Source organism: Streptomyces iakyrus (assembly GCF_000717055.1).
Classification (GTDB): Bacteria; Actinomycetota; Actinomycetes; order Streptomycetales; family Streptomycetaceae; genus Streptomyces; species Streptomyces iakyrus.
In genome coordinates this window covers 55200-284352 of record NZ_JNXI01000013.1, presented here as the reverse complement: position 1 = coordinate 284352, position 229153 = coordinate 55200, and the positions used below count along the sequence as shown (strand labels likewise).

Sequence of the window (229153 nt, the reverse complement as noted above, 5' to 3'; positions counted from 1 at the left end):
GAGCAGTACATCCGGGACTCCAAGATCGACACCCTCTACGAGGGCACCACGGCGATCCAGGGCCAGGACTTCTTCTTCCGGAAGATCGTCCGCAACCAGGGCGCCGCGCTGAACTCCCTCGCCGAGGACATCAAGAAGTTCCTGGCGCTCGGTGAGGGCGGCGAGGAGCTCGGCGCGGCCCGCGAGCACCTCGCCAAGGCCGCAGTCGAGCTGGAGGCCATCGTCGGCCTGATGCTCACCGACCTCGCCGCCACCGAGCAGGACGTCAAGAACATCTACAAGGTGGGCCTCAACACCACCCGCCTGCTGATGGCCTCCGGTGACGTCGTCGTCGGATACCTCCTGCTCAAGGGCGCCGCGGTCGCCGCCGAGAAGCTCCAGACCGCGTCCGCCAAGGACAAGAGCTTCTACACCGGCAAGATCGCCGCCGCGAAGTTCTTCGCCGCCAACGTCCTGCCGGGCGTCACCCTGGCCCGCAAGGTCGCCGAGGGCGTCGAGCTGGACCTGATGGAGCTGGACGAGGCCGCGTTCTAGACACCCTCACGTCCTCTGTTCGAGGGCCTGTTCCCCTACGCCGGGAACGGGCCCTCGCCCGTCGTTAAGGTGTCCCCATGACCGAACCAGCCCGCTTCGACCGCGGCCACACCGACGACCTCATGACCTTCCTGGCGGCGAGCCCGTCGCCGTACCACGCCGTGGCGAACGCAGCCGAGCGGCTGGAGAAGGCCGGCTTCAGGCAGGTCGCCGAGACGGACGCCTGGGACGGGACGCGCGGCGGCAAGTACGTGCTGCGCGGCGGTGCGATCGTCGCCTGGTACGTGCCGGAGGGCGCGGCGCCCCACACTCCGTTCCGGATCGTCGGCGCCCACACCGACTCCCCCAACCTGCGCGTCAAGCCGCTCCCCGACACCGGGGCGCACGGCTGGCGCCAGGTGGCCGTGGAGATCTACGGCGGACCGCTGCTCAACTCCTGGCTGGACCGCGACCTGGGCATCGCGGGCCGGCTGACCCTGCGCGACGGCTCGACGCGCCTGGTCAACGTGGACCGGCCGCTGCTGCGCGTGCCGCAGCTCGCCATCCACCTGGACCGCTCGGTGACGGCCGACGGCCTCAAGCTCGACAAGCAGCGGCACATGCAGCCCGTCTGGGGCCTCGGCCGGGACGTCCGCGACGGCGATCTGATCGCCTTCCTGGAGGAGACGGCCGGCATCCCCGCGGGCGAGGTCACCGGCTGGGACCTGATGACGCACTCCGTGGAACCGCCCGCCTACCTGGGCCGCGACCACGAGCTGCTGGCCGGCCCGCGGATGGACAACCTGCTGTCGGTGCACGCCGGCACGGCGGCCCTGGTGGCCGCGGCCTCCGGGAATCCGGCGTCCATCCCGGTCCTGGCCGCCTTCGACCACGAGGAGAACGGCTCCCAGTCGGACACCGGCGCGGACGGACCGCTCCTCGGCAACGTGCTGGAACGCTCGGTCTTCGCCCGCGGCGGCTCCTACGAGGACCGGGCCCGCGCCTTCGCCGGCACGGTCTGCCTGTCCTCCGACACCGGCCACGCCGTGCACCCCAACTACGCGGAGCGGCACGACCCGACGCACCACCCGCGCGTCAACGGCGGCCCGATCCTCAAGGTCAACGTCAACAACCGCTACGCCACGGACGGTTCGGGACGCGCTGAGTTCACGGCGGCCTGCGAGGCGGCCGACGTGCCCTTCCAGTCGTTCGTCTCCAACAACTCCATGCCCTGCGGCACCACGATCGGCCCGATCACCGCCGCGCGGCACGGCATCAGGACGGTCGACATCGGTGTGGCCATCCTGTCGATGCACAGCGTGCGCGAACTGTGCGGCGCCGACGACCCGTTCCTCCTCGCGAGCGCCCTGACGGCGTTCCTGGAGAGGTAGAACGAGCCGTCACCGCATGGGTGTTCGCCCCGGGGGTACCCGGTGTTCCGGGACCGGAACGACCGGACCGTACAGGGAGGCGACACACATGGGCCTCGGCGGATGCATCATCCTCATCGCCGTGGGAGCCATCCTCACGTTCGCGACCGACTGGGACATGCAGGGGGTCAACCTCGACCTGGTCGGCATCATTCTGATGATCGTCGGACTGATCGGCGTCACCACGTTCAGCAGCATCGCCAGGCGCCGTCGCGTGGTGGTGCCCCCCACGACCCCGGTCGTGGACGACCCGGCGGTGCACCACCACCGCCGCGACGGCTACAGCGACGGATACGGGGTGTAGGGCCGTCCCGTCGTGGCGTCCACATGGTCCGGGACCTCGTCGTGGCGGTCGCCGACCGTCACGGTGCCGGTGGGTTCGAACATGAGGATCGCGGTGGGGACGGAGGCGGACGGCTTGTGTTCGGTGCCGCGCGGCACCGTGAAGACGCTGCCCCGGGGCAGGACCACCGTGCGCTCGCCGGCCGGCTCGCGCAGGGCGAGGCGGAGTTCACCGTCGAGGACGAGGAAGAACTCGTCGGTGTGGTCGTGGGCGTGCCAGACGTGTTCGCCCTCCACCTTGGCGATGCGCACGTCGTAGTCGTTGACGGCGGTGACGATGCGGGGACTCCAGCAGTCGGTGAAGGAGGCCAGGGCCTGGGCGAGGGAAACGGGTTCCTGGGTCATGAGGGGATCCTGCGGGGTGCCGCGGACGTCGTGCGAGTGCTAGGAATCGCACATGTCGCAAGGATCCTCGCAGCGCCCGCACCGGGTCGCCGTGATCGTCGACGAGGGCACCAATCCCTTCGAGGTCGGGGTGGCCACCGAGCTGTTCGGGCTGCCCCGGCCCGAACTGGGGCTGCCGGGGCCGTTGTACGAGGTGACGCTGTGCGCGCCCGTGCCGGAGATCCGGATGAACCACGGCTTCTTCACGCTCACCGGCGTCCGGGGCCTGGACGCCGTGGCGGAGGCGGACACGCTGGTCGTGCCGGGCCGGCCCGACAACGTCGTACCACGCGGCCCCGACGTCCTCGACGCCATCCGGCACGCCCACGCGCACGGCGCCCGCATCGTGAGCTTCTGCACCGGCACCTTCGCCCTCGCCGAAGCCGGGCTGCTGGACGGGCGGCGGGCGGCGACCCACTGGCGCTGGGCGGACTCCTTCCGCCGCCTGCACCCGGAGGTGCTGCTGGAGCCGGACGTGCTCTTCGTCGACGACGGCGGCCTGCTCACCGCCGCCGGCAGCGCGGCCGCACTCGACCTCGGGCTGTACATCTGGCGGCGTGACCACGGCGCGGAGATCGCCAACCACGTCTCCCGCCGGCTGGTGTTCGCCGCGCACCGCGACGGCGGGCAGCAACAGTTCGTGGAGCGGCCGGTCCCCCAGGTGCGGGACGAGTCGCTGGCCCCGCTGCTGGCGTGGGCGCAGGAGCGGCTGGGCGAGCCCCTGTCGGTGGCGGAGCTGGCCGCACGCGCGCGGGTCAGCCACGCCACGCTGCACCGCCGCTTCCGTGCCCAGCTGGGGACGACGCCGCTGGCCTGGCTGACCTCGGAGCGCGTGACGCTGGCCTGCCGGCTCATCGAGCGGGGCGAGGAACGGCTGGACGTGGTGGCGGCCAGGAGCGGGCTCGGCAGCGCCGCCAACCTGCGGGCACGGTTGCGTCAGGCGACCGGGCTCAGCCCGTCGGCCTACAGGCGGCGTTTCGGAAGCGGCGGCGGGGAAGCCCTGGTGTCATGAGATTCCTCGTGTACGACCGGCTCCTCGGCTTCGGTGACGACTACTGGATCGAGGACGACCACGGCGGCAAGGTCTTCCTCGTCGACGGCAAGGCCCTGCGGCTGCGGGACACCTGGGAGCTGAAGGACACCCAGGGGCGCGTCCTCGTCGACATCCACCAGAAGATGCTCGCCCTGCGCGACACCATGGTGCTCCAGCGGAGCGGGGAGCCGCTGGCGACGATCCGCAGGAAACGGCTGTCCCTGCTGCGCAACCACTACCGGGTGTCCCTCGCCGACGGCAACGAGCTGGACGTCAGCGGCAAGATCCTCGACCGGGAGTTCGCCGTCGAGTACGACGGCGAGCTGCTGGCGGTGATCTCCCGGCGCTGGCTGACCCTGCGGGACACCTACGGCGTGGACGTCGTCCGCGAGGACGCGGATCCGGCGCTGCTGATCGCGGTGGCCGTGTGCGTGATCCACCTGGCGGAGAAGGAGCGGGAGGACTGAGCCGCCCTGAAGTCCGTGCTCAGGGCCGCGTTCTCAGGGCCGGCGAGGGGGCTGGAGGCCCAGCATCCGGTCCTTCAAGGCCGGGAACTGCTCCCGGGTCGCCGCGACCTTCCCCGGGTCGAACTCCACCGTGAGGACCTCCTCGCCGGCACCGGCCTGCGCCAGCACCTCGCCCCACGGGTCGACCACGATCGAGTGACCGGCCTGGGGAACTCCGGCGTGCGTCCCGGCCGTTGCGCAGGCGAGGACGAACGACTGGTTCTCCACCGCCCGTGCCTGGGCCAGCAGCGTCCAGTGGGAGCGGCGCCGCTCCGGCCAGCCCGCCGCCACCACGAGCGTCTCGGCACCGGCGTCCACGAGGCCGCGGTAGAGCTCGGGGAAACGGAGGTCGTAGCAGGTGGACAGGCCCAGGGTCGTCACGGGCAGACGCACCGTCACCAGCTCGGAGCCCGCGCCCATCAGCACGGCCTCGCCCTTGTCGAAGCCGAAGCGGTGGATCTTGCGGTAGGCGGCGGCCAGATCGCCGGAGGGGGAGAAGACCAGGGAGGTGTTGTAGAGCGGCCCGTCCGGATCCCGCTCCGGGATGGAACCCGCGTGCAGCCACACGCCCGCGTCGCTCGCGGCCTTCGCCATCGCCTCGTACGTCGGCCCTTCGAGCGGCTCGGCCTCGCGCCCGAACTCCTCGTAGGCGAAGGCACCGGTGGTCCACAGCTCCGGCAGGACGACGAGGTCGGCCCCGGCCTGCTCCCGGACCGTCGCCGCCACGCGTCGGCGGCGCGCTTCGACCGATTCGTCCTCGTTCACGGCGATCTGGATCACAGAGGCGCGCACACTACCACCGTCCTGGCATTCGAGCCGTCCACACGGGCCTACGATCGTCACACGAAAGCACTGCCGGGGTGCCTCACAGCAGCGTAACTTAGCTCGCAAGACGCCCGCCGACAGCCGCCACCTCCCACTGGCAACGCCGCCACCACCTGCCCGTGACCGAACCGCCGAGGGGTCCCGTTCCGTGAGTCTGCATCCCACCCTCCAGCCCTACGCCGACGCCTGGACCCACTCCATCGAAGCGATATCCGAGTTGCTCCAGCCGCTCGCGGAGGCCGAATGGAACCGGCGGACGCCGTGCCCCGGGTGGTCGGTGCGGGACGTGGTCTCCCATGTCATCGGTCTGGACTGCGAGATGCTCGGCGACCCGCGCCCCATCCACAGCCTGCCGCGCGACCTCTTCCACGTCACCAACGAGCACCAGCGCTACATGGAGATGCAGGTCGACGTCCGCCGCCACCACACGGCGCCGGAAATGACCTCCGAGCTGGAGTACGTGATCATCCGCCGCAACCGGCAGCTGCGCAACGAGTCGCGTGACCCGGGCACGAAGGTGCGCGGGCCGCTGGGCAGCGAGCTCACCCTGGAGGAGTCGATGCGGCGGCACGCGTTCGACGTGTGGGTGCACGAGCAGGACCTGCGCACGGCCCTCGGCCGGCCCGGCAACCTCGACTCCCCGGGCGCGCTGGTCGCCCGGGACGTGCTGCTCGGCGAACTCCCGCGCGTGGTGGCCGAGGGCGCGCAGGCGCCGCGCAGCTCGGCGATCGTCTTCGACGTGCACGGGCCCGTCGAGTTCCTGCGCACGATCCGTGTCGACATCCAGGGCCGCGGCACCCTGGAGACGGCCCCGGCCCTCGGCCCCGCCGCGACCCTCACCCTCGACTGGGAGACGTACGTCCGCCTGGCCTGCGGCCGCGTGACCCCGGAGTCGGTCTCCGACCGCCTGAAGACGGAGGGCGACCCGGAACTGACGACGGCAATCCTGAACAACTTCAGGGTGACGCAGTAGAGCCGACCGCCCCCGCTGCGGGCATGCGTGCCGCTAGGGGCGGCACGGGTGGGCGCAGCAGCACCCCGCTCCGCCGGGCTGCGGACCCACCCGACCCCAGCACCAACACCGGGCACCAAAAACCCCGTGCCGCAGCCTCACACCCCCCGTAGCGTCCCCGGCATGACCCCACCCCACCGCACCCGCCTCACCTTCCACGGCCCCCTGTCCGAGGCCAGAGCGGCCGACCTCGTACAACGCCTCACCCGCCACCACCCCACCACCGTCCTGGACATCGGCTGCGGCCCGGGCGAACTGATGCTCCGCGTCCTGGCCACCGCACCGGAGGCGACCGGCACCGGCATCGACCTGGACGCCGACGACCTAGCGCGAGGGAGGAGGGCCGCCGAAGACCGCGGACTGGCCTCCCGCGCCCGTTTCGTGGAGGAGTCCGCCACCGGCACCACTCGCGGCCCCGCCGACCTCGTCCTGTGCGTGGGGTCGAGCCAGGCCCTCGGCGATCGGCTCCCCGACGCGCTCGGGGAACTGCGCCGCCTGGTCACCGACCACGGCCGCGTCCTGCTCGGCGAGGGCTTCTGGCAGCGCACCCCCACCCGAGACGAGCTGTCCCGCATGTGGCCCGACGCGGCGGTGTCGGACCACACCGACCTCGCGACGCTCATCGGCATGGCGATCGACGCGGGGTTCCGGCCGGAGTGGACGGAGACCGCGAGCCTCGACGAGTGGGAGGCGTTCGAGTCGGGATACCTCGCGGACACCGAGGTGTGGCTCGCCGAGCACCCCCGTCACCCCCTGGCGGAAGAGACACGGCAGCGCGTCGACCGGCACCGCGCCCGGTGGCTCACCTACCGCGGCGTCCTGGGCCTCGCGTACCTCACCCTCGTACCGACCACCTGACGGACGTCACGCGGGCACGTGCACCGTCTCCACCCGGCTGGCCACCAGCCGCTCCCGCTCCCGCCGGGCCGCACGCCTGCGCAGCCGCAGGATCTGGGAGACCCCGACCGCCTGGAGCACGAACACCACTGAGAAGGCAAGGGAGTAGTCGTCGCCGGTGGCGTCGAGGAGCACACCGATCGCGAACAGCGTGGTCATGGAGGCCACGAAGCCGCCCATGTTGGTGATGCCGGAGGCGGTGCCCTGCCGTTCGGGCGGGTTGGCCGGGCGGGCGAAGTCGAAGCCGATCATCGACGCGGGTCCGCACGCCCCGAGCACCGTGCACAGTACGATCAGCAGCCACATCGGGGCGTGCGGGCCGGGGTAGGCGAGCGTCGCCGCCCACAGGGCCGCCGTCGTGCCGACCGTGCCGAGCGCGAGCGGCAGCCGGGCCCCGTGGTGCCGGGCGACGATCTGGCCGTAGACCAGGCCGACCGCCATGTTCGACAGGACGACGAGGGTGAGCAGTTCGCCGGCCACCGCCCGGGACAGCCCCTGTGCCTCGACGAGGAAGGGCAGGCCCCACAGCAGCAGGAACACCATCGCCGGGAACTGGGTGGTGAAGTGCACCCACAGGCCGAGCCGCGTCCCGGGCTCGCGCCAGGAGGCGGCGATCTGCCGCCGCACGTAGGCGGCGCCCTGGTGCGGGAGCGGCTCCGGCTCGTGGCCGTCCGGGTGGTCCTTGAGGAACAGCAGCACCAGGACGAGCACCACGGCCCCGGCCGCCGCGCTGCCCGCGAACGCCGCCGTCCAGCCGATGCCGTGCAGCAGCCGGGCCAGGACGAGCGTGGAGACGAGGTTGCCGGCCATGCCGACCAGTCCGGCGAACTGGGCGACCAGCGGCCCGCGGCGGGCCGGGAACCAGCGGCTGCCGAGACGCAGCACGCTGATGAACGTCAGCGCGTCTCCGCAGCCGAGCAGTGCGCGGGAGGCGAGCGCCGTGCCGTACGTGGGGGAGAAGGCGAAGCCCAGCTGTCCGGCCGTGAACAGCACCGCGCCGAGGGCCAGCACCTTCTTGGTGCCGAGCCGGTCGACCAGCAGGCCGACGGGGATTTGCATGCCCGCGTAGACCAGCAGCTGGAGGATGGAGAAGGTGGACAGGGCCGAGGCGTTCACGTGGAAGCGGTCGGCGGCGTCGAGGCCGGCCACGCCCAGGGACGTGCGGAAGATGACCGCGACGAAGTAGACCGAGACGCCGACGCCCCAGACGGCCAGGGCCCTGCGGCCGCCTGGGGGTGCCCCCTCTGGGGGAGGTTCGCCGGGTATCGCGACGGCGCTCATCGGACCTCCCCGCGGGCCAGGTGCGAGAACCAGCCGATGTGCCGGTGGACGAGGCCGACGGCGGCCTCGGCGTCACCGGAGCGCAGGGCGTCGAGGATCTCCTCGTGCTCGGTGAGGGTCTTGGCGATGCGGTCCGGGTGGGAGTGCATGACGGCGACGCCCATGCGCAGCTGGCGGTCGCGCAGCTGGTCGTAGAGGCGGGAGAGGATCTCGTTGCCGCCGCTGCGGACGATCTCGGCGTGGAAGCAGCGGTCGGTGACGGCGGCCCCGGCGAGGTCCCCGGCGGCGGCCTGCTTCTTCTGCCGGGCCAGCAGCTCCTCCAGGCGCTCGATGAGCCCGGCCGGCGCGGGCACGGCCTTGCGCGCCGCGTGCCCCTCGACGAGCAGCCGCGTCTCGACGACGTCGGCGATCTCCTGCGCTGAGACGGGCAGGACGAGGGCGCCCTTCTTCGGGTAGAGGCGGATGAGCCCCTCGACCTCCAGCCGGAGCAGCGCCTCGCGGACCGGTGTGCGGGAGACTCCCACGGCTTCGGCGAGCTCGCCCTCGGTGAGGAGGGTGCCGCCCTCGAAGCGGCGCTCCAGGACGCCCTGTTTGACATGGGCGTAGACGCGGTCGGCGGCGGGCGGTTGCTTCACGGCCAAGGTCATGCCGACAGCATAGATACAACAGGGACGCATGAAGGGATACGTCCAGTATGCGGACTTGTATGTCACACGTCTGTGGCAAAGCAGGGGTCCCGCCGGGCAACAGCACAACCACGTGTGCTAGTTACAAGTCAGACACGTGCGGCCCCCTTCCCCTCGTCCTCAACTCGGCCGCATCGTTGGGGCACTCGACGTAATCGGGGTACTTCACTTGATAACCGGCATTCAGGGCACCCGCTTCCGCAGAGCAGCGGCCGTCGCCGTGACCACCGGCGCCATGCTCGCGACCGGTGCCCTCACCGTCGCGCCGGCGCAGGCCGCCTCCGCGCCCTCCATCGCCGCCAAGGGCGGCTACGTGATGAACAACGCGACCGGCAAGTCGCTCTACACCAAGGCGGCCGACACGCGCCGCTCGACCGGCTCGACCACCAAGATCATGACCGCTCTGGTGGTGCTGAAGCAGTCGAACCTCAACATGGACAGCAAGGTCACGATCCAGAAGGCGTACAGCGACTACATCGTCGACAACAACTACGCGTCCAACGCGAAGCTGATCGTCGGCGACAAGGTCACCGTCCGCCAGCTGCTGTACGGGCTCATGCTGCCGTCCGGGTGTGACGCCGCGTACGCGCTCGCCGACAAGTTCGGCTCGGGCTCGACGCGCGCGGCACGCGTGAAGTCGTTCATCGGCAAGATGAACACCACCGCCAAGAACCTGGGTCTGAAGAACACCCACTTCGACTCGTTCGACGGCATCGGCCACGGCGCCAACTACTCCACGCCGCGCGACCTGACCAAGCTCGCCAGCGCGGCGATGAAGAACTCCACGTTCCGCACGGTCGTCAAGACGAAGAAGTACACGGCGAAGACGACCACCAAGACCGGCGGCACGCGGACGATGGCGCCGTGGGAGAACACCAACCCGCTGCTCAGCAGCTACAGCGGCGCGATCGGCGTGAAGACGGGCTCCGGCCCGGAGGCGAAGTACTGCCTCGTCTTCGCCGCCACCCGCAACGGCAAGACGGTCATCGGTACGGTCCTCGCCTCGACCGGCCCGGACGCCCGCAAGACGGACGCGACGAAGCTGCTCAACTACGGCTTCACCCGGTAGGACGCGCGCAGGACGACCGAGGGGGCTCCACCGCACACCGCGGTGAAGCCCCCTTTGTCATGCGGCTCCGGCCGTCAGGCCAGGCTGCGCTGCCGGCGCTCCAGCGCCCGGGCCGCCTTGCGCCGGCCGCCCGACAGCACGTTCACCGCGGAGCCCGCACCGGCGCCCGGCTCCAGCTGCCAGCCGCGGATCCGCGCCGCGACCCGGACCAGCCTCGTGTCACCGGGCCGTACGTCGACGCTGAACAGCGACTCGTCGGGGGTACGGTCGTCGCCGCCCCAGCGGACCACGCCGTCGAGCTCGGCGAGGATGTCGCGGATCACGACCTCCTGCTGCGGGAAGAAGCCGCCCCGGACGCCGCGCGGGTAGAAGCCGGGCCGGATCCGCACGGCCGTGCCGGACGCCAGATTGGACTCGGGCCCGCTCCCGGCGAGGGCGGTGGGGTCGTGCCAGCCCACGACGTCGCCCCGGCGCAACGGGTCGACCTCGTAGTGGAACCTGCGCACCAGGTGGACGAGGACGGTCTCCACGTCGCCCATCCGTACCGCGATGCCCTTGAGCGGGGTGCCGGGGACGGGGCGGGTGTAGACGGTGCCGCCGTCGTCGGCGACGTTCTCCATCTCCCAGCCGTTGTGGGAGCGCGAGCCCGCCAGCACGCGCCGGGTCCGGTCCTGCGCGCTGCGCAGGGCGTCCCGTACGCGGGCCGGGATGGGGTTGTTCGCGTCGGCGTACGCCTGGGACAGGAAATGGGACAGGGGCAGGGCGGCCACGCCCACGGCACCGCCGACGGCGGCGACCCGGCCGAGCAGGGCACGGCGGGACAGGACGCGGCGATGCCCGGAGCCCGGCGCCGGTGATCTGCGGGACAGGCGGGGGAGGTTGAGCTTCAACGGAGTCTCTTCCTGACGTTCTCCGCGCACACGCGCTCAGGCGTTGCGGAGGATGCTGTTGTACTTCTCGAAGATCTGGTAGACGGCCAGGCTCTGGTGCGTCTGGGACTCCACGTCGGGGTCCCAGGCCCGGTAGCGGCGCAGGAGTTCGGTGATCTCGAACTCGGCGAGGTCGAGGCGCATGGACCGCGGGGTGGTGACGCGGTCGCCCGGGGGCAGTTGGCCGCCGGGCCTGCCCCGGGTCCCCCACAGGTGGATCAGGGCCGCGGTGCGCACACTGAACGCGTTGTCCTTGTTCAGCCGCTGCCACACCGTCCACAGGTCGGCGTCCTTGGCCGGGTCGCGGTGGTCGCCGGTGGCGAAGCCCCAGCCGATGCAGTGGTTCCAGGCCTGGATGGCGTCGCCGGCGCTGATCTCGCCGATGCCGGTGTGCGAGTCCCGAACGGAGCCGGAGCCCGTGAGGTGGTGGTCGGCGACCTGCTGGTCGGTGGCCTGGTCGGCGAGGCCGTAGTCGCGCAGGGCCCAGTACACGGCCGTCTGGATCAGCGCCTTGCGCATCGTGTACGTCGTCGACAGCTCGGTGATCAGCCCGTCCTGTTCCTGGATCGCCGCGACCGCCTGCGCGTTGGTGCAGAGCCGGGCGTCGCTGCCGATGCCGCCGGCGTCCGGGCGTCCGATCGACCGCATGTAGCGCGAGAGGTCGGCCCGCAGCGCCGGCACCTGGCGCGCGTCGAAGGCGACGTCCGGGACGGCGGGCCGCGGCGGGTCGAACGAGCCCTGCCCGGTGTCCCGCCCCGAGGCGATGTCGGCGTCGATCTCCAGCTGCCCGTCCCCGGAGCCGAGGGTGCGGACGACGAACTGGTCGTAGGCCCAGTCCGCGGGCAGCGGGTGCCCGGCGTTGCCCTCGAAGCCCGAGGACATGTCGGCGATGAAACTCGCGGTCGAGTATCCGGCCGCGCCGACCCGCGCGCACACGTTGCGGGAACCGTAGACGCCGATCTCGTACGGGTGGCCGGAGTCCGCCATCGCCTCCTTGACGCCCTTGAAGTGGGGCAGCACGCTCGCGGTGATCTCGGCGTCGACCGCGTCGAAGTCGACGGCGAAGAAGATCCGGGTCCCGCGCCGGAAGCCGTGGTCGCGGGCGGCGTTGACCGCCGCGTACCCGGCGGTCCGCCCGGCGACGTAGTCGAAGTCCGAGGCGTCGTTGTTGACGGTCTGGTAGATCGGGAAGCAGCGCAGTCCCTGCTGGGCGATGGTGGCGAGCTCACCCGGCTGGATGGCCTTCTCCGGCAGAGAGGTGGCGCTCGGGTTGGTGAGGTAGCGCCCGACGTACGTGATCCCGGCCGCCTTGAGCGACGCGGCCCGGGCCGGGGTGACCTTGGCGATGGTGTCGCAGGCCCTGGCGGGGCGGGACTGGTCGCCGAAGGAGGCCAGCAGGGAGGCGAAGGTGGTGAAGTCGCCCTCGCCCGTGGCCGGGAGCGCGGCGAAGGTCTGGAAGGCCCGGACGGCGGCCGCGAGGGAGGAGTCGAAGGTGTCGGTGAGCGCAGCGGGGCGCCGGTTGACGACCATCCCCGCGGAGAACAGCTGGACGAACACGCCCTTGTCGCCCTGCTTCACGGGGTGCGACTTCAGGCCCGACTGGGTACCGGGCCCGAAGTTGCCGTTGGCGGTGCCGTCCGCCATGCCCAGCTCGTACTGCACGGCGAAGAGCAGCGCCTTGAGCGTGCTCTTGGACACGAGCCCGTCGCAGGCGACGACGTAGAAGTCCTGCCGCTTCAGGTAGCGGCCGTTGAGCCACTGCTGGACGGCCCTGACCTGTCCGCTGCCGGAGCCGCCGGGGATGTAGGAGTCCATCGTCAGCAGGGCCTTGAAGACCTTGGGCGTCACAGCGCTTCCGGGGAAGGCCTGTTCGATGCCCATGTCGGTCTTGAGCCGGGTGACGGCCGCCTGCACCCGTGTGCCGTAGGTGCCGTCGAGGTCGCCGCCGTCGTAGCCCTTGCAGTACAGGCCGGCCTGGATGATGCGGCAGAAGTCCGGCGAGGGGACGGTGTCCGCGTCCAGCTCGGGGTACTTGGCGGTCAGGGTGCTGAGCGTGGTGGGGCCGAAGCTGTCGGAGAACGCCGTGATGCCCAGTTCGTACTGCAGGGCACGGGTCAGGGCGTACAGGGTCGGCCAGTCGGCCTCGCCGGTCTCCTGCACCGTCGTGCCGGTACGGCTGCCGTACACGGAGTTGACGAACTTCTGGGCCCTGAGAACCATCGGGTCGCGCATGAAAGTTGATCGTATGTCCGGCTAAACCGCTTACTGTGGGGTACTTGGGCGGGTCTGACGCGCTTCTTGTGCTCTGCGGCGCACCTCCGGTCAACCTCCGGAAACGGCGGCGGCCCCCCGCCCGGGTGGGCAGGGGGCCGCCGCCGTCGGCTCACGCCCAGGTGATCAGGCGCTTCGGCTGCTCCAGGATCGCCGCCACGTCGGCCAGCACCTTCGAGCCCAGCTCGCCGTCGACCAGGCGGTGGTCGAACGACAGGGCCAGGGTGGTGACCTGACGGGGCTTCACCTTGCCCTTGTGGACCCACGGCTGCGGCTTGATCGCGCCGACCGCGAGGATCGCGGACTCGCCCGGGTTCAGGATCGGCGTGCCCGTGTCGACGCCGAAGACACCGACGTTGGTGATCGTCACCGTGCCGCCCTGCATGGCCGCCGGGGACGTCTTGCCGTCCCGGGCCGTGGTCACCAGCTCGCCCAGCGACTCGGCCAGCTGCGGCAGGGTCTTGGCGTGGGCGTCCTTGATGTTCGGCACGATCAGACCGCGCGGGGTCGCAGCCGCGATGCCCAGGTTCACGTAGTGCTTGACCACGATCTCCTGGGCGGCCTCGTCCCAGGACGCATTGACGTCCGGGTTGCGGCGGATCGCGACGAGCAGCGCCTTCGCGATCAGCAGCAGGGGGTTCACGCGCAGGCCCGTGAACTCCTTGTCCGCCTTCAGCTCCTCGACCAGCTTCATCGTGCGCGTCACGTCGACCGTCACGAACTCCGTGACGTGCGGCGCCGTGAACGCCGAGCCGACCATCGCCGCCGCCGTCGCCTTGCGGACACCCTTGACCGGGATGCGGGTCTCGCGCGTGGTGTCGTAGGACGCCGGAGCCTGGACCGCGGCCGGGGCGGGCGCCACCTGGGGCTCGGTGGCCGCCGGGACGGCGGCGGCGACCGCCGCGTGCACGTCCTCCCGGGTGATGATGCCGTCCGGGCCGGTCGGGACGACCGTCGTCAGGTCGACGCCGAGGTCCTTGGCCAGCTTGCGGACGGGAGGCTTGGCCAGCGGGCGTTCCGTGCCGGCCGGTGCCGCCGGGGCGCCAGCAGGGGGCGCGGCCGGGGCCGCCGGCGCATGGCCGTTCAGCTCCGTCTGGATCGCCGTCGAGGCCTGCTGGACCGGGACCTCCGGGCCCTTGCGGGGGCGGCGGCGGGTGGACGAGGTCGCCACCCCGTAGCCCACCAGCACCGGCTGGCGTCCCGATCCGGCCGCCTTCGGCTCCTCGGCGGGTGCGGCCGCCACGGGCTGCCCGGCGGCGGGCTGCTCCGCGGCCGGGGCGGCGCTGCCGCCACCCACGTCCACCGCGATGATCGCCGTGCCCACGTCGACCGTGGTGCCCTCGGGGAAGTGCAGGTCCCGGACCACGCCGTCGTACGGGATGGGCAGCTCGACCGCCGCCTTCGCCGTCTCGACCTCGCAGACCACCTGGCCGTCGGTGACCGTGTCGCCGGGCTGGACGTACCACTTGAGGATCTCGGCCTCGGTGAGTCCCTCGCCCACGTCGGGCATCTTGAACTCGCGCACGGACGCTTCCGTCATCGTCGTCACGACCCTCTCCTCAGTACGCCAGCGAGCGGTCGACGGCGTCCAGTACCCGGTCCAGGTTCGGCAGGTACTCCTCCTCCAGGCGGGCCGGCGGGTACGGGGCGTGGTAGCCGCCGACCCGGAGCACCGGGGCCTCCAGGTGGTAGAAGCAGCGCTCCGTGATCCGGGCGGCGATCTCCGCACCGGAGCCGAAGAACACCGGGGCCTCGTGGACGACGACCAGCCGGCGCGTCTTCTCCACCGACGCCTGGATCGAGTCGAAGTCGAGCGGGGAGACCGAGCGCAGGTCCAGGACCTCCAGGTTCCTGCCCTCCTCGGCGGCCGCGTCGGCGACCTCCTGGCAGAGCTTCACCATCGGGCCGTAGGCGGCCAGGGTGAGGTCGGTGCCCTCGCGGACCACCTGGGCCTTGTGCAGCGGGCCCGGGATCGCCTCCGTGTTGACCTCGCCCTTGTCCCAGTAGCGGCGCTTGGGCTCGAAGAAGATCACCGGGTCGTCGCTCTGGATGGCCTGCTGCATCATCCAGTACGCGTCCGACGCGTTCGACGGGCTGACGATCTTCAGACCCGCCACGTGCGCGAAGAGCGCCTCGGGCGACTCGGAGTGGTGCTCCACCGCGCCGATGCCGCCGCCGTAGGGGATGCGCACGACGACCGGGAGCTTGACCTTGCCCAGCGAGCGGGCGTGCATCTTCGCGAGCTGCGTGACGATCTGGTCGTACGCCGGGAAGACGAAGCCGTCGAACTGGATCTCCACCACCGGGCGGTAGCCGCGCAGGGCCAGGCCGATCGCCGTGCCGACGATGCCCGACTCGGCGAGCGGGGTGTCGATGACGCGGCTCTCGCCGAAGTCCTTCTGCAGGCCGTCCGTCACCCGGAAGACGCCGCCGAGCTTGCCGACGTCCTCGCCCATGATCAGGACCTTGGGGTCGGACTCCAGAGCGCGGCGCAGCGACTCGTTGATCGCCTTGGCCAGTGCCATCTTGTCGGCCATCTCAGTTACCCCCCTCGTCGGCGAACGACGCCTGGTACGCGGCGAACTGGGCGCGCTCCTCGTCGACGAGCGCGTGTCCGTCGGCGTAGGCGTTCTCGAAGATCGCGAAGTGGTCCGGGTCCGGCATGGCACGGACCGCCTCGCGCACTCGTTTGCCCAACGCCTCGGACTCGGTCTCCAGTTCCGCGAAGAATCCGTCGTCCGCGTGGTTCGAGGCCTCCAGGTACCGGCGAAGCCGCAGGATCGGGTCCTTGGCCTCCCAGGCCTGGCGCTCCTCGTCGCCCCGGTAGCGGGTCGGGTCGTCGGAGGTGGTGTGGGCGCCCATGCGGTAGGTGAACGCCTCGACGAGGGTCGGGCCCTCGCCGCTGCGGGCCCGCTCCAGGGCCCACCGGGTGACCGCGAGGACGCCGAGCACGTCGTTGCCGTCCACCCGGACGCCCGGGAAGCCGAAGCCCTGGGCGCGCTGGTAGATCGGCACGCGGGACTGCTTCTCGGTCGGCTCGGAGATGGCCCACTGGTTGTTCTGGCAGAAGAACACGACCGGGGCGTTGTACACCGCGGAGAAGGTGAAGGACTCGGCCACGTCGCCCTGGCTGGAGGCGCCGTCGCCGAAGTACGCGATCACCGCGCTGTCGGCGCCGTCCTTGGCGACGCCCATCGCGTAGCCGGTGGCGTGCAGCGTCTGGGAGCCGATGACGATCGTGTACAGCTGGAAGTTGTTGCTGTTGGGGTCCCAGCCGCCGTTGTTCACACCGCGGAACATCCCGAGCAGGTTGGCCGGGTCGACGCCGCGGCACCAGGCCACGCCGTGCTCGCGGTAGGTCGGGAAGACGTAGTCGTCCTCCCGGGTGGCCCGGCCGGACCCGATCTGGGCGGCCTCCTGGCCGAGCAGCGACGCCCACAGGCCCAGCTCGCCCTGGCGCTGCAGGGAAGTGGCCTCGGCGTCGAAGCGGCGGGTGAGCACCATGTCGCGGTAGAGGCCGCGCAGCTCTTCCGGGGTGATGCCGGCGACGTACTTGTCGTACTCGGCGTTCTTGACGCGCTTGCCTTCGGGCGTCAGCAGCTGCACGAGCTGGGGCTCGGTGCCGGCGTCCTTCTTGGCGGTGGTGCGGGTGCGCTTGGTGCCGGTGGTGCCGGCCTTGCTTCCGGCGCTGCGTCGCGGTGTGCGCGCGGCAGTGCTCTCCACGGTCACGTGTGCTCCTCCGTCGGTCCGGCCCCCGGGGTTGCCGGTAGGCCAGTGCGGCTCACCTGTTCTCGGCCCACGGGACACGGGGTGGGTGCCACTCGGCCGGGAACAGGCGTGACAGGTGCCCCGGCGAGCGCCCTGCAGAAAGCACGTTACCCAGTGCGCCACATTTCTGTGAAACCCCTTCTGACCTGCGATTTTGCTTGGATATCCAAGTAAATCGGGAAGGCGGTGAAGGGTCCCAGGTCACAGCCTTGCAGGAGGCCGGAGCAACCGCACGTTAACCCGGTGACCCAGGTCACGGGAAGAGTCCACTTCTCGGCGCGCCCAAAACGGCACGCGCGCGCGGGCCCCGTTCCCGGGCCCCACGCGCGTGGATCATGCGCTCTTCTGCCTGTCAGTTGCCGCCTTCGCCGCCACCCGCGCCGCCGACGATGCCTTCGGTGGTGCCGCCGTCGGCACCGCCGGTGTCGTCCGGCGGCGTCTGCGGGTCCGAAGGCTCGGGGTCCGTGGGCTCGTCGGACGGCTCCGCGGAGGTAGGCGGGTCCGACGGCTCGCCGGTGGGCGACTCGGGAGCGCTCTGCGACGGGGTGTAGGAGGGCGAGTAGGACGGCGTCCAGTTGCCGTTTCCGTTGCCCGTGCCGGTGCCGTCGTCCGTGCTCGTGTCGGTCGGCGCGCCGGTGTCCTCGTCGCTCGGGGTCTCGCTGGGCGTCTTCTTCTCGGTCGTCTGCGAGGTGGTCGGCGACTGCTTCTTGCTCGGGTCGTCCTTGCCGCCGCCGGTGTTCTGCAGGGCCAGGGCGACGCCCGCGGCGACGGCGATCACCGCGAGCACGGCGAGGATCCACAGCTTGCCGCGGCCGCTGCCCTTGTTGCCGTGGCCCTCGAAGCCGCCGTCGTCCCCGCCGCCGTAGCCGCCGGGCAGGATCGGCGAGGGGATCTGCGTGGTGCCGGAGGCGTCCCCGGCGTGGCCCATCACGGCCGTCGCGCCGGCGAAGCCGCCCGACGGGGTGTGCCGGCCCTCGTGCATGTCGACCGGCCCGGTGTTCCAGGTGCCGGTGTGGCCGCCCTGGTCGTAGAGCATCTGGAGCGCGTACTGGACCAGCCCGCGCATCTCCTCGGCCGTCTGGAAGCGGTCGTCGGGCTCCTTGGCGAGGGAGCGCATGACCAGGCCGTCCAGCTCCGGCGGGCAGGCGTCGGAGGCCTCGGACGGCGGCGTCGGGATGTCCTGCACGTGCTGGTAGACCACCGACAGCGGGGTCTCGCCGGTGAAGGGCGGGCGCAGCGCAAGGAGTTCGTAGAGCAGGCAGCCCGTCGCGTACAGGTCGGAGCGGTGGTCGACGGCCTTGCCGAGCGCCTGCTCGGGGGAGAGATACTGCGGGGTGCCCATGACCATGCCGGTCTGCGTCATCGTCGTGGACGCGCCGTGCAGGGCCCGGGCGATGCCGAAGTCCATCACCTTCACGGCGCCGTTGTGCGTGATGATGACGTTGGCCGGCTTGATGTCGCGGTGCACGATGCCGTGCTGGTGCGAGTAGGCGAGCGCCTCCAGGACGCCCGAGACGATGATCAGCGCCTGCTCGGGGCCGGGGGCCTCCGCGTTCAGCAGCAGGTCGCGGATGGTGCGGCCCTCGACGATCTCCATGACGATGTACGGCACGGACTGGCCGCCGACGAAGTCCTCGCCGGAGTCGTACACGGCGACGATCGCGTGGTGGTTGAGGCCGGCCACCGACTGGGCCTCGCGCGTGAAGCGCGCCTTGGACACCGGGTCCTCGGCGAGGTCGGAGCGGAGCAGCTTGACGGCGACGGTGCGTCCGAGACGGACGTCCTCGGCTGCGAACACCTCGGCCATGCCGCCCCGGCCGAGTCTGCGGGTCAGCCGGTACCGGCCGTCCCCGACCAACCCGCCGTTCCCCCAGAGCTCCGGCGCGTCCGACATGCCGCCGCCAGACGCCTCGGGGTCGGACGGGCCCTGAGCGGCCTGCTGCTGTGCCATCAGTCCTCGCCGTCGTTTCTGCCCGCGGTGCGCGCGGTGTTGTTACGGTCTCCGTCGGCCACGCTACAGCCTCCGCGCAAGCCTCCGGTCCGGGAAGGGGCACCGGGACCGGCACGAGACGGACCGGCCATGAAACCTTCACTCCGTACTCTCGTGCAAATTCTGTGTCCCGCCCGTACGCCCCCTGTAACGCTTGCGCGACTCTTCTTTCGCGTACGGTCACGGAACGGGCACCGAGCTTGACGTGTCGGTGCCCTGGGGCAGACTTGGCCGGGAATGGCGGTTTGGATCAACGACGGTTCAACGACGGATCAGCGGCAGTCGGCGGCGTCCGCAGGGGCTACGGGGGACGGGGAACATGAGCCAGGACGGCGCACAGGGCCAGCACACGGGGCGGGCGCTTGCCAGCGGCCGCTATCAGCTGCGTGACCTCCTCGGCCAGGGCGGCATGGCCTCGGTGCACCTCGCGTACGACAGCGTGCTCGACCGGCAGGTCGCGATCAAGACACTTCACACGGATCTCGGACGGGAACAGGCCTTCCGCGAACGGTTCCGCCGCGAGGCCCAGTCCGTGGCCAAGCTCACGCACACCAACATCGTGTCGGTCTTCGACACCGGCGAGGACACCCTCGACGGCATGACGACGCCGTACATCGTCATGGAGTACGTCGAGGGCCGCCCGCTCGGCTCGGTCCTCGACGAGGACGTGCGGCAGCAGGGCGCGATGCCCGCCGACAAGGCGCTGAAGATCACGGCCGACGTGCTGGCCGCGCTGGAGATCAGCCACGAGATGGGCCTGGTCCACCGCGACATCAAGCCGGGCAACGTGATGATGACCAAGCGCGGCGTGGTCAAGGTCATGGACTTCGGCATCGCCCGCGCCATGCAGTCGGGTGTGACGTCGATGACGCAGACCGGCATGGTCGTCGGCACCCCGCAGTACCTGTCGCCGGAGCAGGCCCTCGGCCGCGGCGTGGACGCCCGCTCCGACCTGTACTCGGTCGGCATCATGCTGTTCCAGCTGGTGACCGGGCGGCTGCCGTTCGAGGCGGACTCACCGCTGGCCATCGCGTACGCGCACGTGCAGGAGGAGCCGCCGGTCCCGTCCTCGATCAACCGCGCGCTGCCCCCGGCCGTGGACGCGCTGATCGCCCGGGCGCTGAAGAAGAACCCCAACGAGCGTTTCCCCAGCGCCGAGGCCATGCGCGACGAGTGCCTGCGCGTGGCGGCGTCCTTCCAGGCCGCGCCGCCGAGCATCGTCCCGGGCACGCAGGCCCCGAGCGGCGCGGGCGTCGGCTCGGCCGTGTTCCCGCCGGTCGACCAGGCGACCCCGGCGCCCTCGGGCCAGGTGCAGACGCCGTACCAGCCGACCCCGCCCCCGAACCCGTACGGCACCCCCGCACCGACGGGGCCGTCCCCCGCGTACGGCTATCCGCAACAGGGCGGCTACCCGACACCGTCCCCGGCGGCGTACTCCCCGCAGCCCGGCCCGTCGACGCCGCCGCCGTACAACCTGTCGCCGCAGGCCCCGGCGGCCCCCTCAGGCGGCAGGAACAAGCCGGTGATCATCGGCTCGGTCATCGTGTCCGTCCTCGCGGTCGGCGGCCTCGTCACGGCGCTGCTGCTCAACGGCGGCAGCGAGGACGACAAGGGCGGCGGCGGCAGCAGCGCGAGTGCGTCGGCCTCGGCGGAGAAGAAGCCCGGCTACCGCGGGCCGGACACCACGAAGACGATCGACACCGAGGAGTGCACGGAGCCGCGGGAGTCGTACAACGACCCCGACAAGATCCAGATCCCGGACTTCAAGTTCAAGAACATCAAGTCGGTCAAGGCCTGCCTCCAGGCGGCCGGCTGGGAACTGAACGAGAAGAAGGTCGACGAGAACACCTACGGCGACGGCACGGTCATGAACCAGTTCCCGTCCGCCGACACCGACGTCGACCCGGAGGACATGCCGGAGATCGAACTCAGCGTCTCGACGGGCAACCCGCCCTCCTGACGGTTTGTTGCCACGGAAGGGGCCCGGCGGCTTCGGCCGCCGGGCCCCTTCGTGCTGTGTGGCCCGCGGACGCCTACAGGTACGGCCCGCCCGAACGGCCGCCCGGGTGCTGCTCGTCGACGCCGTCCCCGACACCCGGCGGCAGAGCGCGGCGCATGGACTCCAGCTGGGCGCGGGCCGCCATCTGCTGGGCGAACAGCGTCGTCTGGATCCCGTGGAAGAGCCCCTCCAGCCAGCCGACCAGCTGGGCCTGCGCGATGCGCAGCTCCGAGTCGCTGGGGGTCGCCTCGTCCGTGAAGGGCAGCGAGAGCCGCTCCAGCTCCTCGACCAGCTCGGGCGCCAGACCGTCCTCCAGCTCCTTCACCGAGCTGGCGTGGATGTCCTTCAGCCGGACGCGGCTGGCCTCGTCCAGAGGAGCCGCCCGCACTTCCTCCAGCAGCTGCTTGATCATGCTGCCGATCCGCATGACCTTCGCGGGCTGCTCCACCTGTTCCGTGACCGGGGTCTCGCGGGAGTCCTCGTCTGCGCTGCCGCCACCGAGCGCCATGCCGTCCTGGCCCACGACCAGGATCTGCGGGTTCTCCGGCGACCTTTCGTTCCTCGGCATCTCCATGTCGCCATTCTGTCGCACGCCTGCACCTCACCTCCGTGGTGCCCCCGCGGGAGGCTGATCCACCGTGCTTGAGGAGACGAACCGGCCGGGCTCCGGGTTGCTCCCGCGGGGGCGGTTCCTCCTCGCGGGTGAAACGGGGCGGGCGGGCCTCGGGCCCCTTCTCCGGCAGGGGCAGTACCGGGGGCGATTCCGTCCGTCGGCCGAACCCGGAGTGCCGGGGGCCCTGGCCGGTGTGAGGCTGATTGCCTCGATATGACCGAACTTGCCGTTTATGCCCTACCGGGCACGGCGGGAGGGGGTCACCCACGTGACTCCATGGCTACGCGCACTGCGGGCGGCGGGACTGGTGCTCGCCCTGGGGGCGGGCGCGGTCGTCTCACCCTACGGATCCGTCCCGTCCTACGGAGCTGTCCCGTCCTACGGATCCGTCCCGTTCTCCGGGGCTGTCCCGTTCTCCGGGGCTTCAGGGCCCGGAACCCGGGCCGCCCCGTCACCTCTGGCCGCCCCGTCCGCCCCTTCCGCCCTGGCGGCTTCGACGGCCCCGTCCGCTGTGGCGGCTCCTTCCGCCTCCGGCGAGCCCTCGCGGGCCGGGAGCCGGGCGGGAGAGGGCCGGGTGCGGCCGGGACGGCCGGAGGACGCCGGGGACGGTCCCGGCGTCGCGGACGCCACGGCCGTCCCCGAGGAGCCGCGGGAGACCGCCCCGGCGCCCTCCGAGCCGGCGGAGCAGCCCGTGCGCGAGGCCGCGGCCGCCGAACGCCCCGTCGGCCAGGTCCTGCGCATCCTGCCCCTGGGCAGCGGCCTGGTCCTGATCGGACTCGGGCTGGGCCTTGCGTTCTTCGCGCTGCGGCTGCGGAGGGCCTAGGGGACGTCTCAGGCGCCCTGCGGGGTGATCAGCAGGACCTTGCCGACGTGGCTGCTCTCCTCCACCACCCGGTGCGCGGCGGCGGCGTCCCGCATCGGGAGCTCACGGTCGACGACCGGGCGCAGGTGGCCGTCCGCGAACAGCGGCCAGACGTGTTCGCGGACGGCCGCGACGATGGCCGTCTTCTCCTCCTTGGGCCGGGCACGCAGGGACGTCGCGCTGATCGCGGCGCGCTTGGCCAGCAGGGCGCCGATGTTCAGCTCGCCCTTGACGCCGCCCTGCATGCCGATGATCGCGAGGCGGCCGTTGACGGCCAGGGCCTTGACGTTGCGCTCCAGGTACTTGGCGCCCATGTTGTCGAGGATGACATCGGCACCGGCGCCGTCCGTCGCCGTCCTGACCTCCTCGACGAAGTCCTGCTCGCGGTAGTTGACCAGGATGTCGGCGCCCAGCTCGGCGCACGCCTGGAGCTTCTCCTTCGTCCCGGCCGTCACGGCCACCCGGGCGCCGACGGCCTTGGCCAGCTGGACGGCCATCGTGCCGATGCCGCTGGACCCGCCGTGCACCAGGAGCGTCTCACCGGGCCGCAGATGGGCGACCATGAAGACGTTCGACCAGACGGTGCAGACCACCTCGGGCAGCGCCGCCGCCTCGGTCAGACCGACCCCCTCGGGCACGGGCAGCAGCTGCCCGGCCGGGACGGCCACCTTCTCGGCGTAGCCGCCGCCGGAGAGCAGCGCGCACACCTCCTCGCCGACCTTCCACCCGGAGACTCCGGGGCCGATGCCGACGATCCGACCGGAGCATTCCAGGCCGGGGTAGGGGGACGCGCCGGGCGGCGGTTCGTAGAAGCCCTGCCGCTGCAGGATGTCGGCCCGGTTGACGGCACCGGCCGCCACCTCGACCAGGACCTCGCCCTCGCCGGGCACGGGGTCGGGGACCTCGTCCCAGACCAGCGCCTCGGGCCCACCAGGTTCGGGAATCGTGATCGCATGCATGCAAGGGACCGTACCCGTCGGTCCCCGGACCGAGTCCGCTCCGTCCGGAGACCGGGTCCGCTGCGTCCCCGGGTCCGCCGCGGCTAAGCCGTTGGTCCGGTCCCGGGGAAATCCGGGTGCGGGACCGATGAGTTTGCGCGACGGTAAAGGTCTTTCCATGCGTAGCCCAAGCACGCGGAAGGACCCGAAGCATGAGCACGCAGACGTCCGGCCTGGCGATCGAGACCGCGGGCCTGGTGAAAACGTTCGGCGAGACGAGGGCCGTCGACGGAGTCGACCTGGCCGTGCCCGCGGGCACGGTCTACGGCGTCCTCGGCCCGAACGGCGCCGGCAAGACCACCACCGTGAAGATGCTCGCCACACTCCTGCGGCCGGACGGCGGCGAGGCGCACGTCTTCGGCCACGACGTCGTCCGCGAGGCGGACGAGGTACGCGGCCGGGTGAGCCTCACCGGCCAGTACGCGTCGGTGGACGAAGATCTCACCGGCACCGAGAACCTGGTCCTGCTGGGCCGGCTTCTCGGGCACCACAAGAAGTCCGCCCGTGAACGCGCCGGCCAGCTCCTGGAGGCCTTCGGGCTCTCGGAGGCGGCCGCCAAGCAGGTCAAGCACTACTCGGGCGGCATGCGGCGCCGCATCGACATCGCCGCGTCCATCCTCAACACCCCCGACCTGCTCTTCCTCGACGAGCCGACGACCGGCCTGGACCCGCGCAGCCGCAACCAGGTCTGGGACATCGTGCGGGCCGTGGTCGCCCAGGGCACCACGGTGCTGCTGACCACGCAGTATCTGGACGAGGCCGACCAGCTGGCGTCCCGGATCGCCGTCATCGACCGCGGCAGGGTGATCGCCGAGGGCACCAAGGGCGAGCTGAAGTCGTCCGTCGGCGCCGGATCCGTCCATCTGCGCCTCCGAGATCCCGGGCAGCGTGATCTCGCGGCCGGCCTGCTGCGCCGTGCCCTCGACGCGCAGGTGCAGCCGGAGCCCGACCCGGTGGCCCTCACCGCCCGCCTCGCCACGGCGGCCGGCGACGACTCCGCCGCCGAGCAGGCCTCCCGCGCCCTGGGCGAGCTGGCCCGCGCCGGGATCACCGTCGACAACTTCTCGCTGGGCCAGCCCAGCCTCGACGAGGTGTTCCTCGCGCTCACCGGGCACGACACGCACGACTCCGCCGACCGCTCCACCGACCGCTCCGACGACCCGAAGGACGAGGTGGCGGCATGAGCACCGCGACGACCACCGAGAGCAAAGAGCTCGCCCCGGTCAGCGCCGAGTCCCTCGCCGCGCTGCTCGTCTCCAAGGAGCGGCCGCCGCGGCCCAGCGCGTGGTCGGCCTCGATGACCTTCGGCTGGCGGGCGATCCTCAAGATCAAGCATGTGCCGGAGCAGCTCTTCGACGTCACGGCGTTCCCGATCATGATGGTGCTGATGTACACGTACCTGTTCGGCGGGGCGCTGGCCGGTTCGCCGAAGGAGTACATCCAGTTCCTGCTGCCGGGCATCCTCGTGATGTCGGTCGTGATGATCACGATGTACACGGGTGTCTCCGTGAACACCGACATCGAGAAGGGCGTGTTCGACCGGTTCCGCAGCCTGCCGATCTGGCGGCCGTCCACGATGGTCGGCTATCTGCTCGGTGACGCCCTGCGCTACACGATCGCCTCGATCGTGATGCTCACCGTCGGCATGATCCTCGGCTACCGGCCGGACGGCGGGGTCGCCGGTGTGCTCGCCGGGATCGCCCTGCTCGTGGCCTTCTCGTTCGCCTTCTCGTGGATCTGGACGATGTTCGGGCTGATGCTGCGCACCGAGAAGTCGGTGATGGGCGTCAGCATGATGGTGATCTTCCCGCTCACCTTCCTGTCCAACGTGTTCGTGGACCCGAAGACGATGCCGGGCTGGCTTCAGGCGTTCGTGAACAACAGCCCCATCACCCACCTGGCGTCGGCGGTACGCGGTCTGATGGGCGGCGACTGGCCGGCCGACGAGGTCGCCTGGTCGCTGGGCTGGGCCGGGCTGTTCGTGCTGGTCTTCGGGCCGGTCACGATGCGGCTGTACAACCGGAAGTAGCCGGTCTCCGGGCTTCGCCGGCCGTCCCGCACCGGGTGGTGCACGGCGGCCGGCGTGCTTCTGCCCGGTTCTCGGTTGCTGCGGGGCATCCTCAGTTGTTGCGGGGCATCGGGGGCATCGGCCGGATGTCCGGCGCGACCTGGGTGGCCGGGGTCTTCCGCACGATCGTGATGAGCCGGTCGGTCAGCTCCAGTCTCCCGACGGCCGGATCGTCGTAGCCGAGGACCCGGTGACCGCGTATGACGCTCACCACCAGGTCGGCGACCTCCCGCGGCGACTTGCCCACCTCGGCCTTGACGACCGGCCGCTCGACGATGTCGAGGCCGCTGCCCTGCTGGATGAGGTCCTCCATCACCATGCCGGCGGAGGGGCTGAGCACGGACAGACCGAGCAGCCGGCCGGCGGCGCTGGCGCTGGTGATGACGGCGTCGGCGCCGGACTGCTTGAGCAGCGGCGCGTTCTCCTCTTCCCGCACCGTGGCGACGATCTTCGCCCCGCGGTTGAGCTGCCGGGCCGTCAGCGCCACCAGGACGGCCGTGTCGTCGCGCTGCGTCGCGATGATGATCTGGCGGGCCTTGTGCACCTCGGCCCGCTTCAGCACCTCGCTGCGGGTCGCGTCCCCGACGATGCCCGCGTAGCCCTCCGCGGTCGCGGCGTCGACCACCTTGGAACTGGGGTCGACCACGACGACCTGCTCCTTCTTCAGGCCCGTCGCGCAGACGGTCCGGATGGCCGACCTGCCCTTCGTGCCGAAGCCGATGACGACGGTGTGATCGCGCAACGTGGACCTCCAGCGGGTCAGTCGCCACTCCTCCCGGGTGCGTTCGGTGAGGGCTTCGAGGGTGGTGCCGACCAGGATGATCAGGAACAGCACGCGCAGGGGCGTGACGACGAGGATGTTCGTGAGCCGGGCGGCCTCGCCGGCCGGGGTGATGTCACCGTAGCCGGTGGTGGAGAGGGTGACGGTCGCGTAGTAGAACGCGTCGAGGAGGCTGAGCCCGCCGCCCGCGTTGTCGTTGTAGCCGTCGCGGTCGGCGTAGACGATCAGCGCGGTCGCTACGAGGACCAGCAGCGCCATGGAGAGCCGCTTGAAGACCTGGCGGATCGGGTGCTCCACCACCTTCTTCGGCAGTTTCACCCGATGGGTCACCAGATGCTCGTCGGCCTGGCGGGCGATCGCGTCCTGGCCCGGAAGTTTCACGTGAAACACACCCCGATTCCTCCGGACGCCCAGGGCAGGTCGAGCAGTTCCGCCTCCTGCCCCGAACGTGCGCCGCCCGGCGGTACGACGGCCAGCGCGTCGGCCGCCGCGATGCCGCGCAGCATGGCGGGGCCGTTGTAGTGCAGCGGCACGGCCTCGTCGCCGCGCAGGACGACGGGGACGAGCCGGGTGTCGTGCGGGTGCCCGTGCACGGCGTCCCGGAGCGCCAGCGTGTACGGCTCCGGGGCCGGGCGGGCCGCGAGGGTCCGCAGCAGCGGCTCGGCGAGCGTCAGCAGGCCGGAGACGGCGGCCAGCGGATTGCCCGGCAGGCCGACGAGGTGCTGGGTCTCCTTGGTGCGGGCCAGCAGCATGGGGTGGCCCGGGCGCACCGCGACGCCGTCGACGAGGAGTTCGGCGCCGATCCTGCGCAGGGTGGGGTGGACGTGGTCGACGGGGCCGGCCGCGGTGCCGCCGGTGGTCAGGATGACGTCGGCGTCGCAGGTGGTGACGGCCTCGTGCAGGGCGTCGGCGTCGTCGCGGATGCGGCGGACGGCGGTGACCTCGGCGCCGAGCGCCCGCAGCCACGGCGGCAGCATGGGGCCGAGCGCGTCCCGGATCAGGCCGTCGTGCGGCAGGCCCTGGGTGAGCAACTCGTCGCCGAGGACGAGGACTTCGACGCGGGCCCGGGGGACGGCGGTGACGGTGTCGTAGCCGGCCGCCGCCGCCAGTCCGAGGACGGCCGGGGTGACGAGGGTGCCGACTGCGAGGAGCTGGTCGCCGGTGCGGCACTCCTGGCCGCGCGGGCGGATGTCCTGGCCGGGGATGACGTCCCTGGTGGCGGACAGGCGGCCCTTGTCGTCGGTGCGGCCGTGCTCGCTGCGCAGGACGGCGGTGGTGTCCGGGGGGATGCGCGCGCCGGTGGCGATCCGCACCGCCTCGCCGTCGGTGAGGCGCGCGGGGGCGGCGTGCCCGGCGAGGACGCCGTCGTCCCGTACGTGCCAGGGAGCGGGGCCGCAGACCGCCCAGCCGTCCATCGCCGAGGTGTCGAAGGAGGGCAGGTCGGTGAGGGCGTCGAGCGGGGCGGCGAGGGTCAGGCCGAGGGCGGTGTCGAGGGGGACCGAGACGGGGGACCGGCGGGCGGCCCGGGTGGCGTGGCGGCCGGCGCGTTCCGCGACGGCCCGGGCCTCGGGCCAGCCGGTGGCGCGGTGGCGCGTGCCGGGCCGGGCGGAAGGGTCCGGCCGGTGGGCGGCGCGGCTGTCCGTCCCGCCGTGTGCCGCCGGGTCGGGCAGGTGGCTGCCGTTGCTGTTCCTCACGAGGGCGAGCACCTCCTCGACGTCGAGGTCCTCGGCGTCCTCACCGGCACGGGCGCCGTGCGGGGTCATCCCGCGTCCGGGCGGGTGTCGGGGGTGGCGTCGGGGGCGACATCGCCCCCCGCGGGCTGCTGCCCCTCGCCGGCGGGCCGGTCCTCGACGGTGCTCTCCCGCGCCCAGCGGGCGGCGAGGTCCTCGGCCTTGCGGGCGGCCTCGGCGACGGCCTCGGGACCGCCGCCGGCCTGCGCGGCCGCGTAGCCGACGAGGAAGGTGGTCAGCGGCGCCGCGGGCCGGTCCACACCGTGGGCGGTGACGCGGGCGAGGTCGAGCAGGCCGCGGGTGTCGACAGCGAGGTCGATCCCCAGTTCGTCCTTGACGGCGGAAATCCATTCATCCAACACGTGCCCATGCTCCCTGATACGTGCCCTGGCGGTGGCGATGTCGTCCCAGGTGTCGCAGTCGAAGGACGCGACGGGGTCGGAGATGCGGGTGAGATCCAGCTCGGCGGTGAGGCGCCGCAGGGGCAGACCGGCGAGGGCGCCGTGCCGGCCGGCGAGGAGTGCGAGTTCCGCACGCAGCCGCGGCGCGCGGTAGGCGGCCACGAGGGGCTGGTCACGGCCGCTCGGGTCGGTCAGCAGCACGCCGTCGCAGCCGCTCGTCCGCAGCGTGCTCAGCAAGCGGTCCACGGTCGGCTCGTGGAGGAACGGCAGATCGGCGGAGAGCACCACGACGTGTTCGGCGGTGGTGCGGCGGAGCCCGGCGTCCAGCGCGGCGAGCGGTCCGCCGCCGGGCGGGTCCTCGCGGGCCCAGGTCACGGGCCGTGCGGTCGGGCGGGGCGCGGCGACCACGACGGTGGTGCGGGCGGTGGCGCAGGCCGCGAGCACCCGGTCGAGCAGGGGCCGCCCGCCCACCCGCACACCGGGTTTGTCCGCGCCGCCCAGACGCCGGGCGGCACCACCCGCGAGCACGACGGCGTCGTACCGGGCGGGTCCCGCCCCGTGCGCGGGGCCGGTCTCGGCGCCTGGTTCGCCGGGGTGCTCGTACGCGGTCACCCCCCGAGTATGCGTGCCCCCGCGATCACACGGAACGCGGGGGAAGCGACGCGATCACGAACCCCGGCTCGGACGAGGAACAGGAATCACAGCGTCCGCAGCAGCACCGCCGGCTGTTCCACGCAGTCCGCGACGTAGCGGAGGAAACCGCCCGCCACGCCGCCGTCGCACACCCGGTGGTCGAAGGTGAGCGAGAGCTGGACGACCTGCCGCACCGCCAGCTCACCCTCGTGCACCCATGGCTTGGGGACGATGCGGCCGACGCCGAGCATGGCGGCCTCGGGGTGGTTGATGATCGGGGTGGAGCCGTCGACGCCGAAGACGCCGTAGTTGTTCAACGTGAACGTCCCGCCGGTGAGTTCGCCCGGCGTGAGCGTCCCCGTCCGGCCCGCCTCGGTCAGCCGGGCGAACTCGGCGGTCAGCGACTCGGCGTCTCGTGCGTGCGCGTCCCGTACGACCGGGACGACCAGGCCCCGGTCGGTCTGCGCCGCGAACCCCAGATGCACGTGACCGAACCGGACGACCTCCCTGGCCTCCGCGTCGACCGTGGAGTTGAGCTCGGGGAAGCGGGCGAGGGCCGCGGTGCAGACCCGGGCCAGCAGGGCGAGCAGGGAGATCTTCGGTCCGCCGGCCGCGTTCATGGCCGTGCGCGCCCGCATCAGCTCCGTGGCGTCGGCGTCCACCCAGCAGGTGGCGTCCGGGATCTCGCGGCGACTGCGCGCCAGCTTGTCGGCGACGGCGCCCCGGATGCCCTTGAGCGGGGTGCGGATCTCGGCGGGGACCGCTGCCGCGGGGGACCCCGGCGCGGGGGCCGGGCTCGGGGCCTGCGGCACGCGCGGGTGCGGTTCGGCCGCCGGCGCCGCCGTGGCGCCCTGGCCGGCGACGCGCAGGGCGTACTCGACGTCCGCCCGCAGGATCAGCCCGTCGGGGCCGGAGCCGGTCAGCTCCCGCAGGTCCAGGCCGTTCTGCCGGGCCAGCCGGCGCACCAGGGGCGAGATCACGGGGACGGGTCCGTCCTCCGTGGCCGGGCCGCCCGGCTGCCCGTCGACCGCCGCCGCGGGACCCGTGGCCTGCGCGTTCACCGGGGCAGCGGTGGCTGCGGCCCGTCCGTTCGCCGCCCCGGCACCGGACTGCCCGCCTGTCGCGGACGCGCCGGACATCGGCCGCTCCTGCCGGACCCGGCGGCGCCGCGCGGGCGCCTCGGAGGTGCCGTACCCGACCAGGACGTTGCCCGAGCCCTCGGTGCCGGTGCCGCCGGTGCCGGCGGCGGGCTTCTCCCCCACCGCCACCGTGATCAGCGGTGCCCCGACGGGCAGTTCCGTGCCCTCCTCGCCGAAGCGGGCCGTGACCACGCCGCCGTAGGGGCACGGCACCTCGACCATCGCCTTGGCCGTCTCGACCTCGACGACCGGCTGGTCGATGGCGACGACGTCGCCGACCTCGACCAGCCAGCGCACGATCTCCGCCTCGGTGAGCCCCTCGCCGAGGTCGGGCAGCTTGAACTCCAACACCTGCGCCATCAGCTCTCGGCCTCCCATTGCAGGCGCCCCACGGCGTCCAGGACCCGGTCCACGCCGGGCAGGTGGTGGCGCTCCAGCATCGGCGGCGGGTACGGGATGTCGAACCCGGCCACGCGCAGCACCGGCGCCTCCAGGTGGTGGAAGCAGCGCTCCGTGACCCGGGCCGCGATCTCCCCGCCCGGGCCCCCGAAGGAACCCGACTCGTGGACGACGACCGCACGGCCCGTCCGCCGCACCGAGGCGCACACCGTCTCGTCGTCGAACGGCACCAGGGAGCGCAGGTCGACGACTTCGAGGTCCCAGCCCTCGGCCCGGGCCGCCTCGGCCGCCTCCATGCAGACGGGTACGGACGGCCCGTACGTGATGAGCGTGGCGCTCCGGCCCGGGCGCCGCACCACCGCGCGGCCGATCGGTTCGACGGGCGCCGGCTCCTCGGGGTTCCAGGAATCCTTCGACCAGTACAGCCGCTTCGGCTCCAGGACGACGACCGGGTCGTCGGAGGCGATGGCGGCGCGCAGCAGCCCGTAGGCGTCGGCGACGGTGGCGGGCGTGACGACATGGAGCCCCGGAGTCGCCATGTAGTACGCCTCGGAGGAGTCGCTGTGGTGCTCGACGCCGCCGATGCCGCCGCCGTAGGGGACGCGGATGGTGATCGGCAGGGGCATCCTGCCGCGGGTGCGGTTGCGCGTGCGGGCCACGTGCGAGATGAGCTGCTCGAACGCCGGGTAGGCGAACGCGTCGAACTGCATCTCCACGACCGGCCGCAGGCCGTACATGGCCATGCCGACGGCGGTGCCGAGGATGCCCGCCTCGGCGAGCGGGGTGTCCGTGCAGCGGTCCTCGCCGAACTCCTTGGCGAGGCCGTCGGTGACGCGGAAGACGCCGCCGAGGGTGCCGACGTCCTCGCCCATGACGTGCACGGCGGGGTCGGCGGCCATGGCGTCGCGCAGCGCCCGCGTGAGGGCCTGCGCCATGGTGGCCGGCTTGAGGGCGACGGTGGTCATCGGTGCGTGCCGCCTTCCGGCTCGGTGTCGGCCCCGGCCTCCAGCTCGGCGCGCAGCTGGTCCTGCTGCTCGCGCAGTTGCGGGGTGGGCTCGGCGTAGACGTGGGTGAAGAGGTCCATGGGGTCCAGGGCCGGGTCCTGGTTCATGTGCTCGCGCAGGGCCGCCGCCATGGTCTCCGCGTCCTGGCGGGCGGCCTCGATGCCGGCCTCGTCGAGCAGGCCGCGCGCGGTCAGCTCGCGCTCCAGCAGCACGATCGGGTCGTGCTCGCGCCAGGCCTCGACCTCGGCGTCGCCCCGGTAGCGGGTCGCGTCGTCGGCGTTGGTGTGGGCGTCGACGCGGTAGGTGATCGCCTCGACGAGGGTGGGGCCGCCGCCCGCGCGGGCGTGGCGCACGGCGTCGGAGAGGACCTCGTGGACGGCGGCGGCGTCGTTGCCGTCGACCAGGCGGCCGGGCATGCCGTAGCCGACGGCCTTGTGGGCCAGCGACGGGGCCGCGGTCTGCTTGGCGAGCGGGACGGAGATCGCGAAGCCGTTGTTCTGCACGAGGAAGACGACCGGCGCCTGCCAGACGGCGGCGAAGTTCAGCGCCTCGTGGAAGTCGCCCTCGCTGGTGCCGCCGTCGCCGACCATGGCCAGCGCGACCACGTCGTCGCCCTTGAGGCGGGCGGCGTGCGCGAGGCCCACCGCGTGCGGCAGCTGGGTGGCGAGGGGGGTGCACAGGGGGGCGACCCGGTGCTCGTAGGGGTCGTAGCCGGTGTGCCAGTCGCCGCGCAGCAGCGTGAGCGCCTCCACCGGGTCCACACCGCGGGCGACCACGGCGAGGGTGTCGCGATAGCTGGGGAAGAGCCAGTCCTGCTCCTTCAGCGCCATCGCCGCGGCGACCTCGCAGGCCTCCTGGCCGGTGGTGGAGGGGTAGACCGCGAGACGGCCCTGCTTGGTGAGGGCGGTGGCCTGTGCGTTGTAGCGGCGGCCCTTCACCAGCTGTGCGTACAGCGTCCTCAGCAGCTCCGGGTCGGCCTTCGCGGCCGCCTCGGTGCCGAGGACGCGGTACGGCTCGGCGTCGGGCAGCAACGGCGCGGGATCCGTCCGGGGCTGCCAGGCGGGCGGCGGGGTCGGCTTGTACGCGCCCCGCTGCTCCATGACCGTCATGACGGCACCTCCTCGTGGGAGCGGCTCGAAGAGGCGCGTCGGCTGTGACCCGCCTCACCTACCGATTGTTCGGTCGACGGCACAATTTGGCTATGGGTGGCCTCAGGCTGTGGACAAACGGTTCTCCACAACCTGAGATGGACGCAGTACGTCCATGGCAGGGAGGTCGGCGCAGGTGGCATCTGAACAAATGGCCGAGCGGCAGGACGACGGCGGCGCGCTGCCGCCGCCGCGCCCTCTGGACGCCATAGATCAGGACATCCTGCGCATGCTCCAGGCGGACGGCCGCGCCTCGATACGGTCGGTCGCCGAGCGGGTCCACGTCTCGCGCGCCAACGCCTACGCCCGCATCAACCGGCTCGTCGAGGACGGTGTGATCCGCGGCTTCGGCGCCCGCGTCAACCACGAACGGGCGGGCCAGGGCACGTCCGCGTACATCACCCTGAAGATCGTTCAGAACTCCTGGCGCACGGTGCGCGAGGAGCTCAGACAGCTGCCCGGGGCCTCCCACATCGCCCTGGTCGGCGGCGACTTCGACGTGCTGCTGCTGGTGCACGTGTCCGACAACCGGGCGCTGCGCGAGCTGGTGCTGACCCGGCTCCAGGCGATCCCGCAGGTGCTCAGCACGCGCACGCTGCTGGTGTTCGAGGAGGAGGACCTGGAGCCGCAGGGGTGACCGGCCCGGCAGCGCCCGTCAGCCCGAGGCCATCGCGGCGCCGAGCAGCACCGCGAACATCACCGGGAGCAGCGCGCAACCGAGTCCGGTGCCGGCCGCCGTGATCCGCAGTCCGCGCAGGGACCGGCGGTGGGGCAGCACCCAGGCGAGCGCGATGAGGCCGGCCGCCCAGAACAGCACGCCCGAGAAGGCGCCGGGGCCGTCCTGGGCGGCGAACCAGCGGTACTCCAGCGCGAGGAGCGGCAGACCGGGCAGGGTGGCCACGAGCGGGGCCCGCCACCACGTCCGGTGAGCGGCGGGGGAAGACGGCGCGTCGTTTCCGGGCATGCGCCCCACCCCACCACCGCGCGACGTCCGGGACACCGTCACGCGTACTCATCCCGCCCACGCGCGCGTACTCACGCGAAGGGGCCGCGTCACACGGCCATGCGCAGGGGTCGCGTCACACGGCCATGCGCAGGGGTCGCGTCAAGCGGCCTTGCGCAGGCCGGAGAAGGCCACCTGCACCACCGCGTCGGCCACCTCGCGCTCGTTCATGCCGCGGCCGTCCGGCCGGTACCACTCGACGATCGAGTTGATCATGCCGAAGACCAGCCGGGTCACCAGCCGGACCTCTATGTCGGCGCGCACGTCCCCGTCCGCGGCGGCGGCCTTGAGCAGGTCGGCGACGCGGTGGTCGAAGTCGCGGCGCCGTTCCAGGGCCCACCGCTCGGTGTCGGTGTTGCCCCGCACGCGCAGCAGCAGGGTCACGTAGGGAAGTTCGGCGATGAGCACCTCGACCATGCGCCGGACGACGTACTCCAGGCGGTCGGCGGCACGCCCCACGCGCGCGTGCTCCTCGTCGAGGATCCCGAAGAGCCCGTCCAGGGCCCGGCTCACGGCCCGGCGCAGCAGCTCCTCCTTGCCGGCCACGTGGTGGTAGATCGACGACTTGGAGATGCCGGCCGCCTTGGAGAGGTGCTCCATGGAGGTGCCGTCGTAGCCACGCTCGTTGAACACCTGGACGGCGACGGACAGCAGCGTGTCCGGGGTGTAGGTGTCGCGCTTGGCGGTGGTCATGAGGCGGTGCCTTCCCGCGGGTCGGGGGCGTGGGCGTGGCGGTACAACGCCAGGGACGGCGCGTAGCGGCCCGAGGGATCGCGCCGGTGCAGGTCGTCCAGGAGCACGTAGGCCCAGGTGCGGCCGAGGCGGCGGCTCCACTCGAAGGGGCCCAGGGGGTAGTTGACGCCGAGGCGCATCGCGGTGTCGATGTCCCCCTCGGTGGCCACGCCCTTGGCGACCGCGTCGTGCGCCAGGTCGATGATCCGCGCGACCGTGCGGGCGACGATCATGCCGGGCATGTCGCCGATGAAGCTGACCTGCTTGCCGAGCGCCTGGAAGAGGCCGGTGGCCTCGGCGATGGCCTGCGGGGAGGTGTCCTGGGAGGCGGACAGGGCGATCCGGGTGGCCCGGCGGTAGTCCAGGGCGAGGTCGAAGTAGACGAGGTCCCGGTACTCCACGGCGGTCTGCCCGTCGGCGAGGACGAGCCGGCCGCCGCTCGGGAGCAGCAGGCACGCCCCCTGGTCCTCGTCGTCGCTCTCGTCACGGACCGGAACGCCCGCCTCGCGGATCAGCGCGAGCAGCTCTGCGGCCGGCCCCAGGTCGCCCTCGGCGACGACGTACGCGGGCGGCTGCCGCCGCTCGGCGGTGTCCGGCTCGGGGCGCTCGGCGCCGTCGCGGTGGTCGTACCAGCCGTGGCCGCTCTTGCGGCCGAGCCTGCCGGACTCGACCAGGCGGCGCTGAGCGAGGGACGGCGTGAAGCGCACGTCGTGGAAGAAGGACTGCCACACCGACTGTGTGACGGACTCGTTGACGTCCTGGCCGATCAGGTCGGTCAGCTCGAACGCGCCCATCCGGAAGCCGCCCGACTCGCGCAGCACGGCGTCGATGGTGGCCGGGTCGGCACCCTGCGCCTCGTAGACCGCGAAGGCCTCGGCGTAGAAGGGCCGGGCGATGCGGTTGACGATGAAGCCCGGGGTGTCCGCGCAGGCGACCGGCGTCTTGCCCCAGGCCCGGGCGGTCTCGTACGCGCGCGTTGCGTGGGTGACGTCGGTGGCGAACCCGGAGACCACCTCGACCAGCGGCAGCAGCGGGGCGGGGTTGAAGAAGTGCAGGCCGACGAAGCGGCCGGGGGCACGCAGGGCGCCGCCGATGGCGGTGACGGACAGCGACGAGGTGTTGGTGGCGAGCAGGCAGTCGTCGGAGACGATGCCCTCCAGGTCACGGAACAGCTCCTGTTTGACGTCGAGACGCTCCAGGACCGCCTCGACGACCAGGGCGCAGTCGGCGAGCTCGGCGAGGCTCTCGGCGGGCAGCAGCCGGGCGCGGGCGGCGTCCCGGTCGGGGCCGGTGAGCCGGTCCTTCTCGACGAGCCGGTCCAGCCGGGCACCGATCGCCTCGGCCGCCTGCATGGCCCGCCCGGGGACGGTGTCGTACAGCCGTACGGGATGGCCCGCGACCAGCGCGACCTGGGCGATTCCCTGGCCCATGGTGCCGGTGCCGACGACGGCCACGGGGCTGCTGAGGTCGAGTGCTGTCATGTGCGCGATCCTCCCGCACGGGGTTTTCCACAGATGCGGCGGACCCCCTTGAACCGACCGATCGTTCGGTTACTCTAGCTCTGTCCGAGTGTTCCTGCCCAGGTTTCTGCCCAGGTCATGAACTCGACGAAGAGTTCTTGAGACGAGGAGATGGTCACCCATGACCGCCGCACTCTCGGCGCACGAGCTGATCGCCCGGCACCGGCCCACCCTCGACCAGGCGCTGGAAGCGATCCGCACGCGCGCGTACTGGTCCCCGCACCCCGAGCACCCGAAGGCCTACGGGGAGAACGGCAGCCTGGACGCGGCGGCGGGCAAGGCCGCCTTCGACGCCCTGCTCGGCTCCCGCCTCGACCTCGGCCAGCCGGGCACGGACGACTGGGTGGGCGGCGAGACGTCCCCCTACGGCGTCGACCTCGGCGTGACGTACCCGCACGCGGACCTCGACGTGCTGCTGCCCGCCATGAAGGCCGGACAGCGGGCCTGGCGCGACGCGGGCGCGGAGCAGCGCGCGGTGGTCTGCCTGGAGATCCTCAAGCGCATCAGCGACCGGACGCACGAGTTCGCCCACGCGGTCATGCACACCTCGGGCCAGGCGTTCATGATGGCGTTCCAGGCGGGCGGCCCGCACGCCCAGGACCGCGGCCTGGAGGCCGTGGCCTACGCCTACGTCGAGCAGGTGCGCACGCCCGACAACGCCGAGTGGACCAAGCCCCAGGGCAAGCGCGACCCGCTGGCCATGAACAAGCAGTTCACGCCGGTCCCGCGCGGCATCGCCCTGATGATCGGCTGCAACACGTTCCCCACGTGGAACGGCTACCCGGGCCTGTTCGCCTCCCTCGCCACCGGCAACGCGGTGCTGGTCAAGCCCCACCCGCGCGCGGTGCTCCCGCTCGCGCTCACCGTGCAGGCCGCCCGCGAGGTGCTCGCCGAGGCCGGCTTCGACCCGAACCTGGTCGCCCTGGCCGCCGAACGCCCCGGCGAGGGCATCGCCAAGACGCTCGCGCTGCGCCCCGAGATCCGGATCATCGACTACACGGGCTCGACCGAGTTCGGCGACTGGCTGGAGGCCAACGCCCGCCAGGCGCAGGTCTACACGGAGAAGGCCGGCGTCAACACGGTCGTCGTCCACTCCACGTCGGACTACAAGGGCATGCTCTCCAACCTGGCGTTCTCGCTTTCCCTGTACAGCGGCCAGATGTGCACGACCCCGCAGAACCTCCTCGTCCCCCGCGAGGGCATCTCCACGGACCAGGGCCCCAAGTCCTACGACGAGGTCGTCGCGGACCTCGCCAAGTCCGTCGACGGGCTGCTCGGCGACGACGCCCGGGCGAACGCGCTGCTCGGCGCGATCGTCAACCCGGACGTGAAGGCCCGGCTGGAGGCCGCGGCGGGACTGGGCGAGGTCGCCCTGGCCTCCCGTGAGATCACCAACCCGGACTTCCCGGGGGCCGTCGTCCGCACGCCGGTGATCGTCAAGCTGGACGGTGCCAAGCCGGACGACGAGGCCGCGTACATGAGCGAGTGCTTCGGGCCGGTGTCCTTCGCCGTCGCCGTCGACTCCGCTTCCGACGCGGTGGAGCTGCTGCGGCGGACCGTCCGGGAGAAGGGCGCGATGACCGTCGGGGCGTACACGACCGACGCGGAGGTCGAGCGGGACGTGCAGGAAGCCTGCCTGGAGGAGGCGGCGCAGCTGTCGCTGAACCTCACGGGCGGGGTGTACGTCAACCAGACGGCCGCGTTCTCCGACTTCCACGGGTCGGGCGGCAACCCTGCTGCGAGTGCGGCGCTGTGTGACGGGGCGTTCGTCGCCAACCGGTTCCGGGTGGTCGAGGTACGCCGGGACGCCTAGGAACCTGGGAGTGCGGTTGTCTGCGCGGGTGCCGGCGCGTCGTGGTTACTCGCGCAGTTCCCCGCGCCCCTGAAGGGGCGCACCGCAGCTCCAGTGGTACAGGGTCATCGCGACACTGGTCGCGAGGTTGTAGCTGCTGACCTGGGGGCGCATCGGGAGGGACAGGAGATGGCCGGCCCGGGCGCGCAGCTCGGCCGACAGACCCGTGCGCTCGGAGCCGAACGCGAGGACGGCGTCGTCCGGGAGTTCCACACCCCGGATGTCGTCGCCCTCCGGGTCCAGGGCGAACAGCGGGCCGGGCGGCAGCTCGTCGACGGTCAGCCGCTCCACCGTCGTCGCGAAGTGCAGGCCCGCCCCGCCCCGCACGACCGTCGGGTGCCACGGGTCGACCGTCCCGGTCGTCACCACACCGGTCGCCCCGAAACCGGCGGCCAGACGGATCACCGCGCCCGCGTTGCCCAGGTTGCGCGGGTTGTCGAGGACCACCACCGGGGTCGTGCGGGGCGTGTGGGCCAGCTTCGCGAGGCTGGACTCGCGGGAGGGCCGTACCGCCAGCGCGGCCACCGCCGTCGGGTGCGGGCGGGGCACGAACGACGTGTACGTCCCGTACGGCACCTCCGTCAGCAGCCCGGCCAGCGCGTCCCGTACGTCCGGGGCCAGCTCCTCGGCGAGGGCCAGTGCGGCGGCCCGGTCCGCGGTGACCGCCACCGGCACCTCCGCCCCGAAACGCAGCGCGTGCTTGAGGGCGTGGAACCCGTCGAGCAGGACGGTGCCGCCGGCGAGCCGGTGCCAGCGGGTCACGGGGTCGGTCATGCCCCGGAGCCTACGTGCTCGGCCTCGGGGTTCTCCCGGGCACGCTGCCCGGGCGGGGACGCCCGCCCGCCCCGGCGCGCGAGCCGGTCACGCACGCCTGTCGCCCGGCCGCCCAGGCGGCGCAGGAAGCCCGTGGGCAGGAACACCGCGTCCGCCGCGATCATCGCCAGCGAGAAGAACGGCAGACCGAGGACCACGGCGATCACGGCGTGCTCGGTCATCATCACCGCCAGCAGGACGTTCTTCACCCGCCGGTTGAACAGGGTGAACGGGAAGGCGACCTGCACCAGGACCGTCCCGTAGGTCACCAGCATCACCATCGTGCCGCTGGCCGACAGCAGATCGGCGAGCGCCGGCCAGGGCGAGAAGTACTCCAGGTGGAGCGGGTAGTAGACCGCGGTGCCGTCCTGCCAGCGGGATCCCTGGACCTTGTACCAGCCGGCCGTCGCGTAGATCAGGCACGCCTCGGCCATGATCACGAGCAGGGCGCCGTTGTGCACGACGTTGCCGATCACGTCCAGCAGGATCCGCGGCTCACCGGTCCGGGCCCGGCGTCCGACCAGCCACCACAGGGCCAGCGCCACCCACACCGTCCACAGCAGGGCCGGTATCAGCCAGTCGCCCTGCATCCGGCCGACCAGGGTGACCGCGGCCAGCACGGCCCCGAGCACACCCCACAGGGCCGGGCCGGTCCGGTCCGTGACCCGCTCGCCCCGCGCGCGTGCCGCCCGCTCCCGCTCGGCCCGCCGGGCGTCCAGCGACCACACCTGGGCGCACCGCGTGAACACCAGGTAGACCGACATCAGGTGCAGCACGTTGTCGCCGCCGTCGCCCATGAAGACGCTGCGGTTCTGCAGCGACAGCACGCCGACCATGAACAGCACCGACATGGTGCGGGTGCGCCAGCCCAGCAGGAGCAGGGCGCTGGAGAGGACCGCGAGCGCGTAGACGATCTCGAACCAGACCCGGCCGTCCGACCACATCAGCGTGGTGAAGGAGCCGTTGGACGCGGTCAGCTGCTGGGCGAGGTCCCAGCTCCAGGGGCCGTCGGGACCGTACAGTTCGTGCCGGTGGGGGAGCTCGCGCAGCAGGAACAGCAGCCAGGTGGCGCTGAAGCCGATGCGGATGACGGCCGTCTGGTAGGGGCCCAGGGCGGCCTCGGTGACGCGGGCGATACCGCCCGAGACGGCCATCGACAAGCGGTTCACCGCACCCCTCCCGCGGCCTCGTCCTGCGGGACCTTCCACCACGGCAGCTCCCGGTAGGACGGTGTGGTGGAGACCTTCTCCCGGCTCCACCGGGGCGGCGGCACGTTGCTGGTCCGGGAGCGGACCTGCACCCGCTCGATGACACCGGCGCCCCCGGTCGCGGCCCGTACGGCGTGGTCACGGTCGAGGCGCAGCACCATGATCCGGCGCAGATACGACTCCGAGAGCGAACCACGCAGGCCCACCGGGCGGTTCTCGGAGTCGTGCGTGGCGACGTAGAAGTCCCAGGCGCGGCGCAGTTCGTTCTGCTGGGTGTGGCTGGGCAGCAGGTTGCCGTCGATGGCGCGGCCGTCCTCGGCGGACAGGTCGTACCAGCCGGTGGTCGACGTCATGCCCTCCGGCCCCCGGACCCCGGCGCGGACCTGGATCGAGATGTTCTGCTGGAGCGGGTTCGGCGCGAAGAGCTTCCAGTTCTGCTCGAACTCCGGGTAGATCCAGTCGTCCACGGCCTCGCCGTGCGCCTTGGTGACCGTGTTCGCCGGGGCGACGTGCAGGAACGTCATCCCCAGATGCACACACACCCCGACGGCGACGACCGCCAGCGCCAGGGCCACCGTGATCCGGTAGCGGAGGGAGAGCGCGGCGACACCGGTACGGGGTTCGCCGAGCGGGTGAGTCCCGGCGGGCCCGGACGGCTCGACCGGACCGGCGGACTCCGCCGGCGCGCCCCGCTCCCCGGGCGGAGCCGGCCGGCTCGGCACGTCCGGGCGGTGCCGGGCGTCCGAGCCCTCGTCGTACGCGTCCATTCCGCCCCGTTCCACGATCCCGGTCCGTCGTTCCGTCCGCCCGGCCGCGAGGGCGTCGTACCGCCCGCGCGGTCACTGCGCGGCGTCGGCACGGGCACGGTACTCAGGACGCCCACCCGGGCACAGCCCCTGTCCGCCGGTCCCGCCGTGGCCGTCGCCACACCGCGGCGGCCGGCCGTCCGGCGAGCGCGACGGTCGAAACCCCGGCCCGCTTGGTCCACAGGGGACCCCCGCAGGTTATCCACAGGGCGCCCCGGCCGGTCGTCCATGAGAGTGACACCCTACGGCGCCCTTCCGTACACCCATTCCCTTCTTCTAGAACCTGTTCTATCTTGACGCCCCGTCAGCTCACCGGGATCGCCGGAAGGACAGGCACCGTGGACTTCACCTTCACCGAGGAGCAGCAGGCGGCGGCCGAGGCGGCGAGGGGCGTGTTCGCCGGGGTCGCGCCCGACGCCGTGCCCAGCCCGGCCCTCACCCCCGGCGCCGTCGCCGAGACGTACGACCAGGCCCTGTGGGCCACCCTCGCCGACGCGGACCTGCTGAGCCTGCTGCTGGACGCCCATTACGGCGGGGCCGGCCTGGACGCCATCGCGTTGTGCCTGGTGCTGCGGGAGTCGGCGCGGGTCCTGGCCAGGGTGCCCCTGCTGGAGAGCAGCGCGGCAGCGGCGGCCGTCCAGGCCTATGCCGGCGAAGAGGCGAAGGCTGACCTGCTCGCCCGGGCCGCCCGGGGCGAGACCGTACTGACCGTCGCCGCGCACGGCCGCACCGGCCACGACCCTGCCGAGCAGGCCGTGACCGCCCGGCAGGACGGCGGCACCTGGGTGCTCGACGGGGTCCAGACGGCCGTGCCGTGGGCCCACGACGCGGATGTCACGCTCGTCCCCGCGCACACCGGGACCGGCCGGACCGTGCTCGCCCTGGTGCCGCGCGGCCACGAGGGAACCGTCCTCGCCGAGCAGTTCTCCACCAGCGGCGAGCGGCTCGGCGAACTGCGGCTGGAGTCGGCACGGCTCGCCGCCCCGGACGTGATCGACGCCGACGGTGCGTGGGAGTGGCTGCGGGACCTGCTGGCCACCGGGACGTGTGCGCTGGCCCTCGGCCTCGGGGAGCAGGTGCTGCGGATGACCGGGGACTACACGGGCAAGCGGGAGCAGTTCGGGTTCCCCATCGCGACCTTCCAGGCCGTCGCCGTGCAGGCCGCCGACCGCTACATCGACCTGCGCGCGATGGAGGCCACGCTGTGGCAGGCCGCGTGGCGGATCTCCTCCGGGGCCCCGGGCCCGCTGCCCGCCGCCGGGGACGTGGCCGTCGCGAAGATCTGGGCGGCGGAAGGCGTACGCCGGGTCGTGCAGACCGCGCAGCACCTGCACGGCGGCTTCGGCGCCGACGTCGACTACCCCCTGCACCGGTACCACGCCTGGGCCAAGCACCTGGAACTGTCACTCGGCCCGGCCTCCGCACACGAGGAGGCCCTGGGCGACCTCCTGGCGACCCACCCACTGGGCTGACGCGAACGGGCGGGTCAGGCGGTCTAGAGGACGAACCCCTGCTGCCCGTCGTCCGTCACGACGGGACGGCCCGCCGCCTCCCACACCTGCATGCCGCCGTCGACGTTCACGGCGTCGATGCCCTGCTGGGCCAGGTACATCGTGACCTGGGCGGACCGGCCTCCGGAGCGGCAGATCACATGGACCCGGCCGTCCTGCGGGGCGGCCTCGGTCAGCTCGCCGTAGCGGGCGACGAACTCGCTGATGGGGATGTGCAGCGCCCCTTCGGCATGACCGGCCTTCCACTCGTCGTCCTCCCGGACGTCCAGCAGGAAGTCACCGTCCTTGAGGTCCGCGACCGCGACCGTGGGCACACCAGCTCCAAAACTCATGCGTCCGACGCTACCGGAACCGGCCCGTGCCCCGGCCGGGGCACGGCTCAGACCTGGCCCTCGCCGTGGCCCTGGCCCTGACCCTGGTCCTCTCCCTCGCCGAGCAGCGCGGCCAGCTCCGTCTCGCGCTCGGTGACCTGGGCGAGCAGCCCCTGCCCGATCTCGTCCAGGAGCCGGTCCGGGTCGTCCGGGGCCAGCTGGAGCATGTGGCCGATGGCGCTGTCCTCCAGTTCCCTGGCGAGCAGGCCGAGCAGCTCCTTGCGCTGGGCGAGCCATTCGAGCCGGGCGTAGAGCTCCTCGGCGCGGCTCGGGCCCCGCTTCAGCTCGGGTCCCTTGGCCCACTCCTCGGCGAGCTCACGCAGCTCGGCCTCGTCCCCCCGGGCGTAGGCGGCGTTGACCCGCGTGATGAACTCCTCGCGCCGCGCGCGTTCCTTCTCCTCCTGCGCCAGATCCGGGTGGGCCTTGCGGGCGAGGTCGCGGTAGAGCTTGCGGGCCTCCTCGCTGGGGCGGACCCGCTGCGGGGGCCGGACCGGCTGATCCGTGAGCATGGCGGAGGCCTCCGGGAACAGACCGCTGCCGTCCATCCAGCCGTGCAGCAGATCCTCGACGCCGGGGATCGGGGCGAGCCGGGCCCTGGCCTCCTCCGCCCGCCGCCGGTCCGCAGGGTCGCCACTGCGGGCGGCTCTGGCCTCCAGGATCCGGGCGTCCAGCTCCTCGAGCCGGGCGTAGATCGGGCCGAGCTTCTGTTCGTGCAGCCGGGAGAAGTTCTCGACCTCGACGCGGAAGGTCTCCACCGCGATCTCGTACTCGATCAACGCCTGCTCGGCGGCCCGCACGGCCCGCTCCAGCCGCGCCTCGGGCCGGGCGGCGTCGCCACCATCCTGGTCAGCTTCCGGGGTCGTCACCCGACCAGCCTAGGTGACGGCCCGACCCCGCCCATGCCCCGTCGGGCAGCCCCGGCCGGACGAACCCGGCGGACGGCGCCACATCCGACGCCCCCACCTGTAGCCATCAGCCACATCCGGATCCGCACCCACAGCCCCGCAACCCGCAACCTCACAGAATCGGAAACCGGCAACAGGCACCCGCACCCGGATACCCGCAGGCCCTACACCCCCACCTCCGCCGCCACCTTCCCCGCCCGCACCCCGGCCACCAGCTCCGTGTGATCCGCCTCGGTCCGGTCCGCGTAGGCCACGGCGAAGTCCGCCATCGCCTCGTCCAGCTCCTCGTTCTTCCCGCAGTATCCGGCGATGAGCCGTGGATCGGCGCTGTGCGCGTGCGCGCGGGCCAGGAGCGCGCCGGTCATGCGGCCGTAGTCGTCCATCTGGTCGGCGGCCAGCGCGGCCGGGTCCACGCTGCCCTTGCGGTTGCGGAACTGGCGGACCTGGAAGGGGAGACCGTCGACCGTGGTCCAGCCCAGCAGGTTGTCGCTCACGACCTGCATCCGCTTCTGGCCCATCACCACCCGCCGCCCCTCGTGACCGGCCTCCGGCGCCTCGAAACCGGCCTTCACCAGATGCGGGACCAGCGCCGACGCCCGCGCCTCCTTCACCTGGAGCACCAGCGGCTCGCCCCGGTGGTCGAGGAGCAGCACGACATAGGACCGGGTGCCGACACTGCCCGTGCCGACGACCCGGAAGGCCACGTCCTGGACCGCGTACCGGGCGAGGAGCGGCAGGCGGTCCTCCTGCAGGGTGCCGACGTACTCCTCCAGGGACACCGCCACCGCCGCGGCCTCGGCGTCCGGGACCCGTCGCAGCACCGGCGGGGCGTCGACGAAGCGGCGCCCGCCGTCTTCGGTGGCCTCGGTCGATTTGGCCGCGAAACGGCCGCTGGTGTTGTGGCGGGCCTTCTCGGAGACCCGCTCCAGCGTGCCGAGCAGATCATGGGCGTCCGTGTGGGAGACGAGCTCCTCGTCCGCGATGGCGTTCCACGCGTCCAGCACCGGGAGCCGGGCCAGGAGCCGCATGGTCCTGCGGTAGGCACCCGCCGCGTCGTACGCCGCCTTGCGGCACTGGTCCTCGTCGGCGCCCGCCACCCGGCCCGCGAGCACCAGGGAGGTCACGAGGCGCTTGAGGTCCCACTCCCAGGGGCCGGGCACCGTTTCGTCGAAGTCGTTCAGATCGATGACCAGGCCGCCGCGCGCGTCCCCGTACAGGCCGAAGTTGGCCGCGTGGGCGTCGCCGCAGATCTGAGCCCGGATCCCGGTCATGGGCGTACGCGCCAGGTCGTACGCCATGAGGCCCGCAGCGCCGCGCAGGAACGCGAACGGAGTGGCGGTCATGCGGCCGACCCGGATCGGGGCCAGCTCGGGCAGCCGCCCGCGGCCGGACTCCTCGACGGCGCTCACCGCGTCGGGCCGGGACGCGTCCAGGTCGAGCGCGGCGTGCGCGCTGCGCGGGATCCGCTTGCGCAGGGCCTTGCCCTCGTCCTTCGGCGAGCCCTCGGCCGGCCATTCGGCGAAGCCACGCACGGTGGGCAGCCGGCGCGGCGCCCCGTCCCTCGCCGTGGTCCCGCCCTCGTCCTGAGCTCCAGCCCTGCTCATCCCGACCGCCTCCCCCGCACGCGCACGAACATCAACTCGTGCCGACCGTACAACCGGCGGCCGAAACGCGTCAGACCCTGTGGACAACTCCACGGCTGTGGACAACCCGTGCCGGGCGCGCGCGGCGGTGGCGCGCTAGCCCCCCGAAGACACCGAAGGCACCGAAGGCACTGGTGGCGCTGACGGCACCGAGGCCTCCACGGCCACGGCCGCTTCCTCCTCCGTCCGCACCTGCGCCAGCAACCGCTCGGCCCGGTCCACCGAGATGTCGAGCCGGGCCAGCACCGCGGGCACGGTGATGCTGGGCAGGAAGTGCTCGAACAGCACGACGACACGGCGCTCCAGATCCTGCCGCTGGCAGCGCAGCTGGGACAGCAACTGCACCCCGGAGAAGCTGCCGACGAGCAGTTCCGCCGTCTCCGCCACGTCGACGTGCTGCAACAGCTCGCCGCGCGCCTTCGCCTCGGTCAGCAACTGCGTGTTCTGGTCGATCCACATCCGGAAGGCCGGGGTGCGGTCGAGATCCATGGCCCCCTGGTCGAGCGCGAGCCCCACACTGGCCCGCACCAGCGGTTCGGACCGCAGGCGGCGGGCCATCACCAAGCCGGAGTCGACCAGTTCCTGGAGCTTGCTGGACTGCGGCGGGAGCGCGATCGCGAGCTGCTCCTCGAACACCCCCACCGCCAGCTCCTCCTTGGAGCCGAAGTGGAAGTACAGCGCGCCCTTGGTGACGCCTGCCCGGTCCAGGATCTCGCCGATGGTCGCCGAGGTGTAGCCGCGTTCGTCGAAGACGGCCGCGGCCGCCTCCAGGATGGTCCGCCGGGTGCGGATCGCGCGCTCCTGTCGCGCCATCGGGTGCCTCCTGAGCTTGGTCGATCCCTGTGAAGTCGCTGTGTGGCGAGGGCGCGAGGGCCTGTCCCAGCGGCTTGGCTCACCCTTTGAAAAAAACCGGCTCGTCCGTATCTTAGTCAAGCGTCGATCGCGGCCAGGCAGCCGATCCTGGGGGTTCTCATGCCGCAGACAGGGCCTTTGAGCGCACTCACGGAGGATCAGACCGGACGGGGGGGCCGTCCGGCAAACGGAACCGCTACGACCGTCGAGAACCCGCCACACCCCGCCGTCCCCCGGCAGCCGGCACCCCGGGGCACCGCCACGGCGGGAGCCGCCCCTTCGACGACCGCCTCCAAGGAACCAGCGACCTCGGCGACGGTCTCCGAGATACCCACACCCCCGACGACCGCCTCCGCAGAACCCGCGTCCTCGACGACCGCCTCCGCGGAACCCGCGTCCTCGACGACCGCCCCCGAGAAACCCACACCCGCGGCGACCGCCCCCGAGAACCCCGCACCACCGTCTCCCGCCACCGACGACCCCGCCGCCCCCCGCCCGCCCATCACCGCCGTCACCTCAGTCACCCCAGAACTCGCCCACCGCACCACCGAGACGGACGTCTTCCCCACCCGGTGGACCCGAATCTCCGACACCCGCTTCCGCTTCACCGCGCACTGGCCGGCCGCCCACCCCTTCTTCGGTCCCGTCGACGACCGGCACCAGGACCCGATGATCGTGGGCGAAACGTTGCGGCAGGCCTCGATGGTGCTGGCGCACGCCGAGTTCGGTGCCCCGGCCGACACCCATTTCGTCATGTGGGACCTGACGGTCAGCGTCGACCCGGCCGCCCTGCTGCTGGCGGACGCCGCCGAGCCGGTCGAGTTCGACGTCGTCTGCTCGGAGATCCGCCGCCGCGGCCGTGGACTGCGCAGCATGCGGACGACGATGGAGTTCCGCCGCGCCGGACGGTTCGTCGCCCGCGGCACCGGAAGCACCGGCTGCACCCCACCCCGCGCCTACCGCCGCCTGCGGGCAGGCCGGTTGAACGCCTGGAACACACCGGTCCCCCTCCTGGCGGGCATCGCGCCGCAGGCCGCGGGACGGTCCCGTGCCGAGGACGTCGTCCTCGCCCCCGCCGACCGCCCGGGCGTCTGGAACCTGCGCGTCGACACCGGCCACCCGGTCCTCTTCCCCCGGCCCAACGACCACGTCCCCGGCATGGTCCTGTTCGAGGCGGCCCGCCAGGCCGCCACCGCCGCGTCCGGCCTGCGCCCCTTCCTGCCGGCCACGCTGACCGCCGAGTTCGCCCACTACGCGGAGCTGCACAGCCCGTGCCGGATCGAGACCGAGGTCTTCGACGACCACCCCGGGGAGGTGACCGTACGGGTCTCGGGGCGGCAGGACGGCGCGTCCGTCTTCACCGCGAGCCTGACCTCCGCCCGGTCGGCACGGGTACGGTCCCTGTCGTGACGGTCAAGGTTCTGATCACGGGCGCGAGCGGCTTCGTCGGCAGCCGGGTCGCCGCCACGGCACAACGGCAACCGGACGTCCACGTACGCCTGTTGTCCCGGCACGCGCCGCACGGCCCCGAGTACGTCCACGGCGACCTCAGCACCCCGCCCTCCCTGCGCGGGGTCTGCGCCGACACCGACGTCCTGGTGCACTGCGCCACGCAGGTGGGCGGCGACCCCGAGACCGTCCAGGTGGTCAACGACCACGGCACCCGTGCCCTGGTGGAGGAGGCCGTGCGCGCCGGAGTGCGCCGGATCGTGTACGTCAGTACGGCCGGCGTCCACGGCCGGGGCCCCTTTCGCGGCGTGCGCCCCGGGGAGGCGCCGGTCGCGCCGGCGTCACCCACCAGCCGCTCCCGGGCCGCCGCCGAACGGTACGTCCTCGACGCGGGCGGCCTGGTGCTGCGCCCGCACCTCGTGTACGGCGAGGGCGACCGCTGGGTGATCCCCGGGCTGGTGTGGCTGATGAAGGAACTGTCGGCCACCCTGACCGGCTGTGAGGCGCTCCAGTCGATGATCGACGTCGACACCCTGGGCCGTGCGGTGGTGGCCGCCGCACTCTCCCCCGTGCCGGGCGGGGGTGTGCACCACGTCAACCACCCCGAGCCCGTGGCGGTCGCGGACCTGTTGGCCGCCGTGTCCCGGGAGCTGGGGGAGCCCGGCGGCGGTGCGGCCGTGGACGTCGCCACCGCCCTCGACCGGGCCGCCGGGTCACCGCCGGCCCTCCATCACCTCGGCATGCTCACCGTCGACCACTGGTTCGTGGACGACGCGTTCTGGAAGGACCTCGACGTCTCGCCCGGTGAGGGGTTCGCGGCCGTGTTCAGCCGCGCGGCACCCTGGTACCGCGCGTTCCTCGACGGCCGGAACGTCTCCTGACCGCCTCCGCCTACCCCTGGGCCTGGGCCTGGGCCTGGACCTCAGCCTCCGCCTCCGCCTAGATCCCGGTCTCCGCCTCCTCCGGGTGCGGGCCCGCCGGCCCCCGGCCGTGCAGCAGCACCGGCAGTTCCTCGTGGCCGGTGGAGATGATGGACCGCAGCCGCTTCGGCGGATGGGCCGGATCGGCCAGTGCCAGCCGCGGGAAGCGCGTGAACAGCGACGTCAGGGCCACGGTCGCCTCGGCCATCGCGAGGGGCCTCCCCAGGCAGTGGTGCACACCGTGGCCGAAGGACAGGTGGTCGCGGCTGGTCGTGCGCGTGACGTCGAACCGTTCGGCGTCCGGCCCGTGCCGCTCGGGGTCGCGCCCGGCACCGGCGAAGGAGACCACGAGCGGGTCGCCCTTGGGGATGGTCAGACCCGGCTCGATCTCGATGTCCTCGACGGCGTAGCGCAGGCCCGACATGGCGCCCGGCGCCTCGAAGCGCAGCGACTCCTCCAGGGCGTCCTCCCAGCTGACCTGCCCGGTGCGGACGAGGTCGAGCTGGCCGGGGTGGGCGAGCAGGCTGTGCACGGTGTTGTCGATGAGGTTGACGGTCGTCTCGAAGCCTGCGGTGAGCAGCAGGATCAGATTGTCCATCAGCTCCTGTTCGCTGAGGCTGCCTTCGTCGCGCGCTGCGATGAGCGCCGTCGTCAGGTCGTCGGCCGGGTGCTCCCGCTTGTACTGGAGGAACGCGGTCAGCGTGCCGTAGAGGTCAACGGCGTTGGCCTGGGCGTCCTCCAGCGAGATCGCCGTGTCGAAGAAGCGGCCGATGATCCGGTAGAGAGCCGCGCGGGGGCCGTCCTGGCCGGGCGGCACGCCGAAGAGCTCGCACACCACCTCGTGCGGGACGGGCGCCGCGAACGCCGCCCGCAGATCGACGACGTCGCCCTCCGGGATCCGCTCCAGGGCGTCCAGCGCCCGGTCGACGATGTCCTGGACACGCGGCAGCAGCGCGTCGACACGGCGCTTGGTGAAGGCGGCGGCCATCGGCTTGCGCAGCCGGGTGTGGTCGGAGCCGTAGGCGGTGACCATGTTGCGCACCGAGACCCAGATGGCGAGCGGCCAGGTGCGGGAGATGTCCCCGTTGATCCAGGCCGGCCAGTGCTGGAAGGCGTCCTTGCTCGTCTCGGGTCCGGCCAGGAGCCGCTTGTTCAGCTCCAGGCCGGTGATCCACCACGCCCGCACGCCGCCGGGGAGTTCGACCTCCACGGCCGGGCCCTGGGCACGGATGCGGGAAATCTCGCCGTAGAGATCCTGACCGGACGGGTCGATCGACAGGAAGGGGCAGGCCTGCTGTGCCATGACTCATCGCTCCTCGGTCCAGAGGCTGGGGGACCATCGTGCGATCCGGGGGCGGAAAAAACTTGGCATCCGGTTTGTTTTGGCCACAGCTTCACTTGCTGTCGGCCAAAGGTGGGTGACTACCGCAGCGCGAGCCCCGCCCTGCCCGCCTCCGCCTGCCCGTCCCGGGCGACCGGCCCACACCCCAACGGATCACTCCCCACCGGTCGATCTCCCACCGGTCGATCTCCCACCGGTTGATCCGCCACCGGTTGATCTGCCGCCGATTGATCCCCGGCCGGTTGGACCCCCACAGGCTGGTCCCCCGCCGGTTCGCTCCCCGCCGGATCCACCGCCCCGGCCAGCCGAGGCGCCGCCAGGCACGGCAGCAGCAACTGCCACAGGTCGGTCAGCGAAGGCCGGGCGAGCCACTGGTGATCCTCGCGCGCCAGCACCTCGATGCCGGTCGTGGCGGCGAGGACGACCGCGCTGGTGCGCTGCGGCGCCACACCCGCAGCGAGTTCCCCTCTGCGCTCCGCCTCGGCCAGCAGCCCCTGCACGCACTCCCGCCACTCCCGGCGCAGATCCCGCACCCGCCCCACGGCCCCCTCCACGTTGAGCCGCAGCCCCGCCCGCACCACGACGTCGGCGCACAGCAGCCGGGCGACGTGGTGGGTGACGTCCACGAGACGTTGCAGGGCGTATCCGTCGCCCCCGTGACCTCGGACCGCCGCCTCGCGTAAGGCCCGGGCTGCAGCGGCCTCGACGGCCTCGGCGACGGCGGCCTTGTCGGCGAAGTGGAAGTGCAGCGCACCGGAGCTGACGCCGGCTCCCGCGCTGATCCGCGCCAGGCCGGCCCGGACGTACCCATGGGCCTCGAACTGCGCGGCCGCCGACCGGATCAGCGCGAGACGGGTCCGGACGGCCCGGTCCTGTTTGGTCACCCGTGGCTCCCTTGCAGGGCTCTGATGGCGACGCCATGAAACCAACTCGCTGGTTTTTATACAACGCGTCGACGCCTCATGACTCCCCTCGCCCCGCTGATCGTCCCGGCTCCACCAAGCGGAACGCCCGTAGACTGGAAACCAGGCCCGCCATCACACGGTGGCTTACCGCCCGCCGGCCGGAACCCGAGACGGAGCCCGAGGCGGCGCCACCCGGACGATCACGCCCCTCCCGATGCCGGGCGGCACGTCCCCTCCCCCTCCTCACGCCTCCCCCCCTCGACGCACCGCATCCGTACGGGAGCACTCATGCACCACCCGTCCGGCACTCCGGACGACGACTCCGGCACCCTGTTCGGGCTCGACGCCCTCACCCCCGGCCCCGCCACCGCCGCCCCCGTCACGGACTCGTCCTTCCGGACCTCCGCCACGGCCCGCCGGCTGCTGCCCGTGCGAGAGATCTACGCCGAGCCCGCGGCCGCGGCATCCCCGCGCGGGCGGCAGATCAGCGCCCGGTTCCCCGACGCGCAGGTGACCATGGTCGACTCCCACTGGCGCATCCCCGGGCTGCACGGCAACGAGGGCAACGTCGAGCGCTGGGTGCGCGTCAAGGGAGAGACGCTGGTCCTGGGCGAGAAGAAGACCCTCACCACCCGCCCCAACGGCCGGTCGGCGGACTGGATCGCTCCCGGCCCGTCCAACGGCTGCGCCATGGCCTGCGCCTACTGCTACGTGCCCCGGCGCAAGGGATACGCCAACCCCATCACCGTCTTCACCAACATCGACCGGATCATCGCCCACCTCGCGAGGCACATCGCACGGCAGGGCCCCAAACCCGAGCCGAACCAGTGCGACCCCGAGGCGTGGGTGTACGACATCGGCGAGAACGGCGACTGCTCGGTGGACGCCCTGATCTGCGACAACACCGCGGACCTCGTGCACGCCTTCCGGCAGTGGCCCACCGCCAAGGCGTCCTTCGCCACCAAGTTCGTCAACCCCGACCTGCTGGCCCTCGACCCCCGCGGCCGCACCCGCATCCGCTTCTCGGTGATGCCGCCTGACGACGCCCGGCTGCTCGACGTGCGCACCTCACCCGTCGCCGAGCGCATCGGCGCCGCGGCGGACTTCCTGGACGCGGGGTACGAGGTGCACTTCAACCTGTCGCCCGTGGTCGTCCGCCCCGGCTGGCAGGACGCCTGGTCCGAGCTGCTCGTCCACCTCGGCGACGTCCTGCCCCAGCGGGTGAAACGGCAGGCCGCCGCGGAAGTGATCATGCTCACCCACAACCGGGAGCTGCACGAGGTCAACCTCGGCTGGCATCCCCGAGCCGAGGAAGCGCTGTGGCGGCCTGGACTCCAGCAGGCCAAGCGCTCCGAGAACGGCGCCCTGAACATCCGCTACCGCAACGGGGTCAAGGCGGAGGCCGTGCACACCCTGCGCGCCCTGATCGACCACCACGCGCCCTGGCTGCGCGTGCGCTACGCCTTCTGAACCCCCGGACTGCAAGCAGGCCTGCAACGTCTCGTCCTCGGTGGCTGGCTCTGACAGCGGCGTCCAGATCGGCGGCGTCCACGGTGTGCGCGGGCACGCGGTGACCGGATTCCGCCTCACTCCGTGAGAACCAGACGGCACGTCTCCCCGGGCTGCACGCCGATCGCACGGTCCGGCAGCTCGACGTCGATCGGCGGGAGATCGGACGGCGGTACCGAGATCTCCAGCTGTCCGCTCGTCAGGCGCAGGCGTATGCCCCAGTGACCTTGGTAGCGGACGGAGAAGCCGTACGAGGACAGTTCCGGAAGCGGCACCGGGTCCAGCCACAGCGCCCCCGAGCGGGTCTCCAGACCGGGCAGTCCCCGCTGTACCAGGTCGAGGGTGCCCGCCATGGCGCCCAGGTGGATGCCCTCGCCGGTGGTGCCGCCCTGCAGGTCGGCGATGTCGCCGCGCAGGGCCTCCTGGCAGAACTTCCAGGCATCCGCGCGCCGGCACCGGGCCAGCACCCAGCCGTGCACCAGACCGCTGAGGGTGGAACCGTGGCTGGTGCGGGCCAGGTAGTAGTCGACCGTGCGCCGCCAGGTCTCTTCGTCCAGCCGGTGACCCAAGCGGCGGAAGAGCGCCTGGAGTTCGGCCGGTGAGAAGAGGTAGCCCAGCATCAGCACGTCGGCCTGTTTGGAGGCCTTGTAGCGGTTGACGCTGTCGCCCTCGGCTTCCAGGATCCGGTCCAGGCGCCGGATGTCGTCATAGCGCTCGCGGTAGGCGTCCCAGGCGAGTTCCGCCAGGTCGCCGTAGCCTTCGAACTGGCTGATGACGCCCTCGTGGAACGGGACGTGCAGCGTGCGGGAGACGTCCTCCCAGTGGGCCGGTTCGGCGTCGTCCAGGGCGATGCGTTCGACGAGGTCGCGACGGCGCGGTTCGGGCAGGGCGCGCAGCACCTCCCGGGCACGGGTGAGCACCCAGGCCGCCGTGATGTTGGTGTACGCGTTGTCGTCCAGGCCCGGTCGCTCAGAGCTCGGGTAAGCCTCGTGATACTCGTCGGGGCCGACCACGCCCCGGATGCGGTGCCGGCCCAGGGACTCGTCCCAGGTGGCCGAGTCGGCCCAGAAGCGCGCGATCTGCAGCAGCATTTCGGCGCCCTTGGTGTGCAGGAACTCGGCGTCGCCGCTGGCCTCGCAGTACTGCCACACGTTGTACGCGATGGCCGAACCGACGTGGTGCTGAAGGTGGGTGTGGTCGGGCAGCCAGCGCCCCGAGCGCGGGTTGAGGTGCAGCCGCTGAGTTTCCTCCCGTCCGTCGCTGCCGCTCTGCCACGGATACAGCGCGCCTCGCCGGCCGATGGCCCGGGCAGCGGCGCAGGCCCGGTCCAGGCGCCGGTGACGGTAGTGCAGCAGGGCCCGGGAAACTTCGGGGAAGTGCAGGTTCAGATAGGGCAGGACGAACAGTTCGTCCCAGAAGACGTGTCCGCGGTAGGCCTCGCCGTGCAGTCCGCGGGCCGGTACGCCCACGTCCAGCTCGGCGGTATGCGGGGAGAGGGTCTGGAGCACGTGGAAGAGGTGCAGGCGCAGGATGGCTCCCGCCTCTCCCGGGACGTCGAGTTCGGCTCGCCGCCACAGCTGGTCCCAGGCCGTGCGGTGCGAGCCCAGCAGGCCGTCGAAGCCCGGTGCCGCGCCCGCCCGGTCCACTGCCGCCTGCAACGGGTCGCTGATCGCGGGGTCACGTGAGGTGTGCAGGGCGATGATCTTGTCGACGGTCGCCGTACGACCGGTGATCAGGGGCAGCATGAGGTGCTGTACGGCGCGTGCGGGCTCCTGCGCGTCCGTGAACGGTTCCTGTGCCGTCAGCCGGGCGGCCATGCCGATCCGGATGTCCGACGTGCGGGTGCGGCAGCGCAGCCACACCGTGCCGGGTGTGGCGGTACCGGTGTGTACGTGGGTCAGGTGCCGGCCGTCCAGGTCGCGGTAGCGCGGTACTCCGGCGTTGGTGACCGCCCCGTCGAGCGCTGCCTCGACCTCCAGCTCCAGTTCCCCGGTGACGTTCTCGGCGGTGAATTCGGTGCGCAGTGCCGCGAGGTGCGGGTCGGCCATGTGCACCAGTCGTAGCTGCCGTACCGACAGCGCCCGTCCCTCGCCGAGGGCGTACCGGGTGCGGCGCTCCAGCAGTCCCGACTCGAGGTGGAGCGTCTGACAGTGGTCCAGGACAGTCGCGGCATCGGGTGTCAGCCATTCCTGGCCGGTGAGCCGGAAGCGCAGCGGGAGCCAGTTGGGGAGGTTGACGAGGTCCTCGTTCTCGACCTGGCGCCCGGCGACCTCGGACGTGAGCCGGTTGTAGCAGCCTGCCGCGTAGGTCCCGGGGTAGTGCACGTCGTCAGCCGTGCACTCGGGCAGCACCCCGCGGGTGGCGAGGTAGCCGTTGCCCACCGTGCACAGTGACTCCCTCAGCCGCTCCTCCGCGGGGCGATACCCCTCGTACTCCCAGGTGCCGTCGTACTCCGAGGTCAGAGCCGTCACGGGCGGTCTCCTCGTCGAGCGGATCCACGGTCCGGACGGTCGTCCGTGACCTGGTCGTCCTGAGGGCCGCGTTTCCCGGTTCGACCGCGCTCACACGCGCTCGGGCACGACGGCCACGGGGCACTGGGCGTGGTGCAGCAGCGTGTGCGCCACCCTGCCGAGCTGAAGCCCGACGTGGCCCTGCCGGCGTCGTGCTCCGACGATCACAAGGTCGGCTGCGGCCGAGCGGTGCACGAGCACCCTGCGGGCCGGACCTTCGACCGTCGCACGCTGCACTCGGACGCCGGGGTGATCGGCCATGGCCTCGCGGAGCAGGTCGTCGAGCTCGGTGCGGGCCCGTTCCTCGTGGTCCTGGCCGGGTGCTTCGGCGGCCTCGGCCGCGTCCGAGGTCTGGTACGCCGGGACGCGCCAGGTACGAACCACGTCCAGGACGCACCCCCGGACCTCAGCCTCACGGAAGGCGAATCGCACCGCTTCCTCACTCGTGGCCGGGTCTCCGGCGCCGAGAAGGATCCGCTCGTGGGTACCGGCCAGGCCCGCCTTGTCGCCGCGTACCACGACGACCGGGCAGTGCGCGCGGGCCGCGACGGCCAGCCCGACCGAGCCGAGCAGCAGTCCCTTCAGCTCGCCGCGCCCCCGCGATCCGGTGATCAGAGCGGTGGCGTTGTTGCCCTCCTGAAGGAGCGCGTCCGTCGCATCGGCGAGGAGGACATCGGTGGTCACCTTCACGTCGGGGTTACGCCGCCCGGCTCGCTCCGCTGCGGACGCGACGATGTGGTCGGCCATCACCTGCCGGGCGGGACGGTCCAGGCCGACCGAGGGGGCGCGGCCCTCGTACCGCTCCCAGAGGGAGCCGTAGACGAGACGGAGTGGAAGCCCGTGCCGGGCGGCCTCGTCCACGGCCCAGTCGACCGCGGGCAGACTGCCGTCCGACCCGTCGACACCCACGACCAGGGGAAGTTCCATCGTCATCGTTCCCACCGCCTCGTGCTCGGGCACTCTGCAGGTCCGCTTTCACCGTCGCACCCAGGGCGACCGGGCGCGAGGGTCGGATGGGCCCTCGCCTGGGCCGTTCGGCCTATGCCCCACCTGCGTGCGGGCCGCCGGAAGGGAGGACGGGGCTTGCTGACACCTGCACGGCCGTGTCAGGGCCCAACGGCCCAGATGAAGGGGCCGGGCGGCCCGTGGTGCCCCACTCGGGCCACGTACACGCTGAAATCACCAGGCCCCGGCAGCCCCAAGCGGCAGCGGGCCCGCCCGACGGACTCGCCGCCCGGTTGCGGCAGGGCCGGCTGAAGGGAGCGGAGCAATGACCTCCACCACCAACCTGTCCGCGGGCCTCACGGGCGAGCACCGCGAGCGGCTGATGCGCGTCGCCCGTGAGGTGTCCTTCGACGCCGGAACCCGCATGTTCGAGGAGGGGCGGCGCGCCGACCGGTTCTGGATCGTGCGCACCGGCACGGTCGTGCTCGATCTCCATGTCCCGGGTCGGCGAGCCGCTGTCGTCGAGTCCCTGGGGCACGGCGAGCTGGTCGGCTGGTCGTGGCACTTCGCGCCGTACGTGTGGCACCTGGGCGCAGAGGCGATGAGCCCGGTGCGGGCCTACGAGTTCGACGCGGAGACCGTGCGGGCCATGTGCGCCCAGGACCCCGGATTCGGCCGCGCGATCGCGACCTGGGTCGGCCGCGTGGTCGCCGACCGGCTGCACGCCTCCCGTATCCGGCTGCTGGACCTGTACGCCCCCTACGGCAGCGGGAGCCCGCTATGAACGGCCCTCAGCCCCGGTCCCGGCCCGCACCCGATAGCCGGAAAGGAACGACCATGCATGGCAGCCCGCACATCGTCGGCGACGTCATGACGCACACCGTCGTGGCCGTGGGCCGTGACGCCGCGTTCAAGGACATCGTCGAGGTCATGGAGGAGTGGAAGGTCAGCGCGCTGCCCGTCCTGGAAGGCGAGGCACGGGTGATCGGGGTCGTCTCGGAAGAGGATCTGCTGCCCAAGGAGGAGTTCCGCGACAGTGACCCGGACCGGTTCACGCAGCTGCGCCGCCTGACCGACATGGCCAAGGCGGGCGGCGTGACGGCGGAGGAGTTGATGAGTTCCCCGGCCGTCACGGTGCACGCCGACGCCACGCTCGCCCAGGCCGCCCGCATCATGGCCCAGCGCAAGGTCAAGCGGCTTCCCGTCGTCAACCAGGAGGGCGTCCTCGAGGGCATCGTCAGCCGGGCGGACCTGCTCAAGGTCTTCCTGCGCGCCGACGAGGAGCTTGCCGAGGAGGTCCGCCGCGAGGTCGTGAGCTACCTCTTCCCCGCACCCCTCACCCCCATCCGTGTGGAGGTCGAGGACGGGGTCGTCACCCTCACCGGCCGCATCCGGGACACCTCCCTCGTGCCCGTCGCGGCCCGTCTGATCCGAGCCGTGGAGGGTGTGGTGGACGTCGAGTGCCACCTCGCGGGTGCGTCTGCCCGCAGCGAGCTTTGGTGAGAATCCCGCGGCAGCCACGGTCCGGCGGAAAGGGTCATACGGTACGAGCATGCCTTGGTCCCTGGGCTACGTGCCGCCATGGAAGCCGGAGCTGCTGGACGCGCTCCTCCTGCAACGGGGCGCTCGCTCCACCTCGCCACCGCATTCGAGATGACATGCCGCTGGATCGTGCGCTGCATCAACCCGGCGTTTCGGCCGGGGCCTAGGGCAGCGTGGCGTTCTTCGGGGCGTTGTCCGGACGCTGACGCTCCCGATCGGCTCCTGGTGCGGTGGGCATCTGTGCGACGGCCAGTGGGCGCCGGCCCAGGGAAGGTCAGGTGGCGGCCAGGGCGGTCAGCGCGGCGTCGAGCCGGGCGGTGGCTTCGTCGGCGACGGGCTTGAGGGCGTCCAGGCCGGTGAGGGTGACCATCGTGCCCGGGTCGAGGGCCTGGACGAGCGTGTGGTCGCCGTCGCGGCGTACGACGACGTTGCAGGGAAGCAGCAGGCCGATGGAGCGGTCGGCCTCCAGCGCCCGGTGGGCGAGCGGCGGGTTGCAGGCGCCCAGGATCAGGTAGTCATCCATGTCGTGGCCGAGCTTGGCCTTCAGCGTGGCCTTGACGTCGATCTCCGTGAGAATGCCGAACCCCTGATCGGCCAGGGCCCGGCGGACTGCGGTGGTGGCGGCGTCGAAGTCGGTGCCGACCAGGCGGACGGTGCGGTCCTAGGACACGGTGCGCTGCTCCTTCGGTGAGGCGGAAGCCAGGCATCTTGATACCCCGGTGGGTACCCGCCGGAGCAATGCCGCACCCGCGGTTTTGGGGGCGCCCAGACCACAGGATTACCCCGGGGGGTACCCCTGTTAGGGTGAGTACCAGATACCCCCTGGGGTACATCGTTCGAGAGGAGTCGTGAGCCGTGTTCTTCGTTGACACCCTGGAGTTCGAGGGTCTCGGCAACCGGAGCTACCTGGCCGGCGGGCCCCATGCCGCGGTGGTCGTCGACCCGCCGCGCGACATCGACCAGGTCATCGCCGCGGCGGCCCGCCGCGGGGTGCGTATCGCCTTCGTGGCCGAGACCCACGTGCACAACGACTACGTCACCGGCGGTCTGGAGCTGGCCCGCGTCACCGGCGCCCAGTACCTGGTTCCGGCCGGGGCACGAGTGTCCTTCGACCGCACCCCTGTCGCCGACGGCGACAGCGTGACAGTGGACGAGGGCTTGGTGCTGCGCGCGATCGCCACTCCCGGGCACACCCCCCACCACACCTCCTACGCCCTCGCGGAGGGCGGACGCAGCGTGGCGGCGTTCACCGGCGGGTCGCTGCTCATCGGCGCCGTCGGCCGCCCCGACCTGGTCGAACCGCGACTGACCGAGCGACTGGCCCGCGCCCAGCACGCCTCCGCCCACCGCCTGGCCGACGAGCTCGACGACGAGGTACCGGTCCTGCCCACCCACGGGTTCGGCAGCTTCTGCTCCTCCGCCCAGTCCGAGGGGGACGCGACCACGATCGGCAAGGAGCGCGAGACCAACGACGCGCTGACCCTGGACGTGGACACCTTCGTCGCCCGGATGCTCGCCGGGCTGGACGACGTACCCGCCTACTACGCGCACATGGGCCCGGCCAACGCCGCGGGTCCCGCACCGGTCGACCTCACGCCGCCGAGGCGGGCGGACGCCGAGGAGATCGCCTCCCGGCTGGCCGCGGGTGAGTGGGTGGTGGACCTGCGCAGCCGCACAGCCTTCGCCGAGGGGCACGTGGCCGGGTCGTTCAACTTCGAGGGCGAGGGCAAGCTCGCGACCTACCTGGCCTGGCTGATCCCGTGGGGCAAGCCGGTCACCCTGCTCGCCGACACCCCGGAGCAGATCGCCGCCGCGCAGCGGGAGCTGGTGCGAGTGGGCATCGACCGCCCGGCCGCCGCCGCCACCGGCGACCCGGCCGGCTGGGTCCGTGAGGGCGAGCAGCTCGCTTCCTTCCCGCGTGCCCGTTTCGCCGAGCTCGCGGAGGTCCGTGAGCGCGGGGACGAGGTGGTCGTGCTGGACGTGCGCAGGGATTCGGAGCGCGTGGGCGGCTACATCGAGGGCTCGGTCCACATCCCGATTCACGAGCTGCACGGCCGTATCGGCGAGGTGCCGGAGGGGACGGTGTGGGTGCACTGCGCCGGCGGGATGCGCGCGGCGATCGCCGCCTCCCTGCTGGATGCCGCCGGACGCAAGGTGGTCGCCGTCGACGACGGCTTCGACGCCGCGACGGATGCCGGGCTGTCCCTGGCCTCCGGCTGATTCCGACCGTTCCCCCGCAAGGAAGGAAGCGTGTGATGTTCCTCTTTCGCCGAAACGGGCCCCGCGTCACGGTCGACGAGGCACGCAGCCGCACCAGCGGCGATCAGCCCGAGGCCGTCCTGCTGGATGTGCGTGAGAAGCCCGAATGGACCACGGGCCACGCTCCGGGCGCCGTGCACGTACCGCTGACGAAACTGGTCGCAGGCGCCACCCTGCCCGCCCCGGCGCAGGGGCGACCGCTGGTGGTGATCTGCCGTAGCGGACACCGTTCCCAGCAGGCCGCGAAGCTCCTCACCGAACGCGGAGCGCACGCGGTGGACGTCGAGGGCGGCATGAACGCGTGGGCCGCTGCCGGGCACCCGGTCGTCGACGAACGCGGGAACAGCGGCCGGATAGCGTGACCGTACTTGTTCTCGCCCTCATTGCCGGGGCCGTCATCGGTCTCGCCCTCGGAGCCCTCGGCGGCGGTGGCAGCGTCCTTGCCGTACCGGCACTGATCTACCTGCTCGGCTTCACTCCGGCCGCCGCCACCACCGCCAGCCTGATCATCGTCACCGTCACCTCCGTCACGGCCCTGTACGCCCACACCCGCGACGGGAACGTGGCATGGAAGACAGGGGCGCTGTTCGCCGCGGCGGGCATCGTCCCCGCCTTCCTCGCGGGGGCCGTCGCCGGGAGCCTGCCTGAAGCGGTACTGACGTCGGCGTTCGCGGTCATTGCCGCGCTGGCGGCCCTGCGCATGCTGCGTCCGTCCGCGTCCGAGCCGCCGGACCGGATCCGTCCCGGCAAGGCGGCCGGCGCCGGTGCCGGACTCGGCGCTGTGACGGGTTTCCTGGGCGTCGGCGGGGGATTCCTCGCCGTGCCCGCCCTGGTGAGCGTCCTGGGACTGGCCATGCGGCGGGCGGTGGGCACCAGCCTGCTTGTCATCATGGTGAACTCACTCGCCGCGCTCGCCGCTCGCACCGGCACCACCGGCGGGCTCCACTGGGAGATCATCGGCCCCTTCACCGGAGCCGCGATCCTCGGCGCCTGGGACGGCAAACGGCTCGCGACGAAGGTCTCCGGCACCACCCTTCAGAAGATCTTCGCCGGTGTCCTGCTGGCCGTGGCGGCCTTCATGCTCGTCGACGTGATCGCCTGAACACGACGGCCGCCAACCAACGCAGACCACGGATCAGGAGAACTCCTTCAGCCCACCGCGCACCCCAGGACCGCGTCCAGCTCGCTTTCGTCAGATGAAGCTCCACCACAACTTCCGGACCGTAAGGACATTGCGATGACCACCCCCACGACCCTTGCCACCGACGAGGCGCGCACCCGCCTGCACGAACTGACCATCATCGACGTGCGCACCCCGGGCGAATACGCCGGCGGTCACCTCCCCGGCGCGCTCAACATCCCCCTCGACCAGATCCAGCGCGCGCTGCCCGACATCCGTCACGCCACCCACCGCGGGGACGTCCTGGTCGTCTGCGCCTCGGGCGCCCGCTCCGAGAACGCCTGCAAGATCCTCGCGGAGAGCGGCGTCACCGCCGCCACCCTGTCGGGAGGCACCGGCGCCTGGGCGGCCGACGGCCACGAACTCCACCGCCCCCAGGGCGTCTCCCGTGCCACCTGGGGAATGGAGCGGCAGGTGAGGCTCACCGCAGGAGTGATCGTGCTGCTCGGCCTGCTGCTCGGGCTCGTCGTCCACCCCGCCTTCCAGCTCATCTCCGCCGGCATCGCGGCCGGTCTGGTCTTCTCCGCCCTGAGCAACACCTGCGGCATGGCCGCCATGCTCGCCAAGCTCCCCCACAACCGACCCCGCGCCGCCGATCTCGACAACACGCTGGCTGCACTGCGCGACCGCTGAATCACACCCCGAAGGGGAGGCATCCGAAGCCGGGCCCCTCCCCTTCGGCGTGCCAGGCGATGTGGCCAGCCGCTCCGATCCGGGTGGGTGATCCGGCGTCGCGGCACCACAGCTCAGGCCAACGAAAGGAACAGCTTTTCCAGCCGGGTGCGCATCTGCTCCCGGTCGCCGGAGGCGGCCATGTCCGCATCGGTCAGGCAGTGCTGCAGCCCTGTGGCGATGATCGCGAAACCGGCCTTGTCCAGAGCCCGGGACGCCGCGGCGAGCTGGGTGACCACGTCCTCGCAGTCCCGCCCCTCCTCGATCATCTTGATCACACCGGCGATCTGGCCCTGTGCCCGGCGCAGCCGGTTGACCACCGTCTTCAGTTCCTCAGCCGCCATCGCCAGTTCCACAACCCACACTCCTCACAGATACCCCCTTGGGTATCCTACCGAAAGGGGTAACCCCAACCGAGCGAAAGAAAGTCCCGATCCTGCTGCCAGAAGTTTGTGATCGAGCTGCCCCGGGCCGCGCTCACAGCGGGCACGATCGCCGAGGAAGCCGACTTCTTCTCCTTCGGCACGAACGACCTGACCCAGACCACGTGGGGCTTTTCCCGTGACGACGTGGAGGCGGCGTTCTTCTCCGCCTACCTGGACAAGGGTGTGTTCGCGCAGTCCCCGTTCGAGACGATCGACCGGGAGGGCGTCGGCCGCCTGGTCGGCATCGCTGTCGCCGAGGGACGCGCCGCTCGCCCCGGCCTGAAGATCGGCGTCTGCGGCGAACACGGCGGCGACCCTGACTCCGTCCACTTCTTCCACGCGGCCGGGCTCGACTACGTCTCCTGCTCTCCGTTCCGTGTACCGGTCGCCCGCCTGGAGGCCGGTCGCGCGGCCGGCACCGAGGGGACGACGAGCGACACGAGGTGAGACCTCTCCCGGGATCCGGCACCGACCGATTCCCGGGGCCCGACACCGACCGATCAGCTGCGTCTCAGGCGGTGATCCGGCGTCCTGTGACGGTGACGGGCTCGATCCGCAGCCACAGCTCGCGCCGACCCCCTGCCCAGGGTTTGCTGTACGCCCGCTCCTCGAGACGGGCCACTTCTCCCGGGTCCGTCACCCCGCTCGCGGGCCCACGCACCAGCACGCTCCAGCCCTCTCTGAACGCCTCGTCGATGCGGTCGACCTCAAAGGCGACCAGCTGGCCTGCCGCCTCCGACGGCGCCGTTCCCGGGTCGGTGCGGAAGACAATCTCGCTGTCGACGACGCTGTAGTTGACCGGCAGGACGACCGATCCGGAGTCCGTGGGCACGGCGAGACGGCCCACTCCGTGCGTCGAGAGCAGCGAACGGCACTCCGCCTCGGTCAGCTCTGTGAACCGAGGTGTGCGGGCGGCCTGGCCCATGCCAGGAGGCAGCTCGACGTCGCCGCCGGTCAGATGCCACACCGTCGTCCTCAGGGCCCCGGCCAGCCTCAGGAGGGTGCCCGCGCCCGGGTCGGCGGGCGGCCGCTCCTCCAGGTACTGGAGGTAGGCCGACGCCATACCCGCCCGGGCTGCCGTTTCCTCACGGGTCAGGCCGAGTTCCGTGCGTCGCTGGGCGATCCGCCGTCCGAGGTCGCCTGCGGGGCGCCCTTGCACGGCGTGCAACGAGTTCCGTTCGGTCATCACCCGTCACCCCTCTCCCTTGTCAGGCCGCCCGGAAGGGGACGACTTCCTCGTGCTGCTCCCCGCCGAGCACCACCTTGAGCGCATTAGTGTCGGCGGCCCGGGCGAAGACGTCGTAGGCCTCCTCCATATGGGCCAGCGGGAAGGTGTGCGTGACCAGCTGCGCGGTGGGCAGCCGCCCGGCGGCCGCCATCCGGAGCAGCGTGGGCGTGGAGTACGTGTCCACCAGGCCCGTGGTGATGGTGACGTTCTTGATCCACAGGTCTTCCAGGTGCAGCGTCGCGGGCTTGCCGTGCACGCCGACGTTGGCCACGTGCCCGCCCGGCCGCACCATGCGGGTGCAGAGCTCGAACGTCTCCGGGACACCTACGGCCTCGACGACGACGTCCGCGCCCAGCCCGTCGGTGAGGTCCGCGACGAGCTGCTCGGGCGCTTCCCCGGCGTCAGCGACCGCGTCCGCTCCGAGCCGCTTGGCCGCTTCCAGCCGCGCGGTGGCGAGGTCCACGGCGATGATCCGCTCCGGTGCGAACAGCTGGGCGGTGGCGACAGCCGCGAGCCCGATCGGGCCGGCGCCGACGACGGCGACGGTATCCCCTGGCCGTACGTGCCCGTTGAGCACACCGACCTCGTAGGAGGTCGGGAAGATGTCGGCCAGCAGCACGGCGTCCTTGCTGTCCAGGGCGCTGGGCAGCGGGTGCACGGACAGATCGGCGTAGGGCACCCGGACGTACTCGGCCTGGGTGCCGTCGATCAGGTGGCCGAGGATCCAGCCTCCGCCGCCCCGGCACTGGCCGTACATGCCCTCGCGGCAGTAGCGGCAACGGCCGCAGGCGGTGATGCAGGAGACCAGCACCCGGTCGCCCGGCCGTACGGTGCGCACGTCGCCGCCGACCTCGACGATCTCGCCGACGGCCTCGTGTCCCAGCACCGTGCCGGGGCGCACCTCGGGCACGTCGCCCTTGAGGATGTGCAGGTCGGTTCCGCAGATGGTGACGGCGTCGACGCGTACGATCGCGTCGGTCGCCTCCTTGATACCGGGGTCCGGGACGTCCTCCCAGGCGGACTGTCCGGGGCCGTGGAAGACGTAGCCCTTCATGGCGTTCCCACCTTCCTGGCGCGGGCGTTGTGCCCGGTTTTCACTGCACTTCCAGCTTGACGCGGAACCGGGGCCCGCGCTTGGGCCGGTCGGCCCTACCGCACTCCCCGTTCGTCAGGCTTCACTCGGACCATGTCCGAGACCACCAGCAGGTCGATCCCGCACCGAACGGCGGGCAAGGCACACGTCGTGACCCTCCGCGGCGAGATCGACCTGCTCACGGCGCCGGCTCTGCGGGCTCATCTCGACTCGTTGACCGCCGGTCCCGGCCCCGATCTGGTGCTGGATCTGCGTCGCGTGTCCTTCATCGACTGCTCGGGGCTGGGAGTCCTGTGCCGGGCGCGGAACCGCGTGCTGGCACGGCACGGCAGGCTGCGTCTGGTCACCGACAGCGTCTTCCTCCGCCGCGTTCTCTGGCACGCCGGTCTGGCAGGAGTGTTCGAGGTGCTCCCCGGCCTGCCGGAGGGCCTTGCGGGCACACAGCCTGCGGGCATCGCGGACGTGCCAGCGGTCTGACCGCGTCACGCGTGAGTCAGTTCCTGGCCGACCTGTCCCGCCCAGGCCTCGATCCGCTCGAAGTCGCGGAAGTCGCCGCCTTTGCCGCTGCTGAGGATCATCCGGGCCACCCAGCCCTTCGCGCCTTCTCGCAGGCAGCCACCGAAGGTGACATGGTCCCTGACGTCGAGCCGGGCCATGGCCCTCTGCACCCAGGGCACGGGCGGGATGTCCCGCTCGGATGCCGAGGGATCGAGCGGCCCACTGCTGAAGAACCACAGCGGACGCTCGGACAGGGCCTTGCCGTGGCGCCGGACGAAGCGGCGGGCGTCCTTGTGCCAGCGTCCGGCGTAGAGCCCGCCGCCGACCACGACACCGTCGTACGACAGCACACTCGGCACGGAACGGGCCGGGAGCACGTCGACCGTCAGCCCTTCCTTGCGCAGCACCTCGGCGATGGCCTCGGCGATCTCCGCCGTCGATCCGTTCGTCGTTCCATAGGCGACCAGCACGTTGTCCGCCATGGTGATCGACCTCCTCTCACAGTTCACGCAGCGGCCGTGGGCCGCTCAGCGAAGTCGGCGCAGATAGGGATCCTGGGCCCGGCGTGGCAGCAGGCGCACCCGGGCATCGAGCACGGTGACCGCGCCGGGCGTCGCGAGGACGGGATTGAAGTCGGCCTCCACGAGTTGGGGCAGGTCGCCGGCCATCCGCGAAAGGCGCAGGAGCAGTCGCTCCAAGCCGGGGAGGTCAGCGGGGCGGCTGCTGCGCGATCCGAACAGCAGCGGCGCGCAACGCGGTGACGTGATCAGGTCGTGCACGTCGTGATCGGTGAGCGGAGCGAGCCGGGCGGCATGGTCGGCCAAAACCTCCGTGGCCGTGCCTCCGAGTCCGAACAGGACGAGCGGTCCGAAGACCTCGTCCTGGACGACACCGGCGAACAGCTCGGTACCGCGGACAGCGAGCGGCTGGACGATGACGCCGGTCAGCACGTCACCGAATCGTGTCTCGAAGTCCCTGAAGGCGGCGCGCACTTGGGAGTCACCTTGGAGATCGAGGTGGACGGCGTGCTCCTCGGTCTTGTGCACTAGCCCCGGCCAGTGCGCTTTCATGACGATGCGGCCGTCCGGGCCGCGCAGTCTCCGGGCGGCGCGAACGGCATCGTCCTCGTCCTCGGCCCAGGCCCACGGGATCTGCGGAATGCCGTAGCAGTCCAGAAGGGCGGCGCAAGCGCGCGGGTCCAGCCAGCCGCCGCCGGGCGCGGCCGCGAGGTGGGCTTCGGCGATCTCGTGGGCTCGCTCGGTGTCGATGCCGTCCAGCCGCGGAACGGTGCCGACGGGCCTGGCGAGCCAGGCCGCCCGGCGGGCCGCATGGGCCAGTGCCCGGGCCGCGGCCTGCGGTTCGGCGTACGAGGGGAGGGTGCCGCCGTCGGCGGCGGGCAGCAGGGACACGGCAGCCTCCTGCTCAAGCCGTACGACAACCACCGGCCGTGCGCGGCGGCCGGGTGCGCCGGTCAGCGCTCGCACCAGGTCGTCGCCGGTCGCGGCGGCCACAGCGGTGGGCACCAGGGCCACGAGCACCGCGTCGACGTCTCCGTGCCCGACGAGCCGGTCGACGCAGGCGCCGAGCTGCTCCTCCGTGACGGCGGCGGTGGCATCCATCGGGTTACCGAGGCCGGCCCCTTCGGGAAGCAGGGCGTGCAACTCCCCGACCAGCCGGGCCCCCAGCGCCGGCAGCGTGAGCCCCGCCTCGGCGCAGGCGTCCGCGGCCAGTACGCCTGCGCCGCCCGCGTTGGTGACGATCGCGACCCGCGTCCCCGCCGGGAGCGGCTGGGCGTGCAGCAGAGCCGCGGCTTCCAGGAGTTCACCGACCGAACGGGTGGCGGTGATGCCGGCCTGGGTGAACAGCGCCTGGCGAGTCATGGTCCGGGTGGCGGCGGCCGCGGTGTGCGAGGCCGCGGCCCGTCGGCCCGCGTCCGTGCGGCCGGCGTCCACGGTGAGCACCGGCATGCGGCGGGTCACACGCCGAGCCGTACGGGAGAAGGCGCGCGGGTTGCCGAACGACTCCAGATGCAGCAGCGCGAGGGAGGACGTCGGTGAGCACCTGCTCCGACCGTCCCGGGCCCGTGGGGAAGACGGCCTGCTCGTAGCGCTCCCACAACGAGGCTTGCACCACATGCAGCGGGACCCCGCGCAGCGCCGCCTCGTCCGCGGCCCAGTCCACGGCCCGCAGGCTGGACTCGGAGCCGTCCACGCCGACGACCACCGGCCGGTCCATCGCCCTCATCCCTCTCCGGGCGCCGCGTCACTCGTGCGCGACGACGGCGACCGGGGCGGCGGCGTGATGCAGGACCGCGTGCGTCACCGGGCCGATGTGCAGCCCGAACGGGTTGCGGCGGATACGCCGCCCCACCACGACCAGGGAGGCCTCACGAGAGGCCTGGATCAGCTGGTCGGCCGCGTGCGCCAGACGGGACACCTCGGCCACCTCGACGGCCGGGTACTTCTCCCGCCACAGCCGCAGCGCTTCGGTGAGCGCGATGGCCTGCCCCTGTGCGAGTTCGTCGTACTGCCACAGCTCGGCGGCACCCCCGTAGGAGTAGTACGAGGGCCGTTCCCACCCGTGCAGGACCCGCAGGACCGTCGCGCGCCGGGCTGCCGCCTCGAAGGCGAACTCGATCACGGACGGGTCGGGATGGTCGGTGTCGAGGCCGAGCACGACCGGCCGGTAGGAGGTGGCCGCCGACGGAATGCCGGACGGGTCCATCTCGTGCTCGTCCGCCGCCTGCTCACCGGCCCGGACCAGGATGACGGGACATTCCGCGTGCGCCACCACAACGAGTCCGACCGAGCCCACCAGGAACCCGCCGATTCCGCTCAGCCCCCGCGAGCCGAGGACGAGCAGCTCGGTGTTTTTCGCGGCCTCGCCCAGCACCTCGCTCGGCCGGCCGGAGAGGTCCTCGGCCGTCACCTCGACATCGGGGTGCCGCAGCCGCAGGCCCTCGGCGGTGTCGCGAGGGATCTTCTCACTCCAGTGCTGGTGGGTCTCGGTACCGAGCAGTGGGGCCTGGGCCATGGGCTCCGGTACCGGCTCCCACACGTGGAGGAGCTTCAGTGTGAGACCGCGCAGCTTCGCCTCACGAGCCGCCCACTCGGCGGCGGCACGACTCTCGGGAGAGCCGTCGAGGCCCACGGTGATCGTGCGGGACATTGTCTCCACCTCCGAGATAGGGGCTGCCGATTCGAGCATCGCCGCGAGGGCCGTCACGGTGGAGGGGCCACAGGTCCCCTGCTGGGGCCGAACGGCCCTATCGCATCCCGGCCCGGCACGTGATGATCGGGGAGACGGGCGATCCGCAGTCCGTCCTTCCGGTGTTCCGGGGAACGAGGGTCCGAGATGACCGAGCCACGCACCTTTACGGACGAGCACCCGATCCGGGTCTTCCTGCTCGACGACCACGAGGTCGTGCGGCGCGGCCTGGCCGACCTGCTGGACGCCGAACCCGACATCTCGGTGGTCGGGGACGCCGAGAACGTCGAGCACGCGCTCGCCCGGGGCCCGGCTCTCCGCCCCGACGTCGCCGTCCTCGACGTACGCCTTCCGGACGGTGACGGCATCACCGTCTGCCGCGAACTGCGCAGCCGCATGCCCGAGCTGGCCTGTCTGATGCTGACCTCGTTCGACGACGAGGAGGCCCTGCTCGACGCGATCATGGCCGGGGCCTCCGGGTATGTCCTCAAGCAGATCAAGGGCTCCGACCTGATCTCGGCAGTGCGCACGGTCGCCTCCGGAAGGTCCATGCTCGACCCGGAGACCACGGCCCGGCTGATGCGCTCGCTGCGCGCCGACCCGTCCGGGCAAGCAGCCATCGCCCCCGAGCTGGCAGGTCTGTCGCCGCGCGAGCGGGAGATCCTCGCGCTGATCGGAGACGGGCTGACCAACCGCGAGATCGGCAAGAAGCTCTACCTGTCCGAGAAGACCGTCAAGAACCACATCTCCCGCCTCCTGGCCAAGCTCGGCGTGCAGCGGCGGGTCCAGGCCGCGGTCCTCGCCTCGCATCTGGAGCAGCCAGAGCCCAGCGAGCGCCCGGCGCGCTGACCCGGCCACCTGGCGTCCCCGCGGTCAGCCCCCGGCCGGCCTCACCGGCACCCGCCACGCCACCCGGGTGCCGCCGCCTTCCGGGCGCTCATCGAGCCGGAGGCCGCCACCGAGTGCGAGGGCACGTTCCTCCATGTTCTTCAGTCCGCTGCGTGCGGCGCCCGCCGGAATCCCGCGTCCGTCATCGGTCACCGTGAGCGTCAGCTCACCCTGGCCGTACCGCAGGTACACGTCCACGGAGTGCGCCCCCGAGTGCCTGGCCGCATTGCTCAACGCCTCCCCGAGCACCGCGAGCGCGTGATCGGCGACATCGCCGGGCACGTCCGTGTCGACCAGCCCTTCGATCCTCACCGCGGGAGCGAAGCCCAGGGTCGAGGTCGCCGCCGTGACCGTGTCCGACACCCGGGCGCGCAGGCCGCTGCCCTCCCTCGTGCCGCCACCCTGCGCCCGCAGTCCGAAGATAGTGGAACGGATGATCTTGATGGTCTCGTCCAGGTCGTCCACGGTCCGCGACAGACGCTCCACAGCTTCCGGGTGCTCGACGAAGCGCTGAGTGCTCTGCAAGGTCATCCCGGCCGCGAACAGCCGCTGGATGGCCAGGTCGTGCAGGTCGCGTGCGATCCGGTCGCGATCCCGCAGCAGCGTGATCTGTTCGGCGTCGCGGCGCCGCTCGGCCAGCTCCAGCGCCAGCGCCGCCTGCCCGGCGAACCCGAGCAGGGGGCGTGTGTCGATGTCTTTGAACGGTGTACGGCCCGCCGCGCGCCCCAGCAGCAGCACCCCACCGGCCTTCCCTCCGGCCTCCAGCGGCACCCCCACCACCGGCCCGAGCCCGGCCCACTGAGCGGCGTCCTTACTGGTGCGCGGGTCCTCCTGGATGTCGGTGCTCACGGCCGGCTCAGCCGTGGACAGGACAGCGGCCACGAACCCGTCATGCCCCGACATCACCAGCCCACTGCGCAGGTCCGCGTCCAGCCCCACGGCGAGCAACGGCCGCAGCGCGTTCTCCTCCGGCACCCGCTCGGCGATCATCCCGGCGTCGGCGTCGGTGATCTGCCGGGCCTGCTCCACGATCAGTTCCAGGACGTCCGTGCTCGGCGCACCCGACAGCAGCGCCCGCGTGACCTCGGAACTCGCTCCCAGCCACCGCTCGCGCAGCCGCGTTTCCTCGTAGAGCCGGGCATTCTCAATCGCCACACCCGCCGCCACCGCCAGGGTGGAGAGCACCGACTCATCCTCGGCGTCGAACTCCGCCGCGCCGCGCTTCTCGGTGAGGTAGAGGTTGCCGAACACCTGGTCACGCACCCGGATGGGTACCCCCAGGAACGAGTGCATCGGAGGGTGGTGGGGCGGGAAACCGTAGGAGGACGAGTGCTCGGAGATCTCCGCCAGCCGCAGCGGCTCCGGGTGCCGGATCAGCTCGCCCAGGATGCCGTGCCCGCTGGGCAGGTCCCCGATCCGGGCCCGTTGCTCGCCGCTGATGCCGACGGTGTGGAACTCGGAGAGCATGCGGTCGTCACCGATGACGCCCAACGCGCCATACTCGGCGTCCACGAGCACCACGGCCGCCTCGACGATCCCCCGCAGCACCTGCGGAAGGTCCAGCTCCCGCCCGACCGACAGCACAGCCTCCAGGAGGCTGTGCACCCGGTCCTGCGTGCCGCGCGCCGCGTCGATCCGCGCCTGGAGTTCGTCCAGCAGCTCGTCCAGCCGCAGTTTGGGCAGGTGCTGCTCCGATCGCCCGGGACGTTCCCCGCTCATCGTCTCCTCCGACCGGTCCCCACGGACGCACCCGGAAGGGCGCCTTCTCCTGCCTCACGATAGTGCGTGGCCGCCCGACCGGCCGGACTTCGTGCCCTACCTGAACAGGGCCGAGCAGCCCCGCACACCGGGCCGGCCGTCCCCGGGCGCGGAGGCCGGAAGCAGCCCAGGGTCGCTACGCCAGGAACCCCCTCGCCGAGGGCATCGAATCCGCAGGATCACACTGCATCCGGGGCATCGCGGCACAAACGATCCTGCTCGCCTTCCAGCTGGCCCACGCGAACCGCCGCAAGATCAAGAAATGACTGGACACTCTGTTGCTCGGCGGCGAGCGTCCCCGCCGACGCACGCACCACCGCCACCCTGAGAAAGAGCCGAAGAGCTGGACCCCGACCGGCCACCTGGCCCCAGCGGCGTAGATCAATCCGGCTCCGGCGCAGCAGCCCCACGAAGACAGGCCCCAGTGAGATAGCTCACGCGTCGGGGTCTGCTGTGTGTCCTGACCGGTCTGTGTGATGCCCCACAGGGGTCAGCGAATGAGAAACGGGCCCCTGCGGTGACTTCTGTCACCTGCAGAGACCCGTGTCTCATGGTGCGCGAGGGGGGAGTTGAACCCCCACGCCCTTGCGGGCACTGGAACCTGAATCCAGCGCGTCTGCCTATTCCGCCACCCGCGCATTGGGTGTGTCCTGGGCGTCTGCCCCTTGGGGCCGGCGCCTTCCGACACCCAGAACATTAGCACGCTGGAAGGGGTGGGTTCACATCCCTTATCCCCGCAGGCAGGGACCTCGCCGAACCTTCGATGTCCCTGCCACGTATCAAGGCGTACCTGTTCACGTATCAACCTCGTACCGGTACCGGCCGTCTCCGCAGGAGGGGGTCGGGGTCCACAGTCAGGTGCGGGACACTGGTCTTCCGCCGCCTCTACGATCCTTGTCAGGCATACACGAGGCGGTTACGCGCAGCAGTACCACCGGAGGAGTTCGAAGGGGAGCTCCACAGGGAACTTCGTCATGCGTCGACACCGTTGGCGGTGCTGACAGGGGGAACCAGCCGATCGAGCGGCGCGTGGATACGATCAGTAAGCAGTACCAGGCAAGCGGCCCGCAGGGCAGTGCACAGGACGGCAGCGACGGAGGAGGTGCCCCATGGGAGTCCTGAAGAAGTTCGAGCAGCGTCTCGAAGGTCTGGTCAACGGCACCTTCGCCAAGGTGTTCAAGTCCGAGGTCCAGCCCGTGGAGATCGCCGGAGCGCTCCAGCGTGAGTGCGACAACAACGCCACCATCTGGAACCGCGACCGCACGGTCGTGCCCAACGACTTCATCGTCGAACTGAGCACACCGGACTTCGAGCGGCTCAGCCCCTACTCCGGCCAGCTCGGCGACGAGCTCGCCGGCATGGTGCGCGACTACGCCAAGCAGCAGCGCTACACCTTCATGGGCCCGATCAAGGTGCACCTGGAGAAGGCGGACGACCTCGACACCGGCCTGTACCGGGTGCGCAGCCGTACGCTCGCCTCCTCCAGCAGCCAGCAGGGCGGCCCGGGAGGCGGCGCCGCCGCGCCCGCCGCCCCGCAGGGCGCACGCCCCGGCGGCTACGGCTACCCGCCCGCCGCCGCACCCTCCGGCGCCCCGCCCATGCCGGCCTCGCCGCCGCCCGGCGGCCGCCCCGGCGGCTACGGCTACCCGCCCGCCGCGAGCGGCCAGCGGCCCCCGGCCGCCCCCGCCTCCGGCGGACGCACCCGCCACTGGATCGAGATCAACGGCACCCGCCACCAGATCTCCCGCGCAACACTCGTGCTGGGCCGCAGCACCGACGCCGACGTGCGGATCGACGACCCCGGCGTCTCCCGCCGGCACTGCGAGATCCGGACCGGAACGCCCTCGACGATCCAGGATCTCGGATCCACCAACGGCATCGTGGTGGACGGGCAGCACACCACCCGCGCTACGCTCCGCGACGGCTCGCGGATCGTCGTGGGCAGCACCACCATCATTTACCGGCAAGCCGAAGGGTGAAGCGGGGGCAATGTCAGAGCTGACCCTCACGGTCATGCGGCTGGGTTTCCTGGCCGTACTGTGGCTGTTCGTGATCGTGGCCGTGCAGGTCATCCGCAGCGACCTCTTCGGTACGCGCGTCACCCAGCGCGGCTCGCGCCGCGAGGCGGGCCGCCAGCAGCAGGCCGCCGCCCGCCAGGCGCCGCCGCAGCAGCGCCAGCAGCCCGCCGGCGGCCGACGCGGCCGTAACGCCCCCACCAAGCTGGTCGTGACCGAGGGCACCCTCACCGGCACCACGGTCGCGCTCCAGGGCCAGACCATCACCCTGGGCCGCGCGCACGACTCGACGATCGTGCTGGACGACGACTACGCCTCCAGCCGCCATGCCAGGATCTACCCGGACCGCGACGGCCAGTGGATCGTCGAGGACCTCGGCTCCACCAACGGCACGTACCTGGACCGGTCCCGGCTGACGACTCCCACACCGATTGCGCTGGGCGCGCCGATCCGCATCGGCAAGACCGTCATCGAGCTGCGGAAGTAGTGCTACATCATGGATAGGCGCGAGCGGAGCGAGCACGCAGTGGCGGGCCCCACCCCGGCCCCCCGCGCGCTCCCGACCGGAGGGTGGGCAGTGTGGCTCGACACGACCGGCTGTACCCGGAGCCGACAGGCGAGGTGCGCATGAGTCTGTCACTGCGCTTCGCGGCCGGATCGCACAAGGGCATGATCCGGGAGGGCAACGAGGACTCCGGATACGCCGGCCCGCGCCTGCTCGCCATCGCCGACGGCATGGGCGGCGCGGCGGCCGGTGAGGTCGCCTCCTCCGAGGCCATCTCCACCATCGTCGCGCTCGACGACGACGTCCCCGGCTCCGACATCCTCACCTCACTCGGCACCGCGGTGCAGCGCGCCAACGACCAGCTGCGCTCCATGGTCGAGGACGACCCCCAGCTGGAGGGCATGGGCACCACCCTGACCGCCCTGCTCTGGACGGGCCAGCGCCTCGGCCTGGTCCACGTCGGCGACTCCCGCGCCTACCTGCTCCGCGACGGCGTCCTCACGCAGATCACCCAGGACCACACCTGGGTGCAGCGCCTCGTCGACGAAGGCCGCATCACCGAGGAAGAAGCGACCACGCACCCGCAGCGCTCGCTGCTGATGCGCGCCCTCGGATCCGGCGACCACGTCGAACCGGACCTGTCCATCCGCGAGGTCCGCGCCGGCGACCGCTACCTCATCTGCTCCGACGGCCTGTCCGGCGTGGTGTCCCACCAGACCCTGGAGGACACCCTCGCCAGCTACCAGGGCCCCCAGGAGACCGTCCAGAACCTCATCGAACTGGCACTGCGCGGCGGCGGCCCGGACAACATCACCGTCATCATCGCCGACGTCCTCGACCTCGACACCGGCGACACCCTCGCGGGCCAGCTGTCCGACACCCCCGTCGTCGTCGGCGCCGTCGCCGAGAACCAGCACCAGCTGCACGACAACGGCATCATGCAGACCCCCGCCGGCCGCGCCTCCGGGCTCGGCCGCCACGGACACGGCCAGGGCGGCGGAGGCGGCGAGTTCGGCCCGCCCGGCTCCGGCGACACCACCGGCTACATCCCCGCGGACGGCTTCGACTACGGCGACGACGACTTCACCAAGCCCCGCAAGAAGGGCCGCTGGCTGAAGAGATCCTTCTACGGCGTCCTCGCCCTGGCCCTCGTCGGCGGCGGCCTCTACGGCGGATACCGCTGGACGCAGACGCAGTACTACGTCGGCGCCGAGGACGAGCACGTCGCGCTGTACCGGGGCATCAGCCAGGACCTGGCCTGGGTCTCGCTCTCGAAGGTCGAGAAGGACCACCCCGAGATCGAACTCAAGTACCTGCCGCCCTACCAGCAGAAGCAGGTCGAGGCCACCATCCCCGAGGGCGGTCTGAAGAACGCCCAGGCGAAGATCCAGGAACTGTCGGTGCAGGCCTCCGCGTGCAAGAAGGAAGCGCAGCGGCGCGAAGCCGAGAGCAAGAACAACTCCAAGACCGGCGAAGGCGAGGCCGGGGGCACCACGGGAACCACTCCCGCCTCCTTCACGTCCAAGGCCACACCGACGCCGAACCCGTCCAGCCCGTCGGGTTCACCGTCGGCACCGGAGAAGTCCACGCCCCCGACCACGACCGCACCCACTCCCAGCCCCGGCCCCAGCCTCTCTGAGGAAGAGCAGAAGGTCGTCTCGCTGTGCGGTAAGCAGTAGCCGTGAGAGGCCCTGTCACACGATGAGCGGTACGAATACGTCGCACTCGCCGACGCACCACACGTCCACGATCGGCGCCATCGGCGCGCCGAGCCGGCGCAACACCGAGCTCGCGCTCCTGGTGTTCGCCGTCGTCATCCCGGTGTTCGCCTACGCCAACGTCGGCCTGGCCCTCAACGACTCGGTGCCACCGGGCCTGCTGAGCTACGGCCTCGGACTCGGCCTGCTCGCGGGCGTCGGCCACCTCGTCGTACGGAAGTTCGCACCGTACGCCGACCCGCTGATGCTGCCGCTGGCGACCCTGCTGAACGGGCTCGGGCTGGTCGTCATCTGGCGGCTGGATCAGTCCAAGCGACTCAGCAACTACGCCGAGGCCGCACCGCGTCAGCTGCTGTACTCGGCCATGGGTGTCGCCCTGCTGGCGGTCGTGCTGATCTTTCTTAAGGACCACCGCGTCCTGCAGCGCTACACATACATCTCCATGGCCGGCGCGCTGTTGCTGCTGGTCCTGCCGCTCGTGCCCGGACTGGGCGCGAACATCTACGGCGCCAAGATCTGGATCAAGATTCCCGGCCTCGGCACGCTCCAGCCCGGTGAGTTCGCGAAGATCGCCCTCGCGGTGTTCTTCGCCGGCTACCTCATGGTCAAGAGGGACGCCCTGGCCCTTGCCAGCCGCCGCTTCATGGGCCTGTACCTGCCGCGCGGCCGCGACCTCGGCCCGATCCTCGTCGTCTGGGTCATCTCGATCCTCATCCTGGTCTTCGAGACCGACCTCGGTACGTCCCTGCTGTTCTTCGGGATGTTCGTCATCATGCTGTACGTCGCCACCGAGCGGACCAGCTGGATCGTCTTCGGTCTGCTGATGTCCGCGGTCGGCGCCGTCGGCGTCGCGAGCTTCGAACCGCACATCCAGACGCGTGTACAGGCCTGGCTCGACCCGATGCGCGAGTTCCAACTCTCCCGCGAGGGCGTCCAGGACGGCATCGTCCACTCCGAGCAGGCCATGCAGGCCCTGTGGGCCTTCGGCTCCGGCGGCACCCTCGGCACCGGCCTCGGGCAGGGCAACTCCGACCTCATCGGCTTCGCCGCCAACTCCGACTTCATCCTCGCCACCTTCGGCGAGGAGCTGGGCCTCGCCGGCGTCATGGCGATCCTGCTGCTCTACGGCCTGATCATCGAACGCGGCGTACGCACCGCGCTCGCGGCCCGCGACCCGTTCGGCAAGCTGCTGGCCATCGGCCTGTCCGGCGCCTTCGGCCTCCAGGTCTTCGTCGTCGCCGGCGGCGTCATGGGCCTCATCCCGCTGACCGGTATGACGCTGCCGTTCGTGGCCTACGGCGGTTCCTCCGTGATCGCCAACTGGGCCCTCATCGGCATCCTGCTGAGAATCAGCGACACGGCCCGCCGCCCGGCCCCCGCCCCCGCCGCCAACCCCGACGCCGAGATGACCCAGGTGGTCCGCCCGTCATGAACAAGCCCCTGCGCCGGATCGCGATCTTCTGCGGCCTGCTCGTTCTGGCACTGCTGATCCGCGACAACTGGATCCAGTACGTCCAGGCCGACGAGCTCCGGACCGACAAGAACAACCGCCGCGTCACCATCGAGCGCTACGCCTCCCCCCGCGGCAACATCATCGTGGGCGGGGAGCCGATCACCGGCTCCGCCGAGTCGTCGGGCAGCGACTTCAAGTTCAAGCGCACCTACAAGAACGGCCCCATGTGGGCGCCCGTCACCGGCTACGCCTCGCAGGCCTTCGGCGCCACGCAGCTGGAATCCATCGAGGACGGCATCCTCACCGGCAACGACGACCGGCTGTTCTTCCGCAACACCCTCGACATGCTCACGGGCAAGAAGCAGCAGGGCGGCAACGTCGTCACCACCCTGAACGCCGCCGCCCAGAAGGCCGCCTACAACGGCCTGAAGCAGCAGGGCGGCAAGGGCGCCGTCGTCGCCCTGGAGCCGTCCACGGGCAAGATCCTGGCGCTGGCCTCCTACCCGTCGTACGACCCGTCGTCCTTCGCCGGCAACTCCACGACGACCGACACCGAGGCCTGGCAGAAGCTGCAGAAGAAGAACAACCCGAACGACCCCATGCTCAACCGCGCGCTGCGCGAGACCTACCCGCCCGGCTCCACCTTCAAGGTCGTCACCGCGGCCGCCGCCCTCGAGGACGGCATCTACACCGACCCGGACGGCAAGACCGACTCGCCCGACCCGTGGATCATGAAGGGCACCACCACCAAGCTGCCCAACGAGGGCAACATCCCCTGCAAGAACGCGACGCTGCGGGTGGCCCTCCAGTACTCCTGCAACACCGTCTTCGGCAAGATCGGCTCCGACCTCGGCAACGACAAGATGCTGGACATGGCCAAGAAGTTCGGCTTCGACGAGGAGCAGTTCACACCGGTCCGCGCCAACGCCTCGGTCTTCTCCGACAACATGAACCCGTCTCAGACCGCGCTGTCCTCCATCGGCCAGTTCAACACCGCCGCCACGCCCCTGCAGATGGCCATGGTCGCCTCCGCAGTCGCCAACGACGGCAAGCTGATGAAGCCGTACATGGTCGACGCACTCCAGTCGCCCGGCCTCGACCCGATCACCAAGACCGACCCCGAAGAGCTGAGCCAGCCCCTGTCCCCCGAGAACGCCCAGAAGCTCCAGTCCATGATGGAGACGGTCGTCGACAAGGGCACCGGCGCGAACGCCAAGATCGACGGCGTCAAGGTGGGCGGCAAGACCGGTACCGCCCAGCACGGCGTCGACAACAGCGAGAACCCCTACGCGTGGTTCATCTCCTACGCCAAGGGCGACGACGGCAGCTCGCCGGTCGCCGTGGCCGTCGTCGTCGAGGACGACGACGCCGTCCGCGACGACATCTCCGGCGGCGGCCTCGCGGCACCGATCGCGAGGAACGTGATGGAGGCGGTCATCGACAGCAAGAAGTGACCCCGCTCACGCCTGCTTCACATCGGTGCACGTTGCGATACCGGTCCTGTATCGGCTGACGGGCTTGGCCAGGTCACACAAAGCGAGCCGGGTACGGTAGGCCCGGACGGCAGCCTCCGACCGTACAAGCATGCCGGTCGGGACCGACGGAGAGGGCTGGTAGGTAGCTATGGAAGAGCCGCGTCGCCTCGGCGGCCGGTACGAACTGGGCCAGGTGCTCGGGCGTGGTGGCATGGCGGAGGTCTACCTCGCGCATGACACCCGCCTCGGCCGCACCGTGGCGGTGAAGACGCTGCGCGCGGATCTCGCGCGTGACCCTTCCTTCCAGGCCCGGTTCCGCCGGGAGGCCCAGTCGGCCGCCTCGCTCAACCATCCCGCGATCGTCGCGGTCTACGACACGGGCGAGGACTACATCGACAACGTGTCGATCCCGTACATCGTCATGGAGTACGTGGACGGCTCGACCCTGCGTGAACTGCTGCACTCCGGCCGCAAGCTGCTGCCGGAGCGGGCCATGGAGATGACCATCGGCATCCTCCAGGCCCTGGAGTACTCCCACCGCGCCGGCATCGTCCACCGTGACATCAAGCCCGCCAACGTCATGCTGACGCGCAACGGCCAGGTCAAGGTCATGGACTTCGGCATCGCCCGCGCCATGGGCGACTCCGGCATGACGATGACGCAGACCTCCGCGGTCATCGGCACCGCCCAGTACCTCTCCCCGGAGCAGGCCAAGGGCGAACAGGTCGACGCCCGGTCCGACCTGTACTCCACCGGCTGCCTCCTCTACGAACTGCTGACCGTCCGCCCGCCGTTCGTCGGCGACTCCCCGGTGGCCGTGGCCTACCAGCACGTCCGCGAGGAGCCGCAGTCCCCGAGCGTCTTCGACCCCGAGATCACGCCCGAGATGGACGCGATCGTGCTGAAGGCGCTCGTCAAGGACCCGGACTACCGCTACCAGTCGGCCGACGAGATGCGCGCCGACATCGAGGCCTGCCTCGACGGCCAGCCCGTCGCCGCCACGGCCGCGATGGGCGCGGTGGGTTACGGCGGCTACCCCGACGACCAGCCGACGACCGCCCTGCGCGCCGACTCCGGCGCCGGCGCCACGTCCATGCTGCCCCCCATGAACCCGGACGACGGCGGCTACGGCTACGACGACCGCCCCGACCGGCGCCGCGGCCAGCAGCGCAAGTCCAACACCTCCACGATCCTGCTGGTAGTGGCGGGCATCCTCGTCCTGGTTGGAGCGATCCTCATCGGCCGATGGGCGTTCAGCGGCGACGGAGGTGCGAGCAACGACACCGTCGCGGCCCCCAACTTCATCGGCGAGACCAAGAGAAGCGCCCAGCAACTGGCCACGAACTCCGACCTCAAACTGGACTTCTCCAACAAGCCCTGCGACAACCAGGCCAAGGGCAAGATCTGCTCCCAGGACCCTGTGGCGGAGACGAAGGTCAACAAGGGCGACACCATCTCCCTGGTCGTCTCCACGGGAGCGCCGAAGGTGACGGTGCCCAGCGTCACCGGCCTGACTCTCGACGAGGCCAAGGACAAGCTGGCGGGCGACAAGTACGAGTTCAAGATCGAGACGAAGACCCGCACGTCCCCCGAGGAACCGGGCAAGGTACTGGACCAGAACCCGACCACGGGCGAAGAGGTGGAGAAGGGTTCGACGATCACCCTGACCGTCGCCAAGGAAGCGGAGAAGTCCACCGTCCCGGACGTCCTCGGCCAGACCTGCGACGCGGCCAAGCAGCAGATGCAGGCCAGCGACCTGGTCGGCAACTGCACCGAGGTGGAGACCGACGACGACAACCAGGTCGGCAAGGTCATCCAGACCACACCGCAGGCCGGCACGTCCGTCGACCCGAACTCGTCGGTGAACATCCAGATCGGCAAGAAGAAGCAGCAGCAGAAGGTCAAGGTCCCGCAGGTCGTCGGCCAGACGGTCGGCCAGGCCAAGCAGATCCTCGCCCAGGCCGGCTTCACCAACATCCAGTTCGCCGGCGGCAGCGACCAGAGCGACAACGCCCTCGTCGCCGGCCAGAACCCCGGCCCCAACCAGGAGGTCGACGACCCGGCAGGGACGACGATCACCCTCCAGACCGTCGGCTTCGGCCAGAACAACGGCGGCAACAACAACGGCGGCGGCGGAAACGGCGGCATCTTCGGCGGCCTCAACGGCAGCAACGGGGACGACTGACCCCGCCACCACACCGTCACACCACAGAGCCCCCGGCCCCCATACGGGCCGGGGGCTCTGCATTTCCCTGCCTAGGACGTCCCGAAAAGGCATGCGCTCGTCGATCGTGTCTTCATATGTCCCGACTCGTTCACCGGGTGGGGTGGGGCATCGGTACTTCACCCCGGCCATACGAGCCGGAGGACAGAACGTGATCAACGAAACGGCCTTGCTGGAATCACCGACTCTGCGCGGCAGCGTGCTCGACCGCACAGACGTACTCGACAGGTCAAGGCACTGTCGCTGCTGCCTGACGGGATGCATGTGACGACGGCGATGGTGGCGTCGTACTTCTCGGTGACGGTGGAAGTCATCCGTGCCCTCGTGCACGACCACCGTGCGGAGCTCGAAGCGAGCGGATACCGAGTCCTGACCGGGACGGAACTGAGTGACTTCAAGCAACTCAGTGGAATCCAGTCCCGCACCCGATCCCTCGCCCTCTTCCCCCGACGCGCCGTCCTCAACATCGCCATGCTGCTCCGGGACAGCGACGTCGCACGTCAGGTGCGTGTGTACCTCCTCGACATGGAGTACCTGGCGCGCACACAGCCTGTGGAAAACTTTGCTCCGGCCGACAGCGCCTCCCTCGATGCCCGCATCGACCAGCGCATCACCCACATCCTGGGGAGGACCGTCGTCCCCCTGTTCAACACCCTGATCGAAACCTCGGGCGAGCACCGACGGGAGCTCACCGCCCTCCGGGCAGGCGTCCAGCGCATCGAGAAGCGACTCCAGCAGCACCACACCCGACTGCAACGGCTGGAAGCCCCCCGGGAGGGCCGCCCCCTGGCCGGAGTCATGGCCGCCATGGATGCCATGAACGGGCGCGAGTTCGAAGAACACGTCGCCGGGCTGCTGCGCCGCGACGGCTGCACCAGCGTCGTCGTGCAAGGCGGCGGAAGGGACCGGGGCATCGACATCACCGCGCTCACGGCCGACGGGCGGCGCATCGTCGTCCAGTGCAAGAGGTTCGCGCCCCACCTCTCCATCACCAGCCCCGAACTCCAGAAGTTCCTCGGGGCGGCCAAGGTCCTGCACGACTCCGAGGTGGCCCTGTTCGTGGCGACCTGCCCCTTCACCCGCGACGCCCTCAACATCGCAGCCGAGAGCGACATCACCGCCGTACATCGCGGGCTGCTGGAGGAATGGAGCGCCGGGGCGGCCCTGGCCGTCCTGGAGTGACGGCCCGACCACGGCAAAGGCCCGAAGTCGCAAGGCAAAGTTGCGGCTTCGGGCCTCCGTCATGCTAGCGGCCGGCCTCCCCCAAGGGGCGCGGTCAGCCAAGCTCCTTCGGCGGTGTCCGGTCCGCGTCCACCTTCTCGACCCGCTCCAGCTCACCCCACACCACGTACCGGTACGTGCTCGTGTACACCGGCGTGCAGGTCGTCAGCGTGATGTAGTGGCCCGGCTTCTTCTTGCCGGACTCCTTCGGGACCTGGGAGAGGACCTTGACGTTGTACTTCGAGGTCTCGGGAAGGATGCCGTAGACCTTGTAGACGTACCACTTGTCCTTCGTCTCGAAGACGATCGGGTCACCCTTCTCGATCTTGTCGATGTTGTGGAACTTGGCGCCGTGGCCGTCCCGGTGGGCGGCCAGGGAGAAGTTGCCGTCCTTGCCCGACATCGGCAGGGTCGCCTTGACGGGGTCGGTGTAGTAGCCGGCGACACCGTCGTTGAGGATCTTGTTCGACGTGCCCTTCTCGACCAGGACCTCGCCGCTACTCATCGCCGGCACATGCAGGAAGCCGACGCCGTTCTTGGTGTCCAGCGCACCCGGCCCGCCCCGGCCGTGAGCCCAGTCCTCACGGACCTTGTCCGCCTGCTTGCCCGCCGCACGGTCGGCGACCACGTTCGTCCACCACAGCGAGTAGACGACGAACAGGCCAAGGACCAGGCCCGCGGTGATGAGGAGTTCCCCGAAGAAGCTCACCGCCAGGGCGACCGGGCCGGGCCTGCGACGTGCCGCAGGCGGCCGCGACGCCGCGCCGGTGTGCTTCTCGTGATCCGTGTCGGTGGTCGCTGCCACTGGTCATCTGCCCTTAACTGACGAGCGCATCCGGCTTGCCCTTGCTGCGCGGCCGTTCCTCGACCATCTTGCCCCAGACGATCATCCGGTACTTGCTGGTGAACTCCGGCGTGCACGTGGTCAGCGTGATGTAGCGGCCGGGCTTGGTGAAACCGGACCCCGTGGGCACCGGATTCAGGACGCTCGTGTTGCTCGGCGGCGTCACCGGCAGGATCGACGCCATCTTGTAAACGAAGTACTCGTCCTGCGTCTCCACGACGATCGGATCGCCCGGAGCGAGCTTGTTGATGTACCGGAACGGTTCTCCGTGAGTGTTGCGGTGGCCCGCGAGCCCGAAATTCCCGGTCTTGTCACCGGGCATCGCCGTCTTCAACGCACCCTCGGCGTAGTGGCCGACCATGCCCCGGTCGAGCACACCCTTGCTGTTGGTGCCCTCGGCGATCGGAACCACCACGTCCAGCTTCGGAATGTGCAGAATGGCGAAGCCCTGCCCCGGCTCGAACGCCCCCGGGTTGCGCTTGCCGCTCGCCCAGTCGTTCTGAAGGCTGCTGGCCTCCTTGCCGGCCTGGGCATGCGCCCGCACGTTCGTCCACCACAGCTGATAGGTGACGAACAACAGCATCAGCACGCCGGTGGTGATGAACACCTCGCCGATGGCCCGGCTCGCGACGACCGCCGGACCGGGCTTGCGCGCCCGCGCCTGCCGCCGCGCCTCGACCCGCGACAACGGCGCCCCCGCACGGCCCCCGTCTTCGGCCGCGGCCGAAGAGGTGTCCGCCGCCCCGCCATGGCGCCCATGACGACGCTTGGCGGCCTTCCTGCGGGCCGCACGGCCGCCCTGGGCGGATCCGTCCCGCCGCGCACCGGAAGACGCCGCAGAGCCCGCCCCGGGGGCGCCCGGCTCCGTCGGTGGATCCGGGATCCGCAGCGCCACCGTCTCTTCATCGACGGGCGGCAGATACGACTCCTCCGGCACGGGATCGTACGACGCGTACTGCCCCGGATGCCGCGGCGGACCGGACTGCGGCTGCACTCCCTGCCCCGTCCCCGACCCTGGCCCCGGCGGATACGGCTCCCCCTGCGGGGACGCCCCGTACCCCCCTCCACCCGACCAGTCCTCGAACGCACCCGACACCCCGTACGACTGCTGCCCGTACGAGGTGTCGGACTCGCGCTCGGGGCGCAGCGCCGTCACGCCGAGGCCCTGCCCACCACCGGGGCGAGCCCGGCCGACCTCTCCACCGCGCCCTGGTCACCGCACTCCACCAGCCAGTTGGCCAGCATCCGGTGCCCATGCTCGGTCAGCACCGACTCAGGGTGGAACTGCACACCCTCGACCGGCAGTTCACGGTGCCTCAGGCCCATCACGATGCCGTCGTGCGTACGGGCCGTGACCTCCAGCACCGCCGGAACCGTGGCCGGCTCGGCGGCCAGCGAGTGGTACCGCGTCGCCGTGAAGGGGGAGGGCAGCCCGGCGAAGACACCACCGCCACCGTGCTCGACCAGCGAGGTCTTGCCGTGCAGCAGCTCCGGCGCACGGTCCACCACACCGCCGTACGCCACCTGCATCGACTGCATGCCCAGGCAGACACCGAACACCGGAACACCCGTGTCGGCACAGTGCCGGACCATGTCCACACAGACGCCGGCCTGCTCCGGCGTGCCGGGCCCCGGCGAGAGCAGAACCCCGTCGAAACCGTCCTGCGCATGCGCCGTCGACACCTCGTCGTTGCGCAGGACCTCACACTCGGCGCCCAGCTGATACAGGTACTGGACCAGGTTGAAGACGAAGCTGTCGTAGTTGTCGACGACGAGAATGCGCGCGCTCACTGGTTGTCCACCGTCACATCATTGAAGGGCAGCAGCGGCTCCGCCCACGGGAAGACGTACTGGAAGAGGACGTAGACCACGGCCACGACCAGGACGAGCGAGATCACTGCCTTCACCCACGTGTTCCCCGGCAGATGCCGCCAGATCCAGCCGTACATGCCGTCCCTTCCGTCGTACCACGGCACCAGACCCACGCCGTACAGCCACCAGACTAACGGCGCAGCGCCTCCGGTTTCCCGGCCTCCACGGGCTGGGTGGAGTCCAGGTGCGCCCAGACGATCAGCCGATGACTGTGCCCCCACTCCGGTTCGCACGTGGTCAGCGTCAGATACCGGCCCGAACGCGTGTACCCGGATGTACGTGGGACAGGGTCGATCACCTCGATGTCCGACGGAACTGTTTTGTACGGGCCTTTGTCGATCCGATACGTGAACCAGGTCGTGCCGTCGGTCAGCACCACCGCGTCACCCCGCCTGAGCTCGGGAAAGTCCTTGAAGGGATCGCCGTAGGTGCGGCGGTGACCGGCGACCGCGAAATTGCCCCTCTGCCCGAGCTGGGCGGTCTCCGCGTAGTGACCGAGGCCCTTCTTCAGCGTGCCGGTGGCGGTGCCCTCGAGCACGGGCTTGTTCCACGTGAAACCAAGCCGCGGGATGTACATGATCGCGAAAGGCCTGCCCTCGGCGTAGGGCGCGGGCTTCTCAGGACTCGCGGTGCCACCGGCCGGCGGACGGGGCTTCGACCACTCCTCCCGGAGCAGGTCGATCTGGTCGTCCATGACGCCGTCGGCCTGCACGCCGGTCCAGAAGAGCACGTAGACGACGAACAGCACGATCAGGCTGCCGACGGTGATGCACAGTTCGCTGACGGTCCTGACGATCACGCGCACCGGCAGCTCCCCCGGTCCGGCTACTGCTCCACTGGCTTCGCGTAATGCAGATCCACTGTGCCCGAGTAGCCGGGCAGAGTCACCGGGCCGTTCTCCTCGACTTTCCATCCGAGCCCGTAGACATTGACGTAGACCATGTAGTTCTGGATCGCCGGCGACGCCGCGAGCGCCTGCTGCAGCTTGCCCGGGTTCCCGACCGCCGTGATCTTGTACGGCGGCGAGTAGACCCGACCCTGAAGGATCAAGGTGTTGCCCACGCAGCGCACCGCGCTCGTGGAGATCAGCCGCTGGTCCATCACCTTGATGCCCTTCGCCCCGCCCTGCCACAGCGCGTTCACCACGGCCTGGAGGTCCTGCTGGTGAATGACCAGGTAGTCCGGCTGCGGCTCCGGATAGCCGGGCAGCTTGGCCGTGGCGTCCGGCGGGGCGTCGTTCAGCGTGACCGTCAGCGAGTCGCCCTTGAGCTTCTGCGTGCCCGCGCGCTTCTCCAGGGCCGAGAGCTTGTCGTCCTCCGCCTTGGTGCTGCCGTCGTCCCGCTCGGCCAGGGCCTCTATGTCCTTGCGCAGGGCCCCGTTGGTCTCATCCAGCTCACCGTTCTCCTGGCTGCGCTCGTGGATGAGGTCGGACAGCTTCAGCAGGGAGGTGTCCGTGCGGATGTTGGTGCCCTTGGCGGTGTTGAAGCTGGTGAAGAAAATGAGACCCGCGAGAGCGAACACGGCCGCCGTGAGGATGCGAACGGGCCGGAAACGCCGCGTGCGCTCAGGGGTGGATCCCGTCCCGGGGGAGTCGGCAGAATTGCTCAACGTACCCTTATCTCCTTCGGCGCGGCGGAAGCACTACGCTAACGGACGCCCGGGGGAGCAATCGGAGTCCCCTTACGCTGCCCCGAGACCGACCCAGTTACCTGCGCGGCCACGCAGCGCATCGACAGGAGAGACCCTCGTGCCGAAGTCACGTATCCGCAAGAAGGCCGATTACACGCCGCCGCCTGCCAAGCAGACGACCGCCATCAAGCTGAGCAACCGTGCCTGGGTCGCGCCGGTCATGCTGGCCATGTTCCTCATCGGCCTGGCCTGGATCGTCGTCTTCTACGTCACCGACGGCTCCCTGCCCATCGACTCGCTGGGCAACTGGAACATCGTGGTGGGCTTCGGCTTCATCGCCGCCGGATTCGGCGTCTCGACCCAGTGGAAGTAGCGGTCACCGCACGGTGAACACAGCTCTGCCCAGGGGTGTTCGCTGAGTTATCCACAGAGGTTATCCACATGGGGATAATGAAGACGATCTGTGGATAACCCGTTGGACGTTGACGCCGGTATGACGGAAGTACCGGCGCTCGAAAACCTGTTCGCCCCCTGCCTGACCTGCGGAAACGCAGGTCAGTGACAGGGGGCACATGTGTTCCCGCACCGTATGCACAAGATCCGACACCCGCTGTGGACAACGCCTGCTCAGGTGAGCTGTGCCGTCCTCAGCACGGTCATGAGCACGACCACTCCCAGGACCAGGGCGCAGGTGCCGTACTGGACCAGTGCGCGGCGCTCGCGCGGGGCGTGGACCATGGCGTATCCGACGACGACTCCGGCGACCAGGCCGCCGATGTGGGCCTGCCAGGAGATGTTGAACCCCGGGCTGAAGGTGAAGATCAGGTTGATCGCCAGCAGCGCGATGATCGGCCGCATGTCGTAGTTGAGCCGGCGCATCAGGACGGCGGTCGCGCCGAAGAGGCCGAAGATGGCGCCGGAGGCACCGAGGGTGGCCGTGTTGGGGGAGGCCAGCAGGTAGGCCAGCGCGCTGCCCGCGAGGCCGGAGATGAAGTAGAGCGCGAGGTAGCGGGCGCGGCCCAGTGCCGCTTCGAGTGGGCCTCCGAGCCACCACAGGCTGAGCATGTTGAACGCGATGTGCCAGATTTCCTGGTGGGTGAACATCGAGGTCACCATGCGGTACCACTCGCCTCCCGCCACGCCTTGTGTGGGCGTGAAGGGCGCGGGCGGCCAGGCGCCGAGGAGGACGATGTCGTTGAGGAGCGACTCGTGGACCTGGACGGCGATGAAGACGGCCAGGTTGATCCCGATGAGGATCTTGGTCAGCAGCCGGGGGTCGGCGGCGATGGAGCCGCCGGCGATCGTCCGGGGCATGGCGGCCGTGGGCGAGTGGCCGGTGCCGGAGCCGGTTCGGACGCACTCGGGGCAGTGGAAGCCGACGGAGGCGTTGACCATGCATTCGGGGCAGATGGGGCGCTCGCAGCGGGTGCAGCGGATGCCCGTCTCGCGGTCCGGGTGGCGGTAGCACATGGGGACGCTGTGGGCGTCCTGCGGGCTGCCCGCAGCCTGGTCGTCCATGGTCATCCCCTAGGTTGTGTGAGAAAAGCCCGCCCCGCTCATCCTTACGGATGGGCGGGGCGATTGGTTCCCTGCGGGAGCCTTCGCTCAGCGGGTCTCGATGACGACCGACTCGATGACCACGTCGTTCAGCGGGCGGTCGGTGCGGGGGTTCGTCTGGGTCGTGGCGATGGTGTCCACGACCTTCTGGCTGGCGGCGTCGGTGACCTCGCCGAAGATGGTGTGCTTGCGGTTCAGCCATGCCGTCGGGGAGACGGTGATGAAGAACTGCGAGCCGTTGGTGCCCGGACCGGCGTTGGCCATGGCCAGCAGGTAGGGCTTGTCGAAGCGCAGGTCAGGGTGGAACTCGTCCTCGAACTGGTAGCCGGGTCCGCCGGTGCCGTTGCCCAGCGGGTCACCGCCCTGGATCATGAAGCCACTGATCACCCGGTGGAAGACCGTGCCGTCGTAGAGCTTGTCCGTGGACTTCTGGCCCGTCTCGGGGTGGGTCCACTCCCGCTCGCCCTGGGCGAGCTCGACGAAGTTCTTGACCGTCTTGGGCGCGTGGTTCGGCAGGAGCCGGACTTCGATGTCGCCGTGATTGGTCTTCAGGGTGGCGTAGAGCTGCTCAGCCACGATCTGCCTTCCGTTGTCTTTCTGTGACTCCCTGATCCTCGCACGGACGGGCCTTCGCGTCGTGCGGCCTCGGTGCGGCTGGGGGAAACCCTCGGCGGGTGTCGCGGAAATCCAGTCGAGTAGGCCCGGGGCGGGGGCGCTGGGCGGCGATCCGTGGCATTGTCGACGACAAGCTCCTGTTGCCCCCTATTCATCCGCTATCGCACGTGATCGGCGTTGGATGCCGAGTCTCGTGACCCGGATGCCCTTCCGCGCATGCCTGGTCGTGCGTCGGGAGGCATGATCCGTAAAAGGGTGGAAAGTCGAAATACCGTACGCCACCGAGGAGGAGGAACCCGTGACCCGCATCGACAGCGTGCGCGCCGCGACTGGTTCGGCGAAGGACAGCGTGCTGCACGCCGCGGAAGTGGTGGCGCCCTACGCCGACACGGCCAAGGACAGGGCCGCGCACTACGCACACGAGGCACGCGTACGGCTAGCGCCCAAGGTGACGCAGGCCGCAGGGCAGGCGCGTGTCCAGTACGGCGCCCATGTGCAGCCGTATCTGGAGCAGGCCCGCACGCATGTGCCGCCGAAGGTCGACCAGGCCGCCCAGGAAGCCGCCGAGCGCACGCGTAAGGCTGCCCGTCAGGCGGCGGATTACTCCAGGCCGAGGATCGAGCAGGCGGTGGCCGCGGCCGTGCCTGTCACGACCGAGGCTGCGGCCCGGAGTATGGCCGCCATGGCCGCGCTACGCGGTCAGGTCTCGTCCAAGGAGATCCAGAAGCTGGTCCGCAAGCATGAGCGGCGGGCCAAGGCCGGTAAGGCCGCGAAGTCGCTGCTGCTTCTGGGCGTTCTTGCGGGCGGGGCTTTCGCCGCGTGGAAGGGGCGGGAGACTTGAGGGTCTCCCGCCCCGCCGTGCTGTTTCACGTGAAACACTCGCCGCCGGCCTGCGCCCGGCTGCGCAAAAATGCCCTCCGAGACTGCGTTTTTGCAGTTCGGAGGGCATTTTGTCGAGTGGAGCCTAGGGGAGTCGAACCCCTGACATCTGCCATGCAAAGACAGCGCTCTACCAACTGAGCTAAGGCCCCGTGAGGGGACGTCCGACCGGAGGAATCGCGTCCCGGCGGGCGTCGGAGACCAGAGTACCGGGTCACCCCCGTGGTTCCGCAAAAAGATTGGGGGTCCCCGTCGACGACCACTCTCCGTAAGATGCTCGGCGGTGGTTCGCTACCGCGAACCGCCGTACATGGGGAAGCGATGGGGAGACGCAATGGACGCCGCACAGCAGGAAGCGACCGCAAGAGCGCGGGAACTGCAGCGGAACTGGTATGGGGAGCCGCTGGGGGCGCTCTTCCGTAGGCTTATCGACGATCTTGGTCTCAACCAGGCTCGTCTCGCGGGGGTTCTGGGACTGTCCGCGCCGATGCTGTCGCAGCTGATGAGCGGTCAGCGGGCGAAGATCGGCAACCCGGCTGTCGTGCAGCGGGTGCAGCTGCTGCAGGACCTGGCGGGGCAGGTCGCGGACGGCAGTGTGAGCGCGGCCGAGGCCACCGAGCGCATGGAGGAGATCAAGAAGTCACAAGGGGGGTCGGTGCTCAGCAACACCACGCAGACGACGAGCAGTTCGGGGGCGCCCACGGTCAAGCGCGTCGTGCGCGAGATCCAGTCGCTGCTGCGGTCGGTGGCGGCGGCGGGCGACATCATCGATGCCGCCGACACTCTCGCCCCGACCCATCCGGAGCTGGCAGAGTTCCTCCGGGTCTACGGCGCCGGCCGCACCTCGGATGCGGTCTCGCACTACCAGTCCCACCAGAACTGATCCTGCCGCCCGGTGCCGAAGGGGGTTCGGCTGCGGGCGGCGGGTGAGGTGACGGGGGATGCGTCACGGTACGGACGGGCACGAGGGGGCGTGTTCCGTACGGGGGACCGTTCGACGCGAGGGGGATGTATCGCTCATCGGGGGAGTGCCGGGGGAGTGCCGGGGGAGCCGGGGGGCTCGGGGGAGCTGTTTCGTCCGTCGGGGAGTCGTAGCGCTCGCCGGGGGGAAGCAAGGGGGGAAGCCGCAGGGGGAGGAGCGACGTACAGCCATGGGTGAGGTCTTCGCCGGCCGGTACGAACTGGTCGACCCGATCGGGCGCGGAGGGGTCGGCGCCGTGTGGCGCGCCTGGGATCATCGCCGGCGTCGCTACGTGGCCGCGAAGGTTCTGCTCCAGAGCGACGCGCACTCGCTGCTGCGGTTCGTGCGGGAGCAGGCGCTGCGGATCGATCATCCTCATGTGCTCGCCCCCACGAGCTGGGCCGCAGACGACGACAAGGTCCTGTTCACCATGGATCTGGTCGCGGGCGGATCACTCGTCCATCTCGTCGGGGACTACGGTCCTCTGCCGCCGGCGTTCGTGTGCACTCTGCTCGACCAGCTGCTGGCGGGTCTGGCGGCGGTGCACGCGGAGGATGTGGTGCACCGTGACGTGAAGCCGGCCAATGTGCTGCTGGAGGCCACCGGCACGGGCCGGCCGCGGCTGCGGCTGTCGGACTTCGGTATCGCGATGCGGCTGGGTGAGCCCCGTCTGACGGAGACCAACCTCGTGGTGGGGACGCCCGGTTATCTCGCGCCCGAGCAGATGATGGGTGCCGAACCGGACTTCACCGCGGATCTGTTCGCCGTGGGGCTGGTCGCGCTGTACTTGCTGGAGGGCGCCAAGCCGGACAGCAAGGCGCTGATCCAGTACTTCGCCGAGCACGGGACACCCGGTGCGCCCCAGGGCATTCCGGAGCCGCTGTGGCAGGTGGTGGCCATGCTGCTGCAGCCGGATCCAGAGGCGCGGTTCCGTACGGCCACGGGGGCCCGCAAGGCGCTCGCGGCCGCCGCGGAGCTCCTGCCGGAGCCGGGGCCGGACGACGAGCTGATCGAGATTTTTGACCAACTCGGCCCGCTTCCCAGGGGGTTCGCCCCCGAGGGGCCGCTGGAGCGGACGAAGGGGCTGGGCCCGGGAGAGGGGCGGTCCGATTCGGCGGGGAGGGGCGAGGAGCGGGCGCGGCAGGGAGAGGGCGAGGGTGCGCTGTCGGTGTCCGGCGGGCAGTCCGCCGAGGCCTACCGGCACCACGCACGGGAGACGCCCAGCGACCCGCGACGTGCCGTTGACCCGTCGGGCGGCTCGGCCCGGCCGGCCTCCATGTCGGACACCGGCAGCTTCCATCTGCCGCCTCCGCAGGCCACCGTCACCTCCTCCCCCGCGCCCGGGCAGCAGGCGGCGGCACCGCACCAGCAGCCGCCGGTCTCCCCCTACGACCCGACGCACCGGCTGTCGCCCGCACAGCCGCTGCCCCCGGTGTACTCCGGTCCGCCCCTGCCTCCTGCGGAGCAGTACCGCACGGACGCCTCGACAGCCTCGTACACCGCCCGGTCCCCGCAGGCCCCGCATTCCTCGCAGGCTCCGCAGTCCCCGCAGGCTCCGTCGAGCGGCCAGACGCCGTCACGGCACCGGACCCGGCGGCCTTCCCACCCCGGCCCTCCGGCCGGCGTGGTGATCCCGGTGCTGCTGCTCGCGCTGGCCTGTTACGCCGTGGGGTTCTGGGCCCTGACCCGGATCTGAGGCCGTTGCAGGGGCCCGCGCGCTCTACGCGGCGGTTCCGCGCCGGGCGAGCACGGTCCACACGCCGAGTCCGACCAGCAGTGCGCTTCCGGTGCCGATGCCGCCCACGGCGAGCACCCTCATGGCGGTGTCGTCGCCCGCGGCGACGCCCTCCGCGGCTGCCTCCCGGTCCTGGTCCGAGACCTCGAAGACGCCCTTCGGCTCGGACTCCCCCACGTACTCGGGACCGCTCTGCGGCTGCCCGCTCACCCGGACGCGCAGCGTCATCGGGAACGGCCCGTCCCCGTAGGCGGCTGCGACGCCCTCCGAGAGGTGGGCGACGAGGTAGTAGGAGCCGGCGAAGCGCAGCGCGCTCACCTGTGCGGTGGCGGCGTAGCGGTTGGCGTGGTCGGCCGGTGGCAGGGCAGGCAGGCTTCCGGAGTTCTGGCCGCCGTTGTAGCCCACGCCGACGTCGGCGATGTCTCCGCGCGCGGGGTTGTAGAGGGTCAGGTCCAGGGCGTCTGAGATGTAGTCGGTGCTGCCGGAGTCGGTGCTGCCGAGTTCCGCGGTGACGGAGATCTGCTGTCCCCAGTCGACGGGCACCGCGTAGAAGAGTGTCTGTCCGGGGCGGATGTCGTCCTGCCAGACGCCCTGGTCGATGGGTGTGGCACCGGTGAATCCCGCGCCGCCCTCGCGGCGCTCGGCTTCTCCCTGGAGCGGCTGGGGGGTGGCGGAGTTCCATACCCCGGGCGCGCTGGTCGGCCCGGTCTTCGCCGTCCGCGGTTCCGTCATGGCGACGAGTTCCAGGTCCCAGGCGTCCGGTGAGGAGCCTTCGCCGTCGGGGTCGACGCGCTCGACGGTCACGTAGTGGGCGCCGGCCTTCTGGCACAGCGTTTTGCCGGGCGAGATCTGGCGCATGCCCCATGCCGCGATGGGATGGGGGCTGCGGGCGATTCCGAAGCTCGTGTTGTCGGTGGAGCAGGTGTTGCCCTCGGCGTCCTGGACGGTCACTCTGACCCCGTCGATGACGGAGACGGTGCTGCCGGGGGAGGGGGCGGCGGTGACGGAGACGTAGGCGTTCGACGCGGCGTCGAGGTCGAGACGGTAGCTGACCTTGCCGCTGCCCGGCAGGGAGCTCTTGTAGGTGCCGCCGGGCTTCAGGAGGGGGGCGTTGCCCGTGCTCCTTGCTCCCTCGACGCTCTGTGCGCCCTCGGCGAAGGCGTACGGGCTCGGCGTTCCGGAGGTGAGTGCGGCGGCAGCGGCCGGCAGCGACACCGCGGCCGCTGCCGCTCCCAGGGCCACGGCCAGGGCTCCCAGGCGCACGGCCGCCACCGGACGGTGGCGCCAGGCCCCCGCGCGCCGTCCCCACGCCGTACGGCACCGTCCTCTCACGCGCCACCCCTCACCGTCTCCGGGCCCCCAAGCCGTGCCGTGGCCCATCCTGCCGCGCCGGCCGGGTTCACGACCGGCTCTCGGCACACAAAACCCCGACCGCGAGGCGGCCGGGGTGTGCTCGGTATGGGTTGTCGTGACTCACGAACCCGTGGGCACGGAGTCAGTCGCCTCCGTCCACAGATCCTGCTCGGCGCGATCCGCCTGGATCTGGCGGTACACGAGGAGCCCGCCGATGGCGGCCAGTGCGACCAGGAGAAGCTTCTTCACCGCGCGACCTCGTCTTTCGTTGACGTAGGGGACCTCTGGCGCCCGACTATACACACCGACCGATACCGATCGGTGACCTGAGTCGGCCCTCAACTCCCGTCCCGGGAACCGCGATAGAAGCGGATTCCACCGCTCCGATCGGAGGGTGATCACACCCCGACGGACGGTTACTTTGACCTCCCTTCGCGCCTCTCCTCACCTTTTCTACCCTCTTGCGGCCATCCGGGTGGTGTTCATCAGAACATCGACGCGCCACGGGCGGAGATCCACCACTTCTCGATCCCCATACACATCATGAGGAAAGTACGCAAATCGCCCGACCCGAAAGTGAGGGGCCATGGCCCGGAACAAGGTCATGAAGCTGTGGACCGCCATCGTCACCGCCTTCCTGACGCTGTGCACGACGCTCGGACTCGTCACCACGACCGCCGCCGCGGCCGTACCGCAGAGCGAGCAGAAGAGCAACAGCAACGGCGCGAGCATCCCGCAGCAGCGGACGGCGGCACCCGCGACGTTCCCCAGGTCCGCACCCAGGGCCCTGCCCCCCACGATGAAGCAGCGCATCCGCGCCGAGGCGCACGGCAAGACCCCCCGCTGCCGGCACCGCTCGCCCGCGGACACGACGGTCTCCCCCGCCACCGACTGCGCCGACGAGGACCCCGACGCGGAAGCGGACCATCTCACGCCCCTCCAGCGCTGAACCCCCGGAACAACACCCCGGCGATCCTGCGTACACAGCCCGGCAGCTCGGCAGAGCGGCCGGGCTTACGCATGTCCGGACCCGCCCACGGCCTCCTGACCGGCAGCCCCGGCCTGACACGTCCGCCAGGCCCAGCGAACCCGTGCCGGGTCGCTGTCCAGAACCTTGGCCCAAGCGTCCCGCCCCAAGCTCATGGTCACGCAGCCCCTCCCCGAATAACGAAAACCCCCAACCACGAATGGTTGGGGGTTTCAGGCTGGTGGGGCTAACAGGATTTGAACCTGTGGCCTCATCCTTATCAGGGATGCGCTCTAACCAACTGAGCTATAGCCCCGCCGCGCTCTGCGGTGTGTCCCGCGCGCTGACTCCTGAAGATTAGCGCACGACATGGGCAGTCCCAAAATCGGTTGGCGGGACCCCGTCAGGACAGCGGCGAAGGTGACGTCACTCGTCCTCGGCGAGGGTCAGCTCGACACCGCCCACGAAGCCCGCGGACAGGTTGTAGATGAACGCGCCGAGGGTCGCGAGGGCCGTCGCCAGGACGACGTCGATGACCGCGATGACCGACGTGAACATCAGAACGTTGGGCAGCGACAGGAAGGCCTGCAGGTCGAAGCCGTTGGACTCGTTCGAACCCGTGGCCTCGGAGATCGTGCCGCCGACCGTCGAGAAGACACCCATCGCGTCCATGACCATCCACAGCACGGCCGACGCGACGATCGTGCAGATGCCCAGGGCGATGGAAAGCAGGAAACTGACCTTCATCACCGACCACGGGTCGGCCTTCGCCACCCGAAGCCGCGCCTTGCGGACCCGCGGCGTGGTGCTCGCCCCCGTGCGGGGACGTCGTACGGCTCCCGTGGCGGCGCCCGCTCCCGCTCCGGCCGCCGCCTGCTGCGCCGGATAGGCCTGCGGAGGGTGGTACGGCCCGGCCTGCTGCTGCCCCTGCCGTTCCCCGGGCAGGGGCGAGGCCGCGCCCGGCTCCTGCGCGGCCGGCTGCGGCTGCGCGCCGGAGGCGGACGGGCCCGTGCCGGCCTTGGGCTGCTTGGTCTTCGGACCTCGGGTGTCCGTCACAGTTCCCCCCTGTGATTCATGCGAGTCAGGCGCGGGCGCGTCCTTGGTCGGGGACTTGATCGCCTTCAGGTTGGTCGTGTGCGGGTCCGCCGCACGCGCGGCGGAGCCACGGCCGCCGTCGTCCGCTTCCGTACCCCTTGAGGTTCCGGCCGGTCCGGCGCCCGTGGCTCCGCTCACGCTGACTCACTCCTCGTGCCTACTCGGCCGAGGGCGCCTCACCCTCGTCCGTGCCGCTCGCGGCGCCCTCGGCGGTCTCGTCGACGACCACGTCGCCGTCGACCTCCTCCGCCTCGCGTCCCGCCTCGGCGTTGCGAGCGATGCCCACGACGGCATCGCGCTTGCCCAGATTGATCAGTTGGACGCCCATGGTGTCACGGCCGGTTTCCCTGATCTCGTTGACTCGCGTACGAATCACACCGCCCGACAGCGTGATGGCGAGGATCTCGTCGGTTTCCTCGACCACCAGCGCGCCGACGAGGGATCCACGGTCCTCGACGATCTTGGCAGCCTTGATGCCGAGACCGCCGCGACCCTGGACGCGGTACTCGTCGACGTTGGTCCGCTTCGCGTACCCGCCGTCTGTGGCAGTGAACACGAACGTACCGGGTCGAACAACATTCATCGAGAGCAGCTCGTCGCCCTCGCGGAAGCTCATGCCCTTGACACCCGAGGTGGCACGGCCCATGGGCCGCAGGGTGTCGTCCGAGGCGGTGAACCTGATCGACTGGGCCTTCTTGCTGATCAGGAGCAGATCGTCGTCCGCCGAGACCAGTTCGGCTCCGATCAGTTCGTCGTCCGAACCGTCCTCCATCGACCGGAGGTTGATCGCGATCACACCGCCCGAACGGGGCGAATCGTAATCCTTCAGAGGCGTCTTCTTCACCAGTCCGGCCTTGGTGGCAAGCACGAGGTAGGGAACCGCCTCGTAGTCGCGGATCGCCAGGATCTCGGCGATCGCCTCGTCCGGCTGAAAGGCGAGCAGGTTCGCGACGTGCTGACCGCGCGCGTCCCGGCCGGCGTCCGGCAGCTCGTAGCCCTTGACGCGGTAGACACGGCCCTTGTTGGTGAAGAACAGCAGCCAGTGGTGCGTGGTGGACACGAAGAAGTGGTCGACGATGTCGTCTTCCTTGAGCTTCGTGCCGCGCACGCCCTTGCCGCCGCGCTTCTGGGCGCGGTAGTCGTCGGTCTTGGTGCGCTTGATGTAGCCGCCCCGGGTGACCGTGACGACGATGTCCTCCTCGGCGATCAGGTCCTCGATGGACATGTCGCCCTCGTAGGGAACCAGCGTCGTCTTGCGGTCGTCGCCGAACTTCTCGACGATCGCGGCCAGTTCGGCGCTGACGATGCCGCGCTGGCGGACCGGGGAGGCGAGGATCTCGTTGTACTCGTTGATCTTCGCCTGGAGTTCGTCGTGCTCCTGGACGATCTTCTGGCGCTCCAGGGCGGCCAGTCGGCGCAGCTGCATCTCGAGGATGGCGTTGGCCTGGATCTCGTCGATCTCCAGCAGGCTCATCAGGCCGCCGCGGGCGATCTCCACGGTGTCACTGCGCCGGATCAGCGCGATGACCTCGTCGATGGCGTCCAGGGCCTTCAGCAGGCCGCGCAGGATGTGCGCCCGCTCCTCGGCCTTGCGCAGCCGGAAGCGCGTACGGCGGACGATGACCTCGATCTGGTGCGTCACCCAGTGCCGGATGAACGCGTCGAGCGAGAGCGTGCGCGGCACGCCGTCCACCAGCGCCAGCATGTTGGCGCCGAAGTTGGTCTGCAGGTCGGTGTGCTTGTACAGGTTGTTCAGCACGACCTTGGCGACCGCGTCCCGCTTCAGCACGATGACCAGGCGCTGACCGGTGCGCGAGGAGGTCTCGTCGCGGACGTCCGCGATGCCGCCGATCTTGCCGTCCTTGACCAGGTCGGCGATCTTCTGGGCGAGGTTGTCCGGGTTGACCTGGTACGGCAGCTCCGTGACCACCAGGCACTGGCGGTTCTGGATCTCCTCGACCTCGACGACCGCGCGCATGGTGATGGAGCCGCGGCCGGTGCGGTACGCCTCCTCGATGCCCCGGCGGCCGACGACGAGCGCGCCGGTCGGGAAGTCCGGGCCCTTGATGCGCTCGATGAGCGCGTCCAGCAGCTCCTCGTGCGAGGCCTCGGGGTTCTCCAGGTACCACTGGGCGCCGGCGGCGACCTCGCGCAGGTTGTGCGGCGGGATGTTGGTCGCCATGCCGACCGCGATACCGGCCGAGCCGTTGATCAGCAGGTTCGGGAAGCGGGCCGGCAGGACGGTCGGCTCCTGGGAGCGGCCGTCGTAGTTGTCCGTGAAGTCGACGGTCTCCTCGTCGATGTCCCGGACCATCTCCATCGACAGCGGCGCCATCTTGCACTCGGTGTACCGCATGGCCGCGGCCGGGTCGTTGCCCGGGGAACCGAAGTTGCCGTTGGAGTCGACGAGCGGCATGCGCATCGACCACGACTGCGCGAGACGGACCAGCGCGTCGTAGATGGAGGAGTCGCCGTGCGGGTGGTAGTTGCCCATGACGTCGCCGACGACACGGGCGCACTTGTAGAAGCCGCGCTCGGGGCGGTAGCCGCCGTCGTACATGGCGTACAGCACACGGCGGTGGACGGGCTTGAGGCCGTCGCGGACGTCCGGCAGCGCACGCGAGACGATGACGGACATCGCGTAGTCGAGATACGAGCGCTGCATCTCCGTCTCGAGCCCGACAGGCTCGACGCGCATGGCCAGGGCGTCACCCTCGGGCGTCGTCACGGGAGTGTTCTCGTCGGTCATTGCTGGTGAAGATCCTTCCCTGTGCGGTCAGCTGAGACCGACTCAGATGTCGAGGAAGCGGACGTCCTTGGCGTTGCGCTGGATGAACGCGCGGCGGGCCTCGACGTCCTCGCCCATGAGGACCGAGAACAGGTCGTCGGCCTGGGCGGCGTCGTCGAGGGTGACCTGGCCGAGGACGCGGTGCTCCTGGTCCATGGTCGTGATGCGCAGTTCCTCGGCGTTCATCTCACCGAGACCCTTGAAGCGCTGCACGGAGTCGTCCTTGATGCGCTTGCCCGCGTTGCGGCCCATCTCGATCAGGGCGTCGCGCTCGCGGTCGGAGTACGCGTACTCGAAGTCGTCCTTGCCCCACTTGATCTTGTAGAGCGGCGGGCGGGAGAGGTACACGTGACCGGCCTCGACCAGGGGCCGCATGAAGCGGAACAGGAAGGTCAGCAGCAGGGTGTTGATGTGCTGGCCGTCGACGTCGGCGTCCGCCATCAGGATGATCTTGTGATAGCGGAGCTTCTCGATGTCGAAGTCCTCGTGGACTCCGGTGCCGAAGGCCGAGATCAGCGCCTGGATCTCCTGGTTCTGCAGGATCTTGTCGATCCGCGCCTTCTCGACGTTCAGGATCTTGCCGCGGATCGGGAGGATCGCCTGGTACTGCGGGTTGCGGCCGGACTTGGCCGAGCCGCCGGCGGAGTCACCCTCGACGATGAAGATCTCGCACTTGGTGGGATCGTTCGACTGGCAGTCGGAGAGCTTGCCCGGCAGGGACGCGGTCTCCAGCAGGCCCTTGCGGCGGGTGAGGTCACGGGCCTTGCGGGCCGCCACGCGCGCGGTGGCCGCCTGGATGCCCTTGCGGATGATGTCCGCGGCCTCGTTCGGGTTGCGGTCCAGCCAGTCCGCGAGGTGCTCGTAGACGACCTTCTGGACGAACGTCTTGGCCTCGGTGTTGCCCAGCTTGGTCTTCGTCTGGCCCTCGAACTGCGGCTCGCTCAGCTTGACCGAGATGATCGCCGTCAGACCCTCGCGGATGTCGTCGCCCGTGAGGTTGTCGTCCTTCTCGCGCAGCAGCCTCTTGTCGCGCGCGTACTTGTTGATCAGCGAGGTCAGCGCGGCCCGGAAGCCCTCTTCGTGCGTACCGCCCTCGTGGGTGTGGATGATGTTCGCGAAGGAGTACACGCCCTCGGTGTAGCCGCCGTTCCACTGCATGGCGATCTCGAGGGACAGCTGCCTGTCCTTGTCCTCGGCCTCCAGGTCGATGACGGTCGGGTGGACCGCCTCGCCCTTGCGGGAGTTGAGGTACTTCACGAAGTCGACGATGCCGCCCTCGTAGTAGTACGAGACGGCCTTGACCTCGTCCTTCTCGTCCGCACCGGCCTCGTCGGCGCCGGCCGTGGCCTTCGCCGACTCGCGCTCGTCGGTGAGGTTGATGCGCAGGCCCTTGTTGAGGAACGCCATCTCCTGGAAGCGCCGCGAGAGCGTCTCGAAGGAGTAGTCGGTGGTCTCGAAGATGTCGCCGTCGGCCCAGAAGGTGACCGACGTGCCGGTCTCGTCCGTGGCCTCGTGCTGGGCGAGCGGGGCCGTCGGGACGCCCATCTTGTAGTCCTGCGTCCAGCGGTGGCCGTCGGTCTTCACCTCGACGGAGACCTTGCTGGACAGGGCGTTCACGACCGAGACACCGACGCCGTGCAGACCACCGGAGACCGCGTAGCCGCCGCCGCCGAACTTGCCGCCCGCGTGCAGCACGGTCAGCACGACCTCGACGGCCGGCTTGCCCTCGGACGGCACGATGCCCACCGGGATGCCACGGCCGTTGTCGACGACGCGGACGCCGCCGTCGGCCAGGATCGTCACCTGGATCGTGTCCGCGTGCCCCGCCAGCGCCTCGTCGACGGAGTTGTCGACGACCTCGTACACGAGGTGGTGCAGACCGCGCTCACCGGTCGAGCCGATGTACATGCCGGGTCGCTTGCGGACCGCGTCCAGACCCTCGAGGACGGTGATGGCACTGGCGTCGTACGAGGCGGTGACCTCGCTGTTGGAGGTGATCGCCTCGCTGCTCACGCCTTCGTCGGTGGACGGGATGTTCTCGTTGGGGTTGCCGGAATCGGCCACGAAGCGCCCTTTCTGGCACAGCACGAGCCAGGCTCGTCGGCGGGTTGCCGGAGCGGCTGCGGCATGTTGCGTTGGTAAGCCTTGATCAGCGTTGCTCAGCTTTTCCCGGACGGTCCCCAGCGAGTGGGGCGGGATTGCTTCCAGTCTACCGGTAGCACTGACACTGATGGGGGTTTGCCGGTACCTGAGTCCGCATGTGCCGCCCTCGACGGGTCTCGTCCTACTCCCGATATACGGATGGGGGCTCCAAGAGGCTCACGGAGGCACTCAGCGCTTCCGGCCGTCAACCCTTGGCTACTTAGGAGTCAGGTCGCGATCCGCAACCGTGTGCGGGCACACGACGGGAGCACCGCCGGCCCTCCGAAACGGCGGACGGAAGCCCTCGATGTGAAGTCGGTCACGTGCTGTCGACGGGTGGGAAACCGGTGCAGATCAGCCGTACGTATCGCCCGGACCGGTGCTGCCGGGAGCGCGCAGCGGCCCGTAGCGGCGAGCGGGGCCACCGGGGCCCTGCACCTTGATCAACTGCACCGTGCCGTGGCCCAGGTCCTCGTTGAGGCGCGCGACCAGCGTGGGCGCGAGCAGCCGGAGGTTCGTCGCCCAGGCCGTCGAGTCACAGCGCACGATCAGGACCCGCTCGTCCTCGTCGTACCTCTCCGGCACACAGTGCTTGGCCACGTCCTCGCCGACGATCTGCGGCCAGCGGCCCATCACACCGCCCACCGCGGCCGGCGCCTCCCAGCCGCGTTCGGTGATCAGCCGGTTGATCGCGGAGCCGAGCGCCATCGGATCGCGGCCGTCGGCGCGCGCGCCGGAGCGCAGCCCCCCGCGGCGCGCCTGCTTCTTCTGCTGCGCCGCCTCCCCACGCGCGCGTGCGGCGTCCTTCGCGGCGCGCAACGCCACGCGCGCGAGGTCGACACCGGAGGGCTCGGGGCTCTTGGGGGTCTTGGGGGCGTCGCCGGATGTGTTCTCCGTCATACGCGCTCCACCGTCCCCTCGGACACCGCGAACCGCGTCCCGGACAGCACATGCGGTACGTCGTCGTCGACCGCCGCCGTCACCAGGACCTGCTCACCGGGGGCCACCAGTTCGGCGAGGCGCTCACGGCGGCGGGTGTCCAACTCGGCGAAGACGTCGTCGAGCACCAGCACCGGCTCGTTGCCCTCCGCCCGGAGCAGGTCGTACGAGGCCAGCCGCAACGCCAGCGCGTAGGACCAGGACTCGCCGTGGGAGGCGTAGCCCTTGGCCGGGAGCTGGCCGAGCTTGAGCACCAGCTCGTCCCGGTGCGGGCCGATCAGGGTCACCCCGCGCTCGATCTCCTGCTTGCGGGCCTCCGCGAGCGCGCCCATCAGCTGTTCGAAGAGGTCCTCGCGGGTGTGCGCCTCGCCCGGCGCGGACGGCTTGTACTCCAGCGCGACCGGGCCGCCGCCGGGCGCGAGTTGCTCATAAGCCTTGTCGGCCAGCGGCTGGATCGTGGCGATCAGGTCCAGCCGCTGGGCCAGCAACTCCGCGCCCGCGCGCGCGAGATGCTGGTCCCACACGTCCAGGGTGGACATGTCCATGGTGCGACCACCGTGCCGGCGGGCCAGCGCGGCCGACTTCAGCAGGGTGTTGCGCTGCTTGAGGACCCGGTCGTAGTCGGAACGGACCCCGGCCATACGCGGGGAACGCGCGGTGATCAGCTCGTCGAGGAAGCGACGCCGCTCCCCGGGGTCGCCCTTGACCAGCGCGAGATCCTCGGGCGCGAACAGCACGGTCCGTACGATCCCCAGCACGTCACGCGGCCTGACCTGCGACGACCTGTTGATGCGGGCCCGGTTGGCACGCCCCGGGTTCAGCTCCAGCTCGACCAGCTGCTGACGCTCGCCCTGCCGGACCTGCGCCCGGATGATGGCGCGCTCGGCGCCCATGCGGACCAGAGGGGCGTCGGAGGAGACCCGGTGACTGCCGAGGGTGGCGAGATAGCCGACGGCCTCGACGAGGTTGGTCTTGCCCTGCCCGTTCGGCCCGACGAAGGCCGTCACCCCGGGGTCGAGCGGGACCTCGACCCGGGGGTACGAGCGGAAGTCGGCCAGCGACAGATGCGTGACGTGCATGGTCGTTTCGCCGACCTCCCTCGGTGCTCGGTTACTTCTTCTCGACCGCGTGGCCGCCGAACTGGTTCCGCAGCGCCGCGATCATCTTCATCTGGGGCGAGTCCTCCTGGCGGGAGGCGAACCGCGCGAACAGCGACGCCGTGATCGCCGGCAGCGGCACCGCGTTGTCGATCGCCGCCTCCACCGTCCAGCGTCCCTCGCCGGAGTCCTGTGCATAACCCCGGAGCTCGTCCAGGTGCTCGTCCTCGTCGAGCGCGTTGACCGCGAGGTCGAGCAGCCAGGAGCGGATGACCGTGCCCTCCTGCCAGGAGCGGAAGACCTCCCGGACGTCGGTCACGGAGTCGACCTTCTCCAGGAGCTCCCAGCCCTCGGCGTAGGCCTGCATCATCGCGTACTCGATGCCGTTGTGGACCATCTTCGCGAAGTGGCCCGCTCCGACCTTGCCGGCGTGCACCGAACCGGAGTCACCCTCCGGCTTGAGCGCGTCGAAGACCGGCTGCACCTTCGCGACGTGCTCCTTGTCGCCGCCGTACATCAGCGCGTAGCCGTTCTCCAGGCCCCAGACACCGCCGGAGACACCGCAGTCGACGAAGCCGATGCCCTTGGCCGCCAGCTCCTCGGAGTGCTTCACGTCGTCGGTCCAGCGGGAGTTGCCACCGTCCACGACGACATCGCCGGGCTCCAGGAGTTCGGCGAGCTGGTCGATCGTGGTCTGCGTGGCCTCACCGGCCGGGACCATCACCCAGATCACGCGAGGCCCGCTGAGCTTGCCCACCAGCTCTTCCAGGCTGTGGACATCGGCGAGGTCCGGGTTGCGGTCGAATCCGAGGACGGTGTGACCTGCGCGGCGGATCCGCTCGCGCATGTTGCCGCCCATCTTGCCGAGGCCGACGAGACCGAGCTCCATCAGTTGTTTTCCTTAGGTTCTGCGACGTGGCGTGGCGGCACGTGCGTACCGCGCGGCACTTTCGTACCCGCTCCGAGCCTAAACCCGGACGCTCGCGCACATCTGTGGGCATACGCGCTCAGTCGTAGGCCCTCACCTGCGGCTTTGTCCTCAGCCTGTGGACAGCCGCCGACGATCTCCGGCGTCGCGGACGGGCTCAGCCGCTGAGGCGCACCGGCATGATCAGGTACTTGTAGGCGTCGTCCGCCTCGGCGTCCAGCGCGGGCTTGCCGCTGAGCAGCGCGGGCTTGGTGGACGTCGTGAACGACAGCTGGGCCACCGGGGAGTCGATGGCGCTCAGGCCGTCCAGCAGGAACGTGGGGTTGAAGGCGATCGAGATGTCGTCGCCCTCCAGCTGGGCGTCCACCCTTTCCACAGCCTGTGCGTCGTCGCTGGAGCCCGCCTCCAGGATGAGCACGCCCTGCTCGAAGCTCAGCCGCACCGGGGTGTTGCGCTCGGCGACCAGGGCCACACGCTTGACGGCCTCCACGAAGGGGGCGGTCTCGATGACGGCGACGCTGTTGAACTCCGTCGGGAACAACGTGCGGTACTTCGGGAGGTCGCCCTCCAGCAGGCGGGTCGTCGTACGGCGCCCGGCGCCCTCGAAGCCGATCAGGCCCTCGCCGGAGCCCGAGCCGGACAGTGCCAGGATCACCTGGTCGCCGCTGGTCAGGGCCTTGGCGGTGTCCAGGAGCGTCTTGGCGGGCACCAGGGCGACCGCGGACGCCTCCGGGTTCTCCGGCTTCCACAGGAACTCGCGGACCGCGAAGCGGTAGCGGTCGGTGGACGCCAGCGTGACGGTGTCGCCCTCGATCTCGATGCGGACACCCGTGAGCACCGGCAGCGTGTCGTCACGGCCGGCCGCGATGGCGACCTGGGAGGCGGCGGAGGCGAAGACCTCGCCGGGGACCGTGCCCGTCGCGTTCGGCATCTGCGGCAGGGCCGGGTACTCCTCCACAGGCAGGGTGTGGAGTGTGAACCGGGACGAGCCGCAGACCACGGTCGCCCGTACACCGTCTGTGGAAATCTCCACCGGCCGGTTGGGGAGCGCACGGCAGATGTCCGCGAGCAGGCGGCCCGAGACCAGGACCGTGCCCTCCTCGTCGACCTCGGCCTCCACCGACACCCGCGCCGAGACCTCGTAGTCGAAGCTCGACAGGCTCAGCTGGCCTTCCTCGGCCTTCAGCAGCAGGCCGGCGAGGACAGGCGCCGGCGGACGGGCCGGGAGGCTGCGTGCCGCCCAGGCCACTGCCTCCGCGAGTACGTCGCGTTCCACCCGGATCTTCACTGTTGCCGCCTCCTGCTGTTGCCGGCGCTTCTCGCTCTGCCTGGCCCTCGTCGTCTGTCTCGGTGTCGACGGTCCCTGTGAGGGGGAGGACACCGGGGACCAGTCTGACGCACCGCACTGACAGTAGGTGCCTCTCGGGGTCAAGTCGTGACGAGGGGCAGCCGGGCACCGAAGAGCGAGTTGTGCACAGGGCCCCCTTCGAAACGGATTCCCAGCTCTCTCTAGTCGGGAGTAGTAGTAGGGGCTGTGGATACCGTGGATAACCTCGTTTGCCCAGCTCAGGGCAGGAATTTTGTCCACGGGCCCTGTGGGTGGAGGCGGTGGACAACCGGGCGTATCTGTGGAGAACAGAAAGTTCTGCACACGCCGTGCACAGGCGGAGGCGAGTTCTCCCCAGCGTCGTCCCCAGCTTTACCCACCTTTCCCACAGCCCAACCCGGCACCTTTGTGTGACGCCTTTCACTCGACCCGGTGAGGAGGCGCGTCGCGTTGCCGAACAGTGGACAGGCATGTGGAGAAGCGACGGTTTGCTGGGGACAACTCTCCTCAGCCTGTGGGCGGCCGGTGGACAACTCGGTGCACAGCCTGTGGATCATCTCGTCGTCCACAGTCTGTGGAGATCCTTCGTCCACGAATCCACAAGCACCTGAGCTGGCCTGATGGTCTATCAACAGTGGTTGCTGTGGACGCGATCTGGACAACTTCCCGGTCCCCAGGATGTGGACGGCAGAAAGTCCACGAATCTGTGGAGGGAGGCCGTAACCCGGCAGCTATTCGAACAGCGGGTTGCGATCAGGTGCCGGGGGGTGGGGTGCCGTCGCGCCGGCCCAGGGGCTGCTGTGCATGAGAAAGGGCGCCCCCGAAGCCTCAGGGGGCGCCCTCAGTGGTGGTACGGCCGTCGCCGTCAGCCGTTCTTGATGCGGTTGGTCAGCTCGGTGACCTGGTTGTAGATGGAGCGGCGCTCGGCCATCAGATTGCGGATCTTGCGGTCCGCGTGCATCACCGTGGTGTGGTCGCGGCCGCCGAACAGCGCCCCGATCTTCGGCAGCGACAGGTCCGTCAGCTCACGGCACAGGTACATGGCGATCTGCCGGGCGGTGACGAGGGCGCGGCCGCGCGAGGTGCCGCACAGGTCCTCGACGGTCAGCCCGAAGTAGTCCGCCGTCGCGCCCATGATGGCCGTCGAGGTGATCTCGGGCGCGGAATCGTCGCCGCCGGGGATGAGGTCCTTGAGGACGATCTCCGTCAGGCCCAGGTCCACCGGCTGCCGGTTGAGCGACGCGAACGCCGTGACCCGGATCAGGGCGCCTTCCAGCTCGCGGATGTTGCGCGAGATCCGGGAGGCGATGAACTCCAGCACCTCCGGCGGCGCGTTCAGCTGCTCCTGCACCGCCTTCTTGCGCAGGATCGCGATCCGGGTCTCCAGCTCGGGTGGCTGGACGTCCGTGATCAGTCCCCACTCGAAACGGTTCCGCAGCCGGTCCTCCAGCGTCACCAGCTGCTTCGGCGGCCGGTCGGAGGACAGCACGATCTGCTTGTTGGCGTTGTGGAGCGTGTTGAAGGTGTGGAAGAACTCCTCCTGCGTCGACTCCTTGTCCGCCAGGAACTGGATGTCGTCGACGAGCAGGATGTCCATCTCGCGGTACCGCTTGCGGAAGCTGTCGCCCTTGCCGTCGCGGATGGAGTTGATGAACTCGTTGGTGAACTCCTCCGAGCTCACGTACCGCACCCGCGTGCCCGGGTAGAGGCTGCGCGCGTAGTGCCCGATCGCGTGCAGCAGGTGCGTCTTGCCGAGCCCGGACTCCCCGTAGATGAACAAGGGGTTGTACGCCTTCGCCGGTGCCTCGGCCACAGCGACCGCGGCCGCGTGGGCGAAGCGGTTGGAGGCGCCGATCACGAACGTGTCGAAGAGGTACTTCGGGTTCAGACGGGCGGTGGGCTCGCCGGGGCCGGTCGCCGGCGCGGGCTGTGCGGCCAGTGGGCCGGGCGCGCCTGTCGTCGGCAGGTTCGGGCCGACCGGGCCGCCCCGGTGCACGTGCCCGGAGCCGGCCGGCGGCTCGGGCAGTTCCCGGCGCACCGGGTCGCGCTGGTCGTAGTCGGGGCGTGGCGCCTCGTAGTCGGAGCGCGGCTGCTCGTAGGAGGGGCGCTCCATGGGTTGCGGACGGTAGTCCTGCGGGGAGGCGCCGTAGGAGTCCTGCGGGGAGTACGAGTCCTGGGAGCCGTACGCGTCCTGTCCGGGTGACGCGTACGGGTCACGCTCGGGGAAGCCGAGGCGCTGCTGCTGCCAGCCGTACTCGTCCTGCTGCGGCGGGCGGGGCCAGGCGCCCGGCTCGGGGCGCTGGTACTCGGACGGGTACGCGGGACGGGCCGTGGGAAGTTGATCTGCGCGCGTAGGCGGAAGCTGGTCACCGGCCGGTCCGGGCAGCTGGTCGGCGCGGTGGCGGCCGTACCCCTCGTACCCGTCGCGGTCCTGGCGGTCGTAGGTGTCACGGTCGGGGCGGTCGTACCCGTCGCGGTCGGGCCGGTCGTATCCGTCACCACGGTCCGGCCGGTCGTACCCGTCGCGGTCCTGGCGGTCATAGGCGTCGCGCTCGGGCCGGTCGTATCCGTCGCGGTCCTGGCGTGCGGCCGGGAGCTCGGGCTCCTCGTAGCGCGGCTGGGAGCGGGCCGGGGGTGCCGGCGTGGCGGGGGGCTCGCCCGCGGAGTCGTCGACGGTGATCGCGATCCGGATCGGGCGGCCGCACTCGCGGCTCAGCGTCTCGCTGACGACCGGCGCCAGCCGGCCCTCCAGTACGCCCTTGGCGAATTCGTTCGGCACGGCGAGCAGGGCAGTGTCCGCGACCAGCGCGAGGGGCTGGCAGCGCCGGATCCAGTGCTCGTCCTTCCCTTCGACCCCCTGGCCGCGGCCCTCCCCGAGGAGCTGCTCCAATACGCGTGGCCACACTGCGGCAAGATCGGCAGGTACGTCAGCCACAGGGCACGCTCTCTCACAGGTCCCACGAACGTGTGGTTCTGGGACGGCTCGGGATGTAAATCGGGTGGGGCAGGGATAAGGGAACGAATCGGAGTTCCGTCACGGTAGTCAGGGCGGCCGGTAGGGTTCAAGTTGTTGTCCCCAGCCTGTGGACAAGTGTCTCCCGGCGACTCCTGGTTTGACCGGATGGCGTAGCCGCGCGTACCGTAACCAGGTCGAGTTGTCGATGGCTGCTGCCGCCTGCCTCCGATGGGCACAGATCATTTGGGTGATCGGTCAGCGGTGCACTCGGGCGTAACTGCGAGCTACTCGTGGGCGCACGGTGACAGCCAGGACGGCACCCCGCAACCACCGATTCTTTCTGGAGCCCCCGAGTGAGCAAGCGCACCTTCCAGCCGAACAACCGTCGTCGCGCGAAGACCCACGGCTTCCGGCTGCGTATGCGCACCCGTGCCGGCCGCGCGATTCTCGCGTCCCGCCGTAGCAAGGGTCGCGCCCGTCTGTCCGCCTGATTCCGATCAGGTCATGACGTCGTGCTGCCCACCGAGAACCGGCTGAGGCGGCGCGAGGACTTCGCGACCGCGGTACGGCGAGGCCGTCGGGCAGGGCGCCCGCACCTCGTCGTCCACCTTCGTAGCGGTGCCACGGACCCGCATGCGCCTGGGGAGAGCGCTCCCCCGACGCGTGCGGGTTTCGTCGTGAGCAAAGCAGTGGGTGGCGCGGTCGTGCGCAACAAGGTGAAGCGCAGGCTTCGCCACCTGATGCGCGAGCGAGTCGCCCAGCTGCCCCCCGGTAGCCTGGTAGTCGTACGAGCGCTGCCCGGATCGGGCGACGCCGACCATGCACAGCTGGCCCGAGACCTGGATGCCGCTCTCCAGCGGTTGCTGGGAGGGGGCGCCCGATGAAGTACCCGCTGCTGGCTCTGATCAAGCTCTACCAGTGGACGATCAGTCCGCTGCTCGGGCCGGTCTGCAAGTACTACCCGTCGTGCTCCCACTACGGCTACACGGCCATCGACCGGCATGGTGCCATCAAGGGAACGGCACTCACGGCATGGCGCATCCTGCGGTGCAACCCGTGGTCGCTGGGCGGTGTGGACCATGTCCCGCCGCGCAAGCGTCCGCGGTGGCACGAAATGCTGCGTAACGCGTGGCGCGCACGCAAGGGCGGGCCCTCCGCCGCTGGACCGGCCACCGAGGGACAGACTTCTCCCACAAGTCCGTCGAGTCCTTCGAGCCCGGCCGCAGAGACACCGTCCCATGCCCAAGGAGCATGATTAGTGGACACGATTGCCAGCCTCTTCAGCTTCATCACCACACCCGTCTCCTGGGTCATCGTCCAGTTCCACACGGTGTACGGCGCCATCTTCGGCCCTGACACCGGCTGGGCCTGGGGCCTGTCGATCGTGTCCCTGGTGATCCTGATCCGTATCTGCCTGATCCCGCTCTTCGTGAAGCAGATCAAGGCCACTCGGGCGATGCAGACGCTCCAGCCCGAGATGAAGAAGATCCAGGAGCGCTACAAGAACGACAAGCAGCGTCAGTCCGAAGAGATGATGAAGCTGTACAAGGAGACGGGCACCAACCCGCTCTCCTCGTGCCTTCCCATCCTGGCGCAGTCCCCGTTCTTCTTCGCCCTGTACCACGTGCTCAACAGCATCGCCTCGAACGACACCATCGGTGTGATCAACGAGAACCTGCTGCAGAGCGCGCAGAAGGCACACATCGTCGGTGCGCCCCTGGCGGTGAAGTTCACCGACAGCTCGTCGAAGGTGGAAGCGCTCGGTGCCTCGCTCACCGACGTGCGCGTGGTCACCGCCGTCATGATCGTCCTGATGTCGGCGTCGCAGTTCTTCACCCAGCGCCAGCTGATGACGAAGAACGTCGACACCACGGTGAAGACGCCGTTCATGCAGCAGCAGAAGATGCTGATGTACGTCTTCCCCGTCATGTTCGCCGTCTTCGGCATCAACTTCCCCGTCGGTGTCCTCGTCTACTGGCTGACCACCAACGTGTGGACCATGGGTCAGCAGATGTACGTCATCCGCAACAACCCGACCCCGGGTTCCAAGGCCCAGGCCGAGTACCTGGAGCGCCTGACCAAGCACGTCACGCAGCACAACAAGGTCGGCAAGCGCCGCGACCGGGCCATCGTCAAGGCCATCGTCGCCAAGGGCCGCGACCGCAACGAGTTCGAGCGGAAGTTCATCAACGGCCTGAGCAAGGCCAACCTCGCCGCCCAGGCCGACGGCACCGTGATCAAGAGCGACAGCGCGGCAGCGGTCGAGGCCGAGGACGGTACGACGATCACCGCCACCGGTGCTCCGAAGCGCCAGCAGCCGAAGCGGCAGAGCAAGTCGCAGCGTCAGCACGGCGGAGCCGGCGGTGCCAAGGCGGCTGGTGAGAACGAGCCGAAGACGTCGCTGACCAAGTCCGACGAGCCCGAGGACGCCAAGCCCGCCGCCGCTGCCAAGAAGGGCGGCGCGAAGCCCGCCGGCGGTACCCGCAGCAAGGCCCAGTCCGGACAGCGCAAGGGTCCGCAGCGGCCCAAGTCCCCGTCCAAGAAGTAAGAAGGAGTCCATCCCGTGACGGAAGGCACCACCTCCGCCGCTGCCGAGGGTGCAGACACCCTGACTCGCCTGGAGCAGGAAGGCGAGATCGCGGCGGACTATCTGGAGGGTCTGCTCGACATCGCCGATCTCGACGGCGATATCGACATGGACGTCGAGGCCGACCGCGCCTCCGTCTCGATCATCAGCGACGCGGGCGGCCGTGATCTGCAGAAGCTGGTCGGCCGTGACGGCGAGGTGCTGGAGGCGCTCCAGGAGCTCACTCGTCTGGCCGTTCACCGGGAGACCGGTGACCGCAGCCGCCTGATGCTGGACATCGCCGGCTACCGGGCACAGAAGCGCTCGGAGCTGTCCGAGCTGGGCGCCAAGGCTGCCGCGGAGGCCAAGAGCAGCGGTGAGGCCGTCAAGCTGAAGCCGATGACGCCCTTCGAACGCAAGGTCGTGCACGACGCGGTCAAGGCCGCGGGTCTGCGCAGCGAGTCCGAGGGCGAGGAGCCGCAGCGCTTCGTCGTCGTGCTGCCCGCCTGATCGGCCCCTACGTTCTCCGGCCCCGTCTGTTGCGCAGGCGGGGCCGAACTTTGTCAGCTTGATAGTTCTGGTGGTTCTGATGTCGGCGCCGGGTGCGCTGACGCGGTACGGAAGGACGGTCCCCCGTGACGGAGGCAGCGGAGCTTCCCCCCGCGCCCGAGCAGGCGCGCGAGGTGTTCGGTGATCGCTTCGCGGATGCGGTGCGGTACGCCGAGCTGCTCGCCGAGGCTGGCGTGAAGCGCGGTCTCATCGGCCCGCGGGAGGTGCCCCGCCTGTGGGAGCGGCACCTGCTGAACTGCGCGGTGCTCTCGGAGGTCGTGCCCGACGGCGTGACGGTGTGCGATGTCGGCTCCGGGGCCGGGCTTCCCGGTATTCCGCTGGCACTGGTCCGCACCGACCTGAAGATCACGCTCCTGGAGCCGTTGCTGCGGCGCACCAACTTCCTCACCGAGGTCGTGGAGCTGCTCGGCCTCGACCACGTGACCGTCATGCGTGGCCGGGCCGAAGAGGTCATGGGGAAGATCCAACCGGTCCATGTGGTGACGGCCCGGGCCGTGGCGCCGCTCGACCGGCTCGCCACCTGGGGTATCCCGCTGCTGAGGCCGTACGGGGAGATGCTCGCGCTCAAGGGCGACACCGCGGAGGAGGAGCTGAAGAGCGCGTCGACGGCGCTCAGCAAGCTGGGTGCGGTGGAGACCTCGATCCTGCATGTGGGTGAGGGTGTGGTGGACCCGATGTCCACCGTCGTGAGGGTCGAGGTCGGGGAGAGTCCCGGCGGTGTGCGCTTCGCCGCGAAGCGCGCCAAGGCGGCTCGCACGGGTCGGACGCGCCGACGGCGCTGATCCGTCCTGACGACGAGACGTACTCCACACAAGCTGCCAAACCGATGCAAGCCGGAGTGTCGCGACAGTCCGGCCTCGGCTGCTGTGCATCGTGTTTCACGTGAAACGTCGCTCACTGCTGCACGGCATCATCAGTCGTGGCCGCGCCGCGGCCGAACCCCGCGACCGGAAGCCTCTAGGGTCACTCGATGAGGGACCTGAGGTATCCACAGAGGTGGATTTCTCCACAGAACGACAGGCCTCACTGGTTCACGACCCCGAAGACATGGGAGGCTCTGTTCATTGCGAGCCTGAAGTCGAGGAGAGTGAATCCTTGCGGTCCGACGCCAACATCGCGGGACCGATGACCGATCCGGTCCCCGGTCCCCGTACCGAGTCGATGGGGGCGGATGTTTCACGTGAAACACCGCCTCCGATGGACGACACTCCCATCGGTCGTGCTGCCCAACTGGCGGTGGAGGCTCTGGGTCGTGCCGGCGAGGGTCTGCCACGGCCCGAGCAGACCCGAATCATCGTGGTCGCCAATCAGAAGGGCGGTGTGGGCAAGACGACGACGACCGTCAACCTTGCCGCTTCCCTGGCGCTGCACGGTGGCCGGGTCCTGGTGGTCGACCTCGACCCACAGGGCAATGCGTCCACGGCGCTGGGTATCGACCACCACGCCGAAGTCCCCTCCATCTACGACGTGTTGGTCGACAGCAGGCCGCTCTCCGAGGTGGTCCAGCCGGTCCCGGACGTCGAGGGTCTCTTCTGTGCTCCCGCCACGATCGATCTCGCCGGTGCGGAGATCGAGCTGGTGTCCCTGGTGGCACGGGAGAGCAGGCTTCAGCGTGCGATCCAGGCATACGAGCAGCCGTTGGACTACATCCTCATCGACTGCCCGCCCTCCCTCGGTCTCCTGACGGTCAATGCGTTGGTGGCGGGCCAGGAAGTTCTGATCCCTATCCAGTGCGAGTACTACGCGTTGGAAGGCCTCGGACAGCTGCTACGCAATGTCGACCTGGTACGGGGGCACCTCAACCCCGCCCTGCATGTGTCGACCATCCTGCTCACCATGTACGACGGCCGGACGCGGCTCGCGTCCCAGGTCGCGGACGAGGTGCGCACCCACTTCGGTGACGAGGTACTGCGGACGAGCATCCCCCGCTCCGTCCGTATCTCGGAGGCGCCGAGTTATGGGCAGACGGTACTGACTTACGATCCTGGATCGAGTGGTGCCCTCTCCTACCTTGAGGCGGCACGAGAGATCGCGCTGAAGGGCGTCGGCATCAGCTATGACGCGACGCACGCCCATATCGGCGTACAGCAGAACGACCCGAGCATGGTGGAGGGCATTCAGTGAGCGAGCGACGAAGGGGGCTGGGCCGTGGTCTCGGCGCACTGATCCCTGCTGCGCCGACGGAGAAGTCGGTGGCTCAGGCTGCGGCGGGGAACGCTGCCTCCACATCCCCTGCGGCAGTACCCGTCCTGCCGAACGACCGTGGAGTGGCCGCGGCGAAGGTAGCGACTCTGCCGACTGTTTCACGTGAAACAGAGGAGCCTGTGCAGCCGACTGCTCCCGCCGCGCCTGCGGCGCCTATCGGTGCGCACTTTGCCGAGATCCCGCTCGACTCCATCACGCCGAACCCGCGCCAGCCGCGTGAGGTGTTCGACGAGGACGCGCTGCACGAGCTCATCACCTCTATCAAGGAAGTGGGGCTCCTCCAGCCGGTCGTGGTACGGCAGGTGGGACCTGCCCGCTACGAGCTCATCATGGGTGAGCGCCGATGGCGTGCCTGCCGTGAGGCCGGGCTGGAGGCGATCCCGGCGATCGTGCGGGCCACGGAGGACGAGAAGCTCCTTCTGGACGCTCTCCTGGAGAACCTGCACCGCGCCCAGCTGAACCCCCTGGAAGAGGCAGCAGCCTACGACCAGCTGCTGAGGGACTTCAGCTGCACGCACGACCAGCTGGCGGACCGCATCGGCCGGTCTCGGCCGCAGGTCTCCAACACCCTGCGTCTGCTGAAGCTCTCGCCGGCCGTGCAGCGCCGGGTCGCCGCCGGGGTGCTCTCCGCCGGCCACGCCCGGGCACTGATCTCCGTCGAGGACCCGGAGGAGCAGGACCGTCTGGCCCACCGCATCGTGGCCGAGGGCCTCTCGGTGCGAGCCGTCGAGGAGATCGTGACCCTGATGGGATCGAGGCCTCAGAAGGCTCAGAAGCCCAAGGGCCCGCGTGCCGGTGCCCGGGTCTCTCCTGCGCTGTCGGACCTCGCCACGCGGCTGTCCGACCGCTTCGAGACCCGCGTGAAGGTCGACCTGGGGCAGAAGAAGGGCAAGATCACCGTCGAGTTCGCCTCGATGGAGGATCTTGAGCGGATCCTCGGCTCACTCGCTCCTGGCGAAGGGCCGGTCCTTCAGCAGGGTCTTCTGGAGGGCGACTCCGAGGAGAGCGAGTCCTGAGCCTCCGGCAAGGAGCATCTGCTGTGCGGGAGACAGAGCGGGCCGTGTCCGGTGTGTGCCGGAACGTGGCCCGCTCTTTCCTTTCTGGCGGTATCGATGGAATCGCATCGTCGATACGATGCGTTCGGGTACGGCGCAGCCACTTGGCAGCACCTCTGAGAGGGAGGCAGGGGCCATGCGAACCATGAGCCGCACCGGACTGGTGAGCACCGGTTTGGGGCTGGGAGCGGTCGGTGGGTTCATCGGCAGTCTCCTCAGGGAACGGAGCGCTCTGACAGCCGCCCGCGATGCGGCGGCGGGCGAAGGAAGCGAGGATCAGCCTTCATGGGCCGCCGGCTCGTACCGCTCACGCTGGACAACCTCCAGGACCTGCCCAAGCGTTGCCGTTCGTGTGTCTTCTGGGAACTCGACCCAGTCAGCGGTGAGGCCGCGGTAAAGGCGGGCACAGCAGCTTCGGAGAAGGAAGCCTGGATCTCGGCGGTTCTGTTGGACTGGGGATCCTGCGGACGGGTCGTGTATGTCGACGATGTGCCGGTGGGCTTCGTGCTCTATGCCCCGCCTGCCTATGTCCCCCGCTCCACGGCGTTTCCCACGAGTCCCGTCTCGCCTGATGCGGTGCAGCTGATCACCGCGTTCATCGTGCCGGGTTACCAAGGGCAGGGATTGGGCCGGGTGATGGTGCAGACGGTCGCCAAGGATCTGCTGCGACGTGGGTTCAAGGCGATCGAGGCCTTTGGCGATGCGCGCTGGAAGGAACCTGCTTGTGTGCTGCCCGCCGATCATCTTCTGGCGGTCGGCTTCAAGACGGTCCGCCAGCATCCCGCCCACCCCCGGCTGAGGCTGGAACTGAGGTCGACGCTCTCCTGGAAGGAAGACGTCGAGATGGCGTTGGACCGGCTGCTGGGTGCCGTGCAGAAGGAGCCGGCCCTGCGGCCGCTGTAGAGCAACCAAACGAATGGGCCAACCCTGCTGGGTTGGCCCATTCGTGTTTCACGTGAAACATGCACCGTCGGTGCGGCGGTTCAGCCGATTTACTCGGCGATGAACTCCTCAAGGTCACGAACGATCGCGGCCTTCGGCTTCGCCCCCACGATGGTCTTGGCGACCTCGCCACCCTGGTAGACGTTCAGGGTCGGGATGGACATGACGCCGTACTTGGCGGCCGTACCCGGGTTCTCGTCGATGTTCAGCTTGACGATCTCGATCTTGTCGCCGTACTCGGAGGCGATGGCCTCGAGGGACGGCGCGATCTGGCGGCAGGGACCGCACCACGCGGCCCAGAAGTCCACCAGAACAGGCTTGTCGCTCTTCAGGACGTCCTGCTCGAAGGAGTCGTCGGTCACGTTCTTCAGGGTGCCGGCCACGGAGGGCTCCTAACTGGTTGGTGCGTGGGGCGGGTAGTGAGAGGTCAGACAGAGGTCTTCTCGGGCTCGGGCTGCTCCTCGTCCGCCAGGGCGGCGAGGTAACGCTCGGCGTCGAGAGCTGCGGAGCAGCCGGTCCCGGCCGCGGTGATCGCCTGACGGTAGGTGTGGTCGACCACGTCGCCGGCACCGAAGACGCCGGTGAGGTTGGTGCGCGTCGACGGCGCTTCCACCTTCAGGTAGCCCTCTTCGTCCAGGTCGAGCTGGCCCTTGAAGAGCTCGGTACGAGGGTCGTGGCCGATGGCGATGAACAGTCCGGTCACCGGCAGGTCCGAGATCTCACCGGTCTTGAGGTTGCGCAGCTTCAGGCCCGAGAGCTTCGGGTCGCCCTGGATCTCGGCGACCTCGCTGTCCCACACGAAGTTGATCTTGGGGTCGGCGAAGGCGCGCTCCTGCATGGCCTTGGAGGCGCGCAGGGTGTCGCGGCGGTGGACGACGGTCACGGACTTGGCGAACCGGGAGAGGAAGGTGGCCTCCTCCATCGCGGTGTCACCACCACCGATCACGGCGATGTCCTGGTCCTTGAAGAAGAACCCGTCACAGGTGGCGCACCACGACACGCCACGGCCGGAGAGAGCGTCCTCGTTCGGCAGACCCAGCTTGCGGTGCTGCGAGCCGGTGGTGACGATGACGGCCTTGGCCTGGTGGACGGTGCCGGCCGTGTCCGTGACGGTCTTGATCTCGCCGCTCAGGTCCACGGCCACGATGTCGTCCGGGACGAGTTCGGCTCCGAAGCGCTCCGCCTGGGCGCGCATGTTGTCCATGAGGTCAGGACCCATGATGCCGTCCCGGAATCCCGGGAAGTTCTCGACGTCCGTGGTGTTCATGAGCGCGCCACCGGCGGTGACGGCCCCCTCGAACACCAGCGGCTTCAGCGACGCGCGCGCGGTATAGAGCGCCGCCGTGTAGCCGGCGGGCCCGGAGCCGATGATGATCACGTTACGGACGTCGCTCACGGCTTGATTCCTCGTCTCTGGACTGCGTCTTCGGCCGGTGGGAGATTCTCTGCGAGCTCTCACCCCACCCAACGGATCCTACGGGGCGCGCATTCCCGCTGTGTCCGGGCACACGGAGAACCGGCTCCTCGCGGTAGGCCCTGTGGGTGCCCCGCAGGGCGATGAAGAAGCGCTCGCTCAGGCGGACGGGTACGTGCGCTGCAGGAGCACCTTGCCGACGGCAGCGGACGCCTCTTGATCCACGCAGGTCGCGTCGACGATGTAGGCGGTGACGCGAGTGGTGTCCGAGGCGTCGGGAAGCAGCACGAGCATGGCCTTCTTCCCTTGGTAGGTGCCGTCCTCGGTGGCCAGGGCCGCATCGTCGCGTCCGATGCCTTCGCGGACGCAGCCGGGGACCACGGCTTCCCTCAGGGTCCTGTGCTCGTTGGTGCCGGGGGCTGTCGCTGCGCCGAAGGGGGTGCGGGAACCGCCGCCTTTGGTTTTGTTCTCGGACAGGAGATCGGTGACCTGCCTCTGCAGCTTGCCTTCGGAGAATGTGTCCGCGGCGGTGGTCTGCTGTTCGCCCGCCGTGTCATGGGGCGGCTTGTTGTCCCCGAGCGATGACAGCAAGACGGAGCCCAGTCCCAGGGCGGCCACCGTGAAGACGGTCCCCAGGACAGCGACCCTGCGGCGCCCGATGCGCGTGCGGTCCTTGCGGCCAGGCCCGGTGGTGGAGGACCGGGGGCGGCCGGCGGGTCGGTCGGCAGGCCGGTCCGTACGTGTCGATGTTTCACGTGAAACATGCGCACCGCTGTGGTCCCCGGACGGGGCACCGGCAGCGCCGGAACCGGGAGCAGTCTCCGGCTCCGGGCTCTCCTGGGATTCCGGGCCGCCGGCGTTCAGCAGGGCCTCGGCGGCGAGAGCGGCATCGATACGGCCCGCGACGTCGGCGGGCATACGCGGCGGTCCCGGCAGCGTCCCGAGCAGCCCCCGGATCTCCTCCAGGGAGGCGTACACATCCGCGCAGAGTTCACACTCGTCCAGGTGGCGGCGCAGGTCGGTGGTCCGGGACGGCGGGAGGAGCCCCTCGGCGAGGTCGGAGATCTCCGCGACGTCCGGGTGCCCGGCCATGTCTGTCGTCGACGTCACGCTCGTCCACCTCCGCCCTTTACTGCAGCTGAGTCGCTCGGTCCTGTGTCCGGGGATCCCGCTCGGGACGGGTCCGCTGCCGGTGGGACGGCCGGGCCCTGCGTCCGGTTCCGTTCTCCGCCCGGCTTCTTGCCCTCACCGCTGCCGTCTTGCCGTAGATGGGTGAGCAGCGGCAGGAGCCTGGCTCTTCCTCGTGCACATCTGCTCTTCACCGTGCCGGTGGGCACGTCGAGGATGCGGGCTGCCTCCGCGACCGGGTAGCCCTGCATGTCCACCAGGACGAGCGCGGCACGCTGGTCGGTCGGCAGGGTTCCCAGGGCTTCGATGAGCTGCCGGTGGAGATCGTTGCGCTCGGCTGGGGCCGAGGCCGACTCGTGCGGCTCCAGCAGCTGCTCCAGGCGCTCGGTGTCGTCGACGGGAGAGGTCTTCCGTGAGGCCGCCTTGCGGGCGCGGTCAAGGCAGGCGTTCACCGTGATCCTGTGCAGCCACGTTGTGACGGCCGACTGGCCTCGGAAGGTGTGGGCGGCCCGGTAGGCGGAGACCAGCGCGTCCTGGACGGCGTCGGCGGCTTCCTCGCGGTCGCCGAGCGTCCGCAGCGCGACGGCCCAGAGCCGGTCGCGATGCCGGCGCACGATCTCACCGAAGGCATCGGGGTCGCCTTCGACGTGGCGGGCGAGCAGATCCTGATCGCTCACTCCGTCACATCCGGTGCCGTCTGCCATCGGCCTCCTTCCTCGAGGCAGATGCCGTCAGCTGGTCACCTTGATGTCCGCCACCCTGCCGCGCCACTTGCCGTCGTCCGGCTGCAAGGGCAGCTTCGTCAACCACACGAGGAGGTACCGGCTCTTGAGCGCCTTGCCGGGCTTGAGCTGAACAGTCGTCCCTGAACCTTCGGCGACCTTGGTGTAGGCGTTGAGGGACGTCGGCTCCGTTCCCGCGCCCGAGCTCGCGCTGCGGAGCTCGACCGAGGTGTCCCCCACGAACGTGACCGTCACCTTACCGACCTGCTGCGCCTTGCCGAGGTCGAGGATGATGCCGACGCCCGACTTGAGGCGGCCGAAGTCCGGGCTCAGGTAGAAGTCCGTCTGCCAATAGGTGGCCTTGCTGTTGTCGTAGACCTTTCCTATGTCGGACGGCTTCTCTGTCTGATCCCCGAGGGGGTCGAAGTCGCGGGCAGCGCTGATGGCGATCGGCTTGCTGACCGGCTTCTTCGGGCTCTTGTCGTTCCCGTCGTTCGTCTGCGTCTGGCCCGGGTCCTCGTTCTTGCCGCCCTGGTCCAACAGGGCGTCCGCGAGCTGCCAGCTGCCAAGACCCAGAGCGGCGATCAGGAGTGCCGAGACGGCCCACTTCAGGGCCTTGCCCGTGCGGCTCTGGAGCGGGGGCGGCGGAGACGTGATCGGCTGGGTGACGCCGGGGTGCGGGCCCTGACGGCCGTAGGTGCCCTGCTGGTACGTCGTGCGCTGGTACTCGGGCGGGGCGGTGAACGCCGGCTCCGGCGGGCGGATGCGGGGCATCTCGCCGATCGCCTTCACCAACTCCTCCGGCGTGGTGCACGGCGACTCGTGCCGGGAGGCGGTGGCACCGTCGTTGGCGAGCGCACGCATCGAGAGCTCGGACAGACCGCGGTGTACACCGGCCCGCACCTGGTCGGGCGCGATCAAGCCGATGTCCTTCGGCAGGCCCGACAGACCGTAGGCATCGCTCTCGTAGGGCCAGCGTTGCGTGAGCGCCGCGTACAGCAGGGCGCCGATGGCCTCGGTGTCGGTGCGCTGCGGGGTGTCGGACGCGACGCCCCGCAGGGCGGCGTTCACGGCGAGGCCGCGGATGCGCCACTGTCCGGTCGAGGCGCGCAGTACGGCGTTGGGGTTCAGCCGCAGATGGGCGAGGCCCTCACGATGGGCTGCGGCCATGGCCGAGGAGACCTGACTGACCATCTGGTACGCGTCGTAGGGCTCCAGGGGCCCGGAGGCGAGGAGCGTGGTCAGTTCCGTCGCGTCGGGGAGCCACTCGTGGACGACGTAGACGACGTCGTTCTCCTCCACCGCGTCCAGCACCTGGACGAAGCGAGGGTCACCGAGGAGGGCGGAGGAGCGGGCGGCCGCCAGGACGGAGCGGGCCCGCGAGTGGTCGGCGGGCAGGATGTGCACGCCTACGGCACGGCGGAGCTTCTCGTCCACGGCACGCCAGCTGCTGAAACCGTCCAGACGGGTGACGCACTCCTCGAGGCGGTAGCGTCTGGCCAGTTTGTGACCACTGTGCAGTTCGGGCGGCGAGGTCGTGCCGGCACCGTCGGTCCGGGTGCTCTCCTGTACCTCGTCGCTGTCCGTGTCCCGCTCCCGGTTCTTGGCCACCCCGTCGGCCGTGGACTGGTCCGCCTGTGCGGTCAGCGACGTGTCGTCGCTGTTGTCTGCCACGTCGACGGCAGCCGTACTCCGTTCCGCCACCGTCGTTCCTGCCTCCCCATCCATTGCGCGCCGGCCGGCATTCATTGCGCGCCGCCCGAAGCCGAAACCAATTGTGCCCACAGTCCGCCGCTATGCACGACACGCGGTGGCTGACGATGGTTGTGCGCCTACCCCCCGACTCAGCGTCCCAGGCGTCCGCGGACCATGCCGACCAGCGAGTTGAGTTCCTCGATGCGCATGCGGCGGGCGGCGACGAAGAAGATACCGAGCAGCACGGCGCCGCCCGCCAGGACGGCGGCGAGCGATCCCGCGGGGCCTTGGCCGAGCGAATGTCCGATGCCGTAGCAGGCCGCGCCGCTGATCAGGGCGGCCGGGACCGACGCGATGCACAGCCGGGCGTATGTCCGCAGGACCCGGGCGCCGTCGAGGTCCCCGCCGAGGCGCTTGCGCAACCGGCGCCAGGCGACGCCGACGCCGATCGCGTAGGCCAGGCCGTACGAGGCGGCCATGCCGACCACGGCCCAGCGGGACGGGATGACGAAGTAGCAGACCGCCGAGGCGCCCGCGTTGACCGCGGCCACGATGACCGTGTTGTAGAAGGGAGTTCGGGTGTCCTCGTACGCGTAGAAGGCGCGCAGGACCACGTACTGCACCGAGTACGGGATCAGGCCGAGCCCGAACGCCATCAGCATGAAGCCCATGTTGGTGGCCTCGCTGGTGCCGGAGGAGCCGAACATCAGCGTGCACATCGGGATGCCGAGGGAGAGGAACCCGAACGCGATCGGCACGATCGCGACCGCCGTGGTGCGCAGGCCCTGGGAGATGTCGTCGCGGACGGCGCCCCCGTCGCCCTCGGCTGCCGAGCGGGACAGGCGCGGCAGCAGGGCGGCCATGAGGGAGACCGTGATGATGGCCTGCGGCAGGCCCCAGATCAGCTGGGCGTTGGCGTAGGCGGCGAAGCCGGTGCCGTCGACCGGCGAAGCCTTGCCCGCGGCGGTGGACAGCTGGATGACGATCATGGCGCCCGCCTGGTTGGCGAGGACGAACAGGACCGTCCACTTGGCCAGCGTGACGGCCTTGCCGAGGCCCTGGCCCTTCCAGTCGAAGCGCAGCCGCAGCCGGAAACCGGTCTCGCGCAGGTAGGGGATCATCGCCAGCGCCTGGACCACGAGGCCGAGCAGGACGCCGATGCCCAGCAGGCGCTGCCCCTCGGGCGGAATGGTGGTGGCCTTCATCCCGGAGTCGGCCGCGGTGCCGTAGACGTAGATGAACATGCCCAGCGTCACGATGATGACGATGTTGTTCAGGACCGGGGTCCACATCATGGCGCCGAACTTGCCGCGGGCGTTGAGGATCTGGCCCATCACCACGTGGATGCCCATGAAGAAGATCGTGGGCAGGAAGTACTGGGCGAAGGTGACGGCGACCTGGTTGGCGGCCGGGTCGCTGGCGACCCCGTTGGACAGCAGGCGGATCAGGAGCGGCGCGCCGAGGACCGAGAGAGCGGTGAGTGCGCCGAGCGTCACGATGACCAGGGTGAGCAGGCGGTTGGCGTAGGCCTCGCCGCCGTCGTCGTCCTCCTTCATGGCGCGCACGAGCTGCGGCACGAAGACGGAGTTGAGGCCGCCGCCGACGGTGAGGATGTAGATCATCGTCGGCAGTTGGTAGGCGACCTGGAAGGTGTCACCGAGGAGACCCACGCCCAGAGCGGACACGATCAGCGCCGAGCGGATGAAGCCGGTCAGGCGGGAGACCATCGTGCCCGCCGCCATCACGGCGCTGGATTTCATGAGGCCCGCGGCACGGCCACCCTTCGTGGGGGCGGACGAGGCGGTGGGCTCGGGGGCGGGCGCCTCGTCCACGAGGGGCGGTGTCGCCGCGGCCCGGCCGGGCGCCGCGTACTGGTCCTGCGGTGCGTACGGGCCCTGTGCCGTCTGCCCCGGAGCCGGGGAGGGGCCGGGCACCGACGGCGGGTCGTACGACGGGTGGCCGCTGCTCTGCTGCTGGTCCCGGAAGAGATGTGCGAACGCGTCCGGCTCCTGGCGCGGCTCACCCGCCTGGGAGACGAGATCGTCCACTCCCACGAACTGGGTGGTGCGGGGGTCGTCGCCGTACGGCAGGTGCCGCGTGGGGCCCTCCGGCTCCGGTGCGGGCGTCTGCGCCCACACCTGCGGGTCGGGCGCGTACGGCGACTGCGGCGGCTGGCCGTACAGCTGCTGCTGCGGCTGGTACGTGCCGGGAGCGGGCGGCGGGTGCGCGGCGCGGTCGTACAGCGCCTCGCCGACGGGGTCCTGGGCGGAGAGGTCCTGGGCCCGGTAGGGATCCTGGCCGTAGGCGTCCTGGAGGTACATGTCCGCGGGCGGCTGCGGCGGCACCTGGCCGTGCTCGGGCGGTGAACCCTCGGGCCCGCCCGCATCGGGGTGGCCCGGGCTGCCCGCGGCACGACCGCGGTCACCGTCGTACGGCGCGTTCATGGTTACCCCACCTCATCGTCCCGGGCCCACCGGCCACGACTTCTCAACGGTCCACTCTCTCACCCGTGCCGGACGGGCCGGCGCTTTCCGCTGCGGTGTCCGGGGCCGGGTCACTCGGCTGCTCCGGGCCGTCCGCCCGGGATTCCGCCTCGGTCTCCTGCTCAAGACGTGCGTCGGAGGTCTCCGGGTTCTGCGGGGCGTCGGCCTGGCTCCGCGCGCCGTCGGTGTCGTCGCCCGCCTCGGCCGTGTCGTCCTCCGCGGCCTCACGGGCGGCGGCGCGCTTGCGCTGCGTGTACATCCGGAAGCCCGCGAGGACCAGGAGCAGGACACCACCGCCGATGACCAGCATCACCGTGGGCGTGACCTCGGTGACCCTGACGTCGAAGGCGACCGGGGCGCCGTACCTCTGGCCGTCCTCCGTGTACAGCTGGGCGACGACCTTCGCCTGTCCGTTGGCGTTGGCCGACGTGGTGAACTTCACCGACTGGGCGTGGCCGCCGTTGACGGTGACGGGCTGCTCCTCGTAGGCGTCTCCGCCGATCTTGAGTCGCGTGGGGTTCTGTGACGTGAGCCGCAGCTTCAGGCGCTCGACGCCTTGGACGAGGTTGTTCTGGACGGTCACAGGGATCATGGCGCTGCGGCCGGAGAGCTTGGTCTCGGACTTCTGGATCAGCTTGACGCCGTCGATGAGTCCGTTGAGGTACGACTCGATGCCATCGCGGTATCCCACCGCCGCGACGCCCCGCCCGCGCCACGACGTGGACATCTCGCGGTTCATGGCCCGCCCGAAGGGGGTCACGACTCGCGACTGGCGGGTGAGGATGACCTTGAACTTGTCGAGCTTGCGCTGGGTCCTGGCGATCTGCTCGAAGGCGGCCCGGGGCAGCTCCTGCTTGCGCAGCGAGGGGGGGTATGCGGAGGCAGGCGGCACCTTCGTGTTGGCAGCGGGGTCCGGCTTGGCCTTGGCGGCGGCCGTGAGGTCCTGAGACTCGGACCAGTTCCCGCCCTGGAGGGCCGCCAGCGCCTCGGCCATGGCCTGCGCCTGGTTCACGGACGGCATGCGCTGCGGAGCCACGACGACGCTGCGCTGCTTGCCGGTCTGCAGGCCGAGCGTGAGGCTCTGGGCCAGGAAGCGCTGCACGGCGAGTGTGGAGGCGGAGGCCCTGGTGAGATCGCCCTGGAACGCTGTGGACATCCGGGAGTCCGCGACGACCGCCGTGGTGCCGCCGCCGATGGGCCGGGCCGCGGAGGGCGTGTACGACAGGTTGTCCTGGAGGCTGTCGCTGCGGGTGATGACCTTGTCGGCGCCTGCGGATGTGGCGACCTTCACGATCGACGGGTCGACGGCGCCGTCCACCGGCCAGACGAAGTCCGTGGACGGTTTCACGTGGAGGATCGTGTCCACCGTCTCGTCGGCGGCGTCGGTGGCCTCCTTGAGGTGGTTCAGCGAGCCGGTGACGTTCGTGCCGTTGTGGGCGAGGGAGGCCAGGTCGGGGTCGCCGAAGGGCAGGGCGGCCACCTCTTCGCCGGTGACCGCCTGCTGGAGCTCGGCCAGCCAGTGCTTGGCGATCTCCTGGTTCTTGCCGGGAGTGGTGCTGCCGTCCGCGGTGCGGACTTGGTAGCTCCCCGTCATCGCGTCGACTGACGCCAGCAGGTCCGGGTCGACCACCCAGGTGACGTCGAGGCCCTTGCCCAGCGACACCATCTGGTCGAGACGGCCGCCGGGGGCGATCTCCTCGGCGAGTTCGTCGTCACGGAAGACCGGCGTCTGCTGCTCGTTCGACCCCGTCTCGGCCGCCATGTGGGCGCTGGAGATCAGCGGCCACAGGAAGGTGGTCTTCGTCCTGGTGCCCGCTTCTTCCGGCTGCCACGGCAGGAACGTGCGCTGGATGCCGAGAACCTGCTCCCAGGGCTGCGCCGAGGTCTTCCCGGAGAGCGCGACGGCCAGCTGGTAGACGCCGTCGTCTCCGAGGTCGAGCTTGTCGGCCGGCACCGAGATGCTGAAGGGTTCCGCGACGCCGGGGGTGAGCGCGGGGAACTTCTCGGTGTACTTGCCGCCGACCTTCTCGCCGGAGGGGCCCTGGAGGTCGTCGCTCTTCTTGGCGAGGGTGTCGATCGCCGAGCGGGTTTCGAGTGGGGGCCCCACCTGCAGGTCGACGTGGGCGCCGGTGACCGTCTGCTTCCCGTTGTTGGTCACCGTGCCCGACACGGTGACCGTGTCCCCCTCGGAGGGGGCGCTGGGGCTGAGCGAGTCGACCGCGACCGATACCGAACCCGCGCTGGAGGCAACCTGCGGGGACTCCTGTCCGGCCGCGTCCGCCGGCGTCGCGGCGGGCAACTGGAGGAGTCCGGCCAGCAGGGGCGCACCGGCGAGCAGAGCCCCGGTACGCCGCAGCCAGCGGCGGGCAGGTGAGGCACTGGTCCCCTGGAAGTCTGCCGCCTCGGCCACGCGCTCGTCCGTCCCTCGTCGTCGTCAGTGGTCGTCGGAATGTGCGTCCACGCATGGTAACGATGCGCGCTGAGGGGAAGTGCCGCGGTCCGCTCCACAAGATCGCGGGCCGCTACCCGTGCTGCCCGGTATGCGGAGCTATGGAGGGGAGGGTGCGATTACGGCCTTCGAGCTTGGCTTGTGAGCCTATAACGGACGTGTCCCCATGCTTGTGCATGCGGAATAGGAGGAGCCCGCGTCGGCCCGGCCACGTACCCTCTTCTGTTGTGCCGAACGCCAACGAAGAAACGTCCAGTGCCCTGAGTCAGGTGCAGCACCGTGCCGTGAGTGAACTGCTGCGGGTCGCTCCTGTCGCCGACGACCTCGCCCGCCGCTTCCAGGAGGCCGGGTTCTCACTCGCCCTTGTCGGCGGCTCGGTACGGGACGCGCTGCTCGGGCGGCTCGGCAATGACCTGGACTTCACGACCGATGCCCGCCCCGAGGACGTCCTCAAGATCGTGCGTCCCTGGGCCGACTCCGTCTGGGAAGTAGGGATCGCCTTCGGCACGGTGGGTGCCCACAAGGGCGGCTACCAGATCGAGGTGACCACCTACCGCTCGGAGGCCTACGACCGCACCTCACGCAAGCCCGAGGTGTCGTACGGCGACTCCATCGAGGAGGATCTCGTCCGCCGGGACTTCACGGTGAACGCCATGGCGGTGGCGCTGCCGGTGAAGGAGTTCGTCGATCCGCACGGCGGGCTCGAGGATCTCGCGGCCCGTGTGCTGCGCACCCCCGGCACCCCGGAGGAATCGTTCTCCGACGACCCGCTTCGGATGATGAGGGCGGCGCGCTTCGCGGCTCAGCTCGACTTCGAGGTCGCCCCTGAGGTCATCACGGCGATGACGGAGATGGCCGGGCGTATCGAGATCGTCTCGGCCGAGCGGGTGCGGGACGAGCTCAACAAGCTGATCCTCTCCCAGCAGCCGCGCAAGGGGCTGACGCTGCTCGTCGAGACGGGCCTCGCCGAGCGCGTGGTGCCCGAGCTGCCGGCCCTGCGCCTCGAACGTGACGAGCATCATCGCCACAAGGACGTCTACGACCACTCGCTGATCGTCCTGGAGCAGGCGATGGCGCTGGAGGAGGACGGTCCCGATCTCACCCTCCGCCTGGCCGCTCTCCTGCATGACATCGGCAAGCCCCGCACGCGCCGGTTCGAGAAGGACGGCCGGGTCTCGTTCCACCACCACGAGGTGGTCGGGGCGAAGATGACCAAGAAGCGCATGACGGCTCTGAAGTACTCCAACGAGCTGGTGAAGGACGTCTCACGTCTGGTCGAACTCCACCTGCGCTTCCACGGCTATGGCACGGGCGAGTGGACGGACTCGGCGGTCCGGCGTTACGTCCGTGATGCCGGACCGCTTCTCGACCGCCTCCACAAGCTGACCCGCTCGGACTGCACCACCCGCAACAAGCGCAAGGCGGCGGCTCTGTCGCGTGCGTACGACGGGCTGGAGGAGCGGATCGCCAAACTGGAGGAGCAGGAGGAACTGGACTCGATCCGCCCGGACCTCGACGGCAACCAGATCATGGAGATCCTCGGTGTCGGGCCCGGACCGGTCATCGGCCGTGCCTACCAGCACATGCTGGAGCTGCGCCTGGAGAACGGGCCGATGGAGCAGGACGCTGCGGTGGCCGCGCTCAAGGAGTGGTGGGCCGAGCAGGAGAGCTGAGGCTGTGAAACGGGGTCATGTTTCACGGGAAACATGACCCCGCTGGAGAGATGCTGGAGACAGACCCAGGGGCGGTGTTTCACGTGAAACACCGCCCCTCGTCGTGTCTGCCTACTTCTTGTAGTCCTTCAGGCAGAGCAGGAAGTCCTTGCCGTCACCGCTCTCGGTGTACGTGTACTGGAAGTCCTTGGCCTCGGCTTCGCACTTGCTGGAGGCCAGCGTCTGCGTGAGGTACGAGCCCTCGATCTTGGCCAGCACCTTGAACTGGGCCTTGGCGTCGTCGCACGCGACGACTTCGAGGTCCGGGTTGTTGTCGCTGGTGCTGCCGCGGTGCATGCAGTCGCCGACAGCGGCCGTGTTGGCGTCGTCCCGGCTGGCTATGTAGCCGCCGATGGCCACACCCGCCACAGCGATGACGATGACGATGTTCTTGATCGTCTTGAAGCTGAGCTTGCGGCCGGACGGCTGCGGGGGGACCGGAGCGTACGGACCGGCGCCCTGGGGCGGGAAGCCGGGCTGCCCGGGCTGCTGGGGGTAACCGCCCTGGGGCGGGAACGGAGCCTGGGGTGCAGCCGCGGGCTGGCCCTGCGCGAATGGATTGCCCTGGGGCGGCGGAGTAGTCACTTGGGGGTCCCCCTAGAACATGGTGAGTGACGCGAACATGTCGCGAGATAAGACTCACGTAAGGTAGCGGCCCCCACTGACAACGCAGTAGCCAGAAATGGCTCTGTGTCATTGATGTGACACTTACTGGCGGCCAAAACGGGCCATAGCCATAGCTACTGCCGCGTAGGTAACGGCGATCGTGATCACGAGGGGCACGGATCGGCCGTCCGGTGGCAGCATCAGGGCGGCCACGGCGGCCGCGCCGACGAAGGAAACGTTGAAGAGGACGTCGTAGACCGAGAAGATCCGGCCACGGAAGCCGTCCTCGACGGAGGACTGGACGATGGTGTCCGTGGCGATCTTCGCGCCCTGAGTGGTCAGCCCCAGGACGAAGGCTGCGGCCAGCAGCGGGACGGTGGCGAACGGCAGCCCGAGAGCGGGTTCCAGCAGCGCCGCGGCCCCGGCGCACACGACGATCCAGCGGCCCGGCCCGAGCCGTCCCGCGGCCGAGGGTGTCACCACGGCCGCCGCGAAGAAGCCGGCGCCAGAGACGCCCAATGCCAAGCCCAGCAGGGCGAGGCCGTCGTCCGTGGTCGAGGTGAGGGCGTACCGGCACAGCATCAGCAGCATGACCAGCAGGGCGCCGTAGCAGAACCGCATCAGCGACATCGCCACGAGCGCCCAGGCGGCCTCCCGGCGCTGCGGAGCGGCCAGATGGCGTACGCCCGCCGCAAGGTCGCGGACGGTGTCCGTGAGAGCCGTTCCGATCCGCTCGCGCGCCAAGGGCCGGTCCGGGCCGAGGAGTTCACGGGCCATGCTCAGCGATGCCAGGGCGGCACACAGATACAGCCCCGCTGCCACGAGCACCACAGCGGCGTCCGAGTCCGCCACCACCAGGCGCACGACGAAGGCGAGGCCACCGCCCGCGGTCGCCGCCAGCGTTCCGGCCGTCGGGGAAAGGGAGTTGGCGATGACCAGGCGGTCGGAGTCGACGACGCGCGGCAGGGCGGCGGACAGGCCCGACAGGACGAAGCGGTTGACCGCGGTGACGCACAGCGCCGAGACGTAGAAGAGCCAGTCCGGAGCCGGGCTGAGGATCAGCAGGGCCGTCGCGAAGGCCAGGAGGGCACGCAACAGGCTGCCGAACAGCAGGACCTGACGGCGCCGCCAGCGGTCCAGCAGGACACCGGCGAAGGGGCCGACGAGGGAGTACGGGAGCAGCAGTACCGCCATCGCGGAGGCGACCGCGGCCGCCGAGGTCTGCTTCTCCGGCGAGAAGACCACGTACGCGGCGAGCGCGACCTGGTAGACACCGTCGGCGCCCTGGGAGAGCAGGCGTACGGCGAGCAGGCGCCGGAAGCCCTGGAAGCGCAGGAGGACGCGCAGGTCACGGACGACGGCCATGCGGCACAGCCTCACATACGGGGAGGGTCCCCGGGTCGTACGACCCGGGGACCCTCACAGCCCTGGCAGGAGCGACTGTTGCGGCGCGTCAGCGCTCGACCTCACCCTTGATGAACTTCTCGACGTTCTCACGGGCCTCGTCGTCGAAGTACTGCACGGGCGGGGACTTCATGAAGTAGCTCGACGCCGACAGGATCGGGCCGCCGATGCCGCGGTCCTTGGCGATCTTCGCGGCGCGCAGGGCGTCGATGATGACGCCGGCGGAGTTCGGGGAGTCCCAGACCTCGAGCTTGTACTCCAGGTTCAGCGGGACGTCACCGAACGCGCGGCCCTCCAGGCGGACGTAGGCCCACTTGCGGTCGTCCAGCCAGGCGACGTAGTCGGACGGGCCGATGTGGACGTTGCCCTCGCCCAGCTCGCGGTCGCGGATCTGGGAGGTGACGGCCTGCGTCTTGGAGATCTTCTTCGACTCGAGGCGGTCGCGCTCGAGCATGTTCTTGAAGTCCATGTTGCCGCCGACGTTCAGCTGCATCGTGCGGTCCAGGACGACGCCGCGGTCCTCGAAGAGCTTCGCCATCACGCGGTGCGTGATGGTGGCGCCGACCTGGGACTTGATGTCGTCGCCGACGATCGGGACGCCCGCCTCGGTGAACTTGTCCGCCCACTCCTTGGTGCCGGCGATGAAGACCGGAAGGGCGTTGACGAAGGCGACCTTGGCGTCGATGGCGCACTGGGCGTAGAACTTCGCCGCGTCCTCGGAGCCGACGGGCAGGTAGCAGACGAGGACGTCGACCTGCTTGTCCTTGAGGACCTGGACGACGTCGGCCGGCTCCTCGGCGGACTCCTCGATGGTCTCGCGGTAGTACTTGCCGAGGCCGTCGAGGGTGTGGCCGCGCTGGACCGTCACACCGGTGCGGGGCACGTCGCAGATCTTGATGGTGTTGTTCTCGGAGGCGCCGATGGCGTCCGCCAGGTCGAGGCCGACCTTCTTGGCGTCCACGTCGAACGCGGCGACGAACTCGACGTCGCTGACGTGGTAGTCGCCGAACTGGACGTGCATCAGGCCCGGCACCTTGGACGCCGGGTCGGCGTCCTTGTAGTACTCGACTCCCTGTACCAGCGATGCGGCGCAGTTGCCCACACCGACGATGGCTACGCGAACCGAACCCATTCCGGTTGCTCCCTGTGTGTACGAGTGAGGCCCTGAGTGGGCTCTCACGTGGCGGTGTCGTCGGGCGAATCCGGCCGGGGGTCGCCCCCTGGTCGGGGCAGGTCGCCCGACGCTCCAGATGTGGTGTCACGCGAAGCGGGCTCCCCGGTGGCCGGACCCTTGAGGTCCCGCCCCGCCCGCTCGCTCTCGATGAGCTCGTTCAGCCAGCGCACCTCGCGCTCCACGGACTCCATCCCGTGGCGCTGGAGCTCGAGCGTGTAGTCGTCGAGGCGCTCCCGGGTGCGGGCCAGGGAAGCACTCATCTTCTCGAGCCGCTCCTCCAGCCGGCTGCGGCGGCCCTCCAGTACGCGCATGCGGACATCGCGTGAGGTTTGCCCGAAGAAGGCGAAACGGGCTGCGAAGGTTTCGTCCTCGTACGCGTCGGGCCCGGTCTGCGAGAGCAGCTGTTCGAAGTGCTCCTTACCCTCCGCCGTCAATCGGTAGACGATCTTGGCGCGGCGCCCGGCGAGGGGGGCGGCGAGGGCGTCCTCGGTGGTGTTCCCCGTTTCCTCGATCAACCAGCCGTTGGCGACCAGCGTCTTGAGGCAGGGGTAGAGCGTCCCGTAGCTGAACGCACGGAACACGCCCAGTGATGTGTTGAGCCGTTTGCGCAACTCATAGCCGTGCATCGGAGATTCGCGGAGCAGGCCGAGTACGGCGAACTCGAGGATCCCGGAACGCCGGCTCATCGTCGCCTCCTCTCGCCGTGGTGCGCATGTATCCGTCCGATGTGTCGGGCCGATGTGTCGAGCTGATGTATCGGCTCGATACATCACGACGATAGAACGGCCTTCCGGATGCGACAAGAGGGGGTCGGGTGAACGGGGTCACATCACCGATTCATCGGATGCGAGTTGCCTGATTTGAGGTGAACTTTGGGGCTCGGCGGGTTTTGGCGGTGCGTAGTCTGTGCGCCATGCACATCACCGGGAACCGAGTGACGCCTGAGAGCGTCGTCGTCTGCGGTGTAGTACGGGTGCATGCGGGACCGATGAATGCGGAGCCGACCGCATCCGTACTTCGGGGGGACCGGAAACCAGCCGCCGTTTCCAGGCGCGCAGGGGTGCGCCTGCCCGAGGAGTAGTCGTTCGATGAGCGAGCACCGTCGCAAACCGCCGCAGCCGCAGGGAGGCGGACGTGCCGCGGCCCGACGCGGCCAGTCCGGCTCGGCCTCCGGCCGCCGTGCGGCACCGCGAGGCGCCACCGGGTCTCCGTCCGACTCCTATGGGTCGGACTCCTACGACTCGGGGGGTGAGGAGCGTCAGTACGGCGGCCGTGCCGAGGCCCGGCGTGCGGCGCAGAGAAGTACGGGGGGCGGCCGCCGGAGAGCGGCCGAACCGACCCGGAGTGGCCGGCGTGCCGGTCCTGGCGGCCCGAACGGGCCCGGCCGGGGCAGAGGACGCGTGGCCGCCGTTCCCGACAAGAAGCGGATGATCGACTATCCGCGCGCCGGCAAGTACGGCTGGCAGCGCTGGATGCCGTCCTGGAAGCTCGTCTCCGGACTGTGCATCGCCTTCTTCGGCAGCCTGGTCGCTGTGGCGGGCATCGGTTACGCCATGGTGGGCGTCCCCAACGAGGAGAACGCCGCTGCGTCGTCACAGAACAACGTCTACCTCTGGTCCGACGGCACCCAGATGGTTGCGGCGGGCAGCGGTCAGAACCGGCAGAACGTCCCGCTCGCGAAAATCCCCAAGGCCATGCAGTGGGCAGTGATCTCGGCGGAAAACAAGAGCTTCTACGATGACTCCGGCGTCGACCCCATGGGTATCGCCCGGGCCCTGGCGAACATGGCCCGGGGCGGTGACACGCAGGGTGGTTCGACGATCACCCAGCAGTTCGTCAAGAACACCTACCTGAGCCAGGAACAGACGGTCAGCCGTAAGTTCAAGGAGATGTTCATCTCGATCAAGGTGGGCACGAAGCTCTCCAAGGACGACATCCTCCAGGGGTACCTGAACACCTCGTACTACGGCCGTGGTGCTTACGGCATTCAGGCCGCCGCCCAGGCCTACTACGGCAAGGAGGCGAAGGACCTCACACCGAGTGAGTGCGCCTTCCTCGCCGCACTTCTCAAGGGTCCGACGTACTACGACCCCGCGGGCAACGACGGTATCGACAAGACCGCTACCGCCGACGCCAACCGCAAGCGCTCCGAGGCGCGTTGGGGCTGGATCCTCGAGCAGATGCACAACGACAAGAGGATCACGGACAAGCAGTACCAGGACGCGATCAAGAAGTACCCCATGCCTGACGACCGCAAGGCGTCCAAGGGCATGACCGGCCAGATCGGCTACCTGGCGGACACGGCCAAGAAGTACGTCCTGAATCACTCGAGCATCTCCGAGAAGCAGTTCGACCTGGGCGGCTACCAGATCAAGACGACCTTCGACAAGAAGAAGGTCGAGGCGCTGGCGAAGGCCGTCAAGAAGGTCGAGAAGGAGAAGCTCGATCCGAAGAACCGCGAGCTGGACAAGCACGTCCAGTTCGGTGCGGCGTCGGTGAAGCCCAACGACGGCGCGATCGTCGCGCTCTACGGCGGTGCCGGGTACGAGAACGGCCACTTCAACAACAACGCGGACACCTCGGGTGTCCCCGTCGGTTCGACGTGGAAGCCGTTCGTGCTCGCGGCGGCGATGGAGCACGGCACGTACAAGAGCGACGGAGTCGGTGTCTCGCCGCTGAGCAAGTACAACGGCAACGACCATCTCAAGGTCAGGAAGAACGACGGGACCTATGTCCTGAAGAAGGACAACACGCCGTTCTTCCAGGAGAACGAGAGTGACTACCCCTGGGGCTACATCTCCTTGCGCAAGGCGATGGAGCAGTCCGTGAACACGCCGTTCGTGCAGCTCGGCATGGACGTGGGGATGAAGAACGTGGCCGACGTGGCCGAGAAGGCCGGCATCCTGGACAGCAGCTTCGCCGAGCTCAACGCGTCGTTCGCGCTTGGTACGTCGACTCCCAGTGCGATCCGTATGGCCGACGCCTACGCGACGTTCGCCGCAGCGGGCAAGCAAGCCCCTCCGTACTCGGTGACCAGCGTCAAGTTCAACGGTGAGGAAATCGACGGCTTCAAGAAGCCGAGGGTCACGCGGGCGATGCCCGAGATCGTGGCCAACAACGTCACGGACACTCTGGAGAACGTCATCCAGAACGGTACGGGCACGAAGGCGCTCCCCCTGGGCCGTACGGCGGCCGGCAAGACCGGTACCACCGACGAGAACAAGTCGGCCTGGTTCGTCGGCTACACCCAGCAGCTGTCGACCTCGGTCGCGATGTTCCGCGAGGACCCCAAGAGCGCCAAGCTGCTCTCGATGAACGGCACGGCCGGGGAGAAGTCGATCCACGGTGGTGACGTCCCCACGCTGGTGTGGACCGAGTACATGAAGGCCGCGCTGAAGGGCGAGCCGGACCTCGGCTTCCCGGAGCCCGAGAAGATCGGCGAGATCCAGAACGAGGTGGGTGCCCCGTCACCGACGCCGACGCCCAGCGTGGAGCCCAGCGAGACCGTGACCGAGTCGCCGAGCCCCACGCCCAGCGAGAGCTCGACTCCGTCGCCCACGCCCAGCGACACCTGTGGGTTCTTCGGATGCGAGAGCGACGGTGGCACGGAGAACGGCGGCACGGAGAACGGTGGGACGGACGGAGGAGTGACTCCCCAGCCCACGCCGACCGGTAGCGCCGAGACCGGCGGCAACACCAGAGGCAACGGCAACGGAGGCATCTTCGGAGGCCCCGAGGGGTAGCCGCCGTCGACAGATCGCCCGGCTTGGGTGTTTCACGTGAAACGCGAGGATGTTTCACGTGAAACAGGGGCCGCCGTCCCACTTGGGAAGGCGGCCCTCGGCGTTTTCCCAGGGACGTACGGCAGGATGTGCGGCATGCCCAGTGCAGAATCGACGCGAGCGAGCGTCCACGAGCCGGACCCGGTGCGGCCGACCAAGGAGGACGAGGTCGCCGCAGCCGGCAGCGAGCTGATCGGCGGCCCGCTCGGGCGGCGAGCCCTGCTCGGGGCGTCCTGGTGGACTCCCGTGCGGGTGATCGCGCTCGTGGCGATCGGCATGTTCGCCCTCGGACTGGTCCAGAAGGCGCCCTGCTACAACGGTGCCTGGTTCTTCGGTGCCAGCTCCCAGTACACGCATGCGTGCTACTCGGACATCCCGCACCTCTACCAGGGGCGCGGTTTCGCCGACGGGCTCGTGCCGTACTTCGACAGGCTCCCCGGCGACATGCAGTACCTGGAGTACCCGGTGCTCACCGGTGTCTTCATGGAGGTCGCCTCCTGGCTCACGCCCGGCAGCGGCACCATCCAGTACCAGGAGCAGTGGTACTGGATGGTCAACGCCGGAATGCTCATGGTGTGTGCGTCGGTCATCGCCGTCTGCGTGACCCGTACTCACGCCCGGCGTCCCTGGGACGGCCTGCTGGTCGCCCTGGCGCCCGCCGCCGCTCTGACGGCGACCATCAACTGGGACCTGCTGGCGGTCGCTCTGACGGCCTCGGCGATGCTGATGTGGTCACGGGGCCGCTCCCTCGCCTTCGGCGTGCTGCTGGGGCTTGCCACGGCCGCCAAGCTCTACCCGTTCCTGCTGCTCGGACCGCTGATGGTGCTGTGCTGGCGCGCGGGCAGATGGCGCGCGTTCGGGACGGCTCTGGGCGGCGCGGCCGCCGCCTGGGTCGTGGTGAACGGGCCGGTGATGCTCTTCGCGTTCGAAGGCTGGTCGAAGTTCTACACGTTCAGCCAGGAACGCGGCGTCGACTTCGGCTCCTTCTGGCTGATCATGGCCCAGAACTCGGACGACCCGCTCAGCACCGACACGGTCAACACACTGGCCACGCTGCTGATGCTGGCGTCCTGCGCGGCTGTCGCGGCGCTCGCACTGACCGCCCCACGCCGCCCGCGGTTCGCCCAGCTCGCGTTCCTGATCGTCGCGGCGTTCATCCTCACCAACAAGGTCTACTCGCCGCAGTACGTCCTGTGGCTGGTCCCGCTGGCGGCCCTCGCCCGGCCGAAGTGGCGGGACTACCTGATCTGGCAGGCCTGCGAGGTGGCGTACTTCCTGGGGATCTGGCTGTACCTCGCGTACACGACCAGCGGAGACGCTCACAAAGGGCTGCCCACCGACGGGTACCACTGGGCCATCGCCCTGCACCTGCTGGGGACGCTGTACCTGTGCGTCATGGTCGTGCGTGACATCTTCATGCCGGAGCGGGATCCGGTGCGGCGGTCCGGGGACGACGATCCCTCGGGCGGGGTGCTCGACGGCGCCGAGGACGTCTTCGTCCTCGGTCCGGCGGCTCGCCCCCGACGGCACATGGCCGCCCAGTTCGACGGGCCGCCGGTCGACTGGGGCAGGCCGGGCGCCACGGGCGGTTCGCTCTGAGCGAACGGCGCGGGACGTCGTAGCCGGAACACGTCGAAGGCCGTACACGGGAAGCCGTGTACGGCCTTCTTGCTGCGCTGCCTGGGCCGGTGCCCGTGACGGTCAGCGGTCCATGATCCGGTCGAACTGCGTGGTGGTGTGCCGCAGATGGGCCACCAGCTCGTCGCCGACCTTCGGCTCGGGCGCGTCCGCCGGCACGAACAGGATCGACACCTGCATGTGCGGCGGCTCCGCGAACCAGCGCTGCTTGCCGCCCCAGACGAACGGAGAAAGGTTCCGGTTGACCGTCGCGAGGCCGGCGCGGGCGACGCCCTTGGCGCGCGGCATAACGCCGTGCAGCGCCTTGGGGGCTTCCAGACCCACTCCGTGCGACGTACCGCCCGCCACGACCACCAGGAAGCCGTCGGAGGCCGCCTTCTGCTGCCGGTAGCCGAAACGGTCGCCCTTGGCGACGCGCGTGACGTCCAGGACCGCCCCGCGGTACTCCGTGGCGTCGTGGTCCCCCAGCCAGAGCCGCGTGCCGATGCGGGCCCGGAAACGGGTCTGCGGGAACTGCTGCTGGAGCCGGGCGAGTTCCTCGGCCTTGAGGTGGCTGACGAACATGGTGTGCAGGGGCAGCCGGGCGGCACGCAGCCGGTCCATCCAGCCGATGACCTCCTCGACGGCGTCCGAGCCGTCGGTGCGGTCCAGCGGCAGGTGGATGGCGAAGCCCTCCAGACGGACGTTCTCGATGGCCGCGTGCAACTGGGCCAGGTCCTGCTCGCTGATGCCGTGCCGCTTCATCGAGGACATCACCTCGATCACCACACGGGCACCGACCAGGCCGTAGACGCCGTCTATCGACGAGACCGAGCGGATGACCCGGTCCGGCAGCGGTACCGGCTCCTCGCCCCGCCGGTACGGCGTGAGCACCAGCAGGTCCCCGCCGAACCAGTCCTTGATCCGCGCGGCCTCGTACGTCGTCCCGACGGCGAGGACGTCCGAGCCCAGCCGCGTGGCCTCCTCCGCCAGCCGCTCGTGCCCGAAGCCGTAGCCGTTGCCCTTGCAGACCGGCACGAGGCCCGGGAACTGCTCCTGCACGTGCTTGTGGTGCGCACGCCAGCGCGCGGTGTCGACGTAGAGCGTGAGCGCCATGGCCGGACCTGGAACCTTTCTCGCGGTGCCGTGTATCGGCGGTTGCCGTGTATCAGGGGTATAGAAGCACTGAACGGGACATCAGCGGCGCGACATGTAGATGTCGAGCGCCTTGTGCAGCAGCTTGTTCAGCGGGAAGTCCCACTCGCCGAGGTACTCGGCCGCCTGGCCGCCGGTACCCACCTTGAACTGGATCAGGCCGAAGAGGTGGTCGGTCTCGTCCAGCGAGTCGGAGATGCCGCGCAGGTCGTAGACGGTGGCGCCGAGCGCGTAGGCGTCGCGCAGCATCCGCCACTGCATCGCGTTCGAGGGCCGGACCTCGCGTCCGATGTTGTCGGAGGCGCCGTAGGAGTACCAGACGTGCCCGCCGACGATCAGCATCGTGGCGGCCGACAGGTTCACGCCGTTGTGCCGGGCGAAGTACAGCCGCATGCGGTTGGGGTCCTCGGTGTTGAGGGCCGTCCACATGCGCTGGAAGTACGACAGCGGGCGCGGCCGGAAGTGGTCGCGCACGGCCGTGATCTCGTACAGCCGCTGCCATTCCTCGAGGTCCTGGTAGCCGCCCTGGACGACCTCGACGCCGGCCTTCTCGGCCTTCTTGATGTTGCGGCGCCACAGCTGGTTGAAGTTCTTGTGGACCTCTTCCAGGGAGCGGTTCGCCAGCGGCACCTGGTACACGTAGCGGGGCTGGACGTCTCCGAAGCCGGCGCCGCCGTCCTCGCCCTGCTGCCAGCCCATGCGGCGCAGCTTGTCGGCCACCTCGAAGGCGCGCGGCTCGATGTGGTCGGCCTCGATGTCACGCAGGCGCTTGACGTCCGGGTTCTGGATGCCCTGCTTGATGGAGGGGGCCTCCCAGCGCCGGATGATCACCGGCGGACCCATCTTCACGGAGAAGGCGCCCTGCTGCTTGAGATGGGCCAGCATGGGTTCGAGCCATTCCTGCAGATTCGGCGCGAACCAGTTGATGACCGGGCCCTCGGGCAGGTAGGCGAGGTAGCGCTTGATCTTGGGAAGCTGCCGGTAGAGGACCAGACCGGCACCGACCATCTCGCCGGTGCGGTCGTCGAACCAGCCGAGGTTCTCGGAGCGCCACTCCGCCTTGACGTCAGCCCAGGCCGGGACCTGCATGTGGCTCGCCGACGGCAGGCTCTGGATGTAGGCCAGATGCTGCTCGCGACTGATGGTCCTCAGGGTCAGGCTCATTTAGGGGCGCTCCTCGGGCTGGTGTGTCCCCATGGGTACAGGGGCTCCGGCTCTCGCGCGAAGCCTACTGCGCCTTGGGAGCGCGCCGGTTGGGCGTACGGGACCTTCGCCCCTGCCGAGCCCGGCAGGGGCGTGATCCGGTGTTCAGATGAGGGGTGTCCTGGCGTCAGCCGATGAGGCCGCCGTGCGCCATGCCCAGGAAGAACCCGACCCCCGAGGCGCCCAGGCCCAGGATCAGGCCGAAGCGCTCCCGGGTCGTCTCCGAGATCCACTGGCCGTAGGCACCCGTGAGGATGCCCACCAGGCCGGCCCAGGAGCTGAGCAGATGCAGGTCTTCGTCGATGATCGCCGTGAGGAACGACAAGAGGCCCAGCACCAGTGTCACCGCGAGCAGGGTGTCCTGGAGGGGGTGGGGCTTGCCGTCCGTGGCGAAGAGACCGCCGGCGGCGTTGGGTCGCAATGCCTGTGCCATAGGGCACCTCCTGCGAAAGGCGGCGCATCGTAGCGCCATACACACCCGATGTGTACAGATTGGCTGCCCCGGCGGCCGGATTTCAACCGCAAGCCGCTGTGCGGGTACTCTGTACCGTCCGCACCGGTGTCTGCCCATGTCACGGCAGGGGCTTCTCGCCAGAACCCCTGACTGTCAGTGGTCGCCGATACCGTTGCCTACGCATCACAACCCTCCTGCCACGGAACGACCGTGGCCGCTGAGTCCAAAGGAGGTGGGTTCCACATGCGTCACTACGAGGTGATGGTCATCCTCGACCCCGAGGTCGAGGAGCGCGCTGTCTCTCCGTTGATCGAGAACTTCCTGTCTGTCGTCCGTGACGGCGGCGGAAAGGTCGAGAAGGTCGACACCTGGGGCCGTCGTCGTCTCGCGTACGAGATCAAGAAGAAGCCCGAGGGCATCTACTCGGTCATCGACCTGCAGGCCGAGCCTGCGGTCGTCAAGGAGCTCGACCGCCAGATGAACCTGAACGAGTCGGTCCTCCGGACCAAGGTCCTCCGCCCCGAGACCCACTGAGCTTCCCAGCTCAGCTGATCCCGGGATTCGAGTAGCAAGCAGCCAGAGCAAACCCGCCGAGAGGTTCCCCCATGGCAGGCGAGACCGTCATCACGGTCGTCGGCAATCTTGTCGACGACCCCGAGCTGCGCTTCACCCCCTCCGGTGCGGCGGTCGCGAAGTTCCGTGTCGCGTCCACCCCCCGCACCTTCGACCGCCAGACGAACGAGTGGAAGGACGGCGAGAGCCTCTTTCTGACCTGCTCGGTCTGGCGTCAGGCGGCGGAGAACGTCGCGGAGTCGCTTCAGCGAGGCATGCGCGTGATCGTGCAGGGCCGGCTGAAGCAGCGGTCCTACGAGGACCGTGAGGGCGTCAAGCGCACGGTCTACGAACTGGACGTCGAGGAAGTCGGCGCCAGCCTGCGCAACGCCACGGCCAAGGTCACCAAGACCAGCGGTCGGGGTGGCCAGGGCGGCCAGGGTGGCTTCGGCGGCGGTGGCGGCCAGGGTGGCGGCGGCTGGGGCGGCGGCCCCGGTGGCGGCCAGCAGGGCGGCGGCGCTCCCGCCGACGACCCGTGGGCGACCGGCGCTCCCGCCGGTGGCAACCAGGGCGGTGGCGGCGGCTGGGGTGGAAACTCCGGCGGCGGCCAGGGCGGCGGCTATTCGGACGAGCCCCCCTTCTAAGGGCGGGTTCGCACTCACACTTCTTGATCACACAGGAGAAACACCATGGCTAAGCCGCCTGTGCGCAAGCCGAAGAAGAAGGTCTGCGCATTCTGCAAGGACAAGGTCACGTACGTGGACTACAAGGACACGAACATGCTGCGGAAGTTCATTTCCGACCGCGGCAAGATCCGTGCCCGCCGCGTGACCGGCAACTGCACGCAGCACCAGCGTGACGTCGCCACGGCCGTGAAGAACAGCCGTGAGATGGCGCTGCTGCCCTACACCTCCACCGCGCGATAAGGGAAGGGTGACCGACTCATGAAGATCATCCTCACCCACGAGGTCTCCGGCCTCGGTGCCGCGGGCGACGTCGTCGACGTCAAGGACGGTTACGCTCGCAACTACCTGATCCCGCGGAAGTTCGCTATCCGCTGGACCAAGGGTGGCGAGAAGGACGTCGAGCAGATCCGTCGTGCTCGCAAGATCCACGAGATCCAGACCATCGAGCAGGCCAACGCTGTGAAGGCCCAGCTCGAGGGCGTCAAGGTCCGTCTGGCCGTTCGCTCCGGCGACGCCGGTCGTCTCTTCGGTTCCGTCACCCCGGCCGACATCGCTTCCGCGATCAAGGCTTCCGGTGGCCCCGAGGTCGACAAGCGCCGCATCGAGCTCGGCTCGCCGATCAAGACGCTGGGCGCTCACGAGACGTCCGTGCGTCTGCACCCCGAGGTTGCCGCGAAGGTGAACATCGAGGTCGTCGCGGCCTGAGTGCCGCGCGCGTGCTGAAGCATTGAGCGATGGGCCGCACCCTGAGGGGTGCGGCCCATTCGTGTCTCTGGGGCAGCTGTCCCCGGAGCGGCGCCCGTGTTTCACGTGAAACACCGTTCTGGGAGCCTCCTGTGTTTCACGTGAAACAGGCAGCGTTTCACGTGAAACGGTCAGCGGGTCGCGCCCGTCACGATCCAGCGGCCCGAGCGGGTGCGAAGCCACAGGGTCAGCATGCGCACAGTCATCATCAGCGTCATCGTGGCCCAGAGAGCGGTGAGCCCGCCGCCCAGTACCGGGACCAGCAGAGCGATCGGCGTGAAGACCGCCAGAGTGATCAGCATCGCCCAGGCCAGGTAAGGGCCGTCGCCGGCACCCATCAGGACTCCGTCCAGGACGAAGACGATGCCGGAGACGGGCTGGGAGAGAGCGACGATGATCAGGGCGGGCAGCGCCACATCCTTGACTGCCGGGTCGCTGGTGAACAGGGGCAAGAACGCCGGTCGGGTGATGACCACCAGAATGCCGAGAACGACTCCGACAGCGATGCCCCACTCGACCATGCGGCGGCAGGCGTCCCGGGCGCCCTCGGCGTCACCGGCTCCGAGATAGCGTCCGATGATGGCCTGCCCCGCGATGGCGATGGCGTCCAGGGCGAAGGCCAGCAGGCTCCACAGGGAGAGGATGATCTGGTGGGCGGCGATGTCGGCATCACCTAGACGGGCCGCGACCGCCGTGGCGATCATCAGGATCGCCCGCAGCGAGAGGGTGCGCACCAGCAGGGGCACACCGGCTTGAGCGGAGGCCCTGATCCCGGCGGCATCCGGGCGCAGCGAAGCACCATGCTTGCGTGCTCCTCGCAGAACCACCACGAGATAGACCGCGGCCATGCCGCACTGGGCGATGACGGTGCCCCACGCGGAACCGGCGATCCCCAGATCGGCGCCGTAGACGAGCCCGGCGTTGAGGGCGCCGTTGGCGACGAAGCCGGCGATGGCGACGTAGAGCGGGGTCCTGGTGTCTTGCAGGCCGCGCAGGACTCCGGTGGCGGCGAGGACCACGAGCATGGCCGGTATGCCGAGCACGGAGATACGCAAGTAGGTGATCGCGTAGGGGGTTGCCGCGTCCGAGGCTCCGAAGAGGTCCACGAGATGGGGTGCCGTCGGCAGCGCGACGGCGACGACGGCAGCGCCGAGGAGCAGTGCCAGCCAGATACCGTCCATGCCTTGCCGGATGGCGGATTGGAGGTCTCCTGCTCCGACGCGACGGGCAACCGCGGCCGTCGTGGCGTAGGCGAGGAAGACGAAGACGCTCACGGCGGTCATCAACAGGGCCGAGGCGACGCCGAGACCGGCGAGTTGGGCAGTGCCCAGGTGGCCCACGATGGCGGTGTCGGCCATGAGGAAGATGGGCTCGGCGACGAGGGCGCCGAAGGCCGGCACGGCCAGCGCGACGATCTCTCGGTCGTGCTGTCTCCGGCCGGTTCGGCGGCGCGCGGTGGCCTGTGTCATGTGCACCAATCTAATCGTCCACAGGTAAGAGATGCAAAGCTTTTGTGACCCTTACTTTCTGTCCTGGGGTGCGCACTGCTGTGCACTGTTCGAGGCGATCTTGGGCCGGTTGGGAAAGTTTTTCTTCTGCACAGCCCGTGGACGACAAAGGTGCAGGTCAGAATGGTTTCTCTCGTGTGGGTCGCTGCTTGTTCACAGGCCTGTCCACCGGGTCGTGCACAGGTTTCGCGGAGTTCTCCACAGCATCTGGGCCGTCGTCCACATGGCCTGTGGATAACCAGATTGGCTGACGGTGCCGACCGGCCTACGGTGGTCCGGCGCCCGCTCCGTCCGCCGGTTTCCAAAACGCCATAAAACCGGCGCGTGCCAACCGGAGTTGGGCCTCTTATTTGTCAGTGTCGTGCCGTAGAACAGAGGGGCACGGCTAGGTCTGCTTCGGCGGACGGGAGGAGGTGGCTCGGTGAGCATTTCCGAGCCCTTGGACGATCCGTGGGCCGACAGCGGTCCCAGTGATCGTCTGCCCGCCTCCCGCCGGCGTGGTGACGGAGCCCGCGGCCGCGACGAACAGCACGAGCGCGGCAGGGACAACGGGGCGTGGGACGGCGGATCGGCCCCGTCCTTCGAGCGGGTACCGCCGCAGGACATCGACGCAGAGCAGTCCGTCCTCGGCGGCATGCTCCTGTCCAAGGACGCCATCGCCGACGTCGTCGAGATCCTCAAGGGCCACGACTTCTACAAGCCGGCCCACGAGACGATCTACCAGGCCGTCCTCGACGTCTACGCCAAGGGCGAGCCGGCGGACCCCATCACGATCGCGGCCGAGCTCACCAAGCGCGGCGAGATCAACAAGGTCGGCGGGGCCTCGTATCTGCACACCCTCGTTCAGACGGTCCCCACGGCGGCCAACGCGGCGTACTACGCGGAGATCGTCCACGAGCGGGCCGTCCTGCGCCGTCTGGTCGAGGCCGGTACCCGCATCACACAGATGGGATACGCGGCCGACGACGACGTCGACGAGATCGTCAACCGCGCCCAGGCAGAGGTCTACGCGGTCACGGAGCAGCGCACCAGCGAGGACTACCTGCCGCTCGGCGACATCATGGAGGGCGCGCTCGACGAGATCGAGGCGATCGGCTCGCGCAGCGGCGAGATGACCGGCGTTCCCACGGGGTTCACCGACCTCGATTCCCTCACCAACGGTCTGCACCCGGGGCAGATGATCGTCATCGCGGCCCGTCCCGCCATGGGTAAGTCGACGCTCGCTCTTGACTTCGCCCGGGCCGCGTCGATCAAGCACAACCTGCCGAGCGTCATCTTCTCCCTGGAGATGGGGCGCAACGAGATCGCGATGCGTCTGCTGTCCGCGGAGGCCCGCGTCGCCCTGCACCACATGCGGTCCGGCACCATGACGGACGACGACTGGACGCGCCTGGCGCGCCGGATGCCCGAGGTCTCGTCCGCACCGCTCTACATCGACGACTCCCCGAACCTGTCGATGATGGAGATTCGCGCCAAGTGCCGTCGGCTGAAGCAGCGCAACGACATCAAGCTCGTGATCATCGACTATCTGCAGCTGATGCAGGCCGGTGGTTCCAAGCGCTCCGAGAGCCGGCAGCAGGAGGTCTCGGACATGTCCCGGAACCTCAAGCTCCTGGCGAAGGAGCTGGAGGTTCCCGTGATCGCGCTCTCCCAGCTCAACCGTGGTCCCGAGCAGCGCACGGACAAGAAGCCGATGGTGTCCGACCTGCGAGAGTCGGGTTCCATCGAGCAGGATGCCGACATGGTGATCCTTCTGCACCGCGAGGACGCGTACGAGAAGGAGTCGCCGCGCGCGGGCGAGGCGGACATCATCGTTGGCAAGCACCGTAACGGCCCGACGGCGACGATCACGGTCGCCTTCCAGGGTCACTACTCACGCTTCGTGGACATGGCGCAGACCTGATCCGCTTCCTGAGGGCTGACGGCGCGCTCAGTCGCGGTCACTCGGCCTGGGCTCCGTCCGCCAACGCAGGCCCGACCCCGAAGTGCGCGAGATTGGGGACCTGCGACTCAGGTAAGGCCAGGTCGCGAGACCTTACAGCCGATCTCACAGGCTCCGGCCCCGAATGTGCTCGACGCGGGGAGGCCCGGCCGGGTGGACTGGGCTCATGACGACATCTCAGGGAGAGCTGCTTCCCGGCACCCGTCGCGCTCTGTTGCACCGGATCGCCGTCGCGCAGGCCGAAGGGCGGGCTCCGTCGCTCGTCGCGGCCGTCGTGCGGGACGGGGCAACGGTGTGGACGGGTGCCCGGACCTCGGTGGAAGGGCACGCGCCGGACGAGAACGTGCAGTACCGGATCGGCTCGATCACCAAGACCTTTACGGCCGTCCTGGTGCTGCGACTTCGCGATGAGGGTGCCCTGGATCTCGGGGATCCGCTCGAGAAGCATCTGCCGGGCACCGGCGTGGGGGAGGCGACCGTCGCCGAACTCCTGGCGCACACAGGAGGGCTGGCGGCCGAGACGCCGGGGCCGTGGTGGGAGCGGAGCCCCGGATCCCTGCGGCCCGAACTCGCCGACGTTCTGGGCGAGCGGCCCCTGCTGGCCCCGCCCGGCCGCCGGTTCCACTACTCGAACCCGGGATACGCACTGCTCGGCGCCCTCGTCGAGAAGCTCCGTGGAGCCCCTTGGGAGGAGGTCCTTCGGCGTGAAGTGCTCGAACCTTTGGGCCTGCACCGCACGAGTGTGTTGCCTCAGGCGCCCCATGCGGGTGGCTGGGCGGTGCATCCCTGGGCCGATGTGATGCTCCCCGAGCCCATCGAGGATCTGGGGCGCATGGCGCCGGCCGGTCAGCTCTGGTCGACGACCGGCGACTTGGCGCGGTTCGCGGTCTTCCTGGTCCAGGGAGATGAGCGGGTGCTGAGCGCCGCGTCGCTGCGAGAGATGAGGACGCCGGCCGCGCCTCACGAGGCGGCGGACGTGGCGAGCGGATATGCCTACTGCCTGGGCATGGAGATCCGGCGACGGAACGGCCGGTCCCTCGTCGGCCACACCGGCTCGCTGCCCGGGTTCCTCGCGTGCCTCATGATCAGCGTCGATGACGACGTGGCAGCGATCGTCATGGCCAACTCCACCTCCGGGCCGCTGCTGTTCGCGGTCGCCGCCGACCTGGTCCGCATCGTCGCCGAGGCGGAGCCGCGTATCCCGGCACCGTGGAAGCCGCTGGCTGATCTCGACCCGTCGCTGCTGGAGCTGACGGGGCAGTGGTACTGGGGGACGCACGCCTTCGCTCTGCGGCTGACGGCCGACGGATCGGTCTCCCTGGGCCCGCTGTCCGGCGCCGGGCGCCGCTCACGGTTCCGGTCGAACGGCGACGGCACCTGGACGGGGCTGGAGGGCTACTACGCCGGCGAGCTCCTGAAGGCCGTACGGCGGCCGGACGGGTCCGTGAGTCATCTGGATCTCGGCTCGTTCGTGTTCACGCGTCAGCCGTACGACGAGGGGGCTCCTGTGCCGGGCGGAGTGGATGCCGGGGGATGGCGCGGTATCGGTTAGGCGGTGGCATGACGGTCACAGCTGGAGCTTGAAGCCTGTGTGAGAGGCCGTGAACCCGAGCCGCTCGTAGAAGCGGTGGGCGTCGCCGCGCGTCCTGTCGGAGGTCAGCTGGACCAACTGACATCCCTGCTCCCGGGACGTGTCGATCGCCCACTCGATGAGCTGTGTTCCCAGGCCGCTGCCGCGCTCGTCCGCATGGATGCGCACTCCCTCGATGATCGACCTGGTGGCACCGCGTCGGGAGAGCCCGGGAATGATCGTGAGCTGGAGCGTGCCGACGACCCGGCCCTGCCGTACCGCCACGACCACATGCTGGTTCGGGTCGGCGCTGAGCCGCTCCAGCGCGGCCAGGTACGGGCCGAGGTCGTCCGGTGACTCGCGCTGTGCGCCCAGCGGGTCGTCCGCGAGCATGGCGACGATCGCCGGGACGTCGTCGGAGACGGCGGAACGTATCTCAAGATCTCCCATGGACGCACCCTAAGCAGAGCCGGCCGGTGCGGAGTCGCCGCACCCGGTATGTCCTGGGCGTGTGTCCTAGGCGGGCACCGGGGCCTTCAGGGTCTCCACGACCCGGACCAGTGGGGCCAGTTCGGGGTTCTTCGCGGCTTCGTCGAGGGCTTCGCGCAGGGCGGCGTCATTGGTCGGCCGCGCCGCTTCCAGTAGTTCGAGGCCCGCTTCGGTGACGTTCGTGTAGATGCCCCGGCGATCGGTGGGGCACAGGTAGCGCTCCAGGAGCCCGCGGTCCTCCAGCCGGGTGACCAGGCGTGTGGTTGCGCTCTGGCTGAGGACGACCGCGTCGGCGACCTGCTTCATCTGCAGATGCCCTCCGTCCCCGTCGTGCTGTCGGCTGAGCACGTCCAGCAGGGAGTACTCGCGTGCGCTGAGGTCGTGCCCGGCCTGCAGGGCGCGCTCGATGTGGGCCTCGATCCTCCCGTGGAGCAGGGAGAGGGCGCACCAGCCCTGGGCGAGAGCGGTGAGCGCGGGGTCCGTCGCTGTCATTGGCGTTTCCTCCGTCCCGGAGCGGCTGCCACCCAGGATAGAGCAGGGTCGCAATTGACGGCGGTTGCATATAGCCCGCGTCTGCAATTATTGTGGACGCACGCAAAGCGCTCCTGCAATCGTCTGGGAAGGTAACCCCTCCATGCCTCTCGCGCTTCTGGCCCTCGCGATCGGGGCCTTCGGGATCGGAACGACCGAATTCGTGATCATGGGCTTGCTGCCCGAGGTCGCGGGCGACTACGGGGTCTCCATCCCCATCGCCGGATACCTGGTGACCGGCTACGCGCTCGGCGTCATGTTCGGCGCCCCGCTGATGACCGTGCTCGGCACCAGGGTCTCCCGCAAGCGGATGCTGATGCTGCTCATGGGCCTGTTCATCGTCGGCAACCTGCTCTCGGCACTCGCCCCGGCCTTCTCCGTCATGCTGATCGGCCGGATCGTCGCCTCCCTGGCCCACGGCGCCTTTTTCGGCATCGGCGCGGTCGTCGCGGCCGACCTCGTCGCCCCTGACAAGAAGGCCGGAGCCATCGCGATGATGTTCACCGGCCTGACCGTCGCCAACGTGGTCGGCGTCCCGCTGGGCACGCTCGTCGGGCAGTCCGTCGGCTGGCGGGTGACCTTCGGCATCGTCGCCGCCCTCGGCGTCGTCGGCCTGGCCGGCATCGCCCGGCTCGTCCCCGACATGCCCAAGGCGGAGGGCGTGCGCCTGCGCCACGAGCTGGCCGCCTTCAAGAACGTCCAGGTGCTGCTCGCGATGGCCATGACCGTCCTCGGTTTCGGCGGTGTCTTCGCGGCCATCACCTACATCGCGCCGATGATGACCCACGTCGCAGGCTTCGCCGACGGCTCCGTCACCTGGCTGCTGGTCCTCTTCGGCCTCGGCATGGTCGGCGGCAACCTCATCGGCGGCAGGTTCGCCGACCGCGCCCTGATGCCCATGCTGTACGTCTCCCTGGGCGCCCTGGCCGTCGTCCTGGCGCTGTTCACGGTCACCGCCCACGACAAGCTGCTGTCGGCCGTCACCATCGCGCTGATCGGTGCCCTGGGCTTCGCCACCGTGCCGCCGCTCCAGAAGCGGGTCCTCGACCAGGCGCACGGTGCCCCGACCCTGGCGTCCGCCGTGAACATCGGCGCCTTCAACCTCGGCAACGCGTTGTCCGCCTGGCTCGGCGGCCTCGTGATCGCGGCAGGCCTCGGCTACACCGCCCCCAACTGGGTCGGTGCCGCCCTGGCAGCCGGCGCCCTGCTCCTGGCCCTTGTCTCGGCCGCCCTGGAGCGCCGTGCGGCTGAGCCCAGCACCGTCGTCACGGGCGGCGCACCGGCCGAGCAACGGGCCGCCGCCCACCACTGAGCAGCCGGACCACCCTCACCGACCCCATGACCCAGCACCACCAGCACGCCGTCCAGGAGAGCTCCCTCATGACCACCACCACCGCCGTCGCCCCGCTGACCAGCCAGGACGCTGACGCGCTCGTCGCCGCGGCCCAGCGTGCCGCCGAGGACGCAGGCGTCACCATCAGCGTCACCGTCCTGGACGCGGGCGGCCATCTGCTCGCCTTCCGGCGGGACGACCGCGCCGTGCTGATCTCCGGCGAGACCAGCACCCGCAAGGCCTACACGGCTCTCCAGATGAACGCGCCCACCGCCGACCTGGTCGACGCGGTGCAGCCCGGGGGCCTCTTCCACACGCTGCCGACCGCGCTCGACCGGCCGCTGCTGTTCATCGCCGGCGGCGTACCGATGCACCGCGACGGCCGTCTGATCGGCGCGATCGGCATCGGCGGCGGCGCCCCGGAGCAGGACCACGGCTTCGCCATGGCCGCCCTGGAGACCCTCGCCTAACCACTTCAGCACGGCGATGAGGGCTCCCCGTTTTCCGGGGAGCCCTCATCGCCGTAACGAGGTTTCTTCAGCCCGCCGCGACCGTGACCGGCGCGAACCGCCGGCTCCAGTCTCCGGGCAACTCGGTGATCCCGTACGACATCACCGAGTTGAAGGCGAGGGATGCCAGGCCACGCTCCTTCACCCACGCGAGGAGCTCTTTGTGCCGCACATCGATGTCCGTGCGCAGCGGACGGTCGGTGCGAGCGGCAAGAGAGGCGATGAGGGCCTGCGCCACCGACGTGTCGCGTGCGACGAGCGGCCCCACGACGTGAGTGTCCATGTTCGGCCAGGCACCCGCGTACCCGATGATCTGCCCGCCCTCCTCGGCTACGCGCAACTGGTCGGCGAAGGCAGGGAGTCGGGTGACGATGTGGGTGCGGTCGGCCCCGAACACCTGCTCGTCGAGCCGGAGGATCGCGGTCAGGTCCTCGGCGGTGGCGGCGCGCGTGGCGACTCTCGGCTGCGGCCCCCCGGGAGTGAAGTGCCCGCGGACCATCTCAGCCCGCCCGGTGACCTTGAAGCCGAGTTCCTCGTAGAGGGGCCGGCCGTACGGCGTGGCATGCAGGGTGAGCGGGGTGGCGCCCATCGCCGAGACGACGTGGCGCATCAGCCGGCGTCCCACGCCCTGACGGGCATGCCGTCCGGCGACCAGGACCATGCCGATCGCGGCGAGGGCGGGGTCCTGCGGTCCGTACTCGGTGACGACGCAGGCGGTGACCAGGCCACCGTCGGGGTCGTCGATGCCGTAACCCTTCCCGGCCGTAAGAAGGAAGCCCCACTTGTGCTCCTCCCGTGGCCACCCCCGGTCCTCGGACAAGTCGGCGCAGGCGGCTTGATCGCGGAGCGTCAAACGACGGATGGGCAGGGAGGCAAGGGAAGGAGTCGGCACGCAGGTCAGGCTGTCCGACGCGGGCCCCTGGCGTCCACCTCTTTCAGTGGAGACGTACGAGCTTTTGGCCAGTTGTCGCCACCCGTACACGGCGTTGGCCCGTGCTGGATGTTTCACGTGAAACACGTAAGAACATCACGTGTCCGATCAGCGCCGGGAACGGTGCTTTAACGCAACACAGTTGACCGTCTTGATGATTCGCGTGGTGACCGCATTCGTGGCGGGGGAAGGGGGGACTTGTGTGCACGGCGGTGCCCGGTAGGGTCGACTCCGGTTCGCATCCGGCACGCGACACCCCTGTGAGGGCCGAGCGCAGGGCAGTGCAGCCTAACGGGACGGAGAGATCGAAGACCCGCGTTTCCGGTTACGCGACGGAAGCGTCCAGGCGGGTGAGAAGCTCGATGAGAGTTACTGCGGCCAATGTCACACTCTCGCCTTACTTGTCCGTACGGGGCCGGAATACGGGTTGAATGTGGCCGCATTGGCCGCGACAAGGATGGGAACGCAGACCGTCCACGGGGGAAAGCAGGCACCTTCCGACTGGGAAGTGCGCAGACCGACCGAAAGATGCTCGAGGCGAGGCACACCATGGACGCTCCGACCACCACGTCGGCCGACAACGGCACTTCTGGCGGCGGGGGCGGCTGGTTCACACCCCGCAAGGACCCGACGACGGCGCCGGAAAGCGACGCAAGGACTCCCGACAGGACGGCAGAAGGCCGTCGACCGGCGGCGATACGCCCGGTGGGCAGGCCCGGAACCGCCCCGGAACCGCCGGCAGACGGCACATCCGCGCCGCCCAGCTCGACACCCGGCGGTGTGAGCACCGGCGGGCCGGAGCACGGGCGCGAGACCCCGGATGCGATATCGACGCCCGCCCCTCACGCCGCTCAGCACGACCCTTCCCCCGCGGTCTCCAGCCTCGTCGGCGCCCCGTCGTCGGGTCCCGCACCGACCCCGCTGACTCCCGCACCCTTCGCCACCACGCTGGCTCCGCCCCCGCCTGCCGCTGCCGAGCAGCCCGTCTCCGCCCAGCGGCACGCTCCGGTGTCGTCTCCGGAAGAAGCCGCCACCGCCCCGGCCGAAGAGGGCTCCCCGGACGCCCTGCTCATCCGCCGCACCATGACCGAGGTGGCCCCCGTCGCCGACAAGGTCACGTCGTACTTCTACGCCCTGCTCTTCGTCCGCCACCCCGACCTGCGGTCGCTGTTCCCCGCCGCGATGGACACCCAGCGGGACCGGCTGCTCAGAGCGCTGCTCACGGCCGCCGAGCACATCGACAACAAGGAAGTCCTCGTCGACTACTTGCAGAATCTCGGCCGGGGCCACCGGAAGTACGGGACGCGGGCCGAGCACTACCCGGCCGTCGGCGAGTGCCTCATCGGTGCGCTGAGCAAATACGCCGCCGGGGTCTGGAACGCGGAGATGGAGGCGGCCTGGGTCAGGGCCTACACCACGATCTCCCAGGTCATGATCGACGCGGCGGCCGCGGACGAACTGCGCGCTCCGGCCTGGTGGTACGCCGAGATCGTCACGCACGACCTGAGAACCCCGGACGTCGCGGTCGTCACCGTCCGGCCCGACCAGCCGTACCCCTTCCTCGCAGGGCAGTACACGAGCGTGGAGACGCCTTGGTGGCCCCGGATCTGGCGGCACTACTCCTTCGCCTCGGCTCCCCGCTCCGACGGTCTTCTGTCGTTTCACGTGAAGGCCGTTCCGGCGGGCTGGGTCTCCAATGCCCTGGTGCACCGCGCCCGCCCCGGTGACATCATCCGGCTCGGCCCTCCCGCCGGTTCCATGACCGTGGACCACACCACCGACAGCGGTCTGCTCTGCCTCGGCGGCGGCACGGGCATAGCGCCCATCAAGGCCCTGGTCGAGGACGTCGCCGAGCACGGGGACCGCCGGCCGGTCGAGGTCTTCTACGGCGCCCGCACGGACCACGACCTGTACGACATCGACACCATGCTCCGCCTCCAGCAGAGCCACCCCTGGCTCTCGGTCCGCGCGATCATCGACCAGCAGGCGAACCAGCAGCTGCCGGACGCGATACGCGCCTACGGGCCGTGGAACGAGTTCGACGCCTACCTCTCCGGGCCGCCCGGGATGATCCGCAGCAGTGTGAACGCCCTGAGGGACATCGGCATCCCGTCGGACCGCATACGGCACGACTCCGTCGAGGAACTGGTCGCGGCCGGAAGCTGACCAGGTGTCTCAGCCCAGGTCGGGCGCGTGCATGGCGAGTACACCTTCGATGTTGCCGTCCAGGTAGTGGCGCAGCGACAGCGGCACGAGATGGACGGAGGCGATACCGACGCGGGTGAAGGGCACGCGCACGATCTCGTACTCGCCGACCGGCTCGTCCACCTCGGGGCCATGGCGCAGCGAGGGGTCCATGGACTCCAGGCGGCAGACGAAGAAGTGCTGCACCTTAACACCGGTCGCGCCGCCGTCCTCCCCGATGTGCTCCATGGTGTCCACGAAGCAGGGCACCACATCGGTGATCTTGGCACCGAGTTCCTCGTACACCTCGCGGTGCAGGGCGTCGACGACGGTCGAGTCGCTGGGCTCGACCCCGCCACCGGGGGTGAGCCAGTAGGGATCCACGCCCGGCTTGGTGCGCTTGATCAAGATCAGGTCGGCGCCGTCCAGCAGAACGGCGCGGGCGGTGCGCTTGACCACGGGTCGGACGGTCATGAGTGAAATGTGGCCCGGCTGGTTCCACGTGAAACATCGCGAAACGTCACCGGCCGAGCTCCCAGAGTGAGGCCCGGTCCCGAGCGCCCCGGTACTTGCGCTGAGGCGCCCCAGGCACCGGCTCCAGGGCGCACCCGCAACCCACGTCCCGCAGCTCCAGGGCCGGCCGGAAGGACTTCAGCACCAGTCGGCCGATGCCCGCTGCAACCACTCATGGGCCCGCGCGATGTGGGGCATCGCGAGTGTCCCGGTACGGACCACCAGGAAGTACGTCCGCAGCGGCGGCACCGTCGGCTCGTGCAGGGCGACGACCTCGCCCCGCTCCAGCGCCGGCGTACACAGATAGCGGGGCAGCACCGCCAGGCCGGCTCCGGCGGCAGCGCAGGCCAGGACCGCACGCAGGTCGGGGACGATCACGGTGCCGGGGGTGGCCGGGTGCGAGTCGAAGACGGAGGCCCAGTAGCGGGAGACGAAGGGCAGCGACTCGTGCACCTCCACCACGGGCACCTTCTCCAGGGCCGGTTCCGGCTTGTGGTCCGGTTGCCCGGTGCCGATCTCCTCGGCCCAGCGCGGGGCTGCGACCAGGACGTGCTCCTCGTCGCAGAGCGCAGTCGCCGTGAGCAGGGCGCCCCGCGGCTGGGCGGTGCTGATGGCCAGATCGTGGTGCCCGGCGGAAAGCCCTTCCAGCGTTTCCTCGGCCGTCCCGAAGGAAGCGCGCAAGGCGAAGCCCTGACCGTCCTCACCGGTCAGTTCCGTGAGGGCGGGAAGGGCTCGTTCAGCGGTGAACTCCGGAGGTCCTGCGAGGTGCAGCGTCCGTAAGGAGGAGTCGTCGTCGAGGCCGGTCTCGGTGATCTCCACCAGGGCGTCCAGATGGGGCGCGGCCTTGTGGGCGAGTTCGTCGCCGATGCTCGTCGGGGTCACGCCGCGGGCTTGCCGCAGGAACAGGGGGCGGCCCAGCTGCCGTTCCAGCGTGCGTATCTGCGAGGTGACGGCGGGCTGGGAGAGACCGAGGAGGGCGGCGGCGCGGGTGAAGGAGCCGGCCCGGTGCACGGTCACGAAGGTCCGCAGCAAGGCCAGATCCACCGCACACTCCCCTCTCCGGCCTCCGCTACCCGCCCATGGCCGTGCTCAACTATAAATAAGTCGATAGGTCTCTGTCGCTACCGTGATTGGACACTGACAGAGAGTCAACTAGCCTTGGTCGCGCGGTTCTTGCGCGCGGAACCGGGGGACGGTCCGAGCCACGAGGGGGGAGGCTCGGACCGTCCGTGGGGAGGGTCAGGCGGCCGACGCGTCCAGCGCACGCAGCACGTCCGCCACCAGGTCTTCCGGGTCCTCGGCACCGACCGACAGGCGGATGAAGCCCTCAGGCACCGCGTCCCCGCCCCAGCGCCCCCGCCGTTCGGCCGTGGACCGCACCCCGCCGAAGCTCGTCGCGTCGTCCACGAGCCGCAGCGCGTCGAGGAAGCGGTCGGCACGCGCTCGCGTGGGCAGGGTGAAGGACACCACGCAGCCGAAGCGCCGCATCTGCCGCGCCGCGATCTTGTGCGAGGGGTCGTCGGGGAGACCCGGGTAGCGCAGCCCCGTCACCTCGGGCCGCTCGCGCAGCGCCTCGGCAACCGCCAGGGCCGTCGCGCTCTGCCGGTCGACCCGCATCTGGAGCGTCGCGATCGAACGGTGCGCGAGCCACGCCTCCATGGGCCCCGGAATCGCACCGACGATCTTGCGCCAGCGACGCACGGCGGCCATGGCCTCGGCTTCCCGGCCGACGACATACCCCAGGAGGACGTCACCGTGGCCGGTGAGCTGCTTGGTGCCGCTGGCCACCGCGAAGTCGGCACCGAGCTCCAGCGGACGCTGACCGAGCGGCGTCGCGAGGGTGTTGTCGACGGCCACCAGGGCGCCACGCGCGTGTGCCGCCTCGGCGAGCCGCCCGATGTCGCACACGTCGAGCCCGGGGTTCGACGGCGTCTCGATCCACAGCAGCCTCGCGCCGTCGAGGACGTCGAGCTGGGCGTCGCCACCCGTCGGCGCGGTGCGCACCTGGATGCCGTACGCCTCCAGCTGGGCGCGGACCAGCGGCAGCGCCTGGTAGCCGTCGTCGGGCAGGACGCACACGTCGCCGGTGCGCAGCTGGGAGAACAGCACCGCCGAGATCGCGGCCATGCCCGACGCGAAGACGAGCGTCTCGGCGTCGTCCCGGCCGGGAGCCTCCAGCTCGCCGACGGCGCGCTCCAGCAGCGTCCAGGTGGGGTTCTCGTCGCGGCCGTAGGTGTAGGGGCCGGTCGGGTCGCCCGGCAGGTGGAAGTGGGCGGCGAACACCGGGCCCGGCAGGGTGGGCTCGTGCTTGACCGGCTCGGGCAGTCCGGCCCGCACCGCGCGTGTGCCGTCACCGGTCCCCGCGGTAGCCCGTCCGGCGGTGCCCGTCACTTCGTCGACGCCGCCCGTCGTCCCGCTCGCGTCATCCGTCGCGGAATCGCTCATGCCGCCCGTCCCTCCACGTCCTTGCGCACGGCGGCGAGCAGACCGGTGCTCGCCGCCTCCACCATCTCAAGGCACTCCTCGAAGCCGTCCATGCCCCCGTAGTAGGGGTCCGGTACGTCGAGGTCGTCGCCCGCGGCAGGATCGTACGAGCGGAGCAGCTTTACCTTCTGGGCGTCCTGCTCCGTCGGCGCGAGGCGGCGCAGCGCCCCCAGGTGGCCGGAGTCGAGGGCGATCACCAGGTCGAGGCGGGAGAACCAGGACGGCTGGAACTGCCGGGCCGTGTGGCCGCCGGCGTAGCCGTTGTCCTCCAGGACGGCCACCGTACGCGGGTCGGCGCCGTCGCCCTCGTGCCAGCCGCCCGTGCCGGCGCTGTCGACCTCCACCACCCCGTCGAGACCGGCCTCCGCCACACGAGCGCGGAAGACGATCTCGGCCATCGGGGACCGGCAGATGTTGCCCGTGCAGACGAAGCAGACGCGGTACGTCATGTCTGCTCAGTCCCCGTCGGGCAGGACGACGTGCAGCGCCCAGGAGACGACCGAGATGATCAGGCCGCCCAGGACGGCCGTCCAGAAGCCCTCCACGTGGAAGCTCAGGTCGAGCTTGTCCGCCAGCCACGAGGTGAGCAGCAGCATCAGCGCGTTGACGACCAGCGTGAACAGGCCGAGCGTCAGTATCAGCAGCGGCAGGCTGAGGAGCTTGACCAGCGGCTTGACCAGGAAGTTCACCAGGCCGAAGAGCAGCGCGACGATGATCAGGGTGCCGATCTTCTTGCCCGTGCTGTCACCGGTCAGGGTGATCTTGTCGAGCAGCCATACGGCGACCGCCAGGGCACCCGCGTTGGCGATCGTCTTGACTACGAAATTCATCATGTGTCTGATCGTGGCAGACCTGATCGGACACGGGCACAAGAGGCAGGGGCGGACAAGGCGATGAAGGCATTCCGGCTGGATGAACTGGAGGCGGAGCGCGCCGCCAATGAGGGCGCCTACCTGCAGTTTCTGCGAGAGCAGAACATGTCGGTCGGTCTATACGCCCTGGACGCGGGCGAACAGGATCCACAGAAGCCGCACAATCAGGACGAGGTCTACTTCGTTGTGAGCGGCCGCGCCGCGATCACCGTCGGCCTGGAGACGACCCAGGTGGCGCGCGGCAGCGTGGTCTACGTGCCGGCGGGCGTCGCGCACAAGTTCCACCACATCACCGAGGACCTGAGGGTGATGGTGGTCTTCTCTCCGCCCGAGAGCTGACGGACCGCCTCAGGGTTCCCTAGGGGATCGGTCAGGGGAGGACAAGGGATGCGAGGCCCCCGTTCGACCCCCTCACGGACCTAGCATCGAGTGCAGGACATCAGAGATCCAGAAGAACCGACAGGGCCCGGCACTCGAACGGGTGGAAAGGTAAGGACGAGGGCGATGCGAGAGATCTTCACGGGACTGCCGTGGTGGGTGAAGTGGATCGCGGTGCCGGTCATCGCCCTCGTCGTGTTCGGCGGGCTGATCGCCAGTGTGGTCGGCTTCGTCATCGGACTGCTCTTCAAGGTGCTGGTCTTCGTGGCCCTGGTCGGTGGACTGATCTACGTCGTACGGAAGTTCACTTCGAGCTCGTCGTCGCGCAGCGACTGGTGAGACCGGTGGGAAACCGGTGGGGGTAGCGGGAAACACCTGGAATCACCCGTTCCCTCGGGCGAGGGAAGTTTCCCGTCCGGACCGTCTGCGTGCGGTGGCAGACGAATAGAGTCCGGAACTCGACGCGGGGACTTCCCCGCGAGCGGCATTCACCCCCACCCGTGTTCCTCCGCACGGTCGGCCCCCTCGCGCTTCGGGAGAGACCCTTGGTCCCGGCTGACACCGCACCCGTCCAGCTCCACACCGTCCCCGCGCAACCGCGCTCGGCGGCGCCGCCCGGGTCACCGCCCCCCTCCGCACCGCCGCCTCCGCCGACTCTCATCGGCTCCGTGCAGCGCGCGATGCGCCTGCTGGAGACCGTCGCCGTACACGAGTACGGGGCACCGGCCAAACAACTGGCCCGGGAGACCGGTTTGGCGTTGCCCACGACGTACCACCTGCTGCGCACGCTCGTGCACGAGGGCTATCTGCGCCGGGACAAGGGCCTGTTCTTCCTCGGCGAGGCGGCCGAGCGGCTGAGCAGCAGCGGCGCGCGGCAGAAACGTCGCAGCACGGTCGTCGACGCGCTCGCGCACTGGCGGGACGTCCTGGGCGTGCCCGTGTACTACGCGGTGTACCGCGAGGGCGAGATCGAGGTCAGGTGTGTCTCCGACACCCCGGGCAACCCGGCGGTCGAGGAGTGGGCGGACTTCCGTGAGACCGGGCACGCGCACGCCATCGGGCAGTGCCTGCTGTCCCAGCTGGACGAGGAAGCACGCCGTGACCACCTCGACCGCTACCCGGTGCAGCCCCTCACGCCGTACACGGTGCGCGACAACCACAGTCTGCTCCGGCGTCTGGAGCGGATCCGGCGGATGGAACCCGTGACCGAGCGTCAGGAGTACGCCTTGGGCGCGGTGTGCGCCGCCATCCCGCTCACCCTCGGCACCACGGCCGCGACGATGGCCATCTCACTACCCGCACACCAGGCCGACCGGCTGCTCCCCGCAGCCCGTCAGTTGCAGACCGAGATCGGGCGGGTGCTCGGCTCGCTCGCGCTCTCTATCACTATGTGAAAACTCACTCCTTGTGATCTGCTGTGTACGTTCAGCAAGATTCCACAAGTGTCAGAGGTTCGTTCCCGGCCAGTCACGGCGAATGACGGGGTTATCGATGCGCGAGTCCGTACAAGCAGAGGTCATGATGAGCTTTCTCGTGTCCGAAGAGCTCTCCTTCCGCATTCCCGTGGAGCTGCGCTATGAGTCCAGTGATCCCTATGCCGTCCGGCTGACTTTTCACTTGCCCGGTGATGCCCCGGTGACATGGGCTTTCGGGCGGGAGTTGCTGATCGACGGGGTCGGCCGGCCGTGCGGGGAGGGTGATGTGCGGGTCACGCCCGTCGAACCCGACGCGCTGGGCGAGGTGTTGATCCGGCTTCAGGTGGGCAGTGACCAGGCGTTGTTCCGGTCGTCGACGGCACCGCTCGTCGCTTTCCTGGACCGTACGGACAAGCTGGTGCCGCTGGGCCAGGAGGGCTCGCTCGCCGACTTCGACGCGCACCTCGACGAGGCCCTGGACCGCATCCTCGCCGAACAGGGCGCTGGTTGAGACATGGGCCCGGCGGCACGGTGGAGTAACGCTTCACCGGATGCCGCCGAGCTGTGCAGGAACGCTTCTTCTTGCGATCTTCGTATGACCGGGCGATCTTCACTCGGTGCGAGGCGGTCTGAGGCGGTCGGGGGCAGCGGGCCGGACGCCGGGGCGTCGGCCAGGAGTCCAGGCCCGCACCAGACGCCGGAGGCCCACGCCCTCGCAGCCGTCCGCGGCACAGAGGCGTCAGCGCTTGCGGCGCCGGCCCCTCCCCCCGCGCGCCGGGGCCGCGGAGGCCTCCAGGGCGGGCTCCGTCCCGGGCCGGTCGGCCGAGACCACCAGCGCCGCCAGGGCCGTGGTGACCGGCACCGAGGCGACCAGGCCGATCGAGCCGACCAGCGTGCGCACGATCTCCTCCGCGACCAGCTCGCTGTTGGCGACCGTCCCCACACTGCTCTGCGCGATCGAGAACAGCAGCAGCAGCGGCAGCGCGGCACCCGCGTAGGCGAGGACGAGCGTGTTGACGACCGAGGCGATGTGGTCGCGGCCGATCCGGATGCCCGCGCGGTACAGGCCGCGCCACCCCATCGACGGATTGGCCTCGTGCAGCTCCCAGACCGCTGAGGTCTGGGTGACCGTCACGTCGTCGAGCACGCCCAGCGAGCCGATGATGATGCCGGCGAGCAGCAGACCGCTCATGTCGATCGTCGGGTAGAGCCCGTGAATCAGACCGGTGTTGTCGTCGGTGTTGCCGGTGAGCGCGGCCCAGTCGATGAACACCGAGCCGAGGATGCCGATCAGCAGCAACGAGATGAGGGTGCCCAGCACCGCCACGGATGTCCGGGCGGACAGACCATGACAGAGGTACAGGGCGATGAGCATGATGGCGCTCGCCCCGACCACCGCCACGACCAGCGGGTTCGAACCCTGAAGGATCGCGGGCAGGATGAAGAAGTTCAGCACCATGAAGCTGATGGCCAGCGCGACCAGTGCCATGACCCCTCGCAGCCGTCCGACGACGACGACGGCGACGGCGAAGATGCCGGCGAGCAGAGCCATGGGCAGCCGACGGTTGACGTCGGTGACCGAGTACTGCAAGTCCTTCGGCGCCGACGGCTCGTAGGCGACGACGACCTTCTGGCCCTCGTGCAACTGCCGGGACTGGTCGGGCTGGACGATCTCGGTGAACGTACGGCCCTTGTCGTCGCCGCTGTCGACCCGGATCGTCGCCCGCTTGCAGGTGCCCTGCTCCTGCTGCACCGCGGAGGAACCTTCAGCGGTGGAGGTGTCGCCGGTCGGGGGAACACCCGAAGCGCCTGCCTCCTTGCAGCTCACCTCGACCACCTTGGTGACCGTGGCGTCCTGTGTCTGCCGGTCGAAGCCGACGCCGGTGCGCTCGTGAGCCGGGGCGCCGCCCGGCCACAGCACGACGAGACCGACCAGCACCGCCGCGGCGAACGGGATCAGGACCGCCGCGATGACCTTGCGCAGGTGCATGGAGACGGGTGTGGCCGGACCGTGGCTGTGCGAATGGCCGTGGCCGCCGCCCGGGGCGGAACCGTGACCGTGCCCGTCATCGCCGCCCCGGCCATTCCCGTCAGCGCCGCCGTGCCCGTGCCCGTCACCTCCGCCGTGACCGTCACCGCTGCCGCGCCCGTCGTCTCCGCCATGGCCGTAGCCGCCACCGGCACCGTGACCGTGGCCATACCCGTCGCCGCCACCGGGCCCACCACCGGGGCCGTGGCCGGGACCCTGACCGCCCGCGGGAGCACCGTGGCCACTGGACGAACCTGCACCCGGGCCGCCACCGAAGCCCGGTCCGTACTCACCGCCGCCCGAGGGGCCGAAACGCTCGTCACCCCGGTCATGCCCGTATCCGGGCCCGGGTCCCTGCCGCCTGGCTTGCCCCTGCCCGCCTCTGGCGGCGAAATCATGGCCGTTACCACGGCCGTTGCCGTTTCCGGCGCCGGATCCGCGGGGCGGCTCGGGCGGTGGGTAGGGGGGACGCTGCGTCGTGGTCACCGACCGATCATCGCAAGAACGAGGGGGGCCCTCTGTTCACCGCGCCAGAATTGCCGCTAGCGTGGAGGCACCTTTTGTACACGCGGGAGCTCGGAGCACCGGGCTGAGAGGGCGCTGACCTCCGTCCCGGCGATGTTTCACATGAAACATCGCCGGAGTCGAGTGATGTTTCACACGGAACGTCGCCGGACGGAAACCGCTGCGTCGACCGCCGAACCTGTTACCGGGTAATGCCGGCGTAGGGAGTAGGTCTGATGACCAACAAGGACGCACGCACGCCTGCCTCCGTTCAGGACGAGAAGTCCGAGGAGGCCGGGAAGTCCATCGGCTGGCACAAGGCGTACATCGAGGGCACCCGCCCCGACCTGCGCGTGCCGGTCCGTCAGGTGCACCTCACCAACGGCCGGTCGGTCACGCTGTACGACACGTCGGGCCCGTACACCGATCCACTCGTCGACACCGACGTCCGCAGGGGCCTGTCGCCGCTGCGCGAGAACTGGATCATCGCCCGCGGCGACACCGAGGAGTACGCGGGCCGCCCCGTCCGTCCCGAGGACGACGGCATCAAGCACACCTCGCCCCGCGGCGGCCTCCGTAACCTGGACGCCGTCTTCCCCGGCCGGCCCCGCCAGCCGCGCCGCGGCAGGGCCGGGCAGGCGGTCACGCAACTCGCCTACGCCCGCCGCGGCGAGATCACGCCCGAGATGGAGTACGTCGCCATCAGGGAGAACGTTGCGCCCGAGGTCGTGCGCGACGAGATCGCGGTGGGCCGGGCCGTACTGCCGGCCAACGTCAACCACCCGGAGATCGAGCCGATGATCATCGGCAAGCGGTTCCTGGTGAAGGTCAACGCCAACATCGGCAACTCGGCCGTGACGTCCTCCATAGAGGAGGAGGTCGAGAAGATGACCTGGGCGACCCGCTGGGGCGCCGACACGGTCATGGACCTTTCCACCGGCCGCAACATCCACACCACGCGTGAGTGGGTTCTGCGCAACTCCCCCGTCCCCATCGGCACCGTGCCGCTCTACCAGGCGCTGGAGAAGGTCGACGGCCGGGCCGAAGAACTGACCTGGGAGATCTACAAGGACACGGTCATCGAGCAGGCCGAGCAGGGCGTGGACTACATGACGGTCCACGCGGGCGTGCGCCTCGCGTACGTGCCGCTGACCGCGAACCGCAAGACCGGCATCGTCTCCCGCGGTGGCTCGATCATGGCCGCGTGGTGCCTCGCGCACCACAAGGAGTCGTTCCTGTACGAGAACTTCGAGGAGCTCTGCGAGATCCTCGCCGCGTACGACGTCACGTACTCGCTCGGGGACGGCCTGCGCCCCGGATCGATCGCGGACGCCAACGACGAGGCGCAGTTCGCGGAGCTGCGCACGCTCGGGGAACTCAACCGGATCGCGAAGCGTTTCAACGTACAGACCATGATCGAGGGCCCGGGCCACGTCCCGATGCACAAGATCAAGGAGAACATCGACCTTCAGCAGGAGATCTGCGATGAAGCTCCGTTCTATACGCTCGGCCCGCTGACCACGGACGTCGCCCCGGCGTACGACCACATCACCTCCGGCATCGGTGCCGCGATGATCGCCTGGTGGGGCACGGCGATGCTCTGCTACGTCACGCCCAAGGAGCACCTGGGCCTGCCGAACCGTGACGACGTCAAGACCGGCGTCATCACCTACAAGATCGCCGCCCACGCAGCCGACCTCGCCAAGGGGCACCCGGGTGCGCAGGAGTGGGACGACGCGCTGTCCGACGCCCGTTTCGAATTCCGGTGGGAGGACCAGTTCAACCTGGCCCTCGACCCGGACACGGCACGGGAGTTCCACGACGAGACCCTGCCCGCCGAGCCCGCCAAGACGGCTCACTTCTGCTCGATGTGCGGTCCCAAGTTCTGCAGTATGAAGATCTCGCAGGACATCCGCCGTGAACACGGCGGCACACGGACCGAGATCGAGGAGGGCATGGCCCTGAAGTCGAAGGAGTTCGCGGCGAGCGGGAACCGCGTGTACCTGCCCATCGCGGACTGATCCGGCCGTGCAACAGGCCCGGGGGCCGATGGCCCCCCGGCCTGTGGGTCCGCCACTCGGATCCGCCCGCTGGATCCGCCGGTTCGGAACCGCCGGTTCGGATCCGCCGCTCGGACGGACTCCGGCGGGTGCTACTCCGGGCCTACTCCGGCTGGTGCTCCGGCCCTCCGAAGTCCGGGCTGGTGTAGTCCGGGCTGCTGAAGCTGGGGCGCGAGCCGCGGTCGCCGTCGTCCGGGCTGGTGAACCCCGGGCGGCCGTAGCCGAGGTGCGGCATGCGGCTGACCGGCGTGGACGAGGGCGTGTGGTGCAGTGCCGCCGCCGCGCCGGGGTCGACGAGGGCTTCCCGCAGGAAGGGCAGGATGCCGCGTTCCAGCAGGGCCTCGTGCCAGGCCTCCTTGGCCTGGGCCACTTCGCCCTGCAGTTCGCCGTACGGTCCGCCTTCGGCCGTGGGCTTGTTCCGCAGGGCCGTGAGCAGCAGTCCCACCGCGGCGACGAGAATCGCCACCGCGGTCACGGCGCCGAACACCCAGCCCGTGGTGAGCATGGTCCGGGCGAATCCCTGATCCGGGTCGAGCATCCGCAGGATGTAGCCGACGAGGAGGAAGATCGCCGCGGCCGTTCCGGCGAGGACGGGCGCGAGGACGGCGACGACGGCGACGGCACCCGCGCCGGCGGTTTCGGCGACCCCGCCCATGGTGGCGGCGAGCCCCGACGCACCCGTACCCGGTTCGGCGGAACCTGAGTCGCGCACGGCCTGCGAGCCGGCCGACGCCGGCTGTCGCAGTTCGTCGCGGACCTTGACGTAGTGCTGGTACTCGGCCGACGCGGCCGCCGTGATGAGTGCGGTCGCGTTCAGCGCCATGGTGCGCAGTTGTTCGGGGTTGAGCCGCTGACCCACAGCGGCCAGTTCGGGACGGTGTGGTGCGGAGCGCAGCGCCTCATCGAGGATCCGCTCGTATTCCTGGCGGTCCTCGCTCAACAGGTGCTGCGGAACGCTGTTCATGTGCATCCCCCGATGCTCCGTAGGGCTTGGGGCTCGGCATGCTGACGAGCCGTCGGGCAGAAACGGAGGGGAGCCTGCTACGGATAAGCCGATGGTAGAGCGGTGACGGTATGCGGTGACAGGGGGTTTACCGAAATTGACCCGTCACCGGCCCAGTCCTCCGAAGGGGAACGCCTGCCCGGTGAACGTTCACGTATCCAGCGGCAGTTGCTGGACCAGTAGCTTTCCGGCCATGGTCACGCCGCCGTCCATCGCGATGGCGAGTCCGTCGGCGTAGACGTGCGGTCCCTCGATCACGGGGTCGCGGTTGTCCTCGTCGTCCTCGGAGCCGACCTCGCCCAGCAGATACGGAATCGGGCTGTGCCCGTGAACGATGCGGGTGCCCCCGTACGTATCGAGCAGGGAGCGCACGGCGTCCGCACCGCCCTCGTCGCGGAAGGAGAACCGCTTGGTGAACTTGCGGAACAGGTCCCAGACCTCGTCCGCGTCGTTGCGGGTGATTGTCTCGCGGACGGTGTCGTTGACCTCTTCGATGGAGCGGCCGTAGTCGAGGTAGGCGGTGGTGTCGGAGTGGACGAGCAGGTGGCCGTCGACCTCCTCGATGGCGTCGAGGCGCGACATCCATTGCAGGTGGTGGTCCTGGAGGCGGTCCATGTCGGTCTTCTGGCCGCCATTGAGGAGCCACGCCGCCTGGAAGGTGGCGGTGCCCGCGCCGGAGTTGACGGGGGTGTCGCCGAACCGCTTGGCACCGAGCAGCAGCAGCTCGTGGTTGCCCATGAGCGCCTTGCAGTAGCCGCCGGCCGCGGCGGCCTCGGCGGACAGCCGCATCACGAGGTCGATGACGCCGATGCCGTCCGGCCCGCGGTCGGTGAAGTCGCCGAGGAACCACAGCCGGGCGGTGCCCGCGCACCAGTTTCCGGCGGCGTCGAGCAGGCCCTTCTCCTGGAGGGCCGACACCAGCTGGTCGAGGTAGCCGTGCACGTCACCCACGACGTACAGCGGGCCCTGCCCGGTGGCCTGCGGGGCGGCGGCGGTCTCGGGGTCCACGGTCACCTGGACAGTGTCACCCCGGTTGATGACGGGAAGGTCGCGCTCGGTCGGCGTGTACCCCTCGGGGTAGGCCTCCTCGGGCGGCGGGGCGACGTCACCGGGGTGGACGCTGTGGACGTACGGACCGGTCTCGTGGACGTACGCGGGCACCCGGAAGTCGCGCAACGTCGCCGTCCGCTCCACCTCGGGTCCCTGACCGGCCCCCTGAGTCATCGACCCCTCCACCATCGCGCCGCATTGCACCGCATCGGACTGCCTGGTCGTAGCGGCCCGCGGGTGTCGTGGGCCCATCATAGGAATGCGGATCGCGCCATGTGATGACCCAGGGGTGGTGAATCAGAGCAAGAGTCCAGTTCACCGCGGCTTTCGCCCCGATTGGGCCGGGCTTTGACCACCGTGTGACCGTCCTCGCTCTTCTGCTCTTCGCGAGAACGATCCCTTCTCTCCGGGGGACCGGCCCTGTTTCTCCCCAGGAGTACGACCTTCCCTTTACCCGCGAGCGGGACCTACGTCTCCTCGGGTGACCGCGGCGGGCTGACCGTCGTGCGCGGCGAGCGTCGCTGGGACGAGGTGCGCACGATCAGCTCCGTCGGTATGACCTGCTCCACGGGCCGGTCGGATTCCACTCCCTCGATGGCGTCGATGAGGAGCTGCACCACCGCCGTGCCGATGCGGCGCGGCTTCAGGGAGAGCGTGGTGATCGGCGGCTCGGTGTTGGCGTACACGGTGGACTCGCTGCAGCAGACCAGCAGCAGGTCGTCCGGGACGCGCAGGCCGTAGCGGCGGGCCGCGGCGAGCAGGTCGGTGCCGTTCGGGTCGAACAGTCCGTAGACCGCGTCGGGTCGGTCGGGCCGGGCGAGCAGCCGGTCGGCGGCCACGGCTCCCGCGCACGGATCGTGCGCCGGGTAGGCCTCGTACACCGGATCCTGGCCCACCCGCTCGCACCAGCGCAGGTAGGCCGTGGTCGACAGGTGGGTATACGTGTCCGTCGACGTGCCGGTGAGCAGGCCGATCCGGCGGGCGCCGGCGGCGGCCAGGTGGTCGAGGATGCCGAGGACGGCGGCCTCGTGGTCGTTGTCGACCCAGGCGGTGACCGGCAGCGCGCCGGCCGGGCGCCCGTCGGAGACGACCGGCAGACCTTGCCGGACGAGTTCGCTGACGACCGGGTCCTGGTCGGAGGGGTCGATGACGACGGTGCCGTCCAGGGCGACGTTCGACCACACGTCGTGGCGGGAGGTCGCGGGCAGGATGACGAGGGCGTAGCCGCGGGCGAGCGCGGCGGAGGTGGCGGCCCGCGCCATTTCCGCGAAGTACGCGAACTCCGTGAAGGTGAAAGGTTCATCCCCGTACGTGGTCACGGTCAGGCCGATGAGTCCCGACTTGCCGGTACGGAGGGTCCGGGCGGCGGCCGAGGGGCGGTAGCCCAGTCGGTCGGCGACCTCGCGGACATGGCGCCGGGTGGCGTCCGGGAGCCGGCCCTTGCCGTTGAGGGCGTCGGAGACGGTCGTGATGGAGACTCCGGCTGCGGCGGCCACGTCTCTGATGCCCGCCCGACCCGGCCTGCTGCCTCGACGTGAGGTTTCCGCGCGGCTCACCTGGTGCTTCCCTGCTGCTGTCATGGCGAGCCGATAGTAGGGCTCATGCGGTGGGGTAGTGCGGACGCATATGCACGCGTTGACAGGCACGTTTCTGCATGATCATTGACTGGCAATTGCATTGGAAACAAAGGGTGTTGAGCGCTTTCATGACAGTACGTGTCTTGTCGGCGCGCACGGGCCTGCCACGGGGGTGATGTTGCGAAGAGGTCTCAACTCACCTGCACGAGGGATGCGCGCCACGGCGTGCACCACCGGCGCGTAGATATATGTGAGGCGCGCCCCTGGATTCGTACGCCTTGGTGCGGTGATGCCCCTGATGCCGGTGGGAGGGGGAGGTCCTGAGCCCGCTGCTCGGTCGTTGCTATACGCAGCGGCGCCGAATCCTCATAAGGTGAGGAGTATTGGATGTCGGCGGCGGTCATGGGCCGCCGGTCTTCACGAGGAGGACTGCGGTGAGCGAGACGAGCCCCAAGCTGCGCGCCGAGCTGGAGGGGATCCCCACCTACAAGCCGGGCAAGCCCGCTGCGGCGGGTGGCCCGGTGGCCTACAAGCTGTCCTCCAACGAGAACCCGTATCCGCCGCTGCCCGGCGTGATGGAGACCGTGACGGCGGCGGCCGGCAACTTCAACCGCTACCCGGACATGGCCTGTACGGCGCTGATGAACGAGCTGTCCGAGCGGTTCGGCGTGCCTCTCTCCCACCTGGCCACCGGTACCGGTTCGGTCGGTGTCGCCCAGCAGCTGATCCAGGCCACCTCCGGCCCGGGCGACGAGGTGATCTACGCCTGGCGCTCGTTCGAGGCGTACCCGATCATCACGCAGATCAGCGGCGCGACGTCGGTGCAGGTGCCGCTGACGCCCGGGGACGTGCACGACCTCGACGCGATGGCCGACGCGATCACCGACCGGACGCGGCTGATCTTCGTCTGCAACCCCAACAACCCCACGGGCACGGTGGTGCGGCGGGCTGAGCTGGAGCGCTTCCTGGACCGGGTCCCGAGCGATGTGCTGGTGGTCCTCGACGAGGCCTACCGCGAGTTCATCCGCGATCCCGAGGTGCCGGACGGCGTCGAGCTCTACCGTGACCGGCCCAATGTGTGCGTGCTGCGGACCTTCTCCAAGGCGTACGGCCTCGCCGGCCTGCGCGTCGGTTTCGCCATCGCCCACGAACCGGTGGCCGCGGCGCTGCGCAAGACGGCGGTGCCGTTCGGCGTGAGCCAGCTTGCGCAGGAGGCGGCGATCGCCTCGATGCGGGCCGAGGACGAACTGTTCGGCCGGGTGGGCTCGCTGGTGTGCGAGCGCACGCGCGTGGTCGACGGGCTGCGCTCGCAGGGCTGGACCGTGCCCGAGACCCAGGCCAACTTCGTGTGGCTGCGGCTGGGGGAGCGCACGGTCGCGTTCGCTCAGGCGTGTGAGCAGGCGGGTGTGGTGATCCGGCCGTTCCCGGGTGAGGGGGTGCGGGTCACTGTCGGGGAGGCCGAGGCGAACGACATCTTCCTGAAGGTGTCGGAAGGGTTCCGCAAGGAGCTGTAGCCACTGCCTCCGAGAGTCGGCTCAGGCTTCCAGGAGTTCCACGCGTACGGGTTCGCCGTCCCGCAGTGTCGCGAGCAGACCGGGGTCGCCGTCGAGGCGGCCCAGGACGTTGCACGGGCTTGCGAGGCGGCACTCGTCGCCCCGTGAGATCGGCGTGGGGCCGTAGGGGAGGGCGAGGGCGTCGCCGTCGGTCCAGAAGGCGACGGTGCCCGGCTCGACGACCTCGCGGGCGCCTGTTTCACGTGAAACCGAGACTCCCGTGTCGAAGTACACCTCCATGCCCCAGGTGCGCGCTGTCGAGACGAGGGGCAGTGCCTTGGCCAGGGCCTGACTGGTCGGGGTGTCGTCGAGTGACGCCGTGAGATGGCCCGCCGGCCAGGAGATTCGTATCCGTAGCGGTGTGGGTGTCTGCATGCCGTCGATTCAACAATATGTTGAAGTTCGGGCCAAGAGGTCGGGTGTGACCGGCGCGACAGGGGACCCCCTCCAGGGCTCGAAAGTGCGTGCTGCATAATGGCTTGTGAATGTGAACGCTTTCACAAGCGTAGGTAAGGAGCGGCGACGTGGACCTGGCTTTGGCGCCGGAGACCCTGGCGCGATGGCAGTTCGGCATCACCACCGTCTACCACTTTCTGTTCGTCCCCCTGACGATCTCCCTGGCCGCGCTCACGGCCGGCCTGCAGACGGCATGGGTGCGGACGGAGAAGGAGAAGTACCTCCGGGCGACGAAGTTCTGGGGCAAGCTCTTCCTGATCAACATCGCGATGGGCGTGGTCACCGGCATCGTGCAGGAGTTCCAGTTCGGCATGAACTGGTCGGACTACTCGCGCTTCGTCGGTGATGTGTTCGGTGCGCCGCTGGCCTTCGAAGCCCTGATCGCCTTCTTCTTCGAGTCGACCTTCATCGGTCTGTGGATCTTCGGCTGGGACAAACTGCCGAAGAAGATCCACCTGGCCTGCATATGGATGGTCTCGATCGGCACGATCCTGTCGGCCTACTTCATCCTCGCTGCCAACTCGTGGATGCAGCACCCGGTGGGCTACCGGATCAACGAGGCGAAGGGCCGGGCCGAGCTAACCGACTTCTGGCTGGTGCTGACCCAGAACACCGCCCTCGCCCAGGTCTTCCACACGCTCACCGCGGCCTTCCTGACCGGTGGCGCCTTCATGGTCGGCATCGCCGCTTTCCACCTGGTCCGCAAGAAGCACGTCCCCGTGATGAAGACCTCGCTCCGGCTGGGCCTGGTCACCGTCGTCATCGGCGGCCTCCTCACCGCGATCAGCGGCGACGTGCTCGGCAAGATCATGTACCAGCAGCAGCCGATGAAGATGGCCGCGGCCGAGGCGCTGTGGGACGGCGAGAAGCCGGCTCCCTTCTCTGTCTTCGCCGTCGGCGACGTCGACAAGGGCCACAACAAGGTCGCCATCGAGATCCCCGGCCTGCTGTCCTTCCTCGCGAAGGACGACTTCACCTCGTACGTGCCCGGCATCAACGACATCAACAAGGCCGAGCAGGAGAAGTACGGGCCCGGTGACTACCGGCCCAACATCCCCGTCGCCTACTGGGGCTTCCGGTGGATGATCGGCTTCGGCATGACGTCGTTCGCCATCGGCCTGGCCGGGCTGTGGCTGACCCGCAAGAAGTTCATGCTGCCGCAGCGCCTGAGGGTGGGCGACGACGAGGTACCGCATCTCGTGCTGCTGCCGAAGAAGGCGCTCGGCCCGACCCTCACCAAGTGGTACTGGCGCATCGCGATCCTCACTCTGGGCTTCCCGCTGATCGCCAGCTCCTGGGGCTGGATCTTCACCGAGATGGGCCGCCAGCCGTGGGTCGTCTACGGCCTGTTCCAGACGCGTGACGCGGTCTCCCCCGGTGTCTCCACGGCCGAGGTCATCACCTCGATGGTCGTCTTCACCACGCTGTACGCGATCCTCGCCGTCATCGAGGTCAAGCTGCTGGTCAAGTACGTCAAGGCGGGCCCGCCCGAGCTCACCGAGGCCGACCTCAACCCGCCCACGAAGATCGGCGGCGACTCCCGTGACGCCGACAAGCCGATGGCCTTCTCGTACTAGGCCGAGGGAGCTGCACAGTCATGGAACTGCACGACGTCTGGTTCGTCCTGATCGCCGTCCTGTGGACCGGCTACTTCTTCCTGGAGGGCTTCGACTTCGGGGTCGGCGTGCTCACGAAGCTGCTCGCCCGCAACCGGCCCGAGAAGCGGGTGCTGATCAACACCATCGGCCCCGTCTGGGACGGCAACGAGGTGTGGCTGCTCTCGGCGGGCGGCGCGACCTTCGCCGCCTTCCCCGAGTGGTACGCCACGCTCTTCTCCGGCTTCTACCTGCCCCTGCTGCTCATCCTGGTCTGCCTGATCGTCCGGGGTGTCGCCTTCGAGTACCGCGTGAAGCGGCCCGAGGAGAACTGGCAGCGCAACTGGGAGACGGCGATCTTCTGGGCCTCGCTGCTGCCCGCGTTCCTGTGGGGTGTGGCCTTCGCCAACATCGTCCACGGCGTGAAGATCGACCAGGGCTTCAACTACGCCGGCGGCGTCCTGGACCTGCTCAACCCGTACGCGCTGCTGGGCGGGCTGGTCACGCTGTCGCTGTTCACCTTCCACGGGACGGTGTTCGTCGGGCTCAAGACCGTTGGGGAGATCCGGGAGCGGGCGCGGAAGCTGGCGCTGCGCGTCGGGCTGGTGACCGCCCTGCTGGCCCTGGCCTTCCTGCTGTGGACGCAGGCCGACCGGGGTGACGGTTCGTCGTTGGTGGCGATGGTCGCGGCCGTGGTGTCGCTCCTCATCGCCCTGGTCGCGGCACGGGCCGGGCGGGAGGGCTGGGCGTTCGCCCTGTCCGGGCTCACCATCGTGGCCACGGTGGCGATGCTCTTCCTGACGCTCTTCCCGAACGTCATGCCGTCGACGCTGAACCCGGACTGGAGCCTGACGGTCACCAACGCCTCGTCCAGCCCGTACACACTGAAGATCATGACCTGGTGTGCCGGGATCGCCACTCCGGTCGTCCTGCTCTACCAGGGCTGGACGTACTGGGTGTTCCGCAAGCGGATCGGTACGCAGCACATCGCCGAGACCGTGCACTGAGGTGTGTTTCACGTGAAACCAATCGATCCGCGTCTGCTCCGGTACGCCCGTGCCACCCGGTTCTTCCTGGCAGCGGTCGTGGCCCTGGGCGCCGTCGGGGCGGGGCTGGTCATCGCGCAGGCGATGCTCATCGCCGAGGTGGTCGTCGGCGCGTTCCAGCACCGCATGGCGGTGTCCGAACTCGGCACTCCCCTGATGCTGTTGGCCGCCGTCGCGGTCGGCCGGGCGCTGGTCGGCTGGCTCACCGAGCTCGCCGCGCACCGGGCGAGCGCGGCGGTGAAGTCCGAGCTGCGGGGGCTGCTCCTGGAGCGTTCCGCCGAGCTGGGGCCGGGCTGGCTGAGTGGGCAGCGGACCGGTTCGCTGGTCGCCCTGGCCACCCGGGGGGTGGACGCCCTCGACGACTACTTCTCCCGGTATCTGCCGCAGTTGGGTCTCGCGGTGGTCGTGCCGGTGGCGGTGCTGGCGCGGATCGTCACCGAGGACTGGGTCTCCGCGGCCATCATCGTGGGCACCCTCCCGCTCATCCCGGTCTTCATGGTGCTCATCGGCTGGGCGACCCAGTCCCGGATGGACCGTCAGTGGCAGTTGCTGTCGCGGCTCTCCGGGCACTTCCTGGACGTCGTCGCGGGGCTGCCGACGCTGAAGGTCTTCGGCCGGGCCAAGGCGCAGGCCGAGTCGATCCGGCGGATCACCGGCGAGTACCGGCGGGCGACCATGCGGACGCTGCGGATCGCCTTCATCTCCTCCTTCGCCCTGGAGCTGCTCGCGACGATCTCGGTGGCGCTGGTCGCCGTGACGATCGGCATGCGGCTGGTGCACGGAGAGATGGACCTGTACATCGGTCTCGTCATCCTGATCCTCGCGCCCGAGGCGTATCTGCCGTTGCGGCAGGTCGGGGCGCAGTACCACGCGGCGGCCGAAGGGCTCGCCGCCGCCGAGGAGATCTTCGAGGTTCTGGAGACGCCCGTCCCGGCGTCCGGTTCCGCGGCCGTGCCGGAGGGTGCGCTGTCCTTCGAGGGCGTGACCGTCCGGTATCCGGGGCGGTCGGCGGACGCCGTCTCGGACGTGACCTTCAGCGTCGAGCCCGGGGAGACGGTCGCGCTGGTCGGGCCGAGCGGCGCCGGCAAGTCGACGGTGCTGAGTGTGCTGCTGGGGTTCGTGCGACCGGACGAGGGCCGGGTGCGGGCCGGGGGAGTCGATCTCGCCGGTGCCGACCTGGAGGCGTGGCGTTCCCGGATCGCGTGGGTACCGCAGCGGCCGCACCTGTACGCCGGGACGATTGCCGAGAACGTACGGCTGGCCCGGCCCGACGCAGACGACGACGCCGTACGGCAGGCGCTGCGGGACGCCGGGGCGCTGGAGTTCGTCGACACGTTGCCCGAGGGCGTGGACACCCTGCTTGGTGAGGACGGCGCCGGGCTGTCGGCCGGGCAGCGGCAGCGGCTCGCGCTGGCCAGGGCGTTCCTCGCGGACCGGCCCGTGCTGCTGCTCGACGAGCCGACGGCGGCGCTGGACGGGGCCACCGAGGCCGAGGTCGTCGCGGCGGTGCGGCGCCTCGCGGCCGGCCGTACGGTGCTGCTGGTGGTCCACCGGCCGGCGCTGCTGGAGGTCGCGGACCGGGTCGTGCGGCTGACGGAGCCCGAAACCCCCGCCGCTGTGACCGTGGCGTCCGCGGTGGCCCGGGGTGCCGGAACGCGGCCCGTCGAGGACGAGCCGACCGCCCCGGCCGCGCCCGTCGGTCTGCCCACTCCGGACGGGGCCGTCGGGCAGGCGGCTCCGGGCGGCGTCCTCGCCCGTGTCCGCGCCATGTCCGGTGCCCGGCGCGGGCGGCTGGGACTCGCGCTGCTGCTCGGGAGCCTCGCGCTGGGGAGCGCCGTGGGGCTCATGGCCACTTCCGGCTGGCTGATCTCGCGGGCCTCGCAGCAGCCGCCCGTGCTGTATCTGATGATGGCGGTCACCGCGACGCGGGCGTTCGGGATCGGGCGGGCCGTGTTCCGGTACGCCGAGCGGCTGGTGTCGCACGACGCCGTGCTGCGGATGCTTGCGGACACCCGGGTCGCGGTGTTCCGCAGGCTGGAGCGGCTGGCGCCGGCCGGGCTGCGCCGGGTCCGCCGGGGTGATCTGCTCTCCCGGCTGGTCGCGGACGTGGACGCGCTGCAGGACTACTGGCTGCGGTGGCTGCTGCCGGCCGGGGCGGCCGTCGTCGTGTCGGCCGCGTCGGTCGGCTTCACGGCATGGCTGCTGCCCGAGGCCGGAGCGGTGCTCGCAGCCGGGCTCCTGGCGGCGGGGGTCGGCGTGCCGCTGATCACCGGCACGGTGGCCCGGCGGGCCGAGCACCGGCTGGCGCCCGCCCGCGGGGTGCTCGCGACGCGGGTGGCCGATCTGCTCACCGGCACCGCGGAGCTGACCGTCGCCGGTGCCCTGCCCGCGCGGACCGCCCAGGCCCGCGAGGCCGACCGGGCGCTGACCCGGATCGCCTCACGCGCCGCCACCGCCACGGCCCTCGGCGACGGTCTCACCGCGCTGATCTCCGGTCTGACCGTCACGGCCGCCGCCCTGACCGGTGCGCAGGCCGTCGCCGCGGGGCGGCTGGACGGCGTGACCATGGCCGTCGTCGTCCTGACTCCGCTCGCCGCCTTCGAGGCCGTGCTCGGGCTGCCGCTCGCCGTGCAGTACCGGCAGCGCGTGCGCCGGAGCGCGGAGCGGGTGTACGAGGTGCTGGACGCCCCGGAGCCCGTAAAGGAGCCGGAGCGGCCCCGGCAGGCGCCCGCTTCACCCTTCCCGGTCGTGATCAGAGGGCTCACCGCCCGGTACGCCGGGCAGCAGCGGGACGCGCTCGCCGGGCTCGACCTGACCCTCGACGAGGGCTGCCGGATCGCCGTGGTCGGACCCTCCGGCTCCGGCAAGACCACGCTGGCGCAGGTCCTGCTGCGGTTCCTCGACGCGAGGGCCGGTTCGTACGGGCTGGCGGGCGTGGACGCCTACGCGCTGCACAGCGACGACGTACGGGGGCTCGTCGGACTGTGTGCGCAGGACGCGCATCTCTTCGACAGTTCGCTGCGTGAGAACCTGCTGCTCGCCAGGAAGGACGCCACCGACGACCAGCTGCGTGCCGCGCTGCGCCGCGCCCGGCTGCTGGACTGGGCCGACAGTCTGCCCGACGGCCTCGACACGCTCGTGGGCGAGCACGGGGCGCGTCTGTCGGGAGGCCAGCGGCAGCGTCTGGCGCTGGCCCGGACGCTGCTGGCCGACTTCCCCGTCCTGGTACTGGACGAGCCCGCGGAGCACCTCGACCTGCCGACCGCCGACGCGCTCACCGCTGATCTGCTGGCCGCGACCGAGGGCCGCACGACGCTGCTCATCACGCACCGGCTGGCGGGCCTCGAAGCGGTCGACGAGGTGATCGTGCTGGACCGGGGACGGGTGGTCCAGCGAGGTCCCTACGCTGAGCTGCTGGCGATGGACGGCCCGTTGCGGGAGATGGCCGAGCGGGAGTCGGCGTCGAAGTCGGTGGCGGGAGCGCGGTAGCGGGCGGGGCGGGTGCGCACTGGGCCGTTCGGCGCAGTCGGTCCCCCAGCCGTACGACATGAACAGGACCGGGCCCGCCGTGCTGGGCGACGATCGCTGACATGCGCTCATATCGCCGCCATCGGCTAGTGGTTCCGGTCCTGCTGTGCGCGCTGACCGTGCTCGCGGCCCGGCCGACGGCGGCGCCCGAGGAACCCGGGAGGGGCACCGGGACCGGCGCGGAGGCAGGCCTCAGCGCCGAGGTGGCGCGGCTGTACGAGGAGGCCGCGGTGGCGACACAGCAGTACGAGGCCGGCCGCGAGGAGGCCGAGAGGCAGCGGGCCGAAGCACAGCGGGCGGAGGAACTCCTGGACGCGCAGCGGCGGCACATCGCCGCCCTGCACGAGGACCTGGGCCGGATCGCCCGGGCCCAGTACCGCACCAGCGGTGGCCTGCCGGTGGCCGCGCACATGATCCTCGCCGACAGCCCCGACGGTCTGATGCGAGGTCAGCACGCCTTCTCGCAGGCGCATCTGGCCGTGAACAACGCGATCTCCAGGAACCAGCGCGCCGAGGCACGGCTGGCGGCGGACGAGGCCAGGGCCGCGGACCGGTGGCAGGCGCTGGAGAAGCGCAACCTCCAACTCGCCGGGCTGAAGGCCGACATCGAGCAGAAGCTGGAGACGGCCCGCACGCGGCTCCAAGGGGAGGCGGACGCCGCGGTCGCGGCCGGTGCGTGCCGCGGAGCCGTCCGGCTCGACCAGCCGGAGACGGGGTTCACCGACGGCGACTGGGTCGCGCCGGTCGAGACGTACGCCCTGTCCGCGTCCTACGGCAGCGGTGGTGCGCGGTGGTCCAGCCGGCACACCGGGCAGGACTTCGCGGTGCCGATCGGCACGCCCGTGCGAGCCGTGGGGGCGGGCCGGGTGGTGAAGGTGTCCTGCGGCGGTGCCTTCGGCATGGAGATCGTGCTCAAACACGCGGACGGCTACTACACGCAGTACGCCCATCTCGCCTCCCTCGCGGTCGACCAGGGGGAGCACGTCAGCCCGGGCCAGTGGATCGGCCAGTCGGGCACCACGGGCAACTCCACCGGGCCGCACCTGCACTTCGAGGTCCGGGTCACGCCGGAGACGGGCTCGGCGGTGAACCCGGTGTCGTGGCTGGCGGCGCGCGGGGTGTCCCTCTGAGACACCCCGGCCCCGGCGGCTACGGCAGTTCCGTCAGCAACTGCTCGATCACGACCGCCACCCCGTCCTCGTTGTTCGCGACCGTCCGGCCTGAGGCGGCGGCGATCACGTCTGGGTGGGCGTTGCCCATCGCGTACGACCGGCCGGCCCAGGTCAGCATCTCGACGTCGTTCGGCATGTCGCCGAAGGCGACGACCTGCTCGTGCGAGATGCCGCGCTCGGCGCAGCACAGGGCGAGGGTGCTGGCCTTGGACACTCCCGGGCCGCTGATCTCCAGCAGGGCGCTGGGGCTGGAGCGGGTGACGTTGGCACGGTCGCCGATGGCGAGGCGGGCCAGGGTCAGGAAGGCGTCGGGGTCGATCTCGGGGTGGTAGGCGAGGATCTTCAGCACCGGCTCCGCGGCGGCCGGGTGGTCCGGGCCCAGCAGTGTCTCGGCCGGGGCGAGGCTGTCCGGTATCTCCATGTGCAGCTTCGGGTACGCCGGCTCCTGGTAGAAGCCGTACGTCTGCTCCACCGCGTACACGGTGCCCGGCGCCGCGTCGCGCAGCAGCCGTACGGCGTCCAGGGCGTTCTCCCTGGCCAGCTCCCGTACCTTGACGAACCGGTGGGCGCCCGGGCCGCCGTGCAGGTCGACCACGGCGGCGCCGTTGCCGCAGATGGCCAGGCCGTGGCCGTGCACGTGGTCGCTGACGACGTCCATCCAGCGGGCCGGGCGGCCCGTGACGAAGAAGACCTCGATGCCCGCCTCCTCGGCGGCGGCCAGCGCGGCGACCGTACGCGGGGACACCGACTTGTCGTCGCGCAGCAGGGTGCCGTCGAGGTCGGTGGCGATCAGCCGCGGCGGGAGGGTCTCGGCCGCGGTCTCGGGCTGTCGGGTCGCTGAGGTCACCCGGCCATTGTCCCGCACATGCCTGCACGGGCGTGCGGGGCTCCGCACAGGTGAGTGGATACCGTCCTCACCAGGGACTCCCCGGCCCGCCCGTCCATGCTCCACGCTCAGCGCAGCTGCGCCGGGGCCTCCATCGCGATCTGCTCGAAGATCTTCTCCTCCGCGGCGAACGGCGAATCGGGGATCGGCCAGTGGATCACGATCTCCGTGAAGCCCAGCTCCGCATGGCGTCCGGCGAAGTCCACGAAGGCGTGCAGGGACTCCAGCGGGCCGTTGCGGTCCGGTGTGAAGCCGGTGAGCAGGACCCGGTCGAGGCCGGTCATGTCCCGGCCGGCCTCGGCGCAGATGTCGTCGAGCCTCTCCGCCTGCCCGCGAATGGCCTGAATCGACTGTTCGGGGGTGCCGTTCTCGAACAGTTTCGGGTCGCCGGTGGTCACCCACGCCTGGCCGAACCGGGCGGCGAGCCGCATCCCCCGCGGACCGGTGGCGGCCACCGCGAACGGCAGGCGGGGCCGCTGCACACAGCCGGGGATGTTCCGGGCCTCGTGGGCGGAGTAGAAGTCACCCTCGTACGACACGGCGTCCTCGCTGAGCAGCCGGTCGAGCAGCGGGACGAACTCGGCGAAGCGGTCGGCGCGCTCGCGCGGTGTCCACGGCTCCTGGCCGAGCGCGGTGGCGTCGAAGCCCGAGCCGCCCGCGCCGATGCCCAGCGTGACCCGCCCTCCGGAGATGTCGTCGAGGGAGATCAGGTCCTTGGCGAGCGTCACGGGGTGCCGGAAGTTCGGGCTGGTCACCAGGGTGCCCAGCCGCAGCCGGTCGGTGACGCTCGCGGCGGCCGTGAGGGTCGGCACGGCGCCGAACCACGGGCCGTCCCGGAAGGTGCGCCAGGACAGGTGGTCGTAGGTGTAGGCGGTGTGGAAGCCGAGCTGCTCCGCGCGCGTCCAGGCCGCGCGGCCGCCTTCGTGCCAGCGGCGGTACGGGAGGATCACGGTGCTCAGGCGCAGACTCATGGGATCGAGCCTAAGGGAGCCCGGCGGGCCACCTGTGTTTCACGTGAAACCAGTCACCCTGAGTGTCTGGTCACACCACCCGGTCAGTGCGGTCCGGGAAAGCGCAGGTAGCGCGGCGGTACGGCGTGGGTGAGCCACACCCCGTTGGCGCTGACGTGGAAGACGTGGCCGTCGGCGTGCATGGCGGACGCGTCCACCCCGAGCACGACCGGCTGCCCCCGGCGGGCTCCGACACGGGTCGCCGTGTCCCGGTCGGGCGAGAGATGCACGGCGTGCCGGTTCATCGGACGGAGTCCCTCGGCCCGGATCGCGTCCAGGCTGCGGGCGACGGTGCCGTGGTAGAGGTGCGCGGGCGGGGTGGCCGGTGCCAGCCCGAGGTCTACGTCCACGCTGTGGCCCTGGCTGGCGCGGATCCGGGTGCCCTCGACGGCGAAACGCCGCTTGTCGTTGGTGGCGACGACATGGTCCAGTTCGTCGCGGGTGAACCGGAAGCCGTGTGCGGTGGCTGCGGCGATCAACGTGCCGATCTCGACCCAGCCGGCCTCGTCGAGCGTGAGCCCGATGCGTTCAGGCTGGTGGCGCAGATGCTTCGACAGGTACTTCGACACCTTCACGGTGCGTCTTTCGTCCATCTCCCCAGGGTGCAGGAGAGATGCGCATCACGCGATCGAGTTTCGTCTCGGAGGTTTGATCCACAGCCAAGTATGGTTATCCACAGGGGAATTGGCGGTTCTGTGGACAACTTCTCTTCACCGCGGGGGTTTTGGGCCTCGCTTCACACCGGCGGCTTAAGCCGCGCGATGCCCCGCAGTGCTCCCGGCGCCCACCGTGACAGCCAGCGCGCACCCCGCGCCTCCGGTGTCACCGGCGTCACTGCCACATTGCGCGTCACCGCCCGCAGGATCGCACGGGCCACCTTCTCCGGCGGGTAGTTGCGCAGTCCGTACAGACGGGCGGCGCGCTTCTGCAGCCGCTTCTCCTCCCGGGCGTCGACTCCGGCGAAGTGCGCCGTCGAGGTGATGGCCGTGTTGACGAACCCGGGGCACACCGCCGTCACGCCGATCCCCTGGCCCGCCAGCTCCGCCCGCAGGCATTCACTGAGCATCAGTACGGCCGCCTTGGAGGTGCTGTAGGCGGGCAGCGCCCGGGACGGCTGGTACGCCGCGGCCGAGGCCACGTTGACGATGTGGCCGCCCTGCCCGCGCTCGGCCATCCGCCGGCCGAAGAGCCGGCAGCCGTGGATGACACCCCACAGGTTGACGTCCAGGACCTTCTTCCAGTGTTCCGGCGTGGTGTCGAAGAAGGAACCGGACAGTCCGATCCCGGCGTTGTTCACGAGGACGTCCACCACTCCGTACTCGGTGGTGACCTTCTCGGCGAGCTTCTCCATGGACGGCTCGTCGGAGACGTCGACCGTCTCCGCCCAGGCCTCGGGGGCGCCCAGCAGACGGGCCTTCTCGGCGGTGCTGACCGCTGCCCCGGCGTTCCGGTCGACGGCCACCACGCGCGCTCCGGCCTCCGCGAAGGCGAGCGCTGTCGCCCGCCCGATGCCGCTGCCCGCGCCGGTGACCAGCACGAGCTGTCCGCCGAACCGCTCGGCGTGCGCGCCGCTCGCCACCGCCGGGGGCCTGCCGCCCTCGACGGACGTCACGAACTCGTCGATCCAGGAGGCCAGCAGGTCCGGGCGGGTGCGCGGGATCCAGTGCCCCGCCTGGACCGTCCTGCGGGTCAGCTGTGGAACCCACTGCTCCAGTTCATCGTGGAGCCGTTCCGAGAGGAACCGGTCCTCCAGGGGCGTGATGACCTGCACGGGCGCGTGGGCGTGCGCGTCGGGGCGTGGCGCACGCAGCCGGGGCCGGACGTTGTCCCGGTACAGCCAGGCCCCGTGGGCCGCGTCCGACGGCAGGGACGCGGTGGGGTAGTCACCCCGGGGCACCTTCTCGACGCGCTCCAGCATCCGCGGCCAGCGCGCTCCGAGCGGGCCGCGCCAGATGAGCTCGGGCAGTACAGGCGTGTGCAGCAGGTACACGTACCAGGACCGGGCGCCCTGCCCGAGCAGCTGGCCGACCCGGCGCGGGGTGGGCCGCTTCACGCGCCGGCTGACCCAGTGGCCGAAGTGGTCGAGGGACGGCCCGGACATCGAGGTGAAGGAGGCGATGCGGCCCCGGGTGCGCTGCACGGTGGTGAACTCCCAGGCCTGCACCGAGCCCCAGTCGTGCCCCACCAGGTGCACCGGCGCGTCCGGACTCACCGCGTCCACGACGGCCAGGAAGTCGTCCGTCAGCTTCTCCAGGGTGAAACCGCCCCGCAGCGGCCGCGGCGCCGACGACCGGCCGTGGCCGCGGACGTCGTACGCGACCACGTGGAAGCATCCGGCGAGCCCCCCGGCGACCTCGGACCACACCTCCTTGCTGTCCGGGTAGCCGTGCACCAGGACGACCGTCGGCCGTCCCGGATCACCCATCTCGGCCACGCACAGCTCGACTTCGCCGGTCCGCACCCAGCGCTCCCGCGCGCCCGTCAGCAACGTCATCCGGCGAATCTGGCAGTTGTTAGAGAGTTCGTCAATAGGGGCTTCCCGGGCGTGGTGACTCCGGAGGACCAGCCCCCTAGGGGCCCGTAATACTCAGGGCTGATCCCAAGACAGCTCTGCGGAGTGACGACCGCCACGCGAGCGGCCCCTACCTTCGAAGGGTGACTGTGATCGCGACCGAAAGCCTGAGCAAGCGGTTCCCCCGGGTGACCGCGCTTGACCGGCTCTCCGTGGACGTCGGACCCGGTGTGACCGGACTCGTCGGAGCCAACGGAGCCGGCAAGTCCACACTGATCAAGATCCTGCTGGGTCTGTCCCCCGCCACCGAGGGCCGAGCCGAAGTGCTCGGTCTCGACGTCGCCACCAAGGGCGCCGCCATCCGCGAGCGGGTCGGCTACATGCCCGAGCACGACTGCCTGCCGCCGGACGTCTCGGCCACCGAGTTCGTCGTCCACATGGCGCGCATGTCCGGTCTGCCGCCCACGGCAGCGCGCGAGCGCACGGCCGACACCCTGCGCCACGTCGGGCTGTACGAGGAGCGGTACCGCCCCATCGGCGGCTACTCGACCGGCATGAAACAGCGCGTCAAACTCGCGCAGGCCCTCGTCCACGACCCGCAGCTGGTCTTCCTGGACGAGCCGACCAACGGCCTCGACCCGGTCGGCCGTGACGAGATGCTCGGCCTGATCCGCCGCATCCACACCGACTTCGGCATTTCGGTCCTGGTCACCTCCCACCTCCTCGGCGAGCTGGAGCGCACCTGCGACCACGTCGTCGTCGTCGACGGCGGCAAGCTCCTGCGCTCCAGCTCCACCACGGATTTCACGCAGACCACCACGACCCTCGCGATCGAGGTCACCGACACCGACGAGCACCCGGACGGCACCCGCGCGGTCCGCGAGGCGCTGCACGCGCGCGGGGTGAGCGTCGAGGACGGCAGCGGCCTGCCCGGTGCCGGCCACGTCCTGCTGCTCACCGCGCAGGGAGAGGACACGTACGACCTGGTCAGGGACGTGATCGCGGACCTCGGACTCGGCCTGGTGCGCATGGAGCAGCGCCGGCACCACATCTCCGAGGTCTTCACCAGCAGCGACGAGCGCGAGCAGCGGAAGGAGGCGGTCGGCCATGGCGGTTGAGCACTCCACGGGGACATCCGCCCCGGCCCCGGGTGACCAGACCCGCATCCACAACATCGGCTACCGCAGCTACGACGGCCCGCGCCTCGGCCGCGCCTACGCGCGCCGCTCCCTGTACTCGCAGTCCCTGCGCGGCTCCTACGGCCTCGGCCGCTCGGTGAAGTCCAAGGTGCTGCCGATGCTGCTCTTCGTGGTGATGTGCGTGCCCGCGGCCATCATGGTCGCCGTCGCGGTCGCCACCAAGGCCAGCGCCCTGCCGGTGGACTACACGCGCTACGCCGTCATCATGCAGGCGGTCATCAGCCTGTACGTCGCCTCGCAGGCACCCCAGTCCGTCTCGCGGGACCTGCGCTTCAAGACCGTGCCGCTGTACTTCTCGCGGCCCATCGAGACCGCCGACTACGTCCGCGCCAAGTTCGCGGCGCTCGCCTCGGCGCTGTTCGTCCTCACGGCCGCTCCCCTGCTCGTGCTCTACGTGGGCGCGCTGCTGGCCAAGCTGGACTTCGCCGACCAGACCAAGGGATTCGCGCAGGGACTGGTCTCCGTGGCACTGCTCTCACTGCTCTTCGCCGGGATCGGCCTGGTCATCGCGTCCTTCACCCCGCGCCGCGGCTTCGGCATCGCGGCCGTGATCGCCGTGCTGACCATCACCTACGGCGCGGTCTCCACCCTCCAGGCCATCGCCGACGCCCAGGGCAGCGGCGACGCCGTGCCGTGGATCGGGCTGTTCTCGCCGATCACGATCGTCGACGGTGTGCAGTCCGCGTTCCTGGGCGCGACGTCCGCCTCCCCCAGCGGGGTGGGCCCGAGCACCGCCGAGGGCGTCGTCTACGTCGTCGTCGCCCTGGGCCTCATCGCGGCGAGCTACGGCCTCCTGATGCGCCGCTACAAGAAGGTGGGACTGTGACCACGCTCAACATCGACCACGTCTCCCGCTGGTTCGGCAACGTGGTCGCCGTCAACGACATCACGATGACCATCGGCCCCGGCGTCACCGGTCTGCTCGGCCCCAACGGCGCCGGAAAGTCCACCCTCATCAACATGATGGGCGGCTTCCTGGCCCCCTCCACCGGCACCGTCACCCTCGACGGCCAGGCCGTGTGGCGCAACGAGCAGATCTACAAGCACATCGGCGTCGTCCCCGAGCGGGAGGCGATGTACGACTTCCTCACCGGCAAGGAGTTCGTCCTGGCCAACGCCGAGCTGCACGGGCTCGGCGCCAAGGCGGCCCAGAAGGCACTCGCCACGGTCGAGATGGAATACGCCCAGGACCGCAAGATCCAGACGTACTCCAAGGGCATGCGCCAGCGCGTGAAGATGGCCAGCGCCCTCGTCCACGACCCTTCCCTGCTCCTGCTGGACGAGCCGTTCAACGGCATGGACCCGCGCCAGCGCATGCAGCTGATGGACCTGCTGCGCCGCATGGGCGACGAGGGCCGCACGGTGCTGTTCTCGTCCCACATCCTCGAAGAGGTCGAGCAACTCGCCTGGCACATCGAGGTCGTCGTCGCCGGCCGGCACGCCGCCAGCGGTGACTTCCGCAAGATCCGCCGCCTGATGACCGACCGGCCGCACCGCTACCTGGTGCGCTCCAGCGACGACCGCACCCTCGCGGCCGCGCTGATCGCCGACCCGTCGACGTCCGGCATCGAGGTCGACGTCACCGAGGGCGCGTTGCGCATCCAGGCCGTCGACTTCGGCCGCTTTACGGCCCTTCTGCCGAAGGTCGCCAGGGACCACGGCATCCGGCTGCTCACGGTCTCGCCGTCCGACGAGTCCCTTGAGTCCGTGTTCTCGTACCTGGTCGCGGCGTAGGAGGCCCTGATGTACGACCCCACAGTCGCCCGGCTCACCTACCGGGCCCTGCTCGGCCGCCGCCGGGCCCTCATCCTCGGCGCCCTGCCGATGCTGCTGATCGTCATCGCCGTGGCGGTGCGCGGCCTGGCCGGGGCGGACGACCAGACGGCGTCCGACCTGCTGGGCGGACTCGCCCTCGCCACGATGGTGCCGATCATCGGCGTCATCGCCGGAACCGGCGCGATCGGCCCGGAGATCGACGACGGCTCGGTGGTGTACCTGCTGTCCAAGCCGATCAAACGGCCGACCATCATCTTCACCAAGCTGATCGTCGCGATCGCGGTGACCATGGTGTTCTCCGCGGTGCCGACGCTCATCGCCGGCTTCATCCTGAACGGCAACGGCCAGCAGGTCGCCGTCGCCTACACGGTGGCCGCCCTGGTCGCCTCGATCGCCTACGCGGCCCTGTTCCTGCTGCTCGGCACGGTCTCCCGGCACGCGGTGGTGTTCGGGCTGGTCTACGCCCTGGTCTGGGAGGCGCTGTTCGGCTCCCTGGTGCCGGGCGCGCGCACGCTGAGCGTCCAGCAGTGGTCGCTGGCGGTTGCTCAGAAGGTGTCCGGCGGGGACCTCGTCTCCTCGGACGTGGGGCTCACCACGGCAACGGTGCTGCTGGTGGCCGTCACGGTGCTGGCCACCTGGTTCGCCGGACAGAAGCTGCGCTCCCTGAAGCTCGCCGGCGAGGAGTGACGTGCCCCGGCTTTGACGGAGGCTTCACCCCCCTCCGGGCACACTGGGCGAACGGGATGCAGGGGAAGCAACACGGGAGTTGGACGGCTGGGAGGACGGGGATGGCGGGCGAGAGGGCTCAGTACGACGACGGCGGGCGGCCGGGTTCCGGGCCCGGTGACGGCGCCCGGGACGACCTCGACGGCGTCGTACTGGACGAGGACTTCATACGCTCCGCCGGAGCCTCCGAGCCGTCCGCCCGGGCCCGGATGCTCGCGGCGAAGTGGCGCCGCGAGGAACCGGAGCCGCAGCCCTGGCGCTCCGACGAGCCGCCCGCGGGCTGGTTCTTCAGCAAGTCCCGGCGGCGCAGATGGCGCAGGAAGTAACCGGACCACCACCACGGACCGACCGCCGATTTAATCGGTGGCGCCCCATTCGCCCGGCGGGCAGAGTGGATGTCGTCACGGCCGGGCGGGCAGCCCGGCACCACGTTCTGGGAGAGGAGCGGGACGATGTCCATGCACGGCAGTACGTCCAGCTCCCTTCAGGGCAGCCCGCGGCGGGATCCGGAGTAGCCACTACCCCTCCGTAGAACCCGCCCCACACGGGGAGCTGCCCGGGGCGGCCGCTTCGAGCACGCGAATCGCACATCGCGTGAGGCCGCCCACCCGGAGGATTGGCCGAGTGGTAAGGCACTGGCTTGCTAAGCCATGGTCGGGTCGAAAGGCCCGCGCACGTTCGATCCGTGCATCCTCCGCCGCGCACACGCTACGAAGGCTCAGCCCAGCAACCGCTCCAGCACCACCGCGATGCCGTCCTCGTCGTGGGAGGACGTCACCTCGTCGGCCACCGCCTTCAGTTCCTCATGGGCGTCCGCCATGGCGACGCCGTAGGAGGCCCAGGCGAACATCGGTATGTCGTTGGGCATGTCGCCGAAGGCGATCGTGTCGGCCGCCTTCATCCCGAGCCGACGAGCCGCGAGGGACAGGCCCGTCGCCTTGGACAACCCCAGGGGGAGAAGCTCGACGATGCCCGCGCCGGCCATCGTGACGGTGACGAAACCCCCGGCGGTGCGCGTCGCCGCCTCGCAGAGCTCGTCGTCCGTCAGCGTCGGGTGCTGGATGTACAGCTTGTTCAGGGGCGCGGTCCACAGGTCGGACGCGTCCGTGAAGGGCGTGGCGGGCAGGGTGCCCTGGACCGCGTAGCCCGGGCCCACCAGCACCTCGCCGTCGAGGCCGTCGCGGCTCGCCGCCAGGTGGAGCGGGCCGACCTCCGCCTCGATCTTGGCCAGCGCCACCCCGGCCAGCTGCCGGTCCAGCGTCACCGACGTCAGCAGGCGGTGCGCGCCGGCGTCGTAGACCTGCGCGCCCTGGCCGCAGACGGCCAGGCCCTGGTAGCCGAGGTCGTCGAGGATGTGCCGGGTCCACGGGACGGCGCGGCCGGTGACGACGATGTGGGCTGCGCCCGCCGCCGTGGCGGCGGCGAGCGCGTCACGGGTGCGCTGCGACACGGTGTCGTCGGAGCGCAGCAGCGTCCCGTCGAGGTCGGTGGCGACGAGCCGGTACGGGAAGCCTCCCGGGGAAGCCGTGTCGCTCACTTGGCCACCGGCTCCAGGACCTCCCGGCCGCCCAGGTACGGACGCAGCACCTCGGGCACGCGCACCGAACCGTCGGCCTGCTGGTGGTTCTCCAGGATCGCCACGATCGTGCGCGGGACGGCGCACAGCGTGCCGTTGAGCGTGGCCAGCGGGCGGACCTGCTTGCCCTCACGGACGCGGATCGACAGACGGCGTGACTGGAACTCGGTGCAGTCCGACGTCGAGGTCAGCTCGCGGTACTTGCCCTGGGTCGGGATCCAGGCCTCGCAGTCGAACTTGCGGGAGGCCGAGGCACCGAGGTCGGCGCTCGCCACGTCGATCACGCGGTACGGCAGCTCCAGCGAGGTAAGCCACTGCTTCTCCCACTCCAGCAGGCGCTGGTGCTCGGCTTGCGAGTCCTCGGGAGCGACATAGGAGAACATCTCGACCTTGTCGAACTGGTGCACGCGGAAGATGCCCCGGGTGTCCTTGCCGTGCGAGCCGGCCTCGCGGCGGAAGCAGGGCGAGAAGCCCGCGTAGCGCAGGGGGAGACGGTCGGCGTCGAGGATCTCGTCCATGTGGTACGCGGCGAGCGGCACCTCGGACGTGCCGACCAGGTAGAGGTCGTCGTCGGCGAGGTGGTAGACGTCCTGGGCGGCCTGGCCGAGGAAGCCCGTGCCCGCCATGGACTGGGGGCGGACCAGCGCCGGGGTCAGCATCGGGGTGAAGCCGGCCGCGGTGGCCTGCGCCATCGCAGCGTTCACCAGGGCCAGCTCCAGGAGTGCGCCCACGCCCGTCAGGAAGTAGAAGCGCGAGCCGGAGACCTTGGCGCCCCGCTCCACGTCGATCGCGCCGAGGATCTGGCCGAGCGCCAGGTGGTCCTTGGGCTCGAAGCCCTCGGCGGCGAAGTCGCGGATCGTGCCGTGCGTCTCGAGCGTGACGAAGTCCTCCTCGCCGCCCACGGGCACGTCCGGGTGGACGAGGTTGCCGAGCCTCTGGAGCAGCTCCTGGGTCTCGGTCGCGGCCGCGTCGCGGTCCGCGTCGGCCGCCTTGACGTCGGCGGCGAGCTGGCCCGCCTTCTTCAGCAGCTCGGCCTTCTCGTCACCGGCCGCCTTGGGGATGAGCTTGCCGAGCGCCTTCTGCTCGGCGCGCAGCTCGTCGAAGCGGACGCCGGACGACCTGCGCCGCTCGTCGGCAGACAGGAGGGCGTCGACGAGGGCGACGTCCTCTCCACGGGCGCGCTGCGAAGCGCGCACACGATCGGGGTCCTCACGGAGCAGGCGAAGGTCAATCACGCGCCCAAGGCTACCGGTGTGGGGTGACCGCCCACGACTCACTATTGCTGGCGCGGCATACGTACCGTTATGGGTGAATTACGTGCAGTGTCAATAAAATGGTCCACTGTCCCCGGTGCGAGGCATTCGCAGGGCGTCGCCTTGACGCGAATCCCTTGTGCGGAGCGGGACTTGGGCTTGAGTTGTCCACAGGGATCCACACCCCTCGCAGAGTTATCCACAGGCTGTGTGGAAGATCTGTGGACTTCGGAATTGATCACTCCGGAAGGCTCGGCCGCCCCTAAGAATTCCCTTCGCAAACCCGCCTCACCCTCACTTTCGAGTGGAAATAGGTCACCCCTAAGAGTTACGCAAGGGAAAACGGTGGACGAAGGGTGACCTGCCCCCCGATGGCCGCATCGCGGGCCTGTAGGGCGATTTGTCGACTGACTCATGCTTCGTTGTCGACTTGTCCCCAGGTCGAGAAGCGGACCTGTGGAAAACTTCTGTGGATAACGACAATCAGCAGGTACGACCGGCCTGGAAGCGGCCTAGAAGCGGCCGTCCTGGCACCGCGCGACCCAGTCCGCCGCCGCAGTGAACTCCTCGTCGGAGGTGCCCAGGCGCGGCGGCTGCACATCTCCCGGGCGCACGTCCGCGCGCGGGTAGGAGCCCAGGTAGCGGACCTGGAGGCAGATCCGCTTCAGACCCATCAGGGCGTCGGCCACCCGGCGGTCGGAGATGTGGCCCTCGGCGTCGATGCAGAAGCAGTAGTTGCCGATGCCCGCGCCGGTCGGCCGGGACTGGAGCAGCATCAGGTTGATGCCACGGGTGGCGAACTCGCCCAGCAGGTCGCGCAGGCCGCCGGGGTGGTCGTCGCGCTGCCACAGCACGATCGAGGTCTTGTCCGCGCCGGTCGGCGCCGCGGGCCGGGCGGGCCGGCCGACCAGCACGAACCGCGTCTGGGCGTTCTCCGCGTCGTGGATCCCGGTCTCCAGGGCCTCCAGGCCGTAGCGGGCGGCGGCGAACTCACCCGCGAAGGCGGCGTCGTACTGGCCCTCCTGGACCAGGCGGGCGGCGTCCGCGTTCGAGGCGGCCGACTCCCAGTGCGCGTCCGGCAGGTGCTTCTTCAGCCAGTTGCGAACCTGCGGCTGCGCGGCCGGGTGGGCGGAGACGGTTTTGATGTCCGACAGCTTCGTGCCGGGCCTGACCAGCAGCGCGAAGGTGATCGACAGCAGCACCTCGCGGTAGATCATCAGCGGGGCGCCGGCGACCAGCTCGTCCAGGGTGGTGGTGATGCCGCCTTCGACGGAGTTCTCGATCGGCACGAACGCGGCCTCGGCCTCGCCGGCGCGTACCGCGTCGAGCGCGGACTGGACGGACACGTACGGGACGAGTTCCCGGGTGGCGGCCTCGGGAAGCGTGCGCAGGGCGACTTCGGTGAAGGTGCCCTCGGGGCCGAGATACGCATAGCTCGCTGGCATGACCTCACCCTAATGGGCTTGCGGAAGCGCTATCCCCCACAAGCCCGTACAGCGCCCGACTGTCACCCCTCCAGCAACTTCTGCCCCACGTACTCGCCCTCCGCGGCCCCGCCCGGCACGGCGAACAGCCCGCTCGACTCGTGGCGGATGAACGTGGACAGGGCGTCGCCCCGGTCGAGCTTGCGCTGCACCGGTACGAAGCCGCGCAGCGGATCGGCCTGCCAGCAGATGAAGAGCAGGCCGGCGTCGGGCACCCCGTCGGCGTCGATGCCGTCGTGGAAGGAGAACGGCCGGCGGAGCATCGCCGCGCCGCCGTTCTGGTCGGGCCGGGTGATGCGGGCGTGGGCGTTGATCGGGACGACCAAGTTGCCCTTGGCGTCGGTCTTCTCCAGGTCCATCGCGGTCGTCTCCGTGCCCCCGGACAGCGCGGCACCGTCGGACTTGCGGCGCCCGATCACGTCCTCCTGCGCCTTGACGGAGAGCTTCTCCCAGTCGTCGAGGAGCATGCGGATCCGGCGGACGACGGCGTAGGAGCCGTTCGCCATCCAGGCGGGTTCGCCCTTCTCGGGGACGAAGATGCGCTGGTCGAAGTCGGCCTCGCTCGGCTTCGGATTGCGGGTGCCGTCGATCTGGCCCATCAGGTTGCGGGCCGTCATGGGGTGGGAGGTGGCGCCCGGTGAGCGGTTGAAGCCGTTCATCTGCCAGCGGACCCTGGCGGCCCGGCCCGCGTCCTTCTGGATCGCGCGCAGGGCGTGGAAGGCGACCAGGGCGTCGTTGGCGCCGATCTGCACCCAGAGATCGCCGTTGCTGCGGTTCTTGTCGAGGTGGTCCGAGGAGAACTCGGGCAGCGGGTCCAGGGCGGTGGGGCGCTGCTTCTCCAGACCCGTCCGGGCGAAGAAGCTGTGGCCGAATCCGAAGGTGACCGTCAGGGACGAGGGCCCGGCGTCGCGGGCCACGTCCGTGTCGTCGTGGGGGCTCGGCTCGCCCGCCATGAGCCGCCGGGCCGTCTCCGACCAGCGGCGGAGCAGGGCGGCGGCCTCCTTGCGTCCGGCGCCCGCCGCCAGGTCGAAGGCGACGACGTGGCCGCGGGCCTGGAGGCCGTCGGTGATGCCGGGCTGATGTTTCCCGTGAAACATCGCCCGGTCCGTACCGAGCGAGGTGAGCGGAGCCGCGGCTTCGGAGGGAGCGGCGGCGTAGCCCACGGCGGCGCCGGCCGTGCCGAGGACGAGCCCGGTGGCACCGGCGGTGCCGAGCAGCCGCCGCCGTGAGATGCCCTCGTGGGCGGGGGCCGCTTCCCTCTCCCCGGGGGTGGCCTCGGGGGTACGGGCCTTCGGAAGGGACTGGTCAGGCATGGTCGTTCAGCCGATCTGCGCGTTCTTGGAGACGGTCACCTCGTCGATGTCGGAGGTCCGCACGGTCACGTCGACCTGCCAGTCGCCGGCCATGGGGATCTGCACTCCGTTCGCCGACCAGTGTCCGGTAGCGATGTGGTCGGGGACGACGGGCAGGGGCCCGATGTCCTTGGCTTTGAGGGTGAACTCGACCTTCACCTCGGGGATGTCGAAGGCCCGGCCGTTGGGCCGCTCCACGAAGACGTGCATCTCGTTGTCGCCGGCGCGCGCGGGGTCGAGGTCGATCGTGACGATGCCCTTGCCGTCCTCGCCGCCGGTGTCGAACGGCATGTTCAGGGTCAGCGCCCCGGACGCGCCCGTGTCGGACGAGGCGGACGCTGAGGAAGAGGAGGCCGCCTTCGCCTCCTGCTCGGTGCGTCCCGGCTCGGTCTGCGTCAGCACGGTGGTGACGGCGAGCAGCACGACCGCGATGCCGGCCTCGGCCAGCACGGAGCGCCGCAGTCCGAAGCGGTTCGGGTCCGCGTCCCGCATCCGCTTCTGCCGTGCGGCGTCCCGGGCCGCCTGCTGCCGGGCGAGCTGCGCGGCACGTTCGGCCCCGGGATGCTCGGCGGAGTCGGAGGCGGAGTCATGGTCGGAGGCGGTGTCGGTGTCGAGTTCGCTCGCGCCCGCGGCAGGGGCGTCCTTGGCACCGGCGCGAGTGGTGGCCACGTCCCCGGCGGGCTCCGCCCCGGCGCCGACCCGCTCCTTCTCGCGTACCGCCGCTGCCTCCACCGGCGCCGCCTCCGCCAGTCGTCCCGTCCACCGGCGGGAGATCCACGCGACGCCGACCATGACGACGACGAGTCCGATCTTGGCCAGCAGGAGCTGGCCGTAGCGGGTGTCGGTGAAGGCCGACCAGGAGCCGAGCTGGCGCCAGGACTGGTACGTGCCGGTCGCGATCAGGACGAGGACGCTGCCGAAGGCGACCTGGGAGAAGCGGCGTACGGCGGGCCGGTCGACGGGGGTGTCGGCGGGCGCGCGGTACAGGGAGACCAGGAGGGCGCCCAGTCCGCCGAGCCAGGCGGCGACGGCCAGCAGATGGAGCACGTCGACCGGCATGGCGATGCCCGCCTGGAGGCCGACCGAGGCGTGCTCGGACATCGCCCAGCTCGCCGCGAGCCCGGCCGCCACGACGACGCCGCCGATCGAGAGCCCGAAGGTCAGGTCCCGCTTCTCCTGGGCGTCCTCCCGCTTGTCATAGGACCCGAACAGCACGGCGATGAACAGGGCCGCCGCGGCGAGCAGCAACAGCCGGGACACCAGGGCCGCGCCGCTCTTGGTCTGGAGCACCTGCCCGAGCAGGGACAGGTCGAAGATGTCGGAGACCTTCCCGGAGCCCGTGAAGGAGCCGCGCAGGAGCAGCAGGGCGAGGGTCGACGCGGTGAGCGCGACCCACCCGGAGACGACGAACCGCTGCACCGGCCGCACCCCGGAACCGCGCTGCCAGCAGGCGAGCACGAAGGCGGCGCCGCCGGCCATCACGATGAACCCGGCGTACGACACGTAGCGGCCGAAGCCGTACAGCCAGCCCACGACCCCGTCGTCGGCCGACTCCCCGGAAACCGACACGGACGTCTTGGAGGGGGCGCCGATGGAGAAGGTGTAGGCGCCGGCGACGGGATGGCTGTCCGCCGAGACGACCTGGTAGGCCACGGTGTAGGTGCCATCGGGCAGACCCGGGTGGAGCGGCACGGCGTACGTCGTGCCGCTGACGTTGAAGGGCTTGCCGGTGTCGACGCGCTTGCCCTCGGGGTCGAGCACGCGCAGCGAGTCGTCGGACATCGCGACCTGCTCGGAGAAGGTGAGCGAGATCCGGGCCGGGGCCTTGTCGACCACCGCCCCCTGGCCGGGGTCGCTGCCGGTCACCGCGGCGTGCGCGGAGGCCGGGCCGGCTCCGGCGAGGAGTGCGCAGGCCGCGGCCAGGAGCAGCAGCACCAGTGTCCGGACGCGGGGGGCGATGGTCAGCGTCACAGGAGTCCCTCCCTCAGTGTCCGGTCTTCGGGGTGTAGGTCGCCGGCTTCACCGGGATCTCGACCTTCACGGGGTCGGAGTGGGCGAAGTGCAGCTCGACGGAGACCGTCTGGCCTTCCTTCGGCTTGCGCCTGAGCTGCTCGAACATCAGGTGGTCGCCGCCGCTCCTCAGCTCCAGCCGGCCGCCCGCGGGGATCTTCAGGCTCTTGACCTCCCGCATGGCCCCGTCGACGGTCTCGTGCACGGTGACCTGCCCGGCGATGTCGCTGGTGACGGAGGTCAGGTCGTCGGCGGCACCGCCCTTGTTGGTGATGGTGAGGAAGCCCGCCGCCATGTCGTCGGACACCGGCTGCGGCATGTACGCGGAGCCGACGGACAGCTCCGCCTTCCCGGAGCCGCTGCCGCCGGAGCCGCCCGAGTCCGCGCCGCCGCAGCCCGCCAGGGCCAGTGCCCCGGCTATGACGAAGGCCGCCGGGCCCGGTCGCCGCCTCACGGGTTCTCCCCCTTGACGATCTTGGGGAGGTCCTTGGTGTAGTCGTCGACGGTGGCGTCCTCGCCGTAGAGCACGTAGCCGCCGTCGGTCTTCGGGGAGAATGCGATGACCTGGGTGCCGTGCTCGGAGACGAGCTTGCCGTTCTTGTCCTTCTTCGTCGGCTCGATGGAGATGCCGAGGGTGCGGGCGCCGGCCTGGATGGTCGCGAAGTCGCCGGTGAGGCCGACGAAGCTGGGGTCGATGCCCTTGAGCCACTTGCCGAGTTCGGCCGAGGTGTCGCGCTTGGGGTCGGTGGTGACGAACACCACGCGCAGTTCGTCCTGCTCGGCCTTGGGCAGCTGCTTCTTGGCGACGGCGATGTTGTTCATCGTCAGCGGGCAGACGTCCGGGCAGTGGGTGTAGCCGAAGTAGATCAGCGTGGGCTTGCCCGCGGTCTCCTTGCGGAGGTCGTACTTCTTGCCCTGCGTGTCGGTGAGGACCAGGTCCGGCTTCTCGAACGGCTTGTCGAGGACGGTGGCGGCCTTGTCGGTACCGGCCTCCTCCGACACCACGGCGACGGGCTTGTTGCCGTCGTCGCCGCTGCCGCAGGCGGTCAGGGTCAGGGAGGCGGCGGCGAGCAGAGCGGCCGCCGCGAAGGTCTTGGTGCGCATAGAGAAATGTCCCAGATGTCGGTGACCCGGCGCGCACCGGGGTGTCCCGCCCGGGAGCGGGATCCGGCGCGCGCCGTCAACGGAAGCAGCCTCAGGCGGTGGTGCGCCGGCGCCCGGCGAGCACGCCGTAGGCGACACCGGCCGCGCCGACCACGATGCCGACGATGCCCAGGACGCGGGCGGTGGTGTCGGTGCCGTCGGAGGAGGCGGAGTCGGAGGCGGCGGTGTGGGCGGAGGCCTTCTCGGCCGACTCGGCGTCGGAGTCCTCGTCGGCCGCCGAGCCGTGGTGCCCGTCCTCGGAGGCAGCGGCCAGCTCCAGCACCGGGGCCGGGTTGTCGGGCTCCTCCTGGCCCTTCTGCGGCACCTCGATCCAGCGGACGACCTCCTTGTTGGAGTACGTCTGGAGGGCCTTGAAGACCAGCTGGTCGGTGTCCTCGGGCAGCTGGCCGACGGAGAGCGGGAACTTCTCGAAGTAGCCGGGCTCGATGCCCTTGCCGTCAGCGGTCCAGGTGACCTTGGTGACGGCTTCGGTGATCTTCTCGCCGTGCATCTCCAGCGGCTTGTCCAGCTTGGACTTGGTGACCTCGATCTTCCAGCCGGGCATGGGCTCCGGCATGACGGAGGCCAGCGGGTGGTCGGTCGGGAAGTTGACCTCGAGCTTGGTGGTCGAGGCGTCGTCACGCTCGTTGGGGACCTTGAAGTCCACGACCGCGTAGCCGCCCTTGGCGGCCGTGCCCTCGGGCTGCACGGTGACGTGCGCGAAGGCCGGGGCGGACAGGGCGAGGACGGTGATACCGGCGGCGGCACCGGCCGCGGCGATACGGGAAGCCTTCGCGGCGATACGGGAAGCCTTCATGGAAGGAGCACTCCGCTGTGATTCGGTCTGGATGTGGAAGGAGGGGTGCACGCACACGCGCGTGCCGCACGACGGCGGCCCCTCCTCCGCGGGAGCGGAGTGGTGGTGGTCGCGTCGCGTCAGGCGGCGAGGGCGAGTGCGGCTGAGGAAGCCGTGGCAGCCGGCGGGCCGCGACGGATCACCGAGTGCTGGAGTGCCAGGGTGCAAGGCATCGGGGGCGCGGGCCGCGCGGCGCACGCGGGGCGCGGGCGGGCCTCCGGGGCTCCCGGCAGCCCGGCGCGCAGGGCGCTTACCAGCGCGAGAGCGGCCCGCAGGGAGCGCATGAGCGCCCCCTCGGCGACTCCCTGCGCCGACAGTTCGGTGAGCCGCAGCAGCGCCAGATCGCCGTGGCGCAGCAGCCAGCCGGCGGCGAGCGCCGCGAGCACGTGACCGAGCAGCATCGGCAGGGACGGCCACAGCGAGGCCGACTCGGACAGGGAGTCCGCGGGCAGATGCGTGTGCGTGCCCGGAGACGGCTGGACCCGGGCTTCGGTGAGGATCCTGTGGGCCTGCGCGGGGCTGATCGCCGCCGCCGTCGTGCCGCACACGAACCGCGCGGCCTGCTGGACCAGCGCTGCGTCGCTTCCGCCCGCCGGCGCCGAGGACGTGACGGCGGCCGTACCGTGCTGGCCCAGGCCGAACAGCGTGTGCAGCACCGTCTGGCCGGCCGCGAGCATTCCGGCGATCCCCGCCAGCGAGCGCACGCGCCCGGCGAGCGGGGCCGCCACTGCGACCACCCCGAGGAACCCGGCGCCCAGCGTCCACAGCGGGATGCCGTCGCAGGAGGCGAGCGCGTGACCTGCCCCGGCCAGCACGACGCAGACCGCGGCGAACACCGCGGCCCGCAGGATCCGGAGCGTGTGTCCGGAGCGCGTCGCGCGCGCGTGGGGGGCAGTCATGGCGGGCTCATCATCGCACTGGCCCCGCAGGCCCCGTGCGGCAGGTCCACAAGATGCCCTACGACCGGAACGTCACGCTCTGGCCCCGCACGCCCCCAGATGCGCCGTTCTCTGCCCCCACATACACCGATCAGGACCAGCGCGCATCCGCCGTATGGGCGGCGTCACGTCAACTTCACGCTTACACACGGGCACTGAGGGCAATACGTAACGGTATGTCGAGCCGCAGCCAGGAGGCTGGAGCATGAGCATCTGGTGGTCACTCCATCTGCGGCGCGAAGCTGCGAGCGTGCCGCTCGCCCGCCGCCTGCTGATCGGCACCATGGAGACCGCGGGCGTCGATCCCGACATCTCCTACGACCTCTCCGTCGCCCTCAGCGAGGCCTGCGCGAACGCCGTGGAGCACGGCGGGGACACGGGGCGTGGCCCCGGTTCGGAGGCGTACCGGGTCACCGCGTACCTCGACGGCGAGAAGTGCCGGATCGAGGTGGCCGACGCGGGCCCGGGGTTCCCGGCGGCTTCCGCCGGGCGGTCCCGTCCGCCGCTCCGCCCCGCGCATTCCGACGCGGAGAACGGCAGGGGGCTGTGTCTCATCGAGGAGCTCGCCGATCACGTCCACATCGGCAACAAGCCGGGCCGGGGCGGGGCCGTGGTGAGCTTCGACAAGGTCCTGAAGTGGCGTTCCGGCGCACCACTGATGGCGGTCTGACCTCTCCGGCGGGGCGGTGTTTCACGTGAAACACCGCCCGTGACCCGGGGTGGGCGTCCCTACAGCGCGCCCCAGTCCAGCGTGGTACGCGCCAGCCCCGCCACCTCCGTCAGCAGCGCCAGCCGCGCCGCCCGGACCGCCGGGTCGGGGTCCATCACCAGCACCTCGTCGAAGAACGCGCCGATGGCCTCAACCAGCGGGGCGGAAACCTCGATCAGCGCGCCGAGATCGTCCTCCCGGCCCTGCAGCGCCTGCCGTACGGTCTGTGCGCTCTCAGCGAGACGCAGTTCCGCGGGCGCGGTCAGCAGGGAGGCGTCCGCCGCCTCGACACCGCCCTCCGGCAGGATGCGCACCACCCTCTGGAACGCGGCGGCGAGCGCCTCGAACGCCTCGCTGCCGATGTGCCGCTCCAGCGTGGCCAGCGTGCGATCGCCGTGGGCGGGCCGGTCGGCCCACACCAGCACGGCCTGGACGAGCCGGTGCTCGTGCCCGGCGTCGGTGAGCTGCTGCTCGTAGCGCCGGGTGATGAGCTCGGCGGCCTCGGCGACCCGCTCGGCGGGCACCTCGACGCCCTGCGCGGCATACCGGACGGCCGCCGCGCGCAGCCCCTCGCTCACCCGCACCCCGGCCACGGCGGGCAGGCTGCGCAGCACGTTGAGCAGCCCGATGGCGGCCCGGCGCACCCCGTACGGGTCGGAGCTGCCGGTCGGTGCGGCTCCGATCAGGAACATGCCCGTCACCAGGTCGAACCGGTCGGCCAGGGACAGCACGGCACCCGCGTCCCCGGCGGGCAGGGCGCCACCGGCGGAGCGGGGCAGCTCCATCTCGGCCAGCGCCCGGGCGACCTCCGGGGACTCGCCGGCCCGGCGGGCGTACTCCTCCGCTATGACCCCGGCCAGCCCGGAGAACTCGATCACCATCTGCGAAGCCAGGTCGAACTTGGCCAGCGCACCGGCCCGCCGCACGACCTCCACCGCCTCCTCCGGGAGCCCGGCCCGTCCGGCCAGGTCCTGGGCGAGGGAGGCGAGCCGGACCGCGCGGTCGGCGACCGTGCCGAGGCGGTCCTCGAAGGTCAGCTTGTCCAGCCGCCGCCGGAACTCCTCCGGCGCCACCTTCAGGTCCGCCCGCCAGAAGAACGCGGCGTCCTCGTAACGGGCCCGGAGCACCGCCTCGTTGCCCGCTCGCACCACGTCGTCGTCGCACAGGGCGTTGGCGAAGGTCACGAAGTGCGGCATGAGCCGCTCGCCGTCCAGCACCGGCAGATAGCGCTGGTGCTTGCGCATCACGGTGGTCAGGACGCTCGCGGGCAGTTCGAGGTAGCGCTCGTCGAACGAGCCGCGCACCGCGTACGGGAACTCCAGGATGTCGGTGATCTCGTCGATCAGCCCGGCCTGGCCCTCCACGTCGATGCGCCCGCCCACCTCGGCGGCGGCCTCCAGAGCACCGCGCACTACCGCCCCGCGCCGGGCGTCCCGGTCGAGCAGGATGCCGTGCATGTGCAGGAAGTGCGGGTAGCCCTCGGCGGAGGTCACCCGGACCTCGGGGTAGGGCGCCTGCCGCTGCACCCGTGTCGTGTCGCTCGCGGAGAGGGAGGAGACCACCACGGGCAGGGGAGTACGGCCCAGCAGCGCGAGCAGCCAGCGCACGGGACGCGAGAACGACAGCCCGGGATCGCTCCAGCGCATGTTGCGCCCGGCCCGCAGCCCGGAGACGACCTCGGCCAGCAGGTCGCTGAGCACCTCGACGGCCGGCCGGCCCTCCTCGTGCCGGGTCAGGGCCACGTACTCGACCCCGTTGACCTCGACGATCCGCACGTCCGTCGGTTCGGCGCCCTGGCTGCGTGCGAAGCCCTGCAACGCGGGGGTGGGGGCGCCGTCCTTGAAGGAGGCGGCGACCTTGGGCCCGCGCACGGTCTTCATGGTGTCCCGCTCGCGCGGCTGCACCCCGTCGACCGTGATCACGATCCGGCGGGGCGTGGCCATCACGGTGATCGCGCCGTGCCCCAGCCGGGTCGCGGCGAGCTTGGCGGTGACCGACTCGCGCACCGCTTCCGTGGTGGCGGGGACGTCGGCGTAGGGCAGTTCCTCCACCCCGATCTCGAACAGCAGCGTTTCGGTGCCGGGCACCTTGGGGAGCATGGCCCGCTCGGCAGGAGCCGGCGTCGCCGCCCGCCCGAGCGGGTGCTCCAGCGCGGCCCGCCGCCGCTCCCACAGCTTGGCCGTCTCGTGCGTCAGGCCGCGCATCAGCGAGAACGCCTTGGCGCGCTCGGTGGTGCTGATCGCGCCGCGTGCGTCGAGCACGTTGAAGGTGTGGCTGCACTTCAGCACGTAGGTGTACGCGGGGACCGGCAGTTCCAGGTCCAGCAGGCGCCGGGCCTCGGCCGCGTACGACTCGAACAGCCGGTGGTTGGTGTCGATGTCCGCGTCGTCGAGGTAGTAGCGGCTCATCTCGTACTCGTTCTGCCCGAACACCTCGCCGTACGTGATGCCCGGCGCGTACGCGATGTCCTTGAAGTGGGACACGCCCTGAAGGTTCATCAGGATGCGTTCGAGGCCGTACGTGATCTCCACCGACACCGGGTCGAGCGCGACGCCGCCGACCTGCTGGAAGTAGGTGAACTGGGTGATCTCCATGCCGTCCAGCCAGACCTCCCAGCCCAGCCCCCAGGCGCCGAGGGCGGGCGAGGCCCAGTTGTCCTCGACGAACCGCACGTCGTGGGCGTTCAGGTCGACACCGAGGGCCCGGAGGCTGCCCAGGTAGAGCTCCTGCGGGTTGCCCGGGTCCGGCTTGAGGATCACCTGGAACTGGGTGTGGGTCTGGAGCCGGTTGGGGTTCTCGCCGTAGCGCGAGTCGTCGGGCCGCACGCTCGGCTCCACGTAGGCGACGCTCCACGGCTCGGGACCGAGCACCCGCAGCGCCGTGGCCGGGTTGGCCGTACCGGCTCCGACCTCGGTGTTCAGCGGCTGCGTGATCATGCAGCCGTTGTCGCTCCAGTACTTCTGCAGGGTGAGGATGGCGTCCTGCATGGTCAGCGCCGTCGATACGTTCTTCATGGTGATCGCGCCCGTTCCCCGAGTCGGCCCGGCAAGGTCGGCCATGATCTCATACGTCAACTAGCGCTGACCTGCTGTTTCTTGACCGACCGGTCGGACGCGGTCCCTGGGATGGACCGCGGGCCCTCAGCGCTGAGGGGCGCGGGGAACTGCGCGGCGAGCCACAGGTCACCCGCACCCGGAACTCAGCCCTTGAGCGACGCCATCCACGCCTCGACTTCATCCGAACGCCGAGGCAGCGCCGCGCTCAGATTCCGGTTCCCGTCCTCCGTCACGAGGATGTCGTCCTCGATCCGCACCCCGATACCCCGGTACTCCTCCGGCACCGTGAGGTCATCGGCCTGGAAGTACAGACCGGGCTCCACGGTCAGGCACATCCCCGGCTCCAGGACACCGTCGACGTACGCCTCGACCCGCGCGGCAGCGCAGTCGTGCACGTCCATGCCGAGCATGTGCCCGGTCCCGTGCAGCGTCCAGCGCCGCTGCAACCCGAGCTCCAGCACGCGCTCCACCGGCCCTTCGACCAGCCCCCACTCGACGAGCTTCTCGGCCAGCACCCGCTGCGCGGCGTCGTGGAAGTCGCGGTACTTCGCGCCCGGCTTCACCGCCGCGATCCCGGCCTCCTGGGCCTCGTACACGGCGTCGTAGATCTTGCGCTGGATCTCGTCGAACCGCCCGTTGATCGGCAGCGTGCGCGTGACGTCGGCCGTGTAGTACGTGTGTGTCTCCACGCCCGCGTCGAGCAGCAGCAGGTCGCCCGACCGCACGGGCCCGTCGTTGCGCACCCAGTGCAGCGTGCAGGCGTGCGGCCCGGCGGCGGCGATCGTGCCGTAGCCGACGTCGTTGCCCTCCACGCGCGCGCGGAGGAAGAACGTGCCCTCGATGTACCGCTCGGAGGTCGCCTCGGCCTTGTCGAGGACCTTCACCACGTCCTCGAAGCCGCGCACGGTCGAGTCGACCGCCTTCTGCAGCTCGCCGATCTCGAACCCGTCCTTGACCAGGCGCGCCTCGGAGAGGAAGACCCGCAGCTCCTCGTCGCGCTCGGCGGTGACCTTGTCGGTCAGGGCCGCCTCGATGCCGGCGTCGTAGCCGCGCACGACCCGCACCGGCCCGGTGGCCTCGCGCAGGGCACCGGGCAGCTCGCGCACGTCGGAGGCGGGGATGCCGTACAGCGTCCCGGCCTCGGTGAGGGAGTGCCGGCGTCCGACCCACAGCTCGCCCTGGCCGTCCAGCCAGAACTCGCCGTTCTCCCGGTCGGAGCGCGGCAGGAGGTAGATCGTCGCCTCGTGGCCCTCGGCCGTGGGCTCCAGGACGAGGACGCCGTCCTCGGTCTGGTTGCCGGTGAGGTACGCGTACTCGACGGAGGCGCGGAAGGCGTACTCGGTGTCGTTCGAGCGGGTCTTCAGATTGCCCGCGGGGATCACCAGGCGCTCGCCCGGGAAGCGCGCGGAGAGCGCGGCCCGGCGGGCGGCGGTCTCGGCGGCCTGGGCGATGGGCTGCAGGTCCCGCAGCTCGGTGTCGGCCCAGCCGCTCTTCATGTTCTCGGCCAGCTCGTCGGACACGCCCGGGTACAGTCCGTTCTTCCGCTGCTTGATCGGCTCTTCGCTCTCGTCCGGGGTCTCCGGGATGAGCTCCTCGGCCACGGTCATCCTCCTCGATACGGCACTGGACCGTCCTCCACTGTACGGCGGCCCGGAAGCGGCCTCAGGGCGATGACCACGAGCGTTACTCGAACCGGGCCGCCAGCACGACGACGTCCTCTGCACCCTCCGCGGCGTCCAGCCCGTCCGGCAGCACGCTCCGCAGGACGTGATCGGCGATCGCGCCGGGGTCGCCGCGCAGGGCCCGGGGCACTCCGGCCGCGGCCGCGTGCAGCCGGGCGAAGGCGCGGTCCGTGGCCTCGCCCATGCGGTGCAGCAGACCGTCGGTGTAGAGCAGAACGGTCTCTCCGGGCTCGGCGAGGATCTCCACGCTGGGCGCCTCCCAGCACGCGAGCATGCCGAGCGGGGCCGAGACGGACGTCTCCACGAACTCGGTCCGGCGCTGTCCGATCAGCAGCGGCGGGCTGTGCCCGGCACCGGCCAGCGTGATCTTGCGTGCGGCCGGTTCGCAGTAGCCGAACAGGGCGGTGGCCGAGCGGGCCGGTTCGGTCAGCCGCAGCAGCAGCTCCAGGTCGGACAGGACGGCGACCGGGTCCTCCCCCTCCATCACGGCGTAGGCGCGCAGCGACGCCCGCAGCCGCCCCATCGCCGCTACGGCGCTCGGGCCCGACCCGGTGACGGATCCGACGGCGAGACCGAGGGCCGCGTCGGGCAGCGGCAGGGCGTCGTACCAGTCGCCGCCGCCGCGCGGGCCGGTGCGGTGCCGGGCGGCGAGCTGGACGCCGGCGACCCGGGGCAGCCGGGCGGGCAGCAGCTCGTCCGCCATCGTCGCCATAGACGTGCGGGTGCGTTCCAGTTCCAGGAGGCGGGCCAGGTGCTCGGCGGCGTACCGCGCGTAGAGGCCGGCGAGATGGCGCTGCCGCTCGCCCGGTTCGGCGGGTTCGTCGTAGAGCCACACGGCGACGCCGAGGCGGCCCGCGGTGTCGGTGGTGAGGGGGAGGGCGTAGCTGGCGGCGTAGCCGAGGCGGGCCGCGACCTCGCGGTGGCGGGGGTCGAGCCCCTCCACGGCGAACAGGTCCGGTTCGGCGATGCCGCCCTCGCCGCCGGCCAGCCCGTCGAGGATCCGGCCGTAGGACAGGGCGCTGCGGGGCACTGTCTCGATGTGGCCGAGGTCGGCGCGGGCGAGGCCGAGGCCGATGGTGGTGTCCGGGCCGTGACCGTCGCCCGGTTCCAGGACGAGGAGGCCGCGCCGGGCGCCCACGAGGGCGGCGCCGGCCCGCAGCAGTTCCTGGAGGGCCTCGTCGAGCGCAGCCGTGCGGGCCAGGCGTTCGGTGAGTTCGTGCAGGGTGGTGAGGTCGGAGACCCAGCCGGCCAGGCGGTCCTGGAGCACCGCACCGGGAGGGGTCGGGGGGTTCGCGGGAGCGGCCGGGGACGCACCCGCCGCGACGGGCGCGACAGTGTGTGCGGGTGCCGGAACCGTTGAATCGATTCCAGCCACTTTCGGAGGGTGCGGAGCGTTCATGGCGTCCGGCCTTCCAACCGGTACGTACTGCTCAAAAGCATCGCAAACCCCCATGTCATTCTGCGTCGCTAGCAGTGTCTCCACATGTACACGCACTCGTGAGGAGATGTCCAGCATTGTCCTGCCGGGATTCCTGGTGTCCATGAGGACCGGGAGAACAACTCCCCTTCCTCTTGCGGAAATGCAAAGTTGGCTTAAAACTGCCTCAGGGGACGGCTTATTGCGGTCGACTGGGCTTGCTCGACGGAGCGTCACAACGGTCGTGATGGGTACGTACTCGGTGAAGGCCAGGGGTGGTTGGGAACCACCCGGAACCTGGTGACGGAACCGGGCGTCCTATCCACCGACGACCGTGCCCCATCCTCCCGTGGCGGAGGCGGAGAGAAATACGCGCGACGGCAAACGCCATACTTCGCCACCCCTACGCCACGCCCGTGCTTTCGGCAGACGCAGTATGGGCGGGACGGCCGCGGAGGCAGCCCGAAGCTCGACCCATAGGGGTTCCCCTTGCTTTCAGCAGGGGTGTGATGCGCCAACAGGTACGCACAGTGAAGTGATCGACACATGATGTGATGTGGACCACGGTGTTGCCAGGCGTGCAACGGAAAGGAACGAGCGCTCATGCGCGAGATCCTCGGAAGGCGACGCAGGCTCCTGTCCCAGCGCAGCGAGGGGCCTGAGCTGATCGGCGCGGCCCTGACCTACGCGACGGAATGGCAGTGGCCCGTACTCCCGGGCGTGGCGGCGGACCCGCAGGGGCATTCCCGCTGCAGCTGCCCCGACCCCGACTGCACGGTGCCCGGCGCCCACCCCTTCGACCCCGGCCTCCTCGCGGCCACCACCGACGAACGCATGGTGCGCTGGTGGTGGGGCAACCGGCCGTCGGCGCCGATCGTCCTGGCCACCGGCGGCCACGCGCCCTGCGCGGTGTCGCTGCCGGCCCTGCCGGCCGCCCGCGCCCTCAAGGCGCTCGACGAGATGGGCATGCGGCTCGGCCCCGTCGTCGCCTCCCCCGCCCGCTGGGCGATCCTCGTCAAGCCGTACTCCATGGAGGAGCTCGGCGAACTGCTCTACGCCAAGGACTTCGTGCCCGGCTCCCTCCGCTTCCACGGCGAGGGCGGCTACCTGGCCCTGCCCCCGTCCGGGACGGGCCAGGGCGGGATCCGCTGGGAGCGCGCGCCGCTGCCCGGTTCGCCCTCGCCGTGGGTGCCCGATGTCGAGGCCGTGGTGGACGCCGTCGTCGAAGCCCTCACTCGTACGGGTGTGAGCGCGCCCGAGTTGTAAGGCTGTCGGGCGCGCCGAGCCCGGCGCCCGCCCCGGCGCGTTAAGTTCCGGAGCCATGCGGCGTCATGCCCGGGGCCGCTCCCGGGATCCCCGAAAGACCAGACTGTTCGCCCTCGCGGGCGTCGTGGCGGCGTGCGCGGCCGCATTGCCACTGGCGGTGGCGTCCGCGGGGCCCGTGGGGTCCCCGGGTTCCAAGAGCTCTGTGGGTGCCTCGGGGTCCAAGGGCGCCGCGGGGTCGGTGGGTTCGGTGGGTGCCGATGGCCGTGCGGCCGGTTCCGGGGCCCTGCGTCCCGCCCCGCGCGCCGAAGGCAAGGCCCCCGGGGCCGGGGCACCCGTCCCCGGCCGCCCTGTGCCCGGCCCGGGTCCGTCGACCGCCGTGCGCTGCGGCCCCGGACTCTCCTCGCCCGACGGCATCGAGGCCCAGACCTGTGTGGTCACGCGGGGCGCCGAGACCTGGGCGCGCACCTACTACCGCAACGCGACGGGCGAGGCACTGGACGCCGTACTGAGCCTGATGGGTCCCGACGACCGGAGCGTGCGGATGACGTGCGCCGTGAGGGCGGAGGACGCGCCGGGGACGTGTGAGACGCCCCGGGAGCCGACGCGCGGGGATCCGGCGGCGTACACGGCTGTAACGGAGTTCGCCGAGCGGGGCGGGCGGGGCCCGCTGCTGCTGCGCTCGGGGAGCAACTCGCCTGAGTGAACGGGCAGTTGGGAAGCCGCTGCGTTCCGTGAACGGAAGCGGACACGAAAAGACCCGGTTGCTGGCGACGGGGGATGCACCAGCAACCGGGCTACAGGAACGGTAACAAGAGATCGGCGGTTCGCAAATTCGAACTCGCCTTTCCGGTCACCGACTGGCTTGTCCGCAACGGGAGTTGTGGTCTTCCCGGACGCGACGGCCCGGCCCGCCGGCGGACCGGCCGGCCGGGCGCCGGGGCGGGCGTCAGCTGAGCGTGACCTGCCGGTTGGTGAGACCGCCGCGGGCGCGGCGCTCCTCCGCGGTGAGCGGCGCGTCCGTCGCCAGGGCGGCGGCGAGGCGCTCGGCGAACTCCGCCGCGGGCTTCTCCACATCCTCGGCCGTGACCCCGCTCGGCAGGTCCCAGACCGGCACCGTGAGCCCGTGAGCGCGGAAGGAGCCGACCAGGCGGGTGCCCTCGCCCAGGCTGGAGCGGCCCGCGGCGTGCAGCCGCGCGAGGGCGTCCAGAAGCAGCTCCTCGGCGTGCGGCATGACCCACCGCAGATGGTTTTTCTCCGGCGTCTCGCACCAGTACGCGGCGTCCACGCCCTGGAGTTTGACGGTCGGGATGGCCGCGGAGTTGGCCCGCTCAAGGGAGGCGGTGACGTCGGGCGTGGCGTTCTCCGGGTCCGGGACCCAGAACTCGAAGCCGCTGTGCACTTCTGGCTCGAACGCGCCCTCGGGGTCGAGCAGATCCTGCAGCCGCGGGCTGTCGGCCGGGGCGCGGCGGCCCTGGACGGGCGTGCCGGGCTGGGCTTCCAGGGCGCGCTGGAGCGTGTCGGCGAGGTCGCGGCTGATGTCGCCGGAGGAGGTGTCGTTCTGCAGGCCGAGCAGGACCGAGCCGTCGTCGCGGCGCAGGGCGGGCCAGGCCATCGGCAGGACCGTGGCGAGCGTGACCGCGGGGACGCCCTCGGGCAGGCCGTCCTTGAGGGTCAGCTCGACCGTGGCCGCCGGAACCAGTTCGCGCAGGGCCACCCAGTCGCACTCGCCGGGCAGGCCCTCGAAGGGCCGGTGCACCAGCTCGGTCGCGGCGTGGGAGGCGGCCCGGCCGTGACAGGCCTTGTAGCGGCGGCCGCTGCCGCAGGGGCAGGGTTCACGGGCGCCGACGACCGGAACGTCTCCATCAGCACCTGCGGTGCGGGCCCCGCCCGTGGTCTGCGGGCGCTTGGCCTTCGTCTGGGGTCGCTTCTTGGCCATCGGTGGGTCTCCCGGTTACGGCTCGTCTCGTACGGTCGCGAGCCTAGCCGTTCGTGCCCCCGGTCACCGGGCCCTGTGGACAAACACCCTCACCAGCGCGGCGTACGCGCTCACCCCGGCCGGCGTACGCGCTCACCCCGGTCGTCGTACACGCTCAGCGCCGGTCGTCGTACACGCTCAGCGCCGGTCGTCGTACGCGTCAGTCCATGTCGTCGAAGGCGTCCGCGAAGTCCAGCCCGGGTATCCGGGAGACCGCGGGGGCGGCGACCCGCGTCGCGAAGTCGTCGCGGCGGTGGCCCGCGTCCGGGTCGTGGACGTCCTCGTGGACGATGACCCACACGGTGACCTCGCCGCGGATGTCGTCGCGTACGCCCCAGTCGTCGGCGAGCGCGGTGATGATGTTCAGTCCGCGGCCGCCGTGCGCCGTGACCGACGGGGTCGCGGGGGCGGGGCGGGTCGGGCCGCCGCCGTCCGTGACCTCGACGATGAGCCGGCCGGCCGGGTCCACGCGCCAGGCGGCACGGACGTCTCCGTCACCGGACAGCGCGTCGCCCAGGGGTCTGCCGTGCTTGCACGCGTTGCTCAAGAGTTCGGAAAGGATCAGTACGGCGTCGTCGATGACCGATTCCGCGACTCCGCCTCCGCGCAACTGCGTACGCATCCGGTGTCGCGCTTCCCCCACGCCCGCAGGGCCATGGGGTACGGCCATGCTCGACGACGTGGGCACCTCCTGTGCCACCACCAACGCCACCCCCGAGACCTCCTTCGCCCCACGCCACGGTGTGGATGCCCCATTGGCCTGTACCGGAAACCGGCCAATCCACGTCCCATGACGCATTCACCACGACCGAATACGGATCGAACGCGCCGGAGCACTCCCTGTAATCACCTGGCTGGAAACCGTCGGTGTGGCCGAGATGGGAGGATCCCGTTCGTCGGGGTACGGGGTCAAGAGGTGTGCGTGGGTCTGGTGTGACTTGAGGGGTTGGCGACACCTGCGCCGGGCCGATGCCGTGCGTCAGCGGCCGAGCTGGTCCAGCACCGCGCGCGGGCGGTTGGTGATGATGGCGTCGACGCCCAGCCCGACGCAGTGATCCACGTCCGCGGGCTCGTTCACGGTCCACACGTGCACCCGGTGCCCGGACTGCTTCAGGCGCTCGATGTATGTGGGGTGGTTGCGCACGATCCGGATGGAGGGGCCCGCGATCCGCACGCCCGGGGGCAGCCGTCCGTCGCGCAGCCGGGGTGAGGGGAACTGCGTCAGGTAGACCGTCGGAAGCGTCGGCGAGGCGGCGCGCACGCGGTGCAGCGAACGGGCCGAGAAGCTCATGACCCGCACCTGTGACTCCTCCGCGGAGGCCGGGGCGTCGAGGCCGAACCGCTTCAGCAGGACCAGCAGCCGGTCCTCCACCTGGCCCGCCCAGCGGGTGGGGTGCTTGGTCTCGATGGCCAGTTCCACGCGGCGCCCGGCGTCGGCGACGAGTTCCAGCAGCCGCTCCAGGGTGAGGACGGAGGTCGCCTCGCGATCCTCCGGGCGGTGCTCCCAGTCGGGTTCCTCGTCGCGTCCCTTCCAGGCCTCGCCCGTCTTCCAGGAGCCGAAGTCCAGGGCGGCGAGATCGGCGAGCTCCAGCGCGGAGACCGCTCCGCGGCCGTTGGACGTACGGTTGATCCGGCGGTCGTGTACGCACACCAGGTGGCCGTCGGCGGTGAGGCGCACATCGCATTCGAGGGCGTCCGCGCCGTCCTCGATCGCCTTGGTGTACGCGGCCAGGGTGTGTTCCGGGGCGTCCTCGGAGGCTCCGCGGTGGGCGACGACTTGAATCACGTGCTGTCGTGCGTGGGTCACCGCGTCATGGTGCCACCGAGTGCGGGTACGCGTCCGGTCGGACGGACTCGACGGATGCGCAGGTCCGGACGGAGGCATTGGGATTGCATCCTTTTCGCTAGTAATGACCTATATAAAGAATGACCCCGGACGCACAGCCACCGCTTATGGTGCTCTGACGGCCGGTGGGAAAAGCTGACGGCATACAAAGGGACAAGCACAGCTCCATCGCGCCGGACCCGTCGACCGGCGTGAAAAAGCGTGACCGAGTGCGACCCGGACAAACAGCCGTGGATCTAGGAGAGAAGCTGTGAGCACCGAGAACGAGGGCACCGCGGTACCCCCCGCCCCGTCCGCACCCCCCGTGCCGGTGGACGCTCCCGCTGCTCCGGCGCCCCAGACACAGGCTCCTCAGGGGCCGTACGGGCAGGACGCCCAGGGGCAGGCCCCTCAGGGCCCGGGCGCCTCCGGTGACGCCGGTCACCCCGGCGCCTCCTCCTCCGCCCCCGACCCGTCCTGGCCCCCGCCCCCGCCCCCGACCGCCCCCTACGGCGACGGCGGTTCCGGGTCCGGTCCGGGCGGCTGGGGTTCGTCGTACCAGCAGCCGGCGCCGAAGTCCGGCCGCGGACGCGGTGGTCTGGTCGCCGCGGTCCTGGTGGCGGCGCTGGTCGCGGGCGGCATGGGCGGCGGGCTCGGCTACGTGCTGGCGAAGGACAACGACGAGAGCACCGGCTCCACGACGGTCTCGGCCTCCGCGAACGGCGGCGACGTCAAGCGCGACCCGGGCACGACCGCGGGCGTCGCCGCGAAGGCGCTGCCCAGCACGGTCACGATCGAGGCCGAGAGCAACAGCGGCGAGGGCGGCACCGGCACCGGCTTCGTCTTCGACAAGCAGGGCCACATCGTCACCAACAACCACGTGGTGGCGGACGCGGTGGACGGCGGCAAGCTCACGGCGACCTTCCCGAGCGGCAAGAAGTACGACGCCGAGGTAGTCGGTCACGCGCAGGGCTACGACGTGGCGGTCATCAAGCTCAAGGACGCCCCCTCCGACCTGAAGCCGCTCACCCTCGGCGACTCGGACAAGGTGGCCGTCGGCGACTCGACCATCGCGATCGGCGCCCCGTTCGGCCTGTCCGACACGGTGACGACGGGCATCATCAGCGCCAAGAACCGCCCGGTGGCCTCCAGTGACGGCAGCGGCAGCCAGGCGTCGTACATGAGCGCCCTGCAGACCGACGCCTCGATCAACCCGGGCAACTCCGGCGGTCCGCTGCTGGACGCGCGGGGGAACGTCATCGGAATCAACTCCGCGATCCAGTCCACCGGCAACGGCGGCTTCGGCACCGGGCAGTCGGGCTCGATCGGCCTGGGCTTCGCCATCCCGATCAACCAGGCCAAGTACGTGGCCCAGGAGCTGATCAAGAACGGCAAGCCGGTCTACGCGAAGATCGGCGCTTCCGTCTCCCTGGACGACAGCTCCGACGGCGCGCAGATCACCGACCAGGGCGCGGGCGGCGCGGCTCCGGTGGAGCCGGGCGGTCCGGCCGCGAAGGCGGGCCTCAAGCCGGGCGACGTCATCATCAAGCTCGACGACCGGGTCATCGACTCCGGCCCCACCCTGATCGGCGAGATCTGGACCCACCAGCCCGGCGACAAGGTCACGATCACCTACGAGCGCGGCGGCAAGCAGCGTACGGCCGAGGTCACCCTGGGATCCCGCGTCGGCGACAACTGACCCCCACCCGCCCGCACCGACCCGTTACCCTTGTCCCCGCGCCGCCGATCACGGCCGGCGCGGGGAGGCGTGCCCGAGCGGCCTAAGGGAACGGTCTTGAAAACCGTCGTGGCAGCGATGTCACCGTGGGTTCAAATCCCACCGCCTCCGCTTCACGAGCAGTGAGAACGGCCCCTGACCTGGTAGTTGGTGAGGGGCCGCTCTCGCGTCGGGTGCCCTGAGGTTGCCCGGTGTTCCCCGTGGCTTCCCGCTCCATCGGGCACGAGTGGGGCACGACCTGAGAGACGTGCGCAATCCCATTTGAGTGAACGCATGTACACTCAAATAGTTGCAGACTTAGATGCCGAGTTAGATTCAAATTAAGTTGGCAACTTTGTGAAACGGCCTGCGCGCTAATTGGGGCGCGCGCTAATCTCGTGTCACATCGAGCGCATCTGGAGATGCGCTGGGGTGGGGTTGGGCTTCAGTTGCCTGGCTGCCGCCCTGGTGGTCGAGCCCCCCGCGCCACATGTCGGTGCAGAGCGAGGGGCCGTCCCTGTGATTTAGCGACCGCGTGTCAGTGCCCAGACCAGGACGGCGGAAGTGGTAGCTGCAACTACCTGGACCGACACCTGGTGGAACCAGCACTGCACGCGGTCGCTGGTCTTAAGAGACCGAAACCACGCGAGCACTGCTCCGAAGGCTTTGGCGGAGTGTCCTCCTGCCTCTGCCCACCTGGATCGAAGTGCCTCCCAGAGGCACCGCCACATTCGCGCAAGGCGCACGGGCGTTCCCTTCTCTTGCCAGAATCAACTCGGTGCACAAGAGAGGGACTTGGACCCAACGTAGGCAGTATGTCCGACGCGTTTATCGTCTGTCTGCCGGATCAGCGGAAAAGTCGTTGTGGCCTTTGAGGGGTGGACTAGACCCTCGCGCTAGGACTCTTCCTATCCCACCACTCACCCCAGCTCCCATCCCGTCTGCCGTCGACCCACACACCGTGGAGCGGGCGTGGTTCCTGGCGTCCAGGTGGAGCGCGCCACTGTACGAACGACCTGGACGCCAGGGGCCGCGTCTGCTCGGCTCTGCCTGGGTCGATGGCAGGCGGGATGGGAGCTCCCCGCGCACGCCACTTCTCCGGCCGGCACTCGCGGACGGCGCCCCCGCCATCTCGGAGCCTGAGCGCCCCCGCCGGAGGCATGCTTTGAGCGTTGCCGCGCTCCCGCGGTTCTCAACTCATGGTCACCGGCCCGTCCCACATGTGGGCGCGCGTCGGCGCAGCCCGGGCGGAGCGGGCCGAAGGCAGGAGCGGCGCCCGGAGCGGAGCCGGGAAGCGCGCCCGGCGGAGCGGAGCGCAGCCGGGGCTTGATGAGGTAGAGAAACCTGTAACAGCCGCGCCGCGTCACGCGTCGAAGTCGTACTCCAGGATGTACGAGGCGGCGTCAAGCGTCATCTCGTTGATCTCGACGGGGCGGCCCTCGTCCGCGAACGCGGTGCGGCAGATGAGGATCACGGGCGTGCCTGCGGAGATGCTCAACTGCGCCGCCTCATCCCTCGTGGGCATGCGCGAGCGGATCTCTTCGCGGAAGTGCACTGGCTTGTGGCCGAGTTCGGCAAGGCGTGCATAGGTTCCGCCTGGCCCGGTGTCCTCCTGCGTGATAGCTGATCCTGCTACCACTGACGTGGGGAGATAACTTGTAGCGAGCAGCACGGCCTTCTCATCCAGGACGAACCGCCGCCGCCGCACGCACACGGTCTCCCCCTCGGCCAGGTCCAAGACCTGACTGACGCCTTCCGGGGCGGACTCCTCGGACACCGTCACCTGATCGACGACGAGGGTGCGGTTTTCGATGTCGGCAGACCAGATGGATCGACCGCTGCCCCATTGCTCCTGGGCAAGCCGCTGGATGCCTCGCCGCCGCAGGGGGCGGAAAGATCGCACGAACACGCCAGCACCCTTGCGGGACTCGGCGACACCTTCGTCCTTGAGCACGCTCAAGGCCTGCCGGGCAGTCATACGTGCCACGCCGTGCGCGGCCATCAGCTCGTTCTCCCCCGGAAGCCGATCACCGGGACCGTACTCGCCGGACTGGATCGCCTCACGTAGGGAGTCCGCGATCCGCTGGTACTTCGGCCGACGGTCGTCGTCGGTGTTGGTCATTCCGGAGCCTCCTTCCTGTCTTCTCTAGACAGCCTAGGTCATGTACGGGACGCCCGCCCTGTTGCGTGTAGCCCCAATGGGCTTCCTGGAACCTCTCTAGAGATCCCTCTTGACGTCTCTAGAGACGTGCGCTTCCATGGAGATGTCTAGAGAGGTCGCACACGGTGACCTCCCGAGCGCAAGGGATGCACTCATGCCGTCGTTCAAGATCGACACTTCGACCGCTGTGGTGTTCGTGGCGACCGCGCCGGAACCGAAGCTCGTGAACAAGAAGACCGGTGAGCGGGCCATGGACCGGGACAACCCCAACGTGGCTCTGTCCACGGTGGGCCTGCTGGTCTCCGACGAAGGGGAGGGCAACCTGTACCAGGTGACCGTTCCGGAAACGGGCCTCCCCGAGGGGCTCACCCCGGGAGTGCCGGTGCGGGTCGTCGGCCTGAAAGCCCGCGATTGGGAGAACGAGTTCAACGGCCAGAAGCGGCACGGCATCTCGTTCCGCGCCGTCGCGATCACTCCGGCGGCCTGACGATGACCGACGTGTCCGTCTGGTTGGAGCTGGGCACTGCGGCGGCCGGAGCCGGTGGTATCGGCTACGCGAAGTACCAGGCGCCGCGCGTGTACTGGTCGCTCGTCGGACTGCCGATCACCTGGGCCCGGTTCACCTGGACTTACCGGTCGACGATGGAGGTCTGCGGGCTGACTGTCCAGCCGTCTCGCCTGCGGGCGTTCATGGCCCGGAACGTCGCCCGCGGTGAGGTGCGGCCAGTACCGCCCAAGGTGCGCCGGGTTCGCCCGACCTCGACCGGACTGAGGGTCTCCCTCCGGCTCCCGGCGGGACTGGAACCGGCCGACGTGGCAGCATCCTCCGAGCGACTGCGGCATGCCTGGGGAGTGCGGTCGGTAACCGTGGCTGAGACCAAGCCGGGTTACGTCGAGCTGCGAATGACCGGCTATGACGTGCTGAAACGGGTCCGGCTTCCCCGCTCCGCGCAGCCGCGTGACCTTGTGGTGCCAGTGGCGTTACGCGAGGACGGTTCCGTCTTCGAACGGGACTACCGCAAGGTCCCCATGGCCCTGACCCTGGGAGCGAACCAGTCCGGAAAGTCCATGTATCAGCGCAACCTGATCAAGGGCCTTGCCCGGCTGCCGGTTGGCCTGGTCGGCATCGACTGCAAGCGCGGTGTCGAGCAGAACCGCTACGCGCCCCGTCTGTCTGCCCTTGTCACGACGCCGGATGAGGCCGCAAGTCTGCTGGATGCGCTGGTGGGGGAGATGGAAGAGCGCTTCGATCTGCTGGCCGAACACGAGGTCTCGGATGTGTGGGAACTCCCGCAGGAGGTTCGGCCGGTGCCCCTGGTCGTCCTGGTCGACGAGGTGGCGGAGCTCTTCCTGGTGACCTCGAAGAAGGACGAGGAGCGTCGGGATCGGTCAGTCATGCAGATGGTCCGGCTGGGCCAGATGGCCCGTGCGGTCGGCATCTTCCTGGAGATCTGCGGGCAGCGTTTTGGCTCCGACCTGGGCAGGGGCGCGACCGCGCTGCGCGCCCAGCTCACCGGCCGTGTGGTGCACCGGGTCAACGACAAGCAGACGGCCGAGATGGGGTTAGGGGATATCGCCCCTGATGCCGTGTCGGCTGCGACCACCATCGCCCCGGACCGTCCCGGTGTGGCCGTGGCGGGCGACACCTCGGGGGGTTGGTCCCGCATCCGCACCCCCGAGACCTCCTCCGAGAAGGTTGTGGCCGCATGCCGCCGGTACGCCGACATGACCCCGGACCTGCCGTTCCTGGCACCTTTCCGGCCCGCCGTCCGTCCCGCCCCGGCGCCAAAGGCTGAGCCGCAGTTGGTCAACCCGAGGCCGGTCAGGGAGGCGGGGACATGACTCGTTCGATCCGCCCTGACGCGGTTCTCGTACAGGCCGTGATCGCCGGGGCGCTGTCCTTCGCCCACCTGCACGACCTAGCGGCAGCGGCCGGACAGTCCGGGTGGAAGGCCTGGGCTTACCCGGTCAGTGTCGACCTCCTTCTTGTCGCGGCCTGGCGACGGCTGCGCGCTGACGGCCCGTCGCGGCTGGCCTGGTGCTGGTTCCTGATCGCCCTGGTCGCCTCGCTCGGTGCCAATGTCGCTACTGCCGGGCTTCTCGACCTGAACCAGGTCCCGGCTTGGCTCCGCATCCTGGTCGCGGCCTGGCCCGCGCTGGCCTTCATGGGCGGGACCCTGCTCGCCCACTCGCCCGAGCCCGGCCCGGCCGAGGACCGGTCGCCGGTTCCGCCGGCACCCGCAGATCCGGCACCCGAACCTGACAGCACGCCTGCGGGGGACGAAGGGCCCGAGCAGATCTCCACGTCTGCTCCGGCTCCGGCTCTGCCCTCCCCGGCGGTTCCTCCGGCACTGATCGACCACGCCCGGAAAGTCGCCACCGACCACCGTGCCCGCACCGGCGCCGACATCGACTCCGCCACCCTGCGCGCCCGGCTCGGCGTACCCGAGTCGCTCGCCAACCAGATCGTCACCCAACTCGCCTGACAGACAAGGAGGCTCATCCATGGCTCGTCCGAACCGCTTCTTCGACGTGATCCGCATCGGCCCCGTTGAGGTCGGCTCCTTCAACAACAGTCGGGGGCAGACCCGGCACGCCGCCGCCTGCACTGCGCCGAAGTGCGGGTTCTCCACCGAACACGGCAACCGGTCGGCGGCCGAACTCGCCGCCCGAACCCACCGCTGCCCCGCCTGAGGAGAGCTGACCATGCGTCTGCCTGACGAGCAGCTCCGCGCCGGACACATCCCGGCCGACGTGTACCGGCAGCTCCCGCCCGGGACCGACATGCGCCGTGTCGTGATCGTCCAGGAAGCCGAGCGCTCCTACACGGGTCCCATCGTTCTGACCCTCGTCATCACCGTTGGATCCGTCGCGGTCCTGCTGGTGATCGCGTACGTCAGCCAGATCATCGCCGCTTCGGTCGTCTCGGTCCTGTCGGCTTCCTGCGGCATCGGCTACACGATCAGCCGCACATCCAAGCGCCGGAGGCCCTCACGCGCGCTGGGCAAGTAACGCCCCCCGGGGCGGCCTCAACCGCCAAGTATCCGCCGCCCCGGACGGCTCCACCTCTTCCCGATCTCTCGACCAGAAAGGGCTCCCTCATCATGCCGCTTCGCGCCTCTAACCGCCGGGTCTGCCACTACTGCGACGGCTTCTGTGTCGTCGCGATCACCACCGGCGGCCGCCACCTCGACGGCTCCCGCGTGCTCTTCCGCGTCGTCTGCCGTGCCTGCCAGGGCACCGGCCACGCCGCCCCGGCTCGGATCGCTCAGGCCGGGAAGTGATCGCGTGACCGACACCGCCACCCCGGCGGGTCTCGACCCGGCCACCCTCGCCGATGTGCTGAGGGTGGCCGGGTCGGCCGACTTCGACCGGTGGCAAGAACAGATCAAGCGCACCGGAGGCTGCGCAGACCCGATCCGCCTCGTCGGCGCGACCAAGACCGTCGACCGCGCGACCGGCCATGTCCTGCACGCCTACAGCACCGACCAGGAGCCGGGCGGCATGCTCCGCCTCGCCTGCGGCAACCGGCGCGCTTCCCGTTGCCCGGCCTGCGCCTGGACCTACGCGGGGGACACCTACCACCTCATCCGCGCCGGGCTCGTCGGCGACCCGAACAAGGGGACCCCGCGCACCGTCCGCGATCACCCCAGGGTCTTCGCCACCCTCACCGCCCCGTCCTTCGGCCCGGTGCACAACCGCCCCGGCAACCGGTCCTGCGCCTGCGGTACGCGCCACGACGAGGACGCTCCCGAGCTGGGGACGCCGCTCAACCCAACGACGTACGACTACGCGGGCGCGGTGCTGTGGAACAACCACGCGTCCGAGCTGTGGCGGTACTTCACGATCTACCTGCGCCGGGAGATCGCCAAGCGGGCTGGACTGACTCAGAAGGCCGCACGGGAGCAGTCCCGGCTGTCCTTCGGCAAGGTCGCCGAGTACCAGAAGCGCGGGGCCGTCCACTTTCACGCGGTGATTCGCTTCGACGGGCCGGAGGGACCCGACACCCCGCCCCCTGCCTGGGCAACCCGCGACCTGCTCACCGACGCGATCCGCGCCGCTGCTGCCCGAGTCGAGGTCGACGTACCCCCGGCTGGTGACCAACCGGCCCGGACCCTGCGATGGGGCACGCAACTCGACGTGCGCTCCATCAAGGCCTTCGACGAGGGCGAGGAGATCACCGAACAAGCCGTCGCTTCCTACCTGGCCAAGTACGCCACCAAGGCCGCCGAGACCACCGGCACCCTCGACCGGCGCGTCGGCAACAAGGAAGCCGCGGTTCTGCTCGGCGTCCCCGACCACCCCCGCCGGTTGATCGATGCCTGCCTGGACCTGCACCCGCTCTACCCGGACCGGAAGCTGCGCGACTGGGCCCACATGCTCGGCTTCCGGGGTCACTTCTCGACCAAGTCCCGCCGCTACTCCACCACCCTGGGCGCCCTCCGCCAGACCCGCGCCGACTACCGCGCCGCCCAGCAGCGCGAAGCCCTCGGCTTGCCGGACCCCGACGACGCCCCGGAGGCAACCACGCTCACCCTCGCCCACTGGACCTACGCCGGGCACGGCTACACCCCCGGCGAGTCCTGGATCGCAGCCACCATCCGCCGAGACATCCAACTGAACCGCGAAACAGCAAGGGAAGCCCTCGCCGACCTGCGCCAGGAAGGAGAGCACGACCATGAATGAGCGGTACCTCAACGTCGACCAGGTCGCCGAGCTGCTCGGCACGACCGTGCGCTTCCCCCGGCGCCTGATCGAAGAGCGGCGCATCACGTACGTGAAGGTCGGCCGACACGTCCGCATCCCCGAGAGCGCCATACGGGAGTTCATCGATGCCAACACTGTGGAGCCGGTCGTCCTGCGGCCAACTGGCCTTAGGAGGGCTGCCTGATGGCTGGCAAGCGCAAGTCTCGCCGGGGCTTCGGCCGCGTCCGCAAGCTGCCCTCCGGCCGGTTCCAGGCCCGGTATCCGGGTCCGGACGGTGTGCTCCGCCCTGCCGACCGGACGTTCGCCACCTCGACGGACGCTGACCGTTGGCTCATGCGGAAGCGCATCGAGATCGAAGAGGGACGTTGGCTCGACCCTGCCGAGGGGCAGACGACCGTACGAGACTGGGCGGCCCGCTGGCTTGCTGCCGTCTCCCCGCAGCTCAAACACAAGACGCAAGCGTCGTACCGGTCACTGATCAACTCGCTGATCGATCCGGCGCTCGGAGACCGTGAGCTGTCCACCCTCCGGCCGATCACGATCGCTGAGTGGGTCGGCGGGATGAAGACCAAGGGGCTCAGCGCCTCGCGAATCCGGCAGGCGTACCGGGTCCTCTCACAGATCATGCGGGCGGCCGTCGACAACGACATGATCCCGCAGACGCCGTGCCGGGGCGTGAAGTTGCCCAGGATGCCGCAGACGGAGCCGCACATCCTCACCCCGCTCGAAGCCTCCCGGATCGTGCGGAGTGCCGCCCAGCCGCATGACCTGCTGATCGCGCTTCTCGCGTACGCGGGCCTGCGGGTTGGTGAGGCGTTCGCCCTCCGGCGCGTGGACATCGACTTGTCCGGCGGCTTCGTCCTGGTCGACGAGAACCTTGCCGAAGCCAACGGCACCTTGGTCTTCGATACCCCGAAGTCGCATCAGAAGCGGCTCCTTCGCGTTGGCCCCTCGCTCGCGAAGAAGCTCGGCCGGCATCTTGAGTCCCTACCCGGAGGGGATGACGTGCTCCTGTTCACGACGCCTGGCGGTAAGCCTCTGCGCTACAACCAGTGGCGCAAGGCCTACTTCGACCCCGCCGTCTCGGCGGCCGGGCTGACCGACGTGACTCCGCATGACCTCCGGGCCTCGCACGGGACCTGGGTCGCTGACCGATACGGCGTGATGACCGCCGCTCACCGGCTCGGCCATTCCAACGCGAGCGTCACCACCCGGCATTACGCCCGGCCGGTCGCCGGTCGTGACGACCAGGTGGCGGAGGCGGCCGATGCGTGGCTTGGAGGGCAAGAAGGGATCTGAGACGCGCTGCACTTGTGACGCCCCTGGTCAGCAACAGGCCAGGGGCGTTTGGCGTGGCCAATTCGCGTCTATGCGCTGTGCATATGCGCAGATACTCTGCGTGCTCATGGGGAAAGTGGTGCATCTGTACTGGGGATACATGGTGGCCGCCGCGCTGATCGTCGCTTGGAGCCAGCAATGGTCCTTGCCGGTGATCGTGGCCTTGTCGCTTGGCGTCTCGGCCTATGCGGCCTTCCAGGTGCCTGTTTGGTGCGGAGCCCTCAACCGGGACGGGCAGACCTACTGTCGCAACAATGCCTACGGCGTGTTGATGGGCTGCTCGAAGCGTCAGCACCGGTGGCAGAAGATGAAGATGATCGTTTTGCGTAGCAAGGTCGGGAACGCGAGTCGCTCCGTGTTCCCAACAGCCAAAGAGAAGTTCAATGGCGCCCTCGCTGTGGCAGGACTCCTGTCGGCCGTCGCGGCGGTGATCGTTCCCGTTGTGACTGGTGGCTGAGCGGGCACAAGGTGCCGCCTGGGGCACGTAGCGGGCACGACGACGATGACGACGGCTCAGCCGGAGTGCCTATACCCGTCTGACCTGCGGCGCCGTAGCATCTTGGCCGTGAGGCAGAGAGATCTTGAAAACCGTCGTGGCAGCGATGTCACCGTGGGTTCAAATCCCACCGCCTCCGCGCAGGTCATGGATGTGCAAGTCCGGAAGGGGTGCCCCTCGACGAGGGGCACCCCTTCCGCATGGGGCAACGGCGGCCGGCTCCGTACCGTCTTCAGTCTTGAGACCCCACGACGCAGGAGTGCCATGACGAACACCAAGGCGCGAACGGCCGCCCTCATCACGCCCGTCGGGCGGGAAGCCCAGGACGATGCCAGGGCGCTGGCCGCGGACGGGCGTACGGGCAAGGCCGTGCGGCGGTTGCGCAGGGGCTCCTGGCTCAAGCGGGGGCCGGCCCGGGAGGCCGTGGAACTGCTCGCCGAGGGGCAGGCGTTGCCCACGAGCAACGCCGAGGGGCTGGCCGCGCTGCGCCGGCTCGATGCCGAACTGGTCGCGGAGCTGACCGCTCTGCTCGACGACGACCAGCAGATCGCCGCCGTCAAGCTGCTCCGCGAGCGGACCGGTGTCGACCTGGCCGGCGGCTACCACCTCGTCCTGGAGCTGGGCGGCCGGCCGGCGGCGGACTGAGGGGCGGCGATCAGCCCGGCCGGGGAGGTGCCGTCGGCGTCAGGTCGTGGCAGGTGAACCACTCCGTGCCGAGCAGCCGTTCCCGCTCGGGCGCGGAGAGGGCGGCGATCAGGCCCGGCGCGGCTCCCCGTGCCACCTCTGTGCGGTGGGCCAGGATTGCGGCGATCTTCCGGTCCAGCCAGGGGGTGACGTCGACGGTGGCGGAGACGTGTTCGTCGGGGACCGTGCGCATCGCCTTGCCCGTGGGTGCCCAGTGCCCGCTCCACGCCCGCAGGGCCGAGTGCGGGTGGGTGGCCAGGTACAGGGCGCTCGGCTGCCAGGGCTCCCCGGCCTCCGGGAAGAGGCGTTCCAGACCGGCGGCGTGCACCGCGAGCGTGGTCACCCGGTGGGTGTGCACGTGGTCCTCGTGGCCGGTCAGGCCGCCGTAGGCGTCGTGGGTGACGACGATCTCCGGGCGGACGTCGCGCAGGTGCGCGACCAGGGCCCCCACCGCGTCGTCCAGCGGGGCGTCGCACCAGCGTGGTCTGCCCGGGGCCGAGTGCGGGACGCGGGAGTCGGCGTAGCCCAGCATGCGGGGCTGGCCGGCGCCCAGGATGCGGAGCGCTTCGGCGAGTTCGGCAGCGCGCGGGGTGTCCGCCGACCAGGTCGGCGTGACGACGGCCGTGCGCGCTCCCGCGTCGGCGTGGCGGGCGAGGATGCCGCCCGCCGACAGGGACTCGTCATCGGGGTGGGCGAAAACCGCGAGGACGCTCGGCGCCGACATCGGCCGTCCCTAAGGCTGATCCGGCTGATCCGGCTGATCCGGCTGATCCGGCAGGTCCGGCGTCGCGTGTGGTGAGCCGGTGATACCGATCGCCTGGCTCGGGCACTTCTCCACCGCCTCCAGGACCTCCGGGTCCTCGCCCGTCCGTTCGCGGCCCGGGCGGACGACCCCGAAGCCGTCGACGAACTCGAAGACGGCCGGAGCCCGGTGGGCGCACTCGGCGGAGCCGTAGCAGAGATCGCGGTCGACAGAGACCTTCATACCGCTTTGTCTCCCTCCTGACGGCATCGGGAGCCGGTGGCCGTCAGGAGTCTGCCTGCCCAGCAGGCCGCCGGCCGAACCGGCCCGGCTACCGCGTGCCCCCGGCGGTCGTCAGCCAGTGGGCGACCCGGCGTACGGCGGCCTCGTCGAGCCGTTCGACCAGGGTCTGGACGGTCGTGTCGTCCTCGGGGGAGAGGTCGTAGAGGCCCGCGTTGGTCAGGCCGGCCATGAGGACCTGGTGGCGGCGGCCGGTCATCCGCTCGGCCAGGGTGGCCGGTCCGCCGGGGGAGGGCTCGGGATCCGGCCGGTGCACGGCGGTCTGCGGCTGCGGGGCGTCGTACCGGTGCCACGCGCCGTCCTTCGGCCCCCACAAGGCCACCGTCACCTCGTCGCCCCGGGCCCGCACGGCCCGGGTCATCTCGCCGAGGGCGTACAGCACGGGTGAGCGGTGAGGCGACTGCGCTGCCGTGCGCCAGGAACCCGCGGCCGGCCGGTAGAACATCGCGACCCAGCGCGGAGCACCCTGCGGCTGTGGGCTCTCGGGACGTGACTCCACGGCGCTCACCCCTGTACGTCGCTCCGAAGCGGTACGGCAGGGCGACCATAGCTGACGGGTCGTCATTTATCCAGGGTCCGAGAGCGCTCCTCGACCGGGGGTGAACCGGACGGTCCGCCGGGGTTGCGGGGCGGGGTCCCCCGGGGAGGATCACCACGTCGTCCGGTACCGGTCCCTCCCCTCGTGGGGACCGGTACCGGACGGTGGGGCTGTCGTCGTCCGGCTCGGACGGCAGCTGACCGGATGAGCCCGCTGGTGCGTCCGGATCCTGCCATTTTCGGCCACCGGGGAGGAGGTTCCGGCGTCCAGCAGGCGGCATTACCGCAGGTCAGCCATATAAAGTGAGCTTTCCGGTCCGGACGTCCAGGCGTGGGAAGTAAGGAGCTGAGACCTTGAGTTCCGACTCAGGGGCACGCACCGCCTTCGCGGAACGCCTCGCACTGCTGTACAAGGAAGCCGGCAACCCTCCTCTCAAACGGGTGTCCGAAGCGGTCGCCCGGCTCCAGCGGATCGACGAACGCGGGCGGCCCGTGCGGGTGTCCGCCCAGCGCATCAGCGACTGGCGGCGGGCCCGGAACGTACCGGCCCAGTTCCCCGCTCTCGCGGCCGTGCTCCAGGTGCTGATCCCCGAGGCGCGGCGCTCGCGGCCCACGCCGGTCTCCCCCGGCCTGTACGACCTCGGCCAGTGGCAGCGGCTCTGGGAACGTGCGGTGGCCGACCCGGTCGGCGAGCGCCCCGCGGCGTCCGCGGGCGAGGAACGGTCCGCGGAGGCGGCCGCGTCCGCGCCGGGCGGGGTGTGCCCGTACCGCGGGCTGGCCTCCTACCGTCGGGAGGACGCCCGGTGGTTCTTCGGCCGGGAGCGGAGCACGGACGCGCTCGTCACCCAGCTCGGGGCCGCCGCGGACACGGGCGGCCTGGTGATGCTCGTGGGCGCGTCGGGGGCGGGGAAGTCCTCGCTGCTGAACGCCGGTCTGGTGCCGGCCCTGCGGGGCGGTGCGCCGGGCGGGGACGACGGCGACGGCAGGGGCGGCGGCGGCAGCGGTAGCGGCGGCGGTGGCCGGGCGCGGCACGTCGTGCAGCTCGTACCGGGGGGTGATCCGCTCGCGGAGCTGTGCCGCCGCATCCCCGAGCTGGCGTCCGTCCTGCTGGCCCCGACGACGGCCCCGTCGACGGCCTCGACGACGGCCTCGACGACGGCCTCGGCGACGGCCTCGACGACGACCCTGCCCGGCGGAGCCTCGCCCCGGCCGGATGCGGCCGGAGATGCCCCCGGGCCATCCCCCACGGAGAACCCCGCCCCTCAGGAGCCCGCCACCCGACCGGCCCCGGACGCCGACCACCACCCGGCCCCGGCCCCGGACCCCGACCACCCACCGGCCCCGGACCCCGACACCGCCCGCGCCGCCGTCGCCGCCTGGGCCCGGCGCGTGGCTCCTTCCGGGGCCCGTCCGGTCGTGATCGTGGACCAGTTCGAGGAAACGTTCACGCTCTGCCCCGACGAGGCGGACCGGCGCGCCTTCATCGAGGTTCTGCACGCCGCCTGCTCGCCCGCCGGCCCCGGCGAACCGGCCCCGGCGGTCGTGGTGCTGGGCATCCGCGCCGACTTCTACTACCGCTGCCTGCGATACCCCGAGCTGGCCGACGCGCTCCAGCACCGGCACATGGTGCTCGGGCCGCTGACCACGGCGGAGCTGCGCGAGGCGGTGACCGGCCCGGCCAAGGCCGTCGGCCTGGAGCTGGAACCGGGCCTCGCGGAGCTGATCGTCCGGGAGGTCAGTGCCGACGGCCTGCGTCCGGCGCACGATGCGGGCGTGCTGCCCCTCCTCTCGCACGCCCTGCTCGCCACCTGGCAGCGCCGGAAGGGGGGCCGGCTCACGCTGGCCGGCTACCGCGCGGCCGGCGGCATCCAGGGCGCGGTCGCGGCGACCGCCGAACGGGCCTGGGCCGGCCTCGGTCCGGCCGCGCGCACGGCCGCCCGGCTGCTCCTGCTCCGTCTGATCCGGCTGGGCGAGGACACCCAGGCCACGCGCCGTCGCGGAACCCGGGACCAGCTGGCGCGGGAGTCGGCCGACCCGGGCAAGACCGAGGAGTCCCTCGAAGCGCTGGTCCGCGCCCGGCTGGTGACGCTCGACGCGGAGACCGTGGAGATCACCCACGAGGCACTGCTGCACGCCTGGCCGCGGCTGCGCGACTGGATCGACGAGGACCGGCAGGGCAATCTGCTGCGCCAGCGCCTGGAGGAGGACGGCCGGGCCTGGGAGGAGTCCGGCCGCGACACCTCCCTGCTCTACCGGGGCTCCCGGCTGGAGCAGGCCCACACCTGGGCGAGATCCGCCGGGGACACGTTCCTGACCCGCAGCGCGGTGGAGTTCCTGGCCGCGTCCGTGCGGCTGCGCAGACGGATCATCTGGATCAGCCGGGGCGCGGTGGCGGCGCTGGTCGTACTGGCGTTGCTGGCCGGCGGGTCGGCCGTCGTCGCCTGGAAGCAGCGGGACGCGGCCGTCTTCGAGCAGGTGCTCGCCCAGTCCGACCGCGTCCAGCACACCGATCCGTCGCTGTCCGCGCAGCTCGACCTCGTGGCGCACGGGCTGCGGCCCGACGACAAGGGCGCGAACAGCCGCCTGATCTCCATCGTGAACGCCCCGCTCTCCACCCCCCTCACCGGCCACACGGGCGCCGTCTACCTCACGACCTTCAGCCCGGACGGACAGGTCCTGGCCACCGCCAGCTACGACCGGACCGTACGGCTGTGGGACGTCGCCGACCCCAGGCGCCCCGAGCCGCTGGGCAGGCCCCTCACCGGTCACACGAGCTGGGTGAGCAGCGCGGTCTTCAGCCCGGACGGCCGGACGCTGGCCAGCGCGTCCGACGACGGCACGATCCGGCTGTGGGACGTGACCGACCCCGGGCGCCCCAAGCCGCTCGGCGAGCCCCTGACCGGCCACGACGGCACGATCTACCTGATCGCCTTCAGCCCGGACGGGCGCACGCTGGCCTCCGCCGGCGACGACCGCACCGTCCGGCTGTGGAACGTGGCCGACACGAGCCGGCCGCGGGCCCGGGGCGAGCCTCTGACCGGGCACACGGCAGCCGTGCGGTCGGTGGCGTTCGGCCCGGACGGCCGGACGCTGGCCGCGGGGGGCGACGACGGCACGATCCGGCTGTGGGACGTGTCCGGCCCGGGGCACCCGGAGCCGGCCGGGGCGCCGCTGACCGGTCACACCGCCACCGTGCACTCCGTGGCCTTCAGCCCCGACGGGCGCACGCTCGCCAGCGGCAGCGCGGACGGCGCCGTACACCTGTGGAACATGGCCGGTCCGGGCCGTCCGGCCGCGGTCGGCGCGCCGCTCACCGGCCACACCGCGCCGGTCTGGTCCGTGGCGTTCAGCCCGGACGGGAACATGCTCGCCGCGGCCAGCGCGGACAGCACCGCGAGCCTGTGGAAGGTCAGCGATCCGGAGCACGCGTCGCAGGTCGGAGGGCCCCTGGCGGGCAGCAGCGGCGAGATGTACGCGCTCGGCTTCAGCCCTGACGGGCGTACGCTCGCCACCGGGGCGGGCGACAACAGGGTCCGCCTGTGGTCGCTGCCCACGTCGGACATGACCGGCCGGACCGGAGTGTTCCGGCCGGACGGGCGGCTGCTCGCGACGGCGGCCCGGGACGGGCGGATCCGGCTGTGGGACGTGCGGACGCCCGGCAGGCCGATCCGTCTCGGAGAACCGTTCCGCCCGGGCAAGGGCGACGTGCGCTCCCTGGAGTTCTCCCCGGACGGCCGCACCCTCGCGGTGGTGACGGGCGACCGGGTGGTGGAGCTGTGGAACCTCGGCGACCCCGAACGCCCGGTCCGCCACGGCTCCCCCGCACCCTTGCGCATCCGGTTCGCCGACCCACTGGCCTTCAGCCCCGACGGGCAGATCCTGGCCACCGCCTACGACGACCGCACCATCCGGCTGTGGAACATCGGCGACCCGGCCCGGCCGCGCCCGCTCGGCACTCCCCTCACCGGCCACAAGGGCTACATCAACCACCTCGTGTTCAGCCCGGACGGCCGGACGCTCGCCAGCGGCAGCGCGGACGGCACGATCCGGCTGTGGAACGCGACCGACCCGGGCCGGGTGCGGCTGACCGGGGCGCCTCTGCGCGGCCACCTCGGAGCGGTCAACGCACTCGCCCACAGCCGCGACGGCCGCATCCTGGCCAGCGCCGGCGACGACAACTCGGTCCGCCTCTGGGACATCACGGACCCCGCCGGGGCAACCGAGCTGGCGCGGCTCACGGGCCACACGGAGGCGGTCGTGTCGCTGACGTTCAGCCGGGACGGCCGCACCCTGGCCAGCGGCGGCAACGACAGCACCGTCCGGCTGTGGAACGTCTCCGACCCAGCGCACGCCACCGCGATCGGCCCGTCGATGAGCCCCAACGCCAAGACCGGCACCTTCCTGGCGTTCAGCCCGAACAGCCACATGCTCGGGGTGTCGAGCGGTGCGGACACGATCCGGCTCTGGGACCTCGACGTCGACACGGCCGTCCGCCGCATCTGCTCGATGACCCGGGGCGTGCTGACGCCGGACACCTGGCGGGAGTACCTGCCCCGGCTCTCCTACGATCCGCCGTGCGACGGCTGACGAGTTCGTCCCGTCCAACGGGGCGGAGAATCACGGCAGTTCAGTGATACCAGTCACAACCGGGATTTCCTGACGGGTAGTCGGCTCGCGGTGGGCAAGCGCTTGTTACCCTTGGCCATAGCTCGACCGCTGGTGCATCCCCCGTCGCCAGCGGTCGAGCCTTTTTCAGCGTGGGGTCGAACCCATGTCAGCGCAGGTCGAGGCGCATCAGAATGCGGGGGTGACCGGCCAGGACCGAGGTCGTGTCCGCCGCGTGGACGAAGCCGGCGCGCTCGAAGTTCTTCCGCAGACCCGCGTACGCCATCGTCAGATCGACCTTGGCGTCGCCGTTGTCCAGGGGGTACGCCTCGATCGCCGGTGCGCCCCGGTCGCGGGCGAACCCGACCGCGCCGGCGATGAGGGCGTGCGAGATGCCCTGCTTGCGGTGGCCGGGGCGGACCCGGACGCACCAGAGCGACCACACCGGCAGGTCGTCGATGTGCGGGATCTTGCGGTTGCGGGCGAAGGAGGTGCCCGCGCGCGGGGCGACGGCGGCCCAGCCGACCGGTTCGTCATCGTCGTAGGCGAGGACGCCCGGGGGCGGATCCGCGCTGCACAGCTGGGCGACGTACGCGCCGCGGGCCGGGCCGCGCAGTTCGTTGTTGAGCCGGGAGGGGATCCGGTAGCTCAGGCACCAGCAGACGTTCGCTCCGGGCGACTTCGGCCCGAGCACGGCACGGACGTCCTCGAAGTCCGTGGCCGGGCGAACGTCGATGCTCATGCCCCCACGATGTCACGACCCGGGCGGCCGCGCCCCGGGAGCCGGGGACACGGCCCGGGTGAACCGCGTCGTACGCATCGCGGCAGGTCACAGGCCTGCCGTTAGTGATGTCGACGTACCGGTACGGCGGACGCCGTCCGCAGCAGCCGCAGTTGGCCTATCTCGCTCACGTTCTTCATCAGCTCCGCGTTCACCCACGCCACCATGTGCTCGACGGTGTGCCCGGGATCGTTCGGCCAGGGGAACGGGGCCGTGGCGTCCAGGTCCTCGTCGGTGAGGTCGTCCAGGGCCTTCAGCCACTGGGCGCGCAGGCCCCGCAGCCAGTCGACCGTCGGCGCGCCCTCACCGGGCCAGACGACGTCTGCCCGGTCGCGGGGCGGGCGGCCCTGTACGTGGTCGAGGGTGACGCTCCACCACCATCCGATGTGCCAGCTCACCCACCCCAGGGTGGGCACGGGGACCGGGTCGGGCTCGGTGTCCGCCCAGTCCGGGACCCAGGCGCCGTCGGGGCCCCGGCGCATCGTCCAGCAGTACTCCGCGGGCTCCCAGAGGAAGTCTTCGGGCTCCAGCCGCTCCAGGTGGTACTCGAACAGTGACCAGGTGAACTCGAACTGCCAGCGGGGCAGTTCCGTACGGGAAGCGCTCATCGGACGACCCTACGGGGGCGCCGGGGCGTCCCGGGCCAGCACGGCCCAGTCGAGGTCGCGCAGCGCGGTATCGGCGTCGCAGTCGGAGGGCAGGCGGGGCGTGGACTGGAACCAGACGACCGTCAGGCGCGAGCGGTAGGCGACCGGGTCGCGGGCGGGGTCCAGGGCCGCCGAGTGGAACGTGCCGAGGCAGGCCACGGCGGGCAGCACCTCGACCGGCCCGAGGCCGCCCGCGTACTGGTCGGGGTACTCGCGCCGGGGCGGGACGAGGTGCACCGGCGTGCCCGGGCGGGACCGCTCGGCGGCGTGCAGGAGGCTGCGGATGCGCAGGTCGTTCAGCGGCTTGCAGGGGTAGCCGTCGAGCAGGTCGCCGTACGTCGACGAGAACCGCAGCTCGGCGAGGTCCACCGGGCGGCCGGAGGCCAGGACGAGGCGGGCGAGCGCCAGGGCCGGCCGTTTCGCGTGGAGGTGCATCGAGGTCTTTCGGTGGTGGTCATGGGCGGAGCCGGTTCACGGCCGGTGCCCGGTCATCCGTGCCGCCGAGGCGATCGTCGCCCGGGCCTCCCGTTCGGACAGGCCGGTGGCCCGGGCCGCGTCGGCCAGCGGATCCACGAGCGCCGGGCCGATGCCGTCCTCGTAGGCCCGGCAGGCCGCCCAGAACAGGCGGGTGTTGCGCTGGCCCTCGTGGGCGGCCAGGACGAACTGGACCAGGCCCTGGCCGTGCCCGCCGGCCGAGGCGGGCAGCGGGTGGTGGGCGCGGGGTGGCGGGAGGAGCAGCCGCAGGAGGGAGCGGGGGCAGGGGGCGGGGGCCAGGTGCGCGGTGCCCGGGGCGGCGGCGTACACGCCCTGGCCGGTGCGGGAGCCGGGGCCTACCAGGTAGCCGCCCGCGCCCCGGATGTCGATGCCGGGGGCGAGCCGGCCCGCCGAGTTGGGGACGACCACCTCGGGCGGTCCGCTCAGCCACAGGTGCCGCCCGCCGGACGGGGTCACGACGACCACGGTCGGCGGGATCGTGAAGAGGTGCCGCAGCGCCAGCTCGCGCAGGGCGGCCGAGGAGTCCGTGCCGGTCTTCACGTCCAGGTCGAGGCCGATCAGATGGTGCGGGGGCAGTCCGCAGGCGATGCCGTAGCCGGTCGCCCAGGGCGCGGCGGCGAACAGCTCGCGGATGCGGTCCGGGTCGCTGGAGGCGTCGTAGACCCCGTGCCCGAGGCGGCCGCACGCGCCGTGGCAGGGGGAGGGCGCGGGGTCGTCGCGGTGCGGGGAGCGCAGGGCCGGGAGCTTGGAGCGGGACAGGGGGAGGACGGCCAGTCCGCGTTCGGCGGCTGACAGGGCGTGTGCGAGGGCCAGCGTCGTGGCCTGCCGGTCGGTGGTGGCCATGACTCTAGTTTCGTATGTACGTTCGAAAAAGGAAAGGGGGAACGGGTGCGACGCGCCGGGGCCGGGCGGCGGCCGGGAAGGCTGCTGGAACGCTTCATCCCTTGCGGCATCCGGATTCGAACGCTCCCTTTCGCTCCCATCCGGTACGGAAGTGACGCACAGGGGTTTATCGACTTGTCCTCACGCTTGCGTGCGAATAGCGGCTTCCGGTGTGGCTCGCCGGGGATTCGGTGGGCAACTCTGGACTCGCGACGTCGAGCACCGCACCGGGGCGGTCGGCCAACTTCCCTGGTGGCAGCAGTGATTCACGCACGACGGCCAGGGGCCGGTGCGTCCTCGATTCCGAACAGTCCTGGAGGGACAAGAACATGGCAAGCATCCGTACCGCCCGCGTCATCGCGGCCGTCTCCGCCCTTCCGCTCGCGGCCGCCCTCTTCACCGGCGTCGCGACGGCGGACAACGGCGCCTTCGCGGACAACGGATCCATCGCGGCCGTCGAGGAGGCCGAGCAGGGCATCCTCGGCAGCGGCGTCGGCGGCGACAACTTCGGCAACTCGGCCACCACTCAGCAGCAGGCAGGTGGCGACGGCGCCTCGAACCAGAGCAACACCGCCCAGGTCAACGGCACGGAGCCCACGGCCGTCATCCAGGGCAACGACAACACCGCCGTCAGCTTCGCCCCGCTGTGGTGGTGAGCTGAGCGGGCCGGTGCGGCGGCACCGGCCCGGGTGCTGTGGGGTGTGCTTCGTGGGGTCACAACGTCTGAGCGGCGGTACTCCGGTACCGCCGCACAGGCGTTCTCGCGTCTTCTGGGCCTTGACGGCGCAATAAATCTGACGGACAGTCAGAAACCGTGAGTGGTGAGCCGGAGGTCCACGAGGAGTTCGAGGCGCGCCTGAAGGCCTACGAGGGCCTCCCGGCCGCCGCCACCGGGGTCGGCCGCGACCTCGTCAACGAGCCGATGATCAGGCACTGGTGCGAGGCCATGGGCGACACCAGCCCCGCGTACACGGGCCCCGACGCCATCGCCCCGCCCACCATGCTCCAGGCCTGGACCATGGCCGGTCTCACCCACCGGCCGGAACGCACGGCCGCGTACGACGAACTCCTCACGCTGCTCGACACGTCGGGCCACGACGCGGTCGTCGCCACCGACTGCGAACAGGAGTACCTGCGCCCGCTGCGCCCGGGCGACCGGATCACCTTCGACTCGGTGATCGAGTCGGTGTCCGCCCGCAAGACCACGAAACTCGGGGCCGGCTACTTCGTCACCACCCGCACGGACGTCCGCGCGGGCGGCGAACTCGCCGGCACCCACCGCTTCCGCATCCTCAAGTACGCCCCCGCACACCGGTCTTCGAAACCGGTGGAACGCCGCCCCCGCCCGGTCGTCAACCGCGACAACGCCGGCTTCTGGGAGGGCGTCGCCCGCCACGAACTGCTCATCCAGCGCTGCACCGCCTGCCGCGCCCTGAGGTTCCCCTGGCTGCCGGGGTGCAACGCGTGCGGCTCCCCGGACTGGGACACCGTGGCGGCGAGCGGCGAGGGCACGGTCTACTCGTACGTCGTCATGCACCACCCGCCCTTCCCGGCCTTCGAACCGCCCTACGCGGTCGGCCTCGTCGAACTCGCCGAGGGCGTGCGGATCGTCAGCAACGTGGTCGGAGTGCCGTACGACGAGGTGCGGATCGGCATGGCGGTGCGGCTGGAGTTCCGGCGGTACGACGAGGAGCTGGAGCTGCCGGTGTTCCGGGGGGTGGGCCCGTGAAGGCCGGTGACCGCCTCCCGCCCCTGGAGATCCCCGTGACCCGGACCCTGATCGTCGCCGGGGCGATCGCCTCCCGGGACTACCAGGACGTCCACCACGACCCGGAGCTCGCCCGGCGCAAGGGCTCGCCGGACATCTTCATGAACATCCTGACGACCAACGGCCTGGTCGGCCGCTACATCACCGACCACTTCGGCCCGCGTGCGCAGCTGCGCCGGGTCGCCATCCGGCTGGGCGCGCCCAACCACCCCGGCGACACGATGGTGCTCACGGGCACGGTCGAGGAGGTCGAAGGCGACACGGTGACCGTCCGGGTCACCGGCGCGAACGGCATCGGCAAGCACGTCACGGGCACGGTGACGGTGAGGGTCCCGGCATGAGCCGGCGAGGGCGGGACGGTCTCGGCGGGCGTGCCGCCGTCGTCGGTGTGGGGGCCACCGCCTTCACCAAGGACTCGGGCCGCAGCGAGCTGCGCCTCGCCGTCGAGGCGGTGCGGGCGGCCCTCGCGGACGCCGGGCTGACCCCGGCCGACGTCGACGGGATGGTCACCTTCACGATGGACACCAGCCCCGAGATCACCGTCGCCCAGGCGGCGGGCATCGGGGAGCTGTCCTTCTTCTCCCGCGTCCACTACGGCGGCGGCGCGGCCTGCGCCACCGTCCAGCAGGCCGCCCTGGCGATCGCCGCGGGCGTCGCCGACGTGGTCGTCTGCTACCGGGCGTTCAACGAGCGCTCGGGCCGCCGCTTCGGCTCCGGGGTGCGGCACCGGGAACCGTCGGCCGAGGGCGCGGCCCTGGGCTGGTCCCTGCCGTTCGGCCTGCTCACCCCGGCCTCGTGGGTGGCGATGGCGGCCCGGCGCTACCTGCACACCTACGGGCTGACCCCGGAGGCGTTCGGGCACGTGGCGGTCACCGGCCGGAAGTACGCGGCGACCAACCCGGCGGCCCACTTCCACGGCCGGCCCATCACCCTGGCCGACCACGCCGCCTCCCGCTGGATCGTCGAACCGCTGCGGCTGCTCGACTGCTGCCAGGAGACGGACGGCGGCCAGGCCCTCGTCGTCACCTCCGCCGAACGGGCCCGCGACCTGCCCCACCCGCCGGCCGTGATCGCCGCGGCCGCCCAGGGCGCCGGACGCGCCCAGGAGCAGATGACGAGCTTCTACCGCGACGACCTGACCGGGCTGCCCGAGGCCGCGGTGGTCGCCCGGCAGCTGTGGCACGCCTCGGGGCTCGCCCCGGCCGACATCGACGTCGGGATCCTCTACGACCACTTCACGCCGTTCGTGCTGACACAGCTGGAGGAGTTCGGCTTCTGCGGCCCCGGCGAGGCGGCGGACTTCGTGGCCGGGGAGCACCTGCCGCTCAACACGCACGGCGGTCAGCTCGGGGAGGCGTACCTGCACGGCATGAACGGCATCGCGGAGGCCGTCCGGCAGATCAGGGGGACGGCGGTGAACCAGGTGCCCGGGGCGCAGCGGGTCCTGGTGACGGCGGGGACGGGTGTGCCTACGTCGGGACTCGTACTGACCGCCGCCCCCCAGGGGTGAACCCGCAGTACCCCGGGTCCACCGCTCCACCTACAGGAGGTGCAGCGGGCCCTACCCCTACAACCTGAGGGGGACCCCGCTTCGGGACCTGCGGCCGATCCGCTCGCAGTGCCCTCGCTCATAGCGTTGAGCCATGACCACACTCGTCTGCACGAGCGCTTCGAAGGCGGCCGGACCAGCGGCGCAGACCCTTCCGTACCCGTCGTTCTCGTCGTACGTCAGGGCCCGCCAGCCGGTGCTGCTGCGTACCGCCCGCTCGCTCACCGGCAACCCGAGTGACGCGGAGGACCTGCTGCAGACCGCCCTCACCAAGACGTACGTCGCCTGGGAGCGCATCGAGGACCACCGCGCACTCGACGGCTATGTGCGCCGGGCGCTGCTGAACACCCGGACCTCGCAGTGGCGCAAGCGCAAGGTGGACGAGTTCGCCTGCGACGAGCTGCCCGAGCCGGACCCGGTGCCCGGCGGTGACGACCCGGCCGAGCAGCAGGCGCTGCGCGACGCGATGTGGCGGGCGATCATGCGGCTGCCCGACCGGCAGCGGGCGATGGTGGTCCTCAGGTACTACGAGGACCTCAGTGAGGTCCAGACGGCCGAGGTGCTCGGCGTCTCGGTGGGCACGGTGAAGTCGGCCGTCTCCCGGGCGATCGGCAAGCTCCGCGAGGACGCTGAGCTGGGACTTGTCCGCCAGTGAGGCGGTGTTCCGCCCGCTTGTGAGCTGACCCTCCGGCATGGCGTGATCTGATCGATCACCCGCCCCTAGTGACATACCACGCGGTATGTGCGCAGAATCAGCGCAACCTTTACCACCGCGTAGGCAAAGTCGCCCCCGGGAGGACGCCGTGCTGAGCACCATGCAGGACGTACCGCTGTTGATCTCAAGGATCCTGACCCACGGGTCGACGATCCACGGGACGTCGCAGGTGACCACCTGGACCGGTGAGGACGAGCCGCACCGCCGCTCCTTCGCGGAGATCGGCGCCCGCGCGGCCCAGCTGGCGCACGCGCTGAAGGACGACCTCGGCGTCACCGGCGACGAGCGCGTGGCGACCCTCGCCTGGAACAACGCGGAACATGTCGAGGCCTACTTCGCGATCCCGTCCATGGGTGCGGTCCTCCACACCCTGAACCTCCGCCTCCCTCCCGAGCAGCTCGCCTGGATCGTCAACCACGCCGCCGACCGCGTGATCATCGCCAACGGATCGCTGCTCCCCCTGCTCGCTCCGCTGCTGCCGCACCTGAAGCCGGTCGAGCACGTGGTCGTCACGGGCCCCGGAGACCGCTCCCTCCTCGACGGCGCGGCCGTCGGTCACATCCACGTTCACGAGTACGAGGACCTGATCGCCGGCAAGCCGACCTCGTACGACTGGCCCGAGCTGGACGAACGCCAGGCCGCCGCCATGTGCTACACCTCCGGCACCACCGGCGACCCCAAGGGCGTGGTCTACAGCCACCGCTCCGTCTACCTGCACTCCATGCAGGTCAACATGGCCCAGTCGATGGGCCTGACCGACGAGGACACCTCCCTGGTCGTGGTCCCCCAGTTCCACGTGAACGCCTGGGGCCTGCCGCACGCGACCTTCATGACCGGCGTGAACATGCTGATGCCGGACCGCTTCCTCCAGCCGGCCCCGCTCGCCGCGATGATCGAGAGCGAGCGGCCGACCCACGCCGCCGCCGTCCCCACCATCTGGCAGGGCCTGCTCGCCGAGCTGACCGCGAACCCCCGTGACGTCTCCTGCCTCGGCCAGGTCACCATCGGCGGCTCGGCCTGTCCGCCCTCGCTGATGGAGGCCTTCGACAAGCTGGGCATGCGGGTCTGCCACGCCTGGGGCATGACGGAGACGTCCCCGCTGGGCACGATCGCCCGTCCGCCGGCCGGGGTGGCGGCCGGCACGGAGGAGGAGTTCGCCTACCGCCTCACCCAGGGCCGCTTCCCGGCCGGCGTCGAGGGCCGCCTGACCGGCCCCGGCGGCGAACGCCTCCCCTGGGACGGGGAGTCGGCCGGCGAGCTGGAGGTGCGCGGCCCC

The 229153-nt window shown here is 70.5% G+C and carries 207 protein-coding genes, 5 tRNA genes and 4 pseudogenes (2 of these 216 only partly in view); 99 read left to right on the top strand and 117 right to left on the bottom strand.

Annotation, left to right across the window (positions count from 1 at the left end):
• The 3 genes from OO68_RS21240 to OO68_RS21230 form a co-directional block, all read left to right on the top strand.
• Positions 1–534, top strand: partial view of an acyl-CoA dehydrogenase gene (locus tag OO68_RS21240; protein ID WP_033309981.1) — the final stretch only. 1293 nt of this gene lie to the left of the window's left edge; the window shows 534 of its 1827 coding nt (coding positions 1294–1827); its start codon lies off the left edge, out of view; it ends in the stop codon at positions 532–534.
• Positions 535–611: 77 nt separating this feature from the next.
• Complete coding sequence (locus OO68_RS21235; RefSeq protein ID WP_033309980.1) at positions 612–1904, top strand: M18 family aminopeptidase; 1293 nt, start codon at positions 612–614, stop codon at positions 1902–1904.
• 88 nt (positions 1905–1992) lie between these two features.
• Complete coding sequence (locus OO68_RS21230) at positions 1993–2247, top strand: DUF6458 family protein (RefSeq protein WP_031118113.1); 255 nt, start codon at positions 1993–1995, stop codon at positions 2245–2247.
• Here the strand turns inward: OO68_RS21230 and OO68_RS21225 are convergent.
• A complete protein-coding gene (locus OO68_RS21225) occupies positions 2223–2630 on the bottom strand; it encodes a cupin domain-containing protein (RefSeq protein ID WP_033309979.1) in 408 nt (135 codons plus the stop codon). The genes OO68_RS21230 and OO68_RS21225 overlap by 25 nt on opposite strands.
• 52 nt (positions 2631–2682) lie before the next feature.
• On the opposite strand from OO68_RS21225, the gene OO68_RS21220 reads away from it, so the two are divergent.
• Both OO68_RS21220 and OO68_RS21215 read left to right on the top strand, forming a co-directional pair.
• Positions 2683–3681: a GlxA family transcriptional regulator gene (locus OO68_RS21220; RefSeq protein ID WP_033309978.1), complete on the top strand. Its 999-nt coding sequence runs from the start codon at positions 2683–2685 to the stop codon at positions 3679–3681.
• The gene (locus tag OO68_RS21215) at positions 3678–4169 is read left to right on the top strand and encodes an LURP-one-related/scramblase family protein (RefSeq protein WP_033309977.1); all 492 of its coding nucleotides are present in this window, start codon (positions 3678–3680) and stop codon (positions 4167–4169) included. Before OO68_RS21220 ends, OO68_RS21215 begins: the two co-directional genes overlap by 4 nt.
• Positions 4170–4202: 33 nt before the next feature.
• On the opposite strand, the gene OO68_RS21210 is transcribed toward OO68_RS21215, so the two are convergent.
• Positions 4203–5000 carry a carbon-nitrogen family hydrolase gene (locus tag OO68_RS21210; RefSeq protein WP_033309976.1) on the bottom strand — a complete coding sequence of 266 codons (798 nt, stop codon included), beginning with the start codon at positions 4998–5000 and terminating at the stop codon, positions 4203–4205.
• 181 nt (positions 5001–5181) lie between these two features.
• On the opposite strand from OO68_RS21210, the gene OO68_RS21205 reads away from it, so the two are divergent.
• Together OO68_RS21205 and OO68_RS21200 are read left to right on the top strand one after the other, a co-directional pair.
• Entirely contained in the window at positions 5182–6006 is an 825-nt protein-coding gene (locus OO68_RS21205) for a maleylpyruvate isomerase family mycothiol-dependent enzyme (RefSeq protein ID WP_033309975.1), read from the top strand.
• A 162-nt stretch (positions 6007–6168) separates the two neighbouring features.
• Complete coding sequence (locus OO68_RS21200; protein WP_051814744.1) at positions 6169–6903, top strand: SAM-dependent methyltransferase; 735 nt, start codon at positions 6169–6171, stop codon at positions 6901–6903.
• Between the two features lie 6 nt (positions 6904–6909).
• On the opposite strand, the gene OO68_RS21195 is transcribed toward OO68_RS21200, so the two are convergent.
• A complete protein-coding gene (locus OO68_RS21195) occupies positions 6910–8223 on the bottom strand; it encodes an MFS transporter (protein WP_033309973.1) in 1314 nt (437 codons plus the stop codon).
• A complete protein-coding gene (locus tag OO68_RS21190; RefSeq protein ID WP_033309972.1) occupies positions 8220–8870 on the bottom strand; it encodes a GntR family transcriptional regulator in 651 nt (216 codons plus the stop codon). The genes OO68_RS21195 and OO68_RS21190 overlap by 4 nt, the downstream gene beginning before the upstream one ends.
• A 208-nt stretch (positions 8871–9078) precedes the next feature.
• Here OO68_RS21190 and OO68_RS21185 point away from each other — a divergent pair, with 208 nt between their 5' ends.
• On the top strand, positions 9079–9978 hold the full coding sequence (locus OO68_RS21185) for a D-alanyl-D-alanine carboxypeptidase family protein (RefSeq protein WP_033309971.1): 900 nt from the start codon (positions 9079–9081) through the stop codon (positions 9976–9978).
• A gap of 74 nt (positions 9979–10052) precedes the next feature.
• On the opposite strand, the gene OO68_RS21180 is transcribed toward OO68_RS21185, so the two are convergent.
• From OO68_RS21180 to OO68_RS21155, 6 genes are all read right to left on the bottom strand, one after another.
• Entirely contained in the window at positions 10053–10868 is an 816-nt protein-coding gene (locus tag OO68_RS21180; RefSeq protein ID WP_245237074.1) for a twin-arginine translocation signal domain-containing protein, read from the bottom strand.
• A 36-nt stretch (positions 10869–10904) separates the two neighbouring features.
• Entirely contained in the window at positions 10905–13139 is a 2235-nt protein-coding gene (locus OO68_RS21175) for a glycoside hydrolase domain-containing protein (protein WP_033309970.1), read from the bottom strand.
• 151 nt (positions 13140–13290) lie between these two features.
• Positions 13291–14718 (bottom strand): dihydrolipoamide acetyltransferase family protein, encoded by a 1428-nt coding sequence (locus OO68_RS21170; RefSeq protein WP_033310008.1) that lies wholly within the window; start codon positions 14716–14718, stop codon positions 13291–13293.
• 19 nt (positions 14719–14737) lie between these two features.
• Positions 14738–15715 (bottom strand): alpha-ketoacid dehydrogenase subunit beta, encoded by a 978-nt coding sequence (locus tag OO68_RS21165; protein WP_033309969.1) that lies wholly within the window; start codon positions 15713–15715, stop codon positions 14738–14740.
• 1 nt (position 15716) lies between these two features.
• Positions 15717–16907 carry a pyruvate dehydrogenase (acetyl-transferring) E1 component subunit alpha gene (pdhA, locus tag OO68_RS21160; protein ID WP_033309968.1) on the bottom strand — a complete coding sequence of 397 codons (1191 nt, stop codon included), beginning with the start codon at positions 16905–16907 and terminating at the stop codon, positions 15717–15719.
• A 391-nt stretch (positions 16908–17298) separates the two neighbouring features.
• Entirely contained in the window at positions 17299–18897 is a 1599-nt protein-coding gene (locus OO68_RS21155; protein WP_033309967.1) for a protein kinase domain-containing protein, read from the bottom strand.
• 358 nt (positions 18898–19255) lie between these two features.
• On the opposite strand from OO68_RS21155, the gene OO68_RS21150 reads away from it, so the two are divergent.
• The gene (locus OO68_RS21150) at positions 19256–20896 is read left to right on the top strand and encodes a protein kinase domain-containing protein (protein ID WP_033309966.1); all 1641 of its coding nucleotides are present in this window, start codon (positions 19256–19258) and stop codon (positions 20894–20896) included.
• A 73-nt stretch (positions 20897–20969) separates the two neighbouring features.
• Here the strand turns inward: OO68_RS21150 and OO68_RS21145 are convergent, their stop codons facing one another.
• Positions 20970–21509 (bottom strand): bacterial proteasome activator family protein, encoded by a 540-nt coding sequence (locus tag OO68_RS21145; protein ID WP_033309965.1) that lies wholly within the window; start codon positions 21507–21509, stop codon positions 20970–20972.
• 613 nt (positions 21510–22122) lie between these two features.
• On the opposite strand from OO68_RS21145, the gene OO68_RS47750 reads away from it, so the two are divergent.
• Positions 22123–22371 carry a hypothetical protein gene (locus OO68_RS47750; protein WP_033309964.1) on the top strand — a complete coding sequence of 83 codons (249 nt, stop codon included), beginning with the start codon at positions 22123–22125 and terminating at the stop codon, positions 22369–22371.
• A gap of 8 nt (positions 22372–22379) precedes the next feature.
• Here OO68_RS47750 and OO68_RS21135 read toward each other — a convergent pair whose 3' ends face one another.
• A complete protein-coding gene (locus OO68_RS21135; RefSeq protein ID WP_033309963.1) occupies positions 22380–23369 on the bottom strand; it encodes an NAD(P)H-quinone oxidoreductase in 990 nt (329 codons plus the stop codon).
• Positions 23370–23560: 191 nt separating this feature from the next.
• On the opposite strand from OO68_RS21135, the gene OO68_RS21130 reads away from it, so the two are divergent.
• Complete coding sequence (locus tag OO68_RS21130; protein ID WP_033309962.1) at positions 23561–24592, top strand: ATP-binding cassette domain-containing protein; 1032 nt, start codon at positions 23561–23563, stop codon at positions 24590–24592.
• The gene (locus OO68_RS21125; protein WP_033309961.1) at positions 24589–25437 is read left to right on the top strand and encodes an ABC transporter permease; all 849 of its coding nucleotides are present in this window, start codon (positions 24589–24591) and stop codon (positions 25435–25437) included. The genes OO68_RS21130 and OO68_RS21125 overlap by 4 nt, the downstream gene beginning before the upstream one ends.
• Before the next feature lie 91 nt (positions 25438–25528).
• Here OO68_RS21125 and OO68_RS21120 read toward each other — a convergent pair whose 3' ends face one another.
• From OO68_RS21120 to pdhA (OO68_RS21095), 6 genes are all read right to left on the bottom strand, one after another.
• Entirely contained in the window at positions 25529–26638 is a 1110-nt protein-coding gene (locus OO68_RS21120) for a potassium channel family protein (RefSeq protein WP_033309960.1), read from the bottom strand.
• Positions 26635–28020 carry a molybdopterin molybdotransferase MoeA gene (locus OO68_RS21115; RefSeq protein WP_033309959.1) on the bottom strand — a complete coding sequence of 462 codons (1386 nt, stop codon included), beginning with the start codon at positions 28018–28020 and terminating at the stop codon, positions 26635–26637. Before OO68_RS21115 ends, OO68_RS21120 begins: the two co-directional genes overlap by 4 nt.
• Positions 28017–29000: an NTP transferase domain-containing protein gene (locus OO68_RS21110; RefSeq protein WP_033309958.1), complete on the bottom strand. Its 984-nt coding sequence runs from the start codon at positions 28998–29000 to the stop codon at positions 28017–28019. The genes OO68_RS21115 and OO68_RS21110 overlap by 4 nt, the downstream gene beginning before the upstream one ends.
• A gap of 86 nt (positions 29001–29086) precedes the next feature.
• On the bottom strand, positions 29087–30520 hold the full coding sequence (locus OO68_RS21105; RefSeq protein ID WP_033309957.1) for a dihydrolipoamide acetyltransferase family protein: 1434 nt from the start codon (positions 30518–30520) through the stop codon (positions 29087–29089).
• Positions 30520–31524, bottom strand: a complete 1005-nt coding sequence (locus OO68_RS21100; protein ID WP_033309956.1) for an alpha-ketoacid dehydrogenase subunit beta — start codon at positions 31522–31524, stop codon at positions 30520–30522. The genes OO68_RS21105 and OO68_RS21100 overlap by 1 nt, the downstream gene beginning before the upstream one ends.
• The gene (pdhA, locus tag OO68_RS21095; protein ID WP_033309955.1) at positions 31521–32672 is read right to left on the bottom strand and encodes a pyruvate dehydrogenase (acetyl-transferring) E1 component subunit alpha; all 1152 of its coding nucleotides are present in this window, start codon (positions 32670–32672) and stop codon (positions 31521–31523) included. Before pdhA (OO68_RS21095) ends, OO68_RS21100 begins: the two co-directional genes overlap by 4 nt.
• Before the next feature lie 154 nt (positions 32673–32826).
• On the opposite strand from pdhA (OO68_RS21095), the gene OO68_RS21090 reads away from it, so the two are divergent.
• Positions 32827–33348, top strand: coding sequence for an Lrp/AsnC family transcriptional regulator (locus OO68_RS21090; protein WP_391898820.1), 522 nt, complete (start codon positions 32827–32829; stop codon positions 33346–33348).
• Between the two features lie 18 nt (positions 33349–33366).
• Here the strand turns inward: OO68_RS21090 and OO68_RS21085 are convergent, their stop codons facing one another.
• The 3 genes from OO68_RS21085 to OO68_RS21075 all read right to left on the bottom strand — a co-directional run bounded on the left by OO68_RS21085 (position 33367) and on the right by OO68_RS21075 (position 35927).
• Entirely contained in the window at positions 33367–33675 is a 309-nt protein-coding gene (locus OO68_RS21085) for a hypothetical protein (RefSeq protein ID WP_157852740.1), read from the bottom strand.
• A gap of 141 nt (positions 33676–33816) precedes the next feature.
• On the bottom strand, positions 33817–34407 hold the full coding sequence (locus OO68_RS21080) for a TetR/AcrR family transcriptional regulator (protein WP_033309952.1): 591 nt from the start codon (positions 34405–34407) through the stop codon (positions 33817–33819).
• Positions 34404–35927 carry a 3-hydroxyacyl-CoA dehydrogenase gene (locus tag OO68_RS21075; RefSeq protein ID WP_033309951.1) on the bottom strand — a complete coding sequence of 508 codons (1524 nt, stop codon included), beginning with the start codon at positions 35925–35927 and terminating at the stop codon, positions 34404–34406. Before OO68_RS21075 ends, OO68_RS21080 begins: the two co-directional genes overlap by 4 nt.
• 160 nt (positions 35928–36087) lie before the next feature.
• Here OO68_RS21075 and paaN point away from each other — a divergent pair, with 160 nt between their 5' ends.
• Positions 36088–37779 (top strand): phenylacetic acid degradation protein PaaN, encoded by a 1692-nt coding sequence (gene paaN, locus OO68_RS21070; RefSeq protein ID WP_033309950.1) that lies wholly within the window; start codon positions 36088–36090, stop codon positions 37777–37779.
• A gap of 45 nt (positions 37780–37824) precedes the next feature.
• Here the strand turns inward: paaN and OO68_RS21065 are convergent, their stop codons facing one another.
• Genes OO68_RS21065 through OO68_RS21055 form a run of 3 tightly spaced genes read right to left on the bottom strand, consistent with a single transcriptional unit; the run spans position 37825 to position 40606 of the window.
• The gene (locus OO68_RS21065; RefSeq protein ID WP_033309949.1) at positions 37825–38592 is read right to left on the bottom strand and encodes a TrmH family RNA methyltransferase; all 768 of its coding nucleotides are present in this window, start codon (positions 38590–38592) and stop codon (positions 37825–37827) included.
• On the bottom strand, positions 38589–39800 hold the full coding sequence (locus OO68_RS21060) for an HTTM domain-containing protein (RefSeq protein ID WP_033309948.1): 1212 nt from the start codon (positions 39798–39800) through the stop codon (positions 38589–38591). Before OO68_RS21060 ends, OO68_RS21065 begins: the two co-directional genes overlap by 4 nt.
• On the bottom strand, positions 39797–40606 hold the full coding sequence (locus OO68_RS21055; RefSeq protein ID WP_033309947.1) for a DUF5819 family protein: 810 nt from the start codon (positions 40604–40606) through the stop codon (positions 39797–39799). The genes OO68_RS21060 and OO68_RS21055 overlap by 4 nt, the downstream gene beginning before the upstream one ends.
• A gap of 377 nt (positions 40607–40983) precedes the next feature.
• On the opposite strand from OO68_RS21055, the gene OO68_RS21050 reads away from it, so the two are divergent.
• Positions 40984–42117, top strand: a complete 1134-nt coding sequence (locus OO68_RS21050) for an acyl-CoA dehydrogenase family protein (protein ID WP_033309946.1) — start codon at positions 40984–40986, stop codon at positions 42115–42117.
• 23 nt (positions 42118–42140) lie between these two features.
• On the opposite strand, the gene OO68_RS21045 is transcribed toward OO68_RS21050, so the two are convergent.
• The 4 genes from OO68_RS21045 to OO68_RS21030 form a co-directional block, all read right to left on the bottom strand.
• Positions 42141–42470, bottom strand: coding sequence for a rhodanese-like domain-containing protein (locus OO68_RS21045; RefSeq protein WP_033309945.1), 330 nt, complete (start codon positions 42468–42470; stop codon positions 42141–42143).
• Positions 42471–42535: 65 nt separating this feature from the next.
• Positions 42536–43393 (bottom strand): hypothetical protein, encoded by an 858-nt coding sequence (locus tag OO68_RS21040; RefSeq protein WP_051814743.1) that lies wholly within the window; start codon positions 43391–43393, stop codon positions 42536–42538.
• A 203-nt stretch (positions 43394–43596) separates the two neighbouring features.
• Positions 43597–45036, bottom strand: a complete 1440-nt coding sequence (locus tag OO68_RS21035; RefSeq protein ID WP_033309944.1) for a DUF2252 domain-containing protein — start codon at positions 45034–45036, stop codon at positions 43597–43599.
• 135 nt (positions 45037–45171) lie between these two features.
• A complete protein-coding gene (locus OO68_RS21030) occupies positions 45172–45888 on the bottom strand; it encodes a ScbR family autoregulator-binding transcription factor (protein WP_051814742.1) in 717 nt (238 codons plus the stop codon).
• A gap of 177 nt (positions 45889–46065) precedes the next feature.
• Between OO68_RS21030 and OO68_RS21025 the strand changes: the two genes are divergently transcribed.
• Complete coding sequence (locus OO68_RS21025; protein WP_245237072.1) at positions 46066–47337, top strand: ScbA/BarX family gamma-butyrolactone biosynthesis protein; 1272 nt, start codon at positions 46066–46068, stop codon at positions 47335–47337.
• Positions 47334–48257, top strand: coding sequence for an NAD-dependent epimerase/dehydratase family protein (locus OO68_RS21020; protein WP_033309943.1), 924 nt, complete (start codon positions 47334–47336; stop codon positions 48255–48257). Before OO68_RS21025 ends, OO68_RS21020 begins: the two co-directional genes overlap by 4 nt.
• Positions 48258–48315: 58 nt before the next feature.
• Here OO68_RS21020 and OO68_RS21015 read toward each other — a convergent pair whose 3' ends face one another.
• Together OO68_RS21015 and OO68_RS21010 are read right to left on the bottom strand one after the other, a co-directional pair.
• Entirely contained in the window at positions 48316–49599 is a 1284-nt protein-coding gene (locus OO68_RS21015; protein WP_051814741.1) for a cytochrome P450 family protein, read from the bottom strand.
• Between the two features lie 119 nt (positions 49600–49718).
• Entirely contained in the window at positions 49719–50522 is an 804-nt protein-coding gene (locus OO68_RS21010) for a ScbR family autoregulator-binding transcription factor (protein ID WP_078625386.1), read from the bottom strand.
• Positions 50523–50831: 309 nt separating this feature from the next.
• Between OO68_RS21010 and OO68_RS21005 the strand changes: the two genes are divergently transcribed.
• The gene (locus OO68_RS21005; protein WP_033309942.1) at positions 50832–52013 is read left to right on the top strand and encodes a spore photoproduct lyase family protein; all 1182 of its coding nucleotides are present in this window, start codon (positions 50832–50834) and stop codon (positions 52011–52013) included.
• 116 nt (positions 52014–52129) lie between these two features.
• Here the strand turns inward: OO68_RS21005 and OO68_RS21000 are convergent, their stop codons facing one another.
• The gene (locus OO68_RS21000) at positions 52130–54523 is read right to left on the bottom strand and encodes a glycoside hydrolase family 65 protein (RefSeq protein ID WP_033309941.1); all 2394 of its coding nucleotides are present in this window, start codon (positions 54521–54523) and stop codon (positions 52130–52132) included.
• Positions 54524–54613: 90 nt separating this feature from the next.
• Positions 54614–55489: a universal stress protein gene (locus OO68_RS20995; protein ID WP_033310002.1), complete on the bottom strand. Its 876-nt coding sequence runs from the start codon at positions 55487–55489 to the stop codon at positions 54614–54616.
• A 343-nt stretch (positions 55490–55832) separates the two neighbouring features.
• Here OO68_RS20995 and OO68_RS20990 point away from each other — a divergent pair, with 343 nt between their 5' ends.
• Both OO68_RS20990 and OO68_RS20985 read left to right on the top strand, forming a co-directional pair.
• Entirely contained in the window at positions 55833–56291 is a 459-nt protein-coding gene (locus OO68_RS20990; RefSeq protein ID WP_033309940.1) for a Crp/Fnr family transcriptional regulator, read from the top strand.
• Between the two features lie 53 nt (positions 56292–56344).
• Positions 56345–57010, top strand: coding sequence for a CBS domain-containing protein (locus OO68_RS20985; RefSeq protein WP_033309939.1), 666 nt, complete (start codon positions 56345–56347; stop codon positions 57008–57010).
• Between the two features lie 313 nt (positions 57011–57323).
• On the opposite strand, the gene OO68_RS20980 is transcribed toward OO68_RS20985, so the two are convergent.
• Positions 57324–57695, bottom strand: coding sequence for a DUF302 domain-containing protein (locus tag OO68_RS20980; RefSeq protein ID WP_033309938.1), 372 nt, complete (start codon positions 57693–57695; stop codon positions 57324–57326).
• Between the two features lie 209 nt (positions 57696–57904).
• Here OO68_RS20980 and OO68_RS20975 point away from each other — a divergent pair, with 209 nt between their 5' ends.
• From OO68_RS20975 to OO68_RS20960, 4 genes are all read left to right on the top strand, one after another.
• Positions 57905–59269 (top strand): MBL fold metallo-hydrolase, encoded by a 1365-nt coding sequence (locus OO68_RS20975; RefSeq protein ID WP_033309937.1) that lies wholly within the window; start codon positions 57905–57907, stop codon positions 59267–59269.
• 35 nt (positions 59270–59304) lie between these two features.
• Positions 59305–59670, top strand: a complete 366-nt coding sequence (locus tag OO68_RS20970) for a rhodanese-like domain-containing protein (RefSeq protein WP_033309936.1) — start codon at positions 59305–59307, stop codon at positions 59668–59670.
• The gene (locus tag OO68_RS20965) at positions 59667–60410 is read left to right on the top strand and encodes a sulfite exporter TauE/SafE family protein (protein WP_033309935.1); all 744 of its coding nucleotides are present in this window, start codon (positions 59667–59669) and stop codon (positions 60408–60410) included. The genes OO68_RS20970 and OO68_RS20965 overlap by 4 nt, the downstream gene beginning before the upstream one ends.
• A gap of 135 nt (positions 60411–60545) precedes the next feature.
• On the top strand, positions 60546–61121 hold the full coding sequence (locus OO68_RS20960; RefSeq protein ID WP_033309934.1) for a rhodanese-like domain-containing protein: 576 nt from the start codon (positions 60546–60548) through the stop codon (positions 61119–61121).
• Positions 61122–61234: 113 nt separating this feature from the next.
• Here the strand turns inward: OO68_RS20960 and OO68_RS20955 are convergent, their stop codons facing one another.
• A complete protein-coding gene (locus OO68_RS20955) occupies positions 61235–61516 on the bottom strand; it encodes a metal-sensitive transcriptional regulator (RefSeq protein WP_010358257.1) in 282 nt (93 codons plus the stop codon).
• Positions 61517–61612: 96 nt separating this feature from the next.
• Here OO68_RS20955 and OO68_RS20950 point away from each other — a divergent pair.
• Positions 61613–62032 (top strand): annotated as a pseudogene (locus tag OO68_RS20950) (putative PEP-binding protein); the annotation flags it as partial.
• A gap of 64 nt (positions 62033–62096) precedes the next feature.
• Here the strand turns inward: OO68_RS20950 and OO68_RS20945 are convergent.
• Together OO68_RS20945 and OO68_RS20940 are read right to left on the bottom strand one after the other, a co-directional pair.
• Positions 62097–62771: a helix-turn-helix domain-containing protein gene (locus OO68_RS20945; RefSeq protein ID WP_033309932.1), complete on the bottom strand. Its 675-nt coding sequence runs from the start codon at positions 62769–62771 to the stop codon at positions 62097–62099.
• A 22-nt stretch (positions 62772–62793) separates the two neighbouring features.
• Positions 62794–63867: a zinc-dependent alcohol dehydrogenase family protein gene (locus OO68_RS20940; RefSeq protein ID WP_033309931.1), complete on the bottom strand. Its 1074-nt coding sequence runs from the start codon at positions 63865–63867 to the stop codon at positions 62794–62796.
• 132 nt (positions 63868–63999) lie between these two features.
• Between OO68_RS20940 and OO68_RS20935 the strand changes: the two genes are divergently transcribed.
• On the top strand, positions 64000–64383 hold the full coding sequence (locus OO68_RS20935; protein WP_051814740.1) for an STAS domain-containing protein: 384 nt from the start codon (positions 64000–64002) through the stop codon (positions 64381–64383).
• Between the two features lie 5 nt (positions 64384–64388).
• On the opposite strand, the gene OO68_RS20930 is transcribed toward OO68_RS20935, so the two are convergent.
• The 4 genes and pseudogenes from OO68_RS20930 to OO68_RS20920 form a co-directional block, all read right to left on the bottom strand.
• Positions 64389–64886: a flavodoxin domain-containing protein gene (locus tag OO68_RS20930; RefSeq protein WP_033309930.1), complete on the bottom strand. Its 498-nt coding sequence runs from the start codon at positions 64884–64886 to the stop codon at positions 64389–64391.
• A 45-nt stretch (positions 64887–64931) separates the two neighbouring features.
• A pseudogene (locus tag OO68_RS20925) lies at positions 64932–66452 on the bottom strand (acetate--CoA ligase family protein); the annotation flags it as partial.
• A gap of 45 nt (positions 66453–66497) precedes the next feature.
• Positions 66498–66639, bottom strand: a pseudogene (locus OO68_RS44225) (universal stress protein); the annotation flags it as partial.
• A gap of 27 nt (positions 66640–66666) precedes the next feature.
• A complete protein-coding gene (locus OO68_RS20920; RefSeq protein ID WP_033309929.1) occupies positions 66667–67572 on the bottom strand; it encodes a universal stress protein in 906 nt (301 codons plus the stop codon).
• A gap of 186 nt (positions 67573–67758) precedes the next feature.
• Between OO68_RS20920 and OO68_RS20915 the strand changes: the two genes are divergently transcribed.
• Positions 67759–68460 carry a response regulator gene (locus tag OO68_RS20915; RefSeq protein ID WP_033309928.1) on the top strand — a complete coding sequence of 234 codons (702 nt, stop codon included), beginning with the start codon at positions 67759–67761 and terminating at the stop codon, positions 68458–68460.
• 24 nt (positions 68461–68484) lie between these two features.
• Here the strand turns inward: OO68_RS20915 and OO68_RS20910 are convergent, their stop codons facing one another.
• Both OO68_RS20910 and OO68_RS20905 read right to left on the bottom strand, forming a co-directional pair.
• On the bottom strand, positions 68485–70218 hold the full coding sequence (locus tag OO68_RS20910) for a sensor histidine kinase (RefSeq protein ID WP_051814739.1): 1734 nt from the start codon (positions 70216–70218) through the stop codon (positions 68485–68487).
• A 590-nt stretch (positions 70219–70808) separates the two neighbouring features.
• Positions 70809–70895, bottom strand: a tRNA-Leu gene (locus OO68_RS20905).
• A gap of 471 nt (positions 70896–71366) precedes the next feature.
• On the opposite strand from OO68_RS20905, the gene OO68_RS20900 reads away from it, so the two are divergent.
• From OO68_RS20900 to OO68_RS42365, 7 genes are all read left to right on the top strand, one after another.
• Entirely contained in the window at positions 71367–72236 is an 870-nt protein-coding gene (locus tag OO68_RS20900; RefSeq protein WP_033309927.1) for an FHA domain-containing protein, read from the top strand.
• 10 nt (positions 72237–72246) lie between these two features.
• Positions 72247–72759, top strand: coding sequence for an FHA domain-containing protein FhaB/FipA (locus tag OO68_RS20895; protein WP_033309926.1), 513 nt, complete (start codon positions 72247–72249; stop codon positions 72757–72759).
• Positions 72760–72899: 140 nt separating this feature from the next.
• The gene (locus tag OO68_RS20890) at positions 72900–74456 is read left to right on the top strand and encodes a Stp1/IreP family PP2C-type Ser/Thr phosphatase (protein ID WP_209442603.1); all 1557 of its coding nucleotides are present in this window, start codon (positions 72900–72902) and stop codon (positions 74454–74456) included.
• 22 nt (positions 74457–74478) lie between these two features.
• Positions 74479–75927, top strand: coding sequence for an FtsW/RodA/SpoVE family cell cycle protein (locus tag OO68_RS20885; RefSeq protein ID WP_033309924.1), 1449 nt, complete (start codon positions 74479–74481; stop codon positions 75925–75927).
• The gene (locus OO68_RS20880) at positions 75924–77402 is read left to right on the top strand and encodes a peptidoglycan D,D-transpeptidase FtsI family protein (RefSeq protein ID WP_033309923.1); all 1479 of its coding nucleotides are present in this window, start codon (positions 75924–75926) and stop codon (positions 77400–77402) included. Before OO68_RS20885 ends, OO68_RS20880 begins: the two co-directional genes overlap by 4 nt.
• Before the next feature lie 169 nt (positions 77403–77571).
• Entirely contained in the window at positions 77572–79608 is a 2037-nt protein-coding gene (gene pknB / locus OO68_RS20875) for a Stk1 family PASTA domain-containing Ser/Thr kinase (protein ID WP_033309922.1), read from the top strand.
• 297 nt (positions 79609–79905) lie between these two features.
• A complete protein-coding gene (locus OO68_RS42365) occupies positions 79906–80829 on the top strand; it encodes a restriction endonuclease (protein WP_245237070.1) in 924 nt (307 codons plus the stop codon).
• Between the two features lie 94 nt (positions 80830–80923).
• On the opposite strand, the gene OO68_RS20865 is transcribed toward OO68_RS42365, so the two are convergent.
• The 6 genes from OO68_RS20865 to OO68_RS20840 are packed head-to-tail and all read right to left on the bottom strand — an operon-like array spanning position 80924 to position 85192.
• On the bottom strand, positions 80924–81673 hold the full coding sequence (locus OO68_RS20865) for a class E sortase (RefSeq protein WP_033309921.1): 750 nt from the start codon (positions 81671–81673) through the stop codon (positions 80924–80926).
• A 13-nt stretch (positions 81674–81686) separates the two neighbouring features.
• Complete coding sequence (locus tag OO68_RS20860) at positions 81687–82868, bottom strand: class E sortase (protein WP_033309920.1); 1182 nt, start codon at positions 82866–82868, stop codon at positions 81687–81689.
• Complete coding sequence (locus OO68_RS20855) at positions 82865–83503, bottom strand: aminodeoxychorismate/anthranilate synthase component II (protein ID WP_033309919.1); 639 nt, start codon at positions 83501–83503, stop codon at positions 82865–82867. Before OO68_RS20855 ends, OO68_RS20860 begins: the two co-directional genes overlap by 4 nt.
• Positions 83500–83697: a hypothetical protein gene (locus OO68_RS20850; RefSeq protein ID WP_033309918.1), complete on the bottom strand. Its 198-nt coding sequence runs from the start codon at positions 83695–83697 to the stop codon at positions 83500–83502. Before OO68_RS20850 ends, OO68_RS20855 begins: the two co-directional genes overlap by 4 nt.
• Positions 83698–83714: 17 nt before the next feature.
• The gene (locus OO68_RS20845) at positions 83715–84389 is read right to left on the bottom strand and encodes a class E sortase (protein ID WP_033309917.1); all 675 of its coding nucleotides are present in this window, start codon (positions 84387–84389) and stop codon (positions 83715–83717) included.
• Positions 84390–84409: 20 nt separating this feature from the next.
• Positions 84410–85192 carry a DUF881 domain-containing protein gene (locus tag OO68_RS20840; RefSeq protein ID WP_033309916.1) on the bottom strand — a complete coding sequence of 261 codons (783 nt, stop codon included), beginning with the start codon at positions 85190–85192 and terminating at the stop codon, positions 84410–84412.
• A gap of 139 nt (positions 85193–85331) precedes the next feature.
• Between OO68_RS20840 and crgA the strand changes: the two genes are divergently transcribed.
• On the top strand, positions 85332–85586 hold the full coding sequence (gene crgA / locus OO68_RS20835) for a cell division protein CrgA (protein ID WP_030846986.1): 255 nt from the start codon (positions 85332–85334) through the stop codon (positions 85584–85586).
• A gap of 254 nt (positions 85587–85840) precedes the next feature.
• On the opposite strand, the gene OO68_RS20830 is transcribed toward crgA, so the two are convergent.
• Together OO68_RS20830 and OO68_RS20825 are read right to left on the bottom strand one after the other, a co-directional pair.
• Positions 85841–86731: a rhomboid family intramembrane serine protease gene (locus OO68_RS20830; protein WP_033309998.1), complete on the bottom strand. Its 891-nt coding sequence runs from the start codon at positions 86729–86731 to the stop codon at positions 85841–85843.
• 87 nt (positions 86732–86818) lie between these two features.
• Positions 86819–87346 carry a peptidylprolyl isomerase gene (locus OO68_RS20825; protein ID WP_033309915.1) on the bottom strand — a complete coding sequence of 176 codons (528 nt, stop codon included), beginning with the start codon at positions 87344–87346 and terminating at the stop codon, positions 86819–86821.
• A 337-nt stretch (positions 87347–87683) separates the two neighbouring features.
• On the opposite strand from OO68_RS20825, the pseudogene OO68_RS20820 reads away from it, so the two are divergent.
• Positions 87684–88211: pseudogene (locus OO68_RS20820) on the top strand (DUF5324 family protein); the annotation flags it as partial.
• A gap of 132 nt (positions 88212–88343) precedes the next feature.
• On the opposite strand, the gene OO68_RS20815 reads toward OO68_RS20820, so the two are convergent.
• Positions 88344–88416 (bottom strand) — tRNA-Ala (locus OO68_RS20815).
• Positions 88417–88598: 182 nt separating this feature from the next.
• On the opposite strand from OO68_RS20815, the gene OO68_RS20810 reads away from it, so the two are divergent.
• Together OO68_RS20810 and OO68_RS20805 are read left to right on the top strand one after the other, a co-directional pair.
• Positions 88599–89147, top strand: a complete 549-nt coding sequence (locus tag OO68_RS20810) for a helix-turn-helix domain-containing protein (RefSeq protein ID WP_033309914.1) — start codon at positions 88599–88601, stop codon at positions 89145–89147.
• 268 nt (positions 89148–89415) lie between these two features.
• Positions 89416–90921 carry a protein kinase domain-containing protein gene (locus tag OO68_RS20805; protein ID WP_033309913.1) on the top strand — a complete coding sequence of 502 codons (1506 nt, stop codon included), beginning with the start codon at positions 89416–89418 and terminating at the stop codon, positions 90919–90921.
• A 24-nt stretch (positions 90922–90945) separates the two neighbouring features.
• Here OO68_RS20805 and OO68_RS20800 read toward each other — a convergent pair whose 3' ends face one another.
• Both OO68_RS20800 and OO68_RS47170 read right to left on the bottom strand, forming a co-directional pair.
• On the bottom strand, positions 90946–92340 hold the full coding sequence (locus tag OO68_RS20800; protein WP_403549816.1) for a hypothetical protein: 1395 nt from the start codon (positions 92338–92340) through the stop codon (positions 90946–90948).
• Positions 92341–92433: 93 nt separating this feature from the next.
• Positions 92434–92562: a DLW-39 family protein gene (locus tag OO68_RS47170; RefSeq protein WP_003999697.1), complete on the bottom strand. Its 129-nt coding sequence runs from the start codon at positions 92560–92562 to the stop codon at positions 92434–92436.
• A 337-nt stretch (positions 92563–92899) separates the two neighbouring features.
• On the opposite strand from OO68_RS47170, the gene OO68_RS20795 reads away from it, so the two are divergent.
• A complete protein-coding gene (locus tag OO68_RS20795) occupies positions 92900–93262 on the top strand; it encodes a DUF6344 domain-containing protein (protein WP_033309911.1) in 363 nt (120 codons plus the stop codon).
• Positions 93263–93519: 257 nt separating this feature from the next.
• On the opposite strand, the gene OO68_RS20790 is transcribed toward OO68_RS20795, so the two are convergent.
• The 9 genes from OO68_RS20790 to dnaA all read right to left on the bottom strand — a co-directional run bounded on the left by OO68_RS20790 (position 93520) and on the right by dnaA (position 106531).
• Positions 93520–93596, bottom strand: a tRNA-Ile gene (locus OO68_RS20790).
• Between the two features lie 110 nt (positions 93597–93706).
• On the bottom strand, positions 93707–94513 hold the full coding sequence (locus OO68_RS20785) for a DUF3566 domain-containing protein (protein ID WP_033309910.1): 807 nt from the start codon (positions 94511–94513) through the stop codon (positions 93707–93709).
• A 19-nt stretch (positions 94514–94532) separates the two neighbouring features.
• Positions 94533–97124 carry a DNA gyrase subunit A gene (gyrA, locus tag OO68_RS20780; RefSeq protein ID WP_033309909.1) on the bottom strand — a complete coding sequence of 864 codons (2592 nt, stop codon included), beginning with the start codon at positions 97122–97124 and terminating at the stop codon, positions 94533–94535.
• Between the two features lie 42 nt (positions 97125–97166).
• Positions 97167–99227 (bottom strand): DNA topoisomerase (ATP-hydrolyzing) subunit B, encoded by a 2061-nt coding sequence (gyrB, locus tag OO68_RS20775; protein ID WP_209442602.1) that lies wholly within the window; start codon positions 99225–99227, stop codon positions 97167–97169.
• Positions 99228–99659: 432 nt separating this feature from the next.
• Positions 99660–100205, bottom strand: coding sequence for a DciA family protein (locus tag OO68_RS20770; protein WP_033309907.1), 546 nt, complete (start codon positions 100203–100205; stop codon positions 99660–99662).
• The gene (recF, locus tag OO68_RS20765) at positions 100202–101323 is read right to left on the bottom strand and encodes a DNA replication/repair protein RecF (RefSeq protein ID WP_033309906.1); all 1122 of its coding nucleotides are present in this window, start codon (positions 101321–101323) and stop codon (positions 100202–100204) included. Before recF ends, OO68_RS20770 begins: the two co-directional genes overlap by 4 nt.
• 31 nt (positions 101324–101354) lie before the next feature.
• Positions 101355–102230, bottom strand: coding sequence for a phosphogluconate dehydrogenase (NAD(+)-dependent, decarboxylating) (gene gnd, locus OO68_RS20760; protein WP_033309905.1), 876 nt, complete (start codon positions 102228–102230; stop codon positions 101355–101357).
• A gap of 196 nt (positions 102231–102426) precedes the next feature.
• Positions 102427–103557 carry a DNA polymerase III subunit beta gene (dnaN, locus tag OO68_RS20755; protein WP_033309904.1) on the bottom strand — a complete coding sequence of 377 codons (1131 nt, stop codon included), beginning with the start codon at positions 103555–103557 and terminating at the stop codon, positions 102427–102429.
• 904 nt (positions 103558–104461) lie between these two features.
• A complete protein-coding gene (gene dnaA / locus OO68_RS20750) occupies positions 104462–106531 on the bottom strand; it encodes a chromosomal replication initiator protein DnaA (protein ID WP_043458398.1) in 2070 nt (689 codons plus the stop codon).
• A 374-nt stretch (positions 106532–106905) separates the two neighbouring features.
• Here dnaA and rpmH point away from each other — a divergent pair, with 374 nt between their 5' ends.
• From rpmH to OO68_RS20715, 9 genes are all read left to right on the top strand, one after another.
• Positions 106906–107043: a 50S ribosomal protein L34 gene (gene rpmH, locus OO68_RS44200; RefSeq protein ID WP_003956500.1), complete on the top strand. Its 138-nt coding sequence runs from the start codon at positions 106906–106908 to the stop codon at positions 107041–107043.
• A 21-nt stretch (positions 107044–107064) separates the two neighbouring features.
• Complete coding sequence (gene rnpA, locus OO68_RS44195) at positions 107065–107436, top strand: ribonuclease P protein component (RefSeq protein ID WP_078625383.1); 372 nt, start codon at positions 107065–107067, stop codon at positions 107434–107436.
• Positions 107433–107807 (top strand): membrane protein insertion efficiency factor YidD, encoded by a 375-nt coding sequence (yidD, locus tag OO68_RS44190; protein WP_078625382.1) that lies wholly within the window; start codon positions 107433–107435, stop codon positions 107805–107807. Before rnpA ends, yidD begins: the two co-directional genes overlap by 4 nt.
• Before the next feature lie 3 nt (positions 107808–107810).
• The gene (gene yidC, locus OO68_RS20740) at positions 107811–109100 is read left to right on the top strand and encodes a membrane protein insertase YidC (protein WP_033309901.1); all 1290 of its coding nucleotides are present in this window, start codon (positions 107811–107813) and stop codon (positions 109098–109100) included.
• A gap of 15 nt (positions 109101–109115) precedes the next feature.
• Positions 109116–109628, top strand: coding sequence for a Jag family protein (locus OO68_RS20735; RefSeq protein WP_033309900.1), 513 nt, complete (start codon positions 109116–109118; stop codon positions 109626–109628).
• Positions 109629–109753: 125 nt separating this feature from the next.
• Positions 109754–110470, top strand: a complete 717-nt coding sequence (gene rsmG / locus OO68_RS20730) for a 16S rRNA (guanine(527)-N(7))-methyltransferase RsmG (protein ID WP_033309899.1) — start codon at positions 109754–109756, stop codon at positions 110468–110470.
• 265 nt (positions 110471–110735) lie between these two features.
• On the top strand, positions 110736–111812 hold the full coding sequence (locus tag OO68_RS20725) for a ParA family protein (RefSeq protein WP_078625390.1): 1077 nt from the start codon (positions 110736–110738) through the stop codon (positions 111810–111812).
• Positions 111809–112909, top strand: coding sequence for a ParB/RepB/Spo0J family partition protein (locus OO68_RS20720; protein ID WP_033309897.1), 1101 nt, complete (start codon positions 111809–111811; stop codon positions 112907–112909). The genes OO68_RS20725 and OO68_RS20720 overlap by 4 nt, the downstream gene beginning before the upstream one ends.
• 324 nt (positions 112910–113233) lie before the next feature.
• Positions 113234–113851, top strand: a complete 618-nt coding sequence (locus tag OO68_RS20715; protein WP_033309896.1) for a GNAT family N-acetyltransferase — start codon at positions 113234–113236, stop codon at positions 113849–113851.
• Between the two features lie 89 nt (positions 113852–113940).
• Here OO68_RS20715 and trxA read toward each other — a convergent pair whose 3' ends face one another.
• The 7 genes from trxA to OO68_RS20680 all read right to left on the bottom strand — a co-directional run bounded on the left by trxA (position 113941) and on the right by OO68_RS20680 (position 123742).
• Positions 113941–114273, bottom strand: coding sequence for a thioredoxin (trxA, locus tag OO68_RS20710; RefSeq protein ID WP_030847066.1), 333 nt, complete (start codon positions 114271–114273; stop codon positions 113941–113943).
• A 44-nt stretch (positions 114274–114317) separates the two neighbouring features.
• Entirely contained in the window at positions 114318–115286 is a 969-nt protein-coding gene (gene trxB / locus OO68_RS20705; RefSeq protein ID WP_033309895.1) for a thioredoxin-disulfide reductase, read from the bottom strand.
• Positions 115287–115463: 177 nt separating this feature from the next.
• Positions 115464–116414, bottom strand: a complete 951-nt coding sequence (locus OO68_RS20700; RefSeq protein WP_033309894.1) for an anti-sigma factor family protein — start codon at positions 116412–116414, stop codon at positions 115464–115466.
• Positions 116411–117136 (bottom strand): RNA polymerase sigma factor SigM, encoded by a 726-nt coding sequence (sigM, locus tag OO68_RS20695; protein ID WP_033309893.1) that lies wholly within the window; start codon positions 117134–117136, stop codon positions 116411–116413. Before sigM ends, OO68_RS20700 begins: the two co-directional genes overlap by 4 nt.
• Positions 117137–117163: 27 nt before the next feature.
• Positions 117164–118858, bottom strand: coding sequence for a protein kinase family protein (locus tag OO68_RS20690; RefSeq protein ID WP_033309892.1), 1695 nt, complete (start codon positions 118856–118858; stop codon positions 117164–117166).
• Between the two features lie 140 nt (positions 118859–118998).
• Positions 118999–121293: a murein biosynthesis integral membrane protein MurJ gene (gene murJ, locus OO68_RS20685; RefSeq protein WP_033309891.1), complete on the bottom strand. Its 2295-nt coding sequence runs from the start codon at positions 121291–121293 to the stop codon at positions 118999–119001.
• Positions 121294–121336: 43 nt separating this feature from the next.
• Entirely contained in the window at positions 121337–123742 is a 2406-nt protein-coding gene (locus OO68_RS20680) for a DUF6049 family protein (protein ID WP_033309890.1), read from the bottom strand.
• Between the two features lie 266 nt (positions 123743–124008).
• On the opposite strand from OO68_RS20680, the gene OO68_RS20675 reads away from it, so the two are divergent.
• Entirely contained in the window at positions 124009–125454 is a 1446-nt protein-coding gene (locus OO68_RS20675) for a CCA tRNA nucleotidyltransferase (protein ID WP_033309889.1), read from the top strand.
• Between the two features lie 111 nt (positions 125455–125565).
• Here the strand turns inward: OO68_RS20675 and OO68_RS20670 are convergent, their stop codons facing one another.
• The 4 genes from OO68_RS20670 to OO68_RS20655 form a co-directional block, all read right to left on the bottom strand.
• Positions 125566–126078 carry an LppU/SCO3897 family protein gene (locus tag OO68_RS20670; RefSeq protein ID WP_033309888.1) on the bottom strand — a complete coding sequence of 171 codons (513 nt, stop codon included), beginning with the start codon at positions 126076–126078 and terminating at the stop codon, positions 125566–125568.
• 123 nt (positions 126079–126201) lie between these two features.
• Positions 126202–127464, bottom strand: coding sequence for an MFS transporter (locus tag OO68_RS20665; protein WP_033309887.1), 1263 nt, complete (start codon positions 127462–127464; stop codon positions 126202–126204).
• Between the two features lie 88 nt (positions 127465–127552).
• Complete coding sequence (locus OO68_RS20660; protein ID WP_033309886.1) at positions 127553–128635, bottom strand: inositol-3-phosphate synthase; 1083 nt, start codon at positions 128633–128635, stop codon at positions 127553–127555.
• 44 nt (positions 128636–128679) lie between these two features.
• A complete protein-coding gene (locus OO68_RS20655) occupies positions 128680–129363 on the bottom strand; it encodes a PadR family transcriptional regulator (protein WP_033309885.1) in 684 nt (227 codons plus the stop codon).
• Between the two features lie 786 nt (positions 129364–130149).
• Between OO68_RS20655 and OO68_RS20650 the strand changes: the two genes are divergently transcribed.
• Complete coding sequence (locus tag OO68_RS20650; protein WP_033309996.1) at positions 130150–132420, top strand: transglycosylase domain-containing protein; 2271 nt, start codon at positions 130150–130152, stop codon at positions 132418–132420.
• A gap of 126 nt (positions 132421–132546) precedes the next feature.
• Positions 132547–134058: a glycosyltransferase family 87 protein gene (locus OO68_RS20645; protein WP_033309884.1), complete on the top strand. Its 1512-nt coding sequence runs from the start codon at positions 132547–132549 to the stop codon at positions 134056–134058.
• Positions 134059–134160: 102 nt separating this feature from the next.
• Here OO68_RS20645 and OO68_RS20640 read toward each other — a convergent pair whose 3' ends face one another.
• From OO68_RS20640 to OO68_RS20630, 3 genes are all read right to left on the bottom strand, one after another.
• Positions 134161–135192: an alanine racemase gene (locus OO68_RS20640; RefSeq protein WP_030847092.1), complete on the bottom strand. Its 1032-nt coding sequence runs from the start codon at positions 135190–135192 to the stop codon at positions 134161–134163.
• 81 nt (positions 135193–135273) lie between these two features.
• Complete coding sequence (gene femX, locus OO68_RS20635; protein WP_031137685.1) at positions 135274–136395, bottom strand: peptidoglycan bridge formation glycyltransferase FemX; 1122 nt, start codon at positions 136393–136395, stop codon at positions 135274–135276.
• 166 nt (positions 136396–136561) lie between these two features.
• On the bottom strand, positions 136562–136867 hold the full coding sequence (locus OO68_RS20630) for a hypothetical protein (RefSeq protein WP_033309883.1): 306 nt from the start codon (positions 136865–136867) through the stop codon (positions 136562–136564).
• A gap of 264 nt (positions 136868–137131) precedes the next feature.
• Here OO68_RS20630 and rpsF point away from each other — a divergent pair, with 264 nt between their 5' ends.
• The 4 genes from rpsF to rplI all read left to right on the top strand — a co-directional run bounded on the left by rpsF (position 137132) and on the right by rplI (position 138831).
• Positions 137132–137422, top strand: a complete 291-nt coding sequence (rpsF, locus tag OO68_RS20625) for a 30S ribosomal protein S6 (RefSeq protein WP_030847098.1) — start codon at positions 137132–137134, stop codon at positions 137420–137422.
• 71 nt (positions 137423–137493) lie between these two features.
• A complete protein-coding gene (locus OO68_RS20620; protein WP_033309882.1) occupies positions 137494–138084 on the top strand; it encodes a single-stranded DNA-binding protein in 591 nt (196 codons plus the stop codon).
• Between the two features lie 45 nt (positions 138085–138129).
• Entirely contained in the window at positions 138130–138366 is a 237-nt protein-coding gene (rpsR, locus tag OO68_RS20615; protein ID WP_003949403.1) for a 30S ribosomal protein S18, read from the top strand.
• Between the two features lie 18 nt (positions 138367–138384).
• Positions 138385–138831 carry a 50S ribosomal protein L9 gene (gene rplI, locus OO68_RS20610; protein WP_033309881.1) on the top strand — a complete coding sequence of 149 codons (447 nt, stop codon included), beginning with the start codon at positions 138385–138387 and terminating at the stop codon, positions 138829–138831.
• A 170-nt stretch (positions 138832–139001) separates the two neighbouring features.
• Here rplI and OO68_RS20605 read toward each other — a convergent pair whose 3' ends face one another.
• Positions 139002–140339: an MATE family efflux transporter gene (locus tag OO68_RS20605; RefSeq protein WP_033309880.1), complete on the bottom strand. Its 1338-nt coding sequence runs from the start codon at positions 140337–140339 to the stop codon at positions 139002–139004.
• Positions 140340–140799: 460 nt separating this feature from the next.
• On the opposite strand from OO68_RS20605, the gene dnaB reads away from it, so the two are divergent.
• Complete coding sequence (dnaB, locus tag OO68_RS20600; protein ID WP_033309879.1) at positions 140800–142281, top strand: replicative DNA helicase; 1482 nt, start codon at positions 140800–140802, stop codon at positions 142279–142281.
• A gap of 205 nt (positions 142282–142486) precedes the next feature.
• Positions 142487–143872 (top strand): serine hydrolase domain-containing protein, encoded by a 1386-nt coding sequence (locus tag OO68_RS20595; RefSeq protein WP_033309878.1) that lies wholly within the window; start codon positions 142487–142489, stop codon positions 143870–143872.
• A gap of 15 nt (positions 143873–143887) precedes the next feature.
• Here the strand turns inward: OO68_RS20595 and OO68_RS20590 are convergent, their stop codons facing one another.
• Entirely contained in the window at positions 143888–144340 is a 453-nt protein-coding gene (locus OO68_RS20590; RefSeq protein ID WP_033309877.1) for a GNAT family N-acetyltransferase, read from the bottom strand.
• Between the two features lie 66 nt (positions 144341–144406).
• The gene (locus OO68_RS20585; protein ID WP_033309876.1) at positions 144407–144871 is read right to left on the bottom strand and encodes a MarR family winged helix-turn-helix transcriptional regulator; all 465 of its coding nucleotides are present in this window, start codon (positions 144869–144871) and stop codon (positions 144407–144409) included.
• Between the two features lie 142 nt (positions 144872–145013).
• Here OO68_RS20585 and OO68_RS20580 point away from each other — a divergent pair, with 142 nt between their 5' ends.
• Both OO68_RS20580 and OO68_RS20575 read left to right on the top strand, forming a co-directional pair.
• Positions 145014–146222, top strand: a complete 1209-nt coding sequence (locus tag OO68_RS20580) for an MFS transporter (protein WP_033309875.1) — start codon at positions 145014–145016, stop codon at positions 146220–146222.
• Positions 146223–146290: 68 nt separating this feature from the next.
• A complete protein-coding gene (locus OO68_RS20575; RefSeq protein WP_033309995.1) occupies positions 146291–146713 on the top strand; it encodes a GlcG/HbpS family heme-binding protein in 423 nt (140 codons plus the stop codon).
• 67 nt (positions 146714–146780) lie between these two features.
• Here OO68_RS20575 and OO68_RS20570 read toward each other — a convergent pair whose 3' ends face one another.
• A complete protein-coding gene (locus OO68_RS20570) occupies positions 146781–147644 on the bottom strand; it encodes a GNAT family N-acetyltransferase (protein WP_033309874.1) in 864 nt (287 codons plus the stop codon).
• Positions 147645–148211: 567 nt separating this feature from the next.
• On the opposite strand from OO68_RS20570, the gene OO68_RS20565 reads away from it, so the two are divergent.
• The gene (locus OO68_RS20565; RefSeq protein WP_403549793.1) at positions 148212–149849 is read left to right on the top strand and encodes a globin domain-containing protein; all 1638 of its coding nucleotides are present in this window, start codon (positions 148212–148214) and stop codon (positions 149847–149849) included.
• A 9-nt stretch (positions 149850–149858) separates the two neighbouring features.
• On the opposite strand, the gene OO68_RS20560 is transcribed toward OO68_RS20565, so the two are convergent.
• From OO68_RS20560 to OO68_RS20540, 5 genes are all read right to left on the bottom strand, one after another.
• A complete protein-coding gene (locus OO68_RS20560) occupies positions 149859–150341 on the bottom strand; it encodes an NUDIX domain-containing protein (protein WP_033309872.1) in 483 nt (160 codons plus the stop codon).
• A gap of 177 nt (positions 150342–150518) precedes the next feature.
• Complete coding sequence (locus OO68_RS20555; RefSeq protein ID WP_033309871.1) at positions 150519–151424, bottom strand: LysR family transcriptional regulator; 906 nt, start codon at positions 151422–151424, stop codon at positions 150519–150521.
• Positions 151425–151619: 195 nt separating this feature from the next.
• Positions 151620–152825, bottom strand: coding sequence for a cystathionine gamma-lyase (locus tag OO68_RS20550; protein WP_033309870.1), 1206 nt, complete (start codon positions 152823–152825; stop codon positions 151620–151622).
• Positions 152822–153313, bottom strand: a complete 492-nt coding sequence (locus OO68_RS20545; protein WP_033309869.1) for a low molecular weight protein-tyrosine-phosphatase — start codon at positions 153311–153313, stop codon at positions 152822–152824. The genes OO68_RS20550 and OO68_RS20545 overlap by 4 nt, the downstream gene beginning before the upstream one ends.
• 6 nt (positions 153314–153319) lie before the next feature.
• Positions 153320–153697: a phage holin family protein gene (locus OO68_RS20540; RefSeq protein ID WP_033309868.1), complete on the bottom strand. Its 378-nt coding sequence runs from the start codon at positions 153695–153697 to the stop codon at positions 153320–153322.
• A 60-nt stretch (positions 153698–153757) separates the two neighbouring features.
• Between OO68_RS20540 and OO68_RS20535 the strand changes: the two genes are divergently transcribed.
• The 4 genes from OO68_RS20535 (at position 153758) to OO68_RS20520 (ending at position 156040) form a co-directional block, all read left to right on the top strand.
• On the top strand, positions 153758–154075 hold the full coding sequence (locus OO68_RS20535) for a cupin domain-containing protein (protein ID WP_033309867.1): 318 nt from the start codon (positions 153758–153760) through the stop codon (positions 154073–154075).
• Between the two features lie 165 nt (positions 154076–154240).
• Entirely contained in the window at positions 154241–154453 is a 213-nt protein-coding gene (locus OO68_RS20530; RefSeq protein WP_020271174.1) for a DUF5326 family protein, read from the top strand.
• 206 nt (positions 154454–154659) lie between these two features.
• Positions 154660–155508, top strand: coding sequence for an IclR family transcriptional regulator (locus OO68_RS20525; protein WP_403549787.1), 849 nt, complete (start codon positions 154660–154662; stop codon positions 155506–155508).
• 97 nt (positions 155509–155605) lie between these two features.
• Positions 155606–156040 (top strand): SsgA family sporulation/cell division regulator, encoded by a 435-nt coding sequence (locus OO68_RS20520; RefSeq protein WP_033309865.1) that lies wholly within the window; start codon positions 155606–155608, stop codon positions 156038–156040.
• Positions 156041–156268: 228 nt separating this feature from the next.
• On the opposite strand, the gene OO68_RS20515 is transcribed toward OO68_RS20520, so the two are convergent.
• Entirely contained in the window at positions 156269–157519 is a 1251-nt protein-coding gene (locus OO68_RS20515; RefSeq protein WP_033309864.1) for a YibE/F family protein, read from the bottom strand.
• A 779-nt stretch (positions 157520–158298) separates the two neighbouring features.
• On the opposite strand from OO68_RS20515, the gene thiC reads away from it, so the two are divergent.
• The gene (thiC, locus tag OO68_RS20505) at positions 158299–160083 is read left to right on the top strand and encodes a phosphomethylpyrimidine synthase ThiC (protein ID WP_033309862.1); all 1785 of its coding nucleotides are present in this window, start codon (positions 158299–158301) and stop codon (positions 160081–160083) included.
• A gap of 142 nt (positions 160084–160225) precedes the next feature.
• Here thiC and OO68_RS20500 read toward each other — a convergent pair whose 3' ends face one another.
• From OO68_RS20500 to OO68_RS20490, 3 genes are all read right to left on the bottom strand, one after another.
• A complete protein-coding gene (locus OO68_RS20500) occupies positions 160226–161092 on the bottom strand; it encodes a membrane protein (protein WP_033309861.1) in 867 nt (288 codons plus the stop codon).
• A 183-nt stretch (positions 161093–161275) separates the two neighbouring features.
• Complete coding sequence (locus OO68_RS20495; protein ID WP_106974381.1) at positions 161276–162364, bottom strand: metallophosphoesterase; 1089 nt, start codon at positions 162362–162364, stop codon at positions 161276–161278.
• A 278-nt stretch (positions 162365–162642) separates the two neighbouring features.
• A complete protein-coding gene (locus OO68_RS20490; RefSeq protein ID WP_078625380.1) occupies positions 162643–163755 on the bottom strand; it encodes a LacI family DNA-binding transcriptional regulator in 1113 nt (370 codons plus the stop codon).
• A gap of 431 nt (positions 163756–164186) precedes the next feature.
• Here OO68_RS20490 and hisC point away from each other — a divergent pair, with 431 nt between their 5' ends.
• Positions 164187–165266, top strand: a complete 1080-nt coding sequence (gene hisC / locus OO68_RS20485; RefSeq protein WP_033309858.1) for a histidinol-phosphate transaminase — start codon at positions 164187–164189, stop codon at positions 165264–165266.
• 21 nt (positions 165267–165287) lie between these two features.
• Here the strand turns inward: hisC and OO68_RS20480 are convergent, their stop codons facing one another.
• On the bottom strand, positions 165288–165680 hold the full coding sequence (locus OO68_RS20480) for a cyclophilin-like fold protein (protein ID WP_033309857.1): 393 nt from the start codon (positions 165678–165680) through the stop codon (positions 165288–165290).
• A gap of 149 nt (positions 165681–165829) precedes the next feature.
• On the opposite strand from OO68_RS20480, the gene OO68_RS20475 reads away from it, so the two are divergent.
• The 4 genes from OO68_RS20475 (at position 165830) to OO68_RS20460 (ending at position 173060) form a co-directional block, all read left to right on the top strand.
• Positions 165830–167338 (top strand): cytochrome ubiquinol oxidase subunit I, encoded by a 1509-nt coding sequence (locus OO68_RS20475; RefSeq protein ID WP_033309856.1) that lies wholly within the window; start codon positions 165830–165832, stop codon positions 167336–167338.
• Between the two features lie 20 nt (positions 167339–167358).
• Positions 167359–168363, top strand: a complete 1005-nt coding sequence (gene cydB, locus OO68_RS20470) for a cytochrome d ubiquinol oxidase subunit II (RefSeq protein WP_033309855.1) — start codon at positions 167359–167361, stop codon at positions 168361–168363.
• A gap of 12 nt (positions 168364–168375) precedes the next feature.
• Entirely contained in the window at positions 168376–171891 is a 3516-nt protein-coding gene (cydD, locus tag OO68_RS20465; RefSeq protein ID WP_033309854.1) for a thiol reductant ABC exporter subunit CydD, read from the top strand.
• A gap of 101 nt (positions 171892–171992) precedes the next feature.
• A complete protein-coding gene (locus OO68_RS20460) occupies positions 171993–173060 on the top strand; it encodes a M23 family metallopeptidase (RefSeq protein ID WP_033309853.1) in 1068 nt (355 codons plus the stop codon).
• Positions 173061–173079: 19 nt separating this feature from the next.
• On the opposite strand, the gene OO68_RS20455 is transcribed toward OO68_RS20460, so the two are convergent.
• The 4 genes from OO68_RS20455 to OO68_RS20440 form a co-directional block, all read right to left on the bottom strand.
• Positions 173080–173949 (bottom strand): Cof-type HAD-IIB family hydrolase, encoded by an 870-nt coding sequence (locus OO68_RS20455; protein WP_033309852.1) that lies wholly within the window; start codon positions 173947–173949, stop codon positions 173080–173082.
• Positions 173950–174056: 107 nt separating this feature from the next.
• Complete coding sequence (locus OO68_RS20450) at positions 174057–174959, bottom strand: LLM class flavin-dependent oxidoreductase (protein WP_033309851.1); 903 nt, start codon at positions 174957–174959, stop codon at positions 174057–174059.
• Positions 174960–175042: 83 nt separating this feature from the next.
• A complete protein-coding gene (locus OO68_RS20445) occupies positions 175043–175591 on the bottom strand; it encodes an RNA 2'-phosphotransferase (RefSeq protein ID WP_033309850.1) in 549 nt (182 codons plus the stop codon).
• 143 nt (positions 175592–175734) lie between these two features.
• Complete coding sequence (locus OO68_RS20440; RefSeq protein WP_033309849.1) at positions 175735–177492, bottom strand: SDR family oxidoreductase; 1758 nt, start codon at positions 177490–177492, stop codon at positions 175735–175737.
• A gap of 167 nt (positions 177493–177659) precedes the next feature.
• On the opposite strand from OO68_RS20440, the gene OO68_RS20435 reads away from it, so the two are divergent.
• From OO68_RS20435 to OO68_RS20410, 6 genes are all read left to right on the top strand, one after another.
• Positions 177660–178628, top strand: a complete 969-nt coding sequence (locus OO68_RS20435; RefSeq protein ID WP_033309848.1) for an ABC transporter ATP-binding protein — start codon at positions 177660–177662, stop codon at positions 178626–178628.
• Positions 178618–179535, top strand: a complete 918-nt coding sequence (locus OO68_RS20430) for an ABC transporter permease (RefSeq protein WP_033309847.1) — start codon at positions 178618–178620, stop codon at positions 179533–179535. The genes OO68_RS20435 and OO68_RS20430 overlap by 11 nt, the downstream gene beginning before the upstream one ends.
• The gene (locus OO68_RS20425) at positions 179532–180443 is read left to right on the top strand and encodes an ABC transporter ATP-binding protein (protein ID WP_033309846.1); all 912 of its coding nucleotides are present in this window, start codon (positions 179532–179534) and stop codon (positions 180441–180443) included. The genes OO68_RS20430 and OO68_RS20425 overlap by 4 nt, the downstream gene beginning before the upstream one ends.
• Before the next feature lie 9 nt (positions 180444–180452).
• Positions 180453–181172 (top strand): ABC transporter permease, encoded by a 720-nt coding sequence (locus OO68_RS20420; protein WP_033309845.1) that lies wholly within the window; start codon positions 180453–180455, stop codon positions 181170–181172.
• A 101-nt stretch (positions 181173–181273) separates the two neighbouring features.
• Positions 181274–181537, top strand: coding sequence for an SGM_3592 family protein (locus OO68_RS20415; protein WP_033309844.1), 264 nt, complete (start codon positions 181274–181276; stop codon positions 181535–181537).
• A gap of 284 nt (positions 181538–181821) precedes the next feature.
• Positions 181822–181908 (top strand) — tRNA-Ser (locus OO68_RS20410).
• A 21-nt stretch (positions 181909–181929) separates the two neighbouring features.
• Here OO68_RS20410 and OO68_RS20405 read toward each other — a convergent pair.
• The 9 genes from OO68_RS20405 to OO68_RS20365 all read right to left on the bottom strand — a co-directional run bounded on the left by OO68_RS20405 (position 181930) and on the right by OO68_RS20365 (position 191784).
• Positions 181930–182748: an HAD family hydrolase gene (locus OO68_RS20405; protein ID WP_033309843.1), complete on the bottom strand. Its 819-nt coding sequence runs from the start codon at positions 182746–182748 to the stop codon at positions 181930–181932.
• The gene (gene serS / locus OO68_RS20400; protein WP_033309842.1) at positions 182745–184022 is read right to left on the bottom strand and encodes a serine--tRNA ligase; all 1278 of its coding nucleotides are present in this window, start codon (positions 184020–184022) and stop codon (positions 182745–182747) included. The genes OO68_RS20405 and serS overlap by 4 nt, the downstream gene beginning before the upstream one ends.
• A 530-nt stretch (positions 184023–184552) precedes the next feature.
• The gene (pheA, locus tag OO68_RS20395; RefSeq protein WP_033309841.1) at positions 184553–185485 is read right to left on the bottom strand and encodes a prephenate dehydratase; all 933 of its coding nucleotides are present in this window, start codon (positions 185483–185485) and stop codon (positions 184553–184555) included.
• A 62-nt stretch (positions 185486–185547) separates the two neighbouring features.
• On the bottom strand, positions 185548–186837 hold the full coding sequence (gene efeB, locus OO68_RS20390) for an iron uptake transporter deferrochelatase/peroxidase subunit (protein WP_033309840.1): 1290 nt from the start codon (positions 186835–186837) through the stop codon (positions 185548–185550).
• 6 nt (positions 186838–186843) lie between these two features.
• A complete protein-coding gene (locus tag OO68_RS20385) occupies positions 186844–188847 on the bottom strand; it encodes a copper resistance CopC/CopD family protein (RefSeq protein WP_033309839.1) in 2004 nt (667 codons plus the stop codon).
• Between the two features lie 13 nt (positions 188848–188860).
• Positions 188861–189340, bottom strand: a complete 480-nt coding sequence (locus OO68_RS20380; RefSeq protein WP_033309838.1) for a copper chaperone PCu(A)C — start codon at positions 189338–189340, stop codon at positions 188861–188863.
• On the bottom strand, positions 189337–189990 hold the full coding sequence (locus OO68_RS20375) for an SCO family protein (protein ID WP_033309837.1): 654 nt from the start codon (positions 189988–189990) through the stop codon (positions 189337–189339). The genes OO68_RS20380 and OO68_RS20375 overlap by 4 nt, the downstream gene beginning before the upstream one ends.
• A gap of 91 nt (positions 189991–190081) precedes the next feature.
• Complete coding sequence (locus OO68_RS20370) at positions 190082–190846, bottom strand: YcnI family copper-binding membrane protein (RefSeq protein WP_033309836.1); 765 nt, start codon at positions 190844–190846, stop codon at positions 190082–190084.
• Positions 190847–190965: 119 nt separating this feature from the next.
• Complete coding sequence (locus OO68_RS20365; protein ID WP_033309835.1) at positions 190966–191784, bottom strand: hypothetical protein; 819 nt, start codon at positions 191782–191784, stop codon at positions 190966–190968.
• A 244-nt stretch (positions 191785–192028) separates the two neighbouring features.
• Here OO68_RS20365 and OO68_RS20360 point away from each other — a divergent pair, with 244 nt between their 5' ends.
• The gene (locus tag OO68_RS20360; protein ID WP_033309834.1) at positions 192029–192493 is read left to right on the top strand and encodes an ATP-binding protein; all 465 of its coding nucleotides are present in this window, start codon (positions 192029–192031) and stop codon (positions 192491–192493) included.
• A 59-nt stretch (positions 192494–192552) separates the two neighbouring features.
• On the opposite strand, the gene OO68_RS20355 is transcribed toward OO68_RS20360, so the two are convergent.
• The 3 genes from OO68_RS20355 to OO68_RS20345 all read right to left on the bottom strand — a co-directional run bounded on the left by OO68_RS20355 (position 192553) and on the right by OO68_RS20345 (position 198786).
• Complete coding sequence (locus tag OO68_RS20355; protein ID WP_033309833.1) at positions 192553–195546, bottom strand: glycine--tRNA ligase; 2994 nt, start codon at positions 195544–195546, stop codon at positions 192553–192555.
• A 185-nt stretch (positions 195547–195731) separates the two neighbouring features.
• Positions 195732–197195: an aminopeptidase P family protein gene (locus tag OO68_RS20350; protein ID WP_033309832.1), complete on the bottom strand. Its 1464-nt coding sequence runs from the start codon at positions 197193–197195 to the stop codon at positions 195732–195734.
• Between the two features lie 76 nt (positions 197196–197271).
• Positions 197272–198786, bottom strand: a complete 1515-nt coding sequence (locus tag OO68_RS20345) for a PP2C family protein-serine/threonine phosphatase (protein WP_078625379.1) — start codon at positions 198784–198786, stop codon at positions 197272–197274.
• Positions 198787–199290: 504 nt separating this feature from the next.
• Between OO68_RS20345 and OO68_RS20340 the strand changes: the two genes are divergently transcribed.
• Both OO68_RS20340 and OO68_RS20335 read left to right on the top strand, forming a co-directional pair.
• Positions 199291–199953 (top strand): bifunctional DNA primase/polymerase, encoded by a 663-nt coding sequence (locus tag OO68_RS20340; RefSeq protein WP_033309830.1) that lies wholly within the window; start codon positions 199291–199293, stop codon positions 199951–199953.
• Between the two features lie 55 nt (positions 199954–200008).
• Positions 200009–200656 carry a TrbL/VirB6 family protein gene (locus OO68_RS20335; protein ID WP_063739328.1) on the top strand — a complete coding sequence of 216 codons (648 nt, stop codon included), beginning with the start codon at positions 200009–200011 and terminating at the stop codon, positions 200654–200656.
• Between the two features lie 243 nt (positions 200657–200899).
• On the opposite strand, the gene OO68_RS20330 is transcribed toward OO68_RS20335, so the two are convergent.
• The 3 genes from OO68_RS20330 to OO68_RS20320 form a co-directional block, all read right to left on the bottom strand.
• Positions 200900–201889 (bottom strand): DUF5926 family protein, encoded by a 990-nt coding sequence (locus OO68_RS20330; RefSeq protein WP_033309829.1) that lies wholly within the window; start codon positions 201887–201889, stop codon positions 200900–200902.
• A gap of 199 nt (positions 201890–202088) precedes the next feature.
• Positions 202089–202727 (bottom strand): ATP-binding protein, encoded by a 639-nt coding sequence (locus OO68_RS20325; RefSeq protein ID WP_033309828.1) that lies wholly within the window; start codon positions 202725–202727, stop codon positions 202089–202091.
• 180 nt (positions 202728–202907) lie between these two features.
• On the bottom strand, positions 202908–203735 hold the full coding sequence (locus OO68_RS20320; RefSeq protein WP_033309827.1) for a glycerophosphodiester phosphodiesterase: 828 nt from the start codon (positions 203733–203735) through the stop codon (positions 202908–202910).
• Positions 203736–204024: 289 nt separating this feature from the next.
• Here OO68_RS20320 and OO68_RS20315 point away from each other — a divergent pair, with 289 nt between their 5' ends.
• Together OO68_RS20315 and OO68_RS20310 are read left to right on the top strand one after the other, a co-directional pair.
• A complete protein-coding gene (locus tag OO68_RS20315) occupies positions 204025–205452 on the top strand; it encodes a S1C family serine protease (RefSeq protein WP_033309826.1) in 1428 nt (475 codons plus the stop codon).
• A gap of 63 nt (positions 205453–205515) precedes the next feature.
• Positions 205516–205602: transfer RNA gene (locus OO68_RS20310), tRNA-Ser, on the top strand.
• A gap of 1231 nt (positions 205603–206833) precedes the next feature.
• Here OO68_RS20310 and OO68_RS20305 read toward each other — a convergent pair.
• Entirely contained in the window at positions 206834–207592 is a 759-nt protein-coding gene (locus OO68_RS20305; RefSeq protein ID WP_033309825.1) for a GntR family transcriptional regulator, read from the bottom strand.
• 193 nt (positions 207593–207785) lie between these two features.
• On the opposite strand from OO68_RS20305, the gene OO68_RS20300 reads away from it, so the two are divergent.
• The 11 genes from OO68_RS20300 (at position 207786) to OO68_RS20250 (ending at position 214817) form a co-directional block, all read left to right on the top strand.
• Positions 207786–208118, top strand: a complete 333-nt coding sequence (locus tag OO68_RS20300; protein WP_033309824.1) for an SCO3933 family regulatory protein — start codon at positions 207786–207788, stop codon at positions 208116–208118.
• A gap of 2 nt (positions 208119–208120) precedes the next feature.
• Positions 208121–209473 (top strand): FtsK/SpoIIIE domain-containing protein, encoded by a 1353-nt coding sequence (locus OO68_RS20295; protein WP_033309823.1) that lies wholly within the window; start codon positions 208121–208123, stop codon positions 209471–209473.
• Positions 209470–210117, top strand: coding sequence for a DUF2637 domain-containing protein (locus tag OO68_RS20290; protein WP_033309822.1), 648 nt, complete (start codon positions 209470–209472; stop codon positions 210115–210117). Before OO68_RS20295 ends, OO68_RS20290 begins: the two co-directional genes overlap by 4 nt.
• Before the next feature lie 19 nt (positions 210118–210136).
• A complete protein-coding gene (locus tag OO68_RS20285; RefSeq protein WP_033309821.1) occupies positions 210137–210325 on the top strand; it encodes a mobile element transfer protein in 189 nt (62 codons plus the stop codon).
• A 12-nt stretch (positions 210326–210337) separates the two neighbouring features.
• Positions 210338–210643, top strand: a complete 306-nt coding sequence (locus tag OO68_RS20280) for a hypothetical protein (protein ID WP_033309820.1) — start codon at positions 210338–210340, stop codon at positions 210641–210643.
• Positions 210644–210735: 92 nt separating this feature from the next.
• Positions 210736–210915: a hypothetical protein gene (locus OO68_RS20275; protein WP_033309819.1), complete on the top strand. Its 180-nt coding sequence runs from the start codon at positions 210736–210738 to the stop codon at positions 210913–210915.
• A gap of 4 nt (positions 210916–210919) precedes the next feature.
• Positions 210920–212317, top strand: coding sequence for a replication initiator protein RepSA (repSA, locus tag OO68_RS20270; protein WP_033309818.1), 1398 nt, complete (start codon positions 210920–210922; stop codon positions 212315–212317).
• Positions 212310–212522, top strand: coding sequence for an excisionase family DNA-binding protein (locus OO68_RS20265; protein WP_033309817.1), 213 nt, complete (start codon positions 212310–212312; stop codon positions 212520–212522). Before repSA ends, OO68_RS20265 begins: the two co-directional genes overlap by 8 nt.
• Complete coding sequence (locus OO68_RS20260) at positions 212522–213637, top strand: tyrosine-type recombinase/integrase (protein ID WP_033309816.1); 1116 nt, start codon at positions 212522–212524, stop codon at positions 213635–213637. Before OO68_RS20265 ends, OO68_RS20260 begins: the two co-directional genes overlap by 1 nt.
• 106 nt (positions 213638–213743) lie before the next feature.
• Positions 213744–214133, top strand: coding sequence for a hypothetical protein (locus tag OO68_RS20255; RefSeq protein WP_033309993.1), 390 nt, complete (start codon positions 213744–213746; stop codon positions 214131–214133).
• 303 nt (positions 214134–214436) lie between these two features.
• Entirely contained in the window at positions 214437–214817 is a 381-nt protein-coding gene (locus OO68_RS20250) for a hypothetical protein (protein ID WP_033309815.1), read from the top strand.
• A gap of 10 nt (positions 214818–214827) precedes the next feature.
• Here the strand turns inward: OO68_RS20250 and OO68_RS20245 are convergent, their stop codons facing one another.
• From OO68_RS20245 to OO68_RS20235, 3 genes are all read right to left on the bottom strand, one after another.
• Positions 214828–215580 carry a PIG-L deacetylase family protein gene (locus tag OO68_RS20245; RefSeq protein WP_033309814.1) on the bottom strand — a complete coding sequence of 251 codons (753 nt, stop codon included), beginning with the start codon at positions 215578–215580 and terminating at the stop codon, positions 214828–214830.
• Between the two features lie 9 nt (positions 215581–215589).
• Positions 215590–215841: a ferredoxin gene (locus tag OO68_RS20240; protein WP_078625378.1), complete on the bottom strand. Its 252-nt coding sequence runs from the start codon at positions 215839–215841 to the stop codon at positions 215590–215592.
• 88 nt (positions 215842–215929) lie between these two features.
• Positions 215930–216397, bottom strand: a complete 468-nt coding sequence (locus OO68_RS20235) for a hypothetical protein (RefSeq protein ID WP_033309991.1) — start codon at positions 216395–216397, stop codon at positions 215930–215932.
• A gap of 392 nt (positions 216398–216789) precedes the next feature.
• Here OO68_RS20235 and OO68_RS48310 point away from each other — a divergent pair, with 392 nt between their 5' ends.
• Positions 216790–221022, top strand: coding sequence for an nSTAND1 domain-containing NTPase (locus OO68_RS48310; RefSeq protein WP_033309813.1), 4233 nt, complete (start codon positions 216790–216792; stop codon positions 221020–221022).
• Positions 221023–221209: 187 nt separating this feature from the next.
• Here OO68_RS48310 and OO68_RS20225 read toward each other — a convergent pair whose 3' ends face one another.
• The 4 genes from OO68_RS20225 to OO68_RS20210 all read right to left on the bottom strand — a co-directional run bounded on the left by OO68_RS20225 (position 221210) and on the right by OO68_RS20210 (position 223806).
• The gene (locus OO68_RS20225) at positions 221210–221782 is read right to left on the bottom strand and encodes a GNAT family N-acetyltransferase (RefSeq protein ID WP_033309812.1); all 573 of its coding nucleotides are present in this window, start codon (positions 221780–221782) and stop codon (positions 221210–221212) included.
• 101 nt (positions 221783–221883) lie between these two features.
• Positions 221884–222429, bottom strand: coding sequence for a DinB family protein (locus OO68_RS20220; protein WP_033309811.1), 546 nt, complete (start codon positions 222427–222429; stop codon positions 221884–221886).
• 9 nt (positions 222430–222438) lie between these two features.
• A complete protein-coding gene (locus OO68_RS20215; RefSeq protein WP_033309810.1) occupies positions 222439–222903 on the bottom strand; it encodes a hypothetical protein in 465 nt (154 codons plus the stop codon).
• Positions 222904–222939: 36 nt separating this feature from the next.
• On the bottom strand, positions 222940–223806 hold the full coding sequence (locus tag OO68_RS20210; protein ID WP_033309809.1) for a bifunctional DNA primase/polymerase: 867 nt from the start codon (positions 223804–223806) through the stop codon (positions 222940–222942).
• Between the two features lie 368 nt (positions 223807–224174).
• Here OO68_RS20210 and OO68_RS20205 point away from each other — a divergent pair, with 368 nt between their 5' ends.
• From OO68_RS20205 to OO68_RS20180, 6 genes are all read left to right on the top strand, one after another.
• Positions 224175–224501: a hypothetical protein gene (locus OO68_RS20205; protein WP_033309808.1), complete on the top strand. Its 327-nt coding sequence runs from the start codon at positions 224175–224177 to the stop codon at positions 224499–224501.
• Positions 224502–224659: 158 nt separating this feature from the next.
• Positions 224660–225574 carry a bifunctional MaoC family dehydratase N-terminal/OB-fold nucleic acid binding domain-containing protein gene (locus tag OO68_RS20200; protein WP_033309807.1) on the top strand — a complete coding sequence of 305 codons (915 nt, stop codon included), beginning with the start codon at positions 224660–224662 and terminating at the stop codon, positions 225572–225574.
• Positions 225571–225954 carry a MaoC family dehydratase gene (locus OO68_RS20195; RefSeq protein ID WP_033309806.1) on the top strand — a complete coding sequence of 128 codons (384 nt, stop codon included), beginning with the start codon at positions 225571–225573 and terminating at the stop codon, positions 225952–225954. The genes OO68_RS20200 and OO68_RS20195 overlap by 4 nt, the downstream gene beginning before the upstream one ends.
• Positions 225951–227123, top strand: a complete 1173-nt coding sequence (locus tag OO68_RS20190) for a lipid-transfer protein (protein WP_033309805.1) — start codon at positions 225951–225953, stop codon at positions 227121–227123. The genes OO68_RS20195 and OO68_RS20190 overlap by 4 nt, the downstream gene beginning before the upstream one ends.
• A 133-nt stretch (positions 227124–227256) precedes the next feature.
• Entirely contained in the window at positions 227257–227817 is a 561-nt protein-coding gene (locus OO68_RS20185) for a SigE family RNA polymerase sigma factor (RefSeq protein ID WP_033309804.1), read from the top strand.
• Between the two features lie 160 nt (positions 227818–227977).
• Positions 227978–229153: the 5' portion of a long-chain fatty acid--CoA ligase gene (locus tag OO68_RS20180; RefSeq protein WP_033309990.1), read on the top strand. It continues 480 nt past the right edge of the window; only the first 1176 of its 1656 coding nucleotides appear in the window; it begins with the start codon at positions 227978–227980; its stop codon lies off the right edge, out of view.

Bases quoted from the DNA above. Each gene is read 5' to 3' on its own strand.
- OO68_RS21235 (WP_033309980.1), top strand. From the start codon at position 612: ATGACCGAACCAGCCCGCTTCGACCGCGGCCACACCGACGACCTCATG.
- OO68_RS21230 (WP_031118113.1), top strand. From the start codon at position 1,993: ATGGGCCTCGGCGGATGCATCATCCTCATCGCCGTGGGAGCCATCCTC.
- OO68_RS21225 (WP_033309979.1), bottom strand. From the start codon at position 2,630: ATGACCCAGGAACCCGTTTCCCTCGCCCAGGCCCTGGCCTCCTTCACC.
- OO68_RS21220 (WP_033309978.1), top strand. From the start codon at position 2,683: ATGTCGCAAGGATCCTCGCAGCGCCCGCACCGGGTCGCCGTGATCGTC.
- OO68_RS21215 (WP_033309977.1), top strand. From the start codon at position 3,678: ATGAGATTCCTCGTGTACGACCGGCTCCTCGGCTTCGGTGACGACTAC.
- OO68_RS21200 (WP_051814744.1), top strand. From the start codon at position 6,169: ATGACCCCACCCCACCGCACCCGCCTCACCTTCCACGGCCCCCTGTCC.
- OO68_RS21195 (WP_033309973.1), bottom strand. From the start codon at position 8,223: ATGAGCGCCGTCGCGATACCCGGCGAACCTCCCCCAGAGGGGGCACCC.
- OO68_RS21190 (WP_033309972.1), bottom strand. From the start codon at position 8,870: ATGACCTTGGCCGTGAAGCAACCGCCCGCCGCCGACCGCGTCTACGCC.
- OO68_RS21175 (WP_033309970.1), bottom strand. From the start codon at position 13,139: ATGCGCGACCCGATGGTTCTCAGGGCCCAGAAGTTCGTCAACTCCGTG.
- OO68_RS21170 (WP_033310008.1), bottom strand. From the start codon at position 14,718: ATGACGGAAGCGTCCGTGCGCGAGTTCAAGATGCCCGACGTGGGCGAG.
- OO68_RS21165 (WP_033309969.1), bottom strand. From the start codon at position 15,715: ATGGCCGACAAGATGGCACTGGCCAAGGCGATCAACGAGTCGCTGCGC.
- OO68_RS21155 (WP_033309967.1), bottom strand. From the start codon at position 18,897: ATGGCACAGCAGCAGGCCGCTCAGGGCCCGTCCGACCCCGAGGCGTCT.
- OO68_RS21150 (WP_033309966.1), top strand. From the start codon at position 19,256: ATGAGCCAGGACGGCGCACAGGGCCAGCACACGGGGCGGGCGCTTGCC.
- OO68_RS21145 (WP_033309965.1), bottom strand. From the start codon at position 21,509: ATGGAGATGCCGAGGAACGAAAGGTCGCCGGAGAACCCGCAGATCCTG.
- OO68_RS21135 (WP_033309963.1), bottom strand. From the start codon at position 23,369: ATGCATGCGATCACGATTCCCGAACCTGGTGGGCCCGAGGCGCTGGTC.
- OO68_RS21130 (WP_033309962.1), top strand. From the start codon at position 23,561: ATGAGCACGCAGACGTCCGGCCTGGCGATCGAGACCGCGGGCCTGGTG.
- OO68_RS21125 (WP_033309961.1), top strand. From the start codon at position 24,589: ATGAGCACCGCGACGACCACCGAGAGCAAAGAGCTCGCCCCGGTCAGC.
- OO68_RS21115 (WP_033309959.1), bottom strand. From the start codon at position 28,020: ATGACCCCGCACGGCGCCCGTGCCGGTGAGGACGCCGAGGACCTCGAC.
- OO68_RS21105 (WP_033309957.1), bottom strand. From the start codon at position 30,520: ATGGCGCAGGTGTTGGAGTTCAAGCTGCCCGACCTCGGCGAGGGGCTC.
- OO68_RS21100 (WP_033309956.1), bottom strand. From the start codon at position 31,524: ATGACCACCGTCGCCCTCAAGCCGGCCACCATGGCGCAGGCCCTCACG.
- pdhA (WP_033309955.1), bottom strand. From the start codon at position 32,672: ATGACGGTCATGGAGCAGCGGGGCGCGTACAAGCCGACCCCGCCGCCC.
- OO68_RS21090 (WP_391898820.1), top strand. From the start codon at position 32,827: ATGGCAGGGAGGTCGGCGCAGGTGGCATCTGAACAAATGGCCGAGCGG.
- OO68_RS21085 (WP_157852740.1), bottom strand. From the start codon at position 33,675: ATGCCCGGAAACGACGCGCCGTCTTCCCCCGCCGCTCACCGGACGTGG.
- OO68_RS21080 (WP_033309952.1), bottom strand. From the start codon at position 34,407: ATGACCACCGCCAAGCGCGACACCTACACCCCGGACACGCTGCTGTCC.
- OO68_RS21075 (WP_033309951.1), bottom strand. From the start codon at position 35,927: ATGACAGCACTCGACCTCAGCAGCCCCGTGGCCGTCGTCGGCACCGGC.
- paaN (WP_033309950.1), top strand. From the start codon at position 36,088: ATGACCGCCGCACTCTCGGCGCACGAGCTGATCGCCCGGCACCGGCCC.
- OO68_RS21065 (WP_033309949.1), bottom strand. From the start codon at position 38,592: ATGACCGACCCCGTGACCCGCTGGCACCGGCTCGCCGGCGGCACCGTC.
- OO68_RS21055 (WP_033309947.1), bottom strand. From the start codon at position 40,606: ATGGACGCGTACGACGAGGGCTCGGACGCCCGGCACCGCCCGGACGTG.
- OO68_RS21035 (WP_033309944.1), bottom strand. From the start codon at position 45,036: ATGAGCAGGGCTGGAGCTCAGGACGAGGGCGGGACCACGGCGAGGGAC.
- OO68_RS21030 (WP_051814742.1), bottom strand. From the start codon at position 45,888: ATGGCGCGACAGGAGCGCGCGATCCGCACCCGGCGGACCATCCTGGAG.
- OO68_RS21015 (WP_051814741.1), bottom strand. From the start codon at position 49,599: ATGGCACAGCAGGCCTGCCCCTTCCTGTCGATCGACCCGTCCGGTCAG.
- OO68_RS21005 (WP_033309942.1), top strand. From the start codon at position 50,832: ATGCACCACCCGTCCGGCACTCCGGACGACGACTCCGGCACCCTGTTC.
- OO68_RS20995 (WP_033310002.1), bottom strand. From the start codon at position 55,489: ATGGAACTTCCCCTGGTCGTGGGTGTCGACGGGTCGGACGGCAGTCTG.
- OO68_RS20990 (WP_033309940.1), top strand. From the start codon at position 55,833: ATGACCTCCACCACCAACCTGTCCGCGGGCCTCACGGGCGAGCACCGC.
- OO68_RS20985 (WP_033309939.1), top strand. From the start codon at position 56,345: ATGCATGGCAGCCCGCACATCGTCGGCGACGTCATGACGCACACCGTC.
- OO68_RS20970 (WP_033309936.1), top strand. From the start codon at position 59,305: ATGTTCCTCTTTCGCCGAAACGGGCCCCGCGTCACGGTCGACGAGGCA.
- OO68_RS20960 (WP_033309934.1), top strand. From the start codon at position 60,546: ATGACCACCCCCACGACCCTTGCCACCGACGAGGCGCGCACCCGCCTG.
- OO68_RS20945 (WP_033309932.1), bottom strand. From the start codon at position 62,771: ATGACCGAACGGAACTCGTTGCACGCCGTGCAAGGGCGCCCCGCAGGC.
- OO68_RS20940 (WP_033309931.1), bottom strand. From the start codon at position 63,867: ATGAAGGGCTACGTCTTCCACGGCCCCGGACAGTCCGCCTGGGAGGAC.
- OO68_RS20935 (WP_051814740.1), top strand. From the start codon at position 64,000: ATGTCCGAGACCACCAGCAGGTCGATCCCGCACCGAACGGCGGGCAAG.
- OO68_RS20930 (WP_033309930.1), bottom strand. From the start codon at position 64,886: ATGGCGGACAACGTGCTGGTCGCCTATGGAACGACGAACGGATCGACG.
- OO68_RS20920 (WP_033309929.1), bottom strand. From the start codon at position 67,572: ATGTCCCGCACGATCACCGTGGGCCTCGACGGCTCTCCCGAGAGTCGT.
- OO68_RS20915 (WP_033309928.1), top strand. From the start codon at position 67,759: ATGACCGAGCCACGCACCTTTACGGACGAGCACCCGATCCGGGTCTTC.
- OO68_RS20910 (WP_051814739.1), bottom strand. From the start codon at position 70,218: ATGAGCGGGGAACGTCCCGGGCGATCGGAGCAGCACCTGCCCAAACTG.
- OO68_RS20900 (WP_033309927.1), top strand. From the start codon at position 71,367: ATGGGAGTCCTGAAGAAGTTCGAGCAGCGTCTCGAAGGTCTGGTCAAC.
- OO68_RS20895 (WP_033309926.1), top strand. From the start codon at position 72,247: ATGTCAGAGCTGACCCTCACGGTCATGCGGCTGGGTTTCCTGGCCGTA.
- OO68_RS20890 (WP_209442603.1), top strand. From the start codon at position 72,900: ATGAGTCTGTCACTGCGCTTCGCGGCCGGATCGCACAAGGGCATGATC.
- OO68_RS20885 (WP_033309924.1), top strand. From the start codon at position 74,479: ATGAGCGGTACGAATACGTCGCACTCGCCGACGCACCACACGTCCACG.
- OO68_RS20880 (WP_033309923.1), top strand. From the start codon at position 75,924: ATGAACAAGCCCCTGCGCCGGATCGCGATCTTCTGCGGCCTGCTCGTT.
- pknB (WP_033309922.1), top strand. From the start codon at position 77,572: ATGGAAGAGCCGCGTCGCCTCGGCGGCCGGTACGAACTGGGCCAGGTG.
- OO68_RS42365 (WP_245237070.1), top strand. From the start codon at position 79,906: ATGCATGTGACGACGGCGATGGTGGCGTCGTACTTCTCGGTGACGGTG.
- OO68_RS20830 (WP_033309998.1), bottom strand. From the start codon at position 86,731: ATGGACGACCAGGCTGCGGGCAGCCCGCAGGACGCCCACAGCGTCCCC.
- OO68_RS20810 (WP_033309914.1), top strand. From the start codon at position 88,599: ATGGACGCCGCACAGCAGGAAGCGACCGCAAGAGCGCGGGAACTGCAG.
- OO68_RS20805 (WP_033309913.1), top strand. From the start codon at position 89,416: ATGGGTGAGGTCTTCGCCGGCCGGTACGAACTGGTCGACCCGATCGGG.
- OO68_RS20800 (WP_403549816.1), bottom strand. From the start codon at position 92,340: ATGGGCCACGGCACGGCTTGGGGGCCCGGAGACGGTGAGGGGTGGCGC.
- OO68_RS20795 (WP_033309911.1), top strand. From the start codon at position 92,900: ATGGCCCGGAACAAGGTCATGAAGCTGTGGACCGCCATCGTCACCGCC.
- gyrA (WP_033309909.1), bottom strand. From the start codon at position 97,124: ATGACCGACGAGAACACTCCCGTGACGACGCCCGAGGGTGACGCCCTG.
- OO68_RS20770 (WP_033309907.1), bottom strand. From the start codon at position 100,205: ATGACGGAGAACACATCCGGCGACGCCCCCAAGACCCCCAAGAGCCCC.
- recF (WP_033309906.1), bottom strand. From the start codon at position 101,323: ATGCACGTCACGCATCTGTCGCTGGCCGACTTCCGCTCGTACCCCCGG.
- gnd (WP_033309905.1), bottom strand. From the start codon at position 102,230: ATGGAGCTCGGTCTCGTCGGCCTCGGCAAGATGGGCGGCAACATGCGC.
- yidD (WP_078625382.1), top strand. From the start codon at position 107,433: ATGAAGTACCCGCTGCTGGCTCTGATCAAGCTCTACCAGTGGACGATC.
- OO68_RS20725 (WP_078625390.1), top strand. From the start codon at position 110,736: ATGGGAGGCTCTGTTCATTGCGAGCCTGAAGTCGAGGAGAGTGAATCC.
- OO68_RS20715 (WP_033309896.1), top strand. From the start codon at position 113,234: ATGGGCCGCCGGCTCGTACCGCTCACGCTGGACAACCTCCAGGACCTG.
- sigM (WP_033309893.1), bottom strand. From the start codon at position 117,136: ATGGCAGACGGCACCGGATGTGACGGAGTGAGCGATCAGGATCTGCTC.
- murJ (WP_033309891.1), bottom strand. From the start codon at position 121,293: ATGAACGCGCCGTACGACGGTGACCGCGGTCGTGCCGCGGGCAGCCCG.
- OO68_RS20665 (WP_033309887.1), bottom strand. From the start codon at position 127,464: ATGGCCGTCGTCCGTGACCTGCGCGTCCTCCTGCGCTTCCAGGGCTTC.
- OO68_RS20660 (WP_033309886.1), bottom strand. From the start codon at position 128,635: ATGGGTTCGGTTCGCGTAGCCATCGTCGGTGTGGGCAACTGCGCCGCA.
- OO68_RS20655 (WP_033309885.1), bottom strand. From the start codon at position 129,363: ATGAGCCGGCGTTCCGGGATCCTCGAGTTCGCCGTACTCGGCCTGCTC.
- OO68_RS20650 (WP_033309996.1), top strand. From the start codon at position 130,150: ATGCCGTCCTGGAAGCTCGTCTCCGGACTGTGCATCGCCTTCTTCGGC.
- OO68_RS20645 (WP_033309884.1), top strand. From the start codon at position 132,547: ATGTGCGGCATGCCCAGTGCAGAATCGACGCGAGCGAGCGTCCACGAG.
- OO68_RS20640 (WP_030847092.1), bottom strand. From the start codon at position 135,192: ATGGCGCTCACGCTCTACGTCGACACCGCGCGCTGGCGTGCGCACCAC.
- femX (WP_031137685.1), bottom strand. From the start codon at position 136,395: ATGAGCCTGACCCTGAGGACCATCAGTCGCGAGCAGCATCTGGCCTAC.
- OO68_RS20630 (WP_033309883.1), bottom strand. From the start codon at position 136,867: ATGGCACAGGCATTGCGACCCAACGCCGCCGGCGGTCTCTTCGCCACG.
- rpsF (WP_030847098.1), top strand. From the start codon at position 137,132: ATGCGTCACTACGAGGTGATGGTCATCCTCGACCCCGAGGTCGAGGAG.
- OO68_RS20620 (WP_033309882.1), top strand. From the start codon at position 137,494: ATGGCAGGCGAGACCGTCATCACGGTCGTCGGCAATCTTGTCGACGAC.
- rpsR (WP_003949403.1), top strand. From the start codon at position 138,130: ATGGCTAAGCCGCCTGTGCGCAAGCCGAAGAAGAAGGTCTGCGCATTC.
- rplI (WP_033309881.1), top strand. From the start codon at position 138,385: ATGAAGATCATCCTCACCCACGAGGTCTCCGGCCTCGGTGCCGCGGGC.
- OO68_RS20605 (WP_033309880.1), bottom strand. From the start codon at position 140,339: ATGACACAGGCCACCGCGCGCCGCCGAACCGGCCGGAGACAGCACGAC.
- OO68_RS20595 (WP_033309878.1), top strand. From the start codon at position 142,487: ATGACGACATCTCAGGGAGAGCTGCTTCCCGGCACCCGTCGCGCTCTG.
- OO68_RS20590 (WP_033309877.1), bottom strand. From the start codon at position 144,340: ATGGGAGATCTTGAGATACGTTCCGCCGTCTCCGACGACGTCCCGGCG.
- OO68_RS20585 (WP_033309876.1), bottom strand. From the start codon at position 144,871: ATGACAGCGACGGACCCCGCGCTCACCGCTCTCGCCCAGGGCTGGTGC.
- OO68_RS20580 (WP_033309875.1), top strand. From the start codon at position 145,014: ATGCCTCTCGCGCTTCTGGCCCTCGCGATCGGGGCCTTCGGGATCGGA.
- OO68_RS20575 (WP_033309995.1), top strand. From the start codon at position 146,291: ATGACCACCACCACCGCCGTCGCCCCGCTGACCAGCCAGGACGCTGAC.
- OO68_RS20565 (WP_403549793.1), top strand. From the start codon at position 148,212: ATGCTCGAGGCGAGGCACACCATGGACGCTCCGACCACCACGTCGGCC.
- OO68_RS20560 (WP_033309872.1), bottom strand. From the start codon at position 150,341: ATGACCGTCCGACCCGTGGTCAAGCGCACCGCCCGCGCCGTTCTGCTG.
- OO68_RS20550 (WP_033309870.1), bottom strand. From the start codon at position 152,825: ATGAGCGATTCCGCGACGGATGACGCGAGCGGGACGACGGGCGGCGTC.
- OO68_RS20545 (WP_033309869.1), bottom strand. From the start codon at position 153,313: ATGACGTACCGCGTCTGCTTCGTCTGCACGGGCAACATCTGCCGGTCC.
- OO68_RS20540 (WP_033309868.1), bottom strand. From the start codon at position 153,697: ATGATGAATTTCGTAGTCAAGACGATCGCCAACGCGGGTGCCCTGGCG.
- OO68_RS20535 (WP_033309867.1), top strand. From the start codon at position 153,758: ATGAAGGCATTCCGGCTGGATGAACTGGAGGCGGAGCGCGCCGCCAAT.
- OO68_RS20530 (WP_020271174.1), top strand. From the start codon at position 154,241: ATGCGAGAGATCTTCACGGGACTGCCGTGGTGGGTGAAGTGGATCGCG.
- OO68_RS20520 (WP_033309865.1), top strand. From the start codon at position 155,606: ATGCGCGAGTCCGTACAAGCAGAGGTCATGATGAGCTTTCTCGTGTCC.
- OO68_RS20515 (WP_033309864.1), bottom strand. From the start codon at position 157,519: ATGCACCTGCGCAAGGTCATCGCGGCGGTCCTGATCCCGTTCGCCGCG.
- thiC (WP_033309862.1), top strand. From the start codon at position 158,299: ATGACCAACAAGGACGCACGCACGCCTGCCTCCGTTCAGGACGAGAAG.
- OO68_RS20500 (WP_033309861.1), bottom strand. From the start codon at position 161,092: ATGCACATGAACAGCGTTCCGCAGCACCTGTTGAGCGAGGACCGCCAG.
- OO68_RS20495 (WP_106974381.1), bottom strand. From the start codon at position 162,364: ATGGTGGAGGGGTCGATGACTCAGGGGGCCGGTCAGGGACCCGAGGTG.
- OO68_RS20490 (WP_078625380.1), bottom strand. From the start codon at position 163,755: ATGACAGCAGCAGGGAAGCACCAGGTGAGCCGCGCGGAAACCTCACGT.
- OO68_RS20480 (WP_033309857.1), bottom strand. From the start codon at position 165,680: ATGCAGACACCCACACCGCTACGGATACGAATCTCCTGGCCGGCGGGC.
- cydB (WP_033309855.1), top strand. From the start codon at position 167,359: ATGGAACTGCACGACGTCTGGTTCGTCCTGATCGCCGTCCTGTGGACC.
- OO68_RS20460 (WP_033309853.1), top strand. From the start codon at position 171,993: ATGCGCTCATATCGCCGCCATCGGCTAGTGGTTCCGGTCCTGCTGTGC.
- OO68_RS20450 (WP_033309851.1), bottom strand. From the start codon at position 174,959: ATGAGTCTGCGCCTGAGCACCGTGATCCTCCCGTACCGCCGCTGGCAC.
- OO68_RS20445 (WP_033309850.1), bottom strand. From the start codon at position 175,591: ATGGACGAAAGACGCACCGTGAAGGTGTCGAAGTACCTGTCGAAGCAT.
- OO68_RS20440 (WP_033309849.1), bottom strand. From the start codon at position 177,492: ATGACGTTGCTGACGGGCGCGCGGGAGCGCTGGGTGCGGACCGGCGAA.
- OO68_RS20430 (WP_033309847.1), top strand. From the start codon at position 178,618: ATGGCGGTTGAGCACTCCACGGGGACATCCGCCCCGGCCCCGGGTGAC.
- OO68_RS20420 (WP_033309845.1), top strand. From the start codon at position 180,453: ATGTACGACCCCACAGTCGCCCGGCTCACCTACCGGGCCCTGCTCGGC.
- OO68_RS20415 (WP_033309844.1), top strand. From the start codon at position 181,274: ATGGCGGGCGAGAGGGCTCAGTACGACGACGGCGGGCGGCCGGGTTCC.
- pheA (WP_033309841.1), bottom strand. From the start codon at position 185,485: ATGCCAGCGAGCTATGCGTATCTCGGCCCCGAGGGCACCTTCACCGAA.
- efeB (WP_033309840.1), bottom strand. From the start codon at position 186,837: ATGCCTGACCAGTCCCTTCCGAAGGCCCGTACCCCCGAGGCCACCCCC.
- OO68_RS20375 (WP_033309837.1), bottom strand. From the start codon at position 189,990: ATGCGCACCAAGACCTTCGCGGCGGCCGCTCTGCTCGCCGCCGCCTCC.
- OO68_RS20370 (WP_033309836.1), bottom strand. From the start codon at position 190,846: ATGAAGGCTTCCCGTATCGCCGCGAAGGCTTCCCGTATCGCCGCGGCC.
- OO68_RS20365 (WP_033309835.1), bottom strand. From the start codon at position 191,784: ATGACTGCCCCCCACGCGCGCGCGACGCGCTCCGGACACACGCTCCGG.
- OO68_RS20360 (WP_033309834.1), top strand. From the start codon at position 192,029: ATGAGCATCTGGTGGTCACTCCATCTGCGGCGCGAAGCTGCGAGCGTG.
- OO68_RS20355 (WP_033309833.1), bottom strand. From the start codon at position 195,546: ATGAAGAACGTATCGACGGCGCTGACCATGCAGGACGCCATCCTCACC.
- OO68_RS20350 (WP_033309832.1), bottom strand. From the start codon at position 197,195: ATGACCGTGGCCGAGGAGCTCATCCCGGAGACCCCGGACGAGAGCGAA.
- OO68_RS20345 (WP_078625379.1), bottom strand. From the start codon at position 198,786: ATGCTGGACATCTCCTCACGAGTGCGTGTACATGTGGAGACACTGCTA.
- OO68_RS20340 (WP_033309830.1), top strand. From the start codon at position 199,291: ATGCGCGAGATCCTCGGAAGGCGACGCAGGCTCCTGTCCCAGCGCAGC.
- OO68_RS20335 (WP_063739328.1), top strand. From the start codon at position 200,009: ATGCGGCGTCATGCCCGGGGCCGCTCCCGGGATCCCCGAAAGACCAGA.
- OO68_RS20330 (WP_033309829.1), bottom strand. From the start codon at position 201,889: ATGGCCAAGAAGCGACCCCAGACGAAGGCCAAGCGCCCGCAGACCACG.
- OO68_RS20325 (WP_033309828.1), bottom strand. From the start codon at position 202,727: ATGCGTCATGGGACGTGGATTGGCCGGTTTCCGGTACAGGCCAATGGG.
- OO68_RS20305 (WP_033309825.1), bottom strand. From the start codon at position 207,592: ATGACCAACACCGACGACGACCGTCGGCCGAAGTACCAGCGGATCGCG.
- OO68_RS20300 (WP_033309824.1), top strand. From the start codon at position 207,786: ATGCCGTCGTTCAAGATCGACACTTCGACCGCTGTGGTGTTCGTGGCG.
- OO68_RS20295 (WP_033309823.1), top strand. From the start codon at position 208,121: ATGACCGACGTGTCCGTCTGGTTGGAGCTGGGCACTGCGGCGGCCGGA.
- OO68_RS20290 (WP_033309822.1), top strand. From the start codon at position 209,470: ATGACTCGTTCGATCCGCCCTGACGCGGTTCTCGTACAGGCCGTGATC.
- OO68_RS20285 (WP_033309821.1), top strand. From the start codon at position 210,137: ATGGCTCGTCCGAACCGCTTCTTCGACGTGATCCGCATCGGCCCCGTT.
- OO68_RS20280 (WP_033309820.1), top strand. From the start codon at position 210,338: ATGCGTCTGCCTGACGAGCAGCTCCGCGCCGGACACATCCCGGCCGAC.
- OO68_RS20275 (WP_033309819.1), top strand. From the start codon at position 210,736: ATGCCGCTTCGCGCCTCTAACCGCCGGGTCTGCCACTACTGCGACGGC.
- OO68_RS20265 (WP_033309817.1), top strand. From the start codon at position 212,310: ATGAATGAGCGGTACCTCAACGTCGACCAGGTCGCCGAGCTGCTCGGC.
- OO68_RS20260 (WP_033309816.1), top strand. From the start codon at position 212,522: ATGGCTGGCAAGCGCAAGTCTCGCCGGGGCTTCGGCCGCGTCCGCAAG.
- OO68_RS20255 (WP_033309993.1), top strand. From the start codon at position 213,744: ATGGGGAAAGTGGTGCATCTGTACTGGGGATACATGGTGGCCGCCGCG.
- OO68_RS20250 (WP_033309815.1), top strand. From the start codon at position 214,437: ATGACGAACACCAAGGCGCGAACGGCCGCCCTCATCACGCCCGTCGGG.
- OO68_RS20245 (WP_033309814.1), bottom strand. From the start codon at position 215,580: ATGTCGGCGCCGAGCGTCCTCGCGGTTTTCGCCCACCCCGATGACGAG.
- OO68_RS20240 (WP_078625378.1), bottom strand. From the start codon at position 215,841: ATGAAGGTCTCTGTCGACCGCGATCTCTGCTACGGCTCCGCCGAGTGC.
- OO68_RS20225 (WP_033309812.1), bottom strand. From the start codon at position 221,782: ATGAGCATCGACGTTCGCCCGGCCACGGACTTCGAGGACGTCCGTGCC.
- OO68_RS20220 (WP_033309811.1), bottom strand. From the start codon at position 222,429: ATGAGCGCTTCCCGTACGGAACTGCCCCGCTGGCAGTTCGAGTTCACC.
- OO68_RS20215 (WP_033309810.1), bottom strand. From the start codon at position 222,903: ATGCACCTCCACGCGAAACGGCCGGCCCTGGCGCTCGCCCGCCTCGTC.
- OO68_RS20210 (WP_033309809.1), bottom strand. From the start codon at position 223,806: ATGGCCACCACCGACCGGCAGGCCACGACGCTGGCCCTCGCACACGCC.
- OO68_RS20205 (WP_033309808.1), top strand. From the start codon at position 224,175: ATGGCAAGCATCCGTACCGCCCGCGTCATCGCGGCCGTCTCCGCCCTT.
- OO68_RS20190 (WP_033309805.1), top strand. From the start codon at position 225,951: ATGAGCCGGCGAGGGCGGGACGGTCTCGGCGGGCGTGCCGCCGTCGTC.
- OO68_RS20185 (WP_033309804.1), top strand. From the start codon at position 227,257: ATGACCACACTCGTCTGCACGAGCGCTTCGAAGGCGGCCGGACCAGCG.